This window comes from Paralteromonas sediminis, assembly GCF_003820355.1.
Lineage (GTDB): Bacteria > Pseudomonadota > Gammaproteobacteria > Enterobacterales > Alteromonadaceae > Alteromonas_F > Alteromonas_F sediminis.
On the sequence record NZ_RPOK01000001.1, the window covers coordinates 922,742 to 1,153,427 of the forward strand.

Genomic DNA, 230,686 nt, shown 5'->3' on the forward strand with positions numbered 1-230,686 from the left:
GTCCTGTCTGAACTCGATTTGCTCTACAATAATCGGTTCCATATCGGCCGGGAATGTGGCGATGCTGTCAACCTTGAGTTTTACCTTGTCCAGCACGTCAACGAGCTTTACATTAGGCTCTATTTCTAGTGTGATTCGACCACTATTGCGAAAGGCTCTACCCCACATTTTTTTGATTTCGCTGACATCTTTTAGCGCTTCTTCCACCTTAATAATAATGCTTTCCTCAATTTCCTGAGGCGATGCACCGGGGTAGTTAGCATAGATATTGATGTAGTTAATTTCGATGTTGGGGAACATCTGACGTTGGATTGTATTGTAGCTGACCAAACCCATAATGATGATGAACACCATCATTAGGTTTGCAGCCACGGCATTATTGGCAAAGAATGCAATAAGGCCGTGCTGTTTTTGTTCTGTTGTTGTGGGATTCGCCATATCGTTCACCTTACTGCTGGTTGCGGCTGACGATTAACCCGTCGTCCGAATCGACTTTGGTGGAAGGCTCAGCTGAAACTTTCACTTCCATACCGGTTTGAGGATATTCAGGGAGCGTCATTACTACAGGCTGGCTAATCTGGCTGTCAGCCTGGATCATGAAGTAAGCCCCATTTTCACGGATGACTGTCACGTCATGTGAAAACAGTTTGCCTTCGTCATCAACCATCCAAAGTTTGCGATTATTAACGAGCTCTTGTGGCACTTTGTACACGTCTTGTAATGTCATACCGTCAAAGGTAACAGACACATAAGAGCCAAATTTTACTACTGGCTTTTGTGATTTAAGCGCATAAGGGTCTTCAATACGGGCCACGAAGTGGGTCATACGCGTGGATTCATCTACAATGCCAAGGTCTCTGTGCAGCACAGCGTCAATAGTCCCTGGCTGATTAACTTGAGAAATAATCGCGGGTTTGGCAATCATATTTTGCGAGACAAACGGACGGTCAAAACCAGCGATAGGGAAGGTCACTTCGGCCACTTCAATATTGTTAAGCGTTGCTGCAACAGTGCCCGTTGACACAAAATCGCCTACGCCAATATTACGGTTAATAACCAATGCATCATAAGGAGCACGTACTTCGCAGTTAGCTAAATCTCTCTGGGCAATCTGTAATTGTGCTTTTGCAGACTTATAGGCTGCTTGAGCACTGAGTAACTGAGGTTTGCGTAGGTACAGATCTGTCACGCGTGCAGGCGGTAAGTTTTTAGCTTCATTTTCAGCTACTTTGGCTTGTGCTTGTTCTTGGATAAGGTCTGCATAAGCGCGTTGTACGTTGGCTTCAGCCAGTAATACTGCTGCTTCATAGGCGTCTTTTTCGATGGTGAACAGTACTTCGCCACGAGGGATGACACCGCCAGGTACAAAGTTTGGATGCCAGCTGGTGACTTCACCTGATACCTGTGAGGCGAGGCGTGTTTGCTCGAGCGGCTGAACTTCGCCGAAGCTTTCAATAGTAATGGTGTAGTCTACTGTAGACAGAGGCTCAACACTGACTACCGGACGCGTGTCTACGACCTCTTTCTCTTCCGTTTCCTGACCCGCGGCCTCTATGAGCTTCATGCCACCGAAGCCGCCGACAAAAATTACTGCTACTGCTAAAGCTTGTACCCGTTTTTTCATTTTCCAATCACCCGTTACAGATCAACAAGCATATAGTAGCGCAGGGAGTTGTGTATACGGATGTGCAATTGTAAACAAATATGAGCAAATTGACTTAATTTGACATCATTACCGTATTGCGACCGGCTTGTTTGGCCTTGTACATGGCTTTGTCTGCCTGAGTAAGCGCCTTGTCGTAGTCAACCAGGCTGTTTACTTCGCTTACGCCGAACGACGCGGTAATATCAATGGTAAAGCTCTCGAATTGCTGTGGCGTCTGCGCGATCTCGAAACGCAACTTGTCAGCCACATGATAGGCATTTTCTTTACTTGTGTCGGGTAGAACCAGTAAAAACTCTTCACCGCCCCAGCGTGATACATAGTCTTGTTGACGCATGGCATTGTTTAGTAATACAGCAATGCCCTGCAAAACTTTATCACCGGCATCATGCCCGTATTCATCATTAATACGCTTAAATCTGTCTATATCCAACAACACTAAGGCGGTGCTGCTTTGCTGCCGTTTTGCACGGGCAAGTTCTGGCTCAATTTGTTTAATCAACCCCCGCCTGTTGAATAAGTGCGTCAGAGGGTCGTGCGTGGCCTGGTGTTCAAACTGCTGCCTTAGTGCATGTATTTCAGCATAGGTTTGTTGTCTGCTGTATTCATAAACAGAGGACAAAAATGTCACTGTCATAAACACATAAGTTACTCGGGTTTTAAAATCCATTGCGTAGTCAGCTTCAACAATTGACAAGCCTGGAACAAAAAACAAGGTGCAGATGACTAGAAGAAATAGCAGTAACATCCACAATCCGCGTTTCAGTCCACTCATAAACAAGGTAACGGGGGGAAGGATCAGGATCCAAATTGGGCCTGTATTTGCTTTTCCTCCCATAATGATCAAATAGAGGAGGAGTGTCATTAGGGTGACGACTAGCAAATTGGCCGCAAACACATGGGATTTTACATTTTCACTGATGTGCATCGTGAGCATGCTGAACAAAAACACGACAGACGCAATCATTAATGCCGCGCCTAACATAACTTCATTGGCTAGCAATGCCCGCAAGCTCAAAAATACCGTGATTAAACAGCCAGTGAAGCCAAATAAATTGACGACTACAATACGGCGATTGTCTTCTTCAGAAAATGACGGATTACTGCCGGCTTTTATAAACTGCCTGAGTTTGTCGCTGATCATTGCATCGCCGAAAGCTGTGTTTTTATATCATCGGCGAGCAGGACAATCGCTTGTCGGTAAACAGAAACGGCATGGCCGTAACCGTCTGAATCAAGGTCAAGCTTGACTTGAAACGCCTTATTGACTGTGCTGCCGGTGGGACTGCTCAGTGTGTAACGGGCATCAAGCACCGCGTCACCCTGATAAGTAGCAACTAGGTGTAACAAAGACAAATCGAGCATGTATTCGTCGTCTTTTTTGGTGTTTGTATAGATCAATTTATAATCCGGCCCCAAAGCATGAGTAAGCTTCTTTTTAAAGCCTGCTTCAAAGGGTTCAGCCCATATATGTTGAGTTGAAATATGCAGTGCATTTTCTGCCGTCTGTACTGCTAGTCCGCGCTGCATGAGGTAATCAGACACAGATAGGTTGGTCAATCTGATTAGTAGGGGCTGGGCATCAGGTGGTAAACTCACGCTTACACTGTCATTAGGCGTATGCAATAAGTAATACTGTAGTGACACAGACTGACTACTGCATCCATTTAATAGGGCTACTAGAAAGATGGCAATGCTAAGTCTGTACACTCTCATGGCTCCTGACTCACTGTTTTCGCTTTAGGCTCGATTGGCTCGTGCTGACGACCAAAAATCAGACTGTTTGGCGTTTGATTTAGTCGTTGCAGCAAAGGTTGAATTTGCCGCATTGTCTCTTGCAGCTCGTCAAGTGACTGCTGCGCTTCTTTGTCGATTAGGCCTGTATTGGTAAGCGTTTCCAGCATATTTGATACCTGCTGCAGTGATTTTACCAGTTCACTGTTAATCGATTTCATGTCTACATCGGCGATCAGCGCATCAAAGTTTGTACTGCTTTGTCTTACTGATTCCGCTGCTACGCCCATTTGATTGACTGCACTCACCATATCGTCAGAAAGTTGCTCTAGCGGCAATGCGTTTATTTTGTCTAACAGGGCTTCTGCTTTCTGTGTGATTTGTGTTAGCTCTGTCGACGAAGTTGGAATGATTTCATAATCGAGAATTCTAGCGACTTCCGATGAGGCCGCTTCTTCATCGTGGTTGAGGTCGACGTACAAGGCGCCGGTTAACAAGTTACCAATGCGCAACGTTGCGCGTAAATCCTGTTTAATCCACTCGCGTATTTGTTCGCGCACCCTTGCAAGACCCGCGGGCGTATCGCCCTGTCTGACTTTACCCGGGTAAACATTGATTACCACCGGAATTTTGTAATCTGCCTCAAGCAAACTGCCCATTTCCAGAGGCAACTGGTTAATCGAAACGACTTCGCCTACGCGCAAACCCCTGTACTCTACAGGTGCACCGATATTAAGCCCTCTGACACTTTCATCAATGAGCAATACATATTCAGCAGAGAGTCTGTAGCTTTCAGACTGCGCCATTTCTTCTGACTCAAATATTTCAAAATAGGCTTTGTCAGTAATGGGAACACCCGGCGTGCTGCCCTCTGGCACATCAAACGTCACGCCATTGGATAGCAGGGTTTCAACACTGCCTGTATCTACTTCTATGCCAGAAGCCCGCAATCTGACTTTAACACCACTGGCGTCCCAAAACCGCGTATTTTCTGTTATGAGCCGGTGATAGGGGGCTTCAACAAACGCGGTATAATACATAGCGCGCTCATATTGATTGAAAAATGACTCTTCAAATTCGCCCACCTTATGTCCTTTGTAAACAATGGGGTCACCCTCTTTATAGGCAAAGTCTCTGTCACTGGTCAATGTAATGTGTAGGCCTGGCGTACCTGGCGGTGTGACAGGCGGGCGGGGTAGGGCTTTAAAATTAGTTTGAGGACGGCCGTTGCCATTGGCATTCATGGCAATGTAACTGCCCGATAGGAGTGTTGATAAACCTGAGACTTCGGAAAAAGAAATACGCGGTGACACGACCCAGAATTTACTGTTCTCCGTTAACAAGTGTTCCGCTTCCTTGTCGATTCTGGCGGTAACAATTACACCATCAAGGTCTTCTTTTAGTGTAATCTTGGTGACTTGACCAATGGCTAAATCTCGTACCTTGATGGGGGTTTTATTTTCTTCAATCCCTGCTGCACCGAGCAGCTCTATAGTAATTAATGGCCCTTGATTAGACCATTGGGTGAAGATGATCCAAGCACCTATAACAATGGCGATGAGCGGGATAAACCACACCCTGGATACCGGCGCTGCGGCACTGACCTTGGCGGTCTCTGTGTTACGGGGCTGTTCTGTGCTGCTCAAAAAGTCTTTCCCTTTGTTGCCATATTAGTCTGGAATCAAATGTCATAGCGGCGATCATGGTAAAAAATACAACGGCACAAAACGCCAAAGCGGCCTGTCCGGGAAATACAGATATGGTATTCCCTAACTGTATTAAAGCAACCAATAAAGCGACCACAAACACATCAACCATTGACCACCGACCAATCCATTCTGTGATGTAATACAGTCTTGTCCTGTGTTGTTTAAGCATGTCACTTTGACGCATCACTGTCCAATTCAACCACGCCAGAATAATCAGTTTCGCAATGGGGATCACGACACTAGCAAAAAATATAATAATAGCAATGGGATACGACTTAGACTGCCATAATGTAATTACACCTCCCATGATGGTGCTGGGCTCTGACTCACCAAAGAGGTTGGTCACCATAATAGGGTACGTGTTTGCAGGGATATATAAAATACAGGCGGTTAGCAGCAATGCCCAGGTGCGCTGTATGCTGTATTGTCGTTGGTGTGTTGATAAGGGTGCTGCATCAGGTTGACGGGAAGGCTGTAACCACTCGTGATAGCTGATACGGTCAAAATAAAACAGCGAAAAACTCATACAGACAATAAACAGACAGAAAGTGATAAACCCGATACCGATTTCTATTGTGGCAAGGTCAGTAATTTTCACCAGGCTTACCAGAGTGGCGACCAGAAAAATTTCTGCCATGGACCAGGGTATCAGCTGTAACACACTGCGATAGACACGAGCCAGCCAACGAGGGCGATGATTGAATTTCCGACAAAATGATAAGGTAGCCAGTCCAATTAAGGTAAGGCCTGGCAATATCAGTGTTGCTAATGCTGTGATGACAGCCAAAGACAAAAAATCCAGTGAAACCAAGGTTTCAAGCCCTGTAGTCAGGTTAATCTCACGCTTTTGCCCGTTGGAGGCAAACGACAGAAACTGGTAGGGGAGTGACAGGAGTAAAAACAAAACGCCAGCTATAGAAAGCCCCAATACAAATTCGGTTTGAAAATTTCGATAGCCAGTCAAAAAGTGGCCGCAATTCGGACAAGTAGCTCGCTGGCGATGAGACAAAGGCGGTACAGATACCTGATGGGCACAAAGGGGGCATTGCACGTCCAGAGCGGGTTGATATTTCATCTATCCGCCCTGGCGCAAATGCAGGTTAACGCTGACCTAGTACTGTGCATTACCTGGTGTACGGGGGAAGGGAATAACGTCACGTACATTCTGCATGCCGGTAACGTAAGCGACCAAGCGTTCAAAGCCCAGGCCAAAACCAGAGTGTGGTACAGTGCCATAACGGCGCAGGTCTCTGTACCAGCTATAGTCTTCCTGTGACAAGCCCATTTCTTCTAGGCGACGGTCAAAAACGTCTAACCTTTCTTCACGCTGAGAACCACCAATGATCTCACCAATACCGGGTGCCAGAATGTCCATGGCCGCTACCGTTTTTTCATCGTCATTAATGCGCATATAAAAGGCTTTAATGTCTTTCGGGTAGTTTTTCATCACGATGGGACCGCCCACGTGTTCCTCTGCAAGATAACGCTCATGCTCTGAGGATAAATCCACGCCCCACTCAACGGGGAATTCAAATGATTTTCCACTTGCCTTGAGAATATCAATGGCGTCGGTGTAATCCATATGAACAAAATCTGAAGAAACCAGCTTTTCCAGTCGATTAATGGCGTCTTTGTCGATGCGTTGAGCAAAGAAAGCCATGTCGTCGGCACGCTCTTCAAGCACCGCTTTACAAACGTATTTGAGCATGTCTTCAGCTAAGCCCGCTACGTCATCCAGTGAAGCAAAGGCGACTTCTGGTTCAATCATCCAAAACTCAGCCAAATGACGAGAGGTATTGCTATTCTCCGCTCTGAATGTCGGCCCAAAGGTGTACACTTTAGACATAGCTGCACAGTAGGTTTCTACATTCAGCTGGCCAGACACTGTGAGGTAAGTCTCTTTTCCAAAAAAGTCCTGTGAATAGTCAACTTCACCTTTATCTGTCATAGGCAAATTAAGCATGTCTAGGGTAGACACACGGAACATTTCACCTGCACCTTCGGTATCACTGGCTGTCATGATAGGTGTGCTTATCCACACGTAGCCGTTTTCATGGAAAAAGCGGTGTATTGCCTGTGATAAGCAGTTTCTAATGCGGGTGACTGCACCAATAACATTAGTACGCGGACGCAAATGCGCATGCTCCCTGAGGTATTCGATAGAATGACGCTTTGCCGCCATTGGGTAGGTATCGGGGTTTTCTACCCAACCCACAATCTCAACACGTTCTGCATCTAATTCAAGCGCCTGACCTTTACCTTCTGACGCTTTAACTGTAGCGGTAACTGACACTGAACAGCCTGCTGTAAGCCTTTGTATATCAGCGTAATTCTCGAGCGAATTCAGTGCTATAACCTGAACAGGATCAAAACAACTGCCGTCATGGACAGCAATAAAAGACAACCCGGCTTTAGAATCACGACGGGTGCGAACCCACCCCTTAACAGTAACAGTTTCACCAACAGCGAACCGGCCTTGTAAAACATCGACCACAGGCACGTGCGTCATGGTTAATTTCTCCCTCAATAGAATCTCAAAATGGATGAGCTTGGATGACAAATCTCGTAAACTAACAGTATAACCAAATCAGACCTATATATCCTATACCGATCGTGCCGAATAATAAGAAAAACCAGCAACAAAATGAGCGTAGACGTATACCGCGTAAAAAAGACACGCTATTTAGAGCAATCGTGGCTGTGAACATTGCGCTATGGTTATTGATGTTGGTGGCAGTAACCCTCTATCACCAGGGACGTCCTGACGTCATGACAGGCCTCCAAGAATACTGGGGAATGACGGGTCGAGATGAGTGGGTAGAGTCCTATTACACCTGGCTTGTCAGGTTGTTACAGTTCTGCTTGGTTGTCTCGTTGTTTACCTTCTATTTACGCATAAAGCGTTCAAGGCGGCAACAGGATTACTTGGGCGTGAATCTCATTTTTCTGATTGTGATTGTTGCCATTAGTTTATTCACTCTGCTGGTTTGAACCCGCTATTAGAAAGCCTCAAACCAGCGGTGCGGATTAGACAGCCTGTATGAAAGAATTAGAGATAAGGAAGTAGGTATAAGCCAGATAAGCCGCAACCAAGACTGCGCCTTCTAAGCGATTTAACCTGCCTGGCCCTTTGATACCGATACAGAATATAAATAACGCCACAGAGCATGCGAGCATAAATAACACGTCGCGATAGAAGAAGGTGCTGTCTACCGTCATAGGCTGAATCATACCTGCAATTCCAACAACGGCTAGGGTGTTAAACATATTTGACCCAATGACGTTGCCCAATGCTAAATCGTGCTCGCCTTTCTTCACGGCAATGATAGCTGACGCCAATTCAGGCAAGGAGGTCCCTATTGCGATGATTGTCAGACCAATAATGGTGTCGCTGACGCCAAAAAACTGAGCAACATCCACGGCACCCCACACCAATAAACGTGAACTGGCTACCAGAATGAGCAGCCCAACAATCAACCAAATGATGTTGAGTTTTAAGTTGGCTTCCTGACTGTTTAACTCAATTTCATACTCGTCGCCGAGGATGTCTTTGTCACCCTTAATGCCATGCCAGATGCTCCAAGATATCAGCAACACAAAAAGACCAAATAACGCATAGGCGTCGTCATGACTTACTGAAAGGTCAAATACTTGCCAAGCGGCAAAGAAAGTGATGCCAAGCATGATTGGCAATTCTTTTTTGATGATGTCTGACTTGACTGCAATGGGACTGATAAGTGCAGTTAGACCCAGGATAAGTGCAATATTCGCGATATTCGAACCATATGCATTACCTAATGCAATGCCTGAGTTGCCTTGCACTGCAGCAATAATTGATACAATAATTTCAGGTGCTGAGGTGCCAAATCCTATAATCAGCATACCTATCAGAAGGGGCGACATACCCAAATGCTTGGCAACGGCAGCAGCACCACCAACAAATTTATCAGCACTCCATAACAGCAGCGGTAAACCCACTAATATTGCCAGACCCGCTGTTAACATACCAACCTCTTGAATCGCTCAAGCAGCATTCATTATCCCCGTAAAGCGAAGCGAATCCGTCGCGCGTTGTACTTATCCTTAAAAATAGCGCTATAGCTTACTATGCCAACGGGTCAGGCGTATAGTTGGATCATGAAAAAGTCGGTTTTTTTCCATCCGATTGCCTATATATTGGCCAAATCGCAGTGAACCTAGTCGCTGTCGCTTAGTGAGGAAGCGATTTCGCTAGGCTTTTCAGGTCATTTAGCAATGTCTTTAATGCGTTTGCATTACCTGTAAAACGAATACACTTTTTATGGCTAACTCTGTCAATTGTGGGTTCAAGTTTATCGGCTTGCTGCATTAGGCTTCGCCAGTCGCCAAGCAAGTCTGATGGCACGTTATGACGGCGTGCATAGAGCTTATCGCGGCACTGTAGAACTTGACCGGCTAGAATGGTTTCTTGTTTCAACATGGTGTGGTACTCCTACTATACTCTACCCAAGCTAATGAATTGTTAACTTGATGTTGAAAGTGTACGAAAAATAATCATTGTGTTGCGTACACGGGTTAGTAAGTACGGAGCAAAAATCATACCTATGGAATTTTATCTCAGTGTTAATTGCCCGAAAGCCTTTTCAGGCAGGGTGTGTGGCGCATATCCCTTTTCGTTTTACGGTTGGCATTGCGCCGTTAAAATGTAAGTTTTTTGCAAAATAGGAAAATTTTTCCCACTGTTTACTCACCCGCTGTGACAGCCACTACAGCTTCAGCCACTTGAGACAGAGCATCTTCACTCAAAATGTAGGGAGGCATCATGTACAAGAGTTTACCAAAAGGACGTAACCACACACCGCGCTTGATCAGTCTTTCCTGTAGGCGGGCAACATTAATCGGTGCCTTCATTTCAACCGCGCCAATGGCTCCAAGCACTCTTACGTCTGCGACGGCCTCATGATTATTACAAGGTGCGAGTTCTATTTTCATCTGTTGTTCAATTCGGGCTACCTGCTGAACCCAGTTGCCTTTATTGAGTATCGCAAGGTTAGCATTTGCCGCGGCGCAAGCCAGAGGATTACCCATAAATGTTGGGCCGTGCATAAAAACACCGGGTTCACCCTGGCAAACGCCATTGGCGATATCTTCGGTACATATGGCCGCAGCCAGAGACAAATAGCCGCCGGTAAGTGCCTTGCCCACACACATAATATCAGGGGTTACATCAGCGTGTTCACAGGCAAACATTTTGCCGGTACGGCCAAAACCTGTAGCAATTTCGTCGCAGATCAATAACACATCATATTGATCACATAACTGCCTGCAGCGCTTTAGATACTCAGGCGAGTACATGCGTATGCCACCGGTGTTTTGTACGATAGGTTCAATAATGAGCGCAGCGATTTCGTGGTGATGGCGCTCGATGAGCTCCTGTAACGGCAAAATATCATCCTCAACAAATGGATGACCAAAACGACATTGCGGTGATGGGGCAAAGAGCTGTTTTGCCAATACGCCTTCAAACAAACTGTGCATGCCATTTACCGGATCGCACACCGACATGGCGGCAAAGGTATCACCGTGATAACCATCCCTAACGGTGACCATTCGGTGCTTTTGCGGTTGTCCCTGACACGCCCAATATTGAATCGCCATCTTCATGGCGACTTCTACAGACACCGAGCCTGAGTCTGCCAAAAATACCCGGGACATGCCTGAGGGCGACAAATCGAGCAATGTGCGACATAAATCAACGGCAGGTTGATGTGTAATACCGCCAAACATGACATGGGCAAACTTGTTCAGTTGAGCGGAGACTGCGGCATTGATATCTGGGTGATTGTATCCGTGGATAGTGGACCACCAAGACGCCATACCATCAATAACTTTTCTGCCATCTGCAAAGGTCAGCTCACACCCGTTTGCGCCGACCACTTCATAACAGGGCAGAGGGTGTGTTGCGGAAGTGTATGGATGCCAAATATGGCGCTTATCAAACTCAATATTGTTCAAAATATGTTCGCCAGTTAAGTTTTTGATGTCATCGGAGTTGACAACTTTGCGTTGGCGCATAGACTAAGCTACCAGAATCTTGAAGTAAAGGACGTCTAAACCCATGACCCAACAAACCACTGCCCATAATATTGCCGACATCAGACATGATTGGACATTGGATGAAGTCAACGCCTTATTCGCGTTGCCGTTTAACGACCTCTTGTTTCAAGCTCAAACAATACACCGTATGTTTTTCAACCCTAATGAAGTGCAGGTGAGCACATTATTGTCAATTAAAACTGGGGCTTGTCCGGAAGATTGTAAGTATTGCCCACAAAGTGCTCGGTATGATACCGGGCTGGAAAAAGAACGCTTGTTAGAAATCGAGAAAGTGATAACTCGGGCCAAAGAGGCTAAGGCGGCTGGGTCAACGAGGTTTTGCATGGGGGCTGCCTGGCGTAACCCCAAAGACAGAGACATGCCTTACGTTGTAAAGATGGTTGAAGAAGTGAAAAAGCTGGGTCTTGAGACCTGCATGACACTTGGCATGTTATCTCGCGATCAGGCGGTAGCGCTTAAACAAGCGGGGTTAGATTACTACAATCACAATCTGGATACGTCACCAGAGTTTTACGGCGACATCATTACCACCCGTACTTATCAGGATCGCTTAGACACATTGCAAAACGTGCGAGAAGCCGGCATGAACGTATGTTCAGGCGGTATCGTGGGGATGGGCGAAAGTGCATCTGACAGGGCGGGGCTGCTGATGCAATTGGCCAATTTGCCCGAACAGCCACAGAGCGTGCCCATCAATATGCTTGTTAAGGTGAAAGGTACGCCGCTCGATAATGTTGACGACTTAGACCCCTTTGAGTTTATCCGCACTATAGCGGTAGCACGGATTATGATGCCAGCATCCCATGTCAGGCTGTCAGCAGGGCGTGAGGAGATGAACGAGCAAATGCAGGCGCTGTGTTTTATGGCGGGTGCAAATTCTATTTTTTATGGTTGTAAATTACTCACCACATCGAATCCTGAAACCCATCAGGATGTGCAGCTATTTCGTAAACTGGGTATCAATACTGAGCGTACTCGTGCTTATTCTGACGAGGCGCATGCACAGGCGCTTGAAGAAGAAATTGCTGCGCAAAAAAGCGATGCCTTATTTTATGACGCCAGCTGACGGGCTGTCTGATTAAGTGAATCAGCCCACTTTATCCCGTTTTCTCGACGAAAAACTGGCGGAGAGAAAAGCGCAGCATTTGTACCGACAGCGGTACCTTGTTACTCACAATACAGACGGTGTTATTGAGTCTGCAGACAGTCACTATCTTGACTTTGCCAGTAACGACTACCTCGGCTTGCGCAATGATCCTGACGTACTGCAGGCGTGGGTCAACGGGCTTGCTCAGTTCGGTGGGGGCAGCGGCGCGTCGCCATTGGTGAATGGTTATTATGAGGCACATAATGTGCTTGAGCAAACGCTGGCAAGGTTACTAAAACGAGACGCGGCACTCCTGTTTTCCTCTGGCTTTGCCGCTAATCAGGCGCTGTGTCGGGCCTTGTTTAGTGAAGGCGGGGTAATCGTTGCAGACAAACTCATGCACGCTTCCTTTATCGATGGTGCCTCGTCAAGTAACGCTAAGTTCACGCGGTTTAAACACAATGACTGCGAGTCACTGCAGTCGCAAATCCAACGAGTGAACAGAGATGGGCACAACAAGTATCCCAGACTCATTGCTACTGAAGGCATCTTCAGCATGGATGGTGACTCACCACCTGTGAACGACATGGTAGCCATTGCACAAGAACACGACTACGCATTAATGATTGACGATGCTCACGGGCTTGGCGTATTGGGCGAGGACGGCATGGGCACAGTATCTGCCTATACTCTGAAGCAGTCGCAAGCGCCTATAATTATGGCGACTTTTGGTAAGGCGTTAGGCACAGGCGGGGCATTCATTGCTGGCAGTCAGGCATTAATAGACTTTTTGGTGAATTTTGCCCGTGATTATATTTACTCAACCGCATTCCCCCCAGCACAAGCAATAGCAACACTTGCCGCAATTGAAAAAATGCAGCAATGCGGTTTACCTGCTGCATTACATGAAAACGTTCTTTATTTCAGACAGCGGGCAATGAGCAAAGGGATACCTTTGATGAAGTCTAACAGTGCGATTCAGTTGGTAGTGCTGGGGTGCCCAGATAAAGCGCTGAGTCTCGGCGCTGCACTGAGAGCCCGAGGCATCTGGTGTGGTGTAATGCGAAGTCCTACTGTCCCTAGAGGCACTGACCGAGTGCGTATTACACTGCGGGCGAATCATCACAAAAGCGATATTGATGCCCTGGTGGATGCACTTGTGTTGAGTATGGAATGAGAAATGGCTTTGAAACATAAAAACGACATTGCCGAACGCTTTTCCAAAGCCGCTAATCGCTATGATGATATAGCTGCCATTCAGGTAACCTTGGCCAATAAAGCGCTTGCTCACAGGCAGCATTGTGAAGGTGTCGTGTTGGATATTGGTTGTGCCACAGGTCAGCATACTGTGCGTTTGGGCGCGAATGTTTATGGTCTTGATCTCGCAATGGGGATGTTGCAAAAAGCAAAACATAGCTTTGGAAGCAGGGCAGCATGGCTAAATGCAGACATGGATGCACTGCCGTTTCAGCCGCACAGTTTTGATCAGGTTTTTTCCAGTATGGCTTTGCAGTGGAGTGATTCTCCCGTACAGGTGATGCGGGAAATACATCGCGTGTTAAAGCCCACAGGCAATGCCACTCTACTGATACCCGTAAAGGGGTCATTCCATCAACTATATTCTGCCTATAAAACGCTAGGCCTTGCGCCCAAACTTAACAGCCAATTGTCTGAGGCTGACTGGCTTAACGCAATCAAATACAGCGGCTTCACACTGAAAAATACGGATATTGTGGTAGAAACAGATACCTTTACTAATCTTGTCGCTTTGCTTTCCTCAATCAGCAAAATTGGGGCTGCCAGCAGTGACAAGGCTGACAGAGCACCACTTACACGAAAGACGCTGGACGCACTCTCTGCCGCTTATCCGTTAAATAAAGGTGGCTATTTTTTGCTGGATTACCGTTGTTTGTTGGTTACGCTGGAGAAATAACAATGCAATCGTGGTTTATTACGGGTACTGATACCGATGTAGGTAAAACCTATGTGGGCAGCTTGCTGATGCGAAGTGTAGTTCTCAGAGGAAAGTCTGTTATTGGCTACAAACCGGTATCAGCCGGTTGTGAATGGATTAATGGAGAATGGGTGAATGATGATGCCCAACAATATCAGAAGCTCAGCAGTATCGGTGTATGCCTGAAAGAGGTAAATCCGATAGCCTTTGAGCCGCCCATTGCACCTCATATCGCTGCCAAGAAAGCGGGGCAGACCATTACCGTCGAGCAGCTCATGCAGGGGTATCATGCTCTAGCTCGCTATAAACCTGATGTGTTGATTACCGAAGGGGCAGGCGGATGGCAGTTACCTCTGGGCAATCAGTGTTTTATGCCTGCTTTACCGGTTAACTGTAATATGCAGGTAATTATGGTAGTAGGTTTACGACTTGGTTGTTTGAACCATGCTCTGTTGACAGCACAGGCGATTAAGGCTTCCGGTGCAACATTGGCCGGTTGGATTGGAAACACGCTCAGCCCTGATATGCCCTATAAGAACGAAAATATCACTACGCTGACAGATATCTTAGGGTCCCCTCTGGCGATTGTTCCTTTCGCCACACCTTTGAGTGACGAAGCACTGTCATCCCTAACCCAGAGCTTATTCGCAAAAGAGTAAGTGGCTGAGGTCGGCATTGGGCTGGATGGCCTGTTTGTTCTGCCCCAAAAACACAACGCTTTCCTCTTCACCCAGATAGGTGAGCGTATTTTCTTGTCTTAGCAGAGCAGTTCCCTCTTTGATAGCTACTACAGGGATATCGGGGTACATAGTGGTAAACTCTCCGAGTCGCTGGTCCCGTGTTTCACCGTTAAATCCAGGTGGGTGATAGTCGCTGTAATGTGGGTTGATTTGACAGGGCAATACAGCCAGCGCATCAAAGGATTTAGGTTGTACTATAGGCATATCATTGGTTGTTTTAATCGTAGCGCCGCAAATGTTAGCCCCGGCACTCCAACCGATATAGGGTGTGCCAGCCTGTAACCTAACTTTTAGTAATTCAACCAGTCGATGATTGTACAAATTCGACAACAAACTAAATGTATTGCCGCCGCCAACGATGATTGCGCTTGCGTTTTCAATGGCGCGTGCAGGATCATCGGTTTGATGAATACCCGTAACCGTTAATTCAGGTAATACCTCAGCCACTTTTTGCGTGTAGTCATCAAAACTGATGCTCACCCCTGCATAGGGCACAAACAGCACATTCTGAGTGTGTGATAGGTGATCTAGAATGTATGGCCTGGCACCGGTCAAATAGGGTTGCTCGCCCTTTCGTGAGCTACTTAACATCAGTACGTTGTAGTTAGACACAAATTCTCCTTAACACTGCGCATAAAGCCATTATACTACCTGCTTTCGTTTTAGATGTAGAAAGGATTTACCATGCCATCGGGTAGACCGTCTGTATTATTCGTCTGTTTGGGAAATATTTGTCGCTCTCCTACAGCAGAAGCCGTTTTTCGCCAGAAAGCCAAAGACGCAGGGCTATCTTGCAAGATAGATTCAGCAGGCACCCACGGCTATCATATTGGCAAGGCGCCAGATAAGCGCTCTCAAGAAGTCGGTAAGGCAAGAGGGTACAACTTCAAAGGTATTCAGTGTCGTCGTGTGGCAAAAGAAGATTTTACAACGTTCGACTATATACTGGCTATGGATGCGTCAAATTTAGACAATTTGAAAGCCAAAGCAGAGGAAAAATATCCCGATAAAACGTTTACAAACATGCATCTTTTTTTGGATTTTGCAGAGAGCGAAACCAAAGAAGTACCTGACCCCTATTACGGCGGTCGAAAGGGCTTTGAACTGGTTTTAGATCTCATTGAACAGGCCAGTGACGGCCTAATTGCGCATATTCGGCAACAGGCAAGATAATTAACGTGAAACCCTTTATTGCGGCTTACTGCCTGTGTTTATTAGCTGCAACTTTTTTCCCATTGTTTCAGTTCGGGGTGGTGCCTGTTACATGGCATATTATTTTGCACTTACAGTTACCTTTGGTGATCACGGCCAGTTTGGTGGGGGCAAGTTTGGCGTCTGGCGCAGCCGCTCTGCAAATAGTGTTAAAAAACCCATTGGCAGATCCCGGTATAATAGGCATAACCAGTGGTGCCAGTTTGTCTGCTGCAACTCTGATACTCCTTGTGCCCTCTGGAGCGCTGGCTTATTTCCACTACTGGTTGCCACTTGCGTGTTTTGCCGGCGCTATGCTCTCCACCTTATTAATCGCCAGAATTGCTCATAAATTGCAACTTCTTGATGCCGCCGTAATACTGGCGGGTATAGGTATTTCCACCGTCGCCGGAGCTATAGTAGCGTGGCTATATTTGTTTTCTGACGCGCAAGCTATGCGCAATCTTACGTTTTGGCTTATGGGGAGTTTACACCAGGCTGATTGGTGGGTACTTGCTGTGGCAGCACCTTTGATGTTAACCAGCGTAATAGTGCTGATAAAGCAGGGGAGGCCGCTTAATCAATGGTATTTGGGAGAAATGGCTGCCAAAAGCGTAGGGGTAAATGTACAGCGCTTCTCAGCCCTTATTCTGGTATGCGTGGCTGTTGCAGTAGGCGCAGCTGTTTCTGTCGCTGGATCAGTGGCGTTCATTGGTTTAATGGTACCTCATTTACTGCGCTTGAAACTGGGGCATGATAACAGACTGATTGTACCGGCGTCCGCTTTAACGGGTGCTTGTCTATTGCTTTTGGTGGTGTGCTTAAACTCGTTGCTGACGACCACTTTGCTTCCCGTATCCCTAGTTACCGCCTCATTAGGGGGGCCTATATTTCTCTATTTATTGGTTAAACAGACCCGCCCGAGATTGCGCGTTTCATGATCGATCTAAGCCAACTCTCTGTACCAAATCGCCTGCAGGTGACAGACTTACAGTTTGCGGCCCGTGAGCTAACACTGCTGTTGGGTGAAAATGGCGCCGGCAAGTCAACGCTGCTAAGCGCTTTAGCGGGTATTCACGTGTCTGATGACTCTATCATTCACATTTTTGACAAACCAATACAAGACTGGCCATTGGCGTCGTTGGCCACATTCAGAGCTTGGCTTGGACAACAAACGCATTCTCACTTTTCCATTACTGTCGAGGAAATGTTGTCGTTCTTTGCGCAAAGCCACCATACACCAGACTGGTTTGATTGGCTTGATTGCCTTGAGATCACGGCATTTATGAACAGACAATTAGATTCGCTATCAGGCGGCGAATTTCAGCGAGTGCAGTTAGCCCGCGTATTATTACAGGCAGGAAGTGCTATTGATGAAGGGCAGGCCATTGTCTTACTCGATGAGCCATTGGCCGCCCTAGATTTGCGTTTCCAGTATGTTGTTATGGACCTGCTCAAACGGCTTAGGGACAAAGGTAACTGTGTGGTTATCAGCTCCCATCATCCAGAATTTGCCACTGGCTATGCAGACAATGTGCTGATGCTGAAAAAGGGTCAGGTTATTGCTCAAGGGCGATCAGAGAACGTGGTCTGTGCTGACAAGTTGAGTCAGTGCTACGGTGTCGAACCTGAAACCCTTGCACGCTATTTCGCTGGTAATAACTAACTTCCCTAGCATAGCGCAAAAAGTTTCATAGATTCTTATAACGACTGTGATAGTCTGCGACCTTCGGACAGTAAAATACAACGATATAGAGGACATAGTGTGAACGATTGGAGTGCATCCAGCTGGCGCTCAAAGCCAATATTGCAACAGCCTACTTATGAAGACCAGGCGCATTTAAACCAGGTAGAGAAAACCTTAGCAACGTATCCACCGTTGGTATTTGCTGCTGAAGCCCGCGAGCTCAGAAAGCAACTTGGCGATGTGGCCATGGGAAAAGGTTTTTTACTGCAAGGCGGTGACTGTGCCGAGTCGTTTGATGAGTTTAATGCACCTAAGATTCGTGACACGTTTAAAGTGTTGCTGCAAATGGCCATTGTGCTTACGTTTGCAGGCCGATGCCCTGTTACCAAAGTCGCCCGTATGGCAGGGCAATATGCCAAACCGCGCTCGGCCGATCTCGAAACTATAAACGGTGTGAGCTTGCCCAGTTATCGCGGCGATATCATCAACAGTTTTGAGTTCACAGAGGCGGCTCGCAGGCCCGACCCAAACCGGTTGCTGGAGGCCTATCATCAAAGTGCAGCGACACTGAATTTGCTGCGCGCGTTTGCCCAGGGCGGTCTAGCCGATTTGCATCAAGTGAACCGCTGGAATATGACCTTTTTGGAAAACAACCCGCTTAAGGACAGATACCAGGATTTGGCATACCGCATTCAAGATACATTGTCGTTTATGGATGTGATTGGGTTAAACAGTGAAAATACACCCACACTACATGAAACTTCATTGTTTACCTCCCATGAGGCTCTTTTGCTCAACTATGAGCAAGCGTTAACCCGTATTGATACGTTAACCGGTAAGCCCTATGACTGCTCGGCACATATGCTGTGGATAGGTGAGCGTACCCGTCAACTTGACCATGCGCACATTGAATTCTTCAGAGGGATCCACAATCCTATTGGTGTGAAAGTGGGCCCCTCAATGCAGCCTGATGAACTGATAAAGGTGATTGACGCATTAAACCCAGAAAACGATCCTGGCCGTTTGACCTTGATCACGCGTATGGGTGCAGACAAACTCGCCGATAACTTGCCACCTTTGTTGAGACGGGTGAAAGAAGAGGGCAGAAATGTCGTATGGAGCTCTGACCCCATGCACGGGAATACGTTCAAAGCTTCAAGTGGCTACAAGACCCGTAACTTCGACGCCATTTTGAAAGAAATCAAGCAGTTCTTTGCGGCGCACCAGGCTGAGGGTACACATGCTGGCGGTATTCATCTTGAAATGACCGGTCAGCATGTAACCGAGTGTACAGGCGGCGCTTATAAAATCAGCGATGATGACTTAGCAGAAGCCTACAAAACCCAGTGTGATCCGCGTTTGAATGCCGATCAGGTTCTTGAGATGGCGTTTTTAATAGCCGACCACATCCGTAACTAGTCTAATGGGGAGCATTCCGCTCCCCCTATTTTCCCCTTTTTTGTTTGCATTACAAAAAAGCAATCTTTATGAATAAGTCCAAATTCTCACTGCTTACGTAAAGTATCGTAAATTTGCGTGTTTCCACAAAAAAAACGCGTAAGCTGTATCTCAAATAATAAAAAGTAGACTTACCTCACAGCGGAGTTTTTCATGTCTAACCAATTCGGACCTCAGTCGGCTGACCAAGCCAGCGAGGTTTATGAAAAATCAGCCCCATGGCTTGTACACACCTTTGTATCGATAGGCATTTTATTGATCGGAATAGCCGTAGTAATGGCCTTGTTTGGCAGTAAACCTGAGGCTGGACGCAGAGGTGAACGACCGGCGCCATCAGTCGCTGTGGAAATCGCGCCCCTACAAAAAAGAAGTTACGAAGTATGGGTTGATTCTTACGGCACTGCTGAAGCACTTACCGAAACCGCGCTGGTTGCAGAAGTAACAGGCCGTGTTATCAGTGTGTCTCCTAACATCAGAGCGGGTCGTCAGTTTAAAGAAGGTGACGTACTGGTGGAGTTAGACGACAGTAATTATCAAATCGAAGTGGACGTAGCCGCGTCTGCCGCTGCAGATGCCGAAGTGGCCTACTTGCAAGAAGTGGCGCAAGCTGAGTTTGCCGCTGAAGAATGGAACGAACTCCCCAAGAGTGAAGCCGCTAAAAGATTGGCCCTTCGTGAGCCTCAGGTCGCAGCAGCCAAAGCCGCACTTCAGGCCGCAAAGTCTAGACTTGAACGTGCCAAACTGGACCTGGCAAGAACTAAAATTACGGCACCTTTTGACGGTAAGGTAATGTCGCAATCGATTGACATTGGGCAGGTTGTTTCTCCGGGCCAGGCGATAGCCAACATTTACAGTACTGACACTGTGGAGGTTCGCTTGCCACTGAAAATCAGTGATCTTGCTCACCTTAAGCTTCCTGAAGCGGAAGTGGCACCTGATCAGCTTCCTCAGGTTATTCTGGAAACCGATATGGGCAGCAAAACCTACCAATGGCAAGCTCAGATAGTGCGCACGGAGGGGGCATTTGACCCTAATACCCGTATGCTTTATGCCGTGGCTCAGGTTATCGAACCCTTTGAATCTAACGCGCAGCGTCCCGCTATTCGACTAGGGCAGTTCCTGCGTGCCAAGGTACAGGGCAACCTTTATAGCGATGTTTTTGTCATTCCCAGACGAGCTGTTTCACAGAACTTTATGGTGAGTGTTGCTGAAGACGGCGTACTCAGAAAGAAAACTATCGAGCCCCTGTGGACCGATGTTGAGTCGGTTGTTGTGGCAGCTACCGACATGGCCATTTCAACTGACGACAAGCTTATTCTCACACCGACTGCTAATTTGCCTGATGGCACAAAAGTAAAACCGCTTGGCCTTGATAGCGGCTCTGATCGTCGTGAAAACCGCGAAGCTATTATTGCTGACGCGTCTGGCGCTGATAGCAGCGCGCAAGCTAACTAGGAGAGCGACATGATTGCTTGGTTTGCTAAGAATGACGTTGCTGCCAACATTCTATTGGTGTTGGTGATGGCCATTGGCGTGTATGTAATGAAAACCCAAGTGCCAGTTGAAATGTTTCCTCAGGTAGAGAACCGTAGTGTGAGAGTGTCTATGACACTGCCAGGCGCATCACCCCAGGAAGTGGAAGAGGGCATTACCATTAAAGTGGAAGAAGCGATCCAGGACCTTGAGGGGATCCGCAATATTAATTCTTCCAGTAGTGAAGGCGGCGCGTCGATTACTGCGGAGGTTCAGGATGGTTATGATGTTAGAGAGTTATTGGACGAGGTGAAAATTCGCGTTGATGCCATTAATAACTTTCCTGTTGATGCCGAAAATCTTCTCATTCAGGTTCCTCAATGGCGCCAGGACGCCATAGGTGTGGTGCTGTATGGTGACTATGCCCCTATAACCTTGCGCCGATTGGCCGAAAACTTGAGGGATGAATTAGTGCAACTGGAGGCGGTGACGCAGGCTGAACTTGACAATACACTGCCGTTCGAAATGTCCATTGAGATCCCTGAATGGGCGTTGCGTCAATACGATGTAACGCTGGAACAGGTGGCCGGCGTGTTACGCCAAAATTCCCGTGATGTCTCAGCAGGAAACCTGCGCACTGAGGGGGGTGAGATTTTTATTCGCAGCCGTGGACAAGCATATCAAGCAGGGGAGTTTGCCGATATTCCGGTTATCACCACACAAGATGGCACCATGGTGCGCTTGGGTGACATTGCCACTATACGGGACGACTTTGAAGAAACCCCTCTTCGCATGCGTTTTAACGGTGTGCCTGCCGTAGAAATTGAAGTGTTCAGAACCGGTGCAGAAAGTATTATCGATATATCGGAAGCCGTTCGGACATTCATCCAACAAAAGCAGTCTTCGTTACCAGACGGTCTCTCACTGGCTTATTGGCGCGACCGCAGTGAACCAATAAAAGCGAGGCTCGCTACCCTCACGCAAAGCGCCTGGCAGGGGGCTTTATTGGTCATAGCCTTACTGGCGTTGTTTTTACGCCCGTCTGTGGCATTTTGGGTGTGCTTTGGCATTCCAATGTGCTTTTTAGGCGCTTTTATGTTTATGCCTTTTTTCGGTGTGACCATTAATTTAATGAGTCTGTTTGCCTTTATTTTGGTACTCGGAATTGTGGTGGACGATGCCATTGTTACCGGTGAAAATGTTTACTCACATTTACAACGCGGCGACGCGCCCTTGGATGCAGCCATAAATGGCACAAGAGAAGTGGCAGTGCCTGTCACCTTCGGTATATTAACCACGGTAGCGGCATTTTTGCCATTGGTGTTTCAAGAAGGAAGAGGCGCTTGGTATGCGTCTATCACTTATGTGGTTGTGCCTGTATTGCTGTTGTCACTCGTTGAATCAAAGCTGGTGTTGCCGGCGCACCTCAAACATGTTCGAGTAAAAGACAATAATCAGTCTAGGTTTTCTCGCCTCCAGCAAAAGATTGCAAACTCGCTGGAAGTGTTAATTGCAAATGTATATCAACCGTTACTGGCGCGCGCTATGCGTTGGCGTTATGCCACACTGTTTACCATGATTGCCTGTTTTATTATGGTGATGGGCACACTTGCGTCCGGACATACTAAGTTTATTTTCTTCCCGAGAGTGCAGAGCGAAATCGCGTCTGCCAATGTGATCATGCCAGCGGGAACAGCGTTCGAAAGTACTGACAGTATAGTACGTGCTATGGTTAAACACGCGCAGGATTTGCGAGAGCAATATACCGATGAAGAAACCGGCGAATCTGTTATCCGCAATATCTATTCGGTCAGTGGAGGCCGTAATTCTACCACCGGGCGGGTAAGGGTCGAAACTGTGCCGCCCGAGAAGCGAACGCTGCAGATAACAACGCAAGAAATCGTCAACGAATGGCGTAAACGCGTTGGGCAAGTGCCTGGTGCAGAGCAACTCAATTACCGCGCTGAGATAGGTGGTTGGGGTGGTTCACCGATTGATATTGAACTAAAGGGTAGCAATACGGAGGCGCTGACCGAATTAGCCGACCAAGTTAAAGTTAAGTTGGCGGAATATGCAGGTGTGTTTGATATTGAAGACTCAATGTCAGACGGTAAAGAGGAATTGCAACTCGAGCTTAAACCAGAAGCGAGATTGCTGGGCCTAAATCTAAACACGGTAGCCAGTCAGGTGAGACAGGCTGTGTATGGTTTTGAAGTGCAGCGTGTCCAGCGTGGTAGGGAAGAAGTCAGGGTGATGGTGCGCTATCCATTAGCGGCAAGACAATCCATTGAAACCCTTGAGCAAATGATGATCCGTATCGGGCCCGGACAGGAAGTGCCCTTGTGGCAAGTTGCAGATGTCTATCCTGGGTTGAGTCCTGATACCATACTGCGCGTTGACCGTCAGCGAACCCTCTCGGTAACAGCGGACTTCGACAAACAAAATGGAAACATGAACTTAGTGGTTAGCGAAATGGAAGCTTGGCTAGATGACAATATCATTGCCTATCCCGGCCTGAGCTATGAGCTAGCGGGTGAAGCCAGAGATCAGCGTGAGTCAAGTCAGGGGCTGGCGGTAGGTGCCGTTGGTCTGTTAATCCTGATTTATGTGTTACTTGCTATTCCCTTCAAGTCTTATTCGCAGCCCATTATCGTTATGTCGATTATTCCTTTCGGCCTAATAGGGGCTGTGATTGGCCACTGGATAATGGGGATAAACTTATCTCTGCTAAGCTTTATGGGAATGCTGGCCTTGTCTGGCGTGGTGGTGAACGATTCATTAGTACTGGTGGACTACGTTAACAAACGACGTCAGGCTGGCGAAAGCGTTAAGCGTGCCGTTTATCAGGCTGGAGGAAGACGATTCCGCCCTGTGTTATTGACGTCATTAACGACCTTTGCGGGCTTAATTCCTCTATTATTTGAGAAGTCAACACAGGCGCAGTTCCTCATTCCCATGGCGGTGAGTTTGGGTTTTGGTATTTTGTTTGCCACCCTGATCACCTTGTTTATTGTGCCGATGAACTATCTTATTTTAGAAGACATCAAGGCCTACTTTCGCCGGTACAAGAGGGATATTAGGGGGCTTGTCGCTCGTTAGGGCTACCCGTTTACGTTAAAAGCCGATATCCTTGGGACGTTTTGGTTCCCAAGGATGTGTTTTGAAGCTTACCCAGCAATGTCTGAATAACCCCACTGCCGTTATTATCGTTACCCTGATGCTGTTGGTATTAGGGGTATTGTCGTTAGTCAAAATTCCTGCCCAGCTGCTTCCGAATATTGAGAAACCGGTTATTACCGTGATCAGCAATTGGCCCGGCGCATCACCTGCTGAAACTGAGTCTGAATTAACCGTACCCATTGAAGAGGTATTGGTAGGTACTCCCGGCATGACTGACATGGTTGCTTGGAGCATGGCTGACTTTGGCTTTATGCAGCTGGAGTTTTCTTTAGAAACCGATATGACCAGAGCGCTTATTGATGTGATAAGCCGTTTAAACCGACTGAGGCCCTTACCTGCCAATGCGCAACGTCCACAGATCATGATGGGGGAATGGGGTGACGCCAATGACACGCTGATTGAGTATTTTATTCAAAATGATCTCGCGCTTTCCAAAACAGAGCGCGAAGCCAACAGTAAGTACATGCGCGACGTTATCCTGCCAGAGTTGCAAGCATTATATGGCGTCTCACGCATTGAATTTGATGACGGTACCTGGGGTGATGGTGAGCAACTACAAATTATTTTCGATATTTTCAAAGCGGCTGATCTGGGCATTGATATCGCACGGATCCCGCAGTTAATTGGACGTTCGCAGGATCTGTCTAGCGGTTTTGTCGATGTAGGTAGAAAGCAATATACCTTAAGGTTTGAAGGCCGCTATGATGTAGAGGAGCTTGCCAACGTTATTTTGGAGTCTCGCGATGGTGTTGAAATACGATTGGGTGACTTAGCCAGAATAGAAGTGGGTCCAGGACGTGCCGGCGGATTTATTTATCAAAACGGTAACCCAGCTTTTCGTTTGTCGGTGTCGAAAACCAATGAAGCCAATGTCTTAGAAGCGCTTGACGGCATTAAAGCCAAGATGGCTGAGCTCAATGACGGGGTATTTGCCGAACGTGGCATGCAAGCGCAATACTCGTTTGATCCCGGTCGTTACATTAAACGCTCTATGGGCTTGTTGAGCAGTAACCTTGTTGTCGGCATGTTGTTTGCTGTGTCTGTATTGTGGTTATTTTTGCGTCAGTGGCGAGCAACATTACTGATAGCGACCGCGATACCCATTTCATTGCTCACAACCTTTATTATCCTGAACCTAACCGGTCGTTCAATGAACGTGATTTCATTGGCGGGCCTGGCTTTTGCTTCTGGTATGGTATTAGATGCAGCGATTGTCGTACTAGAAAATATTGTACGACTGAGAGAGAAAGGTGAGAGCCTCACGGTTGCCAGTGACAAAGGCGCTACTCAGGTTTGGGGCGCACTTCTTGCGTCAACGGCAACCACGGTAGCTATTTTCATTCCAATCATGTTTTTGGAAGATGCCGAAGGCCAGATGTTTGCCGATCTTGCCATGACCATTGCGATTGGTGTGAGTGTAAGCTTAGTCGTAGCGATTACGATATTGCCCACAGGCGCGCGCTACCTAATGCGTGATTTACCCACAGAAAATGCGCAAATAAAGCCACAGAAGTGGGACAAAATTGCTGACCTCTTGATGGTATTGAGCAATAGCCAGACCAAACGGGTGGGCTGGATTGCATTTCTTATTGTCGTACCCGTTACAATAACGATATTTGCCTGGCCAAGCAGTAACTATTTGCCACCGGTAAAACGCGATACGGTTGACAGTTTTTTGTTTTTCCCTCCCGGCACAAATGTAAAGACAGCCGACAAAGAAATTGCGCAAGTGATTGGTGAGCGATTAGCGCCTAAGCTCAATGGCGAGCAAACGCCTGCAATACGCGATTATTTCTTTTGGTCATTCCCCGGTGCATCGGGTGGTTGGCTAGCGATTAATGGGGAAGAGGGGACAGATTTAGACGCCTTGCAACAGTCTGTGCAAACTGAGGTGATAAGTGGTATTCCGGACATGTTCGGCTTTTCCATGCGCAGAAGTCTGTTTGGTGGCTTTAGTGACAGCAACAGTGTGCGAATGGAAATTACTACCACCGACTTGCAGGCTGCCAAACAAGCGGCAATGGCAGGTATGGGGATGATCATGCAAGGCATTCCGGGAGCGACGGCTAACCCGGAACCCGATCCGTTCTCAGAGTCGACTGAAATGCGTTTTGTACCCAAAGACAGCCGTTTACAGGAAGTGGGTTGGAGCCGTAGCGATTTATCCAATGTCATTATGGAACTCGGGCAGGGCGCCTGGATGGGTGAATACTTTGACGGTATGCAGAGAATGGACATCTTTTTAAAAACAGAGCGCTTTGATACGCCAGAACAAATTGCTGCTTTGCCGGTAAAAACACCCAATGCAGGTGTTATTCCGTTATCTGAACTGGTTGATGTGAGTTTAACGCTTGCCCCCAGCGCAATCGTGCGTATGGACCGCAAGCGCGGTTATAGCCTAAATGTGAACCCTCCACCTGACATGTCGCTAGAACAGCTTATTGATGCATTGGAAACCCAAATTGAGCCAGCATTGCGTGGACAGCTTCCCAGTGATGCGCAAATTAAATACTCGGGCAGCGCAGAAGATTTGGCCAGAGCCATGACCACACTCAGTGTCAATTTTGTGATGGCGTTTTTGTTATTACTGTTAATCATGGCCGGGCTGTTTAAATCACTTGGCAGTGCGGTACAAGTGTGTATAGCGCTACCACTGGCAAGCTTTGGTGGCGTAGTGGCGCTAAACTTACTTAACCTGATACGTTTTCAGCCACTCGATTTGCTGGGCATGATTGGGTTTATCATATTGCTTGGGCTGGTTGTCAATAATGCCATTTTGTTGGTTGCGCAAACACGTGAAGGTCTGACTGAAGGTCTGAGCGTGGAAGACGCGGTACACAATGCATTGCGCCTGCGTCTTCGCCCCATATTTATGAGTACATTAACCAGTTTGTTCGGTATGTTGCCATTGTTACTGTTTCCGGGCGCGGGCAGTGACATCTATCGCGGCATGGCTGCTGCGATAGTGGGTGGAATGAGTGTATCCACCATATTTACACTTATACTGCTGCCTTGTTTGTTGCAGCTGTCATTATCTTCAAGAAAAAGCGAACCTGACCCATTATGAATAGATGTGTAACTTTTGTTGTTTTGTTATGGACCCTAACCGCTGTTGCGCAGGAGATGCCGCCAGCACAGGTGGAGGTTATTCAGGTTGAGCCGCGTCAGCTGTCACCGACCATGGAGCTGCAAGGTAATGTTGTATCGCGCCAGGATGCATTAATGTCAGTGCAGGTTGAAGGCCAACTGGAGTTTATCGTGTCTGAAGGCAGCCGTGTGAGCAAAGGAGACATTATTGCGAAACAAGACAACGCCGTATTGCGTTGGCAAGTGGAACGTGAACAGGCGAACATTACTGCGCTGGAAGCCGAGCTCACCTTCCGCAAGAGTGAAGTCGAGCGCATAGACGTATTAGCCCGTCAAAACAATGCTTCCAAAACGCAATTGCAGTTAGAGCTTTCGAGAAAAGCGCGCACAGAAAGTGATCTTGCCGTTGCGAAGGCGAATTTGGCTGAAGCGAAAAAACGGCTCGCTGACAGTCATGTCAAAGCGCCGTTTGACGGTGTCGTTGCAATGCGTCATGCAATGATAGGTGAATATCTCAGTGTCGGTGCGCCGTTAATGCGGCTTGTTGATTTAACGAATCTCGATGTGACCGTGGCCACGCCTTTGTCTGTTTTACCACATCTAAAAGAGGGCGATACTATTATGGTAAGCGCGGCGACTATCAACAAGTTGTCGTTACCGGTGAGGAAAGTGATACCGGTGGGCGATGTCAGCTCTCGCATGTTTGAGGTAAGGTTAGCGGCGAACGAACAGGCGCTAGCGGTGGGACAGGCACTGCGTGTACACATGCCTATGGCTCCCTCTCAAATGAGCATCGCCGTGCCCCGTGACGCTATGGTTATTCGCGGCGCACAAACCTTTATTTACCGGGTGACAGCCGACTCACAGGCTGAACAAATTCCCGCAACATTGAAGTTTGCCGTAGGCGATTGGGTGGCCGTTGACTCAGCATTGCAGTCAGGCGACAAGGTGATTATCCGCGGTGCAGAGCGACTTATGCCAGGGCAATCGGTACAGTACTAGTACCCTTTACCTTTTAGCTGTATGGACTTAGCGACCCCATTTTCAAACCGCACTTCCCGCATGAAACGGTTTGGACCAAAGTTATAGGTCCAAATCTCTACATGTATCGCCACCTCTTGAGCGTGGGTAATGCCCAGTTTATGCGCCACATTACCCCTGTCTGATAATCGTTTGGTGTTCTGATGAACTGAGCGACTGCGATAAACTGTATGTCTCTCAATGTGGGCAGGCTCACCACAGATTTTTTTAAAATGAAAACTGGAGTCTCCCTCCATCGCTAACCGTGAGTTGCAACGCATGGCATGTGCTGATTGTGATAAAAGACTCAGGCTCGTGCTCAGTAATATAGCAAATACGATTTTCATACATTGTCCTTTACGAAAGTTTACAGGTGCAAGTAAAACAATGTCTGGCTGAATTTGAGCTGAATTGATTTAGCCAGTAAATTTACTCCCGTTAATTTCCGTCTATGCTTAACACTCCGGAGAAAAGAAGTCGTCCTCGTTATGTTGTGCAAACGTTTTTGGGTGGTGGGTCTCGTTTTTTTTACCTCATTGAGTAAGGCCAGTACCTGGGTGCTTTGTCATGAGAATAAAGACTATTTGCCCTATATTTACAGCTCATCGAATGCTGACAAGTCAGCCGGTTTACTGGTGCAAATACTCAACGCCACTGCAGTTTCAACAAACACTGACATTGGACAAACAAGTGGTGGCCAGTAAGACTATTGTAACAGAGTCGATTTGGCACCTTGCTTTCAACCGAGACTTTTACATGCAAAATCGTAGTGACGTAGACGCTTTTTGGCAGAAAATGAAACAAACAAGTGATCGTCTGTTAGTAGATGTGGCGTCTGCCACAAACGTGCTAAAACAGTAATCATCGCGACTGCGCCCGCCACAGTGCGGCATATTTTCCGTCCAGATTAAGTAAGTCTTCATGCGAGCCCTGTTCTGCAATAACACCGTCTTTTAACACCACAATGTTGTCGGCATCTGTAATAGTCGATAGGCGGTGCGCGATTACTAAGGTGGTATGACCTTGGGCAGCATTCTTTAGTGCGGAAAGAATGGCCTTTTCAGACTCGCTGTCGAGGGAAGAGGTGGCCTCGTCAAACACCATAATTAAAGGGTTTTTGAGTAACGCCCGTGCGATGGCCACACGCTGCTTTTCGCCGCCTGACAGTTTTAAGCCGCGTTCACCTACGCGTGTATTCAGTCCGTCGGGTAAACTTGCGACGAACTTATCTAAATAAGCCAGCTGAATGACGTGATGTATCGCTTCATCTGTTGCTTCTGGGTTGCCATAGCGAATGTTTTCAATCAGGGTGTCATTAAATAAAACCGTGTCTTGCGGCACAATGCCAATGGCCTGACGTAGGGAGTCCTGCGTGACATGTTGAATGTTCTGCCCGTCAATGGTGATACTGCCTGACTGAATATCATAGAAGCGAAAAAGGCATTTCATCAATGACGATTTTCCAGCACCGCTTTCCCCAACAATGGCAACTTTTTCGCCGGGCCTGACTACAAAACTGATGCCGTTTAACACATTCCTGTCTTCATTGTAGCGAAAGACCACCGAGTCAAATCGCACTTCACCTTCAGTCACAGAAAGTGTTGGCGCATTGGCTACATCGTTGATTTTAGGTACACGAGCCAACAGACCAAACAAGTTTTCGATATTCGCCAGTGAGCCCCTGATTTCCCGATAAACAAAACCCAAAAAATTGAGCGGCATAAAAAGCTGCATCGTAAACGCATTAATCAGAACAAAATCACCAATGGTCATATCACCACGGGCGACGCCATTGGCTGCTAAGAGCATCATGCTGGTCATGGAGGCTGCGATAATGAACGCTTGCCCACTGTTTAACGCAAAGAGTGAAAGGCGGTTTTTACGTCGGGCAAACTCCCAGGTTTCCAGATTTGTGTCGTATCTGTCTGCTTCGTATTTTTCGTTGTTAAAGTATTTTACCGTTTCGAAATTAATTAGGCTGTCAATTGCCCGAGTATGGGTATTGGAATCAGCGGTATTCATCTCTTTCACAAAACGGGTGCGCCAATCAGTCGCCTTCACTGAAAAGGCAACATAAGAGATTACCGATACGAGGATGATCAGCGCAAACATTACGCCATAGTTGTAGAACAACAACCCTACAACCATAACAATTTCAAGCAGAGTAGGACCAATATTAAAAACCATAAAACGCATTAAAAAGCTAATACCACTGGTCCCGCGCTCTATGTCTCTTGAAAGTCCGCCCGTTTGCCGATCTAAATGAAACGCTAGCTCTAATTTATGCAGGTGATTAAATACCGTTAATCCAAGCCTTCGCATAGCCCTTTCAGTGACCCTGCCAAACAGGGTGTCTCTTACCTCACCCATAATGGTATTCAGAAAGCGCAACACACCATATGCGACAATCAGCGCAATAGGCACGGCCAATAACGCAGTAGAAAGGTTATCTGTGTTTAGACTGTCTACTGTATGTTTCAGCACAAAAGGCAATGAGACGCTGGCGACTTTAGCCGCGATTAGGCATAAGATAGCCAACAATACCCGCTGCTTGTATTCGAGCAGATAGGGCCATAGTCGATGAATGACCTGCCAGTGGAACGGTGTGTTTTCGTCAACAATGGAGCGACCTCTCGGCATGGCTTAAAACCTGTCCTTTTTTCTGCTACGGTTAGGTATCGACACACTTAATAACACTGTGTCTTAAGGGTTATAGATAATATGTTACAGGATCTATTGGGTCGGCGGTTTTATTATTTGCGGTTATCGTTAACCGAAGCATGCAACTTTCGTTGCCAGTATTGTCTGCCTGACGGTTATCAGCCTGAAGGTAAACCGCAATTCCTGTCATTAGATGAAATCAGCACAGTTGCACAGGCGTTTGCTGGTCTTGGCACACAAAAGATCCGTCTGACAGGTGGCGAACCAACACTGCGCAAAGATATCGTTGATATAACCTCTGTTTGTGCTGAGGTCGAAGGTATTTCACTGCTGACTATGACAACCCATGGTGGACGCCTTGCTAAACTAGCAAAGCCGCTTGCTCAAGCTGGTCTGCAACAGGTGAATGTCAGCATAGACAGCCTGGATCCCAGACAGTTTCACGCCATCACCGGACAGAATAAACTCGGCCATGTACTGGCCGGGTTAGATGCTGCGCTTGACGCTGGCTTATTGGTGAAGACCAACGCGGTTCTGATGAACTCCACAACCCAATCTACCATCAACCAATTTTTACAGTGGTTAAAGGATAAACCCATTACATTGCGTTTTATTGAGTTAATGCAAACGGGTGAGCAAGGGCACTTTTTTGTCAATCAGCATGTTAGAGCGCATTCAGTCAAAAACTGGTTGCTTGAGACTGGTTGGCAACCAATAAAACGCGAGATTCACGCAGGACCAGCACAAGAGTTTATGCATGAAGACTATGCAGGCAAAGTGGGTCTTATTACTCCCTATGCTAACGGCTTTTGTGATACCTGCAATCGGCTAAGAGTAAGTGCTACGGGTAAGTTGCACTTATGCCTGTTCAGTGAGTCAGGCATAGATTTGCGCGGTTTGATAAAAGAGGGTGATGTAGCAGGGTTACAAGCAAAACTAAAAATGTTAATTTCTAAAAAAGCACCCGCGCATTTACTTCATGAAGGTAAGTCGGGCGCAACCAAAAATCTGGCTATGTTAGGCGGATAACCCCCCTTTATGAAAAGGAGCTTTACGTGCAAAAATTGATTTTATGCTTGGCAATCTTGTTACCTCTTTCGTTTAATGTAGCGGGCGCTGAGTTCAATAAAAAAGGCTTGGATGCATTCTTCAATGCCTTGGACGTTAATGAAAAAGCCATGCTTGGGGTAACGGTAAGGCAAGACAATACACTGCTGTACCAGCGCAATATTGGTTTTAGCCAGGTCGAAAAAGGCATTAAAGCTGACGCGAATACCGCCTATAGGGTAGGTTCCATTACTAAAACATTTACAGCTGTGATGATAATGCAATTGATTGAAGATAACACTTTGCGATTATCTGACACACTGCACAATTATTATCCCCAATTTCCCAATGCGAACGCCATTACACTTGAGCATCTGTTATTGCATCGCTCGGGGATTTTCAACATCACCAATGCGCCTGAATATACTGGCTATATGACAAACGCTCAGACAAAAGCAAAAATGCTTGAGCGAATGGCTGCTTTTGATGCGGATTTTGCCCCGGGGGAAAAACAGTCCTATTCCAATGCGGGCTATATACTTCTGGGTTATATCTTGGAAGAAGTCACTGGTATGCCCTATGCCAAACTTGTGCAAGAAAAGATCATAAAACCACTCAAGCTCGAGCGCACTTTCTATGGGCAAAAGATCAATACGCAAAATAATGAAGCCCATTCATACCAGCATAAAAGCGTGTGGCAGGTGATGCCCGAAACGGACATGAGTATTCCTCATGGCGCAGGTGCTATTGTCTCTACCAGCGATGATTTGTCACGGTTCTTCAGCGCGTTATTCAACGGCAAATTAGTGTCGCAAGATACGCTGAAAAAAATGATGACCTTGGTAGAAGGGCTGGGTATGGGGTTATTTAGAATGCCCTTTGGTGAGCTTTGGTTTTATGGTCATAACGGCGGAATAGATGGATTTGTATCAAGCGCTGCGTATCAACCCGAGTCAAAAATTAGCTTTGCTGTTACCGCCAATGGTATGAACTACACATTTAATGACATTCTTATTGCTGTATTGAGCGCAGCTTACGGGATGGATGTCCAGGTGCCAGACTTCTCTGCAAAGGAAGTTACGCTTAATGAGGAGCAACTTAGAACATTTGAGGGAACATATGTAAGCGACGCTTTGCCAATGGACATTAATGTATTTCTTCAAAATGGCGTACTTCACGCCCAGGCGACTGGTCAGGGAGCATTTCCGCTAGCTGCCTATGAAAATAATGTGTTTAAGTTTGACGCTGCGGGTATTGTAATGAAATTTGAATCACCCGGCGACAGTGCGAGCGGCTTTACGCTAGAACAAGGTGGCGGTAGTTTTGCCTTTACAAGAGCGGCGCAATAGCGCCGTGTTTTCCTTGCATCCTCAGCTAGCAAAGGACAGTACCTTTGTTTGCGACCTAGAGCTGTGCCAGTTGCGTCTGATCAATGATGCCAGTTACCCGTGGTGTATTCTGGTGCCTAAAAAAGAAGGTACTGTCGAGGTGACTGACCTGACTGCAAAGGAATATCATCAGTTGCAGTTGGAATCTTTACAGCTAACGCGTGTTATGCAAACTTTATTTACACCCAAAAAAATGAATATTGCTAGCTTAGGCAATATGGTTCCTCAGTTGCACGTGCACCATATCGCGCGGTACGAATCAGACCCAGCATGGCCGAGACCCGTTTGGGGGCAAGCGTCTATGACTGTCTACGAAGAACATGCACTAAAGGAGTGCGTTAGCGCGCTAAAGTCAGCCTGTTACTCTAGATCTTTCAACACCTCTTTTACACGCTGGTAACGCTGGCTTTGCTCGGCACTCAGTTCACCGTTTTCAACCGTTTTAAGGCAATTGTCAATCATTTGTTTGCTATAGGGGGAGCTGCCATTGTCGCGTACACTGATAGCCGCTGCTTGGAGCAGGTTTAGCGCAATGGATGCGTTTTTGGGCATAACGGTAAAGGCCTGTCTGAAGGTATTCAAGGCTTCCTTGAGTTCACCCTGATGGTACTGCCTGACCGCTGAGTTATTTAATTCTTTAGGACTGATCCTAATCGCGTCTTTCTCTGCTTTTTCTTGTTGTACATATTTGAAAAATAGTTCGCTCTGATTGGGATCTTGTTTGCAACGCATTTCAACGTTATCCAGAATTTTTAACGCAGATTCATGCAAACCAACGTCATGGAATGCCTTTGCCTTGTCGAGTAACGCTTCGACGCTTTGCGCCTCGAGGACAGCATCACTGAGCTGCTCAAGCATGGCTTTGGCATTGTCGGCTTCGTCTTGCAGATACAGCATGCGTGCGTTTATGACGGAAAGTTGATCATTCACGTCCGCTTTTGGGTGATTGGATTTCAGTTGTTTTAAATAATCACTAACCTGCTTTACTAGTTTGCTGGTTTGCTTCTGTTCAGATGTCATCGCGAAGTCGATACCAGCACGTGCCACATTTAAATAGATTTCTGGTTTGTCATGAATCGAGTTTTTGGCATATTTAACAATACGCTTAGCCGCTTCGAATTGGATTTCGTAATCATGAGTAAGTCGTGCTAGGTCGAGTGCCGTATGATGCCGCTTAACATTGCGCGGTGATACGTCACTGGCCACCCCCACAGTTTCCAAGGCAACGTCGAATTCTTTTTGTTTTATTTGCAAAGCGGTGAGCAAGTCGTAGGCGGCAAGCATGGAGTCGGGGCGGAAAGCTAACTGCAAGATGCGTTTTTCGGCGTCGTCATCCTCGTCTAATACTATATGGCAACGCACTAATCCTAATTGGGCCCACGTAAAATTCTGTACGTTGATAATTGCCTGATAAAACTCTTTCGCCTGTTCGTTATATCCACATGCTAACAATAGCTCGCCTTTTAACTTTAGCGCCAACGCAAAGAAGTCGGCGTTTTTAGGCTCGGTCAGGAAATTTTCAATTTCAGATAAGGCCTTATCCAGCTGATTCATTTCGACCAGTCGATAAATAGGGCGCAGGGCTTGCTTTCGAGTGAGTACACGAGTTAATCGTTTGTTTAGTTCCCTTACGGTAAAAGGCTTGGCAAGAAAATCATCAGGTTGTAATTCAACGATGCTGTGAACGATATCTGGTGTAGTATCGGCACTAATAAAAACAAACGCAGTGCTTGGGGGAAGATCGTTGTTTTCCTTTATTTGCTCATAAAAAAAATAACCATCTTGTTCTTGTTTTAGTTCGTAGGAGCAAATGATTAAATCGTAATGGGTTGAACGCACCGCATTAATGGCGTGTGTTACTTTGTCCACGTAGTCAATGTCCTGGAACCCCAATTCTTCCATGGAATATTTCAAATAGCCTTTTGCGAGAACCTGATCATCGACAACTAGTACACGCATTTTCCGGGTTAACTTGTGGTTCATTTGTTTCCTAATTCAACTTGCTAACTACTATTATCGTCAATTTCCGCAATTCCCTTATTAAATCGTGCGTCGTACAAATTGTCATGCTTTTGAAGAAGACTTGATAGTTTTTAAATGACATACTTAGCTCTAATGGTACAGAAACAATTATCGAACTACACCTGATATGGTCAAGTTACCGCGAATAATTGCAAAAAGGAGCGGGCAGTGCGCTGGTATAACACACTAATTGTTAGCATTGTATCGGCTATTTTCTCTCTCCAAAGTTATGCTGCTAACCCAACGGCATCTGTATTAGCCGTTGAATATCCACCGTTCACAACCAACAGCGAAATCAACGAGGGTATTGCATTTGCTGTATTACGTGACAGAACGAGGCAGTCGTCTATTAATTGGGTTGCAGAATTTGTTCCTCCGGCAAGAGCCCATAAGCGTATACAGCAAGGAGACTGGTGTGCCAGCTTCTACCCAGCCTTTGGTGACAATAAGTACACCAGTTTGGCCTTAACATCCGACCCGATAAAAATCGGTCTGATAAGAAAAACTCAGCGCATCCCCTTTAGCTGGGCTGACTTAGAAGCATTTTCGGGCAACAGCATTGCGTTGCTAAGAAGCGGACAAGACAGTGTATTTGTCAAACAGTTTGAGGATGCGGGCATGCAGGTTATTTTTGTTGAAAACATTGATGCTGCGGCAAAGATGGTGCTTTTGGACAGGGCAGATTTTGCCATGATGGATAATGTCACTTATGCCAATTTGGATAAAGACATCGCCACACAACTGCAGTTTTCTAAAAATATCCTTATTTCTACACCCATTACGCTGTTTGTGCATGTGAGCTGCTATAGAGTCCTTAAACAGGCATTCCCGCAACTGGGCCGCTAGTTCGCCTTCTGGGTAGGAGTCAGTCATGGTGTTATCTCAGACCGTTAGTATGTTTGTTCTGGTGTTAGCTGTTACTGGGTGTAACTTACCTTTAAATAGTAAAGAAGCTGAAAAGGCGGGCTTGTCGGCCTGTGATTTACGTAGTTTTCGATCAATCGAACACGCTATACAGAGCGGGGACGGCCATGGACATGGGCCTAATATCGGTTCTGATGAGTGGAAATCAACGATTGAGTTCAAACTTGGTGTGACGCCGCAAGAAAAGGAATTAGCCTTACATACGGCCAATTGGTGCGAATTTATTGAAAGTAGAATTGCGCAGTCAAATGCTAACACTACAAGATCATTGCCCTCATTTGATTGTACCAAGACAAAAAGGCGTGTAGAGGAATTAATCTGCAAGTCGCACCAGCTGGAAGAATTAGACGTGAAACTTGCATACTTTTATAAAGCTGCAACAGCAAAAGCCAGTGACAATGCCCAGCACCTTAAATATTTGCAAGCGGAACAGCGAGGATGGTTAAAGGGTAGGGATGAATGCTGGAAAGCCTCTATTTATTCAAAACTTGCCAACTCTCTACTTGCATAGGCTTATGAAAAAGGAATCCTTGCATTACATTGCAGCCGTATGCAGAAAGAAACGCGGCCTGTCTCTCTGTCTCCACGCCCTCGGCAACCACATTAGCTTTAATAGCTCTGCCAAGTTCGATGATTATCTTGACTATAGACTGGCTTGCAGTATCGCCCTCTAAGTTAGTTATGAAAGATTTATCAATTTTAAGCTCATGTACACGCATTTCTTTAAGGTAGGATAGAGAGGAATAGCCTGTTCCAAAATCATCAATGGAAAATCGAAATCCCTTGGCTGATAATTTATGGATAAGTGCTGTAGCAAAGGCCATATCTTTTATTAGAGTACTTTCGGTTATTTCTAATATTAAGCTTGTTGTTTTGATTCCGTATTTGTCTGCTATTGATATAAGTGATGTTTCAAAACCGCTGTGTGTAAGGAAGTGTGCACTGATATTTACCGCTATACTAACATCTTGCCCATTTTGTTTGGCGAGCATTATAATTTCACATGCTTTGTGCAGTGCCGCATGACTTAACGTTAGAATTTCAGGCCCTTCTTCGGCGATAGGAATGAAAATTCCTGGTGAAACAAATCCAAGTGTAGGCGATTGCCAACGCATCAGTAGTTCTGCTGAGAGTATTTCTTCGTTATTATGCACTTGTGGTTGCACAACAAATGAAAACTCATTTGCAGCTACTGCCTCGGGAAGAGCTCGCTTGACATGCTCTTTCAAAATAACTTGCTCTACTTCCTTGTCTGTTAATCTGTGCGATCTTAGCTCGCCGCTAGCATTGATGTGTTTTTTTGCTTCATCTAAGAGCGCCCAAATAATTGGTTTCGTTAATGCATTTGCTTTGAAGCAAAAGCTGCCTATATTCAGCGCTACATTGATAGAGCTCAGGCTTTCTTCAGCACAGCTCTCAACAATTCTCATAACTTGTTGTTCCAAGACAGAGGGTGCTTCAGTAGATGATATTGGGATCGTACACACGATATAAAAGGTATTTAAACCTACATGAAACAGTGTATACCCCTGAGGTACGATGGCTCTTAATTGCTGCGCAATTTTTTCAATGACTTTCAACTCTGCGCCTTCACCATGTTCATGCTGAATTCGCTCAAATCGTTCGATGTATATGACGGCACAATACATATTCTTTTGCGTTAGTTGAATGATGCCAAGCGAATTAGTCAGTACCTGTTTAAGCACGTACATATTTGGAAGTTTACTGATTGGATGACGTGAAGAAAAAGTTTTCAGTTGGTTTTCGAGGTGAACCGTTCTAGTAATATTTTGGATGTATCCGAGATAGTATTTTTGTTGATGGAGGTTTACCTCGGCAACATGTAATTGAATGTCGAAGAGGTCTCCTGATTTATGTTTCGCCTGTAATTTTCGTCCTTTCCCAATAATGTTTCCTGATCCAGTTGATTCATATTTTTTAATAAATCCATCATGATATTTTGCAAAATCATCTGGCATTAGCAACGTTACGTTTTTTCCAATTAGTTCGCTCTCTTCATAGCCAAAAAGGTCGAGACATCCTCTATTTATTGATTGGACAACTCCCTTATTATCAATAGTGACCAACCCTTCTGGAATTGCATCGTGAATCGCATCAAAAAGCATATTTTTGGCTTTAAGGGATTCTAGTGATTCACTGAAGCTCTGAATGTTTTCCATTGCTCGCATCTCTGTAGTCACAGATTGAACTAAAGAGGTGAAAAGTCTCTTTATAAACTTAAGGTTTTTCTTCGGCGCTTTATACAAGGCTGCGACGAGCCCTTTCTGATGATTTCTTTCGTCTGTGAGGGGGTAACCTATGTAAGACTCAATATTGTTTTCTGTTAGAAAAGGAGCTCTAGGAAATGCATCAGCAACCCCTTGATAATAAATACAGTTCTTGGTTTCCGAAAGCTGCTCACAAGGTGTGCCGAAAAGCGAATAGGTAATGTTTCTAGCTTTCTGGCCGTCTATTAAATAGCAAAACGTCTTAACTGTGTGTGTTTCATGATCAATTAAAGCAAATAACAAATGGTCAGCATTCACTACCTCATTGATATGTGAAGCAATACGTAAAACTTGGTCAGAATTCGATAACTCATTTAGCCATCTACTTCTGTTATCGTTTGTGTTAATCATACTTGCATAAATTTTCTACTAACAACGTTGTGATTTCTATCATGCAGTTATTTATATTGGATAAAAATCAGAAAAATATATTGGAATCAATCAATTAAAAGTAATGTGGTGTTTTTAAAGTGGTTACATAATTTGTTGTTAGTTGATAGTACAACCTCAAACTCCAAACCTTAATTTGAAGTTTGAGATTTTATTACCGACATAGAAGATGTCATTAATGACCTTTAACGCGTAAATACTCAAAAGCAAACAAAGACTTTCCGACCTTACTGTTATAGTACTGACAGTAAAGTTTTTCTCCTGTTTTAGGCGCATTAAATCCTGGTGCTGCGAAGAAGCTGAGCGCAGTTTTGCCCCGTTTCTTAAGGTCGGATGAATAAGCGGAAGCGCGATCACTATTAGAACCTTCAGCACAATTTTCAACGTTGCTTTCGCCGTGGCCACAGTGCAAGAACATGTGTGAATCACTGAGGTAATTAGGATTTGAAGGGTATTGGTCTCTTACTTCATCAATCGCGCCGGCACCTGGATTTGCAGATTTAACACATTGCATCTCCCAAGTCCCACCCTCAGCTTTGTATGCGCTCTCATCAACTTCAAAATACAGCACTTCTCTAGTCTGTAAAGAAGGAAGTATACAACCGTGCTTTACTTCGCCTGGTCTGCGGTTAATAAAACCCGAGCGTTCCTCGTTACTGAACCCCTTTTTGAATGTGTAGTCACCTAAGTTTCCGACCATTACATTTTCAATATTTATGCCTATGCAAGAAGTAAATGAGCGCAGTTCTTCAGACGGCTCGCCCAACTCAGGTGTTGTTGCACTGACAGCAGCATTTTGTGCCTGTTCACTCACTGATTGCTTTTCCTCTTTTGCTTTAGAGTTGATAGCTTGTGCTGCTTTGTCTTTTAGCTTATCGAAGAATTGCGCATTAGCTGCACCCGAGCCAATTACTGCAGTGCCAAGAAGAATGAGTGATGCTTTATTCAATTTCATTTGAATGTCCTGAATGATTCTATTGTTAACTAGTATTTGAAAAGCAAATTATTATCGATATGATTAGGACAGTGTTTAAATTTAGTACTTTAGTGTTACGTATACTACATGCCGAACATCCGTATTCTTTCTATTGACGATCATCCTATATTTACCAACGGTCTCTCCGTGGCATTACAAACAAAAATGCGAGAGATTGAGGTTCAAGCAATAGCTGAGCCACTTGCTGCACTCAAAAAAATTCAAAAAGAATCATTTGACCTGCTAATTTTGGATTTTTGCATGCCGGGGCTTGATGGCATTTCTTTCCTGCGGGCCATGGATGCACGGGCACTTGTAGTGCCTGTGATTCTAATGACGGCAAACAACGACTTAGCAATCTTTGAGCAAGCGCTTAGTTTGGGCGTTGTGGGTATTATATCGAAGAACGCAAACATTGAAGAAGTAGTCATGGCAATAGACAACGTCATGAGAGGAGAGATTTATATTTCGAGTAACTTGAAAGAGCGCCTTAATCAAGTGGGCAAGTTTAGCTTAGACAATACTCAAACAGTATTAACTGAACGCCAGCTCGAAATTCTTAATATGGTAAAAAGAGGGCTGACAAATGAACAGATAGGAAATGTTCTCTTCATTAGTGAACGAACGGTCAAGTCGCATCTGCAGACTATATTCAAAATCTTAAATGTTAAAAATCGGGTATCGTGTGTGCAAAAATGCAGTGATATGGGATTGCTATAACACTTGTAACAACAACCCCCCCCCGATATCTTATGACTTGAACCCTTTTAACTCATCCAATAATATTTGGGCAGCTTTTGGGTTTCTACTTTGCAAAGAGTTTAGTTCTAAAATCAATCCTTGGTACTCACTAGCAATTTTAGGTGTGATTTGCGCTAGCTTCTGAGCAACATCTGGTGTTTTGGCTTCGTCCGAGTTTAGCGCTTTAATTGCGTTACTATAGCTGTTTGCCAGAGTCTGAATATCTTGTTCTATTGCTTCGGCATCTTTCTCTGATTGAACACTTGCAAGCAAGCTTCTGCCTTCTTGCAAATCAGCTAATGCTGATTCTGCTATGCTAACAGTTTCGCTTTGACCGCTGTTACAAGCACTTAAAAAAAACACGAGAACGATAAGTTGTAAAAGTTGGTTAGATTTCATGTAAAGACCTAAGGTTGGTTTAAATACAATGAAATTGGACCATACAATGTGCTTGAATGTATTTTTTTGATACTTAAGTACCAACCTTTTTTCATTGCATACCTATTCATGTTTCATAGTATTTAAAAATAACCATCATGGAAAAAATAGCAGAGCTTTTAGGAAATTTTTTTGAGTTGCGATCCCATTAATACTACCTATTTATCGTCCACATCAGAGAAAGATCGCGAGGTTGATCGGATAAGGCTTGAAACGTTCATGAGACTAACCAGCCCTCACTTAATTGTAGGTTGTTTAACTGCTGTGATCGTATATTTTCTCTTTAGGCCTTTTGCATCACCAGATGCCCCATTTATTTGGTTGTCCTTGAACCTACTCTTGGTCATTACCAGCGCTTCACATTATGGCGTTTATTTTTTTAAAAAAAACCTACTAGATTTTACTGGATGGAAAATTTCAATTTTTATCATGTCGCTTCTCTGGGGAGGTGTGTGGTCTTTGCCTATTTTTATATTTACTCATGATGCGCCAATTCTCTATCTCTGTGTAATGATAATACTTCTAATCGCGATGGTATCGGTACCAGCACCGGCTATGTGTCATTACCCACTGGCCTATTTTATATACATGTCGATGCCTCTTATGGCGTTGGGTTTCAAGGTCAAACAGTTAACCATTGAAGGAAGTGAATTATTATTATTTATGACGCCTTTTTTATGGGGCACGTTACTCATTTATGGCTGGGATCTTTATAAAACACTGTTATTATCTATTGGATTACAGGTCGAAGTGCAACGAGCATATAAACAGTCAGAGCAGGCTAACCTTGCGAAATCTAAGTTTATTGCTACGGCAAGTCACGATATCAGACAACCTCTTCAAGCCTCTATTTTTCTTCTTGAGGCTTTAAAAAATTATGGAAATTTGAACAAAAATATTACAAAGCACATTACAAGTTTAGATAAGAGCATGGAAAATATGTCTAACTTGCTCAATGCGCTTTTGGATGTGTCCAAGTTAGATGCAAATAGTATGGTTTCAAAATCAGAAAACATTTCTCTGCAAAAATTCATGCATGCACTAAAGAGCGATTACCACCAACTCATAATAGAAAAGCCTATGATAGAGGTGCAGTTTGATGTCGAAGATTGCTTTGCTTATGTTGATGGACTGTTATTGCGTAGAGTTATCGAAAACTTATTTACGAATGCCTTGAAATATACCGAATCTGGAAGTGTGACAATTCAGGTTAGGCAACAAAATGACAGAATCTTTATTGCTGTAACTGATACTGGGGTAGGTATACCTTCTCATTGCTGGGACCATATTTATGATGAATTCTTCCAGGTTGAAAATACACAAAGAGATCAAAGTAATGGGCTTGGTCTTGGTCTCTCCATTGTAAAGAAAATTTGTGTTCAGCAGCATTGGCCACTTGAATTTACCACATCTCTTAACAGGGGAAGCGAATTCAGAGTTAATGTTCCAGCAGGAAAGCGCACTGAAACATTGCCAGTAAGCGATGCGTTACCTTTTAATATAAACCTACTGAGAGGTAAGGTTGTTGCTGTTCTCGAAAATGATGAAGCTATTCGACAAAACCTAGCAACCTTGTTAGCACAGTGGGGATGCAAATCACATTGCTCAGGTGAATTTAGTCAATTTAGAAGCAGTGTTATAACTAATGGAATTAAATTTGATTTATTAATTATAGACAACAGACTTTCCGGCAGCATGAAAGGGCTAGATGCTATCAAAATACTGCAAAGCGAACTGAATTATACTTTCGAAACAATAATGTTAACTGGCGATACGGCTACAACAGACCTAATTACAATTGAAAATGACGGGATCTTCGTTCTTCACAAGCCCATAAAGCCAGCGATGTTAAGAGCTGCTATTATGAAAAAACTGAGACTACAAAAAATATGAATGGGTTGATCCTAGGTACGCAATGTGAAAGTTATCTATGCAAATCCATCACATTGTACAGTTTCCTCTTTTTACAAAACTTCTACACTGGTTATGACCTCTATTGGGTCTTACTGTTAAAAAAGGATATTTTAAATGATTACTGAAATTACAACTGAAGAAATGGAGCATGTTTCCGGGGGGCTACTGGAGCCAAATTGCAATAGGCATTGCTATCGCTGATGCGGCATACGAATTTTACAAAGGCTTTACAGAGCACAGATAATAGGGAGTTTCGTTAACATGGATAAAGGAAAATCAGCAGTCACGTTAAGTGCAGAGGAAATTGATGCGGTGTCAGGGGCAGGATTTTTTTATGAGTTAGGAAAGTTCTTTGCTGAGGTGTCAAATGCGAACGATGCTATTTATGACCAATACGGAAACACAAATAGCAATCATCTTTGGAATAGATAAATAACGGGGCCGGAGTTACCGGCTCTGCATATGGACAGTGAAAAATGAAAACTAAACCTATATCTTGGTGGGCATTACTGGCCGCCGGATTGTTCTCTACAAATGCGCTTTACTCGCTATTTTTCGCAGACGCCGAACGGACCACTTTTTTGCAAGAATTTCAAACAGGTTTGCTCTTTTTAATATTCTCTGCAATCAAATCGACTCACGAGAAAAAAGAAGTGGTGGACGCTGCTGCTGGCTCGTTACGAAGTAATTGACCAGTGCGACTTGTTTTATGTCCGAAGATTTATAACGAAGAAGTGGTGGACGCTGCTGCCGGCTCGTTACGAAGTAATTGACCAGTGCGACTTGTTTTATGTCCGAAGATTTATAACAAAGAAGTGGTGGACGCTGCTGCCGGCTCGTTACGAAGTAATTGACCAGTGCGACTTGTTTTATGTTCAGAGATTTTTAACAAAGAGGTGGTGGACGCTACTGGGCTTGAACCAGTGACCCTCGCCTTGTAAGGGCGATGCTCTCCCAACTGAGCTAAGCGTCCGTATAAGATGCTATTTAAAGATTGGTGGACGCTACTGGGCTTGAACCAGTGACCCTCGCCTTGTAAGGGCGATGCTCTCCCAACTGAGCTAAGCGTCCACGACTTATTGCTACGTTGCGTTGTAGCGGCTAAGTGGTGGCGTATTATAGAGAGCTAACAACGACTGTCAACACCTATTTTCACACCTTTGTTTGAATGGCTAAATTGTGTTCGTTTTGATGGCAAACTACACTAATAACGTTAAAAAATGAACACTGGGAATATGCTAATGGCTAAGTGGAAGCTAATTATTCTTGCTTTAGGTGCAGTAACAATTGCTGCTTGCGGCGGCGGTAGCAGCGATTCTTCTACCACGCCCTCTGAGCCAGCCCCCATACCTACAACTCCACCACCACCTCCTCCGCCCCCACCTGAACCAGAACCTACACTTGAAGAAAAACAGCGTGACGCAGCCAGATTACTCAATCAGGCTACTTTTGGGGCTAGGTTAACTGACATAGAGACAGTGGTAGAAATAGGTGTTGAAAGTTGGATATCACAACAATTTGCGTTGCCGGTAACCTCGGCTGTCGACACGCTAGAAATGATAGACGAAACAAAAGATGACGAAGAATTATATCGTCATCACAGAGTGAACGCCTGGTGGCAATCTGCGGTTTACGCTCAGGATCAGCTGCGCCAACGTGTGGCGTTTGCATTGAGCCAAATTATGGTGGTGTCAGACAGGAGTAGCTTTGGCAACGACCATTACGGCATGGTGACGTACTATGATGTGCTTGTCAGCGGTGCATTTGGTAATTTTCGCGACTTATTGGAAGACGTTACTTTGTCGCCGGCAATGGGCATGTACTTAAGTATGCTGGGTAATGAAAAGCCCGACACTGAGCGCAATATTCGACCCGATGAAAACTACGCCAGGGAGCTAATGCAGCTATTTAGCATTGGCTTGGTTGAATTGAACCAGGATGGCACGATCAAGCGCGGCATTGATAATGCTCCAATTCCCACGTATGACCAGTCAACCATAGAACATTATGCCCATGTTTTTACCGGCTGGCACTTTGCGCCAACTACCGAGGAAACCTGGTATAGGTGGTGGTTAAACTACGACACTGAATCGCCTATGACGCCTGTTGAGGCATATCACGATAAGGCAGAGAAAACCTTGCTGTCTGACGTTATTGTACCGGCCAACCAAACCGCTCAGGATGATTTGGCCATGGCATTGGATTCCTTGTTTTTGCATCCCAATATTGGCCCTTTTATCGGCAAACAGCTCATTCAGAAACTTGTGACCAGTAACCCTTCAGCTGGCTATATCGCGCGAGTCGCCGCGGCGTTTGATGACAATGGGTTGGGGGTAAGGGGTGACATGAAGGCAGTAATTACGGCTATTCTGCTTGATGAAGAGGCGCGCTCATTGGATACGCCCGATGAATCGTTTGGGAAACTTCGAGAGCCGCTGATAAAAATTGCGCATATGATGCGCGCTTTGGATGCAACACAAGAAGACGGTCAAATTGACCTTGGCTATCCCGATTATTTTGTTAATCAGGCTCCCCAATCAGCGCCCAGTGTGTTCAACTTCTTTTCGCCGTCTTATTCCACACCAGGCGAGCTGAGTGACAACAATTTAGTCGCCCCTGAGTTGCAAATTATGACCGAAACTTATGTGGTGAGAGCAACGAATTATTTTGCTTATACCGCTTTGTGGTCCCACTCAGTTGAAGACCCTGAACCCGACCAACTCGTTATCGATTACACCGAAGAAATCGCAATGCTGGATTCGCCCCAGACACTGCTTGACCACCTTGCTTTGCTGTTTTTAAACGGAGATATGTCTGCAGGTATGCAGGAGGCTCTGCTTGACGTATTAGCCGAAACCGAAACCTGGAAACCTGAAGACCGAGTAGCAAACCTGGTGTTTTTGGTACTGGCGTCGCCTCAATATGCCGTTCAAAAGTAGGAGATAAGAGTATGGATCGCAGACGTTTTTTATCCAACTTTATAAAAGGTGCCGTCACGACTACTGCTGCCGGTGTGGGTATAAACTTAACATTTGCACAAAAAGTGATGGCACAGAGTAGCGCACGCTTTGAAGATAACAAGGCTCTGGTTTGCGTATTTTTATATGGCGGCAACGATTCATACAATATGCTGGTGCCTACGGATACCGCTGAATACGCTACGTACCAAGGTGTCAGACAAAACCTGGCTTACGCACGTGATGCGCTCTTGCCTTTGAATCCAGTATCAACGAACAGTTACCGCGTAGGCATGCCGGCGCAGGCTAGTGCGTTACAACAACTTTTTGAACAAAAGAAGTTGTCCATTATTGCTAACATTGGTCCCATGATAGAGCCAGCTTCAAAGCAGCAACTGCGGGAAAGTGACGCCTTGCGTCCGCCGCAGTTGTTTTCTCATAACGATCAGCAAAGTTTGTGGCAGTCGTCAATCATGGACACGCAGGCTACAACAGGCTGGGGAGGGCGAATTGCTGATTTGTTGGGGGACCAAAATGATTCACTGCCGATGAACATGACGATGTTTGGCAATAACCTGTTTCAGGCGGGCACGCTTTTCCAGCCTTTTTCTGTTGACCAGTCTGGGCCTGAAAACTTTGCTGCGCTTGACCCGCAAAAATCTTGGAATAGCCAACGAGTGATGGCGTTCCAGAGACTACTGGATGATGTTAGCCATCCACTGGGCAGAGCCTATGCCAACCAAGTGGTCAGGGCGGCAACCAATAATCAAAGAGTGATAGACGCCTTGTCTCCCGTGCCAGAAAGCCAAGTGATTTACCCGGTTAACAATCCTTTATCTGGTCAGCTGCAGATGGTGGCGCGTCTAATTGAAAGCCAGCCAGCTCTCGGACAGTCCAGACAAATCTATTTCGTTGGCCTAGGCGGTTGGGATACCCACGATAATCAAGCTGAATTGCACCCTCAGTTGTTAGCGCAGCTTGGTGAAGGACTCGCTGCCTTTCAGGCTGATCTTGAACAAAGAAATCTCGCAGAGCAAGTGACAACCTTTACCCTATCTGAGTTTGGCCGAACGCTAACAAGCAACGGTGATGGGACTGATCACGGGTGGGCAGGGCATCAAATTATTATGGGGGGAGGCATTAAAGGTGGCGACATATTTGGCTCACTTTCAGAACTCGCACTTAATTCTGAGGACGATCTTGAAGACGGCAGGATGATCCCTAAGCTCTCCATAGAGCAAATGGGCGCAGCCCTGTCTGCTTGGTTCGGGCTAACGTCATCCGAGCTAAATGCGGTATTTCCACACCTGTCCCGATTTGACGAAAATGCGTTGCAGCTATTTGTGTAGTGCAGATTGTCGGTAACTTGCTTGAGGCACGCTGTAGCCATGGGGTAGAATGCGCGCCTTATTCATTTTCTAGGTAAAAATCATGTCTGTTGTTACTCGATTTGCTCCCAGCCCAACCGGCTATCTTCACGTTGGCGGTGCGCGCACGGCCTTATACTCCTGGCTCTATGCTAAAAGCCAAGGCGGAAAATTTGTATTACGTGTTGAAGACACAGACATTGAACGCTCTACCGAAGAAGCAAAACAGGCCATATTAGAAGGCATGGCATGGCTGGGATTAGATGCTGATGTGGGTCCTGTTTATCAAACAGAACGCTTCGACCGTTATAAAGAAGTGATTGATAAGCTCTTAGCTGAAGGTAAAGCGTACAAGTGCTTTATGCCTGCTGATGAGCTAGACAGCATTCGAGAAGCACAAAAGGAAAAAGGCGAAAAGCCGCGTTATCCTGGCACGTGGCGTGACAGGACTGATCATCCAGAAGGTAAGCCTTTTGTTATCCGGTTCAAAAACCCGCTAGAGGGTGAGGTGGTGATAAAAGACCATGTGCGCGGCGAAATTACCATCAGCAATACAGAACTGGATGATTTGATTATCGCGCGTTCAGACGGCACACCTACGTACAACTTCTGTGTAGTTGTTGATGACTGGGATATGGGTATTACTCACGTAGTGCGCGGTGAGGACCACATTAATAACACGCCGCGTCAGATTAATATTCTGAAAGCACTGGGTGCGCCCATTCCTGAATATGCGCACGTGTCTATGATATTGGGTGACGACGGCAAAAAGCTCTCCAAACGTCATGGTGCAGTAAGTGTTATGCAATATCGCGATGACGGATACCTGCCTCAGGCATTACTAAACTATTTAGTGCGCTTGGGCTGGTCCCATGGCGACCAGGAAGTATTTTCTGTAGAAGAGATGATTGAGCTGTTTTCATTAGATGCTATCGGACAGTCTGCCTCCGCGTTTAATACTGAAAAACTAGTATGGTTAAATCAGCATTACATGAAGTCATTGCCTGCTTCGGAAGTGGCTGAGCATGCAAAATGGCATTTTGACCAACTTGGCATTGATACCACAAAGGGTCCCGCCCTTGAGCAGGTGATTGAGATTCAGGCTGAGCGTGTTAAGACTCTTAAAGAAATGGCTGAGATAAGCGGCTATTTCTATCAGGAATACGAAGCCTTTGATGAAAAAGCGGCGAAAAAGCACCTGCGTCCTGTGGCGAAAGACGCCCTAGTGGCGGTGAAAGAGGCGCTACTGGCCATTGATGACTGGTCAGCACCTGCAATTCAGTCTGCGATTAATGAAACTGCCGATAAATTGGGCGTTGGCATGGGTAAAGTGGGGATGCCTTTGCGTGTTGCTGTGAGTGGAGGAGGAAATTCTCCGTCACTTGATATAACATTAGCGTTGTTGGAGCAAACTAAAGTTGGCGAGAGAATAGACAAAGCGCTCAACTTTATAGCAAACAGAGAAAATTCTTAAAAAAAGCGTTGACAGATTTAGGCCACATGCCTATCATGCGCCCCGCTGTCACAGAACAGACATACGGGGCCATAGCTCAGCTGGGAGAGCGCTTGCATGGCATGCAAGAGGTCGGCGGTTCGATCCCGCCTGGCTCCACCAGGAATGTGTAACGTATGTTTGTTGACAAAAACTTTGTCCCCTTCGTCTAGAGGCCTAGGACACCGCCCTTTCACGGCGGTAACAGGGGTTCGAATCCCCTAGGGGACGCCAAGTTCTCGGCAAAGTTTTTGTCCCCTTCGTCTAGAGGCCTAGGACACCGCCCTTTCACGGCGGTAACAGGGGTTCGAATCCCCTAGGGGACGCCAAATAGGAAAGCCCTGCTCGAAAGAGCGGGGCTTTTTTATGTCTTACTTGCCCATTCTTACGTATTGATTGTTTAATAGACGCTATTTTACTGAACGCGCACAGAGAGGAATCATGACAACACACTATCCTATTGGTCGACCGGGCATCCCTTGGAGCGACGATGAAAAAAAACAGTGGTTTGAAATGCAGTCGATCAAGCGCACTTACCAGGATGAGGTACTTCATAAACTGCCTTTTCTTCCAAGCGTATTCAAAAGTGAGCAATACGGCGCGTTACCCATAGATACTGAGCGTTATCCGCTCATGGCCATCACGCCGGTTAATCCCGATCCAGCATTACCTTATATGTTGATTACCGGCGGCGTACATGGTTACGAAACCAGCGGTGTGCAAGGTGCTCTAGATTTTGCGTTAAACCATGCACAAGCCTATAGCCACCTGGTTAACCTTATTATACTGCCGTGTATTAGCCCTTGGGGCTACGAAACCATAAACCGTTGGGGCGCGAATGCTGTTGACCCGAATCGCAGCTTCACGGCAGAGTCTGACTCCTTTGAAGCCAAAGCAGCGTTGCAGTATGTGAAGGCATTAAGTGTCGAACCTATTATGCATATAGACCTGCATGAAACCACAGACACGGACAACTCAGAATTTAGACCCGCGCTATCAGCCAGAGATGCAGTTGAACAAGCTGTGTGGCAAATTCCCGATGGATTTTATTTAGTGGCTGATTCACAAGCGCCTGAAATTGATTTTCAAAAAGCCATAATTAAAGCCGTAGAGCAGGTTACTCATATTGCTGATGCTGACGACAAAGGCAACATAATCGGAGCGCCAATTTTGTATCAGGGCGTGATTGGCTATGATAAAAAAGCGTTGAATTTATGTGCGGGCATGACAAATGCACGTTTTGTAACTACTACTGAAGTTTACCCTGACAGTCCCAGAACCGATGCCAAAAATTGTATAGATGCTCAGGTTGCTGCGATAAAAGCGGCTGTGGACTTTGCTTTGGAAAGGGGAGTTTGATGGAATCACCCTGTATTCGCTTGTGCACATTAGACGACCAGGATGTGTGTGTAGGTTGCAATCGAAGCATTGATGAAATCGTCAGTTGGCATCATGCTTCTCAAATTGAAAAACAGGCAATCTTAAGTCGTGCGAAGATCCGCGAGAGCAACCGGCCGCCGGTTTTATTTTCAGACGCGTCATAAGCTTTTTGTGATGAAAATAGTGCTTGCCCCTATGGAAGGTGTGGTTGACCACCTGATGCGCGATATGCTGACACGAGTTGGCGGCTATGATTTGTGCGTGACTGAGTTCGTACGTGTGGTGGAAGCCAAGTTACCCAAAAAGGTTTATTACCGGCTGTGTCCTGAGCTCAAACAAGGGGCAAAAACCCCCTCGGGTGTGCCCGTCCGTGTACAGCTTTTAGGTCAACATCCCCAGTGGCTGGCAGAAAATGCTCAGCAAGCTGTTGAGTTAGGTTCGCCCGGTGTCGACCTAAACTTTGGTTGTCCGGCTAAAACCGTGAATAAAAGCAAAGGCGGTGCGGTTTTGTTGCAGACGCCTGACATTCTCTATGCCATCGTAAAAGCTGTGCGTGAGGCGGTTCCGAGTGAATTACCCGTTACAGCAAAAATGCGTTTGGGTTTTGAAGACAAGTCACTGGCGCTGGAAAATGCTGCGGCGCTTGAAGCGGCCGGGGTAAGTGAAATTGCCATACATGCCAGAACAAAAGTCGAGGGCTATAAACCACCGGCCTATTGGGACTGGATTGCCAAAGTACGCGAGCACGTTGATACACCGATTATTGCCAATGGTGAAATTTGGTCTGCAAGCGACGCTCAGCGTTGCCAGCAACAATCTAGCTGCACGAATATTATGTTGGGAAGGGGCGCATTAGCGCTTCCCAACCTCGCTAAATGGATACGTGGTGTTGATAGCCAACCCATGAAATGGTCAGAGGTTGCTCAGCTACTCATCGACTATTCCGGCTATGAAATCTACGGCGATAAGGGGCGTTACTACCCCAACCGCATCAAGCAATGGTGTGGCTACCTAAAACGCCAATACCCAGAGGCTGAAACACTCTTTAATTCCATCAGACAACTCAGAGAAGCCAGCCAAATCGTGGAAGTGTTAGCCCGTCATTGCACGCCAATCCATGCAGCTTAATCGCATTTGGGTTGTAGTTCTAAAATGTGAGCTTTATTATCATCGATTCGTAACCAAGATGTTAATAACAACAACAACGACGGAAACACATGAAATTCACATTCAAACAGTCTTTGGCTGCGTTGGGATGTGCAGCCCTGTTATCAGGGTGCACGGCCACGGCCAACAGCAATAAAACAAATCCAGATAACAACAATAGCGACACAGTTTCCAGTGTCATTAATAAAGATCCCTATCCCAGTACTTATAAGCCGATACCGGGTAAACCTACCATTATTACTAACGTGACCGTTATTGACGGAGTAGGTGGGAAAATTGAAAACGGCATGGTGTATTTCGCAGACGGTGTCATCCAGGCCGTGGGTGAATCATTGACGATCCCCAGTGGGGCACAGGTCATTGATGGAAAAGGCAAGTGGTTAACACCAGGCATTATCGATAACCACAGTCATTTAGGGGTATATCCCGCACCCTCAACGCGCTCTCATTCAGACGGAAACGAGATGACAAGTCCTGTCACTGCTAAAGTATGGGCTGAGCACTCTGTGTGGCCTCAGGATCCAGGATTTGCTAAAGCTTTAGCCGGCGGTGTTACGTCATTACAAATCTTACCAGGTAGTGCAAACTTGTTTGGCGGTCGCTCGGTAGTGCTGAAAAACCTTCCTAGCCGTACCATGCAGGATATGAAGTTTCCTGATGCGCCTTACGGGGTCAAAATGGCGTGTGGTGAAAACCCCAAACGCGTCTATGGACAAAAAGGCGGCCCGATGACGAGAATGGGCAACGTGGCTGGGTATCGTCAGGCGTTTGCCAATGCACTGGACTACAAACGCGCCTGGGATAAGTATGAGCAGGAAGTGGCTCAGGGTAAATCACCTAAGCCGCCCAAGCGCGATCTGAATATGGACAGCCTAGCAGGTATTCTAAGCGGTGATATTCTAGTGCACATGCATTGTTATCGCGCCGACGAAATGGTAGTCATGATGGACGTGATGAAAGAATTTGGTTATCAGATAGGTACCTTCCATCACGCCGTTGAGGCCTACAAAATTGCCGATAAACTGGCTGAAAACAATGTATGTTCAGCCATGTGGGCTGACTGGTGGGGCTTTAAAATGGAAGCCTACGACGGTATTCGAGAAAATATTCCTATGGTACACAATGCCGGTGCCTGTGCGATTGTGCACTCAGATAGTAAAATTGGTATTCAGCGACTCAATCAGGAAGCCGCTAAAGCCTGGTCAGATGGCGTAAGAGCCGGATTTGATATTAGTAAAGAAGAAGCCTGGATCTGGCTAAGCGCAAACCCTGCGAAATCTCTAGGTGTGTTTGATAAGACAGGTTCTATCGAAACGGGTAAGCAAGCTGACCTGGTATTGTGGAATGGCGACCCATTCTCCACCTATACCAAAGCGGAGAAAGTATTTATTGACGGTGGTTTGGCATTTGATTTGAACAAACCTGATACCTGGCCGGTGAGTGATTTTGAGTTAGGCCAAACAGTTGAAGGAGAAGGCAAATGAAATATGCATTAGTACTACTGTCACTGTTGGCAAGCGCTATGGTGAATGCTGAAAAACTGGCCATCGTGGGAGGTCAGGTGCATACCATGGGTGAAATGGGCGTGCTTGAGCAAGGGACTGTTCTGATAAACAACGGCCAGATTGAAGCCGTTTCGCAGTCAACAGATATACCCTCAGGCTACCAGCGCATTGATGCGAGCGGGAAAGTTGTTACTCCGGGTTTGATTGGTGCAATGACATCACTTGGACTGGTTGAAGTGTCTATGTCTGCAGGGCCTGTACATTCCTCTGTTGATGACCATGCGGTATCAAAAACAGGCGCCGCTTTGGATGTTAGTTACGCAATAAACACTGATGCGACAGTGGTCGGCGTTTCCAGGTTAGAAGGGGTAACGTCTGCAGCGACTGCTATTCAATCGAGTGGCCAACTTTTTCACGGTCAAGGCGCTGTGATTTCTTTGGATCCCAATGGCGATCCGATTCTTGCGCCTAATGCGTTTATGGTACTGAAAGTAACAGGCGCTGCCGCACAGGCTAACGGTGGCAGTAAAGCCGCTTTATGGGTTGCCATAGAAACTGCGTTTAATGAAGCCAAAGAGGCCGCTATCAAAGGACAGTCTCCAATGTTCAGGTACGCAGACTCTTGGCACGGTATTACGTCAAAAGCCGATGTGAAAGTTTTACAGGAAGTGCTCAAAGGTGCTATGCCACTATTTATTTATGCCGATAGTGCTGCTGATATTAGACAGGTCATTCGCTTTAAAGCACGAAATGAAGGCTTGAAAGTAACCTTGGTCGGCGGTGTCGAGGCGTGGCGAGTCGCAGAGGAATTGGTAGCTGCAAATATTAGTGTTGTACTTGACCCAGAAAGTAATCTTCCTGGTAACTTTGAACAACTAGGTGCTACTTTGCGCAATGCTGCAAAACTCGAATCCGCAGGGGGTAAGGTCGCTATTGGGATGAACACACATAATATTCGTTTGGCGACACAGCACGCCGGTAACGCGGTATCTCATGGTTTGAGTCATGAGCAAGGACTTGCAGCACTAACCATTAACCCCGCGACCATGTTAGGTGTTGACGGTAAACTTGGTTCACTGGAAGCGGGTAAACAAGCTGATGTGGTGATTTGGAGCGGCGATCCGCTTGAAGTGACTGAAAGTGCGGAGCAGGTCATTATCAACGGCAAGATGATTGAAATGACATCACGCCAGGATAAGCTGATGAAGCGCTATAAAGCTTTCTATGGAGCCAATGGCACAACGCCTCACTATATTCGATAACTTCCTTGTTATTCACATTAAGCCTCTTAAATAAGAGGCTTTTCTTTTTTCAGGCTTGTTGGTAAGTTTTGCGGCAGACCTTAAAACATAGGCTAGATAATGCAAACTGAACAAACAATAACAACACGCATCGCAGACTATAATGACGCCTGTGATGCAGAGCATGTACTGGCACTTCTTGACCATTATGCCCGGGATCCCATGGGGGGAGGAGAGCCCCTTTCTGATTACGTAAAAGACAACCTAATTTCTGCGTTGTCCTCTCGTTCGTTTACCTTTTCTGTGCTGGCATTCTGTGGCGATATACCAGTTGGCTTGGCAAATGTTATAGAAGGTTTCTCAACGTTTGCCTGTAAACCACTGGTGAATGTGCATGACCTAGTAGTTCACAAAGACTACCGCGGGAGAGGGATCAGTCATCAATTGTTAGCCGCAGTGCAACAAGAAGCCGAAGCGCGCGGATGCGTTAAAATAACGCTTGAAGTGTTGTCTGATAATTATAATGCGTGTGAGTCGTATAAAAAGTTTGGCTTTGCACCCTATACTCTTGACCCAGAAGCTGGCCCCGCTCAGTTTTGGCAAAAATACCTTTAAAGGAATAAAAAATGGCAACCTTGACATTGGTACGCCACGGTCAGGCATCGTTTGGCAGTGCTGATTATGATCAATTGAGCCCATTGGGCCAACAACAATGTGTATGGTTAGGGGAATACTTTAAAGACAGCGGTAAACACTTTGATCATGTTGTGAGAGGAACGTTAAAGCGCCATCAACAGTCCGCTGATTGTATTATGGGTAGCTTTCCTGAGGTCAAAGCTGTTGACACAGACCCACGATTAAATGAATTCGCCTTTGTGGAAGTGGTTAAGGCGTATCTGAAAAAACACCCTTCGTTAACGCCCCAGGCAGACACTCCGCCCCGTGAATACTATCGCATTTTGAAGAAAGCAATGTATGCCTGGCAACAAGATGAACTGGATGGCGCACTATTGTCAGAGTCTTGGCTTGATTTTAAAACACGTACACACGCTGCATTGCATGATTTACTGAACAGCGAATATAAAAATATCCTGGTTGTCAGTTCGGGAGGTGCGATATCGCTCGTGTTACAAAGTGTACTGCATGCGCCGGACAAAACCGCAATTGCGTTAAATCTGCAAATGAAAAATGCGTCTGTGAGTGAGTGTTTCTTTGGAAAAGGGCAGGCTAGCTTATCGTTGTTTAATAGCACTAGCTATATGGAAACTGCTGCTCGTAGAGAAGCCATTACCTATAGCTAGCGAGATTGTTAAGCTTGAGTCCGCATATAAGGGAGTTTTCTGTTAAGCAGTGAACGCTGTTCAATAGCAGACCGACGGGTATCGGACTGAAGCGATTTTTGCTGCATGATAACGCGAAGAGAAGTATTGACTTTCTTCTTCGACTTTTGGCTATCATTCTGCACTGACGCAAACGCTGGCGCGGTCGCTAAGGTAAGAGTAAGAGCTAAAGACAGTAACGTTTTCATTTTCAATCTCGGTTAGGATGCTGACCTTGGGCGTCCTATCCCAAGTATTTGTCAGCCAGTTTGTTTGTTCAATTAAAGTATAGGTACGAAGAAAATCTTTTGCGTCTGTTTCCTTGATACCTAGGTATTTTTTCTAATACCTAATTAAATTCTTTCGTTGAGTTGAGATACGATTGGGTTGCTCTGAAGCCCTTTTTCCTCAATCCATACCGTCAACGTCTTGCCATCTTGTTCAGGGGCTTGAAGTGCACTACCAGGCATCTTTTTGATCATTAACGAACCCGTTTCAACCGCGTTGTTGAGCAGTGCTGTGCGAATTAGGCTATTACCGTCACAGGTAATACCACTGTAGTAGTCGCGCAACTTCATGTTGTAGTCTGATTGCATGGTACGTAACTTCTTACGTAGCTCTGCTTTATCGTCGGCTTTTACAATAGTACATATATTGGCTAAGGCCTCTGACACATCTGCTTTCGCAGGTAAGGTGAACCCCACAGTCACGACAGATACTAGAATGGCAGCTTTAGATAATTTCAACATGGTATTTCCTCAAAGTAAGAAAGCGTCTGCTATTTCGACGGCGCGGATTAAACCAGTATTCTACGTCTGGTAATAGTGTATGAATCATACAAAGGTATGCTGGTTAATAAGTAGACAGAAATAAGGTGAGATGGTGAGTTCAACGCCTTACTCTGACCCCATTTTTATTTGCTTTTCCAAAAAGAAAAGCGGCTCAAAAGAGCCGCCGGAGTGCAGAGTTTCCTCTGCGACCATGTTGAACTGGTCATGTAGTAACTTATAAACGTTCCTGCAAAGCAGACGCTATAGCGTTACCGTCTAATCCTTGTTCTTGTATCCAAGCTGAAAGGGTCTTGCCATCATTTTCTGGCTCACCGAGCGTTCTGCTTGGCATCTTCTTTACCATAAGGGTGCCAGTTTCAACTGCATTACTTAATAAGGCAGTACGAATGAGACTGTTACCATTGCAGGTAATACCGTCGTAGTAATCACGCAATTTCATCTTGTAATCTGATTGGACAGTCCGCATTTTTTTGCGGAGTTCACCTTTGTCATCGGCTTGTACAATGGTGCAAATATTGGCAAGCGCCTCGTTGATGTCTGCTTGAGCTGGCATTGCAAAACCAACGCTAGCCGCGGAAATGATTAGTGAAGCTTTAACTATTTTCAACATGGTTAAACTCTCTTCGATAAGTAATAGGATGCGTATAATTTTTTGGACAACGAAATGTTTCTCGTTGATGGGTGTATTTAATGTGATGTTGACCTGAGAGAAAACAGTGTGACTAATACGTAGGTATTGGGTTTCATATCAAAAGCTGGATTTAGTGTCTTATGGAAAACTTTTTTGCGCCTCGGTATGTATTGAAAACTAGTCGGCATAGAACCAAATGAATAGGGAGTTCATCATGATTAACGCTTTATCTAACGAAGCATTAGAACAGGCACTAACAACCTTAAACAGCAAAGTCGATTCAGACAAACACTGGCAATTAAAAGAGGGCAAGTTATACAGGCTGTTCAAGTTCGATGATTTCTCATCAGCCTTTTCTTGGATGACAAAAATGGCAATATGGGCAGAAAAGCAGGATCATCACCCAGAGTGGTTCAATGTATATAATAGGGTAGAGGTGTATTTGACTACTCACGATGCTGGCGGTATTTCTGAGCGTGATTTCAAGTTGGCCGAGGTGATGAACAAAGGGTAACAAACGTTATATGCTCTGCTGCTTGTGTGTTTTATAAACAAACTGGTGCTTGTTTAATCGTTTGATAGTAGTTCATTCAAAAAAGTGTCAAAAAAGGCGATTTTTCTTTCTTTTGCACTTGCGTCGCCAATGCGCCTATGTATAATACGCCCCACTTGAGCAGGCAGCGAAAGCAAGCCAACTACGCTCAAACCAGTTCAGACGCGGGATGGAGCAGTCTGGTAGCTCGTCGGGCTCATAACCCGAAGGTCGTTGGTTCAAATCCAGCTCCCGCAACCACATATTAAGCCCTGATTTATCAGGGCTTTTTTGTATCTAAAATCCAGTCCAAGCTTTCATTATTTTTTGGGTAGATCTGAAGAAGTAAAAAAGAACTTGCGTTGCAAGGTACTTTATATATACTTCATTAATCAAGTATATGTGGAGTGATTAAAGTGAGCGATGAAATAAAATATGGTGAAATTGCAAAGTGCCTGTGGCTTAACTCGGCTATTGTTTCAAAGCATTTGGACAATAGCTTGTCTGCGGTGCATGGTGTTGGTTTAACCGAATATATGGTGCTACAAAGCCTGATGTCGGCACCAAACTATGCACTAAGGCGAGTTGATATTGCCGAGTCATTAGCGAGAACAGCATCGGGTATTACTCGAATTCTTACGCCAATGGAGAAAATTGGTCTGGTGTCAAAAGACGTAAATGAGAGGGATGCAAGAGTCAGCCTGGTCAAAATTACCCCGTCAGGTAAAACGCTTTTTGAACATGCAACCACGACCTTGAATGCAAAGTCGGCATCTTTACTTAAAAACTTAGATGCAACGCAAGCTGACAGTTTGCTGACTGTACTACAGTCAATATGAGACGCCTTTAATCCAATGTCGCTTTAAGCGTTTTATATCTTCGTTCCATCACTATGATACAGATGGAATAGACCAGCACAATCCATAGCGGGATAAGGGTGTAGATATGTTCGGGTACAAGCAACCAAAGCATCACTATGCCCAATGTTCTTGCTATACTGTGGAAGTAACCAACCCAGTGTTGAATGATCCACGACAACGGCATCCACATAAGACCGGCTAAAATGCCAACAGTCAGAGGGATTGTTTTGTGGTCGATGGCTGCAACAGGCATTGCAATAGCAAAAACCAATAAACTCATTACTACTCCAGCCATGAATAATCCATCAAAAGCGTTTTTTTGCGCTTTTTTGCCAAAGAAATCTTCTCCGGTAAGCTTGGCAATAACCATCCCAAGATAAAAAATTGAGCCACAGCCAATCCAGATACTCCAAATAATGACTGTTTCTGAAGCAAACATGGCAACCATGCCAATGATTGCCCATATCACAGCGCCGGCCAAGGGCATGGCAAGAAATCGACGTTGTTTGAATAGTTCTCTTTGTGCGTCTAGTGATTGCATCATCAGTTCCTCGTGATTTGACATTAGTGAGTATGCAAAAAAAGGGAGCGATTTTTCAGTGTGCGTTGTCACTGATGTTGAGTGACAAATGTCACATATCGCTCAGGCCATCATGAGGCTAATTTTGTTGTTCATCATTAATATCATCCCTTTTGTCATTGATAGGGAGACGCCGTGCGGTTAACTCGTATTATGCGACTCAAATAGTTAAATAGGAGTGACCTTAGAATGAAAAAACTAAACCAGATGACCAATTTATTGTTGGTGGGAAGCCTTTTATTCGGCCTATCTTGCTTGCCCATTCATGCTAGTGAAACACACAAAAAAATGGATGAGTACTTACAACACTGTGAGGAAGTAAAAGTATGCAACGGCGTTTTCTTAATCGCTGATAAGGGGGAGATTATCCACCACCGAGCTTATGGAATTGTCGGCACGAAAGATGACACCACACTGACGACACATCACGCATTTGATATTGGTTCCGTTACCAAACAATTTACAGCAGCAGCGATTATGCGTCTGAGGGATCAAGGCAAATTAAGCTTCGATGATCCACTTAAAAAATATATTCCGGAGATAGACTATCCTGGTATTACCCTAAGGCACTTATTAAACCACACCTCAGGTATCCCTGAGGTAATGAAGTATTTCACTCAATTGTATCGCCAAGACAAAGTTGATTACCCAATAACGAATCAAAGGCTAATTTCTGTTCTTGCTACCCAGCATCCAACTGAATACTTTAAACCTGGCACCGACTGGAAATACAGCAATACAGGCTACTATTTGCTTGCCAGCGTTATAGAGAGGGTCAGTGGGCTCGCTTACAGCCAGTTCATGGAGCAAGAATTTTTTGAACCTCTCAATATGAAAGGAACCCGAGTTTATGGTGCGAGTACAAGTGCTGACTTCAATGCACAGCGAAGTTATGGTTTCAGAGCGCGATTTGACGGTGCAAGAAGACGTTTCGATCAAATCCCTCATTATTTTTTAGTGGGCAGTGGTGGTATTTATTCTACCGCGACAGACTTATTTACGTGGTCGAAAGCGATAATGGCGCAACAATTATTTTCTGAAGATAGTTGGACACAGGCCACTCGCCACACAATGTATGGCGATAATAAAGTAAAGGAGTATGGATTCGGTTGGGGGCTTAAGCCGTCTAAAGATGGCAAAACTGCAATTAAGCACTCTGGCGATTGGCGGGGCTTTAAGGCTGGGTTTGCGCTATATCCTGACCAAGGTCAAACCATTGTCATGTTAACTAACAATAACTCGCATGACGGTATCGATGAAGTGTTAGATGGTTTGAATGCAATTCTTGCGGATAAAACCGTGGCGCCGGTAAAACAGAGCTTAAGTCACGCTTTGTATCCGGTCTTAATGGACGCTGATGAAACGCTTGCTGCTTCAATTTTTGCAAAGGCAAGTGATCAGAGCAATACGCAATATGTCATTGATGAACGTATGCTAAATCAATTGGGCTATTTGCTTCTTGAAAAAGATAAAGCGAAAGCGGCGATTAAGGTCTTCAAATTTAACAACAGTACTTTCCCTGAATCACCTAATACTTATGACAGCCTCGCAGAGGCACATGCTACGTTAGGCGATGTAGACAACGCGGTTGAGTTATTGAGGATAATGCAAATAAAGTTCCCCGCTCATACTGATTACGACAAAAGACAAAGTGAATTAGAGGCGTTAAATTCGATTTAACCTCATACTCGTTAATCTGAATATTTACTAAAGAGGAGGGTGAAACGCAGCCCTCCTCGACATTCGGCTTTTACCTGATTGTTTTGCGTTTAGCGATATTCTGTTAAACGATAATGTGAATTGACGTAGTCACCAGCATCAAAATAACCATCAGTACAGAAACTAGAAAACAACGAAAACGGATTGGTACTCGATTGTTAGTCACGTGGACAAAAGCATGGCAGTATCTGGCAGCCACAAATAGCCAGGCAAATGTTACCGTTATAAAGCTAACACTGTTGGTCATGTAAGTGACTAGGGAAAGCACGTAGAACAATACAGGGATTTCAAATTGGTTTGCGATGTTGTTAGACACTAATACAACATCACTAGGCCAGGCTTTGTTATTCACAGCCGCCTGCTTTAAATCCACACTCTTGTTTTTCGCAGCGTTGAGTTTTCGCTTACCAAGAAGCATGAAAAGAAATATAACAAGAAAAACTTGTGCTAATACGGGATAAAAGATGACTTCGGTATTCATTGTGTTTGCTCATGCATTAGGTTTTCGATAACACTAATCAATAATGCGAAGCCATACTTTGCGCGACGTACATTTTGTTCGCTTAATCGTTCAAAACTCTACAGTATCTTTGTCTGAAAACCTCGATTGATTGATGGAATAAACCGCTTTTAAAATACCTATTTCATTATCTATATCCTGCATATTCATAAAGTGAAGATATTGGCTCACGGCTTAATTCGATTATGTTTTTATTGGTATTTAGCATGGCTCGATAAATGAGGTGTCTACCGGCCTTATAGCCAATAAACATTCTTCCGTCAGGATGTTCGCCAGATACCCAATGCATATAGTTGGCGTCGTCTGGTAGTGTCAGGATTTCTTTTATCCACTCATCCACGTTGTCTGAATCAAGGAGCATATCGAAGGCTTGACCACTTAGCAGTTCCGAAAAAACTGTCGCTAACCCTTCGTTTGCAGTTGCTATGTGAATGCCAGGTCCGAATTTATTATCTTCGATAGTCCATCCCGATGCGACATGATGCAATTCATGCAAAACCGTAGACCGCAAGCCGTTTTCAATCGCGCGAGTAATACCACCTTTGCCATAGTCTGAAAGCATGAGATTGATCTTGCCGACGGGGGTATGGTTAGTTGCCATACCTGTGATTCCGCCCACAATATTTAAATCCCAATCTACAGTTTCGATGGTGAAAATAATCTGTTTTGTCATCTTTGGAAAAAAGGCGCGGACATCTCTCTCGGCAAAGGTGACTATTGATTCGAGTTGAGCTTTTTCAGTTTTCGTTAACTTATCATCCTTATATTCAAATAGGATGTCAGGATTTGCTCCTGGCACAGATGAAGCATGTGCTAACGCCGGCGTGAAGAAAATGGCCATAGCTATCAATCCAACCCACGGTAATTTTAGTAAACCCATTATTAATCCTCTGGTTGTGAGTACTTCTGTTTAAGAGCACGACGCTTTTAATGATGCCGGCATCGCCGAATCCGCGGTCACAGTATCTTGACTGCACGGTTATACATTTTCAGAGTGTTAAAAGTAGCGTGTATAGCTGCAGATTGATGTACAGATGGTTCATTTTTTAGTGCAGCTCGTTCTTTTCAGATGAAATGCCATTGCGCTACTTTTTCTTTTTTGTTCTTATCTAATGATATGAGTACTGCATTCAATTCAGCAAACTTGGTGGGATCACAGTAGGTTGGACGATTTACTAAAGAAGGACAGCCGTAACTTATACAAGTTGTCACCACTTATCCATCAATAATGAGTGGGCCACAAGACACTATGAAGGAAGCCTCTATGGACCTTGTTTACCGTTCAGCTAAATTGCAAGACTTAGAGAGTCTGGTATCTCTTTTATCCAGTGACCCACTGGGCAGCCAACGAGAAGACGCGACGTTACCACTTAATGATGCTTACCTATCAGCCTTTGAAGCTATCAACAGCGACCCAAATAATGCGTTAATTGTTGTTGAGCTTGATGGAAACGTAGTTGGTATGCTTCAAATGACCTTTATTCCTTATTTAACCCATATTGGTAGTTGGCGTTGCCTCATTGAAGGCGTTCGCGTTCATGAAGCTTTCAGGGGGCAAGGTTTAGGCGAGAGGATGTTTGAATTTGCTATCAAAAAAGCTAGGAGTAAGGGGTGTCGTTTAGTTCAACTCACCAGTGATAAGCAGCGCCCTGATGCTATAAGGTTTTATGAAAAACTTGGTTTTAAGGCGACGCACGAAGGGTTTAAGTTAGCGCTTTAATTCGTCTTATTTCGCCAGGGGTACGCCCGATAACTTTTTTGAATGCCCGGGTAAATGAAGATTCAGATTGGTACCCAAAGTCCAAAGCAATCGCAATGATACTCTTGTTAGTTTGTTTTATTGCAGAGTAGGCGAGCGACATTCGCCACTCCGTCAGATAGTCAATCGGCGAATTCCCTACCAGTTGCTTAAATTGCACAGCAAACCCTGTTCTTGACATACCAACAGCCTGCGCTAATTCAGCAATAGACCAATGTCGGGAAGGCGATTCATGAACTAATTCGATCGCTTTAGTAATTCGGGGGTCTTTTAATGCGCCTAACCATGTTGGCGTATCAGTCGAGGCCTTGTCCAGGTGGTCTCTAATGGCTGTTATCACCAGTAAATCAGCAAGCTTAGATGTCGCCCCCGTTGTGCCCGGGTTCAAATTAGTGACCTCATCTGCAATTAATTCGCTTATGGTTTTTATAGTGTGACTAACCTGTGATGAGGTTGAATGAACAGTAATTGAAGAAGGCAGTGACTTAATTAACCTCTTTGTCAGCGGATGCGTAAAGGTCACCGCGCCGCATATGAGGCTGCACTTACCCCCGTTTCCGCCGAAGTGCAGATTTTCATAGCGCCCGGGCGCTATATTGATGGGTAAATCGAATAAAGGAACAGGTTCTGTGCCACTACCATCAGAGAGTATGTGGCCTTTTCCAAGCGGCAGTAATGTGAAATCGCCCCTTTTTAAAACATAGTGTTCGTTCGACGTCTCAACGCTCGCTTCGCCTTCCATTACGCGATGAAATATCATGCAATTTTTAATGGGGGGATAGTCTATTGACCAAGGACTTTGTAACCTTGACCGAATAAAAAAAAGACTATCCAAGGACATTTGGCTGAGTAACTGACCATACAGTGACTCGCTTACCGGCTTATTCGTCTTAGGCGGCTGGTTCGTGGGCATTTATTTTTTAGTGTAAGTAATCTGCTGCCAAGAATAATTAATTGCATGATGTTTGTCTATTTGCCTGGGCTGGTCAGTACTTTAGAAGCGTTAAAGCCATCGATTCGCTTTTGTTGAGCTGTTATTTGCATGTCTATAGGTAGACCCCCTGTGTTTTACACATATTGTACGATCGGACATTATTTTTGTTTTAACGGCAAATGAATGCATAAATAAATGCCCTATACTTCGGCTCACGTTTAGTCAGTTTATCTGATTGTCTTAGAAGTAAAACAGTCTGATCAGGATACTATTGCATGAATGCTTTTTATATAAACAGTCATGTAGTCTTCGGGGTTAATGAAAGTGAGAGTGAGCTATATGCAAATGAAAAGGTTTTATCTGTTTTTAGTTGCCGTTGTATTTCTGGCTTCTTGCGATGGTAAGGGTGAAGGGCCTAGTGTAGAGAGTGGGTTAGAAGGAAAATCTTTTTCAAGCAAAATGGACCATCTATTCGAAGAATTTTATGCAAACAATAAATTCATGGGTAGTGTTTCTGTTACGCAACAGGGTAGAGATATTTATTCCAGCGCTTTTGGGTATAGCGATATTGATAGTCAGACGCTCTCAAATTTAGGCACAAAATATCGAGGTGGCTCTATTACCAAAATGTTTACCTCGGCGCTAGTTTTGAAAGCGGTAGAGGACAAGAAGTTATCCCTTGATATGACGGTAGAACACTTTTTTCCTTCAATTGTGAACGCGCCCAAAATTACAATTCGTCAACTGTTAAATCACCGCAGCGGTATTCCTAGTTTCACCAAAGACCCAGTTTTTTGGAAGGTAAGAACTGATAACATGTCACCCGCGTCACTGCTCAGTCTTATTTCGGAATATCAGAGTAACTTCGAGCCTGACAGTAGTCATGAATACAGTAACTCTAATTACTTCTTACTTTCACAAATTTTAGAGCGTGTTTATCAACTGAGTTATGCAGCATTACTGCAAAGAGAGATTGCTGAGCCACTGGCTTTACAAAATACCTACTCGGGCCAACGTACCCAGAATGATCAAGCTTATTCTTATGTTTATGAAGATGGTTGGAAGCGATTTCCTGAAACTGATTTATCTATCGCTATCGGAAGCGGTGATATTGTTACCACCCCGAAAGACCTGAATGTTTTTATTCGAGCACTTTTTGAAGAGCAAATCATATCGGCCGATTCGCTCAACAAGATGACTTTGATTAGAGATAATGTCGGCCTTGGTCTTTTCCCATTTTCCTTCAAAAATATTAATGGCTTTGGGCATGGCGGGACAATTGACGGATTTCATTCAATTTCAATTTATTTCCCAGAAGAGCAACTTGTTGTGTCAATAATGTCAAACGCCATTGACTACAATATCAACACGCTTTTTACTCATGTTTTAAGTATGTACTTTAACGAGCCATTTGAATTTCCAAATTTTGATGGTGTGAGCATAACGGCAAAAGAACTTGAAAAATACGTTGGTATGTACAAAGGCGAGGGCCCTGGAAAATTCACGATCACGCTGAAAGAGGGTGTATTACATGCGCAATTAAATGATAGCTTCATTGAGCCGCTTATTTACCTTGGCAATCACAAGTTCACAAATGAAGAGACAGGCGCACATTTCATATTTGATCCAGAAGCGAATACCCTTGGACTTGAGCAAAGTGGTGTGGCTGATATTTACATGTTCAACAAGCAATAAACAAAAGACAAAGAGCGGCATCTCTCGTTAGGGTTAGTCGCTTTTATCTAATTATTTCCCAGGGCTATTGTTCTTTTCCCTGAACTTACACTTGGGACACACTAAATATACATTGGGCCATTGACTGCATGATAAGAAAACACGAAGGGTGTTGTACATGCACTCTCGTGCAGCAATGACTCATTAATAGGATGACAAAGTTGTGATGGCCAGAGAACTGTGGTGATACCTCGTTAGTACCACCACGGTGCATTCTTATACTACTACACATTGACGCCTAGCTGACGGCACATGGTTAATTCATCAATTATTTCGAATTCCTTCGCAATCTTGCCATTACGAATAGAGCTAAAAATGGCAACATCAACATTTACCTGCTTGCCACTGGCAGGTATATCAAGGTAACTCCCCATTTGTGTGCCTGTTAGTCGACCACGAGTAACAACTCGATCTTCTGTTGAGATTTGTTCTATAACTGAAATATGTAAATCTGGAAAGGTTGCCTTGTAAGTTCGTAATAGGTCTTCTAGTGCATCTCTTCCTACAAAGCTTATTTCGCCCGCTTGATAGACATAGTCATTATCAACAATGTCCTTAATGATGTGATAGTTACCCTGATTGATGACGTCATTAATGAGTCTATTTACTATGTCGACGTTTAGTGATTTCAATTTGATTAACCTTATTGTTGGCCTGTTCAGAGGTTTGTAAGGTTAAGCCACATTGCATTTTTAGGATTTGCTTTGCGTTCGTTTTTTTTCACCTATCGTTCGAACATACGTTATTTTTTCCGACACCCTGCTACGGCGACTTGCTAAATCGACTACCACGGACAGGCACCTCTCAATCAATGATTTTTATTGATTATGAGGTGCCTATAAATTAAGTCGTCACTGCGCTACCAAGCGATACCGTAATCATCACCTTGATCACTGGCGCCGCCCTGCATAGTGCCATTTTTCCAGTCAAACCAAATGCCCATGGTGGGGTTGTATACGCGGTCGACTATTTGTACGTCGTAACCCATTTTTGCTAGTCGGTCTCTAACAAACGGTGTCACATGGTCTCTGGCGACCTGCAGCCGACCGGGCTCTGCATCATGTGCGCCAAAAGAGCTTTGCATCTGATAGCTAATGAAGTTGCCTTTGCCTTCTGAAGCTTGCTGCACATTCATACCCCATTCCACCATGCCAAGGAAAAACTGCAGCATGTTCTGGTCTTGTAAATCTCCGCCTTGTACCGAGAAAGACATAATGGGTTTTCCGTCTTTCAGCGCCAATGATGGCGTTAATGTAACCCGTGGGCGCTGGCCCGGTGTTACAACATTGTAAGGGTTTAAGGCTTCATCAAGCACAAAGCTTTGCATTCTTTGGCTCAGACCGATGCCGGTATTACCGGCGATAAACGCTGGGATCCAGCCACCTGAGGGCGTTACTGAGACTACCCAGCCTTCGGCATCTGCTGCTTGAATAGCGGTTGTGCCAGCCTGAAACGCTTCTTCAAAAGACATTTGATTAGCAAGCTGAAAGCCGTCTTCACCCTCTGCTTCTGCGCTGGGCGGAATGACTTTCCAGTTTTGCCTTAGCGCCTCAAATGGATTGTCGCCTTGCTGAAATTGATAGGGGTCGCCCGGTAAGTACTCCGTTAAGTTTTTGTCAGGGTCAATTAGTTTTCTTCGCTCAGCGGCATATTCTTTGGACAAGAGTCCTGTAATGGGCTCTTCTGGTCCCACGTAAGGGTCGCCGTAATAGAAGTCGCGATCAGCAAATGCTAAGTTCATTGCTTGGTATAAGGTATGAATATAGCGTTTGGAGTTGTACCCCATGGCCTGTAAATCAAAGCCTTCCAGTATGTTGAGGGTTTGCAGCAATACTGGGCCTTGTGTCCATGTGGTAAGTTTGTAAACGTCTATCCCTCTGTAATTGGTCGTAACGGGTTCTTCTAATTTTACTTCCCAATTCGCTAAGTCTTCTTTGGTGAACAGTCCACCAGATGCGCGTGTAGCGTTAACAATTTCTTCCGCAATATCGCCTTTGTAAAAGCGATCATAAGCGGCATAAATGGCTTCTTTGCGGCTCATGCCGCGAGCTAGCGCCTGTTGTTCTGTTTCTACCAGCTTTCGCAAGGTGGCTGCCAAATCGGATTGAACAAAGATCTCGCCGGCTTTTGGTGCGGCGCGTTGTTCGGGATTTTCTGGGTCATAGTGGGGTAAAAATACAGCACGAGACGTAGGCCACTGAGCCAGAATTTCCCGGCGACGTTCCATGTTATTTGCTGCTGATGCTTCGATAGGATAACCCTCCGCCATCTCAATGGCGGGTTGAAGCACGTCTGCCAAAGATAGGTTGCCAAACTCAGCCACCATGGTCATTAATCCGCCAGGTGTACCCGGTGTAACAGCTGCAAGGGGGCCATTTTCTGGCGGGTACAACATGCCTTTTTCACGGAAAAATTCCGGTGTGGCACCTGTGGGTGCTACGCCTAATGCATTAATACCGATAACCTTTTTTGTGTGTGGGTTGTAGATCAACGCTTGTGTTTCACCGCCCCAGCCAAGTACATCCCACATGGTAGCTGTGACCGCTAACATAGCGGCGGCTGCATCTACGGCATTACCCCCGCGCTCAAAAATTTTTGCACCCGCTGTTGTGCCCAATGGTTTACCTGTTATTGCAACCCAGTTTTTTGCATGTAATACGGGTTTACTCATTTGTTGTGCGTGTAGCTGACCTGACGCGGCAAGGGTAAGTGTGATGCCGAGTAACAGGTTACTCACTGTTATTGCGCAGCGCGTGGCAATGTTGCTTTTTTCGGTTTTTAACATTGTGTTGACCATGGTTTCTTTTGTATTTAAGTAATTGACAAATAATCGTACGGAACAAGTCAGCAGTATGTTCAGTTTTAATGAGACGCATAATGCATGAATCCGGGTGATTTGAGTCTCAACTTTAATGCATAAAACAAGTAGTATTGCCTGTAATTCAATTTCAATAAACGCGTTAGGACGACATGTTACATAATTCACTCCCTCTACCAGGCTGCGATCCCTTGAATGTGGCGCAAATCAGGCGCAAAAATATCGAGCCGCTATTGGCTGCTTTGTCCAAAGATAAACGGGTTGTAGTAGAGGAAATTGGCCGCTCTTATCAGAATAGGTCCATCAATGCCATTACCCTAGGACAGGGTGACATTAGGCTTATGGCGTGGACACAAATGCATGGCGATGAGCCAACGGCCACCGCCGCAGTGTTCGACATGCTCTCGCTTTTACTGGCAGATAAGGGCCCCTTTAACTTTGACACCTTCAAGCAAAGTTTTACGTTAAAGGTTATCCCTATGCTGAATCCTGACGGAGCAGAGGCCGAAACGCGCATCAATGCGCAAGGCATCGATATCAATAGAGACGCGCGCTTGTTAAACACGCCAGAGGGACGTGTGTTATTCGAAGCAGCAAAAACATTTCAACCTCATGTTGGGTTCAATCTTCATGACCAAAGCCCTTTTTACAGTGCAGGTGATACCACTAATCACGCAACGATGGCTTTTTTAGCCCCCGCGTTCAACGAAGAAAAAAATATCGATGCTGCTCGTCACCGTGCCATGCAATTAATTGCACTCATGAGGAAGGCGATTTCAAACCAGATCCCCGATTCGATTGCGCGATACGATGATGCTTTTGGTGCCCATTGTTTTGGTGACAATTTGGCAGGTTTAGGCATTAGCACCATATTGATTGAATCAGGCGAACACCCCAATGATCCAAACCGGCAAATTGCCCGAAAGCTCAATGTCATTGCATTATTCACGGCCATGCAAGCTTTGATGGATTCAAGCTACAAAGCTGTATCACTCGATGACTACTTTGCGCTGCCACAAAATGTGAAAGAAGGGCTGATAGCACAGCGCAAGCAAGCACCTTGTCGGGCTCTTATGCCCACTGCCAATGATGACAAACCAGGCTGGATGGAAAGGCATCAGCAAAAGCGCGCAGAGGCTGCGAAGGTTTCAGGTTCGGTGCAATGGGTATTTATCGGCGATTCAATCACCCAAGCGTGGGAAAGGCATACTATTAATGCGTTTAACCTGGGTTTTAACGGCGACCGAACAGAACACGTGCTGTGGCGTATTCAAAACGGTGCACTCGACGGTCTTTCTCCACAAGGGGTGTTATTAATGATAGGCACAAATAATACGGGGCATCATTTTGACGATCCAGAAGAGACGGCAACCGCCATCGCTGAAATCGCTGACTTAATTCATCAACAACTGCCCAGTGCAAAAGTGGTCATTCATGCAATTCTTCCGGCAGGACGCAACAATGAGGATAAGAAGCGGCAACGCAATTATCAGGTGAATAGAATGATTAGGTGGTTGCGTCATCGTCCTTATGTTGAATGGTTGGATCTCACCCACCTATTTGTTGATAACGAAGGTAGAATCCCCGAATCGGTGATGGAAGATGCGCTTCATCCTACCGACGCACAATACCGAGTGTGGGCGGAGGCGCTGAAGCCTGAGTTAATGCGATTAGCCCCTGATGCAAGCGTTTAATTAATTCGAACAAGATGTTCGTATTTATGCGATATCGTTTCTCTCCGAATTCGCTATCCTAACCGAATTGTTGAGTTTATAGGCTATGCACAATGAAAGTCATTGAGAGAATACCACAGCGGCACACTGCAGACGGTGATGGCGTAAAAATAAAAAGAATTGACGGGTTTTCTAATTCATTCCTTGATCCAATTTTGATGGTCGATGAGCTGAGATCGGATAACCCAGACGATTATATTGGTGGGTTTCCTCCACATCCGCACAGAGGGATGGAGACGTTTACCTACATCAGGAAAGGGGGCTTTGAGCACAGAGATTCTATGGGTAATGTAGAAGCCATAGAGCAATATGGCACCCAATGGATGTCCACGGGCAAAGGAATTCTGCATTCTGAAATGCCGCTCAATGATGCAAAAGAGGGTTTGCACGGCTTTCAAATATGGATAAATCTGCCTGCAAAAGACAAAATGCGGGATCCTTTGTACAAAGACAGTAATGATTCTGGAAATCCACAATTTGTGGACAACAACGGCGTGTCGCTACGCGCTCTCGCCGGTACATGGGAATTCCAAGATCAGCGTCTTGATGCTGCTGTTCAACACACGTCGGCCAATACAAAGATAGCCGATATACATATCCCAAAATCAGAAACTATCACGCTAAACGGTGTTGAGGGCAATTTGCTGGCAGTTCTTGTCTACGAAGGCAAACTTGAGTTACCGGAGTCAAGGGGCGCAGAAATGCTCATTTTGTCGCCTGTTGAAGTACTCAGCCTCACCGCAGACAAGCATACAGACGTCAATGTACTGCTGTTTAGTGCTAACCAAATTAAAGAACCCGTTGCGCACCATGGTCCGTTTGTGATGAACACGCAAGAAGAACTGATTCAGGCAGTCAGGGATTATCAATCAGGTTTCTTTGGTCAGGTAAAAAACTGACATCCAAAGAATAAAACAGGGCGCTTAAGCATTTTCTATTTTTCTGTATAATTACTGACCATAACTATTCCAAATACAAAACTAGCGCAAGCTTGTCGGTTAATTTAGTGGTCATATATGAAAGTTGCCAATAATAAAAAGCTTTTGCGCCTTATCAGGTTCATCCCGCCGATACTTGTTATTGCTTTTGCGTTGAGCGCAATTTTAATTGTTATTAACAATAATAAAATAAAGCTCGACAGTGATCTTAAAGCACTCAGAACAGATTTTATTGAATCGCGTAAGAGCATGATGAAAGCGCAAGTAGAGCAGCTGATTCAGCAAATTAATTTTGAGTTGAAAAGCACCGAGGCTGTTTTAAAAGACAATATCAAAGCACAAATCTATCAGGCGCACACAATTGCCAGCCGACTTTATGAGGCTAACAAAGACAAATCAGAACAATATGTCACTAACCTGATCACCAGTGCACTGCGTGACCTAAGGTTTAATAATGGCAGGGGCTATTTTTTCATCTATAAAACCGATGGTGAGAGTGTAATGCATCCTATCCTGCCCGATATGGAAGGGCAGAACAAAATAGCGCTGCAAGACGTGAGGGGAAACTACATCGTTCGCGACATGGGGTTACTGGCCAAGGAAAATGGTGAAGCCTATTACACTTGGTGGTTTGTGAAACCCGGGAACACCCAACAGGAGTTTCAAAAAATTGGCTTTGGTAAGCACTTCGCCCCTTATGATTGGTTTATTGGCACGGGTGAATATGTCATAGACGTTGAAAATGATATTAAACAACGTGTTCTCAATGAAATTGCCAATATTCGTTATGGTGAAGACGGTTACGCATTCGTATTTAATAATGCCGGTATTGGACTGGTACATGTCAATGACGAGTATGTTGGGAAGAGTATTTTACAGCATCCCGAGCCTGATGTTTCCAAAACGGTGTTAGACCTTATTCAGCTTGCTCAGTCTGGCGGTGGCTTTATTCGTTATGATAATTTTATCAGGCCTTCAACCTCCATCCGTGAACCCAAAATCAGTTTTGTCCAAGGTGTTCCCAATTGGCAGTGGGCGGTAGGCATGGGCTTTTATGAAGATGAAATAGCAGAGCAATTAGCCCAACGTGAAGCTGAAATTGAAAATCAAAATCAACAACAACTCAACGAGCTATTGTGGCTGAGTTCTATTTCGACACTGTTTTTTGTTGTTATGTCACTTTTGCTTACCAAAAACCTTTCTCGCCGCTTCACAGACTATGAAGGGAAGATTAACCACGACTTCCAAGAACTAAATCGCATAAAACTGGAGTCCCAGTATCAGGCTTTGCATGATGCTTTAACTGCACTCCCCAATAGAACTCTGTTAGAAGAACACGTTCATCAGGGGGTGGCGATATCAAAAGACAAAGGCAAAATGTTGGCATTGGCGTTTGTTGACTTGGATGACTTTAAAAAAATCAATGATCTTCATGGACACTCTGTGGGTGACGAATTCCTTAAATTGCTAAGCGATGTGTTCAAACGCACAATTGATAAAGGTGACAGCGTTGCACGCTTTGGCGGCGATGAGTTTATTTTTTGCTTCCCTGAGCTTGACAATTTGGCTCAGGCTGAAAATAAAGTGAAAAAAATACTTCGCGTGTTTGAACGTGAATTCCATTTAAAAGGTAAATCAATTTATTCCTCAGGCAGTGTCGGTGTTTCTGTTTATCCGCAAGATGGCGAAGATACGGAAGCTCTAATCAGTAAAGCAGACATTGCCTTGTACAAATCAAAGGCGGCTAAAAAAGGGCAGGCGCTGTTTTTTAACACTGCGCTTGATGAGCAGGTAAAACGCGACTTTCTCATTGAAACTGAGTTGCGCGGGGCCATGAATAAAGGTGAAATAGCGGTGCATTATCAGCCGCAGATCAGCGTCAAATCTGGCGATATTATCGGTGTTGAAGCCTTGGTAAGGTGGAACAGTGCCAAGCTTGGCGCTGTGTCGCCGGCTGATTTCATACCCATCGCAGAGAATACGGGCATTATCAGAGAGTTAGGCAGCTACATTATTTACAAAGCCATGAGTGATATTAAGGCGCTCAACGATAACTTGCCGGTGCCTTTGAATGTTTCTATTAATATTTCACCCAAACAGCTTATGGAATCAGACTTTGTTGATTCTGTCATGCAGGCCAGTCGTGAACTGGGCCTGGATAGCCAATGGGTTACCCTAGAGATAACCGAAAACGTACTTATCTCTGATTTATCAGTGGTACAGCCAACGTTGGAGGCACTCAAAAATAACGGTTTTAAGATATCCTTAGATGACTTTGGTACAGGGTTCTCATCATTAAGTTACTTGAGCAATCTACCTCTCAATGAGATAAAAATTGATCGTTCCTTTATCGATAAATTCTTAAGTAGCAGCCACAGTGAATCACTCGTGAAAACTATCATTGCCATTGGTGAGTTCTGTCATCTTTCAGTCGTTGCAGAAGGCGTGGAAACGCAAGCGCAGTTTGATTTGTTAAGTGAGTATCACTGTGATGCAGTGCAAGGCTACCTCTTTTACAAACCTCTTCCATTGAGTGAACTGGTGGAAAAGTGCCGTTCTCATCAGAATCATACCCATTCCGTTGGCGAATAGCTGGGTTTTTGGCTATATCAATAAGACACTAAGCTTTTCTGTTGGGAGACAGTCTTTGCATTGTGTTTATAAGCTAAACGTTTTTATTTTATTGCTGGCTGGTATGACTGCTTGTCATGTACTAGCAAATGAGGATACCTCAAAAATTGAAGTGATTGAGGTAACAGCACAAAAACGCACACAAACAATCAATGAGATCCCGATTTCTGTTTCAGTTTTCAGTAGTGAACAATTACGCCGACTAGGCATTCAAGACACCACAGAACTGGCGAATATTGTCCCTGGATTGAATTACAGTGATACCGCCTTTGGCCCTCCTGTTTATACATTAAGAGGTGTCGGCTTTAATGAGTCTAGCGCACAGGCAACCGCCACGGTAGGGATCTATATGGATCAAGTCGCTATCCCGTTTCCTATTATGACAAAGGGGGCAAATCTTGATCTTGAGCGCGTCGAGGTTTTGAAAGGACCTCAGGGGACCTTATTCGGACGCAACGCCACAGCAGGCGCAATTAATTACATAGCGGCAAAACCGATGTCAGAGTTTGCGTCAGGATATTCGGTTAGCTTTGCCAATTATCAGACGTTTGACGTGGAAGGCTATGTCACAGGTGCGTTGAGCGATGGTTTGAATGCCAGAGCTGCGGTGCGTGCAGTCCGTTCCTATGAAGGCTGGCAGCAAAGTGTTTCTCGACACGATACCCTTGGAAGACAGGATAAAATGAGTGCAAGGGTCAGTGTTGACTGGGCAATCAAGGAAAATACCCAGGCATTGCTCAGTGTCAATTATCATGAAGATGCTTCAGAGAGCCTTGCGCCACAGGCCATTGATTACATTGCAGCAAAAGCAGGCAATGCGCTAAATGCCTCCTTTGATGTGTTTGGACCTATTCTTGATCCGCGGGTTAATCCCTCATTGTTCCCGGGTAATGGCAGTGATATTCGTGCGGCTGACTGGACTGCTGACCGGCGTCCCAGGCTGGCTCATGACATGCTTTCGCTGTCGGTGCAGGTAAAGCATGATATATCACCTGCATTATCGTTCGATTCGCTATCGGGCTTTCATCGTTTTAACGATCAAGGGTCCGAATACGAACGTGGAGGCGCCGCCGGTGTGACTGCTGGGTATATTAGAAACCTCACAGGTGGCTCCTTAGATACCGTATTTGGCGGTACGTTAAAAGACTTTTACGAGGGGCATTTACACGGTCGAAATGCTGATTTGCCTGACGATACCTATGTTACCTCCGATTACGTTTTTCAGCATGGAGATATACAGTCCTTTTCTCAGGAATTCAGAATTACGCGTACGCACGAGAGCAGTATATGGGTGGCTGGACTCTACTATAACCGTAGCGTCGTCGACTACGACACTACTCAAGACTGGGGATTAGCCACTAATGTGAATATCCTACCTACTTCGGGGTTTGGTTTTAACAGTCTGGAAAATGCAATTGAGCAGACGACCACGAGTCTGGCCGCGTTTGCTAGTGTTGACTGGCTATTTAGCGATGAACTGACTTATACCCTCGGCTTTCGCTATTCAGATGATAAGGCTGCATATGACGGGTGCACCAAAGATATTGATGGCGCGGGTCTGGCCCTGTTTAATCAGTTCTTTTTTGGTGGGGGAGACTCTGGGGGCAAAGTAAATGACTGTGTGACTGTGATTGATTTTGGAGGGCAAAATCAAAGCGTTGGTAACATAGATGATACGCTTGATGAAAGCTCGCTGTCATGGCGATTGGCTGTGAATTATCAGTGGCGACCTTCAACATCATTGTTTGCCTCCTACAGCAGAGGGTTTAAAGCGGGGAGTTACCCCTCTTTGGCTGCGATTGTGGCCAATCAACTGGACCCAGTAGTGCAAGAACAGCTCGATGCCTATGAAATAGGCGTAAAGACTGTGTTAGCAGACAATCTTGCGCAGTTAAACGTTAGCGCCTTTTACTACGATTACAAAGACAAACAACTGTTAACCAAAAAGACTATACCTGTATTTAGAACGGCTTTTACCTTGGGAAACATCGATAAGTCTTATGTTCAAGGGCTGGAGCTGGATTTGCAGTGGTTCCCGATTGAAGATCTGTATATCAATGCGGCGGTCAGCGTGCTGAAGTCAAAAGTGACTGAAGGGAATGGCTTTAACCAGCTTGGTCAATCACTGGATCTGTCGGGGTCACCTTTGCCATTTACCTCGGAGGTACAAGCTAATCTCCTGGCAAGATATGAATGGGATGTGCAAAGCAATTTTAGAGCGTTTATTGCCGTAGATGGTGCCTTTACCAGCGAGTTTAGTGCCGACTTTCAAGCTGATGCCACTACCACAAACTTGGTAGCTGACTTCATTGGTAGCCCCGTCGAGGTATTTATCCCACCCGAACCGTACCAGTATGATGAAAGATTTACGCAACCAAACTACTTGTTACTTAACGCTAGGGTTGGGCTGGTTAATCTTGAAAACGACTGGAAAGTCTACGCTTGGGTGAAAAACTTGACGAATGAATATTACGTATCAACAGTCGTAAAGAATAATGAGATGGTGGCGGCGTATCCCGGTATGACGCGCACATTCGGGGTTACTTTTGAGAAGCGATCATTTTGATGTCAGGTGTTAAAACTGGGTGGAAAAGTTGAGTTCGCCTCCCAGTTGATAGGCGTGTCCTGGGTGCACTAATTCGGTGTAGCTAATCAGCCCTTCTTTGCTCCATGTTTTTCGCAAAATGACCAGCACAGCATTGTCTTCACCTAACGCTAGTTGATCACTTTCAAAGTCATTTCCAATTCTCGCCTCCACGTAAAACAGTACTTTGGTCAATGGATAGTGTTTTTGTAGAAAGGAAGCTGGCGTAAATTCGCTGTTAAACGCTTGTTCAACATAATCAGGTACCAATGTCTTATTAATATAACGAGACTCCAATTGGATAGGCTGCTGGTTTTCAAAGTGGAGTATCTGAGAATGATAAATCGGCGTATTAAGTTTGATTTCCAGCCCTGCTGCTGCCTTTGCCGGTGCTGCCGTGTCTTCTAGTAACAAGAGCTGATTGGCGTATTGGTTGCCTCTGTCTTTTACCTCGTCAGCGATATTTTTAATTTTCAGTAGGGAAGAGGCCGCTTTTTTCGTTTTAACGAACGTACCGACACCGGCGAGCCTTTGTAACCGGTCCTCAGCGACCAGTTCCATGATGGCTCGTCGGGCTGTCATTCTGCTGGTGCCAAATTGTGCAGCAATTTCAGTTTCAGGAGGAAGTGGTGACTGATCACGCCAGATACCTTTATTGATGCCGTCTTCCAGCCATTGTCTGATTTTTTGATATTTCGCCAATCCCACTGAGACGCCTACACCTTGAGTCAATTAAATCTGCCAAATCATACAGCCTGCGTTAGATGATTAGCAACGAAGTGGGTACAGTGTAAAACCAAATGTATATAAATGTACACTAATGTATAGTAATGTATTGTTATTGGAGACGGCCCTTGATGAATAAAGGGGCAAAATAAATTAGAGCAGGATAATAAATCTAATGACCGACAGAACAGACCCTACAAGAACCATTCGCGCCCCCCACGGTAGCACATTGCGTTGCAAAAGCTGGTTGAGTGAAGCGGCTATGCGTATGTTGATGAACAACCTAGACCCAGATGTCGCCGAAAACCCACAGGCATTGGTGGTGTATGGCGGTATTGGCCGAGCTGCAAGAAACTGGGCCTGTTATGACAAAATCATCGACACACTTCAGCGTTTAGAAGATGACGAGTCACTCCTCATTCAGTCAGGTAAGCCTGTTGGCGTGTTTAAAACACACCCAGATGCACCACGGGTTTTAATTGCTAACTCCAATTTAGTACCGCACTGGGCGAACTGGACGCATTTCAACGAACTAGATAAAAAAGGCTTGATGATGTATGGCCAGATGACAGCTGGAAGCTGGATTTACATCGGTAGTCAGGGCATCGTGCAGGGCACTTACGAGACATTTGTCGCCATGGCTAAGCAACATTTTAATGGCAGTGCAAAAGGTCGTTGGATATTAACTGGCGGTTTAGGCGGTATGGGTGGTGCACAGCCATTGGCCGCTACCATGGCTGGCTTTTCAATGATCGCCTGTGAAGTTGATGAAACCCGAATCGATTTTCGCTTGCGAACAGGTTATGTCGATAAAAAAGCCACGTCATTGGATGAAGCCCTCTCAATGATTGAGCAGGCAAAAGTGCAAGGTACGCCAGTATCTGTCGGCCTGCTTGCCAATGCTGCTGATGTTTTTGCTGAATTAGTGGAACGCAATATCACCCCCGATTGCACGACGGATCAAACCTCTGCCCACGATCCTTTGAATGGTTATTTACCTCAGGGATGGACGCTGGAACAGGCCGCGACAATGCGCATTGATGATGAGTCTGCTGTTGTGGAAGCTGCAAAGTCGTCAATGGCTGTGCAGGTGAAAGCCATGCTCACACTACAGCAACGCGGTTCTGCCACGGTTGACTACGGCAACAATATACGTCAGATGGCGTTGGAAAAAGGCGTTGAAAATGCCTTTGATTTTCCTGGCTTTGTGCCTGCTTATATTCGACCTCTGTTTTGTCAGGGTATTGGGCCCTTTCGCTGGGTTGCATTATCCGGTGATCCTGAAGACATTTATAAAACCGATGCCAAAGTGAAAGAATTAATTCCTGATGATCCACACCTTCACAACTGGTTAGATATGGCCCGTGAGCGCATTTCCTTTCAGGGTTTGCCCGCCCGTATCTGCTGGATAGGGCTGAAAGACCGTGCCCGTATCGCCCGTGCTTTTAATGACATGGTGCAATGCGGCGAACTGTCTGCGCCTATTGTTATTGGTCGCGATCACCTCGACTCAGGTTCTGTCTCCAGTCCTAACCGTGAAACCGAGTCTATGATGGATGGCTCTGATGCAGTGTCTGACTGGCCTTTATTGAATGCGTTGTTAAATACCGCCGGCGGAGCTACTTGGGTTAGCTTGCATCACGGTGGTGGTGTAGGGATGGGATTTAGCCAGCATTCTGGGGTGGTGATAGTGGCAGACGGCACGGATGAGGCAGATGCCAGACTTTCACGGGTTTTGCGAAACGATCCAGGCACCGGCGTCATGCGTCATGCCGACGCGGGTTATCAAATCGCCAAAGATTGTGCCCAGGAATGTGAACTTGACTTACCTATGTTGGAGCAAAAATAGTGTCGTTTTATGAGTTACATCCAGGGCAAGTTAGCCTGCAAGACATGAGAAGCTTCTTTCATCAACATACGCCTGTTAAACTATCTACAGATGCGAGAAAAGCGATTGATAAGTCGGCAAAAACCGTGTCTCAGGTGATTGAAGATGATCGTGTGGTCTATGGCATCAATACGGGTTTTGGTCTGCTTGCAAATACCAGAATAAAACCTGAAGAGCTTGAATTGCTCCAACGTTCTATCGTTTTATCACATGCCGCGGGTATAGGTCGGTTGATGGATGACAGTGTTGTTCGTGTGATCATGCTACTTAAAATAAACTCTCTGTCTCGCGGCTATTCAGGCATCCGCTTACAAGTTATCGATAATCTACTTGCGCTGTTCAATGCCCAGGTTTATCCCTGTATACCGAGTAAAGGATCTGTAGGGGCATCGGGTGATCTGGCACCGTTGTCACACTTAGCTATGCCGCTCATGGGCGAAGGCGATGTGCGTTACAAGGGCGATATAATTTCAGCCAAAGACGGATTGCGCATTGCGGGTATCGAGGAAATAGATTTTGCACCTAAAGAAGGGTTGGCCCTGCTAAATGGAACGCAAGCTTCTACCGCCTTAGCATTGGCAGGCCTGTTTAAAGCTGAAAATCTTTACCTTGCGGCGTCCGTGGCTGGTGCCATGAGTGTTGAAGCCGCCAGAGGAAGCCGTACGCCTTTTGACGCAAGGATCCACCAGGTAAGAGGGCACCAAGGTCAAATTGATGCGGCGGCACTGTATCGTCATTTATTGGCTAACGACAGTGAAATAGGTTTATCCCACTCTGCCTGTGACAAGGTCCAAGACCCTTATTCATTGCGCTGTCAGCCCCAGGTCATGGGAGCGTGTTTGACCCAAATTCGCCATGCAGCAGAGGTTTTGCATGTGGAGGCGAATGGTGTAACTGACAACCCGCTGGTGTTTGGCGAAGACGATGAAATATTGTCAGGCGGAAACTTTCATGCCGAACCGGTTGCCATGGCTGCAGATAATCTCGCCATTGCCATTGCTGAAATTGGTGCATTATCAGAGCGTAGAATTGCGCTGTTAATCGATACTAATTTGAGTGGATTACCACCATTTTTGGTAGACAATGGCGGCGTGAATTCAGGTTTTATGCTGGCACAGGTGACTGCAGCGGCGCTGGCTTCTGAAAATAAAACCTTGGCACACCCAGCCTCGGTGGACAGTCTGCCCACCTCGGCAAATCAGGAAGATCATGTTTCCATGGCGACCTTTGCCGCTCGACGTCTCAGTGATATGTGTGAAAACTCAACGCATATTGTTGCTGTAGAATTATTGGCCGCAGCGCAGGGACTTGATTTTTCTATGCCGTTAACGTCGAGCCCAGCCATTGAAGAGGCCAGAAAGATCGTACGAGAGCAGGTAGCGTTTTATGCCCACGACAGGTATTTTTCCCCGGACATAAAACAAGCTGCACAGATAATTGAATGTGGTGAATTCAATAGTATGCTTAAAGGATACCTTCCTAGTGTCTAGGCCCGATAAACAGCTGGATTATTTAACACCTGAATTTTTACGACCTTTGCAGTGCGAACGGGCTGGCGAAGATCACGTTGCTGATGTCATTCGCGTCGCCTCTGCTAACCTGTCTCTAGAAGACAATCTCAAACAGGCTTACGCCGACGGCGTTAACTACATACTGCTTGGCGTGCCAGAAGATATTGGCCCGCGGGCTAATGTTGGTCAAGGTGGCGCGATGCAAGGGTGGCCACTGTTTCTGCAAACTTGCTTGCGCCGTCAGGCTAACCAGTTTTTTGACTGGCGTCAGTGTATGGTGCTAGGCGCGCTTGATTTAAGTGACCTGCAAGAGGCGGCCCAAGGTGCAAGCATCGAGCAGTACCGACAGCTATGTGAACGCGTGGATGAACGTGTTTCTGCCATTGTGAAACGCGTCTTTGAACTTGGTATGGAAGCCCTTGTTATTGGCGGTGGCCACAACAATGCCTATCCCCTAATTGGCGCGCTCAGTGAGGTATCAGATGGCCAGGTGGCTTGTTGCAATTTAGATCCTCACGCAGACATGCGGGCACTTGAAGGGCGCCATTCAGGTAATCCCTTCTCCTATGCGTATCAACATGGCTATTTGGGTTACTATCATGTAATGGGCTTACATGAGCAGAAAAACAATCAGGCTACCCTGGATTTACTAACACAGTCTGTAGGTGGTTTCACCAGTTATCAGTCACTGTTTGTCGAAAAGCTTACTTCGTTTGAGCGGGCAGTACAAGATGTCAAACAAGAGATGGCTGAGAAAGGAATGCCAGTCGGCATCGAACTGGATGTTGACACCATCAAATACACACCGGCTAGCGCATACAGTGTAAGTGGATTTACACTTGAGCAGGCCAGCTATTACCTTAACCACATGGCCCAGCTCGCCGGTGTCCGCTATTGCCATATTTGCGAAGGGGCGGTGGCCGAAATGGATACCCGCGACGCCGTGCATGTCGGACAGACGCTGACGGAACTGGTGTATAGCTTTTTGATTGGACGTGCCCGAAGAAAAGGAGAAAGACATGGATAAAGTGTATACGCACGCCACGCTTGCGACGCTGTCAGATACGGTTACTCAGGACTACGGTTTGATATCTGACGCAGCATTGGGTATTGACCAAGGAAAAATCAGCTGGATAGGGCAAGCGTCAGAGGTAGCGAGCTTGGGGGTGAGTCAGGATTGTATCATTGACGTAGCACACAAACTGATAACGCCGGGGTTGATTGACTGTCACACTCATTTGGTGTTTGGGGGCAATCGTGCCAAAGAGTTTGAGATGCGTCTCACAGGCGTATCCTATGAAGATATTGCAAGACAGGGCGGGGGTATAAACGCCACGGTCAGCGCTACCCGCGCTGCAACAGAAGACCACTTGTTTTTAACTGCCTCTCGTTATCTGAAAACCCTTATTCAAGAGGGGGTCACCAGTATCGAAATCAAATCAGGTTACGGGCTGGACACTGAAACCGAAAAGAAAATGTTGAGGGTGGCGACCCGTTTGAGAAACACCTTTCCTATAAATGTGAAGCGTACATTTTTAGGAGCCCACGCTATTCCTCCGGAATTTAAAAACAACGCCGATGGTTATATTACCTATGTTACAGAACAGACCTTACCTGAACTCGTTCGCCATGATTTGGTCGATCATGTAGACATTTTTTGCGAGAATATTGCCTTTGATTTGAACCATGCGGAGCAGCTATTTGAAGCCGCAACGCATTATGGCTTGAGTGTAAAAATGCATGCCGGTCAGCTCTCTGATATGTCTGGACCCTCACTGGTAGGAAAGTATCGTGGGTTGTCTGCTGATCACCTTGAATACTTGTCAGAGGCCTGCGTGGCAACAATGGCGGAAAAGGGCGTGACAGCGGTGTTGTTACCAGGTGCGTTTTACACATTGCGGGAAACGCAAAAACCACCCATTGAACTGTTGCGTAAATACAAGGTTCCCATTGCCATTGCTTCTGACTTTAATCCCGGATCATCTCCTCTATGCTCGTTGAGGATGATGATGAATATGGCATGTACCTTATTTCAGCTAACTCCTCAAGAAGCGTTGACGGGAGTAACCCGACATGCAGCATGTGCCTTTGGCAGAAATGACCTAGGTGTGCTAGAAGTGGGCAAAAAAGCAGACCTGGTGGTGTGGGACGCCACACATCCTGCTGAGCTGAGCTATCAGTTTCGCACGCATCAGGTACTGGAGCGACATTTTGCTTAATGGTTAGTTTTACCCAGTATCATTTCATTGTGATTGGCCCCACTTGGCATCATTGGGAAGCAGTTTTCGTCTTCTTCAACCATACATTCTATGACTACGGGGCCATTGTGTTCTAGCATTTGACTGATCACGGGGTCAAACTCTTCTTCTAAGTTGATCCTCAAACCGAGCATGCCATAGGCGTTGGCTAGTGCAACAAAGTCAGGTAAGGCTTCAGCATAAGACTGTGACCGCCGACCTTCAAAGTGCATGTCTTGCCACTGTCTAACCATGCCCATCCTCTGATTGTTCACTATGAACACTTTTACGGGCAAGGAATACTGCGCAAGTGTGGCCAGCTCTTGGATATTCATTTGGATAGATGCCTCACCAGCAATATCGATAACCAGTGCATCAGGGTGTGCGGTTTGTGCGCCTATCGCTGCCGGTAAGCCGTAGCCCATGGTGCCCAGACCGCCTGAGGTTAGCCAACGCCCGGGGGTGTCAAAACGACAAAATTGTGCTGCCCACATTTGATGCTGGCCAACTTCTGTACTGATTATTGGGTTATGTGACGCAATCCGTCGCCATAACCTATCGATAGCTTGTTGAGGCTTCATTCTTCGGGAATTCGGTTTATACGCGAAGCAGTTTTGTGACTGATAGCCTTTAATGGTTTCCCACCAAGTGTCAAGGGGGGGCTGAGAACGTGGCGAGGCGTTCCAGCTATCAATAAGTTGAGATAATGCCGAGTATGCATCGGCGTGGATACCAATATCAACGCTCACCAATTTTCCAATGGCGCTGTTATCAATATCAATGTGAATTTTTTTAGAGTTCGGAGAAAACCCCTCAAGATTACCTGTCACTCTGTCATCAAATCGCGCTCCTACATTAAGCATCAAATCACATTCGTGTAGTGCACGGTTTGCTTCATACGCCCCATGCATGCCAAGCATGCCGATGAAAAGGGGATCGTTTGCTGGAAACGCGCCTAGTCCCATTAGGGTTGACGTGACAGGAGCCCTCAATAGTCTGGCAAACGTTCGTAGTGCATCGGCTGCCTCATGGCCTGAGTTAATGACCCCACCACCAACATAGATAACTGGTTTTTTGGCCCGCTTTAGTAGGCTAACAGCCGCTTGAATGTCTTTTACCTGAATGGGCGGCAGAGTGCGGGCGCGTTGCAAAACCGCAGTGGGAATGGGGGCTGCTAACTGTTCAGTGGCCTGCGCTGATTGTATGTCCTTAGGAATATCAAGCGCAACTGGGCCAGGCCTGCCGGCCTGCGCCATTGAAAAGCAGCTAGACACAGAAGATGCAACATAGTCTGCATTGGTGAGTAAGCAGTTATGTTTGGTTGCGGCCCGCATTAGTGATACCACATTGGCCTCTTGGAAAGCGTCTGTTCCCAAGAGTGGCTGAGCCACTTGCCCGGTAAGACACAGTATGGGCACTGAATCCATCAGCGCATCAGTGAGGCCGGTAATGGTGTTGGTAGCGCCTGGTCCAGAAGTGGCAAGACAAACTCCGACTTTACCCGTCGAGCGGGCATAACCTTCGGCCGCATGCACGGCAGCTTGTTCGTGACGCACGAGCACGTGACGGATGCGTGTTTGTCTGTGCAGGGCGTCATAAAGAGGTAAAACAGCGCCGCCCGGATAGCCAAATACGGTATCTACACCCAGATCCGCAAGGGTTGCCAGTATGACATCAGCGTTTGTTTTTTCCTCCTGATTTGCCTGCATACCTGTTGGTTGTTGCAACATTTTCTGACTGGCATAGTGGGCGCGATGACTAACATCCAGCACTGCGGGCAGCGCTTTTATGCGTTTTAGCAGCCGATCAAACTGCGCGTACGTGATGCCGGCAATATCACTGTGCATATGGAGCTCAGATTGGTTTTTCCTGCTCAAGCTGACATGGTCGGGTAATACACCCAATGCTGAATAAGCATCAAGGATCCTCAGTGGGGTATTGCTGTCATTCAGCAAGATGATGGACAAGGTAAAGGTGGTCTCTGATCTGGCTGGTACAGGGGTATCAAGCATAAATAGTGCTCGCTCACTCAATGGTTAGCATTATTTTATCGTTTTAATCCCCTGTAAATTATTTCTATTTGCGTTGTTTCGGGTTTAAGTTGCATAATTTATTTTTTATATGGCGAAGTTTAGTGAAAAATATGCTTGATAATTTTGATCGTAAAATTTTGACTGCGTTACAGACTGATGCTGGTCGAAGTACAGCTGACATAGCTGCCGAAGTTGGCTTGTCACAGGCGCCATGTTGGCGACGAATACAGCGGATGGAGCAGGCCGGTATTATTAAACGCAGAGTAGCCGTGCTTGACGGTGAAAAGGTTGGCTACGGGACTATTGTATTTGCACATGTTAAATTGTCAGCACATGGTCGTGCGCATCTCGACGAGTTTGCCGAGTCTGTTCAACGTATTAAGCAGGTATTGGAGTGTTATTGTTTGATGGGCGATCAGGATTTTTTCTTAAAAGTAGCGGTAAAAGATATTTATGATTATGAAAAGCTGTTTTTTGAAAAGATTTCGCAAATAAAAGGGGTTGCAGAAGTAAAAAGCACTATGGCACTGTCCAGAATTAAAGATACCAATATTTTACCTATTGTATAGAGATTCAAACAGGGAGTAAGTTAACGTTGCTGGTTGATAAAAGTGCGCCAACGCTCGTCGCTGTTGGCGAATGTATGGCTGAGCTAAGTTTTATTGCAGAGAACAATTTGTCATTGTCATTTGCCGGAGACACCTATAATGCACTTGTCTATGCAAAGCGCTGTTGTAGTGAATTGAATGCAGTTTTTTTTACCGGTATAGGGCAGGATGCATTATCGCAGAGAATGCAACAACACTGGAAAGATGAGGGTGTTGACGGCACTAGCGCGGTTCAGATAAGCCAGCATAACGCTGGTATTTACCTTATTCAGAATGATCAATCGGGTGAAAGGTACTTTGATTATTGGCGAGAGAACTCTGCGGCAAGGCACATGTTCACTAATCCAAATATTGTATTTCCTAACGCCAATATGGTGATTTTTAGTGGCATATCGATGGGGATACTTCCCGATGACGATAAGGCACGATTGTTGTGTACGCTTGAGGAAAAGCAACAGCAAGGTGCACAAATTGTCTTTGATCCTAACTATCGTGCAGCGATGTGGAATGGGCTTAAAGAGGCTCAGTATTGGATGAATAAAGCGTATGAGCTGTGCGATCTGGCCTTGCCGGGTATCGATGACCACCTGGCTATTTTTAATCATTCAACCGTAGACGACATCGTTAACTATTTAGGCGAGAAAGGGGTTGAAGAAGCGGTTATCAAAGCAGGTAAACAAGGCGTTTATGGTGTATTTAACGGCACGTTGGCATGCCATAGTGAATTTAAGCCTGCCCCCATACAAGTAGACAGCACGGCTGCGGGTGACGCCTTTGCTGGAGGGTATTTATCAGCCCGCTTGTGCAACCAGTCGCAGGCTGAATCTATTGAGCAAGCTGAAGACGTGGCCAGACTGGTCGTGCAACACAAAGGTGCTATTATCGCTAAGTCAGTATTTGAACACTACAACTCCACAGTTACCCACACTAATCTGTGATCAGATGACACTTCTTTATCTGCGCCACGCTTGCCTATTCGTTTATCATTGAAAAGTAGCCTGCCTGGCGCATGTTCAGCCGCCCAATATACACCTGAATCTATGACCTTTAAATTCGCAGAAGGAACAGCATAGTCAACTCGGCTGCCAAAAGTCGCTGTGCGAATTTGAGGGTGAGGGTGTTGACGACGGTTTGGTTCTTCGAGCGCGCCTAGTGAGGTGGGAATAAAAGCGCCGTTCAGTTGTGCAACGTCCTTATGCACACGTTCATGTGCCATAAGCTGTTGTATGCCATTAAAGCGCGGATCTGTTGTTGTCCCCCAGGTTATATCAGCATTTAGGTCACCCATAATGACAAAACTTTCACCGTTAAATGCCTCTGATTTTCCAGCATCATCATAAATGCCTTGATGCCCATTGAGATAGTGGTACCAAAAAAGGTTTTCAGCACTATTTCTGTATTTATTATTATCGGTAACAGTATCAAACGCCGGTGGTGTTGGATGCGATAACAGGGCATTGACGGTAACAGTGCCATTAGGTGTCGGGATTCTGATAGGAGCATCGACGTGATTTTTAGAGGATAAACGCAGCGTCTGCCATTGTTGCTCTGAGAACCAGGTATCGCCGCATTTCATACCTTCGGGAATAGGACTCTTTCCATCACACAGTACAATCTTTGGGTTTACAGCATCGGGTAGGTCTTTGCGTTTGAAGGTTTGAAAAGTGCGGGTATTTTCGCTGTCAATTTCGAACTTAGAAAGCAGGGCAAAGGCGTAATGTCCATGATAAAAGCCAAAGCCATAAGCATCGTTAGGGTCGTTTTTGGAATAGCCGTTATTGTTGAGGTCAATGCCGGCATTTAGCCCTGTATTGGTGGCATAGTTTTCAATGTAAGGGTAGGTAATGGGTTCAAGCCACTCGCCCCCGTCAACGCTGTTCAGGCTTTGAGATACAGCAAGATAATTTCGTAGAAAACCAACCAATGCCTGATTATTTTTACCTTCACCATCGTTATTAAACTCATTGAGTAGCAACACGTCTGGCCTGACTTTTTGGATAATTGCAGCTACGTTTCTGATTTGTATCACTCGCTCTGCCAACGAACGCTGATCGCTGCTCAGTGTATTTTCATGCCATTGCTTAATGAAGTGGTTTTGTCTGGCTACAGGCATATTCATAAACCTAACCCACTGGTCAAAATGTTCACTGGGGTCACCATCATGGGCAAACGACACATTGAACGAGGCGAATTTCACTTGGCGATCATCTGATATCTGCTTTTCAATCACTGATGTGCAACTTGCTAATGAAGATAAAGCCATCAGGGTGGCGATTAGGTTTTTTTTAATGGTATTCATTGTGTTATCCAAAATGTATAGCCTAAGCAGTATGCCGTGCAAATACGTTTGCAACAAATGCTTTGCTAAAGGGCATGATATTGACGCAGTTGCTCCGGCGTATCCACATCATAAACGGCGTGCTCTATGGAAACCTTTCGCACGGTATTATCATGAGCGTTAATGACTGATTTTGCGCCGCAATCACCTTCAAGCGATAACAGCTCCCTAAAGTAGTCTTCTGGAAACAAAGCGGGAATGCCAACACTTTTCGCATAACTGGAACATATAATGCGGTTGGGATGAGTGTGGGCTTCATCCAGTAATCGGTTGAGTGCATCAGGGCTGATCAGTATCTGGTCGGCGGCAAGAAATAAAATAGCATTGCAGCGTGTTGACAGGTGTCTGACCGCCAGACTAATAGAGCTGGCGAGACCTTTTCGCCACTCGGCATTATAAATAACGTGAGTCTGATTGAAATTAATATGCTGGCAGATTTCATTGCGATGAGCGCCCAGCACGACACTGACCCCAGCTCTGTTTACCGATAACGCTGTGTTTATGCAGGCTTGTAATAAGGGAGTGTTCTGCCAGGTGGCCAATTGCTTGGGGCTGCCAAATCGGCTGGCTGCGCCTGCGGCCAAAATTACGATCTGTACGTTCTTCATCCGTCGGGTTTGGGTAGACGCCTATATTGCTAAGGTGCCATACTTTTGCAGCAAGTTAAATCTCAAGGTAGTCATTAAGTATGTCACACAGTGTAAAAGCAATGCTCAACGCTTGGATAAAACAAAAGCGAGCATGTCGGTGGGCATTGGCGGTTATATTTAAGGTTGAAGGTCATAGTTATCGAAAGCCGGGCGCAATGGGTCTCTACAGTGATGAAGGGGAACAGCTTGGTTTGTTAAGTGGTGGCTGCCTTGAATCCGATATACGGTTACTGGCAAGAAAAGCGATTGATTTAAACGTGCCGCTTATTAAGGTTTACGATGGTACAGATGATACCGATCTGTCTTTTCATTTAGGCTGCGGAGGCGAGGTGCATATCGCCATTCTGCCACTGACAGAAGCCAATCAGTGGTTAGATTTAGAAGCACTTGCCACAGTGGTGTCTGAACACCGGGCGGGTGAGTATCACATCCAACTACCCAACAGACAAAAAGCCTATTCTGCCTCTTTCGTTTCGCCCGAACAGCAGCACTTCAACGGGGTAAATCATACGGTGTTAAGCCAAGATGCAAAGGAGCAGTGCCTGGTGGTACCCATTTATCAGCCACCGCACTTGCTTATCGCTGGCGGGGGCATTGATGCTGTGCCTGTGTGTAATATGGCTACTGACCTTGAATGGAGGGTGACCGTTTGGGACCCGCGTCCTCATTATGCCCCTGAACCACATTTTGAGTCAGCAGAAGCGATTGTTAGAGACAGTGCAACTGCACTTGTTGAGTACTGTCGGCAGCAGGGCGTGAGCATGGTGATGATCATGAGCCATAACCTCAAGTTGGACGCGCAAGTTGTAACCATGTGCAATCAACTCGAATTGACCCATGTGGCATTATTGGGCCCTGTTCGCAGGCGGCTTGATGTACTGGAAGAGGCAGGTTTAGCCGAAACAGATTTGAGGTATTCATTGCATTCGCCCGCGGGATTGGACATAGGCGGTGAATTACCCCATAGCATAGCGTTATCAATCATCGCACAATGTCATAGTGCTGTGTTTGGTAAACTATGAAGGTAACATTACATTTTTTTAATCCCATCAACGGGCACCTTCTCTAATTAAGGCTATAATTTAATCATTAAAAATCGGTTTTTTGTTAGCAATGATAGAGCAAAACCTCAGCGGCAGACTGGATTTCGGCCCGCACGGCCATTTTAGTCTGGAGACGCAAAGCAATCTCATTCGCGTAACGGCAGTCGGTCCAGGTAACCGGGAGGTTATACAGCAGTTTAACTATGCAATGCGCAACGCGGCAATGGACTTTAATGGGCATATGTGGGCAACGCAGTTAACATTAGAGGGTTTACCTCTCATGCCACCCGACGCAACTGAACTTCTTGTTATGGGTATGATTAAGGCGCGTGAGCATGGTCATATTGGCACCGCAGTTATACTAGAGGGAGAGTGTAATACCGGCCTCTGTAAAAGTTATTGGCAAGACATGTTCATGCGATCCCAAAGCCAATACCAGTTTTGTCAAAACCAAGCAGAGGCGCTAGCCTTTATTGAGAAATTATTCTCGGCTTGATACTCGGTACTAAAATAATCTATAATGCGCCCATTCTCGGCACGGGCTCCCTTTGAGTAATCAAGATAATACGCTCAAACTAGTAACGTGTCTCTGGTGCGCGGGTCATCAGATTTTAGTCAGATTCAGTTAAAAAGCCCCGTACAACGGGGCTTTTTTTGTAGTGGGCGATTCGCCCTTTTTTCGTTTTTGGAGAACCTGTTTGTCACAGTTGGAACAAAAACTAACCGCTATGCTTGAACCAGCAGTAGAAGCGCTTGGCTTTGAAATGGTAGGTGTAGAGTTTGTACGTGCAGGTAAACACAGTATTCTGCGTGTGTTTATTGATCATGAAAATGGTATCAACGTTGATGATTGTGCGGATGTCAGTCATCAGGTGAGTGCAGTATTGGATGTTGAAGATCCGATAAGCACTGAATATAACCTAGAGGTTTCATCACCGGGTATGGACCGTCCTTTGTTTAAAGAGGCGCATTATGCTCAGTATGTTGGTGAGACAGTCACAGTTAGGCTGGCTGTTCCCATGGATAACCGCAGAAACTTCAAAGGCAAGCTGTTGGCTTGCGATGCGGGTGTAATTACAGTGAACGTTGATGGACAGGATTTTAACTTGTCTATTGCAAATATCGAAAAAGGCAACCTCGTTCCCACGTTTGAATAAGGAACGCTAGGCGCTCTTGCCAGTCATCCTTATGGCAGTGGTAGAGCAACGTGTGAGGCAAATATGAATAAAGAAATACTGTTAGTGGCAGAAGCGGTTTCAAACGAAAAGCAGGTGCCAAGAGAAAAGATTTTTGAAGCGCTTGAGTTTGCTATTGCCAGTGCAACGAAAAAGAAAAATGACGGTGATATTGAAGTGCGTGTCAGCATCGACAGAGAGACGGGCGACTTCGATACCTTCAGACGCTGGTTAGTCATTGCAGATGATCAAGAGCAAGAAAACCCATTTGCTGAGTTGACATTGTCTGCCGCTCAAATTGATGAGCCAGATATCAAAGAAGGCGACTATGTAGAAGAGCAGATTGATTCAATCGCCTTTGACCGTATCACCACACAAACCGCGAAACAGGTTATCGTTCAGAAAGTTCGCGAAGCTGAGCGCGCACAAATGGTTGCTGAGTACCAGGATAAAGTTGGCGAACTGGTTACTGGGACAGTTAAAAAAGTGAATCGCGACAACATTATTATCGACTTGGGCAACAACGCCGAAGGTGTGATTTTCCGCGATGATATGTTGCCAAGAGAAACATTCCGTCCAGGTGACCGAGTACGCGGACTGCTTTATGTTATCCGTCCGGAAGCACGTGGAGCACAGCTATTTATTAGTCGTACTCACCCGGACATGCTGGTAGAACTTTTCCGTCTTGAAGTGCCTGAAATAGCTGAAGAGACGTTAGAGATAAAGTCAGCAGCGCGTGATCCTGGTTCGCGTGCAAAAATCGCTGTAAAGACTAATGACAAGCGTCTTGATCCGGTAGGAGCCTGTGTTGGTATGCGCGGTTCGCGTGTGCAGGCCGTTTCTGGCGAACTAGGTGGCGAGCGTGTCGACATAGTCTTATGGGATGAGAATCCAGCGCAGTTTGTTATTAATGCGATGGCACCTGCAGAAGTGGCCTCAATCGTTGTTGACGAGGACAGCCACACCATGGATGTTGCAGTTGCAGCAGATAATCTGGCCCAGGCCATCGGTCGCAGTGGTCAAAACGTTCGTTTGGCCAGTCAGCTGACCGAATGGGAACTTAACGTGATGACGGTTGAAGACCTGAACGCTAAGCATGCTGAGGAAAATGAAAAAGTAATAAACGTCTTTGTCGAAGGGCTTGATATTGACGAAGAGTTCGCTGGCTTTTTGGTTGACGAGGGTTTCTCGACACTGGAAGAAATTGCCTACGTACCTGTGTCAGAAATGCTCGATATCGAAGGCCTTGATGAAGACATGGTTGAAGAACTTCGCGAACGAGCTCGTGCTACATTGACGACACGCGCACTGGCGAATGAAGAGTCATTGGAAGGCTCTGAGCCAGATGAAGCGCTACTGAATCTTGCTGGCATGGAACGCCATGTTGCTTATGTTCTTGCCAGCCGGGGGATTACTGACCTTGAAGGCCTGGCTGAGCAAGGAACAGATGATATCAGTGATATTGAAGAACTAAACGAAGAAAAAGCGGGAGAGCTAATCATGGCGGCCCGTAACATTGTTTGGTTCAGCGAAGAAGATAATTAATGGGGGAAGAACGCGTAATGGCAGAAGTATCGATCGAAAAGCTTGCCGGTGATATAGGCACAACGGTTGACCGCCTGGTTTCCCAGTTTAGTGATGCGGGGATCACCAAAAAAGTCGGTGACAGTGTTACAGAAGACGAGAAGCGACAGCTGTTGGATCATTTGAGCAAACAGCATGGTGGAACGGGCTCAGAGGCCCCTCGTAAAATGACATTGAAGCGCAAAACAACCAGCACACTTAGCTTAGGTAAATCTAAGGAAGTAAAAGTGGAAGTGCGTAAAAAACGCACTTATGTTAAGCGCACTGACGTCGAAGAGCAGCGGCTCGCCGAGGAAGAAGCGCAGCGTAAAGAAGAAGAAGCACGCAAGCAGCGCGAAGAAGAGCAACGCGCACAAGAAGCAGCAAAGCGTGCAGCTGAAGAAAAGGCGCGTCAGGCTGAAGAAGCTAAAAAAGTGGCGGAAGCAGAACGTGCTAAGCGCGCTGAACAGGCTGCAAAAGAAGCGGAAGCCCGTAAACAAGCTGAATCTGAGCTGACAGATGAAGAGCGTCAAGAGCAGGAAGAAGCGCGTCAGGAAGAAGAGCGGTTGCGCAAAGCGCAGGAAGAAGAAGCACAGAAAAAGCTTGAAGAAGAAGCAAAACGTGCTGCCGAAGAAGCCCGTAAACTTGCTGAAGAAAACGAGCGTCGCTGGAAGGAAGAAGAAGAGCGTCGTAAACAGCAGGAAGCGGAAGAGATTCACTTGCACTCAAACCGTTATGCGCAGGAAGCTGAAGACGAAGAAGATATGCAGGCTGAGCGGTCTACCCGTCGTCGCAAGAAGAGCAAGAAGCATGCAGGTGAGCACCTCAAACAAGGCTTCAACAAACCAGCACAACCTGTAGAGCGTGTGGTTAAACTTGGTGCAACCATTACAGTAGGCGAACTAGCCAATCGTTTGGCGGTTAAGTCAAACGAAGTCATTAAAACCATGATGAAAATGGGTGAAATGGCGACGATCAATCAGGTGCTTGACCAAGACACTGCGGTATTAGTCGTGGAAGAGATGGGTCATAAGTATGAATTGGTAAACGACAATGCGTTAGAAGACGAGTTGCTTGCTGATACTGCAATTGGTGATAAAACCACACGTGCACCTGTCGTGACTATTATGGGGCACGTTGACCACGGTAAAACGTCGTTATTGGATTACATTCGTCGTGCAAAAGTCGCAGACGGTGAGGCCGGCGGTATTACCCAGCATATCGGTGCTTACAGCGTAGAGACTGATAACGGTAAAATCACGTTTCTTGATACACCAGGACACGCTGCGTTTACAGCAATGCGTGCTCGCGGAGCTACGGCGACGGATATCGTCATTATTGTTGTTGCTGCCGATGACGGTGTTATGCCGCAAACCAAAGAGGCTGTTCAGCACGCCCGTGCTGCCGAAGTACCTTTGATTGTTGCGGTTAACAAAATGGATAAAGAAACTGCTGATCCTGATCGCGTGAAAACCGAGCTTTCTCAGTTAGAGGTTATTTCTGAAGAGTGGGGTGGTGACCATCAGTTTGTCAATGTCTCAGCCAAAACAGGTATGGGCGTGGACGAATTGCTTGAAGCGATTTCATTGCAGGCAGAAGTACTTGATTTGCAAGCCGTACCAAAAGGTGCTGGCCGCGGTATTGTGATTGAATCCCGTCTTGATAAAGGGCGTGGACCTATCGCATCCGTACTCGTGCAGGAAGGCGAGCTTAAGTCAGGCGATATCCTGCTTTGTGGTGAGGAATATGGCCGCGTTCGTGCAATGCGCGATGAAAATGGCAACGAAGTAAAAGTTGCGGGCCCCTCAACGCCGGTAGAAGTGTTGGGTCTCTCTGGTGTTCCGATTGCCGGTGAAGATGCACTGGTGGTACAGGACGAACGTAAAGCGCGTGAAGTAGCGGCTAAGCGTCATGCTAAAAAACGTGAAATCAAACTAGCCAGACAACAAAAAGCGAAGCTTGAAAACATGTTTGCCAATATGGAGTCAGGTGACGTAAGTGAACTGAATATCGTGCTTAAAGCCGATGTACAGGGTTCTGTTGAAGCTATCAGTGATTCTTTGATGAAGCTTGCAACTGACGAAGTGAAGGTAAACATTGTGGGCAGTGGTGTAGGTGGGATCACCGAAACAGATGCCAGCCTAGCTGCTGCGTCAAGCGCGATTATTCTTGGTTTTAACGTTCGTGCAGATGCAACTGCACGCCGTGTGATTGAATCAGAAGAAATTGACCTGCGTTACTACAGTGTGATCTACGACTTAATTGACGAAGTTAAGCAGGCCATGAGTGGTATGTTGGCACCAGACTTTAAGCAGGAAATTATTGGTCTTGCTGAAGTTCGTGATGTCTTTAAGTCGCCTAAACTGGGTGCTATCGCTGGCTGTATGGTTACAGAAGGTGTGGTTAAGCGCAGTAATCCTATTCGTGTATTACGTGACAACGTGGTTATTTACGAAGGTGAACTTGAATCACTTCGCAGATTTAAAGACGACGTGCAGGACGTCCGTAACGGCATGGAATGTGGTATCGGTGTTAAGAACTACAATGACGTTAAAGTCGGTGACCAGATTGAGGTCTTCGAAATCGTCGAAGTTAAGCGGGAAATCTAACCCCATTTACAGCAAAAAAGGGGGCCTGTAGGCCCCTTTTTTATCTCAAAAAATTAAGGAGGCGTTATGGCCAGAGAGTTTTCTCGCACCGAACGCGTTTCACAACAAATACACAAAGAAATTGCCAGTATTCTGCAGAATGAATACAAGCACAAAGTAGGTAACACGCCACTTATTACGGTATCAGGTGTTGAAGTGTCCCGAGACCTCGCACACGCAAAGGTGTTTGTGACTTGCTATATCGACACTGATGAGGGTATCAAAACCCAAGTGCAGCAACTGAATGAGTACAAGGGTTTTATTCGCTCATTACTGGCTAAGCGAGTAAGAATGCGGGCCGTACCGTCATTGGTTTTCCAAAGTGATGTGTCTATCACTGAAGGTATGCGTATTTCTAATCTTGTATCACAAACACGTGCTGACGATGCCAAACGTCGCTCGCAATCACCTGATGACGGGGAAGACGAATAGCAAACTATGGGGCGTCGTAGAAAAGGTAGAATTATTAACGGCATTGTTTTGTTAAACAAAGCTGTCGGCGGGTCGTCTAACCAAGTGTTACAGCACGTCAGACGATTGTACAACGCACAAAAAGCAGGTCATACGGGAGCCCTTGATCCTTTAGCGTCAGGCATGCTGCCAATTTGTCTCGGAGAAGCCACTAAGTTCTCTCAGTTCTTGCTAGATGCTGACAAGGCATATGAGGTCACTGCCCGATTAGGGATAAGAACAACCACCAGTGATGCTGATGGCGACGTCGTTAGCGAGCGTGATGTTTCTGTTGATGAAGCTCAGATCCGCAGCGCTTGTGCTTCTTTTATTGGTGAAAGTATGCAAGTGCCGTCTATGTTTTCAGCGCTCAAGTACAAGGGAAAGCCACTATATAGCTATGCAAGAGAAGGGATAACTGTACCCAGGGATGCACGTAAAATTACGGTATATAACCTTGAAATTAATGCCATAGCATTGCCAGATATCCACATGACTGTGCACTGCAGCAAGGGGACCTATATTCGTACAATCGTAGATGATCTTGGTGAGCAGCTGGGTTGTGGTGCCTATGTGACAAAGCTGCACAGAACAAAAGTGGCAGAGTATCCCACAGATAAAATGTATGCCATGGAGTCACTTGAGGCGATTGCACAACAACACGGAGAGACGGGGTTAGATGCCATTTTACTTCCCATGGACACAGCTGTAATGACATTGCCAGCTTATCACGTTGGTGCAAGCGAGAAGGTACGCTTTCAGCATGGTCAGGCTGCCAGGGTGAATGATATCAAGCATAAGGCAGGCCAGTTAGCGCGGTTATATTGTGACCAGGAAGCGGAGACACTTTTTCTTGGGGTCGGTGAAGTTACACCTGCAGGTGAAATTCAACCTAAGCGTGTGGTCGTTTACGAGTAATACTTGCTAACTCAATGGTAATGCGTATAATACGCGCCTCTTTGGTTGCGCTGAATTAGTGATTGGCGTGACCCTATTCAATTTTGGAGAAGATTATGTCACTAACTAAAGCAGAAACTGCACAAATTATTTCTGATTACGCTGTGAAAGAAGGCGACACTGGATCACCTGAGGTTCAAGTTGCTTTACTTACTCACAACATCAACAAGCTTCAGGGCCACTTTGCTGATCACAAAAAAGATCACCACTCTCGTCGCGGCCTTCTTCGCATGGTTAGCCAGCGTCGTAAGCTTCTTGACTACCTTAAAGGTAAGAGTGCACAGCGTTACAGCGATTTGATCAAACGTTTAGGTTTGCGTCGTTAATCGATGTCAGTGATTTAAAAAAGGCGCCAAAGGCGCCTTTTTTTTATGTCTGAAGAAACCCTGTTTGCTTACTGTGTTGGAGATCCCGCGGCAGGTACCGAAGCCGGTTGACTAACGAGTTTAGTAGCCATGCTTTTCATTTCATTTTCCAACTGCGTAATTCTTCCAGATAGGGCGGCATTGCGCTGTTCAATGACGGAAAGTTGGTCCTGAAGGTTTTTATTTTGTTGTTCAAATGATTGTCTGTCACCTAATGACTGCTCTATTTGAACATTCAAAGCCAGCATTTCATCGGCGATGCCAGATAGCTGAGTTTCTATGGCGCCAAGTTTTGTTTGCTGTGAATTCGTATTGCGTGAAACCTGATTAATGGACTCCTGCAAATTGTTTTGCACATTACCGACTCTGGCAGTCAAATCGGCAATTTCCTTTTGATTTCTCCGCCATGCAGATGCCCAAAGTTTATCCATTTGGTCCCATAACTCGGTGGTTTTTTCTGACAGTTCAGTCACTTTCACCTGCAGAGCAACGGTCGACTCTCCCATTTCTTCACCAGTTGCTGACAGTCTGCGTTCAAGATCGGCAATTCTCGCTTCTGCTGCTTGATTCGTCGCGGCCTGTTTGAGACTCAAATCATATAAATAATACGCTGCACCTGACGCTCCTAGGGCGATTAACAATGAGAAGGTAGCAACAACTGGGAATCCACCTTTACTTTGCGAGGCGGAACCGACTTGCGAGTGTTGTGCAGGCGTACCTGTACCAGCGTGTTTCTTTTGTTGGTAATCTCGTCTGTCTTCGTCGTCTAGTCTGATGGTTGGAAAATCATCGTTTTTAGGGGTGTTCGCCATGTTGCCTGAAAGTTACATCTGTCTAAAATTGGCGTTCAGTCTATCTATAAAGGGGGGCGATTTCCATATTTGTGCTATAAACAGATAGAATGATTGCGATAAAGCGTCTTTTAGAGGCGACTTTGCTGCAATTATGTATTATCTTCGATAGTAATAAGAACAACGTATTGTAGCTTTTATTCTTTTACATGAATTCGTTTCCCCCCATAAAGCCCGACAAAAACCTGAATGTATTAGTGATTGATGATCAAGCGCTTGTACATGAAATTGTGCAAAAGGCACTACATGAACTTGGTGTTGAAAATGTAGTATGTACGCAGACCGCCTACCGTGCTTTGCGTGAATGTGAACGGGAAGTATTTGATATCGTGATGCTGGCATTCAACGTCAGTGAAGACAAAGACGGTTTTCATTTATTCGAAGAGCTGCGCTTATATGGCCATATTACAGACGCAACCACGGTCATTTTTCTCAGTGCAGAAACCAGTGCACAACTGGTTAACTGTATTGTTGAAATGCAACCTGATGATTTTTGGGTTAAACCATTAGACAGACGTCGTGTAATGTCTCGGTTATCACACATGTTCGCCATGCGCCACACCTTCCACAAACTGAATTGTTGTATTGAGAAGGAAGATTTTTCTGGCGCTATTTATCAAGCTGATCGTATTTTGTCTTTACATAACTTTAAGGAGTTTCATCAGAAGTTACGTAGGATAAAAGGGGACTGCTTAATCAAGTTGTTTGCCTTTAAAGATGCCGAGGAATATTACTCAGAGCTTATGAATGAGTATGAGGCAGGGTGGATTCGTGTGGGTAAAGTCAAAGCGATGTTAAGACAGGAAAAAGTGGAGGAGGCTCAGCCGCTTATCGAGGAACTGCTGGTTCGCGATGATACGCGATTCCCTGTCTATGACCTGCTAGCACAATATCACATCCAGCATGCAGACTATGCCAGTGCCTATTCACAGATGCAGCAGGCGTGTGAACTAGCACCTAGGAATATGGATAGAAATCGCAAATTGTGGGACTTGGCTCGATTGAATCACGATCGCCACGGTCAGCTAAAGGCGGTTCAGGCAATGGCAAAAAATGCCAAAAATTCTATTCATGATTCACCTATGCTGTCGGTAAATGTTGTGCGGGCCAGTATTGATCTTGCCTCAACAAAAACCGGTGGAGAAAGTGATCTCTTGCTCAAAAAAGCAGAAGAACTTTTAGGTCGTCTAAAAAATACCTGTTCACGTCAACCAGATATGCTGGAAGCCTTGGCTATCGCCGAAGCGCGTATTGCGTCCTCTAGAAGCGACAAAAAGAAAGCCGAATCGATCATTGAGAACAATAGTATCAATGATGAGATAAGAAGTGTTGAAGACAGTCTGGACAAAATGAAAGTGTTCCACGAATTGGGAATGCGCGAAAGGTGTTTAAAAATACTTGACGGCTTAAAAAGTCATATTGCGGGCGACACGTTATCGAATGAAGTGGTAAATGCTTATATTGAACAAGAATCCATTGAGCGCCAGGAAGTCAACTTTACCACTAAAGAGCTTAAGCAGATGGCTGCCTCTCACTACCAGAACGCCCGCTATGAACCCGCGTTCGATACACTTCGCCAGGCGCGAACCTTGTCGCCAGATGATACTTCCATTGCGCTGAGTTTGCTCAAAGTAGCGGCACAATTAAAGCCTTTGGGCGGGTTAGGTGCGGAGCATCAGGAGGTAGTCGAAGAAGCCAATAACGTATTGACTGCCGCGAAACTCGCACCTCAACAACAAGAAAAGTACGCCGATTACAAAGCCTCACTTTTTAGTGACGAACAAAACCACGCATAATCACTAACAACTTGCTGCGCATATTGCTGAGCGATGTTTTTCACTTGTTCGCTGTGCGCGCGGTAGGCCTTGCTGGCAGTGCTCTCATAGGAAAAGGTTCGCCGGTCTGTCCGGCAGTGCGCGAGTGCGAGTGCTTGCGCACATTGGGTGGCGTAAAAAACCAGTCCTTCATGCGCAATATTTCTTTTTCCAGTCGCAATATCCTCTGGGTCAATACCGACTTTTGCGTGATGCCTTGAGCGCACCAGCCAATGTGAATTATTCCACTCTACTTCGTCTAGCAAAAGGTCAGGGCGTCGTTGCATGTGTTTTTGACATCTCGCTGTAAGGTGAGCTGGGTTCAGCTTGTTTACCGGATGCGTCAGTAGTGACGCGCGAACAGGCGCTGCCACTTTCTGTTGTTTAACCTCGACAATATGGTAGTCGGATAACCGCAAGTGCCCAGCGTTACCCTTTGGACCTACTAAGAAGTAGTAACGTTCCAGGCTCACTGAACCTGTGCCTGCGTTCAAGCGTTGCGTTATATCAACAATCTCATTATCCATGTAAGGCGCGAAGGCGTCTTGAAGTTGATGGTATTGTTCGGGCGTAAGGGGGGAGAATTTGGCGGGGTCGTCTCTAAATGCCAGTTGGCCGTCTTTAATTACAGTGGCTTTTGCGATAGCACTCTTTTCTTCGAACAGTGCACCGCCGTTCGACCTTTGTATGGCTTTACTCCAAATTTTATGCAGTTTTTGAGGTGCTGAAAATGTATCCAGCGCGCTGGTCAGCAAGTGAGTGTCTGACTCTATATTACGGCAGGTATCTGCATACGTATTAATAAAGGCTGAGACAGCACGCTCCACCTGTTCGTGGTCAACCACTGCCTTTTGGTGCTGTGGTTGCACTATGTCGCAATGAGCTTTGCACAAATACAGCGCAGTACAATATCTTACTACGTCCCAAATGGAATGCCCCACACACGCATCATCAAAATCATTAGGCGCAAAAATAACCGAGTTACTGTGTGAGCCTTCTTCGGTAAAAAAACCGAAGTTAGAGGTGTGACAATCACCCATAACGTATACGTTAGGCAATTGCTTGAAAACATCCGGTATATCAATAGTACTGTTGGCGATATCACTGTAGAACAAAGGGGCTGTGCCTCGGTAAAACACAAAGGGGCTAAAGGCCATTTTTTTGTGTTTTGTTAATGCACTGGATGGGACTGAACCGTCATTTAAACGAATTTGCTCGGTGAGATACAGGGGTCTTTGGTTCATAAATAGTGGGTCGGTGTAGATTTATTCACTGATAGTGGCATAGCGGCAAATTGCGTGCAAAATTCTTTTAATAGGAAATATTGATTTAAAGATTCTGTTTTATTCATTATCTTCTTTTACTGCTGCCAGATATATTTATTTCACTGAAAGCGAACTGAGTTCGCACAGATTTCGTAACTATCCGTGAGTTATTACGATCAAGTAAATTCCACGGTTACATTGACTATTAAACAGGAGAAAAAAATGGCTCTTATCAACACACCAATTAAACCGTTCAAAGCAAGTGCTTTCAAAAGCGGTGAATTTGTTGAAGTATCTAGCGAAGATATCAAAGGTAAGTGGGCGGTATTCTTCTTTTACCCTGCAGACTTTACTTTTGTATGCCCAACAGAATTAGGCGACCTAGCTGATAAATACGAAGAATTACAGTCTCGCGGTGTGGAAGTGTTTTCAGTATCAACCGACACGCACTTCACGCACAAAGCGTGGCACGATGCTTCTGATACTATTGGTAAAATCAATTACACCATGATTGGTGATCCAACTGGTGAGATTACACGCAACTTTGACGTAATGCGTGAGGGTATGGGTCTAGCAGACCGTGCGACCTTTATCGTCGACCCTGAAGGTATCATCCAAGCGATGGAAATTACTGCTGAAGGTATTGGTCGTGACGCTGACGACTTGGTTCGCAAAATCAAGGCTGCACAATACGTTGCTTCGCACCCAGGTGAAGTGTGCCCTGCAAAATGGCAAGAAGGTGAAGAGACGCTAGCGCCTTCACTAGACCTAGTGGGCAAGATCTAAACCCACAAAAACGCAATTAAACTATTGGCCAGGCCACGCGCTAATGCGCGTTGCCCCGGCCTCGTTGTACCCAAATTTACTGAATAGGAATTTTAGCCGTGTTAACTCAAGATATTTTAAACGCATTAAAAGGCTACACCGCCAATATGCAAAAGCAGGTGAATTTTGTGCTGCAAACGGGCGAGCACAGCAAAAGAGGTGAGCTTGTCACTTTCCTGTCTGATATTGCGGGTGTTAGCGAGAACATTTCCTTTATAGAGAAAGATACGCAAGGTGAATTGCGTAGTCCGCTGTCGTTTTTGTTGGAAGCTGATGGCGAAGATACAGGTATTCGCTTTTCTGGTATTCCAGGCGGGCACGAATTTAATTCCATGATACTTGCTTTACTGCATTCATCGGGCACCGCACTTAAGCTTGATGACAGTGTGGTTAACATGGTTAAGCAGGTATCAGAACCGTTACATTTTGAGGTGTTTATCAGCTTAAGCTGTCATAACTGCCCAGATGTGGTTCAGGCACTTAATCAGTTTGCATTGGTTAACCCCAACATCAAAGCAGAAATGATTGACGGAGGCCTGTATAAAAATCTCGTGGAAGAACGAGATATACAGGGTGTGCCAAGTGTTTATTTAAATGGAGAGTTATTTGCCAACGGTAAAGTCGATGCGGCAGCACTACTTGATAAGTTGGTAGAGCGTTTCCCACAAATCAAAGAAGCCAATAAAGGTGAACAGCTGCCACTACAGGATGTCACTGTGATTGGCGGTGGGCCAGCTGGTGTTTCAGCCGCTATCTACAGCGCGCGTAAAGGCCTCAATGTGACTGTTGTGGCAGACCGTTTTGGTGGTCAGGTAAAAGACACTATGGGCATCGAAAACCTGATTTCTGTGCCAAAGACAACAGGACCCGAATTAGTAGGCAATCTGATGGAGCACATGAATGACTATGACATCACGCTCAAAGAGCATGTGCGAGTAGAAAGTATTGAACAAGGCAACATTAAATCTATTACTCTGTCGTCGGGTGAGGTCATTCGCACGCGAACTATCATAGTGGCAACGGGTGCAAGGTGGCGAGAGTTGGGCGTGCCGGGTGAGAAGGAAAACGTGGGCAATGGTGTAGCTTACTGCCCGCACTGCGATGGTCCTTTTTTCAAAGGTAAAGACGTGGCGGTTATTGGTGGCGGTAATTCAGGCATCGAAGCCGCGCTCGATTTAGCCGGTATTGTTAATTCAGTGACTGTCTTTGAGTTTTTGCCTGAATTGAAAGCCGACCAGGTCCTCGTTGACCAGGCGACAAAGCGAAACAACATTACCATCCTGAAGAATGTGGCGACCCAGGAAATTAAGGCGTCCAATGGCAAAGTAGATAAAATTGTTTATCAGGATAGAAGTGACGAGCAAGTGCATGAAAAGGCACTGGCTGGTGTATTCGTTCAGATAGGATTGGTACCAAACAGCCAGTTCCTGAAAGACGTAGTTGATTTGACGTCTTATGGCGAGGTGATTATTGACCATAAATGCCAAACATCACAAAGCGGCATTTTTGCTGCAGGTGACGTAACAACTGTACCATACAAGCAAATAGTTGTGTCAATGGGTGAGGGTTCAAAAGCGGCATTGGCAGCCTTTGAATATTTGTTAAGTCACGAGGTTGAAGAGGAAGACTTTTCTTCTCAATCGACTGAACAGAGCAAAGTTGCTTAGCTTTTAAAGAACACTTAGAGGCTGGCATATGCCAGCCTTTGTTTATTTTTGTGCATGCAATGAGTAACGCACAGGTGCGTTAATTCGGGTCTCTAATTGGTAACTTCGAAAATTAGATGGGTATTCATCTGACGGCTCCAATAGAATGGAAGGTGCCCACGAAATTAATCGCGACTCATAGTTCAGTTATATTTTTCCTTTTAAAAAAGGGGGAAAATCACTCATCTTCAAAAAATGCCTGAGTCCGACCGGGCACATGCTAACGATACAGCATCAATCATCGAGTCTGTTCACAAAAAAGGTTCTCAGGATATAAACAGGCTTGCCCCCGAACGGATTCATTTTAATATGTCCCGCTACTTGGGTTTTATCTAAACGCACAGTCATTAAACACTAAAGGCGCGATTTGGTTTTACACTCCAACGCTTAAAGTGATATCAAGTTGACTTTTTCTAGTTCAAGAAACCGTTCGAAGTATCTAAATTTAGTCGTATTTTGTTGAGTCAAATCAAATTTTTAAAAAGTTCTAAAAATTTTAAGGGTAATTTAAGCGTTTTGGGTTATGTTTATTTAAGTAAATAATGAAATATTCAAGAGTATATGGTTAATAGTAAGCATTATGTGGTTGGGATTGGAGCCTCAGCTGGCGGTCTTGAATCATTAGAGCGCTTTTTTAAGAGCTGCCCAAATAATATCGGAGCAAGCTTTGTAATCGTTCAGCACCTATCCACTCAATATAAAAGCATGATGGATGATTTGATAAATCGTTACACCAGCATGCCTGTTCACATGATTGAAGAAAATCAACCATTGGCACCCAATGAAATTTACCTTATTCCTGCTGGGAAATTAGTTACAGTGCGTAACGGTAAATTTGAGCTAGCTGATAAATCTGACAAGGTTTTTAATTTACCAATAGATGTCTTTTTTAAATCTTTGGCAAGTGAGTATGGAAGTCGATCCATTGCTGTGGTTCTGTCAGGAACAGGTACTGATGGTAGTCGGGGAGCAATAGAAGTTAATGCGGCGGGCGGTATGGTGATTGCTCAGGAGCCGTTGGATGCCAAGTTTGATGGAATGCCGGCGAGCCTTGTCGCAACCGGTGTGGCTGATTCTGTGCTTCGTACGGAAGAGATTCCAGAGCGTATTAATCAACATATTAAGCACCCTGTGAGTCTAATAAAAGAGACATCGAGCCCGAAAGACAAGGCAACGGTTTTTGATGTTCAGGATGATGTTGAGGCCATTCTGCAAATCCTAACCAACGAAGTTGATATTGATTTTAACGACTATAAGTGGGCAACGGTTTCTCGACGTATAGAGCGTCGTATGCAGGTTTGTCAGGCCAAGACTTTGGCGGACTACCGAATACTACTTCAAGGCTCTAAGGATGAAATACTCGCATTGAGACGCGAACTGCTCATTCCTGTGACTAGTTTTTTTCGAGATACGGAAGTTTTCAATGAATTGAAGCAGCATGTGGTTCAAGAGATAGTTGCTCAAGCGAGTTTAAATGACGGTATACGAGTTTGGATTGCTGGCAGTTCAACGGGCGAAGAAGCATATTCTTTGGCGATGCTATTTCTGGAGGCATTATCAACACTTGAACACTATATTCCATTGAAGGTATTTGCCACTGACATTAATCCCGAGGTCGTTGAAATAGCATCTCAAGGGCGCTATCCAGAGTCCATTGTAAGTGAAGTGCCAGAACGCTTGTTAAAACGCTACTTTACACTGGAAGAAGATGGGCGTTACACCATAATACCTGAAGTACGACAGTACATCGTATTCGCCAAACATAATTTACTGAGTGACCCACCGTTTACCAAAATGAATCTTGTCAGTTGCAGGAACACGCTAATTTATTTTAAGAATTCAGCACAAGAGCGAGCGCTTCAGAAGTTACAGTACGCACTCAAAAAAAGGGGAGTATTGCTGCTAGGTAAAAGTGAGTCCCTGACGGTCAATGCGCAAAAATTTTCTACTATTAATGGAAAAGCCAAACTCTATCAGTTGAAAGAAGCAGTATTCTTGAGAGATATGGATTCTCGGACGCTAAAAACTCGGTACAGCAATAATAAAACTATTGAACTGGATAAGGTGCAAGGAGGAGAAATCAGCGGAAAAAATGAATTTTCAGATATGGCATTGAATATATTGCACAAAAACTATATCCCGTTTTCTGTGTTGCTAAATGAAAATATGGAAGTTACGCATATATTTGGTGATCCCGGTCTACTAATGAAGCTTCGACCCGGCAGCATAAATCACAGTGCAACTCATCTTCTGCATGAAAAGCTGTCTCCCGTTGTGGCAACGCTTTTTTATCGCTTAAAAAAAGAGAAAGTGCCTGTAAAGTCAGAGCCGATGATGCTGAAGCTGGATAGTGATAGAGCATTCAAAGTTTTAGTTTCAGGTACTCCAATTGTTAGTGATGAGGACAATCGACAGTATCTGGTCACGATTGAACATGAACGCGAAATAGCATCACCAGACAACGTTGTGACCATTGAAACAATTAACGAAGATGCTGAAGAGCGAAACCGACTATTAGAGCTCGAATTGGTGGCAACGCGTGAAAGCTTGCAGTCGACAATTGAAGAGCTTGAGACCACGAACGAAGAGCTTCAAGCAACTAATGAAGAACTAATGGCTTCAAATGAAGAATTGCAGAGTTCAAACGAAGAACTGCAGTCGGTCAATGAAGAACTCAATACGGTCAATGCCGAATATCATGAAAAAATGAATATTTTGAATCAAATCAATGCTGATTTAGACGCGTTGGGAAAGGCAACATCGATAGCCACCATTTTTGTTAATGAAGATATGAACATTACACGTTTTACTCCAGATGCTCGCGTGATTTTTAATCTGCGAGAGCAGGATATTGGCAGACCTCTTCAGGATATGAATCATACTCTCGCATACGAAGGCTTATATGAAGATTTGTCTGATGTAATTGAATCGGGCGTTACTAAAGAGAAAGAGGTGATGTCAAAGCAGGGCGATTATTATCTCATTCGAATTGTATTCTATAAACTCACACACCTTTCGTTTGGTGCAGTTATTTCATTTATCAACATAACGGGTACTAAGCAATCTGAAAATTTACAGATGGTTATCAATGCACTTCCAGAGCATATTGCTGTGCTAAGTAATACTGGAGAAATATTGATGGTTAATCACGCTTGGGAAAAATTTGCCAGAGCAAACGGTGATAAAACAGGAGAAGTAACCGGCGTAGGGACTAATTATCTAGAAGTATGTAAAAGTGCTAAAGGCAACCAAGATGCACAAAAGGCATATGAAGGGGTGAAAGCTGTATTGGAAGGGACTCTAGAACGTTCATTCCTTGAGTATCCTTGCCACTCAGAAAGTGAGAAGCGTTGGTTTGCGATGGAGACAATTGCCATCAAACATCATCAGTTCGCTGCGGTGGTAAGTCACTTTAATATTTCTGCATGGAAGTTGAAACTGTCTCAATCCAGTGAGTGAGTTTAACCTTGAAACGTTACGAAAATAAAAGTGGAGAGTCTCTGAAAGTAAGAGCGCTAAGGTTACTTGATGGCGCTTCAGCTGATTTGAATGAAGATGCTCTGACAGTCGGTAAATCCGTGGACGAAATCCTTGAAGATATCAGGCTCTATCATGCAGAGTTAGAGATACAGAATAACGAACTCGAGTCTGCATTGCAAAACATCGAGCAGCAAAAGCACCATTATCAAAGATTGTTTAATACATCTCCTTTTCCAATGATTGTATTTGATAAACATGGGGTGATTGATGAATTAAATGAGGCTGCAATGGTTCATTTGAAGCTTCACTATCCAACTCAGCGGAAGAAGTCATTGTATCAAATGTTGTCACCGGACAGCGGCACCACGCTTTCTGCTCTCTTGACCGGGATCTCGGACACTGTTCAAACTCAGGAAGTAGAACTCGAATTCAAAAGACCGAAAACGACTCAATTTGAGTGCGTGTTAACCCTTTATTCAGATGAAGATAAGTCTCCTTATTTGCTAATTATGAGAGATATAACATCTCTTAAACAATTGACTCTTCAAAACGAATTATTATTGAAAGCGGTTTCAGCTACGACAGCTGGTATAGTAATAACGGATCCTCAAAGACGGGTTATCTGGTGCAATCCAGCTTTTAATAGAATATCTGGATATTCATTGGAAGACGTAAAAGGACACTCTTTAAAAGGATTTCTACAAGGGGAAAAAACGGACCCCGAAACCTCCCTTAAACTAAAAAATGCGTTAGATGGGCTTGAGACCATTGATATTGAAATACTCAATTATCACAAAAATGGAAAAGTATATTGGAATAACTTGGTGATTTCCCCAATTCTTGAAGGAAATGAGCTCCGCTACTTCATCGGCATACAGCACGACATAACTGAGAAAAAGGCATTACTTGACGCAAAAATCAAAATGCAGCACTGGGATACCATTGGGCAAATCACCGCAGGCATTTCTCACGACTTTAACAATATTTTGGGTATCATTTCTGGTTATCAGGAGCTGATCGCTTCTATCAACACTCAGCCTGAATTAGCTTCACATTTAGACAAGCTTAAAAGTGGTATAGACCGAGCATCATCTCTTGTCAGTAAATTATTAAAGAGTTCTCAAATGTCGCAAGAAGGAGGGCCTTTGGGTTCACTCAAAGAAGCTATTGAGGACACTCAGAGTTTGGTAGCTGAATTTTTTAAATCATCAAATCGAGTTCAATGGAGTGTTGAAGCGGGGCTTGATCAGCTTGTCTCCACTACAGACTTACAAGATGTTCTACTCAACCTCATCATCAATGCGCGAAATGCTTCTGCAGACGACAATGATATTAGGGTTAAGGTTCAATATCAGAGTCAATTTAACGACGATAAACATTTTGCGGTTATTGAGCCAACGTATGCTGAAAATTACATAATGATTAGCGTTTCCGACGGGGGGTGTGGTATCGCCAAAGATAAATTTTTGAGCATATTTGAACCATTTAACTCTCAGTCAAAACAACAAGGTTCAGGGCTTGGGCTGGCCACAGTTCTTGCGTTTACCAAGCAACATAGTTATGGACTAACGATAAAATCTACCCTGGGAGTAGGGACAATACTCTCGCTATGGATGCCTCACATGCCTTGCCCTCCAGACAGGCTCGATACGCTTTCAAAAGAACAGATTGTTATGAAAGACTCATTGAGGATTGCTGTTGTAGATGATGAGGCTGACATTGCTGATATAACGCAGAAATTACTAGAGCTCTGCGGTCATCGCGTAACTATCTTTAATGCGCCTGAAGTACTGTTGGAAAGTATTGATGACGTGTTGAAAAGCTTCGATTTATTGATTACAGATGAGTTAATGCCGGGAAAAGTGAAAGGCCATAATTTGTTAAAAGCATTGGATAATCGTTTGCCAGCCATATTAATGTCAGGATATTCAGAATCGAAAGATGTGGAACCCTATAAAAATTTAATACTTCATAAGCCGTTTACACGAAATCAATTAGAAGAGAAGGTGACTGAAGTTATGAGTAACTTTAAGCTTAAATAGCCATATACCACTTTAAATATAAGGAAACTGTCTAAGCAAACTTAATACGAACTAGAGACTGTAACAGATTCTGTGTAACTGACATTTAGTTAATATGCTTTTCGAAGCGCTCCTCGAACTCAATCATAAAATGACTCATTACCTGACGCCAGTTTCGAATGGGTATCGTCCATTTCTGGCTGGCGGAGGGTGTGGCATTCAATGTTGATGAGAAGGTGCGCTTACAAGCCGATCTCGGCAACACCAATTTTATGATACTACCTAATCATGGTTGATTAACCTGCGGCCCAACCATTGCAGATACGTTCCTGAGAATGTTTATGTTACACCGAGCCTGTGAAATTCAGCTTATGGCTCAAGCATCACCGGCAGAGTAAAAAACCGGGTAGGCGGCCGTGGCGTTATTCAGCACGTCCTTAGTGAATCGAACCAGCGTGGAGTGCTCCAGTGATTGCGCATCGTGAGTACGGTCTCCTTCGTCCAGATAGGCAATCTCACCAATCACGACTCCGGGCATAATGTGGGCCATACTGTATTCATTACCTTGTTCTGTCACCATTGTTTATCAGGATAGAAGTGACGAGCAAGTGCATGAAAAAGCGTTGGCTGGTGTATTTGTTCAAATAGGATTGGTACCAAACAGCCAGTTCCTGAAAGACGTAGTTGATTTGACGTCTTATGGCGAGGTGATTATTGACCATAAATGCCAAACATCACAAAGCGGCATTTTTGCTGCAGGTGACGTAACTACTGTCCCATACAAGCAAATAGTTGTGTCAATGGGTGAGGGTTCAAAAGCGGCATTGGCAGCCTTTGAATATTTGTTAAGTCACGAGGTAGAGGAGGAGGACTTATCTTCTCAATCGACTGAACAGAGCAAAGTCGCTTAGGAAAAGCCGGTGTGTGCTAATCAGCACACACCGTTTTATCGTTAGGCCACTTTAATACGAACAACTTTCATCACCTCAAACTCTATGCCTGCTATTTCTTCGAGTATGGGGTAATAGGTTAAATTAACTCTCGCGCCCTTCAGTGAACGGTAACGTTTTTTGCGTTTAAATTTAAAAGGGACTTCATAGCCATCCAACATTATGGTGTTGACATGCCAGTCATCTTCACTTCTTTGCACATGAGATACTACCTGTACATTTGGCAAGTGAATGAGCTGTTTGTGTTTGGCGAGCATCTTATCTACGTCTGTTTTGGGCATAGGAGTGAATCGCCTTTGTCTTATAGAATGTTTCCATTGTCCTTGTTTGTTGCGTATTGGTTAACTTTAAATTAACTGGTCGGTCCTGTAGACTGAAAAAAACAAAACTGTGGACGTATTATGAGTGATAATTATGTAATCAAAATGTACCAGAAGTGCCTTAAGCTGCCGCTAGGACGCAAGTTGTTCAGTTGGGTGGTTTCGAAAAAGGCGCCTTACTTCGCTACGATTTCTCCCATTGTCACAGACCTGCGAGCCAACCGCTGTGAGGTCGTCTTTAAAAAAACTAAGAAGGTACAAAATCATATAGGCACAGCGCACGTGATCGCTATTTGTAATGGCTTGGAAATGGCGATGGGCTTCATGTGTGAAGCCTCTATTCCAAAAAATTTGCGCTGGATCCCGAAAAGTATGTCCGTTGAATATCCTGCTAAAGCCCCCACGGATATTCGCTGCGTCGCGGAAGTGCCTGCTGATGCCTGGAAGCCCGGCAATTTGGCTGTACCGGTAAAAGCGTATGATACGAGTGATAACATTGTCGTAGAAGGTACAATTACAGTATGGATTAGCGAAAAGAAAGCTTAAATGTAAAGTAGTTGACATTCTTGCTGTTGGACTGCCGTTATGATGACTAAAAATTGTAACGAGTACCTAATAATGACTGAAAAAGAACTACGTAAAGACCTGGCAGCTTGCTATCGACTTGTCGCCCATTATGGCTGGGATGACTTGGTGTTTACGCATATATCCGTGCGCTTACCCGGTGATGAGCCGCAGTTTTTAATCAATCCTTACGGCATGCTGTTTGAAGAAATTACGGCATCAAGCTTGGTCAAAGTTGATATGCAGGGCAACAAGCTTGAAGACAGCGAGTTTCCTGTCAATCCGGCTGGTTTCAATATTCATAGTGCCGTACATGAAGTGCGGCATGATGCACAATGTGTACTGCATCTTCACACCAACGCCGGTGTTGCGGTATCCGCCCAAGCTGAAGGCTTGTTGCCGTTGAGCCAGCAGTCGTTGTTTGCGTTATCTTCATTGAGTTATCACGACTATGAGGGCGTGGCGCTAAATGTTGATGAGAAGGCGCGCTTACAAGCCGACCTTGGCAACACCAATTTTATGATTTTACGCAATCATGGTTTATTAACCTGCGGCCCAACCATTGCAGATACGTTCCTGAGAATGTTTGTATTACAAAGAGCCTGTGAAATTCAGCTAATGGCCCAAGCATCACCCAACTTGGTGTCGGTGCCTCAACCGATTTTAGCAGGCATACAGGCACAAGCTGAGCAAGTCACCAAAGGTTTAGGTGGGCAATTAGCTTGGCCGGGTTTATTGAGACTGTTAGACAGGAAAAATCCAGGTTATGAGGCATAAAGTGCTTCCAGTTTTTCTGGTTGCAGTAAAGTGAGCTTTTTGTATTCGATGGCGATCATTTTGTGTGCTTGCCATCGATTCAAAATTTTACTGATAGACTGGCGTGATACGCCAACCCAGGCCGCTAATTCATGCTGATTGATACTGATCACTCGAAAGCGTGACTGTATGCTTCCCATCGACAAAAGTTTTTTAGCCAGCCGTTGCTCTGGCGACAAGGTTAAAAAATCATCTAGAACAGAGAACGCCTGACGGATATGCATGCAAGCTAAATGTACAATAGCAGAATAAAAAGCCGGGTAGGCGGCAGTGGCGTTATCTAGCACGTCCTTGTTGAATCGAACCAGCGTGGAGCGCTCCAGAGATTGCGCATCGTGAGTGCGGTCTCCTGCGTCCAGATAGGCAATCTCACCAATAACGGCTCCAGGCATAATGTGGGCCATACTGTACTCATTACCTCGCTCTGTCACCCCTGTGGCTTTCATCTTGCCTGCTAATAAGCAGTAGATACCGCAAAAGGCGTCACCTTTGCGATGCAGGTAAGTATATGCGGGTAGGGTGATAACTTCGGCGTGCTGGAGCAGATAAGTTTTGATCTCTGGGTCTAAATAAGAGATAAAACGGCTTTGTTGAAATGCTGCCTGAAGTTCGGGTGTGAGCACAGAATCAAAAATAGCTGAGTGACGTAATACTAATAATTACCATAAAAATGAAACAAAAATAAGGGAATACCTATGCTGGATAGTTTTGTGCGCTTCTACTTGGAAAACGAATACAGTTTCGCTGCTACTCAACTTGCATTAGCCATGCTCGGAATGGGGGCAACCCTTCGCGTTGCTGACTTCGTTCGAGTCGTGCGATTTCCGTTTTCTTTTTTTACGGGCATGGGAGTGCAAATAGTCGGGGTGTTTTTAGTAGTCTTACTGCTTATGAATGTGCTGGATTTGGCTACTGGCTTAGTGATAGGCCTAGCACTTTGTGCCGCGGTACCTGGTGGAACCACATCAAATATCTTCACACACTTGGCGAGGGGAAATACAGCCTTGTCGGTAACACTGACCACAGTATGCAGTATTGCTTGTTTGGTGACAGCCCCAGTTATCTTGGGTTTGCTTCTAGTTTCTGATTTACCCGATGATTTTTCTATGCCCGCTGCAACAATTGCGACAGATATTGTCGTAAATCTGCTTGTTCCACTGGCGCTGGGAATGCTGATTTTGAAGCATTTGCCTAAAGTGGCTGGGCCTGTGTCTGTCTGGTCTATCAGAGTCTCTTTATTGATTATTGTCGGTATCGTGGTTGGTGCAGCAGGAGCGGGGCGACTTGACCTAGCTGCGTTTGGTATGGGTAATTTTGCCATTATAGTTGCGTTTATCATGGGGTTACTTGTGATGTCTACTCTAGTCCCTATTTTATGTAAAAGAGAGGGCAAGGACGTCATGGCCATCACTATGGAAGTGACTGTCAGAAATATTAATTTAGGCTTACTAATCCACGTTGCCTTATTTGCGGGGGGGAATTATCCAGAGCAGGTGGCAAATCAGGCGTTATTGGCAATGTTGTTGTACGGGGCTCTGCAAATGTTGTTATGTATACCAGTGATCATTGTTGGGCGGTTTTGCTTTAAGGCGTAAATCTCAGCCAAATGAAGCGTGTACAAAGCGATTTCTGCCTTGTCCTTTTGCTTTGTACAGTGCCGCATCAGCATGCTCAATGATAGCATCATGACTCCAGATGCTTTGCGTTGAGAACTTGTAAGTAGCTGCTCCAATACTGATGGTCACCACATCACCAACGGTACTCGCCTTGTGCTCTATGGCCATATTTTGTATGGCTTCACGGAGCATTTCCGCTTTCAGTTTTGCACCTGCTTCATCCGTATCAGGCAAGATGCAGATGAATTCTTCACCACCAAAACGCGCACAAAAATCGGTGTTTCTAAGCACGATGCCATTGAGGGTTGTTGCGATTGTTTTTAGGCAAGTATCGCCTTCTCCGTGACCATAATGGTCGTTGTAGTTTTTGAAAAAGTCTACGTCTATCAGTAGGACAGATAGGTGCCATCGTTGTCTGGTGGCATGAGCAATCTCTTTGCCTAGCTGTTTGTCGAAGGCGCGCCGATTCGGAATACCGGTGAGGGGATCGGTTAATGACATATTGAGCAGTGCAATTTCCTGTTGCCTGACTTTTTCAATATACATAGAGAAGGTGTTAGCAAGAGACGCAATCTCGTCTTTGCCTTTTACCGACACCACTTTTTGCGTACCTGTTGCTGCATTGTCGACTTGTTCTTTAAGTGATAGTAATCGAAACACAATACGCCTATGCAGGTAGTAGATGATGACGAGTGTAAGGATAACGGTAAGTGTACCCGCTATAATGGCAATGTTGCTCTGCTGCTCGATTCGTTGCTCCGTTGCCTCCGCGGATTGCTGTGTTTTGTGATACACCAGTCGCGAATTATAGTCTAGGTTACTGGCCACATCTTCGACTAAGTTTTTGACGAAATTACCCCTGCCTCGTGTTCTGCCCTCAAAGCGTAATAACTCAATTTTTTGGTTTACCATACCATTAGAGCCAAGCAGCATGGTCTGCATAGCAGTGACTTTTTCCATGGTGACAGGATTTGATGAAGGCGCTGTTAAAGCAGAATTAAATGCTTGCCCAAGTTGGCTCTCGATGCGTCTGAGTTGGTGCAATCTGTCTTGTTGATCAATTTGAACTGCGAGTAGCATAATGTCTGTTAATTGGCTTTGAGCATGGCCAGTATTACCATTACTCGACCGTATAGCCTGCTGGACAATATCAAAAAACTGCAATTTGGTTTGCTGCAAACTTTGTCCCAAGCGGATCCGTTGCTCTACCATATTATTAAGCTCGTTCAGCTCTTGTCGGAGGGCTGATACCTGAGTGTATAGATAGGTATTTGATTGGTTTTGAGCCAGTTCAGCAGTGTTTAACTGATTCAGTGTTTGCTCAATACGTTCTGTTATTATTCGCCGTGAGGGCTGGTTTACGGCATTAGCCAGGGATATAGTTAATGACATGAGCAGATCAATTTTGTGGCTTATTATGCGCGCTTCGTTGATAGTAGGCACGGTTTCATGAGTGAGTGTATCCAGCGAGTCGTGCACATCACTCAATCGTGTTAGAGTGAATGAGGTTACCAATACAAAAAGCGTTAACATGACAAGTTGTATGTATGAAAACGAACGTATTGTCGACTGCTTGAGCTTAATCGACTTCATGGCATCCCTGCCTTATCCTGAATACGGGAACCCATATCAGTGTCTACGCTGCCGTTAATCCTGATACCCTGAATCACTAAATCTGAAACCAGAATCGACAGTGTTTTTTCCGGATCATCATTGATGCCCTCCGCCAGACTTGTGTAGCCGTCTCCACCGTTAGCCAGGTAGTCGGTGGTAGCCAGTGTATAGGTTTTTTCAGGCTCCAGTGGTGCCTTACCAAGGGTCACCGCAGTGACGCGCTGGCCTGCTTGTTTGGTTGAATCAAAAGAATAGGTCATGCCTGCGACGTGCGGAAAGCTGCCCTTTAAATATTCAACTTGTGATAATCCTGTTTCAAGTGCGTCTTTGATCTGCTCGCCGGTGACCTTGATTCGGGTAAGGGTAGAGCGGAACGGCAATTCTGTGGCTATGTCCCTACGGGTTACAGGAGTACCCGCTTTATAAAATGTGTCACCGCGAATACTGCCGCCATTAATCAACGCAATATCGCTTTGCGCATAGGCTTTCATTGTGTCCACGATAAAATTAGCAAAGCGGTTTTCCTTGCCCCTTACATCAGGTCTGAGGGTAGAGGTGTCATTACCCCAAAAACCGATCCTTTCATCCAGCAGTCGATTCAACCTCAGTTGGTAGCTATCGACTTGCAGTTGGATGCTGGTATTTGCAGCAAATGACATGAGGTCAACTTGGGCTTTATTCAGCAGAGCAATATCATCAGTCGCTAGTTTCATGTCTGCAACTATGGCACTGCCAGGACGCTCAAGTAATAAGTTATTTGGGTGTTTGGCAATGTTTTGGTTTTTTTCCAACAGACGAGTATCTGACATGAAAGCAACGTCGACGATGCCTTGTTCAAGCAAGTCTACTATGAAAGAAAAGGGATAGGAGTAGTGAATTAAAATAACGTCGGCGCCTTGTTGTCTTAATTTATTAGTATGCTCCATGGTCATGACTTGCGGATCCAAAACAGTGATCTTTGGCAACAGGTATTCATCAATAATGCGCTGATTTAAAATCGAAATAATTCCCAGCTTAACCTTGCCCTTTTCAATAAGTGCAGACTTCACAAGTCCATCGGGAGGAATGCCAAACCGTTTGTCGATGACATTGGTAGTCACAATGGGAAAAGCGGCTTCGTAAGCCCTGAGCGACAGTTCATCTTCAAAATAGCTAAACTCTCGTTTAGTCACTGTCATCACATCGGGCTCAAGCGAATTGAGTATGTCGATAATGTGGGCGCCTCTGTCGAAGACTGACATGGCACTGGGGCCAAAAGAGCCGCCACCAAAGACAAAAAAGACGGTGTCGTTTTGCTCCTTGTGTTGATTAATAAGAGTCTTCAGTTCGGCATAACGGCCGGAGGCAGGATCAGAAATATCGGGCATATCTGCCGCGAGGATAAGTTTAAAATCCGATGCTTGTACTGCGAATGAGAATAACAGGCTCAAAAAGATCGGTAGTGTGAACCTTGCCTTTAACAACAGCTTTGTCATGTAAACTTGTACCAAAAAGCATATGGGTTAATTAGTGATCAAGCACAGGCGATAGTCAAGCTTGTATGCTTAGCTTAGTGAAAATGTCTGGCCTTAAACGTGAGTTTATCTAGCAGCGGCGATTTGTCTTCAATTCGTCCTGCAATAACATGGGTTACACCACCGTCTCCGCGCTCTAAAATACCGGTGACTTTGACGATGGTAGACTTTAAAAAGTGTTTTTGCTGGTGGCGTGCAGTAGCCAGCCAAACCACAACATTCACATAGCCTGTGTCGTCTTCCAGCGTCATGAAAGTTACCCCCTTTGACGTACCAGGGCGCTGCCTGCCTGTCACTAAACCTACAACACTGACTACTTGCTGGTGGCGTATATTAATGAGCTGATCTGCTGGTGTGTAACGTCCCAGCAGCCCGGCCTCTCTCAATAACTGTACCGGGTGATGATCAAGACTCAGGCGAATAGATTGATAATCTTCGACAAGGCTCTGCATGTCACTGGCTGCGTCGGGCGAAAACGCATCGGCAGGCAGGGCCTCGCTGAGTATGGTTCCCTGATTAGTGGCGGTCATCAAAGACCAACGAGCCTGATACCGGTGTTGTGATAATGCCTTAAACACATTCGCACTGGCGAGCGCCTCAAGCTCATCTTGTCTGATGTTCAATTTCCTGATCTCATCAATACAGGCAAACCCTTTTTCAGAGCGGCATTCACACAGTTTCATAGCGGTGGCTTCAGACAAGCCTTTTACCTGCCTAAAACCAAGACGAATGGCCCATTCCTGTTGGTGGTATTCGAGCGTGTGATCATACACAGACTGATTGATACAAATAGGTAATATGTGAATATGGTGTCGTTTGGCATCTTCAATTAACTGGGCTGGCGCGTAAAAGCCCATTGGCCAGCTGTTCAACAGCCCCACATAAAACGCCGCGGGGTAGTAGTGCTTTAACCACGAGGAAACGTAAGCCAATACCGCAAAAGAAGCCGCATGCGATTCTGGAAAACCATAAGTACCAAAGCCTTTAATTTGTTCAAAAATACGTTGTGCGTAATCGAGTTCGTAGTGGTTAGCCAACATACCTTTGACCAGCTTTTCGCCGTACATTTCCAGCTGACCGTTCTTTTTCCAGGTTCCCATGGCGCGGCGCAACTGGTCGGCTTCACCGCCTGAAAAACCCGCTGCGACCATGGCAATTTTTATCACCTGCTCCTGAAAAATGGGAACGCCATTCGTTCGCCCTAATACCTGCTCAAGGGCTTTAGATGGATAGCGAATGTCGGCAGGATGTTCCCGGTTTTTTAAAAACGGATGTACCATGCCACCCTGAATAGGGCCAGGCCTGACGATGGCGATTTGTATTACCAGATCATAGTAACTCTTAGGCCTGAGCCGAGGCAGCATACTCATTTGTGCCCGCGACTCAATCTGGAATACGCCCACGGTATCCGCTTTTTGGATCATCCGGTATACCTGAGGGTCGTCACGTAAACGAGTGATATCGGGAATTGTCCATTCGTGTTGATAATGCTTAGCGATTAACTGAAACGATTTACGGATAGCCGTTAACATGCCTAATGCTAGTACATCGACTTTGAGTAAACCCAAGCTTTCAAGGTCGTCCTTGTCCCATTGGATCACACTGCGATCGGCCATGCTGGCGTTTTCTACAGGTACCAGTTCATACAAAGGGCCTGACGCAATCACAAACCCTCCCACGTGCTGTGAAAGGTGGCGGGGGAACCCTCGTATTTGCTCGACCAAACTGGTGAAGTGCTGGCTGAGTGTGGCATTGGCATCAAGGCCCAGCGTTTGTATTTGCGTTTGCCAGCTTAGGTCTCTGTCTCTGTGATTAATATTTTTAATGAAATAGTCTAACTGGGTTTCCTTTATACCCAGTGCTTTACCTACCTCTCGCAATGCGCTTTTTGTTCGGTAGCTCACGACGGTAGCTGCCAGTGCAGTACGGTGACGCCCGTATTTTTGATAGATATACTGAATGACTTCTTCCCGTCGTTCGTGCTCAAAATCTACGTCAATATCTGGTTCTTCATCGCGTTCTTTAGAGATAAAGCGCTCAAACAGCAAATCGGCCTGACGGGGGTCAACAGCGGTAATTTCTAGGCAGTAGCAGACAATAGAATTAGCTGCCGAGCCGCGACCCTGATAGAGAATATGTCGCGATTTGGCAAACTGTACGATGTCATACACGGTAATAAAAAAGTGCTCATAGCGCTTTAGTGCAATAAGCTTAAGTTCTTTCTCTATGGTAGGTAGTATGTGCGGGTAGTCATCCAGACCATAAGGAAAACGCGTCTTTATACCCTGTTCAACTAACTGCCGTAAGTACGAGGTGGGTGTGTGCCCATTGGGTATCAGCTCTGCAGGATACTGATAACGCAGCTCACTCATGCAAAACGTACAGCGCTTAGCAATAGCCACAGATTCATCAAGCCATTTGCGTGGAAATAAGTGCGCTAGTTTGTCTAATGAGCGCAGTGAGCGCTCCCGGTTAGGCAGTAAGTGGCGTCCCAGACTGGCTACGGGTGTACCCTCGCGTATTGCACACAGTGTATGCTGTAGCGGCAAGCGGTCAGGGTGGTGCATAAGGACGCCGCCGCATGCAGTGACGGGTAATGTATATGCCTGACTCAACTTCTCACAATGCGCTAAGTAATCTGATTCATTCGCCGTTAAGTGCCGTTGGCAGCCTATCCACAAACGCTCCTGACATACAGCCGTTAACTGTTCTGCCCAGGCGTTATCGCGCGCTTCATTGCCTTGAGGGAGCCAAATAAGCAAACATTGTTTGAACGTGCGTATATCCCAAAACGTTAGCTCATATTGGCCTTTAGGTGAACGTCGCCTTGCATTGGTGATCACGCGGCACATTTCGGCATAGGCGGTGTGAGTCGGACACAACACAACCAAGCGCAATCCGTCTGATAAGGTAAACAGGCTGCCTACAATGAGTTTGATTGTAAGGCTCTTTTCTTTAATTGCTGTGTACGCTCTGGCGACACCGGCCACTGAGCATTCGTCGGTAATAGCAATGGCTTGATAGCCCAACAAATGCGCTTGCTCTACCAACTCTTCAGGGTGGGATGCGCCAGTTAGAAAAGAGAAATTACTTTGACAAAAAAGTTCAGCGTAGGAATGCATAGTTCAACTGAATATACCGTGTAGATACCACTGCTGTTGTGGTGTTCGAAATACCCAATACCATTGTCCTGCATGGTTGCGGGCGATAAAGTAATCACGCTCAGCGGGTGCATCGTCCCACCATCCTGTTTGTATTCGCTCTGGTCCGTGCTCTATGGTCACTTTTTCGGTCAAAGGCACAGGGTGGGGCAGTAAAAAAGACGGGCGCAGCGGGTAGGCTGAAACAGCGCTGGCGGGTGTGTTCAGTGAATTAACCTGTAGACTGTGTTTTTCCGGACGATGATCATTACCTAACCGAGGCGAGAATACCGCGTTTTCACCCACTTTGGCTTGCAGCATAGACAAAAGTTGTAAACGACTGAGCTCACCTTGCTTAGTTGTAAATAAATCAGGTCTTTCCGGCTGGCGAATATAAGCCTTTTCTGCGTGTAAAGTCATACCGGTTACAGGGGCAGTGAGTGACAGTTTTTCAAGCTGTAGTGATACCAGGTTTTTCCACATAGCCGCGCGGTATTCACCCTGTTGTGCGCCCACGTATACAGACAACTCGGGCGCGTCGCGCAGGTGGAGCGTAAAGCAGATTTGTGTAGTCAGCTTATCGCGCAAACGCAAAAAGCGCTCTAATGCATCCAGTAGGTGGGTGATGGGTGTTAATAGACGCTGACTATCGGTTATTTCATACAAGAGTTCCTTATAATGATGGAAGTGGGGTTCAGGATGATAAAACGACACAGGGTGAGGCAATAATCCCATGACTCGACCCAGATAATCCGCCATGTCATGACTAAAACGTTTGGCGATATCCGGTAAGGGTATCGCCATTAATTCCCCCAAGTGTTGTATACCTATTCGGTTAAGCTTTTGAACACTTTTGTTATCTAAGTCGGTCAGACGTAATGCACACTTTTTAAGTGCCGACGTTATTTTTTCATTATCGTCAGAAATATGATGCCAGCCTTGTAATGCGAGCAACTTTGCTGCCAACGGGGTATGCCCTGTTGCATAGTGGTAAGTAAACTCAAGCGCTGTGAGCTGATGTTGTAGTGCTAGCCAGTAGTGCTTTAGACCCTGATACAGATTAAGCATAGTATGCGCGCGAATAAGTAAGCCGGAGGGCCCTGAAAAGCTAATATCGCTGGTGATGTGATAAAGGTGATGAGCGATTTCTTTCAATGTATCCCGCTCTGACTTTTCTTCATAAGGCAATACCTGCAGTGCTTCACATAAAGCGGCTGCAGCGCCTAGGTTCATGTGTTTACGAATGCCGCTTTCGTATGCCGCCGGACTCATTTGCACCACTTGCATACGTGATGTTTCAACAATAATGACCGCTTCTTCCTGCGTTTGTTGCTTCAACAGACTGTCTAACTGCAGCTGTGGAAAGTGCAGGTATAACCACAAGCCCTGCATTAGCCTAACTGTTCTTTAAACCCGTGATAATCTGGCGTCGCATTTGCTGATTGCGTGAGCTTTGGCCAGCGCGATTGATAACTCAGCGTAAACGGTGGCACAGGCCAGCTGCCTATACGCTTGGTTATATTCACCTTTATGCCTTCAGAAGCAGGTTCAAGGGAAAGTGCCAGTGAAACCGGCAGCCCGGCCGTAGCGTGTTGCTGAGCATGAAAGGTAAACAGTACCGAGCAGCCTTGTTGGGCGGCAAGCTGAAAACGTTTCACCTGGTGATGTTGTAGTTTTTCTGGCCACATGAGTACGCAGGCACAGCAACCACTTTTCAGGCATTGTTCGGCACACCATAATTGCGACTGATGTGCATTGACGTTGACAATCAGTACATCGGTTAGATCAATCCCCTGTTCATGTAAGAACTCAGCATTGACCGGGTAAGGCGGTGTAATGATAATCATTAAGCGCTTATTCTGTGTATTGCGCAAAGCCAGAGCCGGCAGCAAAAGGCGAAGCTCTCCGATACCGCTCAGGCTATTTATTGACACTACTCCACTTTCGGGCCAGCCACCGCTAAGCGCATCATCTAACTCGGTAAACCCCGTAGCGAGTGACGGCGGCTGCATAAGCGGAGCCTGCTTTGCCGACCACACGAGACGTTTTTTATGTAATGAAGCAAGTAATGTATTCATACTTAATACTGTATGTATGTACAGTAAAAAGTCAAATGAAATGTGCATAATAATATTTGTGCTTTCAGCACAATTCATGATCTCAATCAAAGCAGTAAAACCGATGGTTCAGGATACTGACGGCATTGGTAACACACCCAGAGAAAAGAAAATGACCATAGAAAAACACGACTTGCTGCACGAATTTCCCGACCACCATCACACTATCCGTCACTTAAAAATGCACGACAATCACTTTGCTAAATTATTTAATCAGTACAATGAATTAGATCAGGAAGTCAGGCACATTGAAGAAGGTATTACCGCTAAGTCTGATGAATACTTGGAAACATGCAAAAAAGTGCGAGTAAAGTTAAAAGACGAACTTTTTGGCATGATCAAACAAACGGAAGCAACGCTGTAAACTATTGCTCAACAGCTCCCTCGTTTAAAGCCACGCAACCGCGTGGCTTTTTTAATGCCTAAAATTCTTACTTGATATATGAATTATCATATATATGATAATGCGCATATGAAATGTGAGTGTGTTCATGCTGTCTCCTTTAACCTTCTATAAATGTCTTGCCGAGGAAACCCGACTCAAGAGTGTATTACTCATTTGTAAATATGACGCCTTGTGTGTTTGTGATTTGCAGGTTGCATTGGGGATGACTCAGCCAAAGGTATCCAGGCATTTGGCTGAACTTAGAAAGTGTGGACTCCTAAGCGATGAGCGGCGGGGAAAATGGGTGTATTACCGGCTTCATGACAAATTACCAGATTGGGCCAGAGACGTATTGCACATCACAGTAAGCAAGCAATCCGATTATTTAGCAGGCAGCGTGCAATTGCTGTCTTTATCCAAAACGCAGTGTTGTGAGTCGTAGCATGAAAATTTTATATATTTGCACCCATAATCGTTGCCGCAGTATTTTGTCTGAAGCGGTAACGAACCATTTAAGTCAGGGCAGCATAGAGGCAAAAAGTGCAGGTAGCCAGCCCGTGGGTGAAGTGCACCCTTTGTCTCTTAAATACCTGGCTGAAGCAGGCATTGCTACGGAAGGGCTAACCAGCCAGTCGTGGGATGAGTTTGAAGACTTTGCGCCTGATATTGTGGTAACCGTGTGTGATTCTGCCGCTGGCGAGGCGTGTCCGGTGTGGTTTGGCAAAACACTGAAAGTACATTGGGGGTTGGAAGACCCTTCAAAGCTCACAGGCAGTGAGGAGGATATCGCCAATGCGTTTCGTCAGACGATCGCCATCATCCAGCAACGTGTGGAGGCGCTGATTAAAATCACACACCTCAAACGTGCGGACTGGGCCGAGGCTTTGGCAACATTAGGGGCTAAGTAATGACAGTGAATAACGAAACTCTGCCTAATATTGATAACGAGCAGTTGCGTATTCCAGATGTGCAACAGTTCACGTTGGGAGCATCTTCACACAAGCCCAGAATTCTGCTGTTATACGGTTCACTGCGAAAACGTTCATTTAGCCGTCTGGTGATTGAAGAGTGCCAGCGTTTGCTCGTTGAAATGGGCGCAGAGGTGAAGATATTTAATCCTGAAGGCCTGCCTTTGCCTGACAGTGAAGATGACTCTCATCCCAAAGTACAAGAATTACGTGAGCTGGTGGTATGGTCAGAAGGGCAGGTATGGTGTTCACCCGAACGCCACGGCTCAATGACCGGTATCATGAAAGCACAGATCGACTGGATCCCCTTGTCTTTGGGCGCGGTCAGACCAACACAGGGAAAAACACTGGCAGTGATGCAGGTAGAGGGTGGCTCGCAGTCGTTTAATGTGGTTAATCAACTGAGAGTATTGGGACGATGGATGCGTATGCTAACTATCCCCAATCAGTCATCAGTGGCAAAAGCGTTCCTGGAGTTTGATGACAATGACCGAATGAAGCCGTCGGGATACTACAATCGCATTGTGGATGTAATGGAAGAACTCATGAAATTCACATTGCTTACCCGTGATAACAAAGACTATCTGGTCGACCGTTACTCAGAGCGTGTAGAAAGTGCTGAACAGCTGATGAAGCGGGTGAATCAGCGTTCGTTGTAGTCCTTGCTGAAGGGGAGCGTTAGCCCTTACCAAATACGGTAATTTGTTTGGCTGACGCTATAATATTATTCCCGCCGTCGAAGATATTGTCGGCGGTTTTGTTAACAAATACGCCCTGAACCCAGCTTTCAACTTCCACTACTAACGATTGCAAGAACTCTAAGCAAAACCCTTTGAGTTGCTGCTCAGTTAAATGCGGCAAGCAATCGGCCACCTGTGTGAGTGCCAGTGCCACATCGGTAAATTCAATCAGGAAGAAGATACCGTCAGACACTTCCCGCAATTTTCCTGAGATGGCTTCTATCAATTCTTTTTGGGCAGGGTTGCTGCTCAGCGCGTTCACTTCCTCTTCTAAATCTGTGATGCATTCAAGCATATTGTACAACTCAGACTCGGTTAATCGCTCTTCAGTCAGGTAGTCTTTGGCTGACATGGCCTTTTGCACGGGGCCGGTGTCGTCATCGTCGAAGCCGTCATCAATATCAAAGAAAAGGTCATCATCGTCGTCAGCACTGTGTGTGTAAAGCTTTGCACTGTCTTTAAGTTCTTCAATTAAGGGCTTACTGCGCGCTTTAACGTCTTCTGGTGCAACTTTGCCATGGGACAAATCACTGATCAGCTCACGCACATGTTCATTCACGTCTTTAAGCTGCTTCATGGCATTGAACGCCTGTGTTAGATCACGCTGAATCGACACGAAAAAGATAATGTTATTGTCTTCATCGTGAATGGGCGAAATATCCCATTCCAGAGGATAACAAGAGCCGTCCTTACGGTAATTGTATGACATGCCCCTAAAATAGCCCGATGTTTTAAGGCTTTCTGACAACTTGGCTAACGTTTCTTTATTGCTTTTGGGGCCTTGAAAAATTTTCGGTGTATTGCCGACAAGTTCGGCTAATTCGTAGCCCGTTAATTTACAGAACGCCTTATTGGCGTAGATGATTTTATAGCCGCCATCTAAGGTTCCTGCATCGGTAACAATAATAGGTGAGATAGTCCGTGATAACAGCTGCTTTAACATTTCCAAAGGTTTTGCACCTGATAAAAATGTTGAAAGGAACAGCATTTCTTCTAATTCATAATCCATAACTTCTAACTCTCACCACTTAATGAATGTCAGTAATTTGCTTAAACTTTTAACAAGGCTCAATAGTTAAAAACAAGGTTAGCAGCTTTTGCCGAGTTAAGTAATGATGCCTTAGGAATAACTCAACATACCTAATTCTTTGACACTTAAAACACACATGCCATATCCTATTTCAGTATTATAAACAAAAGGATCTTGTTTCATGCAAAAGCAAGGAAAGCTTTTTATGGCAGTCATCATATTAGTGATTAATGCCGTATTGATGGACTATTGGTTTAACGACCGTGTCTTTTTCCTCAACGTAAAGCGTTTTATCGATGAAGTGGCCACTCCAATTGATAGCGGTCAAAAAAAAGCATCCACAGAAGACCACGTAGAAACTAAAAGCCCCACTGTTAGAGAGACTTCAGCGCGTGAACTGAACAAACTGCTACCACATGACATTGGACACTTTAGTGGCGGTGTTAATTGCAAGTCTGGCAGTCATCAACCTGGAAAAACAATTTATCAGTGGCGTGATGGAAACGGTGTTATTAATCTGAGTAACCGAAAAAAGCCACCAATGGCAGATGTGCAGGTAGTGGGGCAGGTTAAAACAGAGGATCTTAGTATCAACATCTACGGTGATACGCCGCCGAACGGATTTCGCGAACGCGTGATCACGCGTATTCACCATGCGAAACGCTTTTTTGGTGAGGTGACCGATAAACGGCTCATTCAGCCTGTTGATATTAAAATACGGTTGTTTAATGACAAGAACCGATATAGTGATTTTCGTGAACGCGTGTCGCCCTCACTAGGTAACACGAACGGTTTTTACCGCAGTGGTGTGAATGAATCCTATGTATACCTTAATAATTTTGATCAAGGCACTAAAACTGCGGTGCATGAAGCTATGCACTCCATAAACCGCGCCTGGTTTGGCAGTATGTCCCGCTGGTTAAACGAGGGAATGGCTGAAGTCGCCGAAACAACGCTTGAACCCTCAGAGTCACCCTGGATACAGTATGTAAAAGGTAAACACCGTATACCACTTTCTAGGCTCTTTTCGTCATCAGATCCCGAATGGGCTAGCACTGAAAATGCGCAGTTCTATGCAACCAGTTGGGCCATAGTCTCTTTTTTTAAAACACATTATGAAACCGGGTTGGCGAGGCTATTGCTGATTGAATCTGAAAACGGTTGCAATACGGTTCAACCCGCCGATATTGAAAAGGCTTTCAATAAAAGTATTGAGCAAATAGAGCAGGAGTTTTTGCTGTGGCTGGTTCGGCAGGTGGCGTAGCTTTCGCAGGTAGCAAAGTAAATAGCAAAATTACCCAAAAGGCATAATACTCTGCAAAGACGAAGAGTGACTTGTAAAGGCCATAAATGACAGTAGCGTTGCCGTTGTACAAAAAATTGATTTTACTCTATCGCATTGAACCTGGGTGTTTAGGGCCTGAAGGGGGAGAGCATGTAGAGGCATTTTGTGACTTTGCTCGCAAAAAGCTAAAAGACAAGCACAAACACTTTATGCGATGGACAATTAAGCCTCGCTACGACAAAGGCTTGCCGGAGCTTGAATTTCAAATTAAAAATGCACCGATATCGCGGGAACAAGCGGCTAAGTTCATGGTCGCGTTCGATGTTAATATCAATGCTTTTGAAGAGCAGCTAGAAGAAGAATTAGCGCAACTTGTCGATGATTTCTTTGAGCGTTGAGTGCAGGTAGCACAAGGCTACCTAATCCATACTTTTTGTTACACGTTACCTTCCATAAAATACAGCATTTTGTGCTTCTGAATTTCCGGTCACAATATCGGGCTTGCCATCGCCGTTGATGTCGCCGATGGCTAGGGCGTAGGTTGCTGCATCTTCGCTGTCAAAGACCGCGTTTTTGGTGAGTTTTCCAGTGCCGTCATTCAGATATACTTCGTTAGCCCCTTTCACGTTTGCGACAACAACATCCATATCGCCGTCACCATCGAGATCTGCCGTTTCGATAGCATAGGAACGTTCGTTTCCACCGAAGTAGACCTCTTCGCTAAAATTACCATCACCTAAGTTAAATACCACACTATTTTCAGTACCGATGTTGGCTGTGACTATATCCATCATACTATCGTCATTAAGATCAACAACCGCAACACCTCGTGTATCATCACGTCCACTGCCATAGGGTATCTTTTGTTCGAACCTCAGATCGCCAGTACCTAAAAGGATAAAGTTTTTCTGGCCATCCCGGTTTGCAAGCACCAAATCAACCCACTCATCACCATTCATATCGGCAACATCGACATCCAAGGTACTGTCGTCTAGAGAACCAAACGTACCAGCTTGAACTAAACCGCCATTGCCATCATTAAGAAAAATATTATTGGGCGTACCACGGCAAATTTCTAATACATCAAGTGCGCCGTCACCATTCAGGTCGGCAACGGTTATGCTGCGAGTATTCGAAAGCGCGGAACCAAAATCACGCACTTTTGCAAAGCCAGCCTGCCCGTCGTTTAGATATAATTTATTTGCAGCCCGATCGACAGCAATGATTGCATCCAAATCACCATCATTATCAATATCTGCTAGTTCAACACGATAACCTGTTGTTTCCTCATGGCCGAGTACCACGCGCTTTGAATAGCCTCGGTTGGAAGCATTCAGATAAACATAGCTGGCCTGAGGCCAGTGACGCCCATTCGACTCCACAAGGTCAAGGTCGCCATCGCCGTCTAAGTCACCAACTGCAACGCCTGCGGTAATAAAGGACTCCATTGAAATGGGGTAAGCGCGCCGATTTTCATACAGGGCGTCTGGTTTAGCCAACGCATGTGACGAAAGGGTGGCTGCCATAACCAAACCGAGTATCTTAGGGTTCACAATGTAGTCCTCGTTTTTAAACTTCAAATAGTGCCTCTAAATATCAGCCCAGACGCTTCAGCAGACCAAACGCAAAATAATGTAAAGTACCTTTTACTCAATGCTTTCAGGCATTATATAGCAGGCCTAATGTGCTTTTATTATTGTGTTTACTTGCAAATTCAATGGGTGTCAAACCATAACACACTAGTTTGTTATTAATTATTCTCACGCTGAGTCGATATTTTTTTAGCATTCTGCGTAAATCAAATTTCGAACTCGATTTAATATTTTCACATAACCTACCTGCTAATTGTTCACTTTGTTTACCTATACCTGCTTTTACAGGAGTGCTAACAACGCCTACTGTCATTGCGAACACAAACGTTGCTCGACAAATTAATTTTTTCACAATTGCTCCTCTCTACTTGTTATTGGCAATTTTAGTGGAGGGCAATAACAGCTTTGCGAACTATGGGACCAACTGAGCGTGCCAGTATCTGAGCGCCCCATTTCATATGCTATGAGCATGTGCAAATTATCTTCAGATATGAAGTACAGTCCTATCTAACTTGTAAGGGTAACTAAGAAAGTTTTATCAGGATTGAAAGCTTATGATTCTTCGATAGATTTAATCGTCATTTTACAGCCATAACTCTCTTTATCTTGTCGACATGAAGCGTTGAGCATTTCAGCGCAAATATCTGGCATGGTCTGGATAATAAAAGCCGTATCTTTTCTACTTAATCCATCACTGTCTTCTATGTAGCCATTTATCATATTGGTAAAGCACTTTTCATAAACCAATTGCAGTTTATGATCATTAAAAAGAGTTTTAGGCGAAACACCAAAATCACTCGCTGAATACTGTGGCCCACTTGAACGTGAATTAAGATGATTCACGGTAATCACCACTAATATTACTACCAGTAAAGCTGCAATTTTTTTCATTTATAAAATACCCATAGTTCGCATCAAGCTGTCGATTGTTATAAGAAGTAGCAACGGAACGCTTAGTCTTCCGTTTTAGCTTGTGCACCAACTTTATCCACAAAAGTAAAGCGACAAAAAACACTGGGTTCATTTCAACGTTGCCGTATGTCAACTGCACAATCAGAGGTGTTGTTTGGATGATTTGTTTCCTCTGCAAAGCTCTAAGGCAACTGAATTTAACTGTTGTGGCTGGCTTAACACTTCTGGAGGCTGTTGATTGTGAACCAGCTTATTGCGTGTTCGGTGGGCTAGTGAGATTAAGCAATAGCAAAAATTCAAAGCCATTGCTGTGTTGTTCAGTCGAGGTGTCTATATTTTTTACAGCTTTTGGAATGAGATGGTCGTCAATTGTTGATTTGATTTTGTAACTTATTGTTAATTAGTGTTTATTTATTTTTGGTATGATTAGTGCATTATTTAATTTGTAAAGCTTTTGGCGTCCGCGCTATGTCTAACAAAAGGATTCAGAAATGGTAAATGTAATTACAACTTCGTTAAAGGCACTCGTTGTCTCAACAGTTATAGTGGCAGGTTCTGCAAGTGCCAATATTGTTCCACTATCAATCGATGTTACTGTTCGCGATTTTCATCAAGAGCATGATGACTTTCAGAATAAGATTTCCGGGCTTAGCACAGGCAATGTGGGTAACCAGTTGGTTAATGGTGTTCCTGTTTGGATTGGTGCCAACGACAATACTGATGGTGCGGTGAACAACGCATCTACCTTCTCAACATGGTTTGACGATTGTGACGCTAATACGCCAGATGTAACTTGTGTTGAAGAATACAACGTGCCGATTGATGCGACAGTTGACTTGTTGTTGGGTAAATTGACGTTTGACGACCAATCCTTCTTCCCGCTAGATGCCATTACAGGTACATCGAACGACGGCGACAACTTCAATAACCATAACTACTTTTTCACTGCACAGTTTGGTTTAGATTTGGTTTTCGACCCTAACTTAACCAATACATTTGAGTTTACGGGTGATGATGATGTTTGGGTCTTTATCAACGGTGAGTTAGTCTTAGATCTGGGCGGTGTGCATTCAGCGGTAAATGGTAGCTTTAACATGAATGATGTTGCAGCACAGCAGGGTATCCAAGCTGGCGATTTATATAGCTTTGATTTCTTCTTTGCTGAGCGTCACTACTCAAAGTCAACTGTGAGTATTACTTCGTTTTTAGGTGAACCAGTAAACGAAGTATCTGCGCCTTCGGTTTTTGCCATCATCGGGTTGGGATTATTCACTATGATGATTCGCCGCCGAGCATTGAGTAAGTAAAAAGCAAAACATTGTTGCTCACGGTACTAGTAATTGCGTACCTTGAGCAACAACTCAGGTTCTTTCAACACTGTCTCAAGCACAACTACTTTAGCCTTGCTTTTATTCCACTTCTACAAAAGGCACAAAGCCACCAAAGATCATACGTTTGCCATCAAAATCCATGGCGATATCCTTAAAACGCTCATCTTGTTCACACTTTGCCCAAGCTTCATCACGTGTTGCCTTGTCGGGCCAGATTGACCAGGAAAAAACCACAGTTTCATTGGCTTCACACTTTACCGCCATGGGCATAGAGGTCACTTTTCCGTCTGGCACTTCGTCACCCCAGCATTCCTTGGCGCTGAGCATGCCGAACTCCTCTTTCCAAATTTTCAGCATCATGCGTGATGTCGCCGCGTATTTTTCTTTGTTTTCATTGGGCACTGCCAACATGAATCCATCGATATAAGCCATCGGTCTGTTTCCCTTAAGTGATTGCACGAAATTACCTTAGACCAATGACTGCGACCTGTAAAATGCCATAACGGTTTGTGCGGTGTCTTTAGGCGCTTCTAACATGGGCATATGCCCGAGCGAATCCCAGATATGCGTATGACCATTAAAAAAGCGTTGCCAAACATCCACACTACTAACATCAATCAGCCTGTCTTTGGCACCCCACAATAAGAGTGTCGGGCAAGGTATCGACGTTTCTGACTTATCTATGTAGTGTTCCGCTTGGTTGTATTTTGAAAAAATGACTTTGAGCGCTTCTTTGCGTTGCTGATAGTCAACCGCCAAAGCACGAAGTACGAGCCTTGGAATAAACGGGGGCTGTGCCATAGTCATCGAATAGAACTTATCGAAGTCTGCTTGATTAGAGACGAAAAAAGGGTTTTCACCGCGTTGTAGCATTATTTGCATCTCACTGGGCTGTGGTGAAATGACCCCCGCAGGATCAATCAAAACGGTTGATAAGCACGCATCTGGATAGGTTCTCGCCATGTGAGCAGCAATAAAGCCGCCCATGGAATTACCGGCAATATGACATTGGGTAATATTAAGGCCATGAATAAGGTCAATCATTCGGGCTGATTGTGCGGGCACAGAGTAATCCCAATGCTTCTCAAAACCCGTTTGTCCATGTCCAGCCAATTCAGGAATGATGACGTAAAATTTATCTGTCAGGTGGCGTGCGAACCTTAGCCATACAGCATGTGTTGCGCTAAACCCGTGAATGAGCAGGAGTGCCGGTTTGTTTTTGTTTGAACTGGTCCACACTTTGTGATGGATCCCGTCAAGATTGAGCGTTTGCTTTTTCAATCCATAAAGCGCAGCTTCGGCTCGATTGCCCGTGTGATAGAGCCAACTTCCCATTTTTATGCTCAGGGTGGTATTTAATGTAGTCATACTCTATTTATCCGATGGACGATTGGGCGGGATAGTTAACCCTGAATGATCAAGGCGGTAGTCCTCATCCATATTCAACGACCTCATGTCGCGTGATGCAAGACGTGTAAGCCAATTTAGAGAGAGTAACCGTGAACCCCAGTGGGCATAACGTGATTGGTGGCCAAATACTATTCTTGGTTTGTTGGCATAAATACCTTTGATGATGGTGTTAGCCATATCCACCGGTGACGTCTTCAAAAATTTGTCTTTAAATGCCTGACTATGTGCATGCCGGGTAATTCGGGTGTTGATCCCACCTGGATGCACCAAGTGCACTTGAATATGCGGAAGAATTTGGCATAACTCAGCGCGCAACGCCTCTGTGTAGCCCCGAATGGCAAATTTACTGGCGCAGTAATCAGCGGCATTAGGCACGCCTATCAAGCCAAAAATACTGGATACATTAACCAGTGCTGCCCATTCCTGCTTAGCGAGGTAGGGTAAAGATAAACGACTGCCGTGGGTCATACCGTAAAAATTAACGTCTATCGTTCGTTTTAATGTGGCTTCATCAGTTGCCCAGCAAGGTTTGGCACTGCCTTCTATGCCTGCATTATTGATAACGATATGAATCGCGCTAAATTGTTGGTTAACCTGGTACAGAAAACGCTCCCATGATGAAGAGTCTGCTACGTCCAGTACTTGCTTGAAGATTGAAGTGCGAGGAAAAGTCTGTTCAAGGCTAGCTGCTACATCCATCAAGCCTTGCTGATCAAAATCACATAACGCTAACTTTGCACCGCATTGCGCAAATTGCGTCGCAAGTGCTTGGCCAATCCCAGATGCCGCACCTGTGACGACAACCACCTTATTGTTAAAAAAATCGCGATGTGTAGTGATGAGCATGGTTCGTCTGCCTAAGGTCACTCAGTGAAAATGTGATGAGAATGCTTAAATTTCTTACACAGCTTTCGGTATTGAAAACTGAAACCTGGGAACATGGCAGTGACTTTACCACTCTTACTTTTGTACCAGGAATTGCATCCGCCGTTATGCCATACTGTCGAGGCCATTTCTTTGTGGATCATTTCTGTGTATTCCTGTTCAGCTTCAGCAGTAACTTCAACCGCTGCTATATTCGCTCTTTCAACCAGTTGTATGGCATTAAGTATATATTTCATTTGCGACTCGATAACGAATATCGCGGATGTATGACCAATACCTGTATTGGGGCCTGTCACAATAAATAAGTTGGGAAAATCTGGCGTGCTAATCCCTAAATAGGCTCTTGGGTATTCCTCCCAAAATGCACTGAGTGACTTGCCATTTCTGCCTATGACCGGATAAGAAATAATGCCGTCGGTTGCATCATAACCCGTGCCATACACCATCACATCTACGTCAATAGTGTTACCGGACGCGGTGTTAATGCCTGTAGGTGTAAACGACGTAATGCCATCCAACTTGTCATGGAAAATTGTATTAGGGTGGGCGAGTGCAGGATAAAGTGTACTTGATACAATAATGCGTTTGCACCCTATAGTGTAATCAGGTGTAAGTTTTGCCCTTAACTCATCATCGGAAATCTGTGCTTTTAAATGGCGTTTGGCTGGGCGTTCACCAATAAGTCGTAGAAGTAGGGGAGAGTATTTGAAAGCGACAATGCGAAATTCCAATAACCAATAAATCAACCAGCGCAATGCCTTATAGGCCCATGGTTTACTGAGCAGTTTTCGTTGCCAGGGCTTGAATACTCTATCCCACCTTGGCAGTACCCAATGCGGTGTGCGTTGAAATACGTGTAATTCTTTAACCTTGTCGATGATGGCGGGAATCACTTGAGCAGCACTGGCACCACTTCCCATTATGGCCACAGATTTATTGGATAAATCCACGCCGTGGTTCCAGTCGTTAGTATGAAATGCTGCGCCTTGAAAGCGCGCTTGGCCTTTGATTTTTGGTATGACAGGCGTACTTAATGGACCAGAAGCATTAATGACGAATTTGGCTTCAATAGTGTCAGAGTCATTGATCCTAATATGCCATTGCTTTTCATCTTCTTGCCAGCAGACCTGAGTAACATTGGCATGAGTTTGTGTTTTGTTTGCGAGTCCGTATTTCTTGAACACTTTCTTTGTATAGCTCTCTAGTTCCGCCTGCTCTGCAAACATCCGACTCCAGGGCTCGGGTTCGAAAGACAACGAATACAGCGGCGATTGCACATCTACAGCCGCACCCGGATATCGGTTTTGTACCCAAGTACCACCAACAAATGGGCGCCGCTCTAAAATTAGAAAATCAGTGATGTTTTGCTTGAGCAAGTGAATTGCCGCGCATTGACCACCAAAGCCACTTCCAATAATTACAACACGATAACGCTTCACGTCATTCAAACAATATTTAAAATCAATATGATAGTGTTGTACCTTGTTGCGCGGCTTGGTTCAAGAATTAGTCAAAATGTTGAGTTCAAATATACTGGTACAGCATTTCGGGGTTAGTCAATTGTTGTTGCTTCGCCACCATTCGATCTATCAGAGCGTTTGTTGTTGTATTTTCATCGCCAACCTGTAAGCCATTCCTGAGCTTCTTCAACGCCGTTCAATCTAGGTGTGAAACGATTAAGTAGCTGATTATTTTATTTTTTAAGGTGAGTTCAATTCATTCTGGCAATGACGACTAAAATAGCTTACTTGTCATAATGGCCAGAATATAGCGCCTCTTCTCACAGTATAAAAAATTCCAATTTAATAAAATATTTTTAATAAAATATGTAAAAAAAGTAAAATATTCTTGATTCTTTATGGCCATTTTGTTTAATTAGCCAACAAAGGAATGCTAATTGGCACCCCTCAATGGTCTCAGGAGCTCAGAAAAATCAGATTAAATACGTGGCGCATTACCACATCAAACTGTTTGTACGTCGTTAGCCAAGCAATCCGGTTTCTGGCTTCTGGAGCACAAATTTTCTGCAATTTCTGTGACAAAACAGACTAAAACCCGTGACTACACAATCTAAAGGGATAGATATGAAGGCAAGACAACTATCGAGAACCGCCATCGCTGTAAGTACAGCGTTACTGGTTAGTACCAGTGTGCCCATGATGGCTTACGCGCAAGACAGTCAGGCAACTGCCGACAAAGAGAAAGACGAGATTGAGGTGATTCAGGTCACAGGAATTCGTTCGTCGCTGCGTGAAAACCTCAACAACAAGCGTTTTTCTGATTCAATAGTAGATTCTATCAACACCGAAGACATCGCCAAAAACCCAGATAAAAACATGGCTGAAGCACTGCAACGTGTGGCTGGTGTGCAAATTGAGCGTCAGTTCGGTGAAGGATCTAGAATTTCTATTCGTGGTACCTCGCCTTCATTAACCAATACCCTTGTTAACGGCCAATCTGCTAAGTCTGCCTCGTATTTACCCGGTCAGTCTGAGAGCAATGCGTTTAACTTTTCTAATATCCCAGCTGAGCGGGTATCAAAGATTGAAGTACATAAATCTGCCCGAGCTGACTTAGACGCTGGCGGTATCGGTGGAACGGTAATCCTGCACACTAAAAAGCCCTTAGAGCAAGAAGATGGCTATGGTTATGTGAACATTGAGGGTGAATACAATGATTCATCTGAAAAATCGTCACCGCAGATTTCAAGTGCTTACAACTTTGTTAATGACGATCACACATTCGGTGCATCGATTGCAGTAAGCTTACAGCAGCGTAACGCTTTCCGTTCTGGCTATGAGTCAGGCGGTATCGGTGCCGGAACTGGTTTTCAGCAAACTGATGCTATTGCATGCCCAACAGAGGAATGTTTAGCCAGCGATATCAAATTGCGTCATATGAATGGCCATAACCTGATTATTACCCGTCACATGGCGCTTAATGGATACACCTACGGTGATTTGGAAGCCGTAGCCGGTAATGGCGACTCATACTGGCCTACCAATGATCCAGCCAACTCCGGTGTGTGGAACAACAATACCCAGAACTGGGGGCAGTTAGACGAGGTCATGGACCCGACATATATCGACCCTACGTGGGGATTGTTCTGGGGTAGCCGTCGAAGTGGCGGTTTAGGCCAGACTGCGCCTAAGCACATTGGTAATATGCTTTATTCACCAGCGTTCCAAACCGACGAAAGTCGCTTGGATACCACAGTAAATCTGCAATGGGCACCCACCGATGACTTGAGCATAAACCTTGAGTTAAACCGCAACAGTTCTGACCGTGACAACAAAAACGATAACTTGTACGCTCAAACATTCCGTATGAGCCAACTGCTCTACAGTAATGGTGAAGAAGGCATTGACCCGCGTTTAGTCATGGACCCGGTCAACGATATAGTGTTATCAGCATACTACCCAGTAGACGGTGTAAACCTAGTACGCGGTGCAGGTATGGTATGGGACGGAAACAATTACTATGGCGGCGATATTCGATGGGGTGAAATGATCCGCCGCGACTCTAACGATCGCAGTGGAACCGAAACAGAACAGGACCGTTTCCATCTGACCGTGGATTACACTGTCGATGACTTTATCGTCAAACTGCAAGCAGGACGAACAACTGCTGAGAGTACAGTAATGGATCGTGGGACTACACTGGCGACCCGGTACGGCGATTATGAAACACCTTATTCAGGTGACGATGCATCGCTGCAAATCCCTACTTACGAGGGCGTTAACTTAGGCTACGCCTATAACCCGGATACCGGCAAGATCTATTGGGGGGTACACGCCGATCCGTCACTAACTGGTGATGAATTGGCTGCTGCACAACAACGTGCGGAAACTTTCTTGCTGGCACCGACCAACGAATTCTATCTGCTTACCGGCGGACTGAGTAATTCTGCTCGCTACCGTGAAAACGTAGAAGATTTCTTCCAGGCTGATGTAACTTGGCAGCTGGATAATCGTTTTTACATCGACAGCGTAAAATTCGGTGCTAAATACCGTGATATTAGCCGTGACCAAACTTACTTTACTGAAAGCGCCCGTTTCCACGGATACGCGAATGAAGCCAGTGAGTTCCCTTTGATTCTGGCTGAAGAAATTGTGGGTGGCACTGTATCTGGTTTGGATACAGCCGGACACGACATCCCCAGTGAATACTTCGATATTGATCAAAACAAACGGTCAGCCCTGCTGAACGACCACTTCTTGGTATTACATTCCGAAGGTACGCCAAACAAAGGGGCGTGTGAGGATGCTATTGCAGCATCTGGGTCTGATCAGTACTACGGTTGTCGTTCGGGCATGACTGAGTCTAAAGGCAGTTTCTATGATGTCACTGAAGAGTTACTTGCCTACTATGCGATGGTCAATTTCAGTGGTGAAAATTTCCGCGGTAACCTAGGTATTCGCGTGGTCGATACAGACCGTGAGTCCATTGGCCGTGAAGTGGCAAAAGATGAAAACGGTCAATTATTATCTTACCCCTCTGATCCAAGTGATCCAGGTTATATTGCAGAGTTAGCGGGCTTTAACCAGTATGTACCACTTGTACAAACCAGTGGTACCAAAGATTACTTACCAAGCTTTAACATTGCCTACAATCTGGCGGACGATTTGATTCTTCGTGCTGCAGCTTCGAAGAACATCTCACATCCTAGCCTGACGCAAATGAGAAGTAACTTCTATTTGGTCACTGAGCGCTATCGTCTTTACACCGATGGCCGTCAACAAGACTTAACTGACGAAGGCCTGGCTGAACGTTTGCCTATGGATTCTCAGCGTCGCGGCTCTGTGGGTAACCCTAACTTAGGCTCTTACACTTCGGTTAACAGCGAGATTGGTGTTGAGTGGTACTTTGATAAGTCATCAATATTCGCGATCACCGGGTTCCAAAAAGACATCAAAAACATGGTCCGCTCAACCTCTCGGGTACAAAACCTGGATTATCTTGGTGATGAAGGTACAACCGACAGTAATGGTTATCCTATCTTTGGTGACTATGTGGTGAGCTCTTACTTCAACACAGGTGAGCAAAAAGTTAAAGGGGTTGAAGTACAACTTCAGCATGATTTTGGAACCGGGTTTGGTGGGATCATTAACTATACCTACACCGATGTGCCAGACCAATCATTCATTACGTCTGAGTTCGCTTATGAAATTGGCGATATGACGGATATCGAAACCCACCAGAGCGACCCTTCGCAACGTGAGTACTTCGAAGTGACAGGTTTTACTACTAAAACCACGAAGCAAACTGAGCCTATGTTCGGTCAGTCAAAAGACACTTTGAATGCCTCGGTATACTATGAAGATGACGACTACTCGGTACGTCTTTCATACAATTATCGCAGTGAGTTTGCGAATCAGAGCACCAGTGAAGGTGTGCGCTTTACTGACGCGCGTTCACAGTTAGACTTCAAAGCCACTTATCAGATCATGGAAAACCTGGTAGCTAGCTTCGCTGTTACTAACCTGACTAACGAGAACGTAGTTCACTATCTGGATACATCACAAATTGTTCAAGACCCTGTTATCAACCGCATGCAGTGGATTGATGAGTTGGACGAAAATGGTGTAGCCACTGGCAATCGCATTATCGCCACTGACGATGATGGTAATCAGATTATTGAATCATCGATTACCGGCGATGCAGCCTTTGAGATGCTGGCTCAAGCCAGTGGTGTGTCTGTAGAAGAGCTCAAGCCTTACTACCAGAGCACGGTTAATCAAATTGTGGTCAATGAATGGACCAATGGTCGCCGTTTCTATATTGGTGTTAACTACACCTTCTAAGCGACAAAGCGCCAGACAACGTTTGGCACCAATATAAAAGGCGAGCTGATGCTCGCCTTTTCATTTATTCGATGGTCTATCGAGATACCTAGGTCACCACTTCCGTAGTCAACGTCCCATCCACTACTCAGGGGTTGTACCGTTTTTGGTAGTGACCGATTCAGTTGTTGGTTGTGTTGAAATAACCTCAGTTGAGTTGACATAGTTTACAGGGGCTAAGCCACTTACAGGCTTGTACATTTCATAAACTAATTCATCCACTTTTTCTTTTGCATTAATCCATTTATCTGGACCACCACCAGTAACATACGTCGCTTGAGCAATTTTTTCACTCATAGATGTATCGGTTATCCAGATATTTGCGAAATGCATATACATGGTTATATCCCATGTCCAGTTAGCGACGTAGAACGCAAACGCATCACAATCGTCAAGATGAGAATCGATAATAGTGGGGTGCCATGCTTGATGCTTCTCTACATAGTTGGCTCTTATAGTTTTTGTTTCTGAATTATGGGTATTAAAAGCGTTAGTGAGTGCATCATGGAAATTTTGGCGCACTGCATCATGCCGAGCTACGCAAATTTTCTTTGGTGGCGCTTTTTGAAAAGCTGAAATTGTTTGTTTTGCTGCGCAGCCAGCTAAACCAAATAGAGCCGCAGGTATCAAAAGCTGAATAAGTTGTTTTTGCAAAATATTGTCCATAAGTTTTTTTTAATCTTCCATAAACCCACGGTAACTTTATATAAATCTATCATCAAGCGATATTTGGTTTCATTGTGCTTGGGTTTTTTTCAGCTGAGAGTTAATTCATATATGGTTAGCTTTTCCTTACGTGATAGTAAAGAAATTACTGTAGTAATACTTGGTGGAACGTGACCGCGTAGGCTAGCTTTATAATTTTTTAACCTCTTTGTACTACCTTTATGTTCGAAAACAATCCTTTTCAGCCCTTTAGAAACAAAGAACCCCGCGAAATAGCGGGGCTCAGCGTTTAATTGGTGGAGCTGGCGGGATTTGAACCCGCGTCCAGAAAGTGTCTACCGTTGGTACTACATGCTTAGTTTGTCTTCTATTTAACTACTTGGAACTCCGACAAACAGGATTTCCTTGCAGCTGGCCTGATACTGTTTCGCGGTTCAACCTCAGACAAGTTTCCCTCGCTATTCTACTTAAATGACCTTCCGAATCCCCGCTAGCAGAAAAAGACTGAGGTGGAAGGGCCTATACCGGTTATTAAGCGGCTAGTGCGTAGTTTTCGTCGTTTGCGACTATTTAAATGCGGCTTTTTAAAGAGGCAAACCGCACCTCTGCATGCACCTCGGGCGTCCTAAATCCTGTCGAATCCTGATCAGCCCCAAAATGTTCTAACATGATAGCACAGACGTTGAAGCCTGATCTATCAGCGGTTTAGCCTTTGCCTTTGCTTTTTGAACACAAAGAGACCAGTTAGGGCTGAAACGATTAAAAACCAGACAGTGGGTGCAGGTACATTGTTCACAGATGTTACACTGATGTTGTCAATAAAATTGCCCACAGTGCCGCTGTAAGGGTTTACTGTTGAAAACCAAAGCGAAGTAGTGCTGGTGGTTGAGACAAACGATCCTTTAAAAAATGACCATTCACCTACAATATGGTCGTCCATTATCTGGTTGAAAAAAGACACATCGTTGCTATCGCTAAGGCCGATTTCAAAAGCTTCCTTGTTACTTTGTCTGGCACGATAAGCAAATGAGACATCGTAGGTTTGGCCCACATTTGTTTGAAACGTTTGGAAAATACCAAATTGCTTCTTGCCATTGGAATGGGCGTTGAGTTCAGCAAACTGGTTACCCTCAGTGGCATCGATACCTTTGAAGTTATCCCATATCTCAATGGTACTGCCGTTCCAGCCATTCACGTCTTCGGCATAGAACCATTTCCATTTCCCTTGCTGTACGTCGTTGTCTTCAAAGCTGCCATTAATGATTAAATTGGCAGAAGCGGGTAGGGCAGCTAGGCACGCCATGGCCAACAGAGCAGTTTTTATGCGTTTTATCATGTTAATAAACCTTCCGGGTTAGTTGGGCGAGAGCAGTTAGGCTGCTGCCTGAACTGCGTCTGCTCCGTCTTCACTTCCTCGTCTGTCTTTTAACAGATAAAGTGCGATGAATATCAATAGTGGGAATAACCACACAGGCGGCTCTGACACCACTTGCAACGTTTTCTCGTCAGTTGTTTTGGCAACGGCTTCGAGGAGAGGTGGATCGATTACGGGTGGATCACCAGGTAAAACCGGCTTTTTGCCACCTGACGGTTCAGGATCACCTGCTTCCGGTTGTTCACCGCCTGACGTACCTGTTTCTGGCGTATTGGAGTGAGTTCCGCCTTCTTCTTCCGGGGTGCTAGGTACTGGATCTTCTGAGGGCGGTATTTGCGCCTCAGGTAACAAGTTCGGTTCAGATACAGGTTCATTGCCGGGCAGTTCACTTTCCCCACTCTGGCTGCCAGTACTGGCGATTGGGTCGTTGCCTGATTGAGAATCTGTGCCTGAACCTTGCGCAGGACGGGTTAAACCCGGTAGGTCTGTTCTGACAATAGGCGAATCAGTTGATCCAGGAAATCCACCAAAGCCTAGTGTGCCGAGTTGTCCAATGGAACCTCCAGTGAGTTGTCCCCTAGAAGAGCCAAAGCTTTGCGCACCTAAAATAGTCATTCTACGGCTGTCGCCTTCCGTTGCGCCCAAGACTTGATCCCACGAGTTGCTGCCTGCTGCGTTCCAGGTGTATAGCTCTTCTTCTGACAATACCTTTTTATTAGCATCACGCTGTATAGGATACAATGGGCCGTCGGGAATAGGTTCTACGTCAGTAAAACTGGTAATACATACTGTAGTAAGCGTAAAGCACCCTTTTACAAACCGGTATTTCTCGGTACCGCTTAGGGTATTGAGATCTTCGGTGTTAAACCAGTGCCAGCTCTTCTTTTGAATTTCATTAGGCTGAATTTCACTTCCAGTGAACAAGTTTGCATTACTCGCAAAGCTCAACAAGCTCAAGCTCACCAAAAGGGAAATTCCTTTTATCTTCAACATGGTAATTTCCTTGAATTTTGGATCTCAGAAATATTACCGCCACTTTTTATAGGGTTGGGTGTATCAATTAATACCTAAGTATTTGAAATAAAAAAGCCAGCACCTACGGTAAGTGCTGGCTTTGCCAAAAGGAGGAATCCTGATAGAACTAGTTCAGTTGTCCTAGCAGCGTTTCCACAGCTTTCTCAAGTTGCTGATCCTTGCCGTTGCTTAGTATTTCAGGCATATTTTTGATAATAATGTCGGGATTGGTCTGGTTGTTCTCCATCCATTCGCCTTGTTTGTTTTTGGCACTCACAGGGACCATGCCCCAAACAATACCTACTGGAAGGCGCTCCCAACCGGCAAAACTACAGGTGCCAGGAACAGGCATACCAATGCTGGTACCCAAGTCTAAATCTTCGAAACCCGACGCATAACAGTGTCCGTCTGAATACATGGACTCATTAAACAGACTGACCAGTGGTTTGGTGTAGCGCGAAGTTGGCTCACCACCTACCACTTTATCTGCGGTTTCATAAGTAATAAACGACTCACCAGTGAAGAACATGGCCAGATCGGCTACCAAATCGCCGCCACCATTAAAACGCGCATCAACTACCATGGCTTTTTTGTCGTAATGCTTGCCTAACATAGTGTCAAAGACATTTCTGTAGGGGCCATCACTCATTGAAGGGATGTGTACATAGCCTAACTGGCCATTTGACATGGCCAGTACATCTTTTTCGTTCATGTCGACAAAGCGCTGATAAAGCAACCGGTTTTGTTCGCGATTACTGATTGGCTTAACGGTTAATTCCTTAGTCGCGTTCGCGTTGTCACGCACAGTTAACAGCACAAATGTATCTGCTTTACGGTTCAGTAACTTGGCCCAATCAAAAGTATTGTCGATAGCTTCACCATCAATATGCGTGATGATATCTCCGGCTGCCATATCAAGAATTGCTTTGTCTAGCGGACCACCTTTGATGACCTCAGTCACCTTAATGCCATTCCCGGTATAGCTGTCATCATAAAATATACCGAGTCTTGCAGTTGCATCTGGTTTATCGATATTAAAGCCTGAGCGAGCACGTGCACCAGCGTGAGAGACGTTTAGCTCACCGAGTAGCTCACTGACCAGCTCAGCAAACTCATGGGCATTATCAATGTGGGCAACTTTGGGTTGGTACTCTTGATACATCTTCTGCCAGTCCACACCATGATAGGTCGGCTCATAGAAGGTCTTTTGGGTACGCAACCAGATATGATCAAAAGCCGAGGCAAATAGTTCAGGGCTGGTCTTTTTAACGTCGCCCTTAATCTTAACCGCCTCTTTTTTCTTCTTTTTCAGATCTAGCTTAGACAATTTGCCATCACTGAGCAGATACAGTGTCTCTTTGTCCATGTCCCACTGTAAGCTACCTGAATTCGCTTTAAGGCCGAATAGCTTCTTCGTTTCTTTACTGCGAAGTTCGGTCTGCCATAAATCGAGTTTGCCTTCAAACCGGGTGATGTAATAGAGCTTCTCACCCTCTTTGTCTAGTACAGCGTCACTTAAGCGTGAAGAATGTATGGTTAACCGTGCAGTGCGGTCTTCCAACCCGTCCCATTCAATGGTTACAGTAGGTGTCTCATCTTCGTCTTTTTTGTCTGTGCTGGCATTTTCTGTGTCATCAGAGCTTTCTTTAGCATCATCTTCTTTGTCGTCGGGCTTATTGGCTTCTTCAATAGCTTCCAGTAATTCGAAGTCGTCTTTGCTCATTGTGAATCTGTCCCAGCTCTCCTTATCGAGGAAAGTCGCATACACGTCTAGCTGGGAGCTTCCACTGGTTGCATAGCTGCGCAAACCATTTTTGTTACTGAACCACAATACGGCTTTTCCGCCCATCGTCCACTTGCCGTAGTAGTCGTAATAGGCGCTTTGTGATAATGCCTTAAATGGCTCAGAACCATCGGCCTTGACCACCGCAATGTCTGCGTTGTTCAGCAGTCGGTCGTGAGTAAACAGCAAATACTGGCTGTCTGGGCTCCAGGTGAAATACTGGTCATGGTCACGCATGTTGATCATGTTCTCTCTGGCGACCAGTACTTTACTGTCAGTGCCATCGATATTGGCTACTTTGAGAGTGCGTCTGTCTTCCACATATGCGATACGTTTTCCGTCAGGTGAAATCTGCGGCAGGTAGTTGTCTTTATCATTGTCGATAAGCGCCGTCTCTTTCAGCAACGAAGCGGCATAAAAGAAAGGTTCAGCGTCTCTGACTTTCTCGCTTTGAAAAATACTCCACTTCAGGCCGCGTTCAGAGGCATATACAACGCGTTTGCCGTCAGCCGAGAATGTTACAGAGGCTTCTGTTTCAGGTGTATCAGTAATCTGCTTGGTGAATTTACCGTCTTTTGAGGAAACAAACACATCACCATTGGCAATAAAGGCAATCTCTTTGCCATCAGGCGAAATCACAAAGTCGTCTATCTCGCCATTGATGTTGGCGTAGGATTCTCGATTTGTGGTATCTTGGGTGCGAATAGTCACGCTGACCTTTTTGGGCTTGGCGCCATCTTTCATCGTATAAAGCTGGCCATGATAGGAAAATGCCAGAGTGCCTTTTGCCTGAGATAAAAAGCGCACAGGGTGGGTGTCAAAGTCAGTAAGTTGCTCCACGTTAGAGGGGCGCCTTAGCGACGTTTTGAACACATTAAATGTGCCGTTTTGTTCGCTCAAGTAGAACAGGTCTTTATCGTTATCGGCTAAAACCGGATCGCGGTCTTCGCCCTCAAAGGTTGTGATCACTTTGTGCGTCTTGTCTTCTACATCGTAGACCCAAAGATCACGGGTTACCGAAGAGCGGTGATGTTTACGCCACGCGTTTTCTCCACCTTTGATGTCCTGGTAAACGAAAAAGTCTCCGTCTGATGACACAGAGACTTCTTCTGCAGATGAGGTTAGCACTTGCTGAACCTTGCCACCCGTGGCATTTACAGCATAAAGCTCTGGGTAAGTTCTGCTTGGGTATTGTCTATTGAGATGTGAATCAATGCGCATCCCTTTAAACAATACTTTCTCACTGCTGCTGCCTGATTTGGGCATGAAATCATAGGGGACTTCATCAGAGGAGTCATAAGTCAGACGTGTTGCTTCGCCGCCATTTGCATCCATTATAAAGACGTCAAAATTACCATGTCTTTCAGAAGCAAAGGCAATGCGATTTCCATCGTTGCTCCAAACGGGTTTAAAGTCGTGGGCAGCGTGGAATGTCAGGCGTGTTGCTTCACCGCCTTTGGCGGCTACTTTATACAGGTCGCCCTTATAGGTAAACGCAATGTGACTGCCATCGGGCGAAATGGCCGGATATCTCACCCATTCGGGTTCAATTTGTGCTGTGGCCGTGTAGGTATAGCTGAGAGCTGCCAATGCAGCGAGCGTGCGTGTTATCTTCATGGTCTTCTGTCCTTTAGGACCTTATTGTTATAGGTAAAAGAAAGAGGGTAGGCTTTATTGTGGTATTGGGCAATAAAAACCCAGCGAATTGCTGGGTTTTTGAGACGAAATTTTATTCAGTAAAGACAGGTTACGCCGTCTTTTTCATCATGCGCTCTTTTTGTCTTGCCCAGTCGCGGTCTTTAATTGCATCGCGTTTATCGTGGCTTTGTTTGCCTTTAGCGAGGTAAATTTCGAGTTTCACCCAACATTTCTTCCAATACATGGCAGTGGCCACAATAGAATATCCTTGGCGGTCCCGGGCACCGATTAATTTGTCTAGTTCGCGCTTGTTTAGCAGTAGTTTACGCGCGCGCTCTGGTTCACAGATAACGTGCGTTGAAGCCTGGTTCAGCGGCGTAATACGACTGCCCACCAAGTACGCTTCACCATTTTGTAGAATAACGTAGTTGTCGGTAATGTTGACTTTCCCGGCCCGAATACTTTTCAGTTCCCAGCCTTGCAACGAAAGTCCAGCCTCAAACTTTTCTTCCAGATGGTAGTCATGACGGGCTTTTTTATTCAGCGCGATCGTGCCTGTTGTATTTGCATTATTTTTAGATTTTTTCATGGACGCAAGTATATCCTAAAGTTCCAAGAATCATAAGTCGTGTTACAATCGCGGCTTTTCAACCTTTGAGAATAAATATTTCAGATGCCCCACATACAACGCAGTGCATTAGTACCGTTTAGTGCTGAATCCATGTATGAGCTTGTCAATGACGTAAATCGTTACCCCGAATTCCTCCCGGGCTGTGCTGACAGCCGTATTGATGAGCAAACAAATGAGCATATGAGCGCGGCTCTGTTAGTATCAAAAGCGGGTATCAAACAATGGTTTACCACTAAAAATACGCTATCGCCAGGCAGAAGTATTCGGATGCAACTGACCAGTGGACCGTTTAAAACGTTATCAGGGGGCTGGTCATTTATTCCTCTTTCTGAGGACGCCTGTAAAATTGAGTTGGATTTGCGTTTTGAGTTTGAAAGCAGAATGGTTGAGGCGGCTTTTGGAAAGGTGTTTAAGGCGCTCACAACCAATATGGTGAATGCATTTACACAGCGTGCCAGAGAGGTTTACGCATGAGTGCTGAAGTCATTTCAGTAGAGGTAGCCTATGCGTTGCCGCATTCGCAAACGCTGTTGGAAATAGTGGTGCATCAAGGTACAACAGTTGAACAGGCCGTTGTCCTGTCCAATATTACGTCTTCTTATCCTGAACTTGATTTATCAAACGTTAAATACGGTATTTGGAGCCGTGTGGTTAAACCAAATACCGTGTTGAAAGACGGTGACAGGGTAGAGATTTACCGCCCGCTCATTGCCGACCCTAAAGAAGTGAGAAAACGCCGCGCAGAAAAAGCCAAGGAAGAAGGCCGCGCCGATAAAGTAACGGGTGGACGGCCAAGTAAGCTTCGCGCGGAATAACGTCGTTAATACTTTCGTCTTTGCAGGCCGGTTTCTGCCAAAATCTTGGCTGATATTTCTTCGATTGAAAAATGCGTACTGTTCAAAAACGGAATGCGTTCTCTGCGATAAAGGTTTTCTACTTCTCTTAGCTCCATTCGGCATTGTTGTATAGATGCATAGCGGCTGTTTGCTCGCCGCTCTGAGCGAATCTGATGTAATCTCTCTGGCTGAATGGTCAGGCCAAACAGCTTTTGCTTGAACCGTCTCAGTGCCGTCGGAAGCTTTAACATGTCACCCATATCTTCTTCGGTAAAAGGGTAATTGGCCGCTTTTATGCCATATTGTAATGCCAAATATAAGCTAGTGGGCGTTTTGCCTGAGCGAGATACGCCAGTCAGAATAACGTCGGCTTCGTGGTAGTCTTTTAAGTTCGAACCGTCGTCGTTTGCCAATGCGTAATTAACCGCTTCTATTCTGATGTCATAGGTCGTTTCGTGAATACTATGAGTACGATGTTTTTCAGGTTTGGATGGAACACCCAGAATTTTCTCCAGTGGCGCCACAAATTGATTGAGAAAATTGTAATTAATACCGGCTGATTTGGCGATGATATCCCTGATTTCGAGGTTAACGATGGTGTAAAACACTAAAGGTCGTTCACCGGTATCTTGGAAACTTTCGGAAATTTCTTCTAAAACTTCAAGCGCTCTTTCTTCGGTTTCGACGAATGGGATGGTCTTGTGATTGAATTCAATAGGGAACAAAGACAGTAATGCATGGCCAAACACCTCAGAAGTAATGGCCGTGCCGTCAGATATATAATACGCAGTTCTCACAACATTTCCTTAACGTTGTTGTAAATTTATTACGAAATGAAATAAAAGTTTACATTCTTATTACGGCCATTCTAGAATCCCTCCTGTGAATTACCAGCCCAAACGAGCAAAAGACTCGGAGGCGTGAGCGTTTTTCACCTTTTTATTACCCTACAAACACACAACGCTGGAGGCTGTGATAGTGCAAGAATACGTGCTGTGGTATCAAGAATTGGGGATGCAGGACGTCGGTGTAGTCGGCGGCAAAAATGCATCCTTGGGCGAAATGATTTCTAATCTTGCAAATGCAGGTGTACAGGTACCTGGCGGGTTTGCCACAACGGCCCATGCGTTCAATGAGTTTTTGGATCAAAGTGGCCTTGAGGCTCGCATCCATGAATTGCTCGATGCGCTTGATGTGGAAGATGTGAATGCTTTGGCGCAGGCTGGCAAAACTATCCGTGACTGGATAATCGAAACGCCATTCCAACCTCAATTTGAAAGTGCAATTAAAGAGGCGTTTGCGTCACTACAAGGTGATGCCGGTGATGAAGCGTCTTTTGCTGTACGTTCATCCGCCACGGCAGAGGATATGCCTGACGCCTCGTTCGCAGGTCAGCAGGAAACTTTTCTTAATGTAAAAGGTTACGATGCAGTGATGGTTGCTGTGAAGCATGTGTTTGCTTCGTTGTTTAACGATCGTGCTATCTCATACCGTGTCCACCAAGGCTACGATCACAAAGGCGTGGCGCTGAGTGCAGGTATTCAGCGTATGGTGCGCAGTGACATTGCGTCTTCGGGCGTTATGTTTACCATTGATACTGAATCAGGCTTTGAAGACGTTGTCTTTATTACCAGCTCATTCGGCTTAGGCGAAATGGTGGTACAGGGTGCGGTAAACCCAGATGAATTTTATGTTCACAAGCCGACTTTAGACAAAGGCCTGCCAGCCATTGTGCGTCGGAATATCGGCAGCAAGCTCACCAAGATGATTTACTCTGACGACAGCAGCCATGGAAAACAGGTATCCATTGTTGATGTTGACGCTTCAGAGAGCAAAACCTTCTCACTGTCTGACGACGAGGTGATGCAACTTGCCAAGCAGGCGCAAATCATTGAGAAGCACTACAAGCGTCCTATGGATATTGAGTGGGCCAAAGATGGTGTAGATGGCAAGTTGTATATCGTTCAGGCAAGACCTGAAACGGTACGCAGCCGCGAAGATATGCAGGTTATCGAACGCTTCCAGCTGAAAGGCGACGCCAAGGTTATCTGTGAAGGTCGCGCAATTGGACACAAAATTGGTGCTGGTCAGGCTAAAGTACTTGCGTCTATTGAAGAAATGGACAAAATCAACCCTGGTGATGTATTGGTTACTGACATGACAGACCCTGACTGGGAACCTATCATGAAAAAGGCGTCTGCCATTGTCACCAATCGTGGTGGCCGTACTTGTCACGCCGCTATCATTGCGCGTGAGTTGGGTATTCCGGCTGTTGTCGGCTGTGCCGATGCCACCCAGTCAATCCAAACCGGCGACAGTGTTACTGTGTCCTGTGCCGAAGGTGATACTGGTTACATCTATGGCGATGCGCTGGACTTTGACGTTGTGACCTCTCGTATTGATTCCATGCCTGATGTACCGCTTAAAGTGATGATGAACGTGGGTAACCCTGATCGTGCGTTTGATTTTGCCAGATTGCCGCATAAAGGTGTGGGCCTTGCCCGTCTGGAATTTATCATCAACCGAATGATAGGTGTTCACCCTAAAGCGCTTCTTAACTTTGACGAGCAGCCAGACGATCTAAAAGAAGAAATCAGTGACATGATGGCGGGCTATGAGTCGCCAAAAGAGTACTACATCCAAAAACTGGTTGAAGGTATTTCAACCATTGGGGCAGCATTCTCGCCAGAAAAAGTTATTGTTCGTATGTCTGACTTTAAGTCGAATGAATACTTTAACTTGGTGGGCGGCTTCCAGTATGAGCCACACGAAGAAAACCCCATGCTAGGCTTCCGCGGTGCAAGTCGTTATATCAGTGAAGACTTCCGTGATTGCTTTGCGCTGGAGTGCGAGGCTATTAAGCGCGTGCGCAATGATATGGGACTCACCAATGTTGAGATAATGATCCCGTTTGTTCGTACCCTTGAGGAAGGCCAAAAGGTTATCGAATTGCTTGAAGAGCAGGGGCTTAAGAAAGGCGAAAATGGTTTACGCGTCATTATGATGTGCGAATTACCGTCTAATGCTATTTTGGCAGACAAGTTCCTCGATATCTTTGACGGCTTCTCGATTGGTTCAAATGATCTCACTCAGCTCACATTGGGACTTGACAGGGACTCTGGCTTGATTGCGCATTTGTTCGATGAGCGAAATGAAGCCGTGAAAGCTATGCTAGCGATGGCTATCTCTGCTGCAAAAGCGAGAGGTAAGTACGTGGGAATCTGTGGGCAAGGGCCATCAGACCACGAAGACTTAGCTGCCTGGCTAGTTGAACAGGGTATCGACAGCGTATCACTTAACCCTGATACCGTTGTAGAAACCTGGTTGTATCTAGCTAAAAAACACGGATAACCCGAAATAAAAAAAGGCGCTTCGGCGCCTTTTTTGTTTTTACATTAGCGATTTAATTTTCGCCTAGTCAGTGCGGCATCCAGCCTTCTGGCGCCTCTGCTCATACTGCGTTGTGCCATTGCCAATAGTCGTCTCGCTTTGGGATAGTCAACACTCAGTAGCATGAGACCGCCAATGACGAGTAAAATAGATCCGGGAAGTACAGTGAAGACAATTCCCACTGCAACCATAATAGTACCCGCGACGGTTCTTGTTGCTTTTTTCAATTGTCTGTCTACTCTTTTCACATTAATGCCCTAAGCATAGCGTATTCTAATTTTTTTCACAGCCAAGCCTTGTAAACAAATATGTCATAATTTCATCAGAAGTCGGCCTGACCTTTAGCACCTGAGCTTGAGTTTAGGTATACTGCTCATGCGAATAAATGACGTTGGAGTTGAGTGGTTGAGCTTACCTGCATTAAAGCCCGAATCGGGTCTTTCACAATCTTATATTGCATTTATTGAAGCGTTACAACAAAGCGCATTTCAGGGCGATATTGAAACCAGTTATGGCAGCCGTCTCGCGATGGCGACTGACAACTCTGTTTATCAGAAAATGCCGCAGGCGGTAATTTTCCCTACTTCAACAGACGATTGTGAAATTATTGGTAAGCTGGCTAATGTGCATACTGACGTTAAATTCAGTGCGCGCGGCGGTGGTACTGGCACTAACGGACAAAGCCTGACCGATGGCATAGTCGTGGACATCCGCCGCTATCTCAATCAGGTGCTTGAAATTAATGTAGAGCAAGGCTGGGTGCGCGTGCAAGCGGGTGTGGTAAAAGATGCCCTGAACGATGCGCTCAGACCGCATGGGTTCTTTTTCTCGCCAGACTTGTCTACCAGTAACAGAGCCACACTCGGTGGCATGATAAGTACAGATGCGTCTGGACAGGGCTCACTGGTGTATGGCAAAACCAGTGATCATGTACTCGGGTTGACGGCTGTGCTTGCAAATGGCGAGCGCATTGAAACGTCACCTGTGAAGATGGATGTCGCTCGGGAAAAAGCAAAACATAACACCCAAGAAGCCGGTATATATCGACAAGTTATCGATACTTGTATTGCGCACCGCGACGCTATTATTGAAAAGTTTCCACGATTAAACCGGTTTTTAACTGGGTACGATCTGGAACATGCCTACAATCCTGACAACGACACTGTTGATATTGGGCGTCTCATTACTGGCGCCGAAGGGTCATTGGCGATGGTGACTGAGGCAAAACTTTCACTAACACCGATTGCAACCTGCAAGGCCTTGGTGAATATTAAATATGATTCGTTTGATGCCGCTCTCCGTCATGCGCCTGCTATGGTTGCCGCGCAGGCAACATCAGTTGAAACGGTTGACAGTACGGTACTCAACCTGGCTAAAACCGACATTATTTGGCATTCCATCTCAGATTTGATCACAGACGTGCCCAACAAAACCTTGTTGGGCCTTAACATGGTCGAATACAACGCCGATAGTGTTGATGAAATGCGCGAAAAAATTGAAGCGCTGGAACAAAAACTAAAGGCAGAAAGTGCCGAGTCAGGCGTTATCGGATACCAAATTACCTATGACGACGATGCGATTAAACGCATCTATGCCATGCGCAAAAAAGCCGTTGGGTTACTGGGTAAAACTAAGGGGGAGCGCAAGCCCATTGCGTTTGCCGAAGATACTGCTGTACCGCCAGAAAAACTTGCCGATTTTATCCTTGAATTCAGGGCATTACTGGACGGACATGGTCTACAGTACGGTATGTTTGGGCATGTCGATGCCGGGGTGCTTCATGTAAGACCGGCACTCGACTTATGCGATACCGAGCAAGAAAAGCTTATGCATAAGCTATCCGATCAGGTCGTAGAATTAGTGGCAAAATACGGCGGTTTGATGTGGGGCGAGCACGGCAAAGGCTACCGCAGTGAATATGGCCCTGCTTTTTTTGGTGAGTTTTTGTTTACTGAACTACGTAAGATTAAAACAGCGTTTGACCCGTTCAATCAAATGAACCCCGGCAAAATATGTACGCCTTTAGCGTCGTCAGAGTCGCTGGTTCGGGTGACTGATCCCAAAAGAGCGACGCTAGACAGAGCCATTCCCGTTGCCTTCAAAGAAACCATGGCACCCGCGATGAGCTGTAACGGTAACGGTTTGTGTTTCAACTATGACGCGCGTTCGCCAATGTGTCCTTCAAGCAAAATTACGTCCGACAGAAGGCATACGCCTAAAGGCAGGGCAGGCATTATTCGCGAATGGCTACGTTTGCTAGGTAAGGAAAACGTCGATACCACTGAGCTTAGCCACAATCAGTTTTCCACTTCGTTTTGGGAACGTTTTACGCATACGGTACTCAGGCGCGAGCGGCAGGACTTTTCACACGAAGTGCTAGAGGTAATGAATGGCTGTCTGGCGTGTAAATCCTGTACCAGTCAGTGTCCGGTGAATGTCGATGTGCCTGATTTCAGAGCTAAATTTTTAGCGATCTACTACCGGCGGTATATGCGTCCCTTGAAAGATATCATGGTTGCCAATGTTGAAAAGATGACCCCATTACTGGCTGGTATGCCTAAGCTGGTCAACGGTATTATGGCGTCTAAACCGGTCGCATGGTTACTTGAGAATAAGTTAGGGTATGTGGATACTCCACAGTTGTCTTATCCGACACTAAAAGCGCAGGTAAACGACACCGTCGAACCTTTTTCTCTGGAGCAGCTTGAGCGTCTTTCCCTGGATGAACGGCAACAGTACGTCGCCATTGTTCAGGATCCCTTTACAAGCTTTTACGACGCTACTGTTGTTGCAGACTTTGCTAAGCTAATCAAAGTGTTAGGCCTAAAACCTGTGTTGTTGCCGTTTTTGCCAAATGGTAAACCGGCGCATGTGAAGGGGTTTTTGAATGAATTTGCCCGAACAGCAAAGAATACTGCCGATTTTTTGAATAAAGTGGCTGAACTGGACATACCGCTTGTTGGCGTAGATGCTTCATTGGTCCTATGTTATCGCGATGAGTATGTTAAAACGCTGGGGAAAGCCCGCGGTGATTTCAACGTATTAACTGTACACGAGTGGTTAGCGGATTTGCCGACAGCAGTTTGGAAAAACAAAACGAAAACAAACGAGACGTTTGCTCTGGTTGCACATTGCACAGAGAAAACCGCATTACCAAAAACAGAGCAAACCTGGCAGAAGGTGTTTGAGAAAATTGGCTGTTCGCTCACCATTGTGCCGGTTGGATGCTGCGGCATGGCAGGCACTTATGGCCATGAAAAAGACAACCTAGAAAAATCGATAGGCATTTTTAATCTTAGCTGGACCTCGGTGTTTGAACGATTCCCTGTGGACAGCGTGTTGGCTACAGGCTTCTCCTGTCGCAGTCAGGTAAATCGAATTCAAGGTAATAAGCCCAAGCACCCGCTTCAGGCGTTACTACAACAATTACAAAAGAGTAAATAATGGACGAAAAAGAAATGACAGACTGGGCTCGCGAACAGTTTCAACGGGCCAATAAACACCTTGCCGAAATTGGCATTTTATTCGATGCTGTGACACCCGAAGAGAGCAAATATCTTGCCCCCGTTGTGGCAGTATGGAAAATCAGGTCGACAGAAGGCAAACGTTATTGGGTAATCAGTGGCGACGTGCCTGCTGATGTGATTGCTGAATCTGCGGCGGCAACTGCGCGTGACGCGCTTCGCTATTTTGCTTATCAGTGGCAAATGAAAGCCAGTAATTTGATGGCTGAAGCGGATAATGACCAGACCAAAAACCACTATGCTGCATTACTCGAGAAAAAAGGGGTGATGTTGTACGACATTAGCACCAATGACGAGTTGTGGCAGTCAGTGTAGTTGTCTAATATCCGGCAATTGTACTGTCTGGTTGGACGGATAGACTAGGCGTTGCATAGGAATACCGCCCTCCATGAACACTTTCCCATGCCTTTGATATCCATATCGTGTCATTTTTTCAACACCGTCAAGGTTGCATCGAATGAATACATGATCAATGTGATGTTCTCGGGCAAGGTTAAATAGTTTTTTGAATATCGCTTTGTACAAAGCCAGTGAGCGGTGTTGCGGCTTTACCGCAATGCGGCCTATTTCGCCGTTGCTGGTGAGGCGTGCTGTAGCGATATCTTGACCAGACTCATCCTTTGCAACAACGTGGAATGCCTGTTCATCGTGGTTGTCGAACTCCAGGGTAGGCGAGAGCTGCCACTCCAATACAAACACTCGCTCACGTAATTCACGCAAACGCTTGTGGCCAGAAGCCCAGTCGATAGTATGTATTTGGTATTTCATAAACGTAAAATTATGTGCCCGTCTATCAATGATATTAACAGGTGTTTAAAATCTGACCAGTATTTTTTTCGTTTTTACGTCTTTTTTAATCAACGATCAGTAACCCTTCATTGACAAGTGTAGTTACAAGCTGACAGATTTCAATGTGGTCTTGGGTTGAGGAGGGAAGAGGCGGTACTTTAAGAGTGTCAAACAGTAAAAGTAACCACGCTGTTGATGAGTCTGATGCCGCATAAAGGTTGCCATTAATGAAGATTGAACCGGCAACGGCTTCTGAGCACAGCGGTCGGCAGCCTGGTATCGGCGTGATTGTGTTTTCTTGGTTTAGGCATTCCGTTATCTCACTAACACTAAAGGGAACGTCTAACGGCGCAGTTGGTAAGTGCTGATCACTTAAATAGCACATGAGCTGAAATCGCCATTGCGGGGTTTGCATGATGCTATGCATGAGCGATTCTAGGATTTCAATTTCACTTGCATTCACCATGGCACTCTGAGCCCGTGAGTTCAAACCTGGGTCTGTGTAGCGAGTAAGTGAAGGAATGCTTTGAAGGGTGTCCTGTAGAGGGACCATGAGGTCCTGCACATCGGGCGCTCTAAAACCAATAGAGTAAGTCAAACTTGCTTCAATACTGGTGCCGCAGTGTGGCCATCCTGGCGGGATATAAAGGATGTCGCCAGGTGATAGCTCGACATCAATACAGGCATCGAATGCTGCTACTTGACACAAGTCTTTGTGAGGTGAAAGCGTTGGTTGTGCATTAGGCTTACCCACCTGCCAATGACGTTTTCCCTTGCCCTGAATAAGGAAAACATCATATTGGTCTACATGTGGGCCGACGCCTGCACCAGGCACCGCAAAGCTGATCATGACATCATCAAAACGCCAGTTCGGTATAAACGAGAAAGCAGAAGCCAGTGCGCTGATCTCGGGTAGCCACTTGTCTACGCCCTGTACCATCAAGGTCCAGTCGCCCTTGCATACAGTATCGAAGTCTTCAAAGGGACCATGGGAGACGTGCCATTGGTTCTCCAATTTGGCCACAATGCGGCTGTCTATCTCTGCTTCCTGAGCTAAACCAGCCAGTTCATGCTCATCAATAGGGTCAACAAAATCTGGCAACGCATTGCGGATAACACAGGGACTGCGTTGCCAGTGGTCTTTAAGAAAAGACGGTATGTTGAAATTAGGGTTTAACAAGGTCTTCAACAAAACGTATAGCGTCACCAATGTAATTGGCTGGTGTCAACGCTTTCATTTCGGTTTTCACGCTGTCAGGCAGTTCAAGGTTATCGATAAAGTCTGCCATAACGTGCTGGTCAACTTTTTTACCGCGCGTCAGCGCCTTGAGCTTTTCATAGGGCTGGTCAATGCCATACCGGCGCATTACTGTTTGAATGGGTTCGGCCAGCAATTCCCAATTGTTGTCGAGTTCATCGAGCAGACTTTGGGCATTGACTTCAAGCTTGCTGATCCCTTTAAGGCTTGCCTGGTATGCGATAAGTGAGTAGCCCACACCCACACCCAGGTTGCGAAGGACGGTAGAGTCAGTTAGGTCACGCTGCCATCGCGATACAGGTAGTTTTGTGGCCAGGTGAGCAAAAACTGCATTGGCTAGCCCTAGGTTGCCCTCTGAATTTTCAAAATCGATGGGGTTCACTTTATGTGGCATGGTCGATGAGCCAATTTCGCCGGCGACGGTTTTTTGCTTAAAGTGTCCCAGTGCAATATAGCCCCACACGTCGCGGTCGAAATCAATTAGGATAGTATTGAACCTTGCCATTGCATCGAACAACTCCGCAATGTAGTCATGAGGCTCGATTTGGGTAGTGTACGCGTTCCAGGTCAGCCCTAATGAGGTGACAAACTGCTCTGAGAGCGCATGCCAGTTTACATCAGGGTAAGCTGACAAGTGCGCATTATAGTTACCTACAGCACCATTAATTTTGCCAAGTATGGACACGCTGGCAATCTGCTCTCTCTGACGCTGCAAACGCATCATCACATTAGCCATTTCTTTGCCCATAGTAGTAGGTGAAGCTGGCTGACCATGTGTGCGAGCCATCATTGCTACGTCTTTGTATTCTTTTGCCAGCTCGTAAACAGCTGTAATGATTCTATCGCAATAAGGCAGAATAACGTCTTCTCTGGCCGCGCTGAGCATTAACCCATGAGAAAGATTGTTAATATCTTCTGAGGTGCAGGCAAAATGAATGAATTCACTGATTGCCGCTAATTCAGGTAAATCTGCGACTTTTTCTTTAATGAAGTACTCAACTGCCTTCACATCGTGGTTGGTTGTTCGCTCGATGGTTTTGATTCTGGCTGCATCTTCTTCACTGAAGTGGCTGACCAAATTGTCCAAGAGCGCATTGGCCTCGTTGCTCAATGCAGGGACTTCTGAAATACCGTCTGTTGAAGCGAGTTTTTGCAGCCACCTGACTTCTACCTCTACGCGGTATTTGAGTAATCCAAATTCGCTGAAAATGCTTCTAAGTTCGGCTGTTTTGTCGCCGTAGCGACCGTCTACCGGGGACACGGCGGTTAATTGTGACAAGTCCACTTGACTCTCCTGATCACTGAATTAAGCGCAAGGCTTCCCGAGCGCTATGAACAATATGTTTACGTTGAAATAAAATGTTTCTGCGTTTACCGCCCATCTGACGCCACATAAACGCAGCGCGAACACCGGCCAGCAGCAAGGCTCTTACACGGTGTTGATTGATACTCTGCTTTAAAAATGCTGGGCTTCCGGCTATTTGTATTTTCGGTGCTAACGGGCTGACAATATCGGTGTAAATACTTGCAAGTGACGAAATCACCTGGTCGTTGTCAACTTCGACATAAGCCAACTGCCTTTGCACATGGTTAATTCTGTCGCCGAGTTCTGCCAATGCCTTAGGGTGTTTGGTCAATTTGCGCTCTAGCCCAAGTATGCTGGCAATATAACGGGTTAACTCGGTATCCTTTTGCTGCGAATGATTGTCTAACTGGGACAGTAGAGTAGAAAAACCCATTCGCAAGTTGCTCAATGAACCAAATACCTGTTGAGGTGTGTCAGGTTCAGTGACGAGTATGCTGGATAAGCTTGACTCAAATGCGAGTTTGTCAAATTCACCTTTGCGCGCGATGTTTTGTACCAAGGTTGCTGCCTGACAAACACCTGCCAGGGCAAGCTGTGCTTCTATATTCTTTGCTAACATTAACGTATGTACTGCTCTATGATGCCGCCTCCAAGGCAGACCTCGTCTTGATAAAACACGGCGGACTGACCCGGCGTTACGGCTTTTTGCGGTTCGTCAAACATCACAGATACCTTATCTGTGCCATCTGGCGTGAGTGTGCAGGGGATATCGGTTTGACGATATCGGGTTTTCACCACTGCGCGCGTTGGTGTGCTCAGTGGGGTGCGGTTAACCCAGTGTAACTGATTTGCAATCAGCCCATTAGAATATAGCCTAGGATGATCGCTGCCTTGACCTACAATCAGCACGTTGCGCTCTACATCTTTGTCGACCACATACCAGGGTTGGTCACCGTGGTCTTTCATACCGCCAATTAGTAATCCCTTCCTCTGACCAAGCGTGTGATACATGAGACCTTCGTGCTGACCGATCACCTCACCTTCAGCGGTTTCTATTTGCCCTGGTTGAGCAGGTAAAAAGCGCTGCAGAAAATCTTTAAATTTACGCTCGCCAATGAAACAAATGCCTGTGCTATCTTTTTTATCATGGGTAATCAGTCCTTGCTCTGATGCAATACGTCGTACCTCTGGCTTTTCCAGCTCGCCAACAGGAAAAAGGGTTTTAGCCACATGGGCTTCGCCTAACGTGTATAAAAAGTAGCTTTGGTCTTTATTATTATCCAGCCCTCTGACCAGCTGCCAATGCCCCTCATTGAATCTGCGTCTGACATAATGGCCGGTGGCGATGTAATCAGCGCCCAAGTCTTCCGCGGCAAATTCTAAAAATGCCTTAAACTTGATTTCTTTGTTGCACATAATGTCTGGGTTTGGGGTTCTGCCAGCTTTATACTCGTCAAGAAAATATTCAAAAACATTGTCCCAGTATTCTGCGGCAAAATTGATGGTATGAAGGTGAATGCCTAATTTATCGCACACGGCTTTGGCATCTGCTAAATCTTCAGCAGCTGCACAATATTCATCGTCATCATCTTCTTCCCAGTTTTTCATGAACAAGCCCTCTACCTGATAGCCCTGTTGCAATAACAGGTACGCAGAGACAGACGAATCAACGCCGCCGGACATGCCTACGATGACTTTTGTTTGTTCATTTTCTTTGTGCATAAAGACTACGCGATTCTCCAAGCATTACGGGGCGCGGATTTTACCAGAAGCACACAGGCTGTGCCAGTTACACTAGGCGCATTACTTGTACTATTCCGTTATAAGGTAATTTGTATAAATTTGCCGTTTTCAATACCGTCCAGCGTCCAGTTGCCAACGCGATAACGGATTAAGCGCAGAGTCGGGAAGCCCACGTGCGCTGTCATGCGTCTTACCTGCCTGTTTCTGCCCTCTGAGATGGTTAAACGTAGCCATGAGGTTGGAATAGACTGTCGTTCCCGTATAGGAGGATTACGAGGCCAGATATCTGGTGGTTCCATAAGTTGTACTTTTGCGGGTGCCGTCATGCCGTCCTTTAGCTCAACACCCTGACACAGCGCCTGAATAGCGGCATCATCAGGTATACCCTCTACTTGCGCCCAATAGGTCTTACTGGTTTTATTCTTTGGGTGAGCAAGTTTGTGGTGTAACTTGCCATCATTAGTTAACACTAAAAGTCCCTCTGAGTCTCTATCAAGACGACCGGCTGCATAAACCTGTGGGACTGAAATATAGTCCTTGAGCGTTTCACGACCATCAGCATCGGTAAACTGGCTCAACACATTAAAGGGTTTATTGAAGAGCACTACCTGTTTGTTTTTCATTGGGGCTCATTTATCTCTTTTTGTTTAAATAGTAGCCGTGTTTACACGTCAACTACTTGTAATTCATCACATAATACAATGGTATGACTTGTAAGTAATCAACGCGCCCCTATACTACTACCACAAGATGTGAATCTACGAACTTACGGGTGTGGCTGCACCTACAACAAAGAGGTATCGAATGGCCAATTCCAAATCAACCATTATTTACACCAAAACCGACGAGGCTCCTGCGTTAGCAACGTATTCTTTGCTTCCCATTATTCGCAAATTTGTTGGGTCAGCCGACATCGATGTTGAATTAAGTGATATTTCATTGGCCGGTAGGATTCTGGCTAACTTTTCTGAATATTTAACCGAAGAGCAAAAAATCAGTGACGCCTTGGCTGAATTGGGTGCCTTAACTCAGGATGAAACGGCCAACATTATCAAACTGCCGAATATCAGTGCTTCTATTCCGCAGTTAAAGGCTGCGATTGCAGAGCTTAACAACAAGGGCTTTGCAGTCCCTGCTTTTCCTGAAGATCCGCAAAACGACGAAGAGAAGTCTATTCGTGAGCGCTATGGCAAAATATTGGGAAGCGCTGTTAACCCGGTGTTACGTGAGGGTAATTCAGACAGACGTGCACCAACAGCGGTGAAAAACTACGCTAAAAGTCATCCGCACAGCATGGGCGCGTGGAGCCAAGCTTCTCGCACTCATGTAGCACATATGCGTGGAGGAGATTTTTATTCTGCTGAGAAATCTGTCACAGTAGACAAAGCCGGCCCGGTAAGCATTCGTTTTACTGACAAAGCAGGCAATACCAAAGTGCTTAAAGACCGCATTGATTTGCTTGATGGCGAAGTCATTGACGGCATGTTTATGAGCAAAAAAGCCTTGTGCAAATTTTTCGAAGAACAAATCGAAGATGCACGCGAAACGGGTATTTTGTTCTCGTTACACGTAAAAGCGACCATGATGAAGGTGTCGCATCCCATAGTGTTCGGTCACTGTGTGAAAGTGTTTTATAAGCAGTTGTTCGATAAATACCAAGACCTTTTTGATGAGTTGGGTGTCAATCCAAATAACGGATTGGGCAGTGTGTACGATAAAATCGCGTCCTTGCCTGAATCACAGCGCTCTGAAATTCAACGAGATATCAATGCGTGTTACGCCGATCGCCCTCCGATCGCCATGGTAAATTCTGACAAGGGTATCTCTAACTTACATGTACCTAGTGACGTTATCGTTGATGCTTCTATGCCAGCCATGATCAGAAATTCAGGTCAGATGTGGGGGCCGGACGGTAAGCCTCAGGATACCAAAGCAGTCATTCCTGAAAGTACTTACGCAACGATTTATCAAGAAGTTATTAACTTCTGTAAAACGCATGGTGCTTTTGACCCTACAACGATGGGAACCATTCCCAATGTGGGTTTGATGGCTCAAAAAGCGGAAGAGTATGGCTCACACGATAAGACATTTGAACTTGACGCTGACGGCACCATACAAATTGTTGACGAAGCAGGCAATGTCCTTATTGAGCACGACGTAGAAGAGGGCGATATCTGGCGTATGTGTCAGACCAAAGATCTGCCTATTCAAGACTGGGTTAAATTAGCGGTTACGCGCTCTCGCCTGTCGGGTATGCCAGCCGTGTTCTGGTTAGATGATGAGCGTGCTCACGATGCGCAGCTTATCGAAAAAGTGAATCGTTATCTTAAAGATCACGACACCGATGGTCTGGATATTCAAATTATGTCGCCAGTGCGCGCCATTCGCTATTCTATGGAAAGGGCAATCCGTGGTTTGGATACCATTTCAGTAACGGGTAACGTACTGCGTGACTACCTGACCGATTTATTCCCCATTCTTGAGCTCGGGACCAGTGCAAAAATGTTGTCGGTGGTTCCTCTAATGGCCGGTGGCGGTTTGTATGAAACCGGCGCAGGTGGTTCTGCACCGAAGCATGTACAGCAATTTGTTGAAGAAGGGCACTTGCGTTGGGATTCACTGGGTGAGTTCCTTGCTTTGGGCGTTTCTTTGGAAGATATGGCCAATAAGCATGGAAATACCAAAGCGAAGGTATTGGCATCGGCCCTTGATCGTGCCACTGAACAACTTCTGAACAACGGAAAATCTCCACTGCGTAAGGCGGGTGAGCTGGATAACAGAGGTAGCCATTTTTATCTTGCATTGTATTGGGCACAAGAAGTGGCGGCACAGAAGGATGATGCAGATTTAGCCGCTGAGTTTGCACCGCTCGCTCAGTCTATGGTGAGCAATGAAGCCACTATTCTTGCAGAGATAGATGCTACTCAGGGCAAACCTGCTGATATTGGTGGTTACTACTACCCTGATGAGGAAAAAGTGAGTGCGGCAATGACACCCAGCCAAACGCTGAGATCGTTATTGGCGTAGCATTTGTCGTAGAGCAAAACATAAAAAACCGGCTATAAGCCGGTTTTTTTATGATGCGGTTCGGTCACACTGTTTAGTGTTCAAAACGCCGTCACTTAGCGTTATGAAGGTATGCGTTATCTTTCTTGCTCATTAACAACATCGATGTTCTCTGCATGCAGTCCTTTCGGACCCTGCTGTACATCGAATTGGACTTCCTGGCCAGCCTTCAAAGAACGATAGCCTTCCATTTGAATTGTTGAATAGTGTGCAAAAATGTCTTCACCACCCTCGTCAGGGACAATAAATCCGAAACCTTTTGCGTTGTTAAACCACTTAACTTTACCCACAGCCATACATCGACTTCCTTAAACTCCTTGAACTCACTACCATCTGACCCCACTATATGAATAGGGCAGGTGTGTGCATAAAAAATACACACTATGACTGTAGATATTTTAACCACAATCTGTCAAGACGAATTTACATTTTTCATAAAATAGTCAAATTTATCGCAAATAGTTTGCACTGCTTACAACGACTGTTACTCTTAAATTAGAGAATACCGTTAACGGTGATGCGCAGTGTTTGAACGCTTACAGAATACGTCTTCGATAGCCTCTCTGACATGAGAATTGTGAAAAGACAACCGTCTCCTGTAGTGGATTATGAGTAAAGATAACACCATTAGTATTGATAAAGAGAAGCAAATTGATGCGGTACGCAAGAAAGTTCAGCCGCCGCCGATGTATAAGGTAATACTGAATAATGACGACTACACACCCATGGACTTTGTCGTCGACGTTATTATGCGTTTTTTTAATATGGATAACGAGAAGGCCAACCAGGTCATGTTGACCGTGCATTATCACGGCAAAGCCGTGTGCGGTATATATTCTGCTGAAGTAGCAGAGACAAAAGTTATGCAAGTAAATCAGTACGCGCGCAAGCACCAGCATCCTTTGATGTGTACCATGGAACAAGCGTAGTTTTAGAAGGCGATCACTATGTTAAATAAAGATTTAGAGCGGACCTTGAATGAGGCTTTTGTATTTGCTCGAGAACATCGCCATGAGTTCATGACGGTAGAGCATTTGTTATTAGCTCTGTTAGACAATCCAGCGGCTAAAGAAGCATTGCAGGCATGCGGTGCTAATGTAGATGTTATCAAAGCAGAGCTGCTGGAATTTGTAAAAGACACTACACCGTTAATCCTTGAAGACCAGCTTAAAGAGCGCGAGACTCAGCCTACCTTGGGCTTCCAACGAGTATTACAACGCGCTGTTTTTCATGTCCAGTCGTCTGGTAAAGAAGAAGTCACAGGTGCAAATGTATTAGTTGCCATATTCAGTGAGCAAGAATCGCAAGCCGTTTATATACTTAAAAAAGCCGACGTTACGCGCCTGGATGTCGTGAATTACATCAGCCACGGTGTCAGTAAACTGGATGATGATAGCAGTAGCGAATCAGAGTCAACGGAAGAGGCGTCTGAAGGTGAGGAGAATGCATCACCCCTTGCACGTTATGCGACAAATCTCAACCAGCAGGCGCTCGACGGTAAAATTGATCCATTGATTGGTCGCGACAATGAGGTGGAGCGCACCATTCAGATTTTGTGTCGGCGTCGCAAAAACAACCCGCTACTCGTAGGGGAAGCGGGTGTAGGTAAAACGGCGATCGCCGAAGGGCTGGCATATAGGATTGTCAATAAAGACGTACCTGATGTGATTGCCAGTTGTACTGTGCACTCCTTGGATTTAGGTGGATTGCTTGCGGGTACCAAATATCGCGGAGATTTCGAAAAGCGTTTAAAAGGTATTCTAAAAGAGCTTACGCAGGATCCAGATGCGATTTTATTCATTGACGAGATCCACACAATTATTGGTGCAGGAGCCGCTTCAGGTGGCGTTATGGATGCGTCAAATTTACTCAAGCCCAAACTCAGTAGTGGTGAGTTGCGGTGCATAGGCTCCACAACTTATCAGGAATATCAGGGCATATTCGAGAAAGACAGAGCATTAGCTCGCCGATTCCAGAAGGTTGATGTGATTGAGCCTAGTGTGGGCGATACTACTAAAATTCTTCAGGGGCTCAAATCACGATACGAAGAGCATCACAGCGTTCGCTTTACACAAAAAGCCCTGCATGCTGCTGCTGAGTTGTCGGCCAAGTATATCAATGAGCGTCATTTGCCAGATAAGGCCATCGATGTGATGGACGAGGCGGGTGCAAGCCAGCGGTTGTTACCCCAGTCCAAACGTAAAAAGACCATTAACGTGTCGGATATCGAGCAGATTATTGCCAAGATGGCGCGGATACCAGAAAAATCAGTATCTGCCTCAGATAAAGAAGTCCTGAAAAACTTGGGGCGTAACTTGAAAATGGTGGTGTTTGGGCAAGACAAAGCTATCGAAACGCTCACTGATGCAATACATCTGTCACGTTCCGGTTTGGGCACCGAGAATAAACCGATTGGTAACTTTATGTTCGCAGGCCCGACCGGCGTAGGGAAAACGGAAGTCACCCAGCAGCTAGCCAAAATAATGGGTGTTGAGCTGGTGCGTTTTGATATGTCGGAATATATGGAACGGCATGCAGTTAGCAGACTGATTGGTGCGCCTCCGGGTTATGTGGGGTTCGATCAAGGCGGCTTACTGACTGACGCCGTGATCAAAAATCCTTATTCGGTTGTTTTGCTTGACGAAATAGAAAAGGCACACAGCGATATTTACAATATTTTGCTGCAAGTGATGGATCACGGCACGTTAACAGATAATAACGGCCGCAAAGTGGATTTTAGAAATGTTGTATTGGTGATGACTACCAATGCCGGTGTACAGGAAACAGTGAAGACAACCATTGGTTTTAAACAACAAGATCACAGTCATGATGCACTGAGTGAAATAAACAAAGTATTCAGTCCTGAATTTAGAAATCGTTTAGACGCGATCATTTGGTTCAACCATCTTAATCAGGATGTTATTTTACAGGTTGTTGATAAGTTCCTTATCGAACTGCAAGCGCAGCTAGATGAAAAGCATGTGTCTATGGATGTGACTGATGCAGCAAGACAGTACCTGGCAGAGAAGGGCTATGACAAGGCGATGGGAGCAAGGCCTATGGCAAGACTCATCAAAGAGGAAGTTAAAAAGGAATTGGCCAATGAATTATTGTTTGGACGTTTGAGCAAAGGGGGAGAAGTTACCCTGGACGTGTCAGATAACAAGCTTACGTTCGACTACAAAGCTGCAGATACAAAGCAAGCTGAAACTGAGCCTAGTTAAAGGATATTGCAAACAAAAAAGCCCCATCAGTCGATGGGGCTTTTTTTTAAATTAAGAATATTATCTGGCGCGATAAATAATACGGCCTTTAGACAGATCGTAAGGAGTCATTTCAACAGTCACCTTGTCGCCAGTCAAAATACGGATATAGTTTTTACGCATCTTGCCAGAGATGTGAGCTGTGACCACGTGTCCATTTTCCAATTCGACACGAAACATAGTGTTTGGAAGGGTGTCGAGTACCGTTCCTTCCATTTCAATACAATCTTCTTTTGCCATCTTAGCGGGATAACCTCAAATTAGTCTCAAATTTTTGCCGCGCAGACATTAACCAATTCACTGTGGCGTGTAAAGAGTAATCTAGCGTTTTTTTTCAATTAAGCGCCATTTACCTTGTTCAAACTGCTCTTGGGGTAAAAATTTGTCTTTGTATTCCATTTTTTGACAGCCTTCAACTTGATAGCCCAAATAAAGATAACGTTTACCCTCGGCTTTGGCTTTTTGAATTTGCAGCAAGATCATGCTGGTTCCTAAGGACTGATCACTGAGGTCAGGTTCAAAAAACGTATATAGGGCAGAAAAGGCATCACCAAAACAGTCTGTGACAGCGAGCGCAATAAGTTTTTTATCTATACGCGCTTCCAGAAAACGGGGAGGGTGCCAATAACAGTTAACAAACTGTTCAAATTGAGATTTGGAGGGCGGATACATGGCACCACCGTAATGGCGTAGTTCAATGTATCTGCGGTAAAGCTCAAAATGCTCATCGGTAAGTTCTGTGATAAACCGTGTTTGCCAGTTTTCCATTTTTTTTAGCAGACGTTTTTGGCTACGAGAAGGCGTAAATTGATCGACGAGCACACGGACAGAACGACAAGCTTGGCAACTGTCACAGTGAGGCCGGTAAACCTGATCGCCACTACGCCTGAATCCAGATGTTATAAGCCATTCATAGTGCGTTGACTGCATGCCATTGTCGGGCGGCATTAGCACGAGTAATTGCTCCTTCTCATCAGGAAGGTAGTTACATTGGTAAGGCTGGGTTAGGGCAAATTTCATTCCCGACATATCAACACCCTGTTGGCAGTGCGCGTTTTTGCCATAGCGCTTTTGGTAAACCGTGTTGGTTCGCTTCTTTAAGCATAGTTAAAAATTGCGTGCGGGACACAGTTTTTGCACCCAGTGATGTGAGATGGTCGGTGGGTAACTGACAGTCTATAAATACATGAGGATAGGGGGTGAGTAATGCAACTAATGCAGCCATTGCGACCTTAGAGGCGTTCGTTTCAGTGTGAAACATAGATTCACCACAAAACACGCCGTGAGTCACAACACCATATAGCCCGCCAACTAGCGTCTCGCCGCGTAGTACCTCAATGGAGTGAGCATAGCCAAGACGGTGCAAGCGGCAATATGCGTCACGCATAGTGTGCGTGATCCAAGTACCTTGTTGATATCCTTCGTGGTCATATCTGGGTATGGATGAGCAGGCGGCAATGACTTCATCAAAACGCGTATTAAGCGTTATGCTTAATGCTGCTTTTCGCATATGCTTTTTGAGACTTTTGCTAACGTGAAATTCGGTTGGAACAATAATGGCTCTCGGGTCAGGCGACCACCATAATAGGGGTTCACCTTCGCTGAACCAGGGAAATATCCCCTTGCTGTAGGCCTCTTTGAGCCTTTTTGGGGAAAGGTCGGCACCAAAACAGAGCAGCCCGTTGGGCTCATCCAGCGCCGTCTCTGGCGCTGGAAAAGGTGCGTTGCCCTCTAGATAGGGCAGGACGATTTTTGACATCGCCCCTTAGTCTTGACTGTCTAGGAACTTCTCTGCGTCCAGTGCGGCCATGCAGCCTGTACCTGCGCTGGTAATCGCCTGGCGATATACATGATCACTCACATCGCCCGCGGCAAAAACACCGGGTACACTGGTTTGCGTCGCGTTACCTTCAAGACCACTGTTTACCTTCAAGTAGCCGTCTTTCATTTCTAACTGACCGTCGAAGATGCCGGTGTTTGGCTGGTGTCCAATCGCCACGAATAAGCCCATGATATCAAGGTCAGAAACATCACCCGTTTGTGTGTCTTTTATCTTGATCCCGGTTACGCCCATTTCATCACCCACCACTTCGTCCAGGGTCTTGTTTAGGTGAAGTACTACGTTGCCATTTTCTGCCTTATCCAGCAAACGTTGAGACAAGATCTTTTCACTTCTGAACGTGTCTCTGCGATGGACTACGTGTACTTCAGAGGCGATATTCGACAAATAGAGCGCTTCTTCGACCGCGGTATTACCGCCACCGATTACCGCCACTTTTTGGTTGCGATAGAAGAATCCGTCACAGGTTGCACAAGCTGAAACACCTCTACCCATGAACGCTTGTTCTGACTCAAGACCTAAATACTTTGCAGACGCACCTGTGGCAATAATCAATGCATCACAGGTGTAGGTTCCACTGTCGCCGTAAAGTGTGAAAGGACGCTTAGATAAGTCGGTTTTGTTAATGTGATCAAAAATAATCTCAGTATCGAACTTTTCTGCATGCTTTTGCATGCGAACCATCAAATCTGGTCCGGTTAAGCCCTCTGGATCACCTGGCCAGTTTTCAACTTCTGTGGTTGTGGTTAACTGACCACCTTGTTGAATACCAGTTAGCAGAACAGGATTCAAATTTGCACGTGCTGCGTAAACTGCAGCGGAATAGCCCGCAGGCCCAGAGCCTAGTATTAGCAGACGAACGTGTCTGGCTTCCGACATAATTATCTCCAAAAAAGCATACTCACGGTATGCATACATCTCTTATTGATAGACAACGTTGGGATGAATTTTGATTATTCAATCCCTATTTTATTGTGATATGAAAAATGAACGATTACATGTACGTAAACGTAAAATAGCCACATGCGATCACTTTTTCATTCGCACATTGCGGCAGGTAACGTATACTTAGTCTACCAGCAGAGGGTTTATACTATGCAACATTCATTTTCTACTTTGCTTCGCGATGGTCAAGATTACATGAAGCTATGGCCTGAAGCTAAAGAATTAGGTAGTTATTTTGCTGAGCCAAGAGTGATAGCGGCAACAAAGTTTGGCTTAAAAGTCATGCCTGCGCTAGCGGTAGTCTCCACCACGCTGATGGTACAAGTAAACGGCAGTACGTATTTGCCTCAAGCCCTTGCTATCGGTGGATTCTTCTTGTCATTACCCTTTCAGGGGGTGTTGTGGCTCGGTCATCGTTCCAATCAGGTGTTACCACCTGCGTTGCGTCATTGGTACAGAGATATCCACGCCAAAATGGCGGCACACGGTTGTTCACTCAAAGCGGCAAAAGCGTACCCTAAGTATCGAGAACTTGCTGAACTGCTCAAAACGGCATTCAGTGAACTTGACAGGGTGTTTAGAAAAGATCTCCTATCACAATAATGTCATCGTAGCTTCACCTTACGCTGGCTTTGAGGTAGCTAAAGCAATAGCAACCTTACTGTTAAGGTGAAACAGTTAATATGTTCTCACAGCGTTGGCATCGATAAATTCGTTTTTTTTGTTGTATCGCATTGTGACGTCTTGTTGTTAACTGATGGGTGGTACAAGCACACTGGTAGTCCCACGTTTTACGTTCTAATACTGACAAATCAAGCGTATGCGTTACTGAGGGCCGACAGCCGAACACTGACTGCATTACCAGTTTCCACTCACGCCCGTGTGGCTGAACTCTGCCAAACAAGCTATGCACTACCAGATGTGCAATTTCGTGTGGTACAACGTCGCTGAGATATGTGTGCAGGTTGTGCTGCAACAATATGCGATGAAAATTCACGCGGTTTTGATGCAAAAAAGCGGTGCCCGCTCGGGTACCAGAAGCTCTAAAGGTGACCTGCGGCTTTCTTAAAGGATAGTCAAAATAAGATGACGCTTTTGCAATGTGTTTGTCTACACAAAGAAGAACGGCAGACTGAGGGTCTGCCGTCGATGAAGTTAATGCATTTTGCATTGTAGGCAATATATGTAAACACCTTGTGGATCGTTCAAACGATAAAGTTCGTCAAAGTGATTGACGGCGTGCTTGATGGCATCAAGCAGTGGTGACTGAACGTGTGACAAACCCGCACTGGCTGTCGATGCCAGAGCCTGACCAAAGAACTCTTTCCAGAACAGTTCCTGAGGAGACAGACTGCGCTTTACGTAACTGATGTCGTAGTTATCAATACTCGCCAATTCTGCTGCCTTGGCAACTGCGCTATCAAGTGTACCCAGTTCATCCACCAACCCAAGTTCTAGTGCGGTTTCGCCTATCCATACGCGACCCTGTGCAATACCGTCGACAGTATCAACGCTAAGGTTTCTCTCTGTTGCAACCAGGTTGATAAATTCACCGTAGAGGTTTTCAACGTTCAGCTGGAACAAATCTTTGTATCCCTCGGACATGCCTCTTGCGGGAGACAGGTCTGCTAACTCTGTGGAGCCAACACCATCACTATTGATACCTAGGTAATTCAATGATTTTTCATACGTCATGAACAAACCAAATACACCAATAGACCCTGTGATAGTGCTGGGTGAGGCAACGATATAGTCTGAACTTGCCGATATCCAGTAGCCTCCTGAAGCGGCATAAGTGCCCATCTTAGCAACAACAGGTTTGCCTGCAGCTTTCAGGTTAAGGACTTCCTGGCGGATAACCTCAGAGGCAAACGCACTGCCACCCGGTGAGTCTACGTGTAAGACAACCGCTTTTACCGAATCATCCTTTCTGGCCTTGCGAAGTAGTCTTGCAGTACTGTCTCCACCAATTGCACCTGCTTTTTGATTGCCGTTGAGGATGGTACCTGATGCGACAACTACGGCGATCTTGGCATCGCTTGTTTCAACAACCGGTAAATTAGGATTAATGATTTTCATATACGTGTTGTAAGAAGTCAGTTTATAACCTGAACGATTATCTGCTTCTTCTACGTGTTCTAACATCATTTCTCGTACTTGTTCGCGACTTTTCAGCTCGTCTACCCAACCGTATTCAAGGGCATAATCACTGAAGTCGCCGCCAACAGCCTTAAACTTCTCGATCAGACTACTTAACTTTTCGTCAAACTGCGCTTCGTCAAAGCCACGTGCAGTCATGACGTCAGCTTTGTATTGTTCCCAATATTTATCGAGCCATGCCTTGTTTGCTTCTTTGGCGGCTTCCGACATGTCATTGCGAATAAAAGGTTCTATGGCTGATTTATACGTGCCCACCCGGAAAATATTGGCGGTCACTTTTAACTTATCAAGGAAGTCTTTCATGTATACGCCATAACGACCGTATCCATCAATCAGCACTGCGCCCATGGGATTAAGTACGATCTTGTCGGCGTGCGCGGCCAGGTAATACTGGTCTCTGGAATAATAGTCGCCTACTGCATAGACAGGCTTACCCGATGCTTTGAAGCTGTCAATTGCCTCGGCAACGGTACGAAGCTTATCTAAACCACTAGGCATCAATGCTTGTAGATTGAGTACCAAGCCTTTAATGCGGTTGTCTTGTGCCGCATTTTCAAGTGCAAAAACAAGGTCCCTGACCAACATTTCAGGATTGTCATCTTCTTGCTCCAAGGCCTCTTGCATAAATTTATCGAAGGGATCAACTTCCTGTTCTTCAATGACCAATCTGCCTTTGAAGTCAATTTTTAACATGCTGTCGGGGGTCACTGACAACTTATCGTTGTCACTACTTAGTGCAATGATGATAAAAACAGCAATTGCAATAAAGATGATATTGAAAAACAGCTTGCGGCTGAAATTGAGTACATTCCATGTACCTACAAACAATGATTTAGTCCAGCTCCTGCTTTCTGCCATAAAACGATCTACCTCTGCCCATTTTTGGTTTGTGTCGATTGTCGCGCAATTTGCGTCCTTGGTGGATAACAAATTGTAATGAATTATGTCTGATTATCCTGCTCGAGCCATTTGGCGATTAACAGGGCAATCTTTTTATGGTCGTTTTCAGCAAAAATCGGCAATAGCTCACGCGTATTCTTGCTTACGGCAACCTTTTCTTTTCCGTTTTCAAATATACGTTGTAACGGTGACTTTTGTTTATTCACTGATCAAACTCATCATAATATCGTAATATGCACACAGAATAGATAGAAGACTCAAATGAAGAGACATGCTGTGGACGCTATAACACTTTTAACACATAGACAATCACACCCAAGACTTATTGAGCCTGCACCTACTGGCGATGCATTGGAGAATATCATGATTTCTGCAGTACGCGCGCCAGATCACGCATGTCTGGCGCCGTGGCAGTTTTTCATTTGTGAAGGCGAGGGACTTGACCGACTGGGTCAGCTATTTGTTGATTCTGCTAAGGCTAACAATCGCGAACAAAAAGACGTTGAGCGTGCGGCAAAACTGCCACACAGGGCGCCGATGGTAATTGTGACTGCGATGAAATATACCTTTCACGAAAAAGTGCCAAGAGTAGAGCAGCTTGCCTCTGCCGCGTGTGCGACTATGGCAATGCAAATGGCGGCACAGGCTCAGGGCTTTAATGGAATGTGGAGAACAGGCAGTTATGCACAGTGTGATATTGTGAAGCAGGGCTTTGGACTAGCAGCCGACGACGAATTAGTTGGGTTTCTTTATCTCGGGACACCACAAACAAAAGCGGGCATAAAGCCCGCTCGAAATATACAAAATTACTTCTCGCGCTTTTAGCGGATAAGTAAATTAGTCAACATCGACAATCTTAAGACAATTGGTCGCTCCTACGGTTTCCATTTGGTCACCGTAGGTGAATATGATTTTGTCCCCCGGCTTGACCAGCTCTCTTTCTTTGAGCACGGCAATTACGTCTTGTTTTAATTGGCCTGGGGCACTTTGCCTTGAGTCAAAAAAGACAGGTTTTACACCCCGGCACAACGCCATCTTGTTCAGTGTGGAAACGTGTCTGGACATGGCAATAATAGGAAGCGATGTTGTGATCCGTGACATGAGCTTTGGTGTGGATCCGCTCTCAGTCAAACCCACAATAGCTTTAATGCTGGCCAAATGATTAGCAGCATAAACGGCTGATAAGGCGATAGTTTCACTTTCACTTGTGAAGCTCTCATCCATTCTGTGTTTAGACATTTTAACACTGGGGTGGGTCTCTGCGCCTTCACAGACTCTGGCCATGGCGGCAACGGTTTCGACGGGGAAGTTACCCGCAGCCGTTTCTGCTGACAGCATTACTGCATCGGTTCCGTCCAAAACGGCATTTGCAACATCCATGACTTCTGCACGGGTAGGCATTGGGCTGTCTATCATCGATTCCATCATTTGAGTAGCAGTGATAGCAATCTTATTGAGTTGGCGAGAACGCGCGATGAGTTGTTTTTGTACACCGACTAACTCAGCATCACCAATTTCAACGCCTAGATCACCCCGGGCGACCATAACGGCATCGCTGGCAGAAATAATATCATCAATGGCTTCTTTGGTTGCGACGGCTTCTGCACGCTCTACTTTGGCGCAAATGAGTGCATCACATCCTGCTTCTCTGGCCAATTTTCGCGCGTAATCGAGATCGGCACCATTACGAGGGAAGGATACAGCCAAATAGTCCACGCCAATTTTGGCAGCGGTTTTTATATCTTCTTTATCTTTTTCTGTCAGAGCTTCGGCCGACAAACCGCCACCCAGGCGATTTATGCCCTTGTTGTTGCTTAGCTTACCGCCTACCGTTACTTCTGTGTGTACTTTTCGTCCTTCTACACGGGTAACTTTTAGTTGCACACGTCCATCGTCGAGTAAAAGAATGTCGTTGGGCGATACATCGTCCGGCAAGGCTTTGTAATCGATGCCAACCGATTGTTGGTCACCGTCTTCCTTCGCCATTTCAGCATCTAATGTAAAATTGTCGCCAATTGCGAGGTTGATTGCGCCGTCTTTGAAGCGTGCAATGCGGATTTTTGGGCCTTGTAAATCGCCTAATATCGCAACGTATTTGTCCAGATTTTTGGCTGCCTGCCGCACTCTGTTTGCACGTTGTATATGGTCGTCTGCCGAGCCGTGGGAAAAATTCATGCGAACGACATTGGCGCCCGCTTTTAGTACTGCTTCAATTTTTTCCAGAGAGTCTGTCGCAGGCCCTAGTGTCGCCAGTATTTTTGTTCTTCGTGTCATGATTGTCCACTTTAGATTGGAAAATTCCGAAATTGTGTAATTTTTTTACAAAATAATAGAGCAATCTGACAAAAATGTGAATGCAAAGCGTTTTTTTCTTTACCGGTCCTACCAGTTAGCATTTATCAGTATTCAGAGTGAATCGCGTTTTTTCTCATAGCGAGAGCCACGAAGTGTATCTTTTACGCGTTTTAAATTTTCTCTGAACTTATTGCCTCGGCGCAAAGTAAACCCTGTCGCCAGTACATCAATAAGAGTGAGTTGCGCGACCCGTGAGGCCATTGGCATGTACATATCTGTATCTTCAGGCACTTCAAGCGATAATACATAATTACACTCTTGCGCAAGAGGGCTGTTTTCAGAGGTAATTCCCACAACAGTTGCATCATTCATGCGTGCGATCTGGGCAATCTCTACCAAGCTTTTAGTACGCCCAGTATGCGAGATGAGTACGACAACATCATGTTCTGTGCAGTTCATACAACTCATGCGTTGCATGACGACATCTTCGAAATACACCACAGGTACATTAAAACGAAAAAACTTATTTAGCGCATCATGCGCCACTGAGGCCGATGCACCTAACCCAAAAAAAGAAATCTTTTTCGCTTGGGTAAGCAAGTCTACCACGCGGTTAATGATGCTCACGTCGACGGATTGACGTGCTACTTCGAGCGAGGCCATAGTCGATTCAAAAATCTTGTTGGTGTATTCCTTGGGACCATCATGCTCATCAACGTGTCGGTTCACATAGGGAGTACCATTCGCCAGACTCTGGGCGAGGTGTAGTTTGAAATCGGGAAACCCTTTGGTATCAAGGCGTCGGCAAAAACGATTCACCGTCGGTTCGCTAACATCAGCCATTCGGGCTAGTGTTGCTATACTTGAGTGTATCGCGGTTTGCGGATCGGCAAGAATAACGTCTGCGACTTTGCGTTCGGATTTACTGAATACGGATTTATGTTGCGTGATTTTTTCTAATACATTCATGATGCTGTAATGCTGAACGCCAAGTTTTATTAAGTGTTTATGACATCTAATAATAACCATCGTGAAAGCGGGCGCAACATATTGTGTAAATTAATAACATATTTAATGCAGTTTTTTGTTCTTAACACGCTGATTGACTGAGATATATCAGCGTTTGCTAAGAAGTTGTAATTTTACTACATAAAATGTTATTTTATCGGAATCAAATTGTGTCTTGCTGTTTAGACACATGAAAACTACTAAGTGAGAAACGCATATTATGGTTATGGACTCGGCTTTCGAACCTTGCGACTTTGTGTTGTTCGGCGCAAAGGGTGATTTATCCCGACGTAAATTATTACCGTCACTTTACCAACTGGAAAAAGCTAACTTACTACATGCCGGTACCAAGGTTATTGGTGTTGCCAGGCAGGAGTACGCAGTTGAAGAGTTCGTAGAAATCGTTAAAAGCAATATTGAAAAATTTTCTGGCGAACCCTTGTGCGAAGACACCTGGGAAGCGTTAAAAGCGCGACTCGACTATGTTTGCATCGATATGAAGAACCCTAAGGATTACAAAAAGCTGGAAGGTCATGTGGATCCCAGTCGAACCATGGTGTGTTATTTAGCAACGCCGCCTTCTATTTACGGTGATATCTGCAGAGGTTTACACGAATGCGACATCATTGATGAAAGTTTGCGCGTTGTATTGGAAAAGCCAATTGGGCACGACCTCGCGTCGTCAAAAGTCATCAATGATCAGGTCGCAGAATTTTTCGATGAAAAGCAGATATACCGTATTGACCATTACTTGGGTAAAGAAACGGTACTGAACCTCATTGCGCTTCGCTTTGCCAACTCCATTTTTGCTACTAACTGGGATCACAACTGTATCGACCACGTTCAGATATCTGTTGCTGAATCAGTGGGTATTGAAGGGCGCTGGGGCTATTTTGATGATGCGGGTCAAATGCGCGACATGGTGCAAAATCACCTCTTACAGATATTGACCTTAGTGGCTATGGAGCCGCCTACAACTCTAGATGCAGACAGTATTCGTGATGAAAAACTCAAAGTATTAAAAGCACTGCGTACTATTGACAGCAGTAACGTTAACGAAATGACGGTTCGCGGTCAGTACACCGGTGGTTTTGTTAAAGGCGAAGAAGTACCGGGTTATCTTGATGAACCCGATGCAAACCAAAGCAGTCGCACTGAAACCTTTGTAGCGTTAAAAGTATTGATCGATAACTGGCGCTGGGCTGGTGTGCCATTTTATTTGAGAACCGGTAAACGGCTACCGAGCAAAGTCAGTGAAGTCGTTATTTATTTCAAGCGTCAGCCTCACAACCTATTTGGTGAGAGCTTTTCCACCTTACCACCAAATAAACTGGTTATCCGACTGCAGCCTGATGAGGGGGTTGAGATAACAGTCATGAACAAGGTACCAGGCTTAACTAGCAAGAGCTCTATGGATTTACAGAAATCTAAGCTGAACTTGAGCTTTTCTGAAGCCTTTTCGGAAGACCGAATTGCCGATGCTTACGAAAAATTGCTGCTTGAAGTGATGTTGGGTAACCAAGCTTTGTTTGTGAGACGAGACGAAGTGGAGCAGGCATGGGATTGGGTGGATTCCATCTTACAAGCCTGGCGCACCAGCAATGAACCTCCTGAGCCTTATCAGGCTGGTACTTGGGGGCCGGTAGCGTCTATTGGACTGTTGGCCAGAGAAAATCGAAGCTGGTACGAAAGTAAAATTACTAAGAGGAAGAAAAAGTAATATGGCATTGATTGAAAGAAACTTTGATTCCGCCGAAGCGTTAAATCAGTCGTTTGCGGATCAAATTGTTCAGCAACTTAGTGACGCTATTGAGCAAAACGGTCATGCCAGCCTCTTAGTGAGTGGTGGCCGGACGCCGCTTGGTTTATTCAAAGTGCTCAGTGAACAACCCATTGCGTGGAGTAAAGTATTTGTCACGCTGGTTGATGAGCGATGGGTTGATGAAACCGACTCGGCGAGTAATACCCGTCTGGTAAAAGAAAACCTGTTACAAAATCATGCTGCCAGTGCGCGTTTTGTTGAAATGAAAACCGCGCACGATGATGCTTATTCGGCACAGCCAGCAGTGGCTGAAAACCTGTCAGTAATTCCCACACCCTATACCGTATTAATATTGGGAATGGGAGAAGACAGCCACACTGCGTCGTTGTTTCCGTGCTCACAGGAAGTAGAACAGGGGCTCAGTACTGAAAATCAAGCGGTATGCCTTGCTGTCACGCCGACAACGGCGCCACACCAACGCATGTCATTGACATTAAATGCTATTGCAAGTGCTCAAAATGTGTACTTGCATTTAACGGGTGACAAGAAAAAACAAGTGCTTAAAGACGCTATGGCCGATCAGTCTGGTGCTATCAGGCCCATCGCGCAAGTGATCGCGAAAACCGATGTTGTTTTATACTGGACCCCTTAAGGTAAGATTATGAAGTCACAGATTCAAGATGTTACAGATCGTATTATCGAACGCAGCAAAGCAACTCGTGCGGCGTATTTAGACAAAATTGACAAGGCGCGCAGACAAGGTCCTCACCGTGGTGCGCTGTCCTGTGGTAATTTGGCTCATGGGTTTGCAGCATGTGGAAAAGAAGAAAAGTCTGATCTGCGCAGTATGACCAAAGCTAACGTTGCGATTATTTCGTCATACAACGATATGCTGTCGGCACATCAGCCGTATGAAACGTACCCACAATTGATTAAAGATGCAGTGAAGGAAGTGGGCAGTGTTGCGCAGTTCGCCGGTGGCGTACCGGCCATGTGTGACGGTGTCACTCAGGGCAATGCCGGCATGGACCTTAGTCTGATGAGCCGTGATGTTATTGCTATGAGCACGGCGGTAGCGCTCTCTCACAATATGTTCGATGCGTCTATGGCACTTGGGATCTGCGACAAGATAGTACCTGGGCTATTGCTAGGCTCACTGGCATTTGGTCACTTGCCGACTGTATTTGTGCCTGCCGGCCCTATGCCTTCAGGTTTGCCCAATAAAGAGAAAGCCCGAGTTAGGCAGGCGTTTGCCGAAGGCAAGGTGGGGCGCGAAGAATTACTCGAAGCCGAGTCACAATCTTATCACTCAGCAGGCACCTGTACGTTCTATGGTACTGCGAACAGTAATCAGTTAGTGGTAGAAATGATGGGGTTACACCTTCCGGGTTCATCGTTTGTTAATCCAGGCACGCCACTGAGAGATGCGCTGACTAAAGCTGCGGCAGTGCAGGCCACCCGTTTAACCGATTTAGGTGACAATTACACCCCAATCGGCCATGTCGTTGATGCAAAAGCGGTTGTGAATGGTCTGGTTGGTTTATTAGCCACTGGGGGGTCTACGAATCATACTATGCACCTTATTGCTGTGGCTCGGGCTGCTGGCTATATCGTTAATTGGGATGACTTCTCTGATTTGTCAGACGCAGTCCCTTTGCTTACGCGCATTTATCCAAACGGGCACGCAGACATTAACCACTTTGTTGCGGCGGGTGGCATGAGTCTACTGTTCAAGCAACTATTGGACAACGGTTGCTTACACAATGATGTGAAAACTATCTGCGGTGACAGCCTGGAACAGTATCGACTCGAACCTAAACTCATAGACGGTCAGCTTGAATGGCGTGATGGCGCGAGTGAGTCTGCTGATTTAGAAGTACTTGCTACTTACAACAAACCCTTCAAGCCTAATGGTGGCTTGAGTGTATTGAAAGGTAACTTGGGCAGAGCGGTTATTAAAACGTCTGCGCTGCGTTCACCTGAGTGTCATATAAAAGCGCCTGCAGTCGTGTTTGAAGACCAATTTGAGCTGGACGATGCGTTTAAGTCTGGTGCGCTGGACAAAGACTGTGTTGTGGTTGTGCGTTTTCAGGGACCATCGGCAATCGGGATGCCTGAGCTTCACAGGTTAACTCCACCACTTGGTGTAATTCAGGATCGTGGTTACAAGGTGGCATTAGTCACAGACGGTCGTATGTCAGGGGCATCAGGCAAGGTGCCCGCAGCAATACATGTAACCCCAGAGGCTTACAAAGGCGGATTGCTAAACAAAGTGCAAAATGGCGACATCATTGAACTCAATACGGAAACTGGTGAGCTTGTATTGCATGTCAGTGACGACGAGCTAGCGAGTCGAGAAGCCGTAAAAGCAGAGATAGCCAACCATCAAATTGGCATGGGCAGAGAGTTGTTTGGCGGAATGCGCGCATCCCTAACCGGTGCAGAAGAGGGTGCCTGCGCACTATTTGAAGTGCAGGAGCAAGACTGATGAATGCGCATTTTGTCGCAGACGTGGGCGGGACGAATATTCGTTTGGCAACGATTCACGACGGTAAACTGGTTGATATACAAAAAATGTTGTGTGCCAGTTTCGACAATATCAGCGATGCGATCCAGCAGTACTTCGATGCGTTTGACGACCGCACTTATGTAGCGGGTTGTATTGCCATCGCCTGTCCAACGAATGACGATCAGGTCTCCATGACAAATCATTCGTGGTCGTTTTCTAAAAAGGCACTCAAAGACACCCTTAAGTTGGATAACCTTTTTGTCATTAATGACTTTTCAGCGGTTGCCCATTCGTTGCCCGTTTTGACCAATGAACAGCTCGTGCAAGTTGGGCAGGGACATAAACAGGATAGTGCCAATGTGGTTGTGTTTGGTCCGGGCACAGGGCTCGGTGTAGAACACATGACATGGCGTCAAGGTGTCTGGGAAACCCTCGATGGAGAAGGCGGACACGTTGATTTCTCACCGGTAGATGAAACAGACATGGTGATTTGGCGTTTTCTGAACAAAAAATTTGGCAGGGCGTCTGCAGAAGAAGTGATGTCGGGTCGAGGATTGGTCAATATCTATCAGGCACTGTGTGAGCAGGCGTGTCACACTGCCTCTTTTTCGGACCCGGCTCAAATTACAGCAGCAGCACTGGATGGCTCCTGTGCCTTGTCGGTGAGTACATTAAACCAGTTTTGCCGCATTATGGGCAGTTTTGCAGGCAACTTAGCGCTCAATGCTGCGACACACGGCGGCGTCTACATAGGTGGCGGTATAGCCAGCCGATTTGTCTCATTTTTACAACAAAGCGACTTTCGAGCCAGATTTGAAGCCAAAGGTGTCATGGCTAAGTACGTGAAAGATATACCAACATACATAATAACAGAACCTGATCATGGTTTGCTGGGCGCCAATGCCTATCTTCAACAAAATATAGCGAGAAACGGATAATGAGTGATAATTGGAAACTTTCCCCAGCAGAAGTATTTGATGCTGGCCCAGTGGTTCCTGTACTTGTGGTTAACGAGATAGAGCATGCGGTACCGCTAGCACATGCGCTCATGGAAGGTGGCATTAAGGTGTTAGAGGTGACGCTTAGGACACCGGTTGCTCTGGATGTTATTTCAAAAATAGCAAAAGAAGTCCCAGATGCCTTGATTGGAGCGGGTACGGTCACTAATGCGCAGCAACTTAAAGCGGTCACTGATGCGGGTGCAAAGTTTGCTATCAGCCCGGGAATGACAGCGGATTTACTGACAGCGGGTCAGCAAGGCAGTATACCGCTTATTCCTGGCGTCTCTTCGACGTCTGATCTAATGAAAGGACTGGACCATGGTTATCGTTATTTAAAGTTTTTCCCTGCAGAAGCCTCTGGTGGTGTTAAAGCCATTAAGTCAATTAGCGGGCCTTTTCCTGATGTCGTGTTTTGCCCTACTGGAGGTATTAGCACCAGCAACTACCTTGAATATCTTGCGCTGAAAAATGTGCGTTGTGTTGGAGGGTCCTGGTTAGCGCCTGACGATGCAATGGCAGCTGGCGACTGGGCAAGAATTACCCAGCTTGCCAAAGAGGCTATTGCAGGAACAAAAGCCTAAATACAGTGTATTTAGGCTACGATTTGCTTCAGCGTTCTGCTGTCCAAAGGCTGTAATACTGCACCTTGTGTTATGGCCGTCTCCACACACAGCATGTGTTTATAACCAAATGCGTCCATATCACTAATTGACGCGGCACTTCCCCAAGGGTTCCAAACTACGATACTGTCATGACCATAGTGCCTAATCAGGGTTTGGTGCGCGTTCATGCAAAGCGTGGTCTGCTCAGCCTTATCTAAATGAATTCGGTCTGTTTCTCTACTGAAGGTGTAAGGCGAGGGGGTTTCGACCTCTGCCCAGTTTGAGACTTTGTCTTTGTACTTGCCTGTCAGCCCTTCTAGCCTGGTTTCAGCAATATTGTCTACGTTAAAGTAGGTATGCAGGGCCGCATTGAAAGTAAATGCTTCTTTTCCCGTGTTCGTAGTGGTTAACGCCACCTCGAGCTCTCTGCCAACTGTCACTGTTAGCGTAACGTCTGCAGAATAGTCAAATCCGTCACTTCGTGTGTGGTCGGGGGTCAGTGTAACGGTCGTTGTTTCATCTTTTTGCTCAGTGTCTGTCAGCGACCATATTTGGCTGCGTAGAAAACCGTGAGAGGGGAGTTCTCCCTGCTCCCTGCCATGGTCATTACTGAACCATGGCCAGCAGAGAGGGACGCCACCACGAATGGGTTTTTTGCCTGACAAATCAGCATGGGGACTGAGCCACAGGCGTTGCCTATTATCGTGATGTGGTGTGAATGAAAGAACGTGTGCACCAAACAAAGCAATCTCCGCTCTGCCAAGTGCGTTATCTATTATGAGAGTTGCGAGTTCGCCTCTACGGCTTTCTTGTACAAAAGTCGACACTGTCATTGAGTTTTAGTGCTGGGAAAAGTAATTTGATGATGCACGAAAAACAAAAAAGGTGCGACCCTTTTTCGCACCTTTTTAGTCGTTGCATAAATGTGACGTTATTTTGAGATATGTGCTGCTAAATCAAGCACCTTACAGGAATAACCCCATTCATTGTCATACCAGGCAACCAGTTTCACAAAGGTATCCGTTAATGCTATGCCTGCCGTTGCATCAAATATACTGGTTAGGGGGTTGCCAATGAAATCATTAGACACTACGGCGTCCTCTGTATAGCCGAGCACACCTGCAAGACTGGTTTCTGAGGCTTCTTTGATAGTGGCACAAATATCATCGTAAGAGGTTGGCTTAGCCAGATTAACGGTAAGATCTACTACTGACACATTGGGTGTGGGTACGCGAAATGCCATGCCAGTCAACTTGCCATTTAGGGCTGGAATAACCTTGCCAACTGCTTTTGCCGCGCCGGTAGAGGATGGGATGATATTTTGACCCGCGCCGCGACCACCACGCCAGTCTTTTGCAGAAGGCGCGTCAACGGTTTTCTGTGTGGCAGTAGTGGCATGCACTGTCGTCATTAAACCATCAACAATACCAAAACTATCATTTATGACTTTTGCTAGTGGCGCTAGACAGTTTGTTGTGCAAGAAGCGTTTGATACTATACTTTCGCCTGCGTAGCTCTCGTGATTCACGCCCATCACGAACATTGGGGTATCATCTTTTGATGGTGCAGACATCACCACTTTCTTCGCACCCGCTTTGAGGTGGGCTTCTGCTTTATCTTTCGTTAAGAATAAGCCCGTTGACTCAACTACAATATCAACCTCGACTTGATCCCAAGCCAGAGCTGCAGGGTCTCTCTCAGACGTGACACGTACCTTTCTTCCATTGACGATTAGGTCATTCCCGTCTACCTCAACGCTTCCTGAAAATGGCCCATGAGTTGAGTCATATTTCAACATATACGCGATGTAGTCTGTGTCAATGAGGTCGTTTATCGCAACGACTTCTACATCGTCACGTAACTCTGCTGCACGAAGCACCAAACGACCAATACGTCCAAAACCATTGATACCGATACGAATTGTCATGCTTTTTCCATCTTTATGAAATAAAATTACGTAAAGTATGGATCAAAAAACACGTTTTGGCAAAAATTTAGCGGCATTGTGTCAGTTATTTACATCAAGGCGGCTTTGCAAACGTATTCAATTTCGCTCGTGTGGAGTTTGGCAGATAATGTTAACAGTTTGTATACAAAAGGCAGCGCAGGTCATTGAAGTCTGGAACGTGTGCTGCGGTCAATAGGAAAAGGTAGATGAAAGGTACCGGTCTGCAATCGCTAGTTGCCATGCGAGGCATAGAAACAGAATATGTAGATGCATGGGGAGAGCCTGCAACAATTTCAACGCTAAGTCAGGAAAAACTGTTGGGTGCGCTGGGCTTGGACACAAGTAATGAGGAATCGATTGCAGCGGCACTTGATGCCCATCACAGAAAACACTGGCAAAGAGTACTTGCCCCCGTCACCGTGGTGCGGAGCAATCAGGCGTTTTCATTTACAATTAGTTTACCCATTCAGCATGTAAACGACCAAGTGGTTGCTGAAATCAGTTGTGAGGATGGCAGTCAGCATCAATTTGCTTTTACGCCTGTAGAGGGCAAGTTACTTGCCTCAACCACCCTTGACGAGCACGAATACCAACTTTATGAAATTTTATTACCAGACGATATATGTTCAAAAATCGCAATGGGTTACCACTCGGTTTCGATAGCAAGTGATAGTTATAACGCGCAACCAATGCGCTTTATTGTTGCTCCAGAGACCTGTTATAAGCCGGAAATAATCAAACAGGGTAAAAAAGCCTGGGGACTCAGTGTTCAGTTGTATTGTTTGCGCAGTCAGAACAACTGGGGTATTGGCGACTTCGGTGATTTAAAAAAACTGGTTGCTGATTCAGCACAACGAGGAGCTGACTTCATTGGGCTCAATCCCATTCATGCACTATATCCCGCTGACCCTGAGGCCTGTAGCCCTTATGGACCGTCATCCAGACGATGGTTAAATTACCTGTATATCGATGTTACAGCGATTGAAGGGTATGACTCTCCTGCGGTGCAGGCGATTGTGCAATCTGATGACTTCCAAACGCGGTTAGCGCATTCTCGGGCTGCCGAGTGGGTCGATTATGCCAGTGTCACTGCAATCAAGCTCGAAGCGCTTACGGCCCTATTTGAACAATACAATGCCAAGTACTTAACTAAAAATACACGCCAGAATAAGGCTTTCAAAGCATTTGTCGCTGAGGGTGGTGAGAGCCTCGAAATGTTGGCGGTTTATGATGCGTTGCAGGCCGACCTCAAGCAATCAGGTAAAGAAAGTTGGGGGTGGCCGGTATTCCCCGACGACCTCAATGAATTTCAAAAGCCTGCAGTGGCTAAGTTTAAAAAGGCCCACGCTAAAAACGTGAAGTTTTATCTGTTTTTACAATGGCAAGCTGCACTTCAACTGGAAGATGCACAGGCTGAAGCTGAGCGGGTAGGGATGACCATCGGGCTATACCGCGATTTGGCAGTGGGTGTGAGTGAGGGATCCGCAGAAATTTGGGGCAACAAAGACCTGTATTGCACCCAAGCCAGTGTCGGGGCGCCCCCTGATATTTTGGGGCCGTTGGGACAAAATTGGGGTCTTCCGCCGATGGACCCTGAAAAGCTTTACGACCAACAGTATCAGCCTATCATCGATCTTTTTTCTGCCAATATGGCGTCTTCGGGAGCCTTGCGTATTGATCACGTTATGGCACTCCTACGTTTATGGTGGGTGGTGAAAGGGGATGACGCGAAAGAGGGCGGTTATATCAATTATCCCGTCGATGATCTTTTGGGTATTCTTGCGCTTGAGAGTCAGCGTAACCAAAGTCTGGTAATTGGTGAGGACCTAGGTACAGTGCCAGAGGCTATTCGTTCGAAACTGGCAGACAACGGCATATATTCATATCGCGTTTTCTTCTTTGAACAGGCTGAGGATGGTGGCTTCTTTTCACCGTCTCATTATCCTGAGCAGTCAATGGCAACGTTAACCACACATGATATGCCCACCCTCATTGGATTTTGGCATTGTCTAGATCTTGAACTGGGCAAAGAGCTTGGCTTGTATCCGACTGAAGAGATTCTGAGTGTGTTGTACAAGGACAGGCATAAAAACAAACAGGCTATTCTTGATACGTTGCACGGCCACGGCTCTGTAGGGAGTGATGTAGGCTCTGATGTAAATGTGACGGGAATGACCACCGCGCTGAATTATGGCATGCAGATACATATGGCTACAGGGTCTAGTGCACTTCTCAGCTTGCAACTGGAAGACTGGCTACAAATGGACAAACCGGTCAATATACCAGGTACATTTAGGGAATATCCTAACTGGAAAAGAAAGTTAAGTCGCAACTTGGAGGATATTTTTGATGATCCGCAAATTAATGCACTGGCTGCGAAGCTGACCGATGCAAGAAGAAAAGCCGAGTAATCGAAACTGAAATAAAAGGGGCTGCCACAAGGCAGCCTTTGTATTTATGCGAAAAGGCTTACGCCTTTGTCGCATTGTGATATAAAAACAAAAAAAGTCTAGGAATAACACATGTCGTACGTCCAACAACTAGCGCTGGCACAATGCAGCTCACCCTTTACCGTTCTGGGTGCCTCGTTTTCCAAGCAGTCTGCCACAATCACTAGCTGGCAGCCTGGCGCAAAAAGCGTTAGTGTTGTGCTACAGGACGGCACGACCCAAACGCTAGCGTGCCAAGCTTCAGATGGCTTGTTTGGCGGTGCGATAAAAGGTTTGTCACAAGATTCTCTTTATAAACTTCGCGTTGAGACTGACGAAGGCTCCTTTGAGCGCTACGACCCTTATCAATTTCAGTCTGATGCCTATCATGCAGTGCATTTTATTGATCACTCTCCGCAAAATCTCTATTCACAGGGTGGCGCCCAGCAGGTAGACATTGAACTTGGCAGTAAAACCCTGAAGGGCACACGTTTTTGTGTGTATGCACCCAATGCCTCTGCGGTGTCTTTATTAGGTGACTTTAATTATTGGGATGGACGCTGTCATCCCATGCAAAAAACAGATTTAGGTTATTGGGTTTTGGTGATTCCCGAACTCGAACTGGGTACCCGATATAAGTATCAAATCAAAGACAGCCACAACAACACCTTACCACACAAGGCAGACCCGCTAGGTTTTGCAGCAGAGCCTTATCCGTCTCATGCGTCGCTAACGTTCAATCACCACAGTTATCAATGGGGGGATGATGCCTGGATGGCGGCCAGGGAGCAACAAGACAAATACACACAGCCCATGAGTATCTATGAGGTGCACCTCGGTTCATGGAAGCGCCCGGGAGACAACGCCAATGGGTATTTAACTTACAAAGCACTGGCAGCAGAGTTGATTGCCTATGTCAAAGACATGAACTATACCCACATTGAGTTGCTTCCTGTCAGTGAGTTTCCATTTGATGGTTCGTGGGGATATCAGCCTGTTGGTATGTTTGCGCCTACGTGTAGGTTCGGTTCACCAGATGATTTTAAATATTTTGTCGACCAGTGTCATCAGCATGGTATTGGTGTGATCATCGATTGGGTGCCTGCTCATTTCCCTGAAGACGGGCATGGTCTGGCGCGCTTTGACGGCAGCTGCGTTTATGAATATGAAGACCCAAAACGCGGCTGGCACCCTGACTGGAACAGCTGTATTTATGATTTTGGTAAAGGAACGGTCAGACAGTTCTTAGTTGCCAGTGCGCTGTTTTGGCTAGACAAGTTCCATATTGATGGCCTACGCGTGGACGCTGTAGCTTCCATGTTATACCTAGACTATTCGAGAAATGACGGCGAATGGATACCCAATGTTGACGGTGGCAATGAAAACTACGAGGCCATCAGTTTGCTGCGCTGGATGAATGAGGAAGTGTACAAGCACTTCCCTGGCGCGATGACAATCGCTGAGGAGTCGACGTCTTTCCCAAAAGTTTCGCGTCCGGTGTTTGATAATGGTCTGGGCTTTGGATTCAAGTGGAATATGGGGTGGATGCACGATTCACTGCATTACATCAGCAAAGACCCCGCTTACCGAGTGTATCACCACAATGATATTACGTTTAGCATGGTGTATGCGTTTGATGAAAACTTTGTGCTGCCAATCTCTCATGATGAAGTCGTTCACGGTAAGGGCAGTCTTATTGGCAAAATGCCAGGTGATGAGTGGCAACAGGCAGCGAACCATCGCTGTTATGCAGCATTCATGTTTGGTCATCCAGGTAAAAAGCTTAACTTTATGGGGTGTGAGTTTGGTCAATCAGCCGAGTGGAACCATGACAGTTCACTTGACTGGCACCTTCTCGCTTACCCAAAACACGAAGGCCTACAGCATCTCTATCGTGACTTAAATGCGCTGTATAAATCCTATCCTGCATTACATGAAGGCGATAATGTGAGTTCAGGTTTTGAATGGATCGACCACAGTAATGCCGAACAGTCAGCATTGTCTTTTGTGCGAAAAAATCGGGATAACACCCAGTCCGTTTATGTCACCTGTAACTTTACACCTGTACCACGCCATCACTTCAGACTCGGTGTTAATGAGCCAGGCGAATATCAAGTGATTCTGAACTCAGATTCCGCCAAATATTGGGGCAGTGATTTTCCTATCCAACAGCATGTAGTAGCAGAGCAGGTGGGTATGCATGACAGGGCGTATTCTATCGAATTGGATATCCCACCACTTGCCACCTTGTTTTTGTTAAAAGTGTAGCAAATGGGCATAACAGCTAGTTCAGGTTTCCCTTACCCTTTAGGAGCCAGTGTTACAGCTAACGGCGTTAATTTTGCAGTAACCTGTTACCACGCCGAGGCGGTCTATGTCTGCCTTTTTCACCAGGATACAGAAGAACTCCTTGCCCGGCACCTACTGCCAGCTAAAACGGGGGATGTGTGGCATGGCGAAATTGCTGGCGTGCCGGTTGGGCAGTTGTATGGATATGAAGTTGCACGCAAAAAAGACGATAAGAATGCACGTCGCTTACTGATTGACCCCTATGCCAAAAGATTAAGCCGTCCACAACAATACATTGCACGGCAATATAGTGAAAACAGCCAGTTTATGATTGCTAAATCAGTGGTTGTTGATAACAACGCAGACAATATTTCTCAACGGCCTGAAAAAGTCGCCGTCAGAGCGTCGAAGCGGATTATTTATGAGGCGCATGTAAAAGGGCTAAGTCAACGGCATCCTGACGTCCCCGAGCAGGAGCGAGGTACTTATCTGGGGGCTTCACACCCAGCGGTTATTAACCATATAAAACAGCTTGGCGTGACTTGTGTGCAGTTTATGCCGCTATTTGCTTTTATGCCAGAGCCCTATATTACCGCTAAAGGTCTGACAAATTACTGGGGCTATAACCCTTTTACCTTCTTCGCGCCTGAACCTCGTTATGCGGTGAGCAATGCACTTCAAGAATGCAGGCAAATGGTTGATGCTTATCATGCTGCAGGCATTGAAGTTATTCTTGATGTTGTTTTCAACCACACGGCTGAAGGGGGCGAAGACGGACCGAATTTATCTTTTAGGGGGTTGCTAACCGACGAGGTCTACCTAAAAATAAAAGACAAAACGGGCAAGCAGCATTACGCCAATTATTCAGGATGTGGTAACACGGTGGACACGTCACATCCCTTTATGTTCAATTACATCTTAGACGCCATGCGTTTCTGGCTGACAGAAATGCGTGTTGATGGATTCCGCTTTGATCTGGCTCCTTGTGTAGGTCGAGAGCCACATAGCTTTAATCGCCACTCAGGGTTGATTAAAGCCATGTTACAAGACCCTACCATCAAGCAGGCTGTGCTTATCGCTGAGCCCTGGGATATGGGGCCTGACGGCTATCAATTAGGTGCCTTTCCCTATCCTTGGTTTGAGGTAAATGATAAGTTTCGGGATACGGTAAGAGCCTTTTGGCGCGGCGATGCAGGGCTGATCGGTGATTTTGCTACACGGATAATGGGCTCACGCGACTGCTTTCACAAGCATAGCCGGCCTGTTGTCTCCAGTATCAATAACATAACTTACCATGATGGGTTTACCCTGCATGATTTGGTGACCTACAACGAAAAACACAACCTAGCCAATGGTGAAGAAAATCGCGATGGCCACAGCCACAATTTGTCATGGAATTGTGGTGTTGAAGGTGAAACACAGGACAGCAAGATAATAGCGCTTCGCGAAAAGCAAAAGCGCAACCTGTTTGCCACATTACTGTTGTCCCAAGGTACGCCTCACATGGTTGCAGGTGATGAAATGGGGCGAACCCAATTGGGTAACAATAATGCGTACTGCCAGGACAACGACATGAGTTGGTTGCAATGGGAGTTGGACAAAACAAAACAGGATTTTATGGATTTCTGTAAAACCGTTATTGCGCTTCGTCAATCCAGTCAGTTGTTGGGAAATCTTCATCTAGAAGACGACACTTTCACCGACTACACCAATGCTGACTTCGTTAACTGGTATAAACCTGATGGCACGGATAAGGCATCTGAAGACTGGCAGATAAAACACAATCGTGCATTTGCACTGGAATTGCGCTGTGCTGATGCGTACAAAGAAGAAAATGAGCACTGGTTAATTTGTGTTAATGCGAGCGACAATGATGTCCGTTTCCATTTGCCGACATTGCCACAAGGCGGAGGTTGGCATCTCAGGTTGGATACCCGTTACAGTACTATTGCAGAGCAGCCTCACGTTTGCATGCAACAGGTTTTTCTACAACAAGGCAAATCTTTAGTTTTATTTTCCTATCAGCAACCATTAACAAAACTTCCATGACAGTGGTATGATCGCGGCCCATCACAATCAATGAGACTGGGTATGCAACACGCCACAACTTCAACTCCTTCTACTGAACAGTGCGATATCGGCTTTATTGGCCTTGGTGTTATGGGTAAAAACCTCACCTTAAACTTGGCTGATAATGGCTACCGTATTGCCTGCTTCGACCTCGATCAGGAAAAAGTCGACAGCATTTTAGCAACAGACAAAGAAGAAAGGGGCGACCTGCCAGCCAGAATTGTGGGGTGCAAATCATATACTGAGCTCTTGAGTAAGTTAGCTGCACCGCACCTGATAATTTTATCTGTACCTGCAGGTGAGCCAGTCGATCATGTTTGTCATCATTTAATTGACGCAGGTATACAACCTGACGATATCGTGATTGATACAGGAAACAGCCTGTGGACCGATTCTGTTAACCGCGAAGCCCAGTACAAAGGAAAGTTTATCTTCTTTTCTACTGCTGTGAGTGGCGGTGAAGTGGGTGCTAGATTTGGACCTTCTTTAATGCCCTCAGGCGACCCTTACGCCTGGACCCGTATTGAGCCTGTGATGCAAGCCATAGCAGCAAAAGTAGACCCGAACACGGGTAAGCCCATTGAATCAAATACGCCGGGTCAACCTGTTAAAGAAGGTGAGCCCTGTGCAACTTACATTGGTCCAGTTGGGGCTGGGCACTACGTAAAAATGGTACACAACGGAATAGAGTACGCAGATATGCAGCTTATTTGTGAGGTGTATCATGTCATGCGTGTGGCGCTTGGCATGTCTCCCTCAGAAATTGCCGATGTGTTCAGTGAATGGAATCAGGGTGAACTAAATAGCTACCTCATTGAAATCAGTGCCGAGGTGTTACGTCAGCGCGACGACGAGTCGGACGGGCCACTTGTTGATGTAATTATGGACAAAGCCGGTCAGAAAGGCACTGGGTTGTGGACTGCCGTCAGCGCCCTTCAGGTAGGAAGTCCAGCGCAGACTATTACACAAGCTGTCTTTGCCAGAAGTATATCCAGTCTTAAATCTGAGCGTGTTCAGGCCAGTGAATGTTTGACAGGCCCAGACAATAAGACATTGTCCGATCAAGAAAAGCAAGCTTGGATCAGCGAGCTCAAACACGCCCTATATTGTTCAAAGATATGTGCCTATGCGCAAGGATTCCAATTGATGGCAATGGCCGGTAAAGAGCACGGATGGAAATTGGATTTTGCTGAGATTGCCAAAATTTGGCGTGCAGGCTGCATTATTCGTGCAGTATTTTTGCAGTCAATTACTAAGGCATATGAAAATAATGATCAGTTGGCTAATTTGCTGCTTGACCCCTTCTTTGCTAATCAGATAACACGTTATCAGCAGGATTGGCGCACTGCCTTGTCGAAGGCCGTAATGGCAGGTATACCCTGTCCTGCGATGACATCTGCGATCAGCTACTACGATGCTTATCGCACGTCAGTATTACCAGCCAACCTGTTACAAGGCCAACGAGATTTCTTTGGCGCGCATACGTTTGAACGAACTGATAAGCAGCCAGGGAAAAAATACCACGTAGAGTGGAGTGATCCTAATCGCCCTATTGTCCCAATTAAACGGTAGCATGGGAGAAGGGGCGTTAAGATGAAAACAGAAAAAGAATGGCTGGCACAACTCGACGAAGACGCTTATCGTGTCACTCGCATGAAAGGCACTGAGCGTCCGTTTACCGGAAAGTGGTTAGACGAACAACGAGAAGGCCAATACACCTGTATCTGTTGTGACGCGCCCTTGTTTTCATCGCAAACAAAATTTGACGCTGGTTGCGGCTGGCCCTCGTTTTACGCGCAGTCGGATGATGATAATGTAATATATCGGCCTGATGACAGTCACGGCATGCAAAGAACTGAGATCGTTTGCAAACAATGTGATGCGCACCTTGGCCATGTGTTTCCGGATGGCCCCGCGCCAACGGGTCAGCGTTACTGCGTAAATTCGGTTTCCTTAGATTTTAAACCGAAATAATTACTTTTTTATTATGTAATAAAGTTTCAATTAGAGGTGGCTTTTATTTAAGACGCCACAGTCCTAATCGGTCAGCATTAAAAGCCCCGTCGTTAATCGCCGCCTCCACGTCCCAAGCAATGCCTTCTAGACGCTCATAATTGACAGGGGCTAACAGAAGTGGGCGTGTGCGAGCGAGTGCCTGCTGACCCATTTCGTTAACTTCAGCATACACGTTTGCCCATACATAAGCAGAAGCGTAGCGTTCATCATCCAGATTGACAGTAACCAGACTCTCGAACAACATAGGGTCAACATCATCGACATCGTCGTAGTAGGAAAGGGCCTTGTATAGTGATTTGCGCGCGGCTTCATTATCTCGTTTGAGGTGAATGCTGGCAGCCTTTATCCAAAGGTCAGCAGAATCAAAATTACCCTGTCTGGCTTGAGCCAGGAACCGCTTTCTGGCGCTGTCATCATTATTTCTTGACCAGTGATAATAAAGCAAATAAGGGTCGTTGGTGTCTTTAGTCTGACGAATGAGTTTTTTCTGAGCATCAATCGCCGTCAGCAGGCCTTGCATGCGATTGGCCTCTTTTTCACGATACTTGATATGACGAATACCTGCCGCTTTTTCAATGCAGGCTTCATAAGCTTCGTAGTGCTTGAGCAGAGTATAAATATGGGAATCGGTTGTCACATTTAAATGGTCGTAGCGGTGCCGGATGATTTCGGCTTTTTCCGCGCGGCACCATCCATCTTCGTTTAGTCCAGCACAAATGTCCGGATTGGTTTCGCATATAGTGGGAATGGTCGGTTTAAATAAGTCGTCACATCCAAACAGCAAAAGCGTACTAATAAATATTAATAGGAACTGCGATTGTGTAGAAAATTTACCAACCATTTGGCCAGTTCCCTTCTTTTTCGGTAAGTTTTTGAAAGATTTCGACAATTTGGAGAAAAGCCTAAGTTTCATTAGAATAGCGCCGTTTTGACAGATATGCGATTACTGACACCTCTTATCCTACACAAAAAAACAGTAGTTGTGGTATCCCGTCACAAGATAAATATGTTGTTAACTTTTCAAAGGCGAAACTATGAATCAGGAATACGAACAGTCATTGCAGACCAGTTGGCAGGAGCGTCAGGAATACGCTGAAATGATGTTGCCATTAATTGGTAGGCTGTATCGCAACCACGCAGTAGAAATTTTGGTTTATGGACGTTCATTATTGAACGCCAGTGCGATAGACATCATTAAAGCGCACCGCAAAGTGCGTTTGCATGAGGGGATAAAACTACGCCTTAGAGAAAGCTTCCCTATCGTTGAAGCGCTGAGCAAAATGAAGCTTGCGCCCGCACAAATCGATATAGGCAAACTCGCCTTTGACTTTCATTATGGTAGCGCGGTGGATAGCAATGACCTAGACGGCTACTTGAAAGACAAACTGGCTGAAGTCGCAGACAAAGACGACACACAAAAGCCGCAAGACGTAGTTTTGTATGGTTTTGGTCGAATTGGTCGTTTGTTGGCTCGTTTGCTTATTGAGCGCCAGGGAGAAAACAACAAATTGAGACTGCGCGCTATTGTAGTGCGTGGTGGTAAAGACGGCGACCTTGAAAAGCGTGCTAGTCTGTTACGCCGTGATTCAGTGCATGGGCCGTTTAATGGCAGCATAACGATAGATGAAACGCGCCGTGCAATTAAAGCCAATGGGTCCTACATTCAGATTATTTATGCGGACAGCCCCGACAGTGTCGACTACACGCAATACGGCATCAATAATGCTATCGTTATTGACAATACGGGAATGTGGCGCGACAGGGAAGGCTTGGGTTTACACCTAAAAGCCAAGGGCACAAGCAAAGCGATATTGACTGCACCAGGTAAAGGTGACATCAAAAATATCGTCCACGGCGTCAATGACAACGATATATTACCTGAAGATACGATCCTTTCCGCCGCGAGTTGCACAACTAATGCAATTACGCCAGTGCTTAAAGCGCTAGATGAAGAATACGGCATTTTGAATGGTCACGTTGAAACTGTGCACAGTTATACAAATGACCAAAATTTGATAGATAATTATCACAAAGCGGATCGCCGTGGACGTAGTGCACCACTTAATATGGTGATCACTGAAACGGGCGCGGCCAAAGCCGTTGCGAAAGCCTATCCTAAGCTAGCGGGTAAACTCACTGGTAATGCGATACGTGTGCCAACGCCAAACGTTTCTCTAGCGATATTGAGTGTAAACGTAGAGAAGTCTACCGACAAAGTTGCTGTTAATGAGTTCTTGCGTGATGCTGCGCTTTTCTCATCGCTTCAGCATCAGATTGATTATACGGCGTCCAAAGAAATTGTATCGACTGATTTAGTGGGCTCTCGAGCAGCATCTGTTGTCGACTCTCAGGCAACGATTGTCGCTGACAATCGCATAACGCTGTATGTTTGGTACGACAACGAATTTGGTTACAGTTGCCAGGTTATGCGTGTTGTTTGCGATATGGCCGGGTTGGCGATTCCTGATCTTCCAGCCTAATCACGCACATACTTCCGTGTAAAGGGGCATTTTTGCCCCTTTTTGTTTGAAAGCGTTTGACTGTTGTGACGGTCAGATGAACAAGACCAACAATTGATGGCGAGCTATGTCCAATTTAGAATCAGACACTGAACTCAGCAGCACTCCACCATGGTACAAACGGCGAGGCATGCAATTCCTACGTGATGCGCTATTGATATTGGCGATCTTTGGGGGGATCAGTGTGTGGCAAACCCGCGACATGCTTGCCTCAGATGGCAGTGTTACTATACCGCCCAGTGCCATGGTCAGTCTGGACGGCAATGTCCATCAGTTGTTTCAGCCAAACAGTAGCGGTAAGCCAACGTTGGTTTACTTTTTTGCCCCTTGGTGTTCTGTATGTCGCTACAGTATAGGCAACTTAAATGATCTTGACCCAGACAGCGTTAACATCATTAAGATTGCGCTTGATTATACCTCGAAAGAATCAGTGATTGATTTTGTTGTGGACACTAACACACAGGGCCCTGTGTTACTTGGAAGTAACCGTATCAAACAAGACTTTCAGGTTCCTGGCTACCCCGCCTACTACTTGTTGGATGATAAGCAGCGTGTGGTGGGCAGTGCTATGGGATACAGCACAGAATGGGGCATGAAATTAAAAACACACCTGGCTAAGTAGTTGGCTGTTTATCCGTTTGTGACCAAAATGCTGCCATTAACGAGCCAGTTATATTTTGAACACTGCTAAAAAGCGCTGCTGCAAGCCCCATAGTTGCCACCTTATTCATATGCAGCGCCAAGCCTGACGCTAACCCAGAGTTTTGCATACCCACCTCAAAGGCCAAGGTTCGGCAGGAGGCTTCATCAAGTTTTGCCAGCTTCGCACCTGTGTAACCCAAAAGAAATCCCAATGTATTATGTACTAACACGACGCCAAGTAATAACCATCCCATGTTGACCAATGCTTGTTGTCCGTTTGCAATGATAATAGCAACAATCAGTATGATACCTAGCATAGAAACAAGTGGCATAACGTCAAAGACACGCGCGAATCGTGCGGGCACGATATGGTGAAACAGCATTCCTCCTACAACAGGGAATATCACTAATTTCAACATGGTCAATAACATGGAAATGGGGTTAACTTCCACATACTCACCCGCCAACAACTGCATTAAAAAGGGCGTTACAAGCGGGGCAATAAGGGTTGCGAAGGTAGTCAGTGTCACTGACAATGCCAGATTTGCCTTGGCGATAAAGCACATCACATTTGAGGCTAAACCACTAGGCGAGCAACCGACTAAAATGATACCGGCAGCAATTTCTGCAGGTAACTGAGAAAATAACGCGAGTAACGCGCCAGTCACCGGCATGACAATAAACTGTAAGCCTATGCCCAATATGACTGCCTTCGGCTGCTTGGAAACTTCGATGAAATCGCGAAAGGCCAAGTGCGTGCCCATTCCAAACATAATGACCATGAGCAGCGGAATAATAAGTTTTTTTGTTTCAAACCCTGCCACATTGACGATGGCATCCGGCAAGATGAAAGCCAATAGCGAGGCGGATAAAATGGCAACAGTGAAACGTAAATTGCTTTTCAATGTAAACCCTCAAACAATGTCATAAATGCGCCTTCACTCAATGCAGTCTGGCGTTTTTCCAGCAGTGGTGCGTAGGCGTCTGAGTGATAGAATTCCTCAGCGCGATGTAACGAGGGAAATTTTAGCAACACCGTCCAATTTTTGTTTGTGTGCCCTTCCAGGATCTGGGCTTGTGGGGTAGCGGCGAGTACTTCACCATCAAATTCTTCTATGACTGACAGAAACGGCTTGGCATACTGCTCAATGTAACAATTCAAGTCTGGGACTTTAATGGTGGCAAAAACATAGGCGGGTTTAGACATGTTTTACTCCTTAACTGCGTTGATAATAACCAGCTTCAGGTGTTAATTCATCCCTTTGCTTGCTGATATGCCTTATCAGGTTTCACCCGCTTTTGCGCTGTGCTACATTAGCACGCAAAAAATAGCCGGACACGACAGAGACCCTATATGCACATATCAAGTAATTTTGATAGCGGAAACATTTCCGTTGTAAAAGCAGATGCACCCGACGATATCGTACTCACCATTAATAATGACAATCAGTCTAATTTTTACCAGTGGTTTCATTTTCGCCTCAATAGTATGCCCTTTGTTTCGCACAAGCTGACCATTGAGGATTTGGCGAAATCTGCTTACCCCGATGGTTGGGCTGATTATAACGTTCTTGCGTCTTATGACAGGCAGGAATGGTTTAGGGTCGAAAGTAATTTTGATGGTGACCGTCTGACCTTTGAATTTACCCCTGAGTATCCTAGTGTTTATTTTGCCTATTTTATTCCCTATAGCTATGAACGTCATTTGGACCTTATCGCTGATGCACAAATGTCATTTGATTGTCAGCACAGATTGCTAGGGCAAACCATAGATGGAAGGGACATGTCATTACTGATCATCGGTGAGCCTGATGACAGTAAAAAGAAAATATGGGTAACAGCGCGTCAGCACCCAGGTGAAACCATGGCCGAGTGGTGCGCAGAAGGATTAATCTACCGCTTATTGGATGATCAGGACGGACTGGCGAGGCAGTGTTTGCAAGACGCCGTCTTTTATATTGTACCCAACATGAATCCTGATGGCGGTGCAAGAGGACACCTAAGAACCAATGCCGTGGGCATGAATTTAAATCGGGAATGGGCATCACCGTCAATGGAAAAAAGTCCAGAAGTCTACCTTGTTCTCGAAGCGATGAAGTCTATAGGTGTTGACATGTACCTTGATCTGCATGGCGATGAGGCATTGCCTTACAACTTTGTTGCAGGAACCGAAGGTAATCCAGGTTATTCGGAGCGAATTAAAGCCCTTGAAGAACAGTTTAAGTCTGCACTGCTCACGGTAACACCAGAATTTCAGGATGAATACGGATATCCCAAAGACAACCCGGGTGAAGCGGATTTGCGTATTGCATGTAATGCGGTAGGCGAGTATTTTGACTGCTTGTCATACACGTTTGAAATGCCATTTAAAGATAATAAGAACATACCTGATCCGGCGTATGGCTGGTCGGTACCACGCTGTCGTCAGCTCGGAGAAGACTTGTTACCAGCTATTTATAAGGTCTTACCGAATTTACGGTAGAAAAATAATAAAATAAAAAATAACAACAAAGGGGTTACTTTTGGAAGGTTTACTCAATTTTTTAACCACATTGGATGGTTTTCTTGGCAGTGCTGCCTGGTTTCCCTATGTCCTTTTGGGTGTAGGTTTGTTTTTCACCATTTATTTAAAATTTCCACAGATACGCTATTTTAAACACGCGTGCAAGGTAGTCACGGGAAAATACGACGATAGCAATGACCCTGGTGATACGACGCACTTTAGAGCCCTGACTACTGCCTTGTCCGGTACCGTTGGTATGGGAAACATCGGTGGTGTTGCTTTTGCCATCTATCTGGGGGGCCCCGCTGCATTGTTTTGGATGTGGGTCACTGCATTTTTGGGTATGACAACAAAGTTTGTCGAGGTGACGTTGTCGCATAAATACCGGGTTAAAACGGCTGATGGAACCATGGCCGGTGGACCTATGTATTATATGGACCGCAGGCTAAATATGAAATGGCTCGCAGTTGCCTTTGCAGTGGCAACCGTTATCAGCTCATTTGGCACAGGAAACCTTCCACAAAGTAACGGTATTGCGCAAAGCATTGAAGCGTCATTTGGCATAGAACCTATTATCGTGGGTAGTGTACTGGGTATTCTCCTTGCAATGGTTATATTAGGCGGTATTCAGCGCATTGCTGCTGTAACGTCAAAAATTGTACCTTTCATGGCGGTTATCTACATTGTGGGTGCTCTTGCAGTTATCTTTGCCAATGTTGAAAATATTGGACCGGCCTTTATGGCGGTAATTGGTGATGCATTCACAGGTTCTGCAGCAGCCGGTGGGTTCCTGGGCGCCTCTCTGGCTTATGCTTTCAACCGTGGTGTGAATCGCGGTTTGTTCTCTAACGAAGCGGGGCAGGGCTCTGCGCCAATTGCTCACGCTGCTGCAAAAACCAAAGAGCCTGCTTCTGAAGGCATGGTGTCGTTGTTGGAGCCTTTCATCGATACTATTATCATCTGTACGATTACCGGGTTAGTCATTTTATCTTCTGGTGTTTGGCAGGAAAAACATGAAAATGAATTCCAGCGCGCCGACACTACATTCCTTGCGTCCGAATACGTAGAAGGTAAGGAAGAAGATATGGAGAAGCTGTACCAGTATCTCAATGGAAAAGAAGGGCATGGGGTTGAGTTATACAGCGGCCAAATTACCGTTGTAAATGGGGCTGCAGTTTCAGGCGGGTTTACCTTATTAAACGCACGTTCTTTTGCAGAAGACGTACGCTACAGCCTCACCGATGAAGATCTTTACACAGGCACGTTGCGTATTGAAAACGGTAAACCTGTTAAAGACGACATCGTTATATCAGGCAAATCCCTGATCCATTCTGCCGCCTTAACTACTGTGGCTTTCTCACGTGGTTTCTTTGGCGATTTTGGTCAGTATATTGTCTCGGTAGGCCTGTTGCTCTTTGCCTTCTCTACGGCGATAGCTTGGTCTTACTATGGCGATAGGGCTATGACCTATTTGTTTGGCCCGAAATCGGTTATGCCTTACCGCGTCGTATATGTAGCGGGGTTTGTTTGGGCTTCGTTTTCTGATACGACCTTGGTTTGGGTCTTAAGTGCGGTCGCTATCGTTGTGATGACCCTACCAAACCTCTTTGGAATTGTGATGCTTCACAAAGAAATGAAAAGCACCGCCAATGAATACTGGGATAAAGTAAACGACAAATAATTCACAGGGGAGGTTTTACACCTCCCCGTTTGTTCATTCGCCTTGGAGTTTTTAATGGCGCTAATTGATTGCCCATCATGTGGCAAAAAAATATCGGATAAATCAGAGAGCTGTCCACATTGTGATTTCGCTGTCAAAGCAGCATCAGCAGACGACATTGTGAGAAAGCAAAATATGCAACGCTTTAAAAAGCTGTCCAGCTTACAGAGCCAGTCTATGCTGGCCATGTTAATGTTTGTGCTTGGTTTTGGCTTTATGTATTGGGGAGGCGTGGCACCCGGCGACATGCAACACAATATCGCCATTTTGGTTTGTGTGGCTGGTTTTGTGTGGTATATCGTTAACCGCGTTAGAATTGTCATAATAAAACGATTTAACCAATGAATATAGATGCGCTTTTGGCTTCAATGACGCCACATACCTACAATAATCTCAGGCAAGCCGTTGAGACTGGAAAGTGGCCTGATGGCCGGCAACTGGACGACAATCAAAAGGCCGTGTGCTTGCAGGCTGTTATGCTGTATCAGGCCAAAGTGGAAAAGAGTGAACAGCATATGACTATTGGCGCAGAAGGTGAGATTGTTCAAAAAAGTAAGAGTGAACTGCGCAGTGAACTCAAAGAAAATGAAACCATAGCACGATTTAAACAAGATGATTTTTAGCCGTTTTTTTACCCCCGATCACGCTAAGCCAGACCCAAAAGTTCGCAAAGCCGCCGCCATTCAATTGTCACCTGATGAACCTAAATCTAGGCAGATTTTGCATGAACTAGCTTTTAACGATGAAGCGCCAGAGGTAAATCTGGCAGCATTAGAGCAGCTCAATTCGTTCGCGCTATGGCAAAAAGTGGCACAAACTGCCAAAAACGAGCGCGTCAAAAAGGCTGCGAAGCAAAAGGTTCGTACCAGCATTTTGTCAGATGATACTGTGAGCGACACAGACAAAAAAGATTTCTTACTTGAATCCGCTGATGCAGAGTTGGTCGCTGAGTTCCTTTTACAAAAGCATTCTGTATCTTTTGATGCAGACTATGTTTTGCGTTTGATTGATAAAGTAGATAAGCCTCAGTTCAGAGAAAAGTATTTCTTATCCGGCGCATCTGATGAAGTAAGACAGGTATTGCTTCAACAGGAGGCCTCAATATCACGGTTACAAAAATGGTTGAAGAGGGTCTCTGGCGACCTGGCTGAGCGCATCGGTTTGCGTATTGCAGAGCTAGAAGCTGAACAAGAAATGCCAATTGAAGTGACAAAGCAGACTCGGCTGGTGCTTTCAAAACTGCAAGCTTTACTGGATGAAAAATCACTCGACGTGTTTAGTCAAAAGCGCGCTTGCTTAGTGCAAGAATATACCGACTTGGAAGCGTCATTTTACTGTTTGAACGACCGGGATAAGCAGGCTTTTGAGGAAAAGAAACATCGCATTGATGAGCGTCTTTCTCGCTGCGAGTCAAGTTTGTCTGAAGAATACGAGGCTCAGCAACAGGCACTGTTGAAAACAACAACGCTCAACGAGATTGAATCAGATATCGCGGCAATCGGTCTTCAGGTTGAAGCCTTGATGTCTGAGATCGACGCGGTAACACTCGAGGCGCTTGAAAATGTTCAAAAGACAATTCTTGATTTAGAAACAAGGGTTACAAAGGCTACCACTTTGATTGGCCGGGCAAACGCAGAACCCTTGTTGCAGAAACTGTCGCTGCTGTCTTCACAACTAACCAAACTGCCGGAGTGGCAACGTCATACGCTGGCAATGCAAACTCTGCTTGACAACATTGAGACAAGTTTTCAGTCTGATGTGTCTGATTGGAGCACCATCGCACAGACTATTGAAGACTATCAATCACGCTTTAACGAACTTTTTGAATCTGAATCGCCGCTGGCTGTTCAACACAAGCAACGTTGGTCACAATTAAAAGGCGCATTAAAAGCAGCTAAAAAAGAAGCCGAAAAGGAAAGCAAGCAGACGATCGCTCAATTTAGGAAACAGCTAGGTGTGATTTCAAGTTTAATTTCACAAGGCAAATTCCGAGTTGCCATGTTGAAATTCTCAACATTGAATAACCAGTGGTCACAAGCCAGTGAGCAGGTTAAGCGTTCGCTGGAACGCAAATACGAAGAGATAAGCACGCAGGTAGACAGATTGGAGGGTTGGCAGGATTATGTGTCAGCAGACAGAAAACCCGCTTTGCTGGAACAGGCAAGAACATTAGTCGACGACACCTCAATGGGCATGGTTGAGAGGGCCAATAAGATAAAATTACTGCGTAAGTCCTGGCAGTCTTTAAGTCTGACCAAATCCGAGGCAGAGCAGGGTGAGCAAATCGATACTGAATTTGACGACTTGTTAGAACGCGCTTTCGCACCGTGCCGGAAATACTTTGCTGAGCAGGAAGAAAAACGCAAACAACATATTCAAGACAGAGAAGCAATGATCAAAGCTCTGTCTGAAGTTAGCGAGGATACCTCATTAGCAATAGCAGAAAAATATGAGGCCTTTAATGCGCTGCAAAAGCGCTGGCGGAATGCAGATAAACTCAGACCGCAGGACTACCTTCCCTTAAAAGCGCGTTTTGATGCACTACGAGACGAAGTAACCACATCATTTGATGCTTGGTTGTCTGATAATGCTGAGCAAAAAAATAACCTGGTAAGTCGTGCGCAGGCTCTATTGGAGAGTGCAGATATTAAAGCTGCTACGGAAGAAGCCAAAGTATTACAGCAAACATGGCGTACCACCGCGACTGCAGGTAAAAAATTAGACGGTCAGCTTTGGAAGCGATTTAGGAAAGTGAATGATGCTATTTTTGAGCGCTTGAACGCTGAGCGAGTGGCATCGAAACAAGCAGTATCAGAAGCCGTTGAAGCTTTCAACACTTCGCTAAATGTGGTGAAAGCTAAGGTTGATGAGGGAGACACTGAAGCGTATCGCGCATGCGCTGACAAACTTTATAGCCAACTGACACAGTTGCCTAAGTCCATTGTGTCAGATTTGAAAGCGTCATTGAGCGAACTTGACAAACAGGTGCGTAATATTGAGGCTGATAAAAGGCTCAAGAGGGAACAGGCAAAAATTAATGCGTTGTTGAATGTGATGCAGGATTCAACAGGTAAGCACGCTGACAGTATGCATGAGCACCCTGATTGGGATGTGTTAGAGCCTTCGTGGCAACAAGCTTTGACGGGGGCTTATAAGTTTAATAATGACCAGATACTAACCCACAGGGCCGACGCCTTACTGTTATTGGAAATAGCACTGGACTTGCCCTCACCAGAGACTGAACGGGGCAACAGACAACAGTTGCAATTGTCATTACTGGCGTCAAGTTTAGAGCAGGGCGACAAGCCCGATCCACAGCAATATCTGCATGCTTGGTTGGGTTTTGGTGTGCTCGACAAGATTGATGAAAGCGAGCTGGTACGGCTTAATACTTGCCTGCAGACTATGCTCAGGGCGGTGTAACTTGAATAGTCAGGTTGAATACAGTTTTGATGATGAACCAACCGCTTACAGGTTTTTAAATACTGTAAATGGTTGGGGCAGAGAAGGCATAAGAGTGAAATATGGCCGATCGTCGTTGCACGTAAAAATAAACTATGAGATCCAGACAGGGCAGTTTGATAGTCTTTTATCGGAGCTTGATGATCTTGCAGGCTCTCACAATGGCTGTGAAGTCAGCTGATTTTTTAGTGTCAGAATGTGATGCCATTGCTCGTGTGATACAGGCATCACAGACAGCCGATTGCCTTTTTTCAACAGCTGAAACCCCTCTAACGCTTCTGTTTTTTTAAGGTCAGCCAGGGTAATAACGCGCGTCCACTTTTCCACTAAACTTAGGTCAACCATATCCCAGCGCGGATTTTCTGGGCTCGACTTGGTGTCAAAGTAGTCACTCTTAGGGTCCCATGCCGTAAAGTCGGGATACGCTTCGCGTGTTATTTTTGCAATACCTGCGATACCAGGTATTTTACAACTGGAATGATAGAAAAAAACGCCATCCTCTTTTTTCATTTGCCGCATAAAGTTACGCGCTTGATAATTACGCACACCGTCCCAGGGACTGTTAGGCTTCTTTGCTAGATCATCTACTGAAAACGCGTCGGGCTCTGATTTCATTAACCAGTACTGTGGTTCACTGTGTGCCATTGTGTTTACTCGATAGTTAGGGTGCAGTGATACCCTGCATATTTTCGGATGTTGATAACTCTGTCTTCGTCTAACAACCAATATTGGCCTTTTATGCCATTTAGTGTTCCTGTAAAGGTTGGTGTCTTATCCAAGTTTATGGACTTTATTTTTTCTGGATACGTCGAAACAGGGTAGGTAATCTTGTGCACCTTTCCGTTAGTTTCACTAAAAGCTGTGAGTCCGTGTGTGTCTTCAATTTCTGCCAAAGGGGCTTTTATGTTGTCCAGAAGACGATCTTTCTCTGCCTGCAAATTGATAGCGTCAGGCTCGCCCTTTAGCATGGTGCGCCAGTTCGTTTTATCGGCGACATACTTTTTGAACGCCATTTCCACTAACCCACTGACTTTGCGGTTTGGCACGCGCATGATTGCTAATGCCTGAGTAGCGCCCTGATCCATCCATCTGCTGGACACCGCGTCGGTCACGTGGCGAGTTATACCCACTTTCAGTGCGCCTGTGTTGGCGAGGTAAACAAAGTGATCTTGTAAACAGTTTGCTTCACCCCATTCTGGCTCTCTGCACGTGCCCTCATGGAAGTGACATAGTTCAGGCTTAATTATACAAGTGTCACACTGTGCTAAGGAGATAACGCAGGGGTAGCAATAGCCCTGATTGAAACTCTTTTTTGTTTTTCTACCACAATGTGTACAGGAAATGGCTTGTTCGAATGTCAGGGTAAGCTTCTGTCCAAGAATCGGTTCCATGGATACCAGAGCCTCACCAATGGGCAAGCTATAGTCAACGAAGCCATTGTCATTGTAGTGGGTGTGCATTTTCTTAAGAGTGCCTTGGAATTGCATATTATATATTTACCTCTGCGGTTAATTCTCCACGGATATTGGTTTGCATAAGTTGTTTGGAGGTGGCGTAATCTAAATTCTGGCTGAGTACATAATGCAATTTTGCTAACGCAGCTTCAGGTGTCATATCTGCGCCTGAAATAACGCCTGCCTCCCGCAATGCGTTGCCAGTAGCGTAACCACCCATATTCACTTTACCCCGTAAACACTGCGTGCAGTTGACCACAATAATTTCGTGTTCTGAAGCGTATTTTAGCTGTGCCAGTATGGCTTCTGTTTGCGGTGCATTACCCACGCCATAACTGAGCAAAATCAGCGCCTTTACCGGTTGTTGTAGGGTATTCTTAATCACTTCAGCCGCGATACCTGGATATAGGCTAATTACCCCAATGGGTTGTGCGGTTATGGCTGTTACCAATAAGCTCTGGTTGACGTGCTGAGAAATTTCGCCGGCTTTAAGACGAATAGCGATTCCCGCTTCCAGCAGCGGGGGAAAGTTAGGTGAATCGAAGGCATCAAAACCATCAGCATCCACTTTACGGCTTCGGTTACCGCGATATAAACGGTTATTGAAGTACAAACTAACTTCTGAAATTGGGAAGTTTGCCGCAATGAAAAGCGCATTGAGCAGGTTTTCTTGACCGTCTGATCGTAATTCTGCAAGGGGAATTTGAGAGCCCGTTACAATAACAGGCTTACTGAGGTTCTCCAGCATAAAACTTAGCGCTGATGCCGTAAACGCCATGGTATCTGTACCATGCAAAATAATAAACCCGTCATAGCTGTCGTAGTGTGATGCGATATCGTCGGCAATGAATTGCCAGTCGCTTGGACTCATGTCAGAGGAATCAATCAAATTTGGGTACTCACGCAACGTAAACAGGGGCATCTCTTCGCGATTAAACTCGGGCATCTTTTTTAGCGTGTCAGCTAAAAAGCCGGGCGCTGGTATATAGCCTGATTGAGAAGGGCGCATGCCAATGGTGCCGCCTGTATAAGCTATGTAGATTTTCTTACGCATAAAGGTAGGGTGAGTTATTGTGTGTTTGATTAATTTTAAGGTATTAATCGCTTACAACAAACCCTAACCTGAGTTACAGTACTGAAAATGGAGAAATTTCAGTATAACCATGACGGAAAAGCCTAAAGGACAATTGGTTTGCGTAGGTCCCGGAATGATATTGGGCGCGCATATCACAGAGCGCTGCAGGAATTATATTCAAAGGGCTGACGTTGTTTACGTAAGCTGCCACCATGCAGTTGAAGAATGGTTGGCGACTCTCAATCCCGATACAATTTCGCTGCAAAACCTGTACGCAGAAGGAAAGCACCGACGGGAAACGTACAATCAAATGCATCAAACCATCATGCAATCGGTGCGTGAAGGGAAAAAGGTTGTAGGCTGTTTTTACGGTCACCCTGGGGTCTTTGCACAAGTTCCGCATTGGGTCATTAATACTGCTCGGGAAGAAGGTTACAAGGCTCATATGGAGCCTGGGATTTCTGCTGAAGATTGTTTGTACGCAGATATGGGTATCGATCCTGGCCGTTTCGGATGCCAGCATTTCGAGGCATCACAACTTCTGTTTTATCGCAGGACGCTTGACCCTAGTGCTTACCTGATATTGTGGCAGATAGCGCTTGCCGGTGATCGATCTATTGCTAAGCGGGTCAGTTCGGTTGAGGAGCGCCAGCAATTAGTTGATATATTGCTTAATGACTACCCAGCAGACCACAAGGTTGCAGTGTATGAATGTCCGTTTATTATGGTCGAGAAGCCCAGAATAGAGTGGTTTCCATTAAGTGAGTTGTCAACGTATGAGCTCAACCCGGTTTCGACGTTGGTGATCCCGCCAGCGACAAAAATGCAACCTCGATAAAAAAGGAAATGTGATGAGTGCAATAGCAATTTTGGAAAAATTAGGTGCAGATCCAGATGCGGATGTTAGGGATTTGACTAACGAAGAGCATGCAGCGTTAATGCAAAAAATACAGGCCTTTAAAGAAATCAATGCTGCGCTGATTATTACTGAGCCAGACGATTCTGAGCCCGATGAAGAAGATAAGCCCTCTGAACCATCAGATAATGATGACGACAAGGCATAGTACGGTCGTTACAAGGGCCACACAGGCAATAAGAAGTATCAGATGCAAAACGCGCTAAAGTTTTTAGTTTTTATTTCTATTTTGTTATATCAGGCGAGTGGTTTTGCCTCTGAGCAAGCGCGTTTGTCTCAGTCTTACGATAAACGATTCTCCGATCGCGCAGAATCATTGCGTCTCTTGCAAACGATTGATGAGAGTAGGTTGAGTGACAGTGACAAAAATAAATTCACGTATTTATCGCTGTATCACGACATATTTGCGGGCAAGATTACCTCTTCTGTAAGAGACCTGAAGACATTAAACGACACAGTAGATGATCCCGAGTTAAAACTGACAATTTTGGGAACTTTGCTATCCGCGCACGTGGGGGTAAAGGATTGGCATGCCGGTTTTGCAGACGTTGATAAAGTCCAGGCTATCTTTGACGATTATCCTCATTTAGCAGGATCAGAAGATGGCCTAAGAACAAGTAATGGCGTGGGCATTTTTTTAAATGCAGCCGAAGAGTATGAGCGGGCCGCGGCCATTGCTGAATCTGTTATTGCACGAACTGAACTGCCTAGTACATTGTGTATCGCGCATAATATTTTGGTTCAAGCGCTAGAAAACCGAAGTGAATTTGAGAAATTCGATCGTGTACACGAACAAGGCATAAAACACTGTAACGAAGCCAGTATGTCGTACATAGTGTTGAGCTTAAACTATTCTAAGGTGATGCAGAAAAGTCAAATATGGAGTAAATCACGCACTATTGACTATGCTCTGCAACAGCTTGATATCGCATTGGAGGAGGGCTTTTTACCACTCATTCACTCGTTTCAAAGCTTTCTTGCGGGGCAATATTGCGAGATTGAAGATTTCCAAGAATGTCTTTCCATGGCCTACGCCGTTATTCGGACCGGTTCAGACAATGGCTACATAGTACCGAGATTGTTCAGTTATGAGTATGCAGCTATTGCCTCAGCAGAGCTGGGCTATTTTGAAAATGCCCACACTTATTGGGAGGCGTTTTCGGTATTACAACGACAATATTATTCGGATTTGGCAGCAAGACAGATAGCCGTACAGAATGCACGCTTTAACGACCAGGCGAAAGAAGCCCAAATTGCCCTGCTCGATAAAGAGAACTCACTGCTGCAAACCGAAGCAAAACTGTCGGCGGAACAGATCCAAAACTCTTTATTGGCACTCGCCCTGTCTGCCTTCTTGCTAATTGCGCTTTTGCTATGGTCCTGGCGAGCCATGATTGTGCAGAAAAAATTAAAAGTTATGGCAAGGGAAGACAGTCTGACGCATATTGCTAATCGTGGTTATTTTACCGAGTTGGCACGGATTGCTCTTGAAAAGTCCAAACCCATTAAGCAAACGGTCACAATTATTCTTTTCGATTTAGACCATTTCAAACGCATCAACGACAATTACGGACACCACGTTGGCGATTGGGCACTAAAAAGTGCAGTAAGGGCAGTAGAAGGTGCATTGGGTAATAGTGCCACGGTAGGCAGAGTAGGTGGAGAGGAGTTCGCCATTTTTGCTGAAGGCTTATCACTGGAGGAAGCGACAGAACTGGCAGAAAAGTGCCGGGGAGCAATTGAAACTATTGATCCTGAAGCAATCCATCGAACCAAGTTTTCACTGACCGCGAGTTTCGGAGTCTGTGATACGACACAGGTAGGTTATAACTACGATACCCTTTATACAGCGGCTGATTTAGCCTTATATCAGTCTAAAACGCGCGGCCGCAACAGGGTATATGTCTACACGCATCTCACTGACGGCGAATAATGCCGCCAGTGCTATTTGTGGTACTTATTTCGCAGGTACAATCTTACCCACGTCTTCTCCCGCAGCTTGACGATCAGCGTGGTAGCTTGATCGAACCATGGGACCGCAAGCCGCATGAGTAAAGCCAATTTCTTTGGCATATTCGCCCAACTCATCAAATTCCGCAGGTGTAACATAGCGCTTCACAGGGTAATGATGTCTGCTCGGTTGTAGATACTGGCCAAGCGTTAACATGTCAATATTGTGGTCGCGCATATCGCGCAACACATCAGCTATCTCTTGTTTATCTTCGCCCATGCCCATCATTAACCCCGATTTGGTAGGGATGTCAGGATGGTTTTCTTTGAACCGTTTCAACAAATCTAATGACCATTTGTAATTCGCACCTGGGCGACACTCGCGGTACAAACGCGGGATAGTTTCTAGATTGTGGTTAAATACATCCGGAGGACCTGATTTAAATATTTCTAACGCGCGGTCCATCCGCCCCCGAAAATCAGGCACTAACACTTCGATGGTCGTGGAGGGGCTGTGCTCGCGGATAGCGTTAATACAGTCGACAAAGTGCTGTGCACCACCATCTCTAAGGTCATCGCGGTCTACCGAGGTGATCACTACATAACGCAAGCCCATTTCTTTGATGGTTTTAGCCAGCTTTTCAGGCTCTTCTGCGCTTGGGGGAAGTGGTTTTCCATGGGCAACATCACAAAAAGGGCATCGGCGAGTACAAATATCACCCAAAATCATGAAAGTGGCTGTACCGTGATTAAAGCATTCTGCTAGGTTGGGGCAGCTGGCCTCTTCACAAACCGAGTGCAGGTTATTTTTGCGCAAGGTTTTTTTAATATGCTCGATTTTATCTGTAGTTCGTGGCAGCTTTATTTTAATCCAGTCCGGTTTGCGGAGCATTTCCTCTTTTTCCGTAGGGATAATAGTTACCGGAATATGTTTTACTTTTTCATCGTCACGTAATTTTACGCCCGCTTTGGCTCGCACATCACTCATCAAAACCTTCTTTGTTTATCACAGTATCTATATTTAATTCTTTCACTAAATAATGAACCAAACCTTTACCCGCTTCTGCGACCGTTGCTGGTCCACCCAAATCACTGGCATTGACCATTTCCATACCAGCATACCCACAGGGGTTAATCCGCTGAAAAGGCCCTAAGTCCATATTAACATTCATGGCAAGCCCATGAAATGAACAGCCTTTTCGAATACGTAATCCGACCGAACAGAGTTTACTTCCATCGACATAAACACCCGGAGCATCAGAACGGGGGTAGGCCTCTACATCGTATTCAGCCATGATATTAACGACGCTCCTCTCTAAGGCATTGACTAGCTGGCGTACACCGAGCTTTGCGCGCTTAATATCGAGGAGAACATATAGCACTTGCTGCCCTGGACCGTGATAAGTGACCTGGCCACCTCTGTCCACTTTAACCACAGGTATATCCCCGGGCATTAACACATGCTCATCTTTTCCTGCCTGCCCCTGTGTAAAAACAGGGTCGTGCTCTACTAACCACATTTCATCGGTGGTTTCTGGGGTTCTGTTGTCAGTAAAAGATTGCATGGCCTGCCAAACAGGTTGGTATGCCTGTTTACCTAATTGTCTAACAATAACCAAAACTAGAGCACCACGCGGACTAACTCGAGTTTAGATAACTCGGTGTAGATAGACTCCATATGCGCTTTACTGGTTACTTTGACGCTGATAGACAACGAGTGATACGTGCCTTTGCTGCTAGGGCGCACACTGGGTGAGTAGTCACCCGGTGCAAGCTCCTGCAAGCGTCCAATTACCTGCGTGGGAAGGTCGTCATGCGCAACGCCCATGATCTTAAACGTTTGAAAAGTTGGAAACTCTAATAATTCGTCGAATTTAGTGTCCATTGACCTGCTCTATTGCTGAAAACCGGCGGATTATACCTTACTCACCGTCCAGGCCCAATTGCAAATATACGTAGTCTTTTAATTTGTCGAACATGCCACCTTCATTAACCTCGTGTAAGGTCACGAGCGGGTATTCAGCGACGTCCTCACCTTCGAGCTGTAAATAAAGCGTTCCAACTACCTGACCTTTTGCCAACGGTGCCTTCAATTTCTCATTGAGCTCGAAGTTTGCCTGAAGATTTTTAGCCTGGCCTCGTGGGATCGTGATGGGAGTCGCTTGGTTGATACCCAAGTCAACGGTCTCTCTGTCACCCATAAAAATACGGTGTGCAACGAAGCTCTCTCCTGCTTGATAAGGAGTTACTGTTTCATAGAAGCGAAACCCATAGCGAAGTAGCTTCTTATTTTCTACTTTTCGGGCCCGTTCACTTTCTGTGCCCATAACCACTGAAATGAGTCTCATGTCGCCCTGGATGCCGGATGTGATCAAGCTGTAGCCCGCATCAGAAGTGTGACCTGTTTTAATGCCATCAACGTTCAGGCTTGGGTCCCAAAGTAGGCTATTGCGGTTAAACTGCTTGATATCGTTATAGGTAAATTCTTTTTCACTGTAAATGGCATACATATCTGGCACTTCATTTATAAGTGCACGTGAAAGTATTGCCATATCGCGCGGAGACGTATAGTGCTCAGGGTCGTGAAGCCCGTGGCTATTGACAAAGTTACTTGCCGTCATACCCAACGCAGCAGCATATGAGTTCATCATGCTCGCAAATGCCGCTTCTGAGCCAGCAACATGTTCAGCCATGGCAACGCACGCGTCATTGCCCGATTGCACAATGATCCCTCTAAGTAAGTCTGAAACGGAAACCTGTGTGCCTACCTCAATAAACATTTTCGATGAGTCAGGAAAGTTTTTAGCCCATGCGTTCTCTGAAATAGTTACCTGGTCATCCAGACTAATATTGCCGGCATTGAGTTCTTTACCGATGGCATATACCGTCATTATTTTGGTCAGGCTAGCTGGATATATCTGCATATCTGCATTTTGACCCGCAATAATATGGCCTGTTTCATGGTCCATCAGCACAAAGCCTTCAGCGGCAACAGAAGGCACGGGCGGGATGACTACCGCAGCATTGGCTGAAAATGAACTGGAGAGTACCAGACTGATTAAAAAGAAAAGAACCTTAGATTTAGCGCTAGAAGACATCAAAGACATTGTGTTTCCATTTATATTTGTTGTGTGTCGATCAAAACCACGGCATTTTAACGCAATTAGAGCCAAGTTACGTAAAAAAGTTTCCTAAAGACCGATAATATACGCGCCTGGATAGCCATTTCGTTGTAAGTCACTCAGCAATTGGCTTACCTGAAACCGGTCTTGAAATGGGCCTAGCCTAAGCCTGAACAGATTGTCGACAAAGGGCAGTGCGGTTGGAACTTGATACAGAGATGCAAGGCCGTCTGAAAGCGCCTTGGCGTTATGTTTGTCAGATAAGGCTGCAACCTGAATATAGATCCCTTCGCTTTTCTCGGGCTCAGTTGTGGGAGGGACAATACCCGCATACTCTTCAAAAGACTGAGTCGGGCCTTTTCCGACGGTATATAAACCTTCAGGGCTGACATGAATCACCTCAATTTTAACCTTGGCGACTCCATTTTTCATCGTGTCCAGCTTTTTGGCTGCAGCATAGGAGAGGTCAATAATTCGGTCATCGTGAAAAGGCCCTCTATCATTGACGCGGACAATAGCAGTTCGGTTATTCTCAAGATTAGTGACTTTAACGAATGAGGGGAGTGGCAAGGTAGTGTGAGCAGCAGACATAGCAAACATGTCATACGTTTCGCCATTAGATGTTAGGTGACCGTGAAATTTCTGACCATACCAAGAGGCATAACCTATTTGCTCAAACCCTTTGCCAGATGACATAGGAAAGTATTGTTTACCCAACACAGTGTAAGGGCGATTGTTGTGCTCTCTGTAGGGCTCATAACGCGGTGTTGCATCTCGCATTTCCGGTTCAGCATAATTAAATTGTGGGGCTGAATCCTGTTTTTGTGCATATCGTCCGCTAGGAGACTGTGCACAACCGCCTACAATGGCAGTGATAGCCAAGTAAAAGAATATTCTAGTTATAGCGCGCATCAGCGTGATAATAGTCGTTTTTGTGTGCCGATGGACATGAGAATGCCAAATCCTGCTAACAATGTCACCATTGATGTGCCACCATAACTGACAAGCGGTAGTGGCACGCCTACTACAGGCAATAATCCCGACACCATTCCCATGTTTACAAAGACGTAGACAAAAAATGTTAGCGTAATTGCTCCAGCGAGTAATTTTGAATAGGCGTCCTGTGCTCTTACTGCAAGCACTAAGCCGCGACCAATAATGAACAGATAAATAGCGAGAAGCGCCATCACGCCAATGAGACCAAATTCTTCACTGTAAACGGCAAAAATAAAATCAGTGTGGCGTTCGGGTAGAAACTCAAGTTGAGATTGCGTACCTTTAAGCCAGCCTTTTCCCTCAAAACCGCCAGAACCAATGGCTATTTTAGACTGAATGATGTGATAACCCGAACCCAAGGGATCACTTTCGGGATTCAGGAAAGTTAGCACACGCTGCTTTTGGTAATCCTGCATCAGGAAGAACCACATGATGGGTAGGAATGCACCAGCTAGCAAAGCGACATAAGCAATGAGGCGCCAGCGCATGCCTGCAAGAAAGAGCGCGAAAATACCGCTGCTAGCAACGAGTAGGGAGGTGCCTAAATCAGGTTGTTTGGCAATGAGGATAGTCGGAATAATGACCAACACAAAACCAACAAAAATATTCAAGGTCTTAGGCGGTAAATCAAATTTACTGATATACCAGGCAATCATCATAGGCACAGCCAGTTTCATGATTTCTGAAGGCTGAAAGCGGATTATATGTAAATCAAGCCACCGCTGTGCGCCTTTACCCACATCGCCAAACAGCAGCACAGCGACCAGCATGAGTAATCCGACAACATAGCCATAAACAGAGACACGTCGATAAAAAGCAGGTGGGATTTGTGCCAAGACCAACATAACGACCATGGCGACGCCGAGTCGAGTCACTTGGCGATAAATTAAGTCAATATCTTGTCCGCCTGCTGAATAGATAGCAACCAGGCCTACTGACATCAAGGTTAGTAGGCCAACGAGCAATGTCAGGTCGATATGAATAGCGGCAAGAAAACGCTTCATGATGACGTATACTCCAGAACCTTGCGCTTTTCCGTCGGTGAGTACCACTTGTCTTCAGGCAGTGGATTCAGGGTAAAGTAATAGTCAAACATGGCACGGGCAACCGGAGCAGCATTCGAACTGCCGCCACCTGCGTTTTCTATCACAACTGCAATAGATACTTGAGGGGCATCATAGGGGGCGTAGCCAACATACATGGCATTGTCCCGTAAATGCTCTGCCACATTTTCTTCCTCATATTCTTCATCTTGAGCAACGGAAAACAGTTGTGCAGTGCCTGTTTTTCCCGCAGAAACATAAGGCGCTGTGGCAAAGGCATTAAAGGCAGTGCCGTGATCACGGTTAACCGTTCCATACATGGCATCGAGCACTAAATCCCAGTTCGCTTCTTTTTTCATCGCCACCGGCCTTAGGGTTTTGGGTAATTCAACTGTGATTTGTTCGTTTTCGATATAGCCGCGCTTTATTTGCGGTATGAAGCGTTCGCCCTTGTTGATCAGCGTATTCACAGACTGTGCGATTTGGACCGGCGTGGCGGTCCAGAAACTTTGTCCTATGCCAACCGGAATGGTGTCACCAATGTACCAAGGCTCGTTAAACCTGGCCTTTTTCCAGCCTCTGCTGGGCATATTCGCCGCTGACTCTTCGTGTAAATCTATACCTGTGTAATCACCGAACCCAAAGTCCATCATCGACTCGCTGATTTTGTCGATACCCGTTCTGTAGGCTAAATCGTAGTAAAACGTGTCACAGGAAACTTCAATGGCTTTTGTTAGATTTACTTTACCGTGACCGCCTCTTTTCCAGTCGCGCCATACATGACTGACATTTGGCAGTCTGTAACGTCCGTAGTCTGTCATTTCTTCGTCTGGAGTGATCACTTCATGTTCCAGACCAACCAGTCCTAAATGCGGCTTGATCGTTGATGCTGGTGGGTATTGCCCTTGTGTTGCACGATTAATGAGCGGCCTGTCTGTGGAATTGAGAAGTGCGGAATAGTTTGCCTGGCTAATACCGTGAACAAACATGTTGGGGTCATAACTTGGGCTTGAATAAAGTGCCAGTACGCCCCCTGTGGACGGGTCAGTCATAACGACGGTACCACGTCTGTCTCCGAGCAATTCAGCGGCTTTTTGTTGTAACCGTAAGTCGATATTAAGCACAATATCCTGACCCGGCGTGGGAGGCTGAACTTCCAGTGTTCTGATTATCCGCCCTTGGCTATTAACTTCAACTTGTTGGTAACCCACTTTGCCGTGAAGCAGGCTTTCATGAAAACGTTCTACGCCAAGCTTACCGATATCATAGGTGGCAGCGTAATTATCTTCCTGTCCTGCTTCTATGAGCTTTTGCAGGTCTTTCTTGTTTATTTTAGAGACATAGCCCAACACATGGGTTAGCAACCCTGCATAGGGGTAATGTCGCGAAAGGCGGGCTTCTATTGATACACCAGGAAAACGGTATTTATTGGCTGAGAATATGGCTACTTCCTGTTCTGACAAACGCGTTTTAAGGGCGATAGGTTTAAACCGTCTCTGGCCTCTAAGTGTTTGTTTAAAGCTGCTGATATCTTCTTCTGTAATAGGGAAAAGCGCCTTGAGCTGAGACAGGGTTGTGTCTAAATCATCAATATCCTCGGGGATTAATTCAAGACTGAATACAGGCTGGTTCTCTGCCAATAAAACACCATTGCGATCGTAAATTAACCCTCGGTTAGGAGCGACGGGCAGTACTTTTATGCGATTGGTATCGGAGCGTGTTTCAAAATCCTGATGCTGCTTAACTTGCAAGACATATAAATTGCTGAGCACTACGCCCAGTAGCAGACTGGTGATGATAAAAGCAATAAACGCGCGTCGAGTCACCAGATTGGCTTCTGCAGTATGATCGCGAATAGTTTGACGTTTAATCGGCATGGTTACTCGCGATGGTAAGGGTGGTTCTGCGTAACAGACCAGGCTCTGTAAAGGCTTTCAGCAACGATAATACGTACCAAGGGATGGGGTAAAGTTAGTTCAGACAAAGACCAGCGTTGCTCTGCAGCTTCAATACACGACTGCGCCAGTCCTTCAGGACCACCTATTAGAAGTGCCACATCTCTTCCATCCATTTTCCATGCATCCAACTGGCTTGCTAGCTGTGACGTACTCCAAGGCTTCCCCGTTACTTCCAGCGTCACTATGCGCTGGCCTTTACCAACAGCTTGTAACATAGCGTCACCTTCCTGCGCGGTAATACGATCAATATCGGCATTTTTACCGCGTTTGACTGGCGCTATCTCTTTAAATTCTACGGGCATGTCTTTAGGAAAGCGCTTAATGAAAGTGTGCACGCCTTCGTCTACCCATTTGGGCATTTTATTCCCTACAGCAACAATGTTGATGCGCATGGCGCGATACTAACTCCAAAGCTTCTCGAGTTGATAAAAGTCGCGCGTTTCGTCCTGCATGACGTGCAAAACAACCTCTCCAAGGTCAACCAGCACCCATTCACCGGATTCTTTACCCTCTACACTAAGAGGCGGGCTGCCAGCGTGCTTGCTTTCCACGACCACATTTTCAGCAATAGACATGACGTGTCGTTTTGAGTTCCCCGAACAAATCACTAATGTGTCGGTAACAGAAGATTTGCCTGTGACATCAATAGTGACGATGTCACGCGCTTTCATATCTTCTACTTTATCAATAACAAACGCTTTTAAATCTGTAGTTTGCAATTCTGCTCCTTAAATTTTTCGATAGAGTTGATGCTCAGCAATATAGCTTTGCACCTGGCTGGGAAGCCATTTTGATTTATCACCTGGCGCTTCAGTCATTGCTGCTCTTAACGCAGAAGACGACACTGATAGCGGCGGAGAGCTGCACCGATACACGAAGCCACAGGCTTGCTGATGCAATGCACCGGCCTCTTTTACGCCATGCTCAGATAACCAAGATTGCACGGCATTAGAGAAATGAGCATGCGGTGTTGGTCTGGGCATAACAATGAGATGGCAGTAGTTTAACAGCGATTCCCACTCACGCCATTTATCTAAAGTATACAGCGAATCGTCGCCAAGGAAAAAACTCAATGACACATCACTGCCTAACTTTTCTCGAATGGCGCGTAGAGTATTGACGGTAAAGGATGGACTGGGTAGGTGCAGTTCGAGCGCCTCTACATACAGAGTGACATCGTTATCACTGTAATGCGTGCAAAGAATATCTAACATATTGATACGATGTTCGTCACTCACTGGCAATTGTGTCTTCAATGGCGAGAGTTTACATGGCATCAAGCCAACCTTTTTAATGTTGCACTCTCTCGCGGCATATCGCACAGCATGTATGTGGCCCAGATGAGGCGGATTAAAGGTGCCGCCGAGAAGCGCAAGCATTTATTCGCACCAAGGCAATTGCAACAGGGCAGGTGTCACAAAAACCAAGCAAAGATGGTTGAGGGCGACAAAGGGTCTGACTACCGTTTGTTGTTTAAAAACATGGTCAGCCTGTTGCAACAATTTACCTATGTCCACAAGGTGTTCGCCAGATAATCGGTTTAAGGCTTGTTGATAGTAACCTTGTCTGGGCCCCCAGATGCGATAGGACTGCCAGTTTACGGGCCCTGCGATGTGCTTTATCTCTGTTAGTGTTTGCCATTCCCTGATCAGTGCCCAAATGATGATGTTGGGTTCTAGCCCTTCCGATTCTAAGGATAACAATAATCGGGTCATTTTCGCGCCGTCGCCTGCTAGCATAGTGTCGATAAGCTGAAAGACATTGTAGCGAGACTGATTCACCACGGCTTCTTCTATGTGCGTTTCATTAATCGTTTGATCAGCGTATACCAGAGCCAACTTCTCTATTTCTTGTGCCCCTGCCAGCATATTGCCCTCACAGTACTCGGCCAATAAACTCGCAGCCTGAGGAGTCATTGTGAGGTTTGTATTGCGAGCAGTTTGTTCGAGCCACTGTAATAGCTGTTTGCCTTCAAGTGGGTAACAGGGAATGTACCTTCCGTTAGTATCAAGTGCTTTAAACCACTTTGTTCGTTGAACGTCTTTGCCAATTCTCGGCCCATGAACAATAAGAAGCGTATCTGGGTTAGCTTGTTCCGCTATCAGCTCTAGCGCCTTGGCACCTTCCTTTCCTGGTTTTCCAGTGGGGAGTTCCAGTTCAATCAACTGTTTAGCACTAAAAAGTGACATACTTTGAGTGGCATCATAAAGGTGTTGCCACTCAAATTCAGCATCCTGAACCAATACGGTTCGTTCATCAAACCCACTGGCTCTGGCTGTATTTCTGATCGCTTCAACTGCACTAAGCTTTTGTTGTGGTTCATCACCAAATACCAAGTAAAACGGGACTAAGTGCTTGGCCAGATCAGCGTCTAGGCGGTTGGGGTACAGTTGCATTATTTACTCAGCATCTACAGCCGAATTAGCCTGGCTGGACAACAACCGGATAATGCGGTCTGCAGCCTCTTTGCGCATTTCAGACACAACTAGGTCAAGTTCTCTGGACTTAGCTAGCACCTGGTCAGGATCGTCCTGATAGTCGCGTAACACTTCAACACGACTCTCAATCGGTGCTTTTCCCGGAAACGTCACAGCGTAATTGACACTATATATCAGCTCATATTCTGCAACCTGGCCCGTTGGGAAGACTGACAGTAAACGACGTTCCAACGATTCCGGCTGAAGTTGAATTACGATCGCGCCAGGCGCTGAAACTTCTTTGATGTACGTTATTTCATAGACAGATAATCGCTCCTGAAAGTCACGTGCCAGACGCCCCTGTACAGAAGCCGCAGTAATGGCTACGCCCGAGGTATTCTCGGGCAAAGGCAGCGTGCCTCTTAGCGCAAAGCCACACCCTGTTGCAAAAACAAGGGGCAAGAGTATCAATGCAGTCGCGATAATTCTAAGCATCAGTTTGCCACTATGTTGACCAGCTTACCTGGCACAACAATGACTTTGCGTACTGTCTTACCATCGGTAAATGCCTTAACATTTTCCTGCTCAAGTGCCGCAGTCTCTACTTGCTCTTTGCTGGCATCGGCCGCCACAGTGATTTTCGCCCGTACTTTACCGTTTACCTGCACCACAATGAGCTTCTCGTCCTCAACCATGGCTTTTGGATCTGCTTCTGGCCAGCCAGCGGCTTCGATATCTTGCTCATTGCCAAGTTGCGCCCACAGTGCATGACAAATATGGGGAGTTATCGGGTTGAGAAGCTGAACTACCACAGTCACAGCTTCGTGCATTAGTGCTTTGTCGGTATCGGTTTCTTGCGGCGCTTTTTGTAATGCATTTAGCAATTCCATAATGGCTGCGATGGCCGTATTAAATGTTTGGCGTCTGCCAATATCATCACTGACTTTTGCGATTGTCTTGTGAAGGTCACGTCGCAATGCCTGCTGCCCTTTATTCAATTGGGATAAATCCAATTGCGGCAGTGAATCGCCGATACTATCAATGTGTTCTTGCGCCAGTTTCCATACGCGTTTTAAGAATCGGTTTGCGCCTTCTACACCCGAATCTATCCACTCCAATGTTTGCTCAGGCGGAGCCGCGAACATGGTGAACAATCTCACCGTGTCAGCGCCATACTGGTCAATGACCGATTGTGGATTGATACCGTTATTTTTGGATTTAGACATCTTGGTCATGCCACCGTGAATAACTGGCTGGCCGTCTTTACTCCACACCGCAGAAATGACTCTGCCCTTATCATCCTTTTCTAAATCGACTTCGTTGGGTGCTATCCAGGTTTTTTTACCGTTTTCATCTTCGCGATAAAATGAGTCGGCCAGTACCATGCCTTGGCACAATAGTCGTTTAAAAGGCTCGTCACTACTGACCAGGCCCTCATCGCGCAGTAATTTGTGGTAAAAACGCGAATACAACAAATGCAGAATAGCGTGTTCTATTCCTCCAATGTATTGGTCCACAGGGAGCCAATAATTGGCTTGTTCAGGATCTAACATGGCATCGACATTACCCGCAGAGCAGTATCGCGCATAGTACCAAGATGATTCCATAAAGGTGTCGAATGTGTCAGTTTCTCTACGTGCAGGCTGGCCTTTATATTCGGTTTTTGCCCACTCAGGATCGGCTTTTATCGGTGAGGTTACGCCATCCATTTCTACATCTTCCGGCAATACAACAGGCAGATCTTCTGATGGAACGCCCACTGTTGAACCGTCTTCAAGATTCAATATAGGAATTGGAGCCCCCCAATAACGCTGGCGGCTTACACCCCAATCCCTGAGGCGATAATTGACCTTGCGCTGACCATACCCTTTTTCTTCCAATGCACTAGCAATGCCATCGAATGCCTCGCTAAAATCCAGACCATCAAACGCACCTGAATTAACCAAGCGACCCTTGTCTGTAAATGCGGATTGGCTTAAATCACACGTTGACTCGGCATTGTCGTCTGGCACTACCACTTGTTTAATGTTGAGATCGTATTTAGTCGCAAACTCCCAGTCTCGCTGGTCGTGACCCGGCACAGACATTACAGCCCCGCTGCCATAATCCATCAGTACAAAGTTGGCTACCCATATGGGCAGTCGTTCGCCAGTTAATGGATGGACAACATACAGCCCGGTTGCTGCGCCTTTCTTTTCCATGGTCGCCATATCGGCTTCGGCCATCTTGGTATTCTTGTTGTCTTCGATAAAGTCGGCGAGTGCTTGATTATTTTTAGCGGCATGCAATGCAATAGGGTGTTGAGCCGCGACTGCGACATAGGTCACACCATAGAGTGTATCTGGCCGTGTCGTATATACCGACAGTGACGTCATATCGCCAATGGATTGTTCCAAATCAAACGTAATATCTACGCCTTCTGAGCGTCCAATCCAGTTTGCCTGCATGGCGCGAACCTGTTCTGGCCATTCGTCTAGCTGGTCGAGGTCCTTGAGTAACTCCTCTGCATAATCGGTAATTTTAATAAACCACTGAGGAATTTCTTTTTGCTCGACAATGGCACCTGATCGCCATCCGCGTCCATCAATAACCTGTTCGTTAGCCAGTACAGTCTGATCGATAGGGTCCCAGTTCACAGTGGCGAGCTTGCGATAGACTAATCCTTTTTCATACAGGCGGGTAAAAAACCACTGTTCCCACTTGTAGTAATCCTGCTTACAGGTTGCAACTTCGCGGTTCCAGTCATAACCAAACCCGAGTGACTTGAGTTGACCTTTCATGTATTCGATGTTTTCGTAGGTCCATTTAGCCGGTGCTGTATTGTTGTTGATTGCCGCATTCTCTGCAGGCAAGCCAAACGCGTCCCACCCCATGGGTTGCAGCACATTTTTTCCGTTCATTCGCTGATAACGGCTAATCACATCACCTATGGTGTAGTTCCTAACGTGCCCCATGTGAAGTCGACCGCTTGGGTAGGGGAACATCGACAAACAATAGAACTTTTCTTTGCCTGCTTCTTCAGTTGCTTTGAATCTTTCGGTTTCTTCCCATTGCTTTTGAATTTTTGCTTCAATGTGTTGGGGTTGGTATTGATTATCGGCCATTAATTGCGCAATTCCGGGTTGTTTGATTGGTTCCAAAATAAGCTCAATAGAATACCCCAGACGGGGGTAATGGCTCAACGACTTATTGCGCAAACCACCATAGACTTAGGGAAAGTTTGACACTGCTGTGGTTTCGCGCTTCACTGACACAAAAATGAAGATGAACGGAATGACAACTTTGTCTTACATGACCCCTGGAACATCTCAACTAGATATTCGCGAATTAACACCAAAGCTACAAAAACGTCTGATTCAAAATGCGCTCAATGATGAAACCGCTCTGTCCGCCACATTTATTGGGCAGGAGCGTGCAAGTGAGGCTTTGTCATTTGGCTTAACCATAGAGTCGACAGGATATAATCTGTATGTGATGGGAGAGCACGCAACTGGCCGATATACGTTGGTTCAGGAACACATTCGTCGTCAGGTGGCAAATAAACCGACGCCTGATGATTGGTGTTACATTAATAATTTCGATGATCAGCGTGAGCCTTTTGCGCTCAGGATGCACACCGGCGAAGCCAAAGCGTTTCTCAAAGACATGACACAGTTAATAGACGAACTGCTCGATACCTTTCCCGCTGCGTTCGATAATCCAAGTTATCAGCGAAAAAAAGTGTCGTTGTCACGTCAATTTGAAGACAGATATGACGAGGTGATCAATGAAATTGAAGCCTTAGCACAGACAGAAAACGTCGCGCTGTATGAAGAGAATAACAGCATCAGTTTTGCGCCTATTGTTGATGGCAAACCAATTGACGATGAAAAATTTGCACAGCTTGATGAGCAGACCCGACAGCATTTTATTGAATTAATCTCAGCGCTGGAAGAAAAACTGAGTGAGAAACTCATAGCGCTTCCTGTGTGGAAACGGGAGTTGTCAGAGCAAATCAGAAAACTGAATCGAGAGACCGTAGAGCAGGGTATAAAGCCCTTGCTAAAACACAGGGAACATCGTTACGCAAGTGACTTGGGTGTATTGAAGTATTTAAGACAAATGCGTACGCCTTTGATAGACGCCATTATTAATTTGAGTCTGGAAGAAAACAAAGAAGACAGGCTGGACGAATCTGAAAAGCGGAGTTTGTTAGAAGAACATTTTTTGCCTAATGTGGCAGTTGGCCATACTCATAACGAAGGCGCGCCTGTTATTTATGAAGCAAACCCCACTTATCAGAACTTGTTCGGGCAAATTGAGTACACCCACATTAGTGGCTCTGCGTTCACAAACCATAGAATGATCAGGCCTGGTGCACTTCACAGAGCAAACGGTGGCTACTTACTTATTGAAGCAGACAAGCTTTTGGTTCAGCCTTTTGTATGGGATGCGCTGAAACGCGCCATTAAGTTTAACCGGTTAAAAATGGATTTACCCCAGCAGGACGTGGGTATGGTCAACGCCATTACCCTTACGCCGCAAGACATTGAGCTTCAGGTAAAGATAATCCTTTTGGGGTCAAGGGAACTGTATTACAACCTGCAGGACTACGACAGTGAATTTGACGAGCTATTCCGTGTTCTGGTTGACTTTGATCACGAAATTCCACTCACCAAGCAAAGTACTATCGATTTTGTTGGGCGTGCTCGTCTGCATGCCCTTCATTGCGGTATAGAGAAAATTGAACCGGCTGCCATGTGTCGGTTGGTAGAATTCTCTCTGCGCATGGCCTCCCATCAGCAAAAACTCTCTGCACGTTTTGCTGATGTCATTGAGCTTATCAACGAGGCAAACGTTTTCGTAAAGCAGGACAAATCTGAGCATTTAGGTTTGAGCCACATTGAGCAAGCGTTAAAAGCAAAAAAACGTCGCTCAGGACGAGTCAGTCAAAGTTTACTGGAAGATATCAAAGAGGGGCATGTCCTAATTGCCACTGAAGGCCATGCCATCGGTACCGTAAATGGCCTGACGGTGCTTGAAATTGGCGATTCTGTGTTTGGCACGCCTGCCCGTATCACGTCTACGGTTTATGCAGGGGCAAGTGGAGTGGTGGATATTGAGCGTGAGGTAGAGCTGGGCCAGCCCATACATTCAAAAGGCGTGATGTTGCTAACTGGTTATTTGGGGCACAAATACGCTCAGCATTTTCCTCTTACACTGTCAGCCAATATCGCCCTAGAGCAATCCTATGGTTATATCGACGGGGACAGCGCGTCGTTAGGTGAACTCATTGCGCTAATATCGGCTCTTACAGAAATTAAGGTCAATCAGTCTTTGGCAGTAACTGGTTCTATCAATCAATATGGAGAAGTTCAGGCTGTTGGCGGTGTGAATGAAAAAATCGAGGGCTTCTTTGAACTTTGTAAACATCGGGGCCTAAATGGTGAGCAAGGGGTGGTGATCCCTGCCTCAAATCACATCAATTTGGTGTTAAATAAGCCAGTTACTGAAGCCGTTAAAAAAGGGCATTTTCATATCTACACAGTGGAAACTGTTGATGATGCAGTAAGTTTGTTAATGCAGAAGGAGGCTGGGCAGTTGAGTGCGAGAGGCCGATATCCGAAAAACTCAATCAACTACCACGCCCTTAATCGTCTTTATAATATTGCTAATATTGTAAATGGAGAGGGTTGAGCGGACTTAACGGCTGGGATCGACAAGAAACCGGCCCGTTACTTTTCCGGCGACTATACGTTGGCAGGCGTCGTTGACCTCTGGCAAACCTATCGTCGTGGTTGCAGCGAGCAAACGGCTTTCCGTTGTTTCTTCTGCTAACGCCTGCCAAGCTCGCAGACGATTCTGATAGGGCTGATAAACACTGTCGATGCCAATCAATGAGACTCCCCTTAAAATAAAAGGGGCCACACTGGATGGAAAGTCCATACCTTGCGCCAGACCGCAGGCACTGACTACACCACCATATTGCATCTGCGCACATAAGTTTGCCAGTGTATGGCTACCAGAAACATCAACAGCGCCTGCAAAATTTTCTTTTTGCAAGGGTTTACCTGGTGCACAAAATGCAGCTCTGTCCAACACCTCTGAGGCGCCAAGTTTCAATAGAAACGCCTCTTCTTCTATTTTGCCGGTTATGGCGGTAACTGTATATCCTCTCCTTGCTAACAAACCTATTGCAATACTGCCAACGCCGCCGCTTGCACCGGTCACTGCGATGGGGCCTGAGTGAGGCAGCACACCGGCCGATTGCAAGGCATTGACACACAACATGGATGTGTAGCCGGCGGTGCCAATACTCATGGCATGAACAAATGACATCTTGTCGGGCAATGGGACCAGCCAATCGGCTTTTACACGAGCAAACTCAGCCAATCCGCCATGATATTTTTCGCCGAGGCCCCAGCCATTGAGGATCACTTTGTCGCCACATGCATAGCGGTCGTCAGTGCTTTCAACCACAGTGCCGGCTAAATCTATGCCGGGTATTAGTGGGAAACGCCGTACTACCGGCCCCTTGCCTGTTACGGCTAATGCATCTTTGTAATTGAGTGTTGATGCACTGATCTGAATCAGTACTTCAAAATCGTCGAGTGCGTCTTGTGAGAGAGACACGACGGCGGATTGATAGGTGCTGTCGTTGGTAATTTGAATGGCGCGCATAGTGTTCCTCCCGTTAAACCGGATGCCGTGAACAATAAATGTAGCACTTCATCTCGGTTCAATCGGGGAGTAAGACTAAAGCCTTATTTAGGCGGCATACGCAAAGCACCGTCTAGGCGAATGGTTTCACCGTTGAGGTAACTATTTTCAGCAATATGAATGACCAGTTTTGCAAATTCGTCTGGCAAGCCAAGGCGCTTGGGAAATTGCACATTATGAACCAGTGCATCCTGAACTTTTTCAGGCATACTTAACAGCAAAGGTGTTCCCATTACGCCAGGCGCAACAGTGTTGACGCGTATGCCACTAGGAGCAAGGTCACGGGCCATCGGCAAGGTCAAGCTGATAATTGCACCTTTACTTGCTGCATAAGCCGATTGGCCAATTTGGCCGTCGTAACCTGCTACCGATGCGGTATTGACGATTACGCCCCGTTCTTTTGCTTCGCCCATGACGGGTAATTTCGCCATATAGGCTGCGGCAAGTCGTGAAACATTGTAAGTGCCAAACAGGTTAATTCGTAGGGTCTTTTCAAATTGCGATTGGTCTGCGGGCTCGCCGTCACGGTTGAGTACGCGGGCAGCTGGTGCAATGCCGGCACAGTTAACAACAAGACGGATATCGCCCAGTTTCACTGTCGCAGCTTCAAGCGCTGTTTTAACCGCGTATTCGTCACATACGTCAACTCTAAAAAATGCGGTGTTGTCTGCACCTAGCTCTTCCACTCGCTGGGCGCCCACTTCGTCATTTAGGTCAAACAGGGCCACATTCATTCCCGCATTCCGGAGTGCTATTGCCGTTGCGTGGCCCAATCCAGAGCATCCGCCTGTGACCACTGCAGTCGCCTGATTAAGGTTCATGCTATGTCCTTCTTTACTTGATTATTTCCTAGGAAGTTCGATTTTACGTGCTTCACTCGGTCGATAGATCACAAGCACATGTCCAATAACCTGCAGTTTTGCAGCATCTGTTTCACGGACAATCGCATCCATAATGAGGGCTTTTTCATCGCGGTCATCAGAGGGAACTTTCACTTTGATCAATTCGTGGTGTGCAAGTGCATTATCAATTTCAGCAACTACACCTTCAGTAAGACCATTTGCACCCAATTGAACTACAGGTTTTAGTGAGTGTGCCAAGCCCTTGAGAAATTGTTTTTGTTTCGTTGTTAGTTTCATTCAGTCGTTTTAGATTATCAATTGTACAAGGGCAGACATTTGCCCTTGAAAACCTTTATTCTACCGCCATATTCTTCTGAAGACTAATGTCTGTACAAAAAGAATGACAAATAATGGTCAGTTTTCCTGACCAGCACATTATTTAATGGGCCTGTCGTGTTTTGACAAGCAGGGCTGAAAATCTGGATTAAGCAGATAAATGAACAGATTGGGTTGACGCAACGTATGCACTCTTGGATATGTGTTTTTCTAAAAGGCGTAATCTGTTGCAGCCAGTTACAAAAAATGATGAATACAAACCACGATTTTTGTGGTCAAAGCAGTTACACTGTGAATAATACAAAAATCGTTTTAAAAGATTTAAAGAAACGTTAGAGGTCTATAACTTTGAGCGACATGGCAAAAAATCTCATCTTATGGTTAGTCATCGCGGTCGTGTTGATGTCGGTTTTCCAGAGCTTTTCTCCGGGTGAATCGTCGAAATCGCAAATGGATTACACCACCTTTATAAAAGAAGTTAATCAGGGAATGATTAGGGAAGTGTCCATCAACAACAGTACCCAGGAAATCATTGGGCAAAAACGTACGGGTGATACATTTAAAACACTTATCCCGAGTTACGACGCGAATCTGATCAACGATTTACTCAAACAAGACGTTAAAGTTGTGGGTGTACCACCGGAAAAGCCATCTTTCTTGGCTAATATATTTATTTCTTGGTTCCCCATGCTATTGCTCATAGGGGTTTGGATTTTCTTCATGCGCCAAATGCAGGGCGGTGGTGGCCGTGGCGCAATGTCATTTGGTAAGAGTAAAGCTCGGTTGTTGAGTGAAGACCAAATTAAAACGACTTTTGCTGATGTGGCAGGCTGTGACGAGGCGAAAGAAGATGTCTCTGAGCTGGTAGATTTTTTGCGAGACCCGTCTAAATTCCAAAAACTGGGCGGTAAGATCCCCAAGGGCGTTCTCATGGTAGGTCCTCCGGGCACAGGTAAAACCTTGCTTGCAAAAGCTATCGCAGGTGAAGCTAAGGTGCCGTTTTTTACCATTTCTGGTTCTGACTTTGTAGAAATGTTTGTGGGTGTCGGTGCATCTCGGGTAAGGGACATGTTTGAGCAAGCGCGCAAATCGGCGCCTTGTATTATCTTTATTGATGAAATAGACGCTGTGGGTCGTCAGCGTGGTGCAGGCCTTGGTGGCGGACACGACGAGCGCGAACAGACACTGAATCAGATGTTGGTAGAAATGGATGGTTTCGATGGACATGAAGGCATAATTGTTATTGCTGCAACCAACCGTCCCGACGTATTAGACCCTGCATTGTTGCGTCCTGGCCGTTTTGACCGTCAAGTTGTGGTTGGATTGCCAGACATTCGCGGACGTGAGCAAATACTTAAAGTACATATGCGTAAGGTACCAATTGCAGACAATGTAGAGGCTGCCGTCATTGCACGTGGTACACCGGGCTTTTCTGGTGCTGATTTGGCAAATCTGGTCAACGAAGCAGCATTGTTCGCAGCGCGATCAAACAAGCGCTTAGTGGCGATGGAAGAGTTTGAAAAGGCCAAAGATAAAATCATGATGGGCTCTGAACGTAAGTCTATGGTGATGTCTGAAGAAGAAAAAACCATGACGGCTTACCATGAAGCTGGACACGCCATTGTAGGCAGACTGGTACCAGAGCACGACCCTGTGTATAAGGTTTCTATCATTCCGCGCGGCAGAGCTTTGGGTGTAACCATGTATCTGCCCGAGCAAGATAGGGTTAGTCATAGCAAACAACACTTGGAAAGCATGCTGTCGAGCTTGTTTGGTGGGCGAATTGCCGAGCAAATCATTTATGGTGATGACAAAGTCACTACCGGGGCATCAAACGATATTGAAAGAGCCACAGACATTGCACGTAAAATGGTAACGCAGTGGGGCTTGTCAAGCAAAATGGGTCCTATGCTATACGCCGAGGAAGAAGGTGAAGTGTTCTTGGGTAGAAGCATGTCTAAGGCATCACACATGTCTGATGATACCGCACGTGCCATTGATTCTGAGATCAAGTCATTGATTGACAGAAACTATGAGCGTGCACAAAAGATCCTTGAAGACAACATTGATATTCTTCATGCAATGAAAGATGCACTGATGAAATATGAGACTATTGATGCCAAACAAATTGATGATCTCATGGAGCGTCGTTCAGTCAGACCGCCAGCAGACTGGGACGACCGCTCTGGTAACAACAGTTCATCTTCAGGGGGTAACGCGCCTAAAGATGCTGAAATGAACGTTGATGAAGACGATAAAAAGGGGTCTGTTGGCAACCCTGGTGATTTGCCAAGCTAGTTGGTATCTACGTAGCAATAAGGCGCCTATGCTGGCGCCTTATTTGTGTCTGGAGCGTTAAAAATGCAAGTGAATTCCCCACAAGTAATGGCAATCGTTAACGTCACTCCGGATTCTTTCTCGGACGGTGGCCAGTTTGATTCTGTACAAGAAGCGGTAGAGCGCGCGTTGCGATATGTCGAAGAAGGTGCTGATTGGTTAGACATAGGGGGTGAGTCCACGCGACCGGGCGCGGCTGCTGTTGACGTAAATGAAGAGCTTGAGCGTGTCATTCCCGTTATAGAGGGCATTCGGCAGCATTCTTCTGTGCCCATCTCAATCGACACCAGCAAAGCTCAAGTAATGCAGGCAGCGGTAGAATCTGGTGCCACCATGATTAATGATGTTTGTGCATTACAACAGCCCGGCGCGCTGGACGTCGCTGCAAAATTACAAGTGCCAATTTGTCTAATGCATATGCAAGGCACGCCTAGAACGATGCAACAAAATCCGCACTATAACAATGTGGTTGAAGACGTTTTACACTTTTTGGATACACGTAAACAAGCATGTATTGAGGCGGGAATTGCGTTAGATGATATTTTGTTTGACCCAGGATACGGATTTGGTAAAAGTGTGAGTCACAATTATAGCCTAGTGGCTGGGATAGCGTCATTAGCGGCAACTGGCCATAAAGTACTGGTTGGTATGTCGAGAAAGTCCATGATTGGTGCAGTGACAGGCAGGCCGGTTGAAGACAGGCTGGCCGGTAGCATTGTGCTGGCAACCCTTGCAATGCAAAATGGCGCCCATATACTTCGAGTACATGACGTAAAAGAAACTGTTGATGCAGTTAAGATTTTTCAAACTTATCAACAATATGCCAACTAACAACAATAACGGATAATTTTATGGCAGAGCGCAAATATTTTGGGACAGACGGTATTCGAGGGAAAGTGGGCGAGAGCGCTATCAACCCGGAATTCGTCACTAAACTCGGTTGGGCGGCAGGTAAAGTGTTGGCTGGCCAGGGTACAAACAAGGTCCTAATTGGAAAAGACACGCGTATCTCAGGGTATATGCTTGAGTCTTCATTGGAAGCAGGCTTGTCTGCGGCGGGCATTAATATTGGTCTGCTTGGACCTATGCCAACACCGGCTATCGCCTATTTGACCAAAACCTTTCGTTCTGAAGCGGGTATTGTGATCAGTGCTTCGCACAATCCCTATTACGACAACGGTATTAAGTTTTTTTCGTCAAAGGGTTTTAAATTAGACGACGATATTGAAGCGGCTATCGAAGCCATGATGGATCAACCAATGAGCTGTGTGGCGTCAGATAAGCTCGGCAAGGCCATACGAATAAATGACGCCGCAGGGCGCTACATTGAGTTCTGTAAAGGTACCTTCCCGTCAGAGCTGTCCTTAAAAGGCATGAAAATCGTTGTGGATTGCGCCCATGGAGCGACTTATCATATTGCGCCCAATGTGTTGTCTGAACTCGGTGCTTCGGTTATAGAAATAGGCACTAAACCTGATGGACTTAACATCAATCACAAAGTAGGTGCTACTTCAATGCGGGCGACCGTTGATGCAGTTCTTGAGCATGGCGCTGATTTAGGTTTTGCATTGGACGGTGATGGTGACAGATTGATGCTGGTTGACCACAAAGGCAATGTCATCGATGGTGACCAAGTCATTTATATTATCGCAAGAGATGCACTTAAATCTCAGCGACTTCACGGCGGTGTTGTTGGCACACTGATGAGTAATTTGGGTCTTGAGCTAGGTTTGCAAAAACTGGGCGTTCCTTTTTTGCGCAGTAAAGTCGGTGACCGTTATGTGATGGAAATGCTGCACGAGAATGGCTGGCACATTGGTGGTGAAAACTCTGGTCACATTTTAAATCTGGCGGTGTCGTCGACGGGTGATGGTATAGTGGCTGGACTACAGGTGCTTACCGCCATGCTTCGTTCAAACTTAGACCTTCATGCGTTATCACAAGGGTTTGAGAAGTTTCCGCAAAAACTGGTTAATGTGCGTTTTGAACAGCAGGGCGGCAATCCGTTAAACAGTGACAAGGTCATTACTGCGCAAAAAGAAGCCGAAGCAGCCTTGGGTAAAACAGGTCGAGTGCTGTTGAGAAAAAGCGGCACTGAGCCTTTGATCCGGGTCATGGTAGAAAGTGATGACGAAGAAGCGTCTATTAAATGGTCAAACTATATTGCAGAAGCGGTAAAAGCAGCGACTGAATAGTGTTTTATTGCATTTTTAGGCTTGTATCTTTCAACAGATATCGTTAATATCACCGCCGCTTTTGCAGCGGTATAAAAGGGATGGCTATGGCTAGAAAACCTTTAGTAGCAGGCAACTGGAAAATGAACGGAAACCCAACACTCGTTCGCGAGATGGGCGATGCGTTAAACAAGCTAGACACCGACGCTATGAATGTCGTTGTATGCCCACCAAGTTGTTTTTTACCCTTGTTTGCCAACACATCTTTTGCCACGGCAGGGCAGGATGTGAGCGCCAATGAAGAAGGCGCACATACGGGCGATATTGCTGCCAGTATGCTGCGGGACCTTGGCTGTAAGTACGTGATTGTAGGACATTCGGAAAGAAGGCAAGATCACGGTGAGTCAAGTCAACTTGTTGCAAATAAAGCTAAACGCGCACTTTCTGAAGGTTTGGTACCTATTATTTGTGTAGGTGAACCACTGGAGGTAAGAGAGAGCGAAAAAGAGCAAGAATATGTAGAGCAACAACTGCTGCCTGTTTTTGAAACGTTATCAAAGCAGGAACTGTCACAGTGTGTTGTTGCTTATGAACCTATTTGGGCAATTGGTACTGGTAAAACAGCCAGTCCAGAACAAGCACAGCAAATGCACGCGTTTATTCGAAGCAAACTTGCTGAGCAAGATAGTGTTATCGCAGAGGGTACTCGCCTTTTATATGGTGGGAGCGTGAAACCTGATAATGCGCGAGAGTTATTTGCTCAGAAGGATATAGACGGTGGTTTGATTGGCGGAGCGAGTTTAAAAACTGACAGCTTTATCGCCATTTGTCAGGCTACACAGTAAGAGGTTATTTATGATTTACGAAGTACTGATTGTTGCATACCTGGTAGTAGCGTTAGCACTCATTGGTTTTGTGTTATTGCAGCAGGGCAAAGGTGCTGACATGGGCGCGTCATTTGGTGCCGGTGGTTCGAACACTGTGTTCGGTTCATCAGGCTCAGGTAACTTTATGACACGAACTACAGCAATTTTGGCAACATTGTTCTTTCTTATTAGTTTGATTTTGGGCAGTATCGCGGCAAATAAAGAAGCTGAGGTTGACCAGTGGGAAAACCTTGAAGTACCCGTTGTTCCTGCTGCGCAAGAAGTGGCGCCAACCGGTAACTCTGATGTTCCAGTCGCTGAGCAGGCGCCTCAAAGCAAGCCTGAAGAAGACAAAGAATCGGATGTACCTCAGAACTAGAGACAGTTAAACGCGGAAGTGGTGGAATTGGTAGACACGCCATCTTGAGGGGGTGGTGAGCATAGCTCGTGCGGGTTCAAGTCCCGCTTTCCGCACCAATAAAAAACCCCGTATTTCAAAGAGATACGGGGTTTTTGTTTTTAGATGGATCGTCATTGGATCATATCATTAAAGCTTGCGATGCTTGTTTTGCCATATCTGGTGATTCATCGTCCATCCAACGGCCATAATGTTTTTCTAGCATCTTGATACTTTTGTGGCCCATTTGTTTTGCAATCCAAGACAATGGTTGGTTTGCGGTAATTAGCTGGCTACCATAGGTATGTCTAGCTTGACCTATAGGCCTATATCTAACACCTGCACTTTCGCACAGCGGCTTCATTATCATCTTGCTAAATGCCTCATTACCTGACCAATACCTACCAGACTTTGAGCTAATGATTATAAATTTGTGTTGTTCCTTAATGACACGACGGTTATCCCTTTGAATTACATCTACTGATGTTTCTTTTACATCACTAGCCAAATTAACAACTTTTTTTAATGCCTCAAGGGCTTGAACCAACAATTCGATAGTTCTCTCACTTCCGTCGGTTTTAGTTGCTTTAAAGTCTCCTTCTACGATAACTCGATTTACCTTTATCGTTCCTTTAATAAGGTCAATGTCATCCATTGATAATGCTAATAATTCAGATGGCCTGAGACCGGTCCAACAAGCTAAGATAAAAGCCTGCTTTTCAAGCTCTCTGTTCGTCACTACATTCGCTATTTTTTCGATCTCTTCTCTTGTAAACGGATCTGCATTGTCTTTTGAATCTTTTGGTGGGTTTTTAATAAACGCCATGGGATTTGAGTCCAATAAGCCGTCGTCATAAGCTAAACAAAACACTTTTCTCAACGGTGTTAACACCTCACCAATTGTTTTGTTGGTGAGGTGGTCTAATTCTGATGCAATCCATTCAAGAATTTGTGATTTTGTAATTGTTTTTAAACATCGATTGTTAAAGTAGGGAATGACGTAGTTTTCACAACGATTATTAAAGTTGTAAAAAGTTTTGTCGCTCGTATCGTTTTTAGATAAGGCTAGGGTTTTCTCCATATAGGTATTAAATGGCACTTTTCCTGAGAGTTTTTTCTCTTCAAGTAGTTTCAACGCTGTTTTCGAATTTGGAAATTCCGCAATATAGTCAAACGTTCCTGTTTCTATTCGATGAAGAACAGAACTTCGTTTATTGATAGCCCATTTTAGATTCGACCTAGTCAGCGGCATGTTTTTTAAGACCTCAAGTCTACGTTGACCTAGGTATACGAAACTCATACGAAATGACTTTCCGTGAATACTGATTCCTTCAACAGACTGAACTTTGTTTTTTGCTTCATCTACAGACCATGCTCTTACTGCCATTATTCTACTCCTTCAATCCAAGCGTCTAGGTTTTCAAAATTCCACATAACCGTACCCATGGGATCTTTCATCCAATGTTTGCCTTCAACAAATTTGCCAGATTTTCTTCTAGTGCTGAGTTGATCTGACGTTAGGCCTTTAAGTGCTTCGATAACACGAGGGTGTACCCAACCTAGTTGGATCAAACGTGAATCGGCTTTAAAAGGAGTGTTTTTCATTAATGTTTTTCCTATCAAGTTGTACTGTCACAAGTAGGTTACTAAATTTCAATGAAACCAAGAAAAGTTCGATTATTCTGTGAACCGTTGGAAAGCTGTCTTCCTCTTCAGAGAGGACATTGGGAAAAGTCGTTACTTTTTTTTGAGTAGAAATCAATGGCACAAGTCTGGCCTACTTCTCCTTATTGCTAGGTTGGACTAACCAATAAGTCCCGAGAGCTAGTATTATTAAAGGCGTCATTAACCATCTATCCCTATCTCATTTCCTTAATAAGGTGTCCTAAAGTAGTCATGCATACACCTATTTCCTTTTGAGTTCGAGAAGCTCATTTTTATTTACCTAGCGCAAAT

Annotated in this window: 206 protein-coding genes, 7 tRNA genes, 1 other RNA gene and 2 pseudogenes (1 of these 216 only partly in view); 116 read left to right on the top strand and 100 right to left on the bottom strand. The window is 45.6% G+C overall.

Annotated elements, in window-relative coordinates:
- The 7 genes from DRW07_RS04165 to asnS form a co-directional block, all read right to left on the bottom strand.
- Window positions 1-438, bottom strand: the 5' end (the start) of a protein-coding gene (locus tag DRW07_RS04165) for an efflux RND transporter permease subunit (RefSeq protein ID WP_124026606.1). It extends 2,721 nt beyond the left edge of the window; only the first 438 of its 3,159 coding nucleotides appear in the window; it begins with the start codon at window positions 436-438; its stop codon lies off the left edge, out of view.
- A 10-nt stretch (window positions 439-448) separates the two neighbouring features.
- On the bottom strand, window positions 449-1,624 hold the full coding sequence (locus DRW07_RS04170) for an efflux RND transporter periplasmic adaptor subunit (RefSeq protein ID WP_124026607.1): 1,176 nt from the start codon (window positions 1,622-1,624) through the stop codon (window positions 449-451).
- A gap of 94 nt (window positions 1,625-1,718) precedes the next feature.
- Entirely contained in the window at window positions 1,719-2,807 is a 1,089-nt protein-coding gene (locus tag DRW07_RS04175; protein WP_124026608.1) for a GGDEF domain-containing protein, read from the bottom strand.
- Window positions 2,804-3,373 carry a PqiC family protein gene (locus tag DRW07_RS04180; RefSeq protein ID WP_165870393.1) on the bottom strand — a complete coding sequence of 190 codons (570 nt, stop codon included), beginning with the start codon at window positions 3,371-3,373 and terminating at the stop codon, window positions 2,804-2,806. Before DRW07_RS04180 ends, DRW07_RS04175 begins: the two co-directional genes overlap by 4 nt.
- A gap of 2 nt (window positions 3,374-3,375) precedes the next feature.
- The gene (pqiB, locus tag DRW07_RS04185) at window positions 3,376-5,043 is read right to left on the bottom strand and encodes an intermembrane transport protein PqiB (RefSeq protein WP_124026610.1); all 1,668 of its coding nucleotides are present in this window, start codon (window positions 5,041-5,043) and stop codon (window positions 3,376-3,378) included.
- A complete protein-coding gene (locus tag DRW07_RS04190; RefSeq protein WP_124026611.1) occupies window positions 5,018-6,181 on the bottom strand; it encodes a paraquat-inducible protein A in 1,164 nt (387 codons plus the stop codon). The genes pqiB and DRW07_RS04190 overlap by 26 nt, the downstream gene beginning before the upstream one ends.
- Window positions 6,182-6,217: 36 nt before the next feature.
- Window positions 6,218-7,615 (bottom strand): asparagine--tRNA ligase, encoded by a 1,398-nt coding sequence (gene asnS, locus DRW07_RS04195; protein WP_124026612.1) that lies wholly within the window; start codon window positions 7,613-7,615, stop codon window positions 6,218-6,220.
- Window positions 7,616-7,800: 185 nt separating this feature from the next.
- Between asnS and DRW07_RS04200 the strand changes: the two genes are divergently transcribed.
- Complete coding sequence (locus tag DRW07_RS04200; RefSeq protein ID WP_124026613.1) at window positions 7,801-8,097, top strand: hypothetical protein; 297 nt, start codon at window positions 7,801-7,803, stop codon at window positions 8,095-8,097.
- Between the two features lie 36 nt (window positions 8,098-8,133).
- Here the strand turns inward: DRW07_RS04200 and DRW07_RS04205 are convergent, their stop codons facing one another.
- The 3 genes from DRW07_RS04205 to bioA all read right to left on the bottom strand — a co-directional run bounded on the left by DRW07_RS04205 (window position 8,134) and on the right by bioA (window position 11,100).
- Window positions 8,134-9,111, bottom strand: coding sequence for a calcium/sodium antiporter (locus DRW07_RS04205; protein WP_124026614.1), 978 nt, complete (start codon window positions 9,109-9,111; stop codon window positions 8,134-8,136).
- A gap of 205 nt (window positions 9,112-9,316) precedes the next feature.
- Window positions 9,317-9,565, bottom strand: coding sequence for a hypothetical protein (locus DRW07_RS04210; RefSeq protein ID WP_124026615.1), 249 nt, complete (start codon window positions 9,563-9,565; stop codon window positions 9,317-9,319).
- Between the two features lie 263 nt (window positions 9,566-9,828).
- Entirely contained in the window at window positions 9,829-11,100 is a 1,272-nt protein-coding gene (gene bioA / locus DRW07_RS04215; protein ID WP_377923153.1) for an adenosylmethionine--8-amino-7-oxononanoate transaminase, read from the bottom strand.
- A 103-nt stretch (window positions 11,101-11,203) separates the two neighbouring features.
- On the opposite strand from bioA, the gene bioB reads away from it, so the two are divergent.
- The 4 genes from bioB to bioD are packed head-to-tail and all read left to right on the top strand — an operon-like array spanning window position 11,204 to window position 14,902.
- A complete protein-coding gene (bioB, locus tag DRW07_RS04220) occupies window positions 11,204-12,268 on the top strand; it encodes a biotin synthase BioB (RefSeq protein ID WP_124026617.1) in 1,065 nt (354 codons plus the stop codon).
- Window positions 12,269-12,284: 16 nt separating this feature from the next.
- Window positions 12,285-13,466: an aminotransferase class I/II-fold pyridoxal phosphate-dependent enzyme gene (locus tag DRW07_RS04225; protein WP_124026618.1), complete on the top strand. Its 1,182-nt coding sequence runs from the start codon at window positions 12,285-12,287 to the stop codon at window positions 13,464-13,466.
- A 3-nt stretch (window positions 13,467-13,469) separates the two neighbouring features.
- Window positions 13,470-14,222, top strand: a complete 753-nt coding sequence (locus DRW07_RS04230) for a methyltransferase domain-containing protein (protein ID WP_124026619.1) — start codon at window positions 13,470-13,472, stop codon at window positions 14,220-14,222.
- Between the two features lie 2 nt (window positions 14,223-14,224).
- Window positions 14,225-14,902 (top strand): dethiobiotin synthase, encoded by a 678-nt coding sequence (bioD, locus tag DRW07_RS04235; RefSeq protein ID WP_124026620.1) that lies wholly within the window; start codon window positions 14,225-14,227, stop codon window positions 14,900-14,902.
- On the opposite strand, the gene pepE is transcribed toward bioD, so the two are convergent.
- The gene (gene pepE, locus DRW07_RS04240; RefSeq protein ID WP_124026847.1) at window positions 14,885-15,574 is read right to left on the bottom strand and encodes a dipeptidase PepE; all 690 of its coding nucleotides are present in this window, start codon (window positions 15,572-15,574) and stop codon (window positions 14,885-14,887) included. The genes bioD and pepE overlap by 18 nt on opposite strands.
- A gap of 93 nt (window positions 15,575-15,667) precedes the next feature.
- Between pepE and DRW07_RS04245 the strand changes: the two genes are divergently transcribed.
- From DRW07_RS04245 to DRW07_RS04280, 8 genes are all read left to right on the top strand, one after another.
- The gene (locus tag DRW07_RS04245; protein ID WP_124026621.1) at window positions 15,668-16,156 is read left to right on the top strand and encodes a low molecular weight protein-tyrosine-phosphatase; all 489 of its coding nucleotides are present in this window, start codon (window positions 15,668-15,670) and stop codon (window positions 16,154-16,156) included.
- Between the two features lie 5 nt (window positions 16,157-16,161).
- Window positions 16,162-17,115: a FecCD family ABC transporter permease gene (locus tag DRW07_RS04250; protein ID WP_240630499.1), complete on the top strand. Its 954-nt coding sequence runs from the start codon at window positions 16,162-16,164 to the stop codon at window positions 17,113-17,115.
- Entirely contained in the window at window positions 17,112-17,840 is a 729-nt protein-coding gene (locus DRW07_RS04255; protein ID WP_124026622.1) for an ABC transporter ATP-binding protein, read from the top strand. The genes DRW07_RS04250 and DRW07_RS04255 overlap by 4 nt, the downstream gene beginning before the upstream one ends.
- Window positions 17,841-17,939: 99 nt before the next feature.
- Complete coding sequence (locus tag DRW07_RS04260; RefSeq protein ID WP_124026623.1) at window positions 17,940-19,280, top strand: class II 3-deoxy-7-phosphoheptulonate synthase; 1,341 nt, start codon at window positions 17,940-17,942, stop codon at window positions 19,278-19,280.
- 192 nt (window positions 19,281-19,472) lie between these two features.
- On the top strand, window positions 19,473-20,774 hold the full coding sequence (locus tag DRW07_RS04265; RefSeq protein ID WP_124026624.1) for an efflux RND transporter periplasmic adaptor subunit: 1,302 nt from the start codon (window positions 19,473-19,475) through the stop codon (window positions 20,772-20,774).
- A gap of 9 nt (window positions 20,775-20,783) precedes the next feature.
- Window positions 20,784-23,891, top strand: coding sequence for an efflux RND transporter permease subunit (locus DRW07_RS04270; protein ID WP_124026625.1), 3,108 nt, complete (start codon window positions 20,784-20,786; stop codon window positions 23,889-23,891).
- A 61-nt stretch (window positions 23,892-23,952) separates the two neighbouring features.
- The gene (locus DRW07_RS04275) at window positions 23,953-27,039 is read left to right on the top strand and encodes an efflux RND transporter permease subunit (RefSeq protein ID WP_124026626.1); all 3,087 of its coding nucleotides are present in this window, start codon (window positions 23,953-23,955) and stop codon (window positions 27,037-27,039) included.
- On the top strand, window positions 27,036-28,061 hold the full coding sequence (locus tag DRW07_RS04280; protein ID WP_124026627.1) for an efflux RND transporter periplasmic adaptor subunit: 1,026 nt from the start codon (window positions 27,036-27,038) through the stop codon (window positions 28,059-28,061). Before DRW07_RS04275 ends, DRW07_RS04280 begins: the two co-directional genes overlap by 4 nt.
- On the opposite strand, the gene DRW07_RS04285 is transcribed toward DRW07_RS04280, so the two are convergent.
- On the bottom strand, window positions 28,058-28,426 hold the full coding sequence (locus tag DRW07_RS04285; protein ID WP_124026628.1) for a DUF2845 domain-containing protein: 369 nt from the start codon (window positions 28,424-28,426) through the stop codon (window positions 28,058-28,060). The two genes, DRW07_RS04280 and DRW07_RS04285, sit on opposite strands and share 4 nt — an antisense overlap.
- Window positions 28,427-28,646: 220 nt before the next feature.
- On the opposite strand from DRW07_RS04285, the gene DRW07_RS04290 reads away from it, so the two are divergent.
- A complete protein-coding gene (locus DRW07_RS04290) occupies window positions 28,647-28,940 on the top strand; it encodes a hypothetical protein (protein ID WP_165870394.1) in 294 nt (97 codons plus the stop codon).
- Here DRW07_RS04290 and DRW07_RS04295 read toward each other — a convergent pair whose 3' ends face one another.
- On the bottom strand, window positions 28,941-30,719 hold the full coding sequence (locus tag DRW07_RS04295; RefSeq protein ID WP_124026630.1) for an ABCB family ABC transporter ATP-binding protein/permease: 1,779 nt from the start codon (window positions 30,717-30,719) through the stop codon (window positions 28,941-28,943).
- An 81-nt stretch (window positions 30,720-30,800) separates the two neighbouring features.
- Here DRW07_RS04295 and moaA point away from each other — a divergent pair, with 81 nt between their 5' ends.
- Genes moaA through DRW07_RS04310 form a run of 3 tightly spaced genes read left to right on the top strand, consistent with a single transcriptional unit; the run spans window position 30,801 to window position 33,575 of the window.
- Entirely contained in the window at window positions 30,801-31,769 is a 969-nt protein-coding gene (moaA, locus tag DRW07_RS04300; protein WP_124026631.1) for a GTP 3',8-cyclase MoaA, read from the top strand.
- Window positions 31,770-31,795: 26 nt separating this feature from the next.
- Entirely contained in the window at window positions 31,796-33,136 is a 1,341-nt protein-coding gene (locus DRW07_RS04305) for a serine hydrolase domain-containing protein (RefSeq protein ID WP_124026632.1), read from the top strand.
- Window positions 33,111-33,575 carry an HIT domain-containing protein gene (locus tag DRW07_RS04310; RefSeq protein WP_240630500.1) on the top strand — a complete coding sequence of 155 codons (465 nt, stop codon included), beginning with the start codon at window positions 33,111-33,113 and terminating at the stop codon, window positions 33,573-33,575. The genes DRW07_RS04305 and DRW07_RS04310 overlap by 26 nt, the downstream gene beginning before the upstream one ends.
- Here DRW07_RS04310 and DRW07_RS04315 read toward each other — a convergent pair.
- On the bottom strand, window positions 33,536-35,158 hold the full coding sequence (locus DRW07_RS04315; protein ID WP_124026633.1) for a response regulator: 1,623 nt from the start codon (window positions 35,156-35,158) through the stop codon (window positions 33,536-33,538). The two genes, DRW07_RS04310 and DRW07_RS04315, sit on opposite strands and share 40 nt — an antisense overlap.
- 207 nt (window positions 35,159-35,365) lie before the next feature.
- Between DRW07_RS04315 and DRW07_RS04320 the strand changes: the two genes are divergently transcribed.
- Together DRW07_RS04320 and DRW07_RS04325 are read left to right on the top strand one after the other, a co-directional pair.
- A complete protein-coding gene (locus DRW07_RS04320; RefSeq protein ID WP_124026634.1) occupies window positions 35,366-36,043 on the top strand; it encodes a type 2 periplasmic-binding domain-containing protein in 678 nt (225 codons plus the stop codon).
- A gap of 25 nt (window positions 36,044-36,068) precedes the next feature.
- Window positions 36,069-36,632, top strand: a complete 564-nt coding sequence (locus DRW07_RS04325; RefSeq protein ID WP_124026635.1) for a lysozyme inhibitor LprI family protein — start codon at window positions 36,069-36,071, stop codon at window positions 36,630-36,632.
- On the opposite strand, the gene DRW07_RS04330 is transcribed toward DRW07_RS04325, so the two are convergent.
- Together DRW07_RS04330 and DRW07_RS04335 are read right to left on the bottom strand one after the other, a co-directional pair.
- Entirely contained in the window at window positions 36,595-38,760 is a 2,166-nt protein-coding gene (locus DRW07_RS04330) for a GGDEF domain-containing phosphodiesterase (RefSeq protein ID WP_124026636.1), read from the bottom strand. The genes DRW07_RS04325 and DRW07_RS04330 overlap by 38 nt on opposite strands.
- A gap of 214 nt (window positions 38,761-38,974) precedes the next feature.
- A complete protein-coding gene (locus DRW07_RS04335; protein ID WP_124026637.1) occupies window positions 38,975-39,754 on the bottom strand; it encodes a hypothetical protein in 780 nt (259 codons plus the stop codon).
- A gap of 108 nt (window positions 39,755-39,862) precedes the next feature.
- Between DRW07_RS04335 and DRW07_RS04340 the strand changes: the two genes are divergently transcribed.
- Window positions 39,863-40,495, top strand: a complete 633-nt coding sequence (locus DRW07_RS04340; protein ID WP_124026638.1) for a response regulator transcription factor — start codon at window positions 39,863-39,865, stop codon at window positions 40,493-40,495.
- A gap of 30 nt (window positions 40,496-40,525) precedes the next feature.
- On the opposite strand, the gene DRW07_RS04345 is transcribed toward DRW07_RS04340, so the two are convergent.
- On the bottom strand, window positions 40,526-40,915 hold the full coding sequence (locus tag DRW07_RS04345; protein WP_124026639.1) for a hypothetical protein: 390 nt from the start codon (window positions 40,913-40,915) through the stop codon (window positions 40,526-40,528).
- A gap of 258 nt (window positions 40,916-41,173) precedes the next feature.
- Here DRW07_RS04345 and DRW07_RS04350 point away from each other — a divergent pair, with 258 nt between their 5' ends.
- The 3 genes from DRW07_RS04350 (at window position 41,174) to DRW07_RS04360 (ending at window position 43,560) form a co-directional block, all read left to right on the top strand.
- A complete protein-coding gene (locus tag DRW07_RS04350) occupies window positions 41,174-42,847 on the top strand; it encodes an ATP-binding protein (protein WP_124026640.1) in 1,674 nt (557 codons plus the stop codon).
- Window positions 42,848-43,129: 282 nt separating this feature from the next.
- Window positions 43,130-43,300: a hypothetical protein gene (locus tag DRW07_RS18255; protein WP_165870395.1), complete on the top strand. Its 171-nt coding sequence runs from the start codon at window positions 43,130-43,132 to the stop codon at window positions 43,298-43,300.
- A gap of 44 nt (window positions 43,301-43,344) precedes the next feature.
- Window positions 43,345-43,560 (top strand): hypothetical protein, encoded by a 216-nt coding sequence (locus DRW07_RS04360; RefSeq protein ID WP_124026641.1) that lies wholly within the window; start codon window positions 43,345-43,347, stop codon window positions 43,558-43,560.
- Window positions 43,561-43,765: 205 nt separating this feature from the next.
- Here DRW07_RS04360 and DRW07_RS04365 read toward each other — a convergent pair.
- Window positions 43,766-43,841: transfer RNA gene (locus tag DRW07_RS04365), tRNA-Val, on the bottom strand.
- Between the two features lie 22 nt (window positions 43,842-43,863).
- Window positions 43,864-43,939 (bottom strand) — tRNA-Val (locus DRW07_RS04370).
- A 170-nt stretch (window positions 43,940-44,109) separates the two neighbouring features.
- On the opposite strand from DRW07_RS04370, the gene DRW07_RS04375 reads away from it, so the two are divergent.
- The 13 genes from DRW07_RS04375 to DRW07_RS04435 all read left to right on the top strand — a co-directional run bounded on the left by DRW07_RS04375 (window position 44,110) and on the right by DRW07_RS04435 (window position 55,278).
- On the top strand, window positions 44,110-45,807 hold the full coding sequence (locus tag DRW07_RS04375) for a DUF1800 domain-containing protein (RefSeq protein ID WP_165870396.1): 1,698 nt from the start codon (window positions 44,110-44,112) through the stop codon (window positions 45,805-45,807).
- Between the two features lie 11 nt (window positions 45,808-45,818).
- Window positions 45,819-47,174 carry a DUF1501 domain-containing protein gene (locus DRW07_RS04380; RefSeq protein ID WP_124026643.1) on the top strand — a complete coding sequence of 452 codons (1,356 nt, stop codon included), beginning with the start codon at window positions 45,819-45,821 and terminating at the stop codon, window positions 47,172-47,174.
- A gap of 82 nt (window positions 47,175-47,256) precedes the next feature.
- Window positions 47,257-48,666 carry a glutamate--tRNA ligase gene (gene gltX / locus DRW07_RS04385; protein ID WP_124026644.1) on the top strand — a complete coding sequence of 470 codons (1,410 nt, stop codon included), beginning with the start codon at window positions 47,257-47,259 and terminating at the stop codon, window positions 48,664-48,666.
- 65 nt (window positions 48,667-48,731) lie between these two features.
- Window positions 48,732-48,807, top strand: a tRNA-Ala gene (locus DRW07_RS04390).
- Window positions 48,808-48,842: 35 nt separating this feature from the next.
- Window positions 48,843-48,918: transfer RNA gene (locus DRW07_RS04395), tRNA-Glu, on the top strand.
- 19 nt (window positions 48,919-48,937) lie between these two features.
- A tRNA-Glu gene (locus tag DRW07_RS04400) sits at window positions 48,938-49,013 on the top strand.
- A 112-nt stretch (window positions 49,014-49,125) separates the two neighbouring features.
- The gene (locus DRW07_RS04405; RefSeq protein ID WP_124026645.1) at window positions 49,126-50,043 is read left to right on the top strand and encodes a M14 family metallopeptidase; all 918 of its coding nucleotides are present in this window, start codon (window positions 49,126-49,128) and stop codon (window positions 50,041-50,043) included.
- Window positions 50,043-50,228: a DUF1289 domain-containing protein gene (locus DRW07_RS04410; protein WP_124026646.1), complete on the top strand. Its 186-nt coding sequence runs from the start codon at window positions 50,043-50,045 to the stop codon at window positions 50,226-50,228. The genes DRW07_RS04405 and DRW07_RS04410 overlap by 1 nt, the downstream gene beginning before the upstream one ends.
- Before the next feature lie 10 nt (window positions 50,229-50,238).
- Entirely contained in the window at window positions 50,239-51,192 is a 954-nt protein-coding gene (locus DRW07_RS04415; protein WP_124026647.1) for a tRNA-dihydrouridine synthase, read from the top strand.
- Between the two features lie 89 nt (window positions 51,193-51,281).
- Complete coding sequence (locus tag DRW07_RS04420; protein ID WP_124026648.1) at window positions 51,282-52,715, top strand: amidohydrolase; 1,434 nt, start codon at window positions 51,282-51,284, stop codon at window positions 52,713-52,715.
- A complete protein-coding gene (locus tag DRW07_RS04425) occupies window positions 52,712-53,998 on the top strand; it encodes an amidohydrolase family protein (RefSeq protein WP_124026649.1) in 1,287 nt (428 codons plus the stop codon). The genes DRW07_RS04420 and DRW07_RS04425 overlap by 4 nt, the downstream gene beginning before the upstream one ends.
- 99 nt (window positions 53,999-54,097) lie before the next feature.
- The gene (locus DRW07_RS04430; protein ID WP_124026650.1) at window positions 54,098-54,592 is read left to right on the top strand and encodes a GNAT family N-acetyltransferase; all 495 of its coding nucleotides are present in this window, start codon (window positions 54,098-54,100) and stop codon (window positions 54,590-54,592) included.
- Window positions 54,593-54,603: 11 nt separating this feature from the next.
- Window positions 54,604-55,278, top strand: a complete 675-nt coding sequence (locus tag DRW07_RS04435) for a histidine phosphatase family protein (RefSeq protein WP_124026651.1) — start codon at window positions 54,604-54,606, stop codon at window positions 55,276-55,278.
- A gap of 8 nt (window positions 55,279-55,286) precedes the next feature.
- Here DRW07_RS04435 and DRW07_RS04440 read toward each other — a convergent pair whose 3' ends face one another.
- From DRW07_RS04440 to DRW07_RS04450, 3 genes are all read right to left on the bottom strand, one after another.
- On the bottom strand, window positions 55,287-55,505 hold the full coding sequence (locus DRW07_RS04440; protein WP_124026652.1) for a hypothetical protein: 219 nt from the start codon (window positions 55,503-55,505) through the stop codon (window positions 55,287-55,289).
- A 144-nt stretch (window positions 55,506-55,649) separates the two neighbouring features.
- Window positions 55,650-56,045: a DUF3718 domain-containing protein gene (locus tag DRW07_RS04445; protein ID WP_124026653.1), complete on the bottom strand. Its 396-nt coding sequence runs from the start codon at window positions 56,043-56,045 to the stop codon at window positions 55,650-55,652.
- Between the two features lie 256 nt (window positions 56,046-56,301).
- Entirely contained in the window at window positions 56,302-56,697 is a 396-nt protein-coding gene (locus DRW07_RS04450) for a DUF3718 domain-containing protein (protein WP_124026654.1), read from the bottom strand.
- A gap of 235 nt (window positions 56,698-56,932) precedes the next feature.
- On the opposite strand from DRW07_RS04450, the gene DRW07_RS04455 reads away from it, so the two are divergent.
- From DRW07_RS04455 to DRW07_RS04465, 3 genes are all read left to right on the top strand, one after another.
- Window positions 56,933-57,232 carry a 4a-hydroxytetrahydrobiopterin dehydratase gene (locus tag DRW07_RS04455; protein ID WP_124026655.1) on the top strand — a complete coding sequence of 100 codons (300 nt, stop codon included), beginning with the start codon at window positions 56,933-56,935 and terminating at the stop codon, window positions 57,230-57,232.
- 202 nt (window positions 57,233-57,434) lie between these two features.
- Window positions 57,435-57,511, top strand: a tRNA-Met gene (locus tag DRW07_RS04460).
- A gap of 155 nt (window positions 57,512-57,666) precedes the next feature.
- Complete coding sequence (locus DRW07_RS04465) at window positions 57,667-58,089, top strand: MarR family winged helix-turn-helix transcriptional regulator (protein WP_124026656.1); 423 nt, start codon at window positions 57,667-57,669, stop codon at window positions 58,087-58,089.
- A 7-nt stretch (window positions 58,090-58,096) separates the two neighbouring features.
- Here the strand turns inward: DRW07_RS04465 and DRW07_RS04470 are convergent, their stop codons facing one another.
- Window positions 58,097-58,654, bottom strand: a complete 558-nt coding sequence (locus DRW07_RS04470; protein ID WP_240630501.1) for a DUF7010 family protein — start codon at window positions 58,652-58,654, stop codon at window positions 58,097-58,099.
- 225 nt (window positions 58,655-58,879) lie between these two features.
- On the opposite strand from DRW07_RS04470, the gene DRW07_RS04475 reads away from it, so the two are divergent.
- Window positions 58,880-60,370 (top strand): serine hydrolase domain-containing protein, encoded by a 1,491-nt coding sequence (locus DRW07_RS04475; RefSeq protein ID WP_124026658.1) that lies wholly within the window; start codon window positions 58,880-58,882, stop codon window positions 60,368-60,370.
- A gap of 103 nt (window positions 60,371-60,473) precedes the next feature.
- On the opposite strand, the gene DRW07_RS04480 is transcribed toward DRW07_RS04475, so the two are convergent.
- Complete coding sequence (locus DRW07_RS04480) at window positions 60,474-60,890, bottom strand: MAPEG family protein (RefSeq protein WP_124026659.1); 417 nt, start codon at window positions 60,888-60,890, stop codon at window positions 60,474-60,476.
- 166 nt (window positions 60,891-61,056) lie between these two features.
- Complete coding sequence (locus DRW07_RS04485; protein WP_124026660.1) at window positions 61,057-61,809, bottom strand: DUF2268 domain-containing putative Zn-dependent protease; 753 nt, start codon at window positions 61,807-61,809, stop codon at window positions 61,057-61,059.
- A 384-nt stretch (window positions 61,810-62,193) separates the two neighbouring features.
- On the opposite strand from DRW07_RS04485, the gene DRW07_RS04490 reads away from it, so the two are divergent.
- On the top strand, window positions 62,194-62,649 hold the full coding sequence (locus DRW07_RS04490; RefSeq protein WP_124026661.1) for a GNAT family N-acetyltransferase: 456 nt from the start codon (window positions 62,194-62,196) through the stop codon (window positions 62,647-62,649).
- On the opposite strand, the gene DRW07_RS04495 is transcribed toward DRW07_RS04490, so the two are convergent.
- Window positions 62,633-63,601: an AraC family transcriptional regulator gene (locus DRW07_RS04495; protein WP_124026662.1), complete on the bottom strand. Its 969-nt coding sequence runs from the start codon at window positions 63,599-63,601 to the stop codon at window positions 62,633-62,635. The genes DRW07_RS04490 and DRW07_RS04495 overlap by 17 nt on opposite strands.
- Window positions 63,602-63,967: 366 nt before the next feature.
- Here DRW07_RS04495 and DRW07_RS04500 point away from each other — a divergent pair, with 366 nt between their 5' ends.
- Window positions 63,968-65,317 carry a serine hydrolase domain-containing protein gene (locus tag DRW07_RS04500; RefSeq protein ID WP_165870397.1) on the top strand — a complete coding sequence of 450 codons (1,350 nt, stop codon included), beginning with the start codon at window positions 63,968-63,970 and terminating at the stop codon, window positions 65,315-65,317.
- A gap of 263 nt (window positions 65,318-65,580) precedes the next feature.
- On the opposite strand, the gene DRW07_RS04505 is transcribed toward DRW07_RS04500, so the two are convergent.
- Both DRW07_RS04505 and DRW07_RS04510 read right to left on the bottom strand, forming a co-directional pair.
- The gene (locus tag DRW07_RS04505) at window positions 65,581-65,988 is read right to left on the bottom strand and encodes an ester cyclase (protein WP_165870398.1); all 408 of its coding nucleotides are present in this window, start codon (window positions 65,986-65,988) and stop codon (window positions 65,581-65,583) included.
- 227 nt (window positions 65,989-66,215) lie between these two features.
- A complete protein-coding gene (locus DRW07_RS04510) occupies window positions 66,216-68,141 on the bottom strand; it encodes a gamma-glutamyltransferase family protein (RefSeq protein ID WP_124026665.1) in 1,926 nt (641 codons plus the stop codon).
- 185 nt (window positions 68,142-68,326) lie between these two features.
- On the opposite strand from DRW07_RS04510, the gene DRW07_RS04515 reads away from it, so the two are divergent.
- From DRW07_RS04515 to DRW07_RS04530, 4 genes are all read left to right on the top strand, one after another.
- Window positions 68,327-69,868, top strand: a complete 1,542-nt coding sequence (locus DRW07_RS04515; protein WP_124026666.1) for a GDSL-type esterase/lipase family protein — start codon at window positions 68,327-68,329, stop codon at window positions 69,866-69,868.
- 92 nt (window positions 69,869-69,960) lie between these two features.
- The gene (locus tag DRW07_RS04520; protein ID WP_124026667.1) at window positions 69,961-70,806 is read left to right on the top strand and encodes a pirin family protein; all 846 of its coding nucleotides are present in this window, start codon (window positions 69,961-69,963) and stop codon (window positions 70,804-70,806) included.
- A gap of 117 nt (window positions 70,807-70,923) precedes the next feature.
- Window positions 70,924-73,437: a bifunctional diguanylate cyclase/phosphodiesterase gene (locus DRW07_RS04525; protein ID WP_124026668.1), complete on the top strand. Its 2,514-nt coding sequence runs from the start codon at window positions 70,924-70,926 to the stop codon at window positions 73,435-73,437.
- A 103-nt stretch (window positions 73,438-73,540) separates the two neighbouring features.
- Entirely contained in the window at window positions 73,541-76,042 is a 2,502-nt protein-coding gene (locus tag DRW07_RS04530) for a TonB-dependent receptor (protein WP_165870399.1), read from the top strand.
- 9 nt (window positions 76,043-76,051) lie between these two features.
- Here the strand turns inward: DRW07_RS04530 and DRW07_RS04535 are convergent, their stop codons facing one another.
- Window positions 76,052-76,792, bottom strand: coding sequence for a UTRA domain-containing protein (locus DRW07_RS04535; protein WP_124026670.1), 741 nt, complete (start codon window positions 76,790-76,792; stop codon window positions 76,052-76,054).
- 169 nt (window positions 76,793-76,961) lie between these two features.
- Here DRW07_RS04535 and hutU point away from each other — a divergent pair, with 169 nt between their 5' ends.
- Genes hutU through hutI form a run of 4 tightly spaced genes read left to right on the top strand, consistent with a single transcriptional unit; the run spans window position 76,962 to window position 82,404 of the window.
- The gene (gene hutU / locus DRW07_RS04540) at window positions 76,962-78,635 is read left to right on the top strand and encodes a urocanate hydratase (protein ID WP_124026671.1); all 1,674 of its coding nucleotides are present in this window, start codon (window positions 76,962-76,964) and stop codon (window positions 78,633-78,635) included.
- A complete protein-coding gene (hutH, locus tag DRW07_RS04545) occupies window positions 78,635-80,164 on the top strand; it encodes a histidine ammonia-lyase (protein ID WP_124026672.1) in 1,530 nt (509 codons plus the stop codon). Before hutU ends, hutH begins: the two co-directional genes overlap by 1 nt.
- Window positions 80,157-81,212, top strand: a complete 1,056-nt coding sequence (locus tag DRW07_RS04550) for an arginase family protein (protein ID WP_165870400.1) — start codon at window positions 80,157-80,159, stop codon at window positions 81,210-81,212. Before hutH ends, DRW07_RS04550 begins: the two co-directional genes overlap by 8 nt.
- Window positions 81,205-82,404 carry an imidazolonepropionase gene (gene hutI / locus DRW07_RS04555; protein ID WP_124026674.1) on the top strand — a complete coding sequence of 400 codons (1,200 nt, stop codon included), beginning with the start codon at window positions 81,205-81,207 and terminating at the stop codon, window positions 82,402-82,404. Before DRW07_RS04550 ends, hutI begins: the two co-directional genes overlap by 8 nt.
- Here hutI and ilvB read toward each other — a convergent pair.
- The gene (ilvB, locus tag DRW07_RS04560) at window positions 82,401-84,434 is read right to left on the bottom strand and encodes a biosynthetic-type acetolactate synthase large subunit (protein ID WP_205665352.1); all 2,034 of its coding nucleotides are present in this window, start codon (window positions 84,432-84,434) and stop codon (window positions 82,401-82,403) included. The two genes, hutI and ilvB, sit on opposite strands and share 4 nt — an antisense overlap.
- A 131-nt stretch (window positions 84,435-84,565) precedes the next feature.
- Between ilvB and DRW07_RS04565 the strand changes: the two genes are divergently transcribed.
- Window positions 84,566-85,024 (top strand): Lrp/AsnC family transcriptional regulator, encoded by a 459-nt coding sequence (locus DRW07_RS04565; RefSeq protein ID WP_124026852.1) that lies wholly within the window; start codon window positions 84,566-84,568, stop codon window positions 85,022-85,024.
- A gap of 26 nt (window positions 85,025-85,050) precedes the next feature.
- Window positions 85,051-86,001 carry a sugar kinase gene (locus DRW07_RS04570; protein WP_165870401.1) on the top strand — a complete coding sequence of 317 codons (951 nt, stop codon included), beginning with the start codon at window positions 85,051-85,053 and terminating at the stop codon, window positions 85,999-86,001.
- Here DRW07_RS04570 and DRW07_RS04575 read toward each other — a convergent pair.
- Entirely contained in the window at window positions 85,968-87,362 is a 1,395-nt protein-coding gene (locus DRW07_RS04575; protein ID WP_124026676.1) for an endonuclease/exonuclease/phosphatase family protein, read from the bottom strand. The two genes, DRW07_RS04570 and DRW07_RS04575, sit on opposite strands and share 34 nt — an antisense overlap.
- A gap of 65 nt (window positions 87,363-87,427) precedes the next feature.
- Window positions 87,428-88,009, bottom strand: coding sequence for a nucleotidyltransferase family protein (locus DRW07_RS04580; RefSeq protein ID WP_124026677.1), 582 nt, complete (start codon window positions 88,007-88,009; stop codon window positions 87,428-87,430).
- An 80-nt stretch (window positions 88,010-88,089) separates the two neighbouring features.
- On the opposite strand from DRW07_RS04580, the gene DRW07_RS04585 reads away from it, so the two are divergent.
- The 8 genes from DRW07_RS04585 to rpsO all read left to right on the top strand — a co-directional run bounded on the left by DRW07_RS04585 (window position 88,090) and on the right by rpsO (window position 96,213).
- Window positions 88,090-89,073: an XdhC family protein gene (locus DRW07_RS04585; protein ID WP_124026678.1), complete on the top strand. Its 984-nt coding sequence runs from the start codon at window positions 88,090-88,092 to the stop codon at window positions 89,071-89,073.
- Between the two features lie 91 nt (window positions 89,074-89,164).
- Complete coding sequence (locus DRW07_RS04590; RefSeq protein ID WP_124026679.1) at window positions 89,165-89,590, top strand: hypothetical protein; 426 nt, start codon at window positions 89,165-89,167, stop codon at window positions 89,588-89,590.
- A 202-nt stretch (window positions 89,591-89,792) separates the two neighbouring features.
- Window positions 89,793-90,251 carry a ribosome maturation factor RimP gene (rimP, locus tag DRW07_RS04595; RefSeq protein WP_124026680.1) on the top strand — a complete coding sequence of 153 codons (459 nt, stop codon included), beginning with the start codon at window positions 89,793-89,795 and terminating at the stop codon, window positions 90,249-90,251.
- Window positions 90,252-90,314: 63 nt separating this feature from the next.
- Window positions 90,315-91,814, top strand: a complete 1,500-nt coding sequence (nusA, locus tag DRW07_RS04600) for a transcription termination factor NusA (RefSeq protein ID WP_124026681.1) — start codon at window positions 90,315-90,317, stop codon at window positions 91,812-91,814.
- A 17-nt stretch (window positions 91,815-91,831) separates the two neighbouring features.
- On the top strand, window positions 91,832-94,441 hold the full coding sequence (gene infB / locus DRW07_RS04605; RefSeq protein WP_124026682.1) for a translation initiation factor IF-2: 2,610 nt from the start codon (window positions 91,832-91,834) through the stop codon (window positions 94,439-94,441).
- A gap of 66 nt (window positions 94,442-94,507) precedes the next feature.
- Window positions 94,508-94,912 (top strand): 30S ribosome-binding factor RbfA, encoded by a 405-nt coding sequence (rbfA, locus tag DRW07_RS04610; RefSeq protein WP_124026683.1) that lies wholly within the window; start codon window positions 94,508-94,510, stop codon window positions 94,910-94,912.
- 6 nt (window positions 94,913-94,918) lie between these two features.
- Entirely contained in the window at window positions 94,919-95,848 is a 930-nt protein-coding gene (gene truB / locus DRW07_RS04615; protein ID WP_124026684.1) for a tRNA pseudouridine(55) synthase TruB, read from the top strand.
- 95 nt (window positions 95,849-95,943) lie between these two features.
- Complete coding sequence (gene rpsO, locus DRW07_RS04620) at window positions 95,944-96,213, top strand: 30S ribosomal protein S15 (RefSeq protein WP_124026685.1); 270 nt, start codon at window positions 95,944-95,946, stop codon at window positions 96,211-96,213.
- A 68-nt stretch (window positions 96,214-96,281) separates the two neighbouring features.
- Here the strand turns inward: rpsO and DRW07_RS04625 are convergent, their stop codons facing one another.
- On the bottom strand, window positions 96,282-97,064 hold the full coding sequence (locus DRW07_RS04625) for a hypothetical protein (protein WP_124026686.1): 783 nt from the start codon (window positions 97,062-97,064) through the stop codon (window positions 96,282-96,284).
- Window positions 97,065-97,252: 188 nt separating this feature from the next.
- Here DRW07_RS04625 and DRW07_RS04630 point away from each other — a divergent pair, with 188 nt between their 5' ends.
- Complete coding sequence (locus tag DRW07_RS04630) at window positions 97,253-98,899, top strand: response regulator (protein WP_124026687.1); 1,647 nt, start codon at window positions 97,253-97,255, stop codon at window positions 98,897-98,899.
- Here DRW07_RS04630 and DRW07_RS04635 read toward each other — a convergent pair.
- Window positions 98,857-100,161: a DUF2252 family protein gene (locus DRW07_RS04635; protein ID WP_124026688.1), complete on the bottom strand. Its 1,305-nt coding sequence runs from the start codon at window positions 100,159-100,161 to the stop codon at window positions 98,857-98,859. The genes DRW07_RS04630 and DRW07_RS04635 overlap by 43 nt on opposite strands.
- A 243-nt stretch (window positions 100,162-100,404) precedes the next feature.
- On the opposite strand from DRW07_RS04635, the gene ahpC reads away from it, so the two are divergent.
- The 5 genes and pseudogenes from ahpC to DRW07_RS18430 all read left to right on the top strand — a co-directional run.
- Window positions 100,405-100,968: an alkyl hydroperoxide reductase subunit C gene (gene ahpC, locus DRW07_RS04640; protein ID WP_124026689.1), complete on the top strand. Its 564-nt coding sequence runs from the start codon at window positions 100,405-100,407 to the stop codon at window positions 100,966-100,968.
- 98 nt (window positions 100,969-101,066) lie between these two features.
- Window positions 101,067-102,674 carry an alkyl hydroperoxide reductase subunit F gene (ahpF, locus tag DRW07_RS04645; protein WP_124026690.1) on the top strand — a complete coding sequence of 536 codons (1,608 nt, stop codon included), beginning with the start codon at window positions 101,067-101,069 and terminating at the stop codon, window positions 102,672-102,674.
- A 600-nt stretch (window positions 102,675-103,274) separates the two neighbouring features.
- Window positions 103,275-106,172, top strand: a complete 2,898-nt coding sequence (locus DRW07_RS04650) for a CheR family methyltransferase (RefSeq protein WP_124026691.1) — start codon at window positions 103,275-103,277, stop codon at window positions 106,170-106,172.
- A gap of 8 nt (window positions 106,173-106,180) precedes the next feature.
- Window positions 106,181-108,235, top strand: coding sequence for a hybrid sensor histidine kinase/response regulator (locus DRW07_RS04655; protein WP_133306644.1), 2,055 nt, complete (start codon window positions 106,181-106,183; stop codon window positions 108,233-108,235).
- A gap of 182 nt (window positions 108,236-108,417) precedes the next feature.
- A pseudogene (locus tag DRW07_RS18430) lies at window positions 108,418-108,600 on the top strand (class II aldolase/adducin family protein); the annotation flags it as partial.
- On the opposite strand, the gene DRW07_RS04665 reads toward DRW07_RS18430, so the two are convergent.
- Entirely contained in the window at window positions 108,591-108,794 is a 204-nt protein-coding gene (locus DRW07_RS04665; protein ID WP_124026693.1) for a cyclic nucleotide-binding domain-containing protein, read from the bottom strand. The pseudogene DRW07_RS18430 and the gene DRW07_RS04665 sit on opposite strands and share 10 nt — an antisense overlap.
- Between DRW07_RS04665 and DRW07_RS04670 the strand changes: the two are divergent.
- A pseudogene (locus DRW07_RS04670) lies at window positions 108,793-109,125 on the top strand (FAD-dependent oxidoreductase); the annotation flags it as partial. The gene DRW07_RS04665 and the pseudogene DRW07_RS04670 sit on opposite strands and share 2 nt — an antisense overlap.
- A 41-nt stretch (window positions 109,126-109,166) precedes the next feature.
- On the opposite strand, the gene DRW07_RS04675 reads toward DRW07_RS04670, so the two are convergent.
- Window positions 109,167-109,445: a hypothetical protein gene (locus DRW07_RS04675; protein WP_124026695.1), complete on the bottom strand. Its 279-nt coding sequence runs from the start codon at window positions 109,443-109,445 to the stop codon at window positions 109,167-109,169.
- Window positions 109,446-109,565: 120 nt separating this feature from the next.
- Between DRW07_RS04675 and DRW07_RS04680 the strand changes: the two genes are divergently transcribed.
- Window positions 109,566-110,030 carry a hotdog fold domain-containing protein gene (locus DRW07_RS04680; RefSeq protein ID WP_124026696.1) on the top strand — a complete coding sequence of 155 codons (465 nt, stop codon included), beginning with the start codon at window positions 109,566-109,568 and terminating at the stop codon, window positions 110,028-110,030.
- A 72-nt stretch (window positions 110,031-110,102) separates the two neighbouring features.
- On the top strand, window positions 110,103-110,825 hold the full coding sequence (locus DRW07_RS04685) for a class II aldolase/adducin family protein (protein ID WP_205665354.1): 723 nt from the start codon (window positions 110,103-110,105) through the stop codon (window positions 110,823-110,825).
- Here DRW07_RS04685 and DRW07_RS04690 read toward each other — a convergent pair.
- The gene (locus DRW07_RS04690) at window positions 110,813-111,487 is read right to left on the bottom strand and encodes a Crp/Fnr family transcriptional regulator (protein ID WP_124026697.1); all 675 of its coding nucleotides are present in this window, start codon (window positions 111,485-111,487) and stop codon (window positions 110,813-110,815) included. The genes DRW07_RS04685 and DRW07_RS04690 overlap by 13 nt on opposite strands.
- Before the next feature lie 72 nt (window positions 111,488-111,559).
- Here DRW07_RS04690 and DRW07_RS04695 point away from each other — a divergent pair, with 72 nt between their 5' ends.
- Window positions 111,560-112,459, top strand: a complete 900-nt coding sequence (locus tag DRW07_RS04695; protein ID WP_124026698.1) for a bile acid:sodium symporter family protein — start codon at window positions 111,560-111,562, stop codon at window positions 112,457-112,459.
- A 3-nt stretch (window positions 112,460-112,462) separates the two neighbouring features.
- On the opposite strand, the gene DRW07_RS04700 is transcribed toward DRW07_RS04695, so the two are convergent.
- From DRW07_RS04700 to imuA, 5 genes are all read right to left on the bottom strand, one after another.
- Complete coding sequence (locus DRW07_RS04700) at window positions 112,463-114,073, bottom strand: diguanylate cyclase (RefSeq protein ID WP_124026699.1); 1,611 nt, start codon at window positions 114,071-114,073, stop codon at window positions 112,463-112,465.
- On the bottom strand, window positions 114,070-115,569 hold the full coding sequence (locus DRW07_RS04705) for a bifunctional metallophosphatase/5'-nucleotidase (protein WP_124026700.1): 1,500 nt from the start codon (window positions 115,567-115,569) through the stop codon (window positions 114,070-114,072). Before DRW07_RS04705 ends, DRW07_RS04700 begins: the two co-directional genes overlap by 4 nt.
- 74 nt (window positions 115,570-115,643) lie before the next feature.
- Window positions 115,644-118,730: an error-prone DNA polymerase gene (locus DRW07_RS04710; RefSeq protein WP_124026701.1), complete on the bottom strand. Its 3,087-nt coding sequence runs from the start codon at window positions 118,728-118,730 to the stop codon at window positions 115,644-115,646.
- Between the two features lie 3 nt (window positions 118,731-118,733).
- Complete coding sequence (locus tag DRW07_RS04715) at window positions 118,734-120,140, bottom strand: Y-family DNA polymerase (protein ID WP_124026702.1); 1,407 nt, start codon at window positions 120,138-120,140, stop codon at window positions 118,734-118,736.
- On the bottom strand, window positions 120,140-120,826 hold the full coding sequence (gene imuA / locus DRW07_RS04720; RefSeq protein WP_124026703.1) for a translesion DNA synthesis-associated protein ImuA: 687 nt from the start codon (window positions 120,824-120,826) through the stop codon (window positions 120,140-120,142). Before imuA ends, DRW07_RS04715 begins: the two co-directional genes overlap by 1 nt.
- A gap of 76 nt (window positions 120,827-120,902) precedes the next feature.
- On the opposite strand from imuA, the gene DRW07_RS04725 reads away from it, so the two are divergent.
- The 4 genes from DRW07_RS04725 to arsH all read left to right on the top strand — a co-directional run bounded on the left by DRW07_RS04725 (window position 120,903) and on the right by arsH (window position 122,877).
- Window positions 120,903-121,229 (top strand): HP1242/YdcH family protein, encoded by a 327-nt coding sequence (locus DRW07_RS04725; protein ID WP_338067751.1) that lies wholly within the window; start codon window positions 120,903-120,905, stop codon window positions 121,227-121,229.
- Window positions 121,230-121,356: 127 nt separating this feature from the next.
- The gene (locus DRW07_RS04730) at window positions 121,357-121,692 is read left to right on the top strand and encodes a metalloregulator ArsR/SmtB family transcription factor (protein ID WP_124026704.1); all 336 of its coding nucleotides are present in this window, start codon (window positions 121,357-121,359) and stop codon (window positions 121,690-121,692) included.
- A 1-nt stretch (window position 121,693) separates the two neighbouring features.
- Window positions 121,694-122,158, top strand: coding sequence for an arsenate reductase ArsC (locus tag DRW07_RS04735; protein ID WP_124026705.1), 465 nt, complete (start codon window positions 121,694-121,696; stop codon window positions 122,156-122,158).
- On the top strand, window positions 122,158-122,877 hold the full coding sequence (arsH, locus tag DRW07_RS04740; RefSeq protein WP_124026706.1) for an arsenical resistance protein ArsH: 720 nt from the start codon (window positions 122,158-122,160) through the stop codon (window positions 122,875-122,877). Before DRW07_RS04735 ends, arsH begins: the two co-directional genes overlap by 1 nt.
- Before the next feature lie 19 nt (window positions 122,878-122,896).
- Here arsH and DRW07_RS04745 read toward each other — a convergent pair whose 3' ends face one another.
- Window positions 122,897-123,967, bottom strand: coding sequence for a PAS domain-containing protein (locus tag DRW07_RS04745; RefSeq protein ID WP_124026707.1), 1,071 nt, complete (start codon window positions 123,965-123,967; stop codon window positions 122,897-122,899).
- Between the two features lie 226 nt (window positions 123,968-124,193).
- On the opposite strand from DRW07_RS04745, the gene DRW07_RS04750 reads away from it, so the two are divergent.
- Window positions 124,194-125,252, top strand: a complete 1,059-nt coding sequence (locus DRW07_RS04750) for a DUF4124 domain-containing protein (protein WP_124026708.1) — start codon at window positions 124,194-124,196, stop codon at window positions 125,250-125,252.
- A gap of 86 nt (window positions 125,253-125,338) precedes the next feature.
- On the top strand, window positions 125,339-125,671 hold the full coding sequence (locus tag DRW07_RS04755; protein ID WP_124026709.1) for a hypothetical protein: 333 nt from the start codon (window positions 125,339-125,341) through the stop codon (window positions 125,669-125,671).
- Between the two features lie 45 nt (window positions 125,672-125,716).
- Here DRW07_RS04755 and DRW07_RS04760 read toward each other — a convergent pair whose 3' ends face one another.
- The 3 genes from DRW07_RS04760 to DRW07_RS04770 form a co-directional block, all read right to left on the bottom strand.
- Window positions 125,717-126,826 carry an FG-GAP repeat domain-containing protein gene (locus tag DRW07_RS04760; RefSeq protein ID WP_124026710.1) on the bottom strand — a complete coding sequence of 370 codons (1,110 nt, stop codon included), beginning with the start codon at window positions 126,824-126,826 and terminating at the stop codon, window positions 125,717-125,719.
- Between the two features lie 106 nt (window positions 126,827-126,932).
- Complete coding sequence (locus DRW07_RS04765; RefSeq protein WP_124026711.1) at window positions 126,933-127,217, bottom strand: DUF3718 domain-containing protein; 285 nt, start codon at window positions 127,215-127,217, stop codon at window positions 126,933-126,935.
- A 200-nt stretch (window positions 127,218-127,417) separates the two neighbouring features.
- A complete protein-coding gene (locus DRW07_RS04770) occupies window positions 127,418-127,756 on the bottom strand; it encodes a hypothetical protein (protein ID WP_124026712.1) in 339 nt (112 codons plus the stop codon).
- 512 nt (window positions 127,757-128,268) lie between these two features.
- Here DRW07_RS04770 and DRW07_RS04775 point away from each other — a divergent pair.
- On the top strand, window positions 128,269-129,084 hold the full coding sequence (locus tag DRW07_RS04775) for a fibro-slime domain-containing protein (RefSeq protein WP_124026713.1): 816 nt from the start codon (window positions 128,269-128,271) through the stop codon (window positions 129,082-129,084).
- 102 nt (window positions 129,085-129,186) lie between these two features.
- Here the strand turns inward: DRW07_RS04775 and DRW07_RS04780 are convergent, their stop codons facing one another.
- The 4 genes from DRW07_RS04780 to DRW07_RS04795 are packed head-to-tail and all read right to left on the bottom strand — an operon-like array spanning window position 129,187 to window position 132,842.
- Window positions 129,187-129,540 carry a DUF1428 domain-containing protein gene (locus DRW07_RS04780; protein ID WP_124026855.1) on the bottom strand — a complete coding sequence of 118 codons (354 nt, stop codon included), beginning with the start codon at window positions 129,538-129,540 and terminating at the stop codon, window positions 129,187-129,189.
- 36 nt (window positions 129,541-129,576) lie between these two features.
- On the bottom strand, window positions 129,577-130,476 hold the full coding sequence (locus tag DRW07_RS04785) for an alpha/beta fold hydrolase (protein WP_124026714.1): 900 nt from the start codon (window positions 130,474-130,476) through the stop codon (window positions 129,577-129,579).
- 3 nt (window positions 130,477-130,479) lie between these two features.
- Window positions 130,480-131,364: an SDR family NAD(P)-dependent oxidoreductase gene (locus tag DRW07_RS04790; RefSeq protein ID WP_124026715.1), complete on the bottom strand. Its 885-nt coding sequence runs from the start codon at window positions 131,362-131,364 to the stop codon at window positions 130,480-130,482.
- Between the two features lie 17 nt (window positions 131,365-131,381).
- On the bottom strand, window positions 131,382-132,842 hold the full coding sequence (locus DRW07_RS04795) for a flavin-containing monooxygenase (protein ID WP_124026716.1): 1,461 nt from the start codon (window positions 132,840-132,842) through the stop codon (window positions 131,382-131,384).
- Between the two features lie 645 nt (window positions 132,843-133,487).
- Here DRW07_RS04795 and DRW07_RS04800 point away from each other — a divergent pair.
- Entirely contained in the window at window positions 133,488-137,207 is a 3,720-nt protein-coding gene (locus DRW07_RS04800) for a TonB-dependent receptor (protein WP_124026717.1), read from the top strand.
- Window positions 137,208-137,330: 123 nt separating this feature from the next.
- Here the strand turns inward: DRW07_RS04800 and DRW07_RS04805 are convergent, their stop codons facing one another.
- The 6 genes from DRW07_RS04805 to smpB all read right to left on the bottom strand — a co-directional run bounded on the left by DRW07_RS04805 (window position 137,331) and on the right by smpB (window position 144,311).
- Window positions 137,331-137,900 (bottom strand): Sbal_3080 family lipoprotein, encoded by a 570-nt coding sequence (locus DRW07_RS04805; RefSeq protein ID WP_124026718.1) that lies wholly within the window; start codon window positions 137,898-137,900, stop codon window positions 137,331-137,333.
- A gap of 306 nt (window positions 137,901-138,206) precedes the next feature.
- Window positions 138,207-138,566, bottom strand: a transfer-messenger RNA (tmRNA) gene (ssrA, locus tag DRW07_RS04810).
- A gap of 43 nt (window positions 138,567-138,609) precedes the next feature.
- The gene (locus DRW07_RS04815) at window positions 138,610-139,248 is read right to left on the bottom strand and encodes a carbohydrate binding domain-containing protein (RefSeq protein WP_124026719.1); all 639 of its coding nucleotides are present in this window, start codon (window positions 139,246-139,248) and stop codon (window positions 138,610-138,612) included.
- A gap of 36 nt (window positions 139,249-139,284) precedes the next feature.
- A complete protein-coding gene (locus DRW07_RS04820; RefSeq protein ID WP_124026720.1) occupies window positions 139,285-140,280 on the bottom strand; it encodes a hypothetical protein in 996 nt (331 codons plus the stop codon).
- Between the two features lie 148 nt (window positions 140,281-140,428).
- Window positions 140,429-143,701, bottom strand: a complete 3,273-nt coding sequence (locus tag DRW07_RS04825; protein WP_124026721.1) for a S41 family peptidase — start codon at window positions 143,699-143,701, stop codon at window positions 140,429-140,431.
- Between the two features lie 130 nt (window positions 143,702-143,831).
- Window positions 143,832-144,311 carry an SsrA-binding protein SmpB gene (smpB, locus tag DRW07_RS04830; protein ID WP_124026722.1) on the bottom strand — a complete coding sequence of 160 codons (480 nt, stop codon included), beginning with the start codon at window positions 144,309-144,311 and terminating at the stop codon, window positions 143,832-143,834.
- An 84-nt stretch (window positions 144,312-144,395) separates the two neighbouring features.
- Here smpB and DRW07_RS04835 point away from each other — a divergent pair, with 84 nt between their 5' ends.
- On the top strand, window positions 144,396-144,827 hold the full coding sequence (locus DRW07_RS04835) for a type II toxin-antitoxin system RatA family toxin (RefSeq protein WP_124026723.1): 432 nt from the start codon (window positions 144,396-144,398) through the stop codon (window positions 144,825-144,827).
- Entirely contained in the window at window positions 144,824-145,168 is a 345-nt protein-coding gene (locus tag DRW07_RS04840) for an RnfH family protein (protein ID WP_124026724.1), read from the top strand. The genes DRW07_RS04835 and DRW07_RS04840 overlap by 4 nt, the downstream gene beginning before the upstream one ends.
- Window positions 145,169-145,173: 5 nt before the next feature.
- Here the strand turns inward: DRW07_RS04840 and ppsR are convergent, their stop codons facing one another.
- Window positions 145,174-145,986 carry a posphoenolpyruvate synthetase regulatory kinase/phosphorylase PpsR gene (ppsR, locus tag DRW07_RS04845; RefSeq protein WP_124026725.1) on the bottom strand — a complete coding sequence of 271 codons (813 nt, stop codon included), beginning with the start codon at window positions 145,984-145,986 and terminating at the stop codon, window positions 145,174-145,176.
- A gap of 181 nt (window positions 145,987-146,167) precedes the next feature.
- Here ppsR and ppsA point away from each other — a divergent pair, with 181 nt between their 5' ends.
- Entirely contained in the window at window positions 146,168-148,540 is a 2,373-nt protein-coding gene (ppsA, locus tag DRW07_RS04850) for a phosphoenolpyruvate synthase (RefSeq protein ID WP_124026726.1), read from the top strand.
- Between the two features lie 44 nt (window positions 148,541-148,584).
- Here ppsA and DRW07_RS04855 read toward each other — a convergent pair whose 3' ends face one another.
- A complete protein-coding gene (locus DRW07_RS04855; RefSeq protein ID WP_377923149.1) occupies window positions 148,585-148,827 on the bottom strand; it encodes a PGPGW domain-containing protein in 243 nt (80 codons plus the stop codon).
- Between the two features lie 127 nt (window positions 148,828-148,954).
- On the opposite strand from DRW07_RS04855, the gene ydiJ reads away from it, so the two are divergent.
- Both ydiJ and DRW07_RS04865 read left to right on the top strand, forming a co-directional pair.
- Window positions 148,955-152,023 (top strand): D-2-hydroxyglutarate dehydrogenase YdiJ, encoded by a 3,069-nt coding sequence (gene ydiJ, locus DRW07_RS04860; RefSeq protein WP_124026727.1) that lies wholly within the window; start codon window positions 148,955-148,957, stop codon window positions 152,021-152,023.
- Entirely contained in the window at window positions 152,023-152,418 is a 396-nt protein-coding gene (locus DRW07_RS04865) for a DUF4826 family protein (protein ID WP_124026728.1), read from the top strand. The genes ydiJ and DRW07_RS04865 overlap by 1 nt, the downstream gene beginning before the upstream one ends.
- Here DRW07_RS04865 and DRW07_RS04870 read toward each other — a convergent pair.
- The 6 genes from DRW07_RS04870 to DRW07_RS04895 form a co-directional block, all read right to left on the bottom strand.
- A complete protein-coding gene (locus DRW07_RS04870) occupies window positions 152,410-152,871 on the bottom strand; it encodes a GNAT family N-acetyltransferase (protein WP_124026729.1) in 462 nt (153 codons plus the stop codon). The two genes, DRW07_RS04865 and DRW07_RS04870, sit on opposite strands and share 9 nt — an antisense overlap.
- Before the next feature lie 85 nt (window positions 152,872-152,956).
- A complete protein-coding gene (locus DRW07_RS04875; protein WP_165870403.1) occupies window positions 152,957-154,072 on the bottom strand; it encodes a cupin domain-containing protein in 1,116 nt (371 codons plus the stop codon).
- Window positions 154,059-155,435: an adenylosuccinate lyase gene (gene purB / locus DRW07_RS04880; RefSeq protein ID WP_124026731.1), complete on the bottom strand. Its 1,377-nt coding sequence runs from the start codon at window positions 155,433-155,435 to the stop codon at window positions 154,059-154,061. Before purB ends, DRW07_RS04875 begins: the two co-directional genes overlap by 14 nt.
- Before the next feature lie 13 nt (window positions 155,436-155,448).
- On the bottom strand, window positions 155,449-156,075 hold the full coding sequence (hflD, locus tag DRW07_RS04885; RefSeq protein ID WP_124026732.1) for a high frequency lysogenization protein HflD: 627 nt from the start codon (window positions 156,073-156,075) through the stop codon (window positions 155,449-155,451).
- Window positions 156,075-157,178 carry a tRNA 2-thiouridine(34) synthase MnmA gene (gene mnmA / locus DRW07_RS04890; protein WP_124026733.1) on the bottom strand — a complete coding sequence of 368 codons (1,104 nt, stop codon included), beginning with the start codon at window positions 157,176-157,178 and terminating at the stop codon, window positions 156,075-156,077. The genes hflD and mnmA overlap by 1 nt, the downstream gene beginning before the upstream one ends.
- A gap of 98 nt (window positions 157,179-157,276) precedes the next feature.
- Window positions 157,277-157,822, bottom strand: a complete 546-nt coding sequence (locus DRW07_RS04895) for a pseudouridine synthase (protein ID WP_124026734.1) — start codon at window positions 157,820-157,822, stop codon at window positions 157,277-157,279.
- 181 nt (window positions 157,823-158,003) lie between these two features.
- Here DRW07_RS04895 and DRW07_RS04900 point away from each other — a divergent pair, with 181 nt between their 5' ends.
- Window positions 158,004-160,226 carry an NADP-dependent isocitrate dehydrogenase gene (locus tag DRW07_RS04900; RefSeq protein ID WP_124026735.1) on the top strand — a complete coding sequence of 741 codons (2,223 nt, stop codon included), beginning with the start codon at window positions 158,004-158,006 and terminating at the stop codon, window positions 160,224-160,226.
- 116 nt (window positions 160,227-160,342) lie between these two features.
- Here the strand turns inward: DRW07_RS04900 and cspD are convergent, their stop codons facing one another.
- Complete coding sequence (cspD, locus tag DRW07_RS04905; protein WP_124026736.1) at window positions 160,343-160,561, bottom strand: cold shock domain-containing protein CspD; 219 nt, start codon at window positions 160,559-160,561, stop codon at window positions 160,343-160,345.
- Between the two features lie 312 nt (window positions 160,562-160,873).
- Between cspD and clpS the strand changes: the two genes are divergently transcribed.
- On the top strand, window positions 160,874-161,194 hold the full coding sequence (gene clpS, locus DRW07_RS04910; protein WP_124026737.1) for an ATP-dependent Clp protease adapter ClpS: 321 nt from the start codon (window positions 160,874-160,876) through the stop codon (window positions 161,192-161,194).
- 18 nt (window positions 161,195-161,212) lie between these two features.
- Window positions 161,213-163,489 (top strand): ATP-dependent Clp protease ATP-binding subunit ClpA, encoded by a 2,277-nt coding sequence (clpA, locus tag DRW07_RS04915; RefSeq protein WP_124026738.1) that lies wholly within the window; start codon window positions 161,213-161,215, stop codon window positions 163,487-163,489.
- A 60-nt stretch (window positions 163,490-163,549) separates the two neighbouring features.
- On the opposite strand, the gene infA is transcribed toward clpA, so the two are convergent.
- The 4 genes from infA to trxB all read right to left on the bottom strand — a co-directional run bounded on the left by infA (window position 163,550) and on the right by trxB (window position 166,247).
- Window positions 163,550-163,768, bottom strand: coding sequence for a translation initiation factor IF-1 (infA, locus tag DRW07_RS04920; RefSeq protein ID WP_006010397.1), 219 nt, complete (start codon window positions 163,766-163,768; stop codon window positions 163,550-163,552).
- Window positions 163,769-163,849: 81 nt separating this feature from the next.
- Window positions 163,850-164,557 carry an arginyltransferase gene (locus tag DRW07_RS04925; protein ID WP_377923150.1) on the bottom strand — a complete coding sequence of 236 codons (708 nt, stop codon included), beginning with the start codon at window positions 164,555-164,557 and terminating at the stop codon, window positions 163,850-163,852.
- A 1-nt stretch (window position 164,558) separates the two neighbouring features.
- Window positions 164,559-165,287, bottom strand: coding sequence for a leucyl/phenylalanyl-tRNA--protein transferase (aat, locus tag DRW07_RS04930; RefSeq protein ID WP_124026739.1), 729 nt, complete (start codon window positions 165,285-165,287; stop codon window positions 164,559-164,561).
- A 6-nt stretch (window positions 165,288-165,293) separates the two neighbouring features.
- Window positions 165,294-166,247, bottom strand: a complete 954-nt coding sequence (gene trxB / locus DRW07_RS04935; protein ID WP_124026740.1) for a thioredoxin-disulfide reductase — start codon at window positions 166,245-166,247, stop codon at window positions 165,294-165,296.
- 216 nt (window positions 166,248-166,463) lie between these two features.
- On the opposite strand from trxB, the gene yfbV reads away from it, so the two are divergent.
- Window positions 166,464-166,916, top strand: a complete 453-nt coding sequence (gene yfbV, locus DRW07_RS04940) for a terminus macrodomain insulation protein YfbV (RefSeq protein WP_124026741.1) — start codon at window positions 166,464-166,466, stop codon at window positions 166,914-166,916.
- A 61-nt stretch (window positions 166,917-166,977) separates the two neighbouring features.
- Here yfbV and DRW07_RS04945 read toward each other — a convergent pair whose 3' ends face one another.
- From DRW07_RS04945 to DRW07_RS18260, 3 genes are all read right to left on the bottom strand, one after another.
- A complete protein-coding gene (locus DRW07_RS04945; protein ID WP_240630512.1) occupies window positions 166,978-167,484 on the bottom strand; it encodes a SprT family zinc-dependent metalloprotease in 507 nt (168 codons plus the stop codon).
- The gene (gene sppA / locus DRW07_RS04950; RefSeq protein ID WP_124026743.1) at window positions 167,469-169,331 is read right to left on the bottom strand and encodes a signal peptide peptidase SppA; all 1,863 of its coding nucleotides are present in this window, start codon (window positions 169,329-169,331) and stop codon (window positions 167,469-167,471) included. The genes DRW07_RS04945 and sppA overlap by 16 nt, the downstream gene beginning before the upstream one ends.
- A gap of 83 nt (window positions 169,332-169,414) precedes the next feature.
- On the bottom strand, window positions 169,415-169,579 hold the full coding sequence (locus DRW07_RS18260) for a hypothetical protein (protein ID WP_165870404.1): 165 nt from the start codon (window positions 169,577-169,579) through the stop codon (window positions 169,415-169,417).
- Window positions 169,580-169,649: 70 nt separating this feature from the next.
- Between DRW07_RS18260 and DRW07_RS04955 the strand changes: the two genes are divergently transcribed.
- Window positions 169,650-170,198 (top strand): NAD(P)H nitroreductase, encoded by a 549-nt coding sequence (locus DRW07_RS04955; protein ID WP_124026744.1) that lies wholly within the window; start codon window positions 169,650-169,652, stop codon window positions 170,196-170,198.
- A 12-nt stretch (window positions 170,199-170,210) separates the two neighbouring features.
- Here the strand turns inward: DRW07_RS04955 and pyk are convergent, their stop codons facing one another.
- Window positions 170,211-171,647 (bottom strand): pyruvate kinase, encoded by a 1,437-nt coding sequence (pyk, locus tag DRW07_RS04960; protein WP_124026745.1) that lies wholly within the window; start codon window positions 171,645-171,647, stop codon window positions 170,211-170,213.
- A gap of 132 nt (window positions 171,648-171,779) precedes the next feature.
- Window positions 171,780-172,637 (bottom strand): MurR/RpiR family transcriptional regulator, encoded by an 858-nt coding sequence (locus DRW07_RS04965; RefSeq protein ID WP_124026746.1) that lies wholly within the window; start codon window positions 172,635-172,637, stop codon window positions 171,780-171,782.
- A gap of 259 nt (window positions 172,638-172,896) precedes the next feature.
- Here DRW07_RS04965 and zwf point away from each other — a divergent pair, with 259 nt between their 5' ends.
- The 5 genes from zwf to DRW07_RS04990 are packed head-to-tail and all read left to right on the top strand — an operon-like array spanning window position 172,897 to window position 178,529.
- The gene (gene zwf, locus DRW07_RS04970; protein WP_124026747.1) at window positions 172,897-174,396 is read left to right on the top strand and encodes a glucose-6-phosphate dehydrogenase; all 1,500 of its coding nucleotides are present in this window, start codon (window positions 172,897-172,899) and stop codon (window positions 174,394-174,396) included.
- Between the two features lies 1 nt (window position 174,397).
- Entirely contained in the window at window positions 174,398-175,090 is a 693-nt protein-coding gene (gene pgl, locus DRW07_RS04975; RefSeq protein WP_124026748.1) for a 6-phosphogluconolactonase, read from the top strand.
- Between the two features lie 9 nt (window positions 175,091-175,099).
- Window positions 175,100-176,926, top strand: coding sequence for a phosphogluconate dehydratase (gene edd / locus DRW07_RS04980; protein ID WP_124026749.1), 1,827 nt, complete (start codon window positions 175,100-175,102; stop codon window positions 176,924-176,926).
- Complete coding sequence (gene glk / locus DRW07_RS04985; protein ID WP_124026750.1) at window positions 176,926-177,885, top strand: glucokinase; 960 nt, start codon at window positions 176,926-176,928, stop codon at window positions 177,883-177,885. The genes edd and glk overlap by 1 nt, the downstream gene beginning before the upstream one ends.
- Window positions 177,885-178,529: a bifunctional 4-hydroxy-2-oxoglutarate aldolase/2-dehydro-3-deoxy-phosphogluconate aldolase gene (locus tag DRW07_RS04990; RefSeq protein WP_124026751.1), complete on the top strand. Its 645-nt coding sequence runs from the start codon at window positions 177,885-177,887 to the stop codon at window positions 178,527-178,529. Before glk ends, DRW07_RS04990 begins: the two co-directional genes overlap by 1 nt.
- An 11-nt stretch (window positions 178,530-178,540) precedes the next feature.
- Here DRW07_RS04990 and DRW07_RS04995 read toward each other — a convergent pair whose 3' ends face one another.
- Entirely contained in the window at window positions 178,541-179,383 is an 843-nt protein-coding gene (locus DRW07_RS04995; protein WP_124026752.1) for a D-hexose-6-phosphate mutarotase, read from the bottom strand.
- Between the two features lie 98 nt (window positions 179,384-179,481).
- Complete coding sequence (gene gap, locus DRW07_RS05000) at window positions 179,482-180,477, bottom strand: type I glyceraldehyde-3-phosphate dehydrogenase (protein WP_124026753.1); 996 nt, start codon at window positions 180,475-180,477, stop codon at window positions 179,482-179,484.
- Window positions 180,478-180,704: 227 nt separating this feature from the next.
- On the opposite strand from gap, the gene malQ reads away from it, so the two are divergent.
- From malQ to msrB, 5 genes are all read left to right on the top strand, one after another.
- The gene (malQ, locus tag DRW07_RS05005; protein WP_124026754.1) at window positions 180,705-182,909 is read left to right on the top strand and encodes a 4-alpha-glucanotransferase; all 2,205 of its coding nucleotides are present in this window, start codon (window positions 180,705-180,707) and stop codon (window positions 182,907-182,909) included.
- A gap of 111 nt (window positions 182,910-183,020) precedes the next feature.
- Complete coding sequence (gene glgB, locus DRW07_RS05010) at window positions 183,021-185,195, top strand: 1,4-alpha-glucan branching protein GlgB (protein ID WP_124026755.1); 2,175 nt, start codon at window positions 183,021-183,023, stop codon at window positions 185,193-185,195.
- A gap of 3 nt (window positions 185,196-185,198) precedes the next feature.
- Complete coding sequence (gene glgX / locus DRW07_RS05015; RefSeq protein WP_124026756.1) at window positions 185,199-187,265, top strand: glycogen debranching protein GlgX; 2,067 nt, start codon at window positions 185,199-185,201, stop codon at window positions 187,263-187,265.
- A 42-nt stretch (window positions 187,266-187,307) separates the two neighbouring features.
- Window positions 187,308-188,858, top strand: coding sequence for an NADP-dependent phosphogluconate dehydrogenase (gene gndA, locus DRW07_RS05020; protein ID WP_124026757.1), 1,551 nt, complete (start codon window positions 187,308-187,310; stop codon window positions 188,856-188,858).
- A gap of 21 nt (window positions 188,859-188,879) precedes the next feature.
- Window positions 188,880-189,260: a peptide-methionine (R)-S-oxide reductase MsrB gene (msrB, locus tag DRW07_RS05025; RefSeq protein WP_124026758.1), complete on the top strand. Its 381-nt coding sequence runs from the start codon at window positions 188,880-188,882 to the stop codon at window positions 189,258-189,260.
- A 43-nt stretch (window positions 189,261-189,303) separates the two neighbouring features.
- On the opposite strand, the gene DRW07_RS05030 is transcribed toward msrB, so the two are convergent.
- Window positions 189,304-190,143, bottom strand: a complete 840-nt coding sequence (locus DRW07_RS05030) for a DUF2989 domain-containing protein (RefSeq protein WP_165870405.1) — start codon at window positions 190,141-190,143, stop codon at window positions 189,304-189,306.
- Between the two features lie 193 nt (window positions 190,144-190,336).
- On the opposite strand from DRW07_RS05030, the gene DRW07_RS05035 reads away from it, so the two are divergent.
- Window positions 190,337-191,782, top strand: coding sequence for a glyceraldehyde-3-phosphate dehydrogenase (locus DRW07_RS05035; protein ID WP_124026760.1), 1,446 nt, complete (start codon window positions 190,337-190,339; stop codon window positions 191,780-191,782).
- Between the two features lie 106 nt (window positions 191,783-191,888).
- Window positions 191,889-192,443: a TlpA family protein disulfide reductase gene (locus tag DRW07_RS05040; protein WP_124026761.1), complete on the top strand. Its 555-nt coding sequence runs from the start codon at window positions 191,889-191,891 to the stop codon at window positions 192,441-192,443.
- Here the strand turns inward: DRW07_RS05040 and DRW07_RS05045 are convergent.
- Both DRW07_RS05045 and DRW07_RS05050 read right to left on the bottom strand, forming a co-directional pair.
- Window positions 192,436-193,368: a bile acid:sodium symporter family protein gene (locus DRW07_RS05045; protein WP_124026762.1), complete on the bottom strand. Its 933-nt coding sequence runs from the start codon at window positions 193,366-193,368 to the stop codon at window positions 192,436-192,438. The genes DRW07_RS05040 and DRW07_RS05045 overlap by 8 nt on opposite strands.
- The gene (locus DRW07_RS05050) at window positions 193,365-193,670 is read right to left on the bottom strand and encodes a DUF1330 domain-containing protein (protein ID WP_124026763.1); all 306 of its coding nucleotides are present in this window, start codon (window positions 193,668-193,670) and stop codon (window positions 193,365-193,367) included. Before DRW07_RS05050 ends, DRW07_RS05045 begins: the two co-directional genes overlap by 4 nt.
- A gap of 147 nt (window positions 193,671-193,817) precedes the next feature.
- Here DRW07_RS05050 and DRW07_RS05055 point away from each other — a divergent pair, with 147 nt between their 5' ends.
- From DRW07_RS05055 to DRW07_RS05080, 6 genes are read left to right on the top strand one after another with little or no spacing between them, the layout of a single operon-like run.
- Window positions 193,818-194,945 carry a M14 family metallopeptidase gene (locus DRW07_RS05055; protein ID WP_124026764.1) on the top strand — a complete coding sequence of 376 codons (1,128 nt, stop codon included), beginning with the start codon at window positions 193,818-193,820 and terminating at the stop codon, window positions 194,943-194,945.
- 40 nt (window positions 194,946-194,985) lie between these two features.
- The gene (locus DRW07_RS05060; protein WP_124026765.1) at window positions 194,986-196,647 is read left to right on the top strand and encodes an alanine/glycine:cation symporter family protein; all 1,662 of its coding nucleotides are present in this window, start codon (window positions 194,986-194,988) and stop codon (window positions 196,645-196,647) included.
- 54 nt (window positions 196,648-196,701) lie between these two features.
- Window positions 196,702-197,031, top strand: coding sequence for a zinc ribbon domain-containing protein (locus DRW07_RS05065; protein WP_124026766.1), 330 nt, complete (start codon window positions 196,702-196,704; stop codon window positions 197,029-197,031).
- Complete coding sequence (locus DRW07_RS05070) at window positions 197,028-197,309, top strand: YeaC family protein (RefSeq protein WP_124026767.1); 282 nt, start codon at window positions 197,028-197,030, stop codon at window positions 197,307-197,309. Before DRW07_RS05065 ends, DRW07_RS05070 begins: the two co-directional genes overlap by 4 nt.
- Window positions 197,299-200,109, top strand: coding sequence for a DUF349 domain-containing protein (locus DRW07_RS05075; RefSeq protein WP_124026768.1), 2,811 nt, complete (start codon window positions 197,299-197,301; stop codon window positions 200,107-200,109). Before DRW07_RS05070 ends, DRW07_RS05075 begins: the two co-directional genes overlap by 11 nt.
- A 1-nt stretch (window position 200,110) precedes the next feature.
- The gene (locus tag DRW07_RS05080) at window positions 200,111-200,329 is read left to right on the top strand and encodes a hypothetical protein (protein ID WP_124026769.1); all 219 of its coding nucleotides are present in this window, start codon (window positions 200,111-200,113) and stop codon (window positions 200,327-200,329) included.
- Here the strand turns inward: DRW07_RS05080 and DRW07_RS05085 are convergent.
- The 3 genes from DRW07_RS05085 to ansA are packed head-to-tail and all read right to left on the bottom strand — an operon-like array spanning window position 200,305 to window position 202,656.
- On the bottom strand, window positions 200,305-200,793 hold the full coding sequence (locus DRW07_RS05085) for an EVE domain-containing protein (RefSeq protein ID WP_124026770.1): 489 nt from the start codon (window positions 200,791-200,793) through the stop codon (window positions 200,305-200,307). The two genes, DRW07_RS05080 and DRW07_RS05085, sit on opposite strands and share 25 nt — an antisense overlap.
- A 5-nt stretch (window positions 200,794-200,798) precedes the next feature.
- A complete protein-coding gene (locus DRW07_RS05090; RefSeq protein WP_124026771.1) occupies window positions 200,799-201,635 on the bottom strand; it encodes a DUF2797 domain-containing protein in 837 nt (278 codons plus the stop codon).
- A gap of 1 nt (window position 201,636) precedes the next feature.
- Entirely contained in the window at window positions 201,637-202,656 is a 1,020-nt protein-coding gene (gene ansA, locus DRW07_RS05095; RefSeq protein ID WP_124026772.1) for an asparaginase, read from the bottom strand.
- A 109-nt stretch (window positions 202,657-202,765) separates the two neighbouring features.
- On the opposite strand from ansA, the gene DRW07_RS05100 reads away from it, so the two are divergent.
- The 3 genes from DRW07_RS05100 to DRW07_RS05110 are packed head-to-tail and all read left to right on the top strand — an operon-like array spanning window position 202,766 to window position 205,526.
- On the top strand, window positions 202,766-203,515 hold the full coding sequence (locus DRW07_RS05100; RefSeq protein ID WP_124026773.1) for an SAM-dependent methyltransferase: 750 nt from the start codon (window positions 202,766-202,768) through the stop codon (window positions 203,513-203,515).
- A gap of 13 nt (window positions 203,516-203,528) precedes the next feature.
- Window positions 203,529-203,741, top strand: a complete 213-nt coding sequence (locus DRW07_RS05105; RefSeq protein ID WP_124026774.1) for a hypothetical protein — start codon at window positions 203,529-203,531, stop codon at window positions 203,739-203,741.
- Between the two features lie 42 nt (window positions 203,742-203,783).
- Complete coding sequence (locus tag DRW07_RS05110) at window positions 203,784-205,526, top strand: GGDEF domain-containing protein (protein WP_124026775.1); 1,743 nt, start codon at window positions 203,784-203,786, stop codon at window positions 205,524-205,526.
- Between the two features lie 24 nt (window positions 205,527-205,550).
- On the opposite strand, the gene lipA is transcribed toward DRW07_RS05110, so the two are convergent.
- From lipA to leuS, 13 genes are all read right to left on the bottom strand, one after another.
- A complete protein-coding gene (lipA, locus tag DRW07_RS05115; protein ID WP_124026776.1) occupies window positions 205,551-206,531 on the bottom strand; it encodes a lipoyl synthase in 981 nt (326 codons plus the stop codon).
- Complete coding sequence (gene lipB / locus DRW07_RS05120) at window positions 206,524-207,108, bottom strand: lipoyl(octanoyl) transferase LipB (RefSeq protein ID WP_240630514.1); 585 nt, start codon at window positions 207,106-207,108, stop codon at window positions 206,524-206,526. Before lipB ends, lipA begins: the two co-directional genes overlap by 8 nt.
- A gap of 56 nt (window positions 207,109-207,164) precedes the next feature.
- Window positions 207,165-207,428: a DUF493 family protein YbeD gene (ybeD, locus tag DRW07_RS05125; RefSeq protein ID WP_124026778.1), complete on the bottom strand. Its 264-nt coding sequence runs from the start codon at window positions 207,426-207,428 to the stop codon at window positions 207,165-207,167.
- Between the two features lie 37 nt (window positions 207,429-207,465).
- Window positions 207,466-208,641, bottom strand: coding sequence for a serine hydrolase (locus tag DRW07_RS05130; RefSeq protein ID WP_124026858.1), 1,176 nt, complete (start codon window positions 208,639-208,641; stop codon window positions 207,466-207,468).
- A 93-nt stretch (window positions 208,642-208,734) separates the two neighbouring features.
- On the bottom strand, window positions 208,735-209,577 hold the full coding sequence (locus DRW07_RS05135) for a septal ring lytic transglycosylase RlpA family protein (RefSeq protein WP_124026779.1): 843 nt from the start codon (window positions 209,575-209,577) through the stop codon (window positions 208,735-208,737).
- On the bottom strand, window positions 209,577-210,665 hold the full coding sequence (gene rodA, locus DRW07_RS05140) for a rod shape-determining protein RodA (RefSeq protein WP_124026780.1): 1,089 nt from the start codon (window positions 210,663-210,665) through the stop codon (window positions 209,577-209,579). Before rodA ends, DRW07_RS05135 begins: the two co-directional genes overlap by 1 nt.
- Window positions 210,662-212,581, bottom strand: coding sequence for a penicillin-binding protein 2 (gene mrdA / locus DRW07_RS05145; RefSeq protein ID WP_124026781.1), 1,920 nt, complete (start codon window positions 212,579-212,581; stop codon window positions 210,662-210,664). Before mrdA ends, rodA begins: the two co-directional genes overlap by 4 nt.
- 2 nt (window positions 212,582-212,583) lie before the next feature.
- Window positions 212,584-213,054 carry a 23S rRNA (pseudouridine(1915)-N(3))-methyltransferase RlmH gene (gene rlmH / locus DRW07_RS05150; RefSeq protein WP_124026782.1) on the bottom strand — a complete coding sequence of 157 codons (471 nt, stop codon included), beginning with the start codon at window positions 213,052-213,054 and terminating at the stop codon, window positions 212,584-212,586.
- A gap of 9 nt (window positions 213,055-213,063) precedes the next feature.
- The gene (gene rsfS, locus DRW07_RS05155; protein ID WP_124026783.1) at window positions 213,064-213,381 is read right to left on the bottom strand and encodes a ribosome silencing factor; all 318 of its coding nucleotides are present in this window, start codon (window positions 213,379-213,381) and stop codon (window positions 213,064-213,066) included.
- A 9-nt stretch (window positions 213,382-213,390) separates the two neighbouring features.
- The gene (gene nadD / locus DRW07_RS05160) at window positions 213,391-214,041 is read right to left on the bottom strand and encodes a nicotinate (nicotinamide) nucleotide adenylyltransferase (protein ID WP_124026784.1); all 651 of its coding nucleotides are present in this window, start codon (window positions 214,039-214,041) and stop codon (window positions 213,391-213,393) included.
- Window positions 214,042-215,058 (bottom strand): DNA polymerase III subunit delta, encoded by a 1,017-nt coding sequence (holA, locus tag DRW07_RS05165; protein ID WP_124026785.1) that lies wholly within the window; start codon window positions 215,056-215,058, stop codon window positions 214,042-214,044.
- A gap of 3 nt (window positions 215,059-215,061) precedes the next feature.
- Window positions 215,062-215,574 (bottom strand): LPS-assembly lipoprotein LptE, encoded by a 513-nt coding sequence (locus tag DRW07_RS05170; protein ID WP_124026786.1) that lies wholly within the window; start codon window positions 215,572-215,574, stop codon window positions 215,062-215,064.
- On the bottom strand, window positions 215,574-218,183 hold the full coding sequence (leuS, locus tag DRW07_RS05175) for a leucine--tRNA ligase (RefSeq protein ID WP_124026859.1): 2,610 nt from the start codon (window positions 218,181-218,183) through the stop codon (window positions 215,574-215,576). The genes DRW07_RS05170 and leuS overlap by 1 nt, the downstream gene beginning before the upstream one ends.
- A 169-nt stretch (window positions 218,184-218,352) precedes the next feature.
- On the opposite strand from leuS, the gene DRW07_RS05180 reads away from it, so the two are divergent.
- Window positions 218,353-220,755: a Lon protease family protein gene (locus tag DRW07_RS05180; RefSeq protein WP_240630502.1), complete on the top strand. Its 2,403-nt coding sequence runs from the start codon at window positions 218,353-218,355 to the stop codon at window positions 220,753-220,755.
- Window positions 220,756-220,761: 6 nt separating this feature from the next.
- Here the strand turns inward: DRW07_RS05180 and acuI are convergent, their stop codons facing one another.
- From acuI to yhbY, 3 genes are all read right to left on the bottom strand, one after another.
- Window positions 220,762-221,739 carry an acrylyl-CoA reductase (NADPH) gene (gene acuI / locus DRW07_RS05185; RefSeq protein ID WP_124026787.1) on the bottom strand — a complete coding sequence of 326 codons (978 nt, stop codon included), beginning with the start codon at window positions 221,737-221,739 and terminating at the stop codon, window positions 220,762-220,764.
- 83 nt (window positions 221,740-221,822) lie between these two features.
- The gene (locus tag DRW07_RS05190) at window positions 221,823-222,599 is read right to left on the bottom strand and encodes an SDR family NAD(P)-dependent oxidoreductase (RefSeq protein ID WP_124026788.1); all 777 of its coding nucleotides are present in this window, start codon (window positions 222,597-222,599) and stop codon (window positions 221,823-221,825) included.
- A gap of 21 nt (window positions 222,600-222,620) precedes the next feature.
- On the bottom strand, window positions 222,621-222,917 hold the full coding sequence (yhbY, locus tag DRW07_RS05195; protein ID WP_124026789.1) for a ribosome assembly RNA-binding protein YhbY: 297 nt from the start codon (window positions 222,915-222,917) through the stop codon (window positions 222,621-222,623).
- Between the two features lie 387 nt (window positions 222,918-223,304).
- Here yhbY and ftsH point away from each other — a divergent pair, with 387 nt between their 5' ends.
- From ftsH to DRW07_RS05225, 6 genes are all read left to right on the top strand, one after another.
- Window positions 223,305-225,254, top strand: a complete 1,950-nt coding sequence (ftsH, locus tag DRW07_RS05200; RefSeq protein WP_124026790.1) for an ATP-dependent zinc metalloprotease FtsH — start codon at window positions 223,305-223,307, stop codon at window positions 225,252-225,254.
- 63 nt (window positions 225,255-225,317) lie between these two features.
- Window positions 225,318-226,124 (top strand): dihydropteroate synthase, encoded by an 807-nt coding sequence (gene folP, locus DRW07_RS05205; protein ID WP_165870406.1) that lies wholly within the window; start codon window positions 225,318-225,320, stop codon window positions 226,122-226,124.
- A 20-nt stretch (window positions 226,125-226,144) separates the two neighbouring features.
- Window positions 226,145-227,488, top strand: coding sequence for a phosphoglucosamine mutase (gene glmM / locus DRW07_RS05210; protein WP_124026791.1), 1,344 nt, complete (start codon window positions 226,145-226,147; stop codon window positions 227,486-227,488).
- A gap of 80 nt (window positions 227,489-227,568) precedes the next feature.
- Complete coding sequence (gene tpiA, locus DRW07_RS05215; protein ID WP_124026792.1) at window positions 227,569-228,312, top strand: triose-phosphate isomerase; 744 nt, start codon at window positions 227,569-227,571, stop codon at window positions 228,310-228,312.
- 10 nt (window positions 228,313-228,322) lie between these two features.
- Entirely contained in the window at window positions 228,323-228,712 is a 390-nt protein-coding gene (secG, locus tag DRW07_RS05220) for a preprotein translocase subunit SecG (protein ID WP_124026793.1), read from the top strand.
- A 12-nt stretch (window positions 228,713-228,724) separates the two neighbouring features.
- Window positions 228,725-228,810: transfer RNA gene (locus DRW07_RS05225), tRNA-Leu, on the top strand.
- 62 nt (window positions 228,811-228,872) lie between these two features.
- Here the strand turns inward: DRW07_RS05225 and DRW07_RS05230 are convergent.
- Window positions 228,873-230,117: a tyrosine-type recombinase/integrase gene (locus tag DRW07_RS05230; RefSeq protein WP_124026794.1), complete on the bottom strand. Its 1,245-nt coding sequence runs from the start codon at window positions 230,115-230,117 to the stop codon at window positions 228,873-228,875.
- Entirely contained in the window at window positions 230,117-230,335 is a 219-nt protein-coding gene (gene xisR, locus DRW07_RS05235; RefSeq protein WP_124026795.1) for an excisionase family protein, read from the bottom strand. Before xisR ends, DRW07_RS05230 begins: the two co-directional genes overlap by 1 nt.
- Window positions 230,336-230,686 lie beyond the last annotated feature (351 nt).

What these genes read in the sequence shown, in the direction of transcription:
- DRW07_RS04170 (WP_124026607.1), bottom strand. Translation starts at nt 1,624, where the DNA reads ATGAAAAAACGGGTACAAGCTTTAGCAGTAGCAGTAATTTTTGTCGGC.
- DRW07_RS04175 (WP_124026608.1), bottom strand. Translation starts at nt 2,807, where the DNA reads ATGATCAGCGACAAACTCAGGCAGTTTATAAAAGCCGGCAGTAATCCG.
- DRW07_RS04190 (WP_124026611.1), bottom strand. Translation starts at nt 6,181, where the DNA reads ATGAAATATCAACCCGCTCTGGACGTGCAATGCCCCCTTTGTGCCCAT.
- asnS (WP_124026612.1), bottom strand. Translation starts at nt 7,615, where the DNA reads ATGACGCACGTGCCTGTGGTCGATGTTTTACAAGGCCGGTTCGCTGTT.
- DRW07_RS04205 (WP_124026614.1), bottom strand. Translation starts at nt 9,111, where the DNA reads ATGTTAACAGCGGGTCTGGCAATATTAGTGGGTTTACCGCTGCTGTTA.
- DRW07_RS04210 (WP_124026615.1), bottom strand. Translation starts at nt 9,565, where the DNA reads ATGTTGAAACAAGAAACCATTCTAGCCGGTCAAGTTCTACAGTGCCGC.
- bioB (WP_124026617.1), top strand. Translation starts at nt 11,204, where the DNA reads ATGACCCAACAAACCACTGCCCATAATATTGCCGACATCAGACATGAT.
- DRW07_RS04230 (WP_124026619.1), top strand. Translation starts at nt 13,470, where the DNA reads ATGGCTTTGAAACATAAAAACGACATTGCCGAACGCTTTTCCAAAGCC.
- bioD (WP_124026620.1), top strand. Translation starts at nt 14,225, where the DNA reads ATGCAATCGTGGTTTATTACGGGTACTGATACCGATGTAGGTAAAACC.
- pepE (WP_124026847.1), bottom strand. Translation starts at nt 15,574, where the DNA reads ATGTTAAGTAGCTCACGAAAGGGCGAGCAACCCTATTTGACCGGTGCC.
- DRW07_RS04245 (WP_124026621.1), top strand. Translation starts at nt 15,668, where the DNA reads ATGCCATCGGGTAGACCGTCTGTATTATTCGTCTGTTTGGGAAATATT.
- DRW07_RS04255 (WP_124026622.1), top strand. Translation starts at nt 17,112, where the DNA reads ATGATCGATCTAAGCCAACTCTCTGTACCAAATCGCCTGCAGGTGACA.
- DRW07_RS04265 (WP_124026624.1), top strand. Translation starts at nt 19,473, where the DNA reads ATGTCTAACCAATTCGGACCTCAGTCGGCTGACCAAGCCAGCGAGGTT.
- DRW07_RS04270 (WP_124026625.1), top strand. Translation starts at nt 20,784, where the DNA reads ATGATTGCTTGGTTTGCTAAGAATGACGTTGCTGCCAACATTCTATTG.
- DRW07_RS04280 (WP_124026627.1), top strand. Translation starts at nt 27,036, where the DNA reads ATGAATAGATGTGTAACTTTTGTTGTTTTGTTATGGACCCTAACCGCT.
- DRW07_RS04285 (WP_124026628.1), bottom strand. Translation starts at nt 28,426, where the DNA reads ATGAAAATCGTATTTGCTATATTACTGAGCACGAGCCTGAGTCTTTTA.
- DRW07_RS04290 (WP_165870394.1), top strand. Translation starts at nt 28,647, where the DNA reads ATGAGAATAAAGACTATTTGCCCTATATTTACAGCTCATCGAATGCTG.
- DRW07_RS04295 (WP_124026630.1), bottom strand. Translation starts at nt 30,719, where the DNA reads ATGCCGAGAGGTCGCTCCATTGTTGACGAAAACACACCGTTCCACTGG.
- moaA (WP_124026631.1), top strand. Translation starts at nt 30,801, where the DNA reads ATGTTACAGGATCTATTGGGTCGGCGGTTTTATTATTTGCGGTTATCG.
- DRW07_RS04315 (WP_124026633.1), bottom strand. Translation starts at nt 35,158, where the DNA reads ATGAACCACAAGTTAACCCGGAAAATGCGTGTACTAGTTGTCGATGAT.
- DRW07_RS04325 (WP_124026635.1), top strand. Translation starts at nt 36,069, where the DNA reads ATGGTGTTATCTCAGACCGTTAGTATGTTTGTTCTGGTGTTAGCTGTT.
- DRW07_RS04330 (WP_124026636.1), bottom strand. Translation starts at nt 38,760, where the DNA reads ATGATTAACACAAACGATAACAGAAGTAGATGGCTAAATGAGTTATCG.
- DRW07_RS04335 (WP_124026637.1), bottom strand. Translation starts at nt 39,754, where the DNA reads ATGAAATTGAATAAAGCATCACTCATTCTTCTTGGCACTGCAGTAATT.
- DRW07_RS04340 (WP_124026638.1), top strand. Translation starts at nt 39,863, where the DNA reads ATGCCGAACATCCGTATTCTTTCTATTGACGATCATCCTATATTTACC.
- DRW07_RS04345 (WP_124026639.1), bottom strand. Translation starts at nt 40,915, where the DNA reads ATGAAATCTAACCAACTTTTACAACTTATCGTTCTCGTGTTTTTTTTA.
- DRW07_RS04350 (WP_124026640.1), top strand. Translation starts at nt 41,174, where the DNA reads ATGAGACTAACCAGCCCTCACTTAATTGTAGGTTGTTTAACTGCTGTG.
- DRW07_RS18255 (WP_165870395.1), top strand. Translation starts at nt 43,130, where the DNA reads ATGGATAAAGGAAAATCAGCAGTCACGTTAAGTGCAGAGGAAATTGAT.
- DRW07_RS04360 (WP_124026641.1), top strand. Translation starts at nt 43,345, where the DNA reads ATGAAAACTAAACCTATATCTTGGTGGGCATTACTGGCCGCCGGATTG.
- DRW07_RS04375 (WP_165870396.1), top strand. Translation starts at nt 44,110, where the DNA reads ATGGCTAAGTGGAAGCTAATTATTCTTGCTTTAGGTGCAGTAACAATT.
- DRW07_RS04380 (WP_124026643.1), top strand. Translation starts at nt 45,819, where the DNA reads ATGGATCGCAGACGTTTTTTATCCAACTTTATAAAAGGTGCCGTCACG.
- gltX (WP_124026644.1), top strand. Translation starts at nt 47,257, where the DNA reads ATGTCTGTTGTTACTCGATTTGCTCCCAGCCCAACCGGCTATCTTCAC.
- DRW07_RS04405 (WP_124026645.1), top strand. Translation starts at nt 49,126, where the DNA reads ATGACAACACACTATCCTATTGGTCGACCGGGCATCCCTTGGAGCGAC.
- DRW07_RS04410 (WP_124026646.1), top strand. Translation starts at nt 50,043, where the DNA reads ATGGAATCACCCTGTATTCGCTTGTGCACATTAGACGACCAGGATGTG.
- DRW07_RS04415 (WP_124026647.1), top strand. Translation starts at nt 50,239, where the DNA reads ATGAAAATAGTGCTTGCCCCTATGGAAGGTGTGGTTGACCACCTGATG.
- DRW07_RS04420 (WP_124026648.1), top strand. Translation starts at nt 51,282, where the DNA reads ATGAAATTCACATTCAAACAGTCTTTGGCTGCGTTGGGATGTGCAGCC.
- DRW07_RS04425 (WP_124026649.1), top strand. Translation starts at nt 52,712, where the DNA reads ATGAAATATGCATTAGTACTACTGTCACTGTTGGCAAGCGCTATGGTG.
- DRW07_RS04430 (WP_124026650.1), top strand. Translation starts at nt 54,098, where the DNA reads ATGCAAACTGAACAAACAATAACAACACGCATCGCAGACTATAATGAC.
- DRW07_RS04435 (WP_124026651.1), top strand. Translation starts at nt 54,604, where the DNA reads ATGGCAACCTTGACATTGGTACGCCACGGTCAGGCATCGTTTGGCAGT.
- DRW07_RS04440 (WP_124026652.1), bottom strand. Translation starts at nt 55,505, where the DNA reads ATGAAAACGTTACTGTCTTTAGCTCTTACTCTTACCTTAGCGACCGCG.
- DRW07_RS04445 (WP_124026653.1), bottom strand. Translation starts at nt 56,045, where the DNA reads ATGTTGAAATTATCTAAAGCTGCCATTCTAGTATCTGTCGTGACTGTG.
- DRW07_RS04450 (WP_124026654.1), bottom strand. Translation starts at nt 56,697, where the DNA reads ATGTTGAAAATAGTTAAAGCTTCACTAATCATTTCCGCGGCTAGCGTT.
- DRW07_RS04455 (WP_124026655.1), top strand. Translation starts at nt 56,933, where the DNA reads ATGATTAACGCTTTATCTAACGAAGCATTAGAACAGGCACTAACAACC.
- DRW07_RS04470 (WP_240630501.1), bottom strand. Translation starts at nt 58,654, where the DNA reads ATGATGCAATCACTAGACGCACAAAGAGAACTATTCAAACAACGTCGA.
- DRW07_RS04475 (WP_124026658.1), top strand. Translation starts at nt 58,880, where the DNA reads ATGAAAAAACTAAACCAGATGACCAATTTATTGTTGGTGGGAAGCCTT.
- DRW07_RS04480 (WP_124026659.1), bottom strand. Translation starts at nt 60,890, where the DNA reads ATGAATACCGAAGTCATCTTTTATCCCGTATTAGCACAAGTTTTTCTT.
- DRW07_RS04485 (WP_124026660.1), bottom strand. Translation starts at nt 61,809, where the DNA reads ATGGGTTTACTAAAATTACCGTGGGTTGGATTGATAGCTATGGCCATT.
- DRW07_RS04490 (WP_124026661.1), top strand. Translation starts at nt 62,194, where the DNA reads ATGGACCTTGTTTACCGTTCAGCTAAATTGCAAGACTTAGAGAGTCTG.
- DRW07_RS04495 (WP_124026662.1), bottom strand. Translation starts at nt 63,601, where the DNA reads ATGCCCACGAACCAGCCGCCTAAGACGAATAAGCCGGTAAGCGAGTCA.
- DRW07_RS04500 (WP_165870397.1), top strand. Translation starts at nt 63,968, where the DNA reads ATGAAAAGGTTTTATCTGTTTTTAGTTGCCGTTGTATTTCTGGCTTCT.
- DRW07_RS04510 (WP_124026665.1), bottom strand. Translation starts at nt 68,141, where the DNA reads ATGTTAAAAACCGAAAAAAGCAACATTGCCACGCGCTGCGCAATAACA.
- DRW07_RS04515 (WP_124026666.1), top strand. Translation starts at nt 68,327, where the DNA reads ATGTTACATAATTCACTCCCTCTACCAGGCTGCGATCCCTTGAATGTG.
- DRW07_RS04520 (WP_124026667.1), top strand. Translation starts at nt 69,961, where the DNA reads ATGAAAGTCATTGAGAGAATACCACAGCGGCACACTGCAGACGGTGAT.
- DRW07_RS04525 (WP_124026668.1), top strand. Translation starts at nt 70,924, where the DNA reads ATGAAAGTTGCCAATAATAAAAAGCTTTTGCGCCTTATCAGGTTCATC.
- DRW07_RS04530 (WP_165870399.1), top strand. Translation starts at nt 73,541, where the DNA reads ATGACTGCTTGTCATGTACTAGCAAATGAGGATACCTCAAAAATTGAA.
- hutU (WP_124026671.1), top strand. Translation starts at nt 76,962, where the DNA reads ATGACCGACAGAACAGACCCTACAAGAACCATTCGCGCCCCCCACGGT.
- hutI (WP_124026674.1), top strand. Translation starts at nt 81,205, where the DNA reads ATGGATAAAGTGTATACGCACGCCACGCTTGCGACGCTGTCAGATACG.
- ilvB (WP_205665352.1), bottom strand. Translation starts at nt 84,434, where the DNA reads ATGCTTGATACCCCTGTACCAGCCAGATCAGAGACCACCTTTACCTTG.
- DRW07_RS04565 (WP_124026852.1), top strand. Translation starts at nt 84,566, where the DNA reads ATGCTTGATAATTTTGATCGTAAAATTTTGACTGCGTTACAGACTGAT.
- DRW07_RS04575 (WP_124026676.1), bottom strand. Translation starts at nt 87,362, where the DNA reads ATGAATACCATTAAAAAAAACCTAATCGCCACCCTGATGGCTTTATCT.
- DRW07_RS04580 (WP_124026677.1), bottom strand. Translation starts at nt 88,009, where the DNA reads ATGAAGAACGTACAGATCGTAATTTTGGCCGCAGGCGCAGCCAGCCGA.
- DRW07_RS04585 (WP_124026678.1), top strand. Translation starts at nt 88,090, where the DNA reads ATGTCACACAGTGTAAAAGCAATGCTCAACGCTTGGATAAAACAAAAG.
- DRW07_RS04590 (WP_124026679.1), top strand. Translation starts at nt 89,165, where the DNA reads ATGATAGAGCAAAACCTCAGCGGCAGACTGGATTTCGGCCCGCACGGC.
- nusA (WP_124026681.1), top strand. Translation starts at nt 90,315, where the DNA reads ATGAATAAAGAAATACTGTTAGTGGCAGAAGCGGTTTCAAACGAAAAG.
- infB (WP_124026682.1), top strand. Translation starts at nt 91,832, where the DNA reads ATGGCAGAAGTATCGATCGAAAAGCTTGCCGGTGATATAGGCACAACG.
- rbfA (WP_124026683.1), top strand. Translation starts at nt 94,508, where the DNA reads ATGGCCAGAGAGTTTTCTCGCACCGAACGCGTTTCACAACAAATACAC.
- truB (WP_124026684.1), top strand. Translation starts at nt 94,919, where the DNA reads ATGGGGCGTCGTAGAAAAGGTAGAATTATTAACGGCATTGTTTTGTTA.
- rpsO (WP_124026685.1), top strand. Translation starts at nt 95,944, where the DNA reads ATGTCACTAACTAAAGCAGAAACTGCACAAATTATTTCTGATTACGCT.
- DRW07_RS04625 (WP_124026686.1), bottom strand. Translation starts at nt 97,064, where the DNA reads ATGGCGAACACCCCTAAAAACGATGATTTTCCAACCATCAGACTAGAC.
- DRW07_RS04630 (WP_124026687.1), top strand. Translation starts at nt 97,253, where the DNA reads ATGAATTCGTTTCCCCCCATAAAGCCCGACAAAAACCTGAATGTATTA.
- DRW07_RS04635 (WP_124026688.1), bottom strand. Translation starts at nt 100,161, where the DNA reads ATGAACCAAAGACCCCTGTATCTCACCGAGCAAATTCGTTTAAATGAC.
- ahpC (WP_124026689.1), top strand. Translation starts at nt 100,405, where the DNA reads ATGGCTCTTATCAACACACCAATTAAACCGTTCAAAGCAAGTGCTTTC.
- DRW07_RS04650 (WP_124026691.1), top strand. Translation starts at nt 103,275, where the DNA reads ATGGTTAATAGTAAGCATTATGTGGTTGGGATTGGAGCCTCAGCTGGC.
- DRW07_RS04665 (WP_124026693.1), bottom strand. Translation starts at nt 108,794, where the DNA reads ATGGTGACAGAACAAGGTAATGAATACAGTATGGCCCACATTATGCCC.
- DRW07_RS04675 (WP_124026695.1), bottom strand. Translation starts at nt 109,445, where the DNA reads ATGCCCAAAACAGACGTAGATAAGATGCTCGCCAAACACAAACAGCTC.
- DRW07_RS04680 (WP_124026696.1), top strand. Translation starts at nt 109,566, where the DNA reads ATGAGTGATAATTATGTAATCAAAATGTACCAGAAGTGCCTTAAGCTG.
- DRW07_RS04685 (WP_205665354.1), top strand. Translation starts at nt 110,103, where the DNA reads ATGACTGAAAAAGAACTACGTAAAGACCTGGCAGCTTGCTATCGACTT.
- DRW07_RS04695 (WP_124026698.1), top strand. Translation starts at nt 111,560, where the DNA reads ATGCTGGATAGTTTTGTGCGCTTCTACTTGGAAAACGAATACAGTTTC.
- DRW07_RS04700 (WP_124026699.1), bottom strand. Translation starts at nt 114,073, where the DNA reads ATGAAGTCGATTAAGCTCAAGCAGTCGACAATACGTTCGTTTTCATAC.
- DRW07_RS04705 (WP_124026700.1), bottom strand. Translation starts at nt 115,569, where the DNA reads ATGACAAAGCTGTTGTTAAAGGCAAGGTTCACACTACCGATCTTTTTG.
- DRW07_RS04710 (WP_124026701.1), bottom strand. Translation starts at nt 118,730, where the DNA reads ATGCATTCCTACGCTGAACTTTTTTGTCAAAGTAATTTCTCTTTTCTA.
- DRW07_RS04715 (WP_124026702.1), bottom strand. Translation starts at nt 120,140, where the DNA reads ATGCAGGGCTTGTGGTTATACCTGCACTTTCCACAGCTGCAGTTAGAC.
- imuA (WP_124026703.1), bottom strand. Translation starts at nt 120,826, where the DNA reads ATGAATACATTACTTGCTTCATTACATAAAAAACGTCTCGTGTGGTCG.
- DRW07_RS04725 (WP_338067751.1), top strand. Translation starts at nt 120,903, where the DNA reads ATGATCTCAATCAAAGCAGTAAAACCGATGGTTCAGGATACTGACGGC.
- DRW07_RS04730 (WP_124026704.1), top strand. Translation starts at nt 121,357, where the DNA reads ATGCTGTCTCCTTTAACCTTCTATAAATGTCTTGCCGAGGAAACCCGA.
- DRW07_RS04735 (WP_124026705.1), top strand. Translation starts at nt 121,694, where the DNA reads ATGAAAATTTTATATATTTGCACCCATAATCGTTGCCGCAGTATTTTG.
- arsH (WP_124026706.1), top strand. Translation starts at nt 122,158, where the DNA reads ATGACAGTGAATAACGAAACTCTGCCTAATATTGATAACGAGCAGTTG.
- DRW07_RS04745 (WP_124026707.1), bottom strand. Translation starts at nt 123,967, where the DNA reads ATGGATTATGAATTAGAAGAAATGCTGTTCCTTTCAACATTTTTATCA.
- DRW07_RS04750 (WP_124026708.1), top strand. Translation starts at nt 124,194, where the DNA reads ATGGCAGTCATCATATTAGTGATTAATGCCGTATTGATGGACTATTGG.
- DRW07_RS04755 (WP_124026709.1), top strand. Translation starts at nt 125,339, where the DNA reads ATGACAGTAGCGTTGCCGTTGTACAAAAAATTGATTTTACTCTATCGC.
- DRW07_RS04770 (WP_124026712.1), bottom strand. Translation starts at nt 127,756, where the DNA reads ATGAAAAAAATTGCAGCTTTACTGGTAGTAATATTAGTGGTGATTACC.
- DRW07_RS04775 (WP_124026713.1), top strand. Translation starts at nt 128,269, where the DNA reads ATGGTAAATGTAATTACAACTTCGTTAAAGGCACTCGTTGTCTCAACA.
- DRW07_RS04780 (WP_124026855.1), bottom strand. Translation starts at nt 129,540, where the DNA reads ATGGCTTATATCGATGGATTCATGTTGGCAGTGCCCAATGAAAACAAA.
- DRW07_RS04785 (WP_124026714.1), bottom strand. Translation starts at nt 130,476, where the DNA reads ATGACTACATTAAATACCACCCTGAGCATAAAAATGGGAAGTTGGCTC.
- DRW07_RS04790 (WP_124026715.1), bottom strand. Translation starts at nt 131,364, where the DNA reads ATGCTCATCACTACACATCGCGATTTTTTTAACAATAAGGTGGTTGTC.
- DRW07_RS04800 (WP_124026717.1), top strand. Translation starts at nt 133,488, where the DNA reads ATGAAGGCAAGACAACTATCGAGAACCGCCATCGCTGTAAGTACAGCG.
- DRW07_RS04815 (WP_124026719.1), bottom strand. Translation starts at nt 139,248, where the DNA reads ATGATAAAACGCATAAAAACTGCTCTGTTGGCCATGGCGTGCCTAGCT.
- DRW07_RS04820 (WP_124026720.1), bottom strand. Translation starts at nt 140,280, where the DNA reads ATGTTGAAGATAAAAGGAATTTCCCTTTTGGTGAGCTTGAGCTTGTTG.
- DRW07_RS04825 (WP_124026721.1), bottom strand. Translation starts at nt 143,701, where the DNA reads ATGAAGATAACACGCACGCTCGCTGCATTGGCAGCTCTCAGCTATACC.
- smpB (WP_124026722.1), bottom strand. Translation starts at nt 144,311, where the DNA reads ATGAAAAAATCTAAAAATAATGCAAATACAACAGGCACGATCGCGCTG.
- DRW07_RS04835 (WP_124026723.1), top strand. Translation starts at nt 144,396, where the DNA reads ATGCCCCACATACAACGCAGTGCATTAGTACCGTTTAGTGCTGAATCC.
- DRW07_RS04840 (WP_124026724.1), top strand. Translation starts at nt 144,824, where the DNA reads ATGAGTGCTGAAGTCATTTCAGTAGAGGTAGCCTATGCGTTGCCGCAT.
- ydiJ (WP_124026727.1), top strand. Translation starts at nt 148,955, where the DNA reads ATGCGAATAAATGACGTTGGAGTTGAGTGGTTGAGCTTACCTGCATTA.
- DRW07_RS04865 (WP_124026728.1), top strand. Translation starts at nt 152,023, where the DNA reads ATGGACGAAAAAGAAATGACAGACTGGGCTCGCGAACAGTTTCAACGG.
- DRW07_RS04870 (WP_124026729.1), bottom strand. Translation starts at nt 152,871, where the DNA reads ATGAAATACCAAATACATACTATCGACTGGGCTTCTGGCCACAAGCGT.
- hflD (WP_124026732.1), bottom strand. Translation starts at nt 156,075, where the DNA reads ATGTTAGCAAAGAATATAGAAGCACAGCTTGCCCTGGCAGGTGTTTGT.
- mnmA (WP_124026733.1), bottom strand. Translation starts at nt 157,178, where the DNA reads ATGCACAAAGAAAATGAACAAACAAAAGTCATCGTAGGCATGTCCGGC.
- DRW07_RS04895 (WP_124026734.1), bottom strand. Translation starts at nt 157,822, where the DNA reads ATGAAAAACAAACAGGTAGTGCTCTTCAATAAACCCTTTAATGTGTTG.
- DRW07_RS04900 (WP_124026735.1), top strand. Translation starts at nt 158,004, where the DNA reads ATGGCCAATTCCAAATCAACCATTATTTACACCAAAACCGACGAGGCT.
- cspD (WP_124026736.1), bottom strand. Translation starts at nt 160,561, where the DNA reads ATGGCTGTGGGTAAAGTTAAGTGGTTTAACAACGCAAAAGGTTTCGGA.
- clpS (WP_124026737.1), top strand. Translation starts at nt 160,874, where the DNA reads ATGAGTAAAGATAACACCATTAGTATTGATAAAGAGAAGCAAATTGAT.
- clpA (WP_124026738.1), top strand. Translation starts at nt 161,213, where the DNA reads ATGTTAAATAAAGATTTAGAGCGGACCTTGAATGAGGCTTTTGTATTT.
- infA (WP_006010397.1), bottom strand. Translation starts at nt 163,768, where the DNA reads ATGGCAAAAGAAGATTGTATTGAAATGGAAGGAACGGTACTCGACACC.
- DRW07_RS04925 (WP_377923150.1), bottom strand. Translation starts at nt 164,557, where the DNA reads ATGTCGGGAATGAAATTTGCCCTAACCCAGCCTTACCAATGTAACTAC.
- aat (WP_124026739.1), bottom strand. Translation starts at nt 165,287, where the DNA reads ATGTCAAAAATCGTCCTGCCCTATCTAGAGGGCAACGCACCTTTTCCA.
- trxB (WP_124026740.1), bottom strand. Translation starts at nt 166,247, where the DNA reads ATGTCGGAAGCCAGACACGTTCGTCTGCTAATACTAGGCTCTGGGCCT.
- yfbV (WP_124026741.1), top strand. Translation starts at nt 166,464, where the DNA reads ATGCAACATTCATTTTCTACTTTGCTTCGCGATGGTCAAGATTACATG.
- DRW07_RS04945 (WP_240630512.1), bottom strand. Translation starts at nt 167,484, where the DNA reads ATGCAAAATGCATTAACTTCATCGACGGCAGACCCTCAGTCTGCCGTT.
- sppA (WP_124026743.1), bottom strand. Translation starts at nt 169,331, where the DNA reads ATGGCAGAAAGCAGGAGCTGGACTAAATCATTGTTTGTAGGTACATGG.
- pyk (WP_124026745.1), bottom strand. Translation starts at nt 171,647, where the DNA reads ATGACACGAAGAACAAAAATACTGGCGACACTAGGGCCTGCGACAGAC.
- DRW07_RS04965 (WP_124026746.1), bottom strand. Translation starts at nt 172,637, where the DNA reads ATGAATGTATTAGAAAAAATCACGCAACATAAATCCGTATTCAGTAAA.
- zwf (WP_124026747.1), top strand. Translation starts at nt 172,897, where the DNA reads ATGGTTATGGACTCGGCTTTCGAACCTTGCGACTTTGTGTTGTTCGGC.
- pgl (WP_124026748.1), top strand. Translation starts at nt 174,398, where the DNA reads ATGGCATTGATTGAAAGAAACTTTGATTCCGCCGAAGCGTTAAATCAG.
- edd (WP_124026749.1), top strand. Translation starts at nt 175,100, where the DNA reads ATGAAGTCACAGATTCAAGATGTTACAGATCGTATTATCGAACGCAGC.
- glk (WP_124026750.1), top strand. Translation starts at nt 176,926, where the DNA reads ATGAATGCGCATTTTGTCGCAGACGTGGGCGGGACGAATATTCGTTTG.
- DRW07_RS04990 (WP_124026751.1), top strand. Translation starts at nt 177,885, where the DNA reads ATGAGTGATAATTGGAAACTTTCCCCAGCAGAAGTATTTGATGCTGGC.
- DRW07_RS04995 (WP_124026752.1), bottom strand. Translation starts at nt 179,383, where the DNA reads ATGACAGTGTCGACTTTTGTACAAGAAAGCCGTAGAGGCGAACTCGCA.
- gap (WP_124026753.1), bottom strand. Translation starts at nt 180,477, where the DNA reads ATGACAATTCGTATCGGTATCAATGGTTTTGGACGTATTGGTCGTTTG.
- malQ (WP_124026754.1), top strand. Translation starts at nt 180,705, where the DNA reads ATGAAAGGTACCGGTCTGCAATCGCTAGTTGCCATGCGAGGCATAGAA.
- glgB (WP_124026755.1), top strand. Translation starts at nt 183,021, where the DNA reads ATGTCGTACGTCCAACAACTAGCGCTGGCACAATGCAGCTCACCCTTT.
- glgX (WP_124026756.1), top strand. Translation starts at nt 185,199, where the DNA reads ATGGGCATAACAGCTAGTTCAGGTTTCCCTTACCCTTTAGGAGCCAGT.
- gndA (WP_124026757.1), top strand. Translation starts at nt 187,308, where the DNA reads ATGCAACACGCCACAACTTCAACTCCTTCTACTGAACAGTGCGATATC.
- msrB (WP_124026758.1), top strand. Translation starts at nt 188,880, where the DNA reads ATGAAAACAGAAAAAGAATGGCTGGCACAACTCGACGAAGACGCTTAT.
- DRW07_RS05030 (WP_165870405.1), bottom strand. Translation starts at nt 190,143, where the DNA reads ATGGTTGGTAAATTTTCTACACAATCGCAGTTCCTATTAATATTTATT.
- DRW07_RS05035 (WP_124026760.1), top strand. Translation starts at nt 190,337, where the DNA reads ATGAATCAGGAATACGAACAGTCATTGCAGACCAGTTGGCAGGAGCGT.
- DRW07_RS05040 (WP_124026761.1), top strand. Translation starts at nt 191,889, where the DNA reads ATGTCCAATTTAGAATCAGACACTGAACTCAGCAGCACTCCACCATGG.
- DRW07_RS05050 (WP_124026763.1), bottom strand. Translation starts at nt 193,670, where the DNA reads ATGTCTAAACCCGCCTATGTTTTTGCCACCATTAAAGTCCCAGACTTG.
- DRW07_RS05055 (WP_124026764.1), top strand. Translation starts at nt 193,818, where the DNA reads ATGCACATATCAAGTAATTTTGATAGCGGAAACATTTCCGTTGTAAAA.
- DRW07_RS05065 (WP_124026766.1), top strand. Translation starts at nt 196,702, where the DNA reads ATGGCGCTAATTGATTGCCCATCATGTGGCAAAAAAATATCGGATAAA.
- DRW07_RS05070 (WP_124026767.1), top strand. Translation starts at nt 197,028, where the DNA reads ATGAATATAGATGCGCTTTTGGCTTCAATGACGCCACATACCTACAAT.
- DRW07_RS05075 (WP_124026768.1), top strand. Translation starts at nt 197,299, where the DNA reads ATGATTTTTAGCCGTTTTTTTACCCCCGATCACGCTAAGCCAGACCCA.
- DRW07_RS05085 (WP_124026770.1), bottom strand. Translation starts at nt 200,793, where the DNA reads ATGGCACACAGTGAACCACAGTACTGGTTAATGAAATCAGAGCCCGAC.
- DRW07_RS05090 (WP_124026771.1), bottom strand. Translation starts at nt 201,635, where the DNA reads ATGCAATTCCAAGGCACTCTTAAGAAAATGCACACCCACTACAATGAC.
- ansA (WP_124026772.1), bottom strand. Translation starts at nt 202,656, where the DNA reads ATGCGTAAGAAAATCTACATAGCTTATACAGGCGGCACCATTGGCATG.
- DRW07_RS05100 (WP_124026773.1), top strand. Translation starts at nt 202,766, where the DNA reads ATGACGGAAAAGCCTAAAGGACAATTGGTTTGCGTAGGTCCCGGAATG.
- DRW07_RS05105 (WP_124026774.1), top strand. Translation starts at nt 203,529, where the DNA reads ATGAGTGCAATAGCAATTTTGGAAAAATTAGGTGCAGATCCAGATGCG.
- DRW07_RS05110 (WP_124026775.1), top strand. Translation starts at nt 203,784, where the DNA reads ATGCAAAACGCGCTAAAGTTTTTAGTTTTTATTTCTATTTTGTTATAT.
- lipA (WP_124026776.1), bottom strand. Translation starts at nt 206,531, where the DNA reads ATGAGTGATGTGCGAGCCAAAGCGGGCGTAAAATTACGTGACGATGAA.
- lipB (WP_240630514.1), bottom strand. Translation starts at nt 207,108, where the DNA reads ATGCAATCTTTTACTGACAACAGAACCCCAGAAACCACCGATGAAATG.
- ybeD (WP_124026778.1), bottom strand. Translation starts at nt 207,428, where the DNA reads ATGGACACTAAATTCGACGAATTATTAGAGTTTCCAACTTTTCAAACG.
- DRW07_RS05130 (WP_124026858.1), bottom strand. Translation starts at nt 208,641, where the DNA reads ATGTCTTCTAGCGCTAAATCTAAGGTTCTTTTCTTTTTAATCAGTCTG.
- DRW07_RS05135 (WP_124026779.1), bottom strand. Translation starts at nt 209,577, where the DNA reads ATGCGCGCTATAACTAGAATATTCTTTTACTTGGCTATCACTGCCATT.
- rodA (WP_124026780.1), bottom strand. Translation starts at nt 210,665, where the DNA reads ATGAAGCGTTTTCTTGCCGCTATTCATATCGACCTGACATTGCTCGTT.
- mrdA (WP_124026781.1), bottom strand. Translation starts at nt 212,581, where the DNA reads ATGCCGATTAAACGTCAAACTATTCGCGATCATACTGCAGAAGCCAAT.
- rlmH (WP_124026782.1), bottom strand. Translation starts at nt 213,054, where the DNA reads ATGCGCATCAACATTGTTGCTGTAGGGAATAAAATGCCCAAATGGGTA.
- nadD (WP_124026784.1), bottom strand. Translation starts at nt 214,041, where the DNA reads ATGCTTGCGCTTCTCGGCGGCACCTTTAATCCGCCTCATCTGGGCCAC.
- holA (WP_124026785.1), bottom strand. Translation starts at nt 215,058, where the DNA reads ATGCAACTGTACCCCAACCGCCTAGACGCTGATCTGGCCAAGCACTTA.
- DRW07_RS05170 (WP_124026786.1), bottom strand. Translation starts at nt 215,574, where the DNA reads ATGCTTAGAATTATCGCGACTGCATTGATACTCTTGCCCCTTGTTTTT.
- leuS (WP_124026859.1), bottom strand. Translation starts at nt 218,183, where the DNA reads ATGGCCGATAATCAATACCAACCCCAACACATTGAAGCAAAAATTCAA.
- DRW07_RS05180 (WP_240630502.1), top strand. Translation starts at nt 218,353, where the DNA reads ATGACAACTTTGTCTTACATGACCCCTGGAACATCTCAACTAGATATT.
- acuI (WP_124026787.1), bottom strand. Translation starts at nt 221,739, where the DNA reads ATGCGCGCCATTCAAATTACCAACGACAGCACCTATCAATCCGCCGTC.
- DRW07_RS05190 (WP_124026788.1), bottom strand. Translation starts at nt 222,599, where the DNA reads ATGAACCTTAATCAGGCGACTGCAGTGGTCACAGGCGGATGCTCTGGA.
- yhbY (WP_124026789.1), bottom strand. Translation starts at nt 222,917, where the DNA reads ATGAAACTAACAACGAAACAAAAACAATTTCTCAAGGGCTTGGCACAC.
- folP (WP_165870406.1), top strand. Translation starts at nt 225,318, where the DNA reads ATGCAAGTGAATTCCCCACAAGTAATGGCAATCGTTAACGTCACTCCG.
- glmM (WP_124026791.1), top strand. Translation starts at nt 226,145, where the DNA reads ATGGCAGAGCGCAAATATTTTGGGACAGACGGTATTCGAGGGAAAGTG.
- tpiA (WP_124026792.1), top strand. Translation starts at nt 227,569, where the DNA reads ATGGCTATGGCTAGAAAACCTTTAGTAGCAGGCAACTGGAAAATGAAC.
- secG (WP_124026793.1), top strand. Translation starts at nt 228,323, where the DNA reads ATGATTTACGAAGTACTGATTGTTGCATACCTGGTAGTAGCGTTAGCA.
- DRW07_RS05230 (WP_124026794.1), bottom strand. Translation starts at nt 230,117, where the DNA reads ATGGCAGTAAGAGCATGGTCTGTAGATGAAGCAAAAAACAAAGTTCAG.
- xisR (WP_124026795.1), bottom strand. Translation starts at nt 230,335, where the DNA reads ATGAAAAACACTCCTTTTAAAGCCGATTCACGTTTGATCCAACTAGGT.